Below are 216,618 nucleotides of genomic sequence, written 5' to 3' on the forward strand. Positions count from 1 at the left end.
AAGCCTCCTACAGCCGGAACGGTTGACATCGATCGTCGCCGCCTTCTGGCCGCCGCGGCAACCGCTATTGCGGTTGTCGGTGGGGCCAGCATGTTTGCCACCAACTCGGCATTTGGGGCGACGCCGGTCGGCATTCGGCCCTTCAAAGTCCACATCCCGGAGCAACAACTCGTCGACCTCCGCAGACGGCTGGCAGCGACCCAGTGGCCCGAGAAGGAGACCGTGGCGGATGATTCCCAAGGTGTGCCGCTGGCCACCATGAAGCAGCTCGTGCAGCACTGGCAGAGCAGTTACGACTGGCGCAAGGCCGAAGCGCGGCTCAATAGCTTCCCGCAGTTCATCACGGAGATCGAAGGCCTCGACATCCATTTCATTCACGTCCGATCGAAGCACGAAAACGCGCTGCCGCTCGTCGTCACACACGGATGGCCCGGCTCGATCATCGAGCAACTGAAGATCATCGACCCGCTCACCAATCCGACGGCCCATGGCGGAAGCGCATCGGACGCCTTCCACGTGGTGATCCCGTCGATGCCAGGCTACGGCTTTTCGGGTAAGCCGACGGGCACAGGCTGGGGTCCCGAGCGGATGGCCCGAGCTTGGGCCGAATTGATGACGCACCTCGGCTACACCCGCTACGTCGCCCAGGGCGGCGACTGGGGGGCGTTTGTTGTCGACCAGATGGGCTTGCAGGCGCCAGCGGGCTTGCTCGCCATCCACACCAACATGCCCGCCACCGTTCCGGCCGACGTAAACAAGGCTCTGCTGGCCGGCGCCCCGCCACCATCCGGCCTCTCGGACGACGAACAACGCGCATACCAACAGCTGGTCAGAACGTTCAAGCAGGTCGAATACGCTAGGATGATGGCGGCTCGTCCGCAGACCTTATACGGCATCGCGGATTCACCCGTTGGGCTGGCCGCCTGGCTTCTCGACCATAACGATGCCGAAGCGCAGCCGGCCGCGGCGGTAGCCTCCGCCCTGAACCGAACCACGAGCAACGCGGGAGAACTGACGCGTGATGAGGTTCTCGACAACATCACGCTTTATTGGCTGACGAACACCGGGGTGTCGGCGTCGCGTCTTTATTGGGAATACAAGGGCGGCTTTTTCAACGCCAAGGGCGTCACCATTCCCGTGGCCGTGAGCGTCTTCCCCAGCGAGCAGTATGAGGCCCCACGGAGCTGGGCAGAGCGCGCCTATCCCAAACTCATCCATTACAACCGACTCGAAAAAGGCGGCCATTTCGCCGCGTGGGAAGTGCCGGGCCTGTTGTCCGCTGAGCTTCGTGCAGCATTCAGACCGCTCCGCAAATCGACCTGACAACCATGAACCAGTGCCCAACAACGGAGACAATTGCCATGACTCTCGTCGACGCGCGCGGCGCAGCCGCGGAGGGCCTGGCGCTGGCAAGTTCGACGCCAGCGCAGGCCTCCAATCTCTTCCTCCCCGACGATCTTGAGAGTGCACTCGTCGTCAGCGCGTTCGCCCAGAGCGCGAGGGACATCCGCGGTGCTTCACCGTACATCGCCGTCGAAAACGAGCCACCGCCGAAGCTGATCGTGGATCCGCCGCGTGCCGATGCGCTGGCTCAAGGCGTATTCTGGGCCCAGTACCGGGTTGAAAATATTGGCATCGTGCAGGCGTTCGGCGCCGGCGCCAGGCAGGTATCGCCGCGCATCGGTCATCTGCACATCATAGTCGACGACCTGCCGTGGTGGTGGGCGGACGCCAGCGACAACAACACGGTCGACATCGCCGGGCTGCCACCTGGCCCGCACAAGGTGACGATCTCGCTGGTTGATGCCGACCACAACGTCTTTCCGGACCAAGTGAAGACGCTGTCGTTCATCGTACCGGAACACGCCGGGACGCGTAACCACGCCCACGCCAACTGAATCACAGGAGAACGCAAATGCTTGACGGAAAAACGGCGCTGATCACCGGCGGCACTTCGGGTATTGGACTCGCTACAGCGAAGCTTTTGCACGCCAACGGCGCGCGGGTGGCCATCACGGGCCGCAAGCCGCAGGAACTCGACGGTGCGCGCGAGATCATCGGCGCCGACGTGCTCACGTTGCAGACCGACGTGCTATCCCGGGACGCGCTTCGTACGATGGCGTCCGACGTGCACCGGGCTTTCGGCGCGCTCGACATTTTCTTCGCCAACGCTGGCGTGGCTTATGTCACACCACTGGCGACGACCGACGAGGCGCAATACGACCGCCTGATGGACACCAATGTGAAGTCGGTGTTCTTCTCGATCCAGGCGGTCGAGCCGATCATGCGTGAGGGCGGCTCGATCATCGCGACGACGGCTTGGCTGAATCAGGTCGGCGTGCCGGGGCGCGCGGTGCTTTCGGCTTCGAAGGCGGCTGTGCGCTCATTCGTCCGCACTTTGTCTGCGGAGTTGCTGGCCCGGCGCATTCGCGTCAACGCGGTCAGCCCCGGCCTGATCGAGACGCCGATCCTCCGTGGCGTCGGTCAATCCGAACACCCCGGCCAGACTGATGCGCAGTTTCGCGGCTACCTCGACGGCGCCAGCAAGCTAGTTCCGCTTGGCCGCCTCGGGCAGCCCGATGAGATTGCTGCGGCGGTGCTATTTCTTGCCAGCGACGCATCCAGCTACATGCTTGGATCGGAGGTGGTAGTCGATGGTGGGTTTGCCGAACTCTGAGGATTCGCTTGCTGCCGAGGGCAGACCGGCAGCAACCTCGATATGTCCGAGAAAAACCAAGTCAAAATGCAAGCCGACAAGACTTAGGCGGGCACGACGCAGCCGCGCATCTTCGATGAGGCGCCCTCGCGAACGCCCGGGGATGAACCAAGGCCCATATCCCCAGGTATAGGTAGCGGCTCGGTACAAGGCATGAGACCCTACATACCCATGAGGAATGAGACTGCTTGGATCGTTGTACCCGCTGTGTTCGCGGCAGTATTACTGGCGGGGATTTTATTGCTGCTGGGCCATGGGTGATCGCGCCTCCGGGCTTCATCTTGCCGTCATAAATCCGTAATCATACTGCATCGAACCTTCCCGCTGTTCCCGATCTTTTCTAGGATCAGCGAAGACGGGAGCGTGAGCGATGACGGAACACACCGACCTAAGCCCGACCTCGAAAGATCGCCTGCTGGAAGCAGCTAAGAAAGAGCTGATCGAATTCGAGAGACGAGAGAAGGAGTTCCGCAAGAAGGACCGGCAAGAGCGCGCTGCGGAACTTCGCCTTCCTCTGGATAAGATCAACGTCCACTGACGCCCGCCGGCAGTTTCACATAACTGTCATGGCACGTTTTTAGCTTTGTCATGCGACGGGGCCCGGCGCGCGTCTCCCCGTCCATGCCTCGGCCTAGACCACCAGATGGGCGGGGAGATTGCTCCGGGACGCCTCAGTCGGCGGCCTCTTTCATTCACAATGCGTGTCCGCTTCTGTGAAGGCTTTCGGATGCCGGCCGCTTGAGGGATGGCGCGGCGTATTCGGCGGCCGGCGTCCGAAAGCCTCCAAAGGAGGAAACCGCGCTGGGGGGACCGAGTTAAAGTCGCGTCAAGCAACCTTGAGACGATCAATAGGGTCGTCTATGTGGATTTAAAGTTTGGCGGCACCTGTACTTTCATGGACTTGGCCGTCGTAAAAATACCGCACCACACAATCTAAACGTGAGTTCCTCGATCTTCGAATCTCATGAGGCAGACTGATCTCTGTCGATCTGGAAAGCCCCGAAGCTACTGAGCCGAAACTCTTTCGAGTTGCTCGTCAAGAGCATCACCGCATTTATAACTCTGCTTGCGTCGAGGTCCTCGGCTAGCTCCAACGAGCGCAAGGTGCACACAATCGCAGTCGAGAATACCGAGTTCGAGTTGGCTCTTGCGCATTGGGAATGCTCCGCCCGAACTTCCAGATCAGCTGGTGCTCGATCATCGGATCATCGCCAGCAAATGGCTAATGCACCGCGCGTCGCGATGAGCCGTCGCCTCGCCGTGTCGCCAGCCGCGGCATTCTACCGCGCGAGCGGTTTAGTCGTGTGACTCAACTGAGCATGCTCAAGGCAATGCATCGATGCCCTAGCTAGCCCTCAATTCAGCGCGTAGGATACCCACCACCGGAGTTTTGGTGCCTGCATGAGAAGGCGAGATTTCATCGGTGTTTTGAGTGGCGTCGTTGCGTTGCCGTTGTCTGCTGGGGCGCAACAGCCAGTGAGATCCTATCGGATCGCCTACCTCGCTCTGCTCCCCGACGAGGACACGACGTTGGCTAAGCCATTTTTAGAACGATTGCGGGAGTTGGGCTACGACGAGGGCAAGAACATCACGTTGGCGTACCGGTCTGCTGATGGCCGACCGGAGCGCTTGCCACAGCTCGCTGCTGAGCTGGTGCAAGCCAGACCGGACGTGTTGGTTACCGGATTTGGGACGCTCGCGGCAAAGGCAGCAATGGGCGCGACCAGCACGATCCCCGTGGTTTTTACCATGGTCGGTGATCCGATTGGCGCAGGCTTAGTGGTGAGCTTGGGCCGGCCCGGCGCAAATGTCACCGGTTTCAGCGACCTGGCCAGCGAATTCGCCGCCAAACGACTACAGCTCCTGCAAAACCTGATCCCCGGCCAAAAGCTCATAGCGGTGCTGGGGAATCCCGACACGCCTTTTACCGCCCTGGCACTGAAGCAAGTCAAAACGGCAGCCGCCGCAAATCATCAGCCACTTGCAGTGTTCGAAGCCAGAACCCGCGACGAGGTATCTGCCAGCATCAAGGCTGCGGTCAAATCAGGGGCAGCTGGTCTGATGACTTTAGACGATCCCTTGCTGCTCAGCGCCAAGCAGCAAATCATCCAACTTCTAGCAGACGCCCGGCTGCCGGCTATTTATGGATTGAGAGATTATGTGGAAGCAAACGGCTTGATGTCGTACAGCATGGACAGGCCGCAGATGTGCCGCCGCGCTGCGGACTACGTTGACAAGATTTTAAGGGGCGCAGTTCCGGCCGACCTTCCGGTCGAACAGCCGACCAAGTTTGAGCTAACTATCAACCTGAAGGCCGCGAAAGCACTTGGCATCGACATCCCCTCGTCACTGCTCGCAATTGCCGACGAGGTGATCGAATAGAGCTAGTTCGTTGCGGAGCGCCAGTCCGTTCTGGCCCATCACGTCATTTCGCTGCGCCGCGGAATTTAGTCGCTATCGGGGGCATCGCGGGCGTCGAGTAGGCCACAACGATCAATCCCGTACTGTTCGGCGGGGCGCGCTTGAAGCCGCAGGTTAAGGAATTGGTTACTGGTCGCTGTCACCATCTGCGTATTGGCCGCCATTCGCGGCAAGGCATTCTGAAAACGGTTTTAGGCACGCCCAATTTGGCGGTCTCTTGCAGGAGAGGCCCAATGTTCAAGGGCTTCACGGCGGCAGTTGTGGCGCTGATTAGTACAGCGCAGCTAGATCGATACCTAACCAACGGTCGGTACACCGACGCGGCCATGGCTATGCTGCGGCAAATCAGGCTCGCGTTTGGGTTTTGAGATACCGCTCTGGGACGATTTTGAGGCGCGTGATGGAAGGCATCTCATGGGCTGACCTCGACGCGGATGAGCAACGCGCCATTGCAATATTGGGCGCCGGACTTTCTATCGAGCTGTGTGACCCCGTTGCTCTCCTGACCTTAAGGCGGCTCGGTTTGATCGTAGGCTTCCATTTGACGGCCGCTGCACACAATTTGCGTAGAGACGTTGTTTTCGGCGAACTCCGGGCGCGTGATTGCGTGCCGTAACTCTGTTTGCGCGCTTCGAAACCCAGCTTGGTCAGAAGCGCTCAGGGTAAGAATAAGGGGGATGGGGAGGATGTCAGGAGCTATTGAGCTGATCGTGGAGGGCTACGTTTCCCTCAAGGACCGGAAGGCGCTCGATGAGCTTCGGACACAGCGCCGGAAACTTGTCGCACACTGGGATCGACTGCACGAGTACTATCCAGCAGATTGAGGAAGACATCGCAGTGATTGAGGCTGGGCGGGCGCGGTTGGATGGCGCAACGGGCGGCAATATGCTGACGGGGAAAGGCGATCAGCTGCAATGTACGAGCCCCGCCGAAGTAATTCCGGGCGGGGCTCTACAGCGATTTGACGAGACGTGGCGAACCGGCTGCCACCAGGCCAAACAATGCAAGTTCGAGGTGAACGCGAGCGTCGACCAGGAGGGCGTCGGCGTCACGATTACGTCTCGCGGGGAGGTGAGTGCTTCACGGCAGTGAAGTTCTTGCCGCGTCTGCTGAAGGAGATTCTTCATCCGGGAGCGCGTCGGATGCCGAGATCACCGATGATGCCATTATGCCCCTGTTTTGCCCGACGGGTCAACTGGACTTCGTAAAATACGAAGTCGCGACAGGCCCCTCGCTACTGTGCATGGGGTTGTTTTCGACTTTTTGTCGGGGAGTCCCTGCCGATCCCTGCGCGCCGATTTTGCCGCTGGGCGAAACGCCGCGCTCAGCTCTTCGGTCCGCGCAATTGCGCCGTCAGCTTCTCCATCGCCTCGATCACCTCGCGCCATTGCGACAGCCAGCTGCGCGGAAAGCGGAAGGTGAGGTCGGCGCCGCCGACGCGTCGCTCGGAAAGGCACATGCCGGGCGTCGCGGCATCGCGCGTGCAGCGTGCGGTCAGCGCGGGGCTTGCGGCGGAATAGAGGTCCTCGCTGCCGTATGGCGTGTCGCCGCGGAAGATCCGCATCGTCAGCCCGTCCTCGGGCTGGGTCGCGGCCTGGTCGAGATAGCGCGGATAGATCGTGGCTGTCCGCTGCTCGGGCGAGAGCGCATCGTGATGGGCCGCGATCGACAGGAAGATGCGGTCGATCGATTGCACCGCCGTTTCCACCGTGTCGGCGGTGACGTGCCTGGGCGCGCCGGGCGGCTCCAGCGAGGGATACAGGAAGTCGAGATCGATGCGCTCCTGTGGTCCGGAGTGCCGCTGGATCTTCATCCGGATCGCAGCCACCGGCAGGTTGAACAGCGTTCCGCCGACGCTCACCGGCAGCTTGTCCGGGGCACTGGCGCCGCCGGCTCCCCAGGTCGGCCACAACAGATAGGCGACCAGCGCGACCGCGCCCAGCGCCGCAGCGCCGCCGAGCACGATCGGGACGACATGCGCCCAGGTGCGCGTCCTGGAGGACCTGAGGGGAGCTGCCGAAAACACCGTCATGATGCGCGCGTGAAGACCCGAGGTCGGCCGCTGGCCGACGAATCAGCGGCGAATATGCCATGCGGCGGCGAATTCGCGCAGCCTTGCCGGCCGCAGGGGAAGGGGGAGGGCCCTGCGCGGATCGACCGGCACCGTTAACCTTCTCTTAAGGATAATGTAGCGTTAACCAGCACGATTTGTCACAGGAAGGCTCCGGCGTTGCGTAAGTGCGGACAGTTTCCGATGACACTTGAAGCTCTCAATTCCTTTTTCTCGATCTGCATCGGTTTCGCGCTGGCCGGCGCCCTCGTGAACGGATACCAGGCGGTGGCGCAGCGGCCGGCCGGCTTCGGCCTGTTGCAGGACGGCGTGGCTCCGAAGACCTTCGCGGCGGTTCCGTTCCTCGTGTTTGCCGCTCCCTTTATAATCATGCGCAACACGTTGCGCGGCATGCAGGTGGAGAGCCGCCGCGTCGAATTCGTGATGATGGCGACCGTCATCGCCGGCTTCTGGAGCATGATGAGCGGCACCTTCTTCCTGATGACGCTGCGCGCCGCCGGCGTCCTGACCTGACGTTCGTCCCGCACGCCGCGCGCGACCTTTGCGTCGGGGCCGCCGTTTGGCTATGGCTGGGTCAACCCGACAGGAGACCTCGATGGCGATCTACGAGCTCGATGGGCAGGCGCCCGAACTTCCAGCCGACGGCAACTATTTCATCGCGGAGACCGCGACCGTGATTGGCCGCGTGCGCCTGAAGCCGGGGGCGAGCGTCTGGTTCGGCGCGGTGCTGCGCGGCGACAACGAGTGGATCGAGATCGGCGAGGGCGCCAACGTGCAGGACGGCTCGACCTGCCACACCGATCTCGGCTTTCCGCTGGTCATCGGCAGGAACTGCACCGTCGGCCACAACGTCATCCTGCACGGCTGCACCATCGAGGAGGGTGCGCTGGTCGGCATGGGCTCGATCGTGATGAACGGCGCGAAGATCGGCCGCAACAGCATCGTGGGCGCCGGTTCCGTCATCACCGAGGGCAAGGAGTTTGCCGAACGCTCGCTGATCATCGGCTCGCCCGCGCGCGTGATCCGCACGCTCGACGACGCCCAGGTGCAGAGGATGGGAAGCGCGGCGAAGTTCTACGTCGCCAACGGCCCACGTTTCAAGAAAGGCCTGAGGCGGATCGGCTGAGCTCAGCTTAGGCTCGCGCGGAAGTGAGACAGTGTGGCTGTCCGGATTGCCGTGCCGACGCTAGCTTGATCCCGCTTGAAGCGTGGAGCGTGTCCACGCGGAGGATCGAGTGATGTTGCGGAAGGCGATGATGGCGGCGCTGGCCGTCGCGGCGGTCGGACTGTCGATGCCGCAGATGGCAGAGGCGCGGGGGTTTGGACATGGCGGCGGCTGGGGTCACGGTGGCGGCGGCTGGGGTCATGGCGGCCACGGCCATTGGCACGGCGGCGGCTTCTGGCCCGGTGTGGCGATCGGCGCAGGCCTCGCCGGCGCTGGCTATTACGGCGCCTATTACGGCTATGGCTCCCCCTATTACGGCGATCCCTACGATTATGGCGCCGGCTATGACGATGGCGGTTACGGCGGCTGCTATGTCGTACGCAAGCGCGTGATGACGCCTTGGGGATGGCGATACCGTCGTGTCGATGTCTGCGAATGAGGCGGGAAGACCTGCCGGCCCGTTAAAGAACAAGGTCGTTGACGCAGTATACCGTCAACGACCTTGCCAGCCCCGGATATTGAAATCGGCTCACGCCATCCGGTGACGGCCAGCATCGCGCGGAATCATTCGGACGAATGTGATCCAGTTCACAACTGGCGAAATTAAAGGCGCGGGCGAGAGGCCAATTCAGCCACGCGAGCGCTTGCGCGCGCTGGCATGGTGGTAACGAGCCGGTTTCCTGCGAGTAACCGAGGGCGTTTCGGCCTCGGTGGCGCGGGCGCTGGCGAAGGATTGGCGCAAGCCGTCGATGGATTCGTTCAGGGTCGTCACCTGCTCCGACAGACGCTTGGTATCGGCCTGTTGTGCCGCGAGCAGCCGCTTCACGGTCTGGAGCTGGTCCTGCACGACCTGGAGCTGGTCGATCGATTCCTGCTGGGTCGCCTCCAGCCCCTTGGTCTTCTCGACCAGCTGCTCGGAAGCCTGGGCGGTGCGCGCCTGGAGCTGCCGCGACGCCACCACCCGGTCGGTCTCCGGCGCAGAGCCGGTATAGGCGCGCCAGATTGCGATCGAAGTCGCGCCGGCGATCAGCAAGAGAAGGGCTGCGGCGGTCAGCGCGATGGGCTGGGCGCCGAGGCGAAACAGGGGGGTGGACCGTGTGTCCTCTGCGAGATCGATCATCGCTGACAAAACCCAAATTGAAACTTGGTGAGCGGCGAAGACCGGCAGCCAGAAAGGGCGACCGGGATGTCCCGAAAGTGTTACTGTTCGGCAACAATTGGGACCAAAAAGAGGCTAAGGACCAAAAAGGTACGACATTAGGATTCGGGCTGGAACGGCGAAAACGGCCCGGAATAGGTCTTCTGACGCGGCGGTGCGTAGGGTCCCAGCCGCGACGTCTTCAGCCCCAGCCGCACCAGCGACTGCGCCAGCGTCACCGCGGCGGCGACGCCATCGACCACGGGCAGACCGTGGGTGGCGGCAAGTTCGGCGGCGAGATCGGCCATGCCGGCGCAGCCGAGCACGATGGCTTCTGCCCGGTCGTCACGAATGGCGGCGGTGATCTCCGCCGAGATCTTGCCGAGCGCGTCGGGGTTGCGCTCCTCGAGCGCGAGCACCGGGACCTCGGCGGCGCGGACCCGGGCGCAGCGCCCGGCGAGGCCGTACTTCTTCAGATTGTGCTCGATCGGCACGATGGAGACGCCCAGCGTCGTCACCACGGCAAAGTGCGCCGCGATCAGGCTCGCCATGTGGAAGCCGGCCTCACCGATGCCGATCACCGGCGCTTTCGCAACGGCGCGTGCGGCATCGAGGCCGGTGTCGTCGAAGCAGGCGATGATGTGCGCGTCCGCGCCGTCGCGGTCAGCGTCGCGGATGCAGCCGAGCATGCCGGGGACCGCGAAAGCCTCGTCGTAAAAACCCTCGATCGAGACCGGGCCCATCGCGGGCTGGCGCGCGTCGATCACGGTGTCCGGCAGGGCAGCGCTGCGCGCCGCAGCGGCGATCTTCGCCGTCATGGAGGCCGTTGTGTTGGGATTGACGACGTGAAGCCGCATCTCGATCAGACAAGCCCTTGGCCGGCGTCCGAGCCCTTGGCCGCCTGCCGCTTGTTGAGCACGTGGATGGTCCCGAGCGCAAGCGTGATCACGGTGAACGAGACTGCCGAGATCACGGTGCCGAGTGCATAGATGTCGGGGTTGGTCACGGTGGTGGTGAGGCCCTGGAGATCGAGCGGCAATGTATTCACCGCGCCGATCGCCTGGCTGGAGCGGGCGAGCTCGTCCCAGGACAGCGTGAAGCCGAACAGGCCGATGCCGATCACCGAGGGCAGGATGATCGGCAGCACGACGTGACGGAAGGTCTGCCACGGCGTTGCCCCGAGATCGCGCGCGGCTTCCTCGAGGCGCGGGTCGAAGCGGTTGAAGATCGCGAACATGATGAGCAGTCCGAACGGCAGCGTCCAGGTCAGGTGCGCGCCGAGCCCTGATGTGAGCAGGCCCATCGAGGTCTCGAAATTCTCGTTCCAGTGCGCCTTGATCAGGTCGTCGATGATGCGGAATTCAAGCGAGATGCCCAGCGAGGTGATGATCGAGGGAACGATGAGACTGGCGATCGCCGAGTAGAAAAGGATGCTCTGCGCCTTGAATCTCCGGCGGAAGGCCATGCCGGCGGCAACCGACAGCACCACGGTGACGATCATCACGATCACGCCCAGCAGCAGCGAGCGGCGGAAGGCCGCGCCGAGATCGACAATGCCGGTGCCCTGGAACAGTTTTGCGATCCAGAATGTCGACACCCCGTTCATCGGGAAGGTGAGGCCGCCCTGAGGCCCCTGGAACGAGAGAACGTAGATCGCGATCATCGGCCCGTAGAGAAACAGCACGTAGGCCGCGAAGAAGATCGCGAGCACGTAGAACGAGCGCGGACGTCCTTCCTTCATGCTCTAGAGCTCCTTCTTGATGTCGACGATGCGCGACATCATGGTGATGATCAGGAAGGTGATCGCGAGCAGGATCACGGCGTTGGCCGCGGCTGCCGGGAACTGCAGCGCGTTGACACGCGTCTCGATGATCTTGCCGGCAGCCGCTATCTGCTGGCCGCCCATCACGCCGATGGTGATGAAGTCGCCCATCACGATGGTGATGACGAAGATCGAGCCGATCACGATGCCGGGCTTGGCGAGCGGAATGACGACGTTGACCAGGGTCTGGAAGCCGGTGGCGCCGGCGTCATAGGCGGCCTCGATCAGTGACTTGTCGATGCGCACCATCGAATTGAAGATCGGCACCACCATGAAGAAGGTGAAGAGGTGCACCAGCGCCAGCACCACGGAGAATTCGGAGAACAGCAGCCATTCCAACGGATGATTGATCAAGCCGGTCTTGATCAGACCGGAATTGACGAGACCGTTGCGGCCGAGCAGCGGAATCCAGGCGATCATGCGGATCACGTTCGAGGTCCAGAACGGGATCGTGCAGAGCAGCGACAATCCCATCTGCCACGTCTTGGACTTGACGTGGAAGGCGAGGAAGTAGGCGACCCAGAAGCCGATGAAGAGGGTGATGGCCCAGACCATGAAGCAGAGCTTCAGCGTCATCACATAGGTCTTGCCGATCGTGCAGAACTCGGGAAGCTGCGCGATGCAGCCTTCGAAGGTGTCGGTATAGCCACGGCCCGAGAAGGCAGGCAGCAGCTGGTATTCGTTGTAGTCCCAGAAGGACACGATGACGACGAACACCAGCGGGATCAGGAAGAAGGCGAGAAACACCAGCATCATCGGCCCGGCCTGGAGCCAGGAGATGAAGGACGGCGACAGGCGCGCCGCTTTCACGGCGCGCTTCGTCTCCGATCCCCGGACGAGGTCCGGGGATCCGTGATGCAGGATGTCCTCTGACGTGTCCATCAATTTAGGCCGCGATGAACTCGTTCCACTTGCGGACCATGTAGTCGTTCTCGTCCATCACGGCGTTCCAGCAGGCAACGCCGCCCATGCGGTCCTCGTAGGAGCCGCCGTCGCGCACAGCGCCGGCCTTTTCCAGCAGCGAGCCGTCGGGCGCCTTGATGTCCTTCTCGGCCGGCTTGCCTTCCATCCAGTAGGCCCACTCGTAGGGCTCCATGTGCGCCTTGGCGGTGGAGAGCACGGCGGAGTAGTAGCCCTGGCGGTTGAGATAGGCGCCGGCATAGCCGGACAGGAACCAGTTCACGAACTCATAGGCCCATTCGAGCTTCGCACCCGACACGCCCTTGGAGACGCAGAAGCCCGACGCCCACGAGCGGTAGCCTTCCTTGAGCGGCTGGAAGGTGCAGGGGATGCCCATCGAGCGGACCTTCGTCACCGCCGGCGACCACATCGACTGGATCACGGTTTCACCCGAGGCCATCAGGTTGACGCTCTCGTTGAAGTCCTTCCAGAAGGCGCGGAACTGGCCGGCCTTCTTGGCTTCCGTCATCACCTTCATGGTGAGATCGATCTCTTCCTTGGTCATGTTACCCTTGTCGGCATATTTGTACTTGCCGGTGGCTTCCACGACCATTGCGGCATCCATGATGCCGATCGAGGGGATGTTGAGGATCGATGCCTTGCCCTTGAACTCGGGGTTGAGCAGCTCGGCCCAGGTGTTGATCGGCCGCTTGATCAGGTCGGGACGGATGCCGAGCGTGTCGGCGTTGTAGACGGTCGGGATCAGCGTGACGAACTCGGTCGCCGACGTCGCGAACTTCTTGGAGTCCTTGCCTTCGAGATAGAGCACCTTCCAGGGTGCGGTGCCCTGGCCGCCGATCTTCTTGCCGCCGGGCGTCTCGCCCTTGGTGAAGACCGGCGTGATGTTGTCGAATTCCTTGATCTTCTTGGCGTCGAGGGCAAGAATGTTGCCCGACGGCACCAGCTTCTTCAGCGAGAAATATTCGGTGTCCAGCACGTCGAAGGAGTTCGGCTGGGTCATCACGCGCTTGGTGACGTCGTCGGTCGTCGCGGTGATGTATTCGATCTTGATGCCGGTGTCCTTCAGGCACTGCTTGGAGATGTCGTCCCCCTCGTTCACGGCGGTGCCGAGATAGCGCAGCACCTTCGCGTCGGCCGACTTCACATAGGGAAAGCCGGTGATGGCGCCGGAGCCGGCGGCAAGGCCGGCGAGACTCGCGGTGCCCCTGAGCAGCGTGCGACGGCTGACGCCCTTCTTCCCAGTGGTCTCGGTCATATCAGTCACTCCTCTGTTGCGCATTCCAGTGATCGATCGGCGCTATTGCAGGCGTTGCGCCTTGGCGGGATCCCAGGTCGCCAGCACGCGGTCGCCCGGACGGAACGGGTGAACGTCGAAGGTGGCTTCCGGAACGTGGGAGAACAGGGCGGTGCCATCGTCGAGGGTGAGCGAGACGGCGATGTAGGAGCCCTGGTACTCGGTCTGGGTCAGCAGCGCCGGCGCGCCGAACGCGCCGTCGGCGAACGGCACGATGCCGAGCTGATCGGCGCGCACGGCGATGAGGTTGCCGGCGTCGTTGAGAACGTTGTGGCCGCCGATGAAGCGCGCCACGAACTCGGTGCGGGGGTGATGGAAGATGTCGCGCGCCGAGCCCTGCTGCTCGATCTTGCCGTGGTTCATCACCACGATGTGGTCGGCGAGCGCCATCGCCTCTTCCTGGCCGTGGGTGACCTGGATGAAGCTGATGCCGAGCTCGCGCTGTAGCCGCTTCAATTCGCCGCGCATCTTCACCCGCAGGAACGGATCGAGCGCCGACAGCGGCTCGTCGAGCAGCAGGATCTGCGGCTCGGTGATCAGCGCGCGGGCGAGTGCAACGCGCTGCTGCTGGCCGCCGGAGAGCTGCGCCGGCAGGCGGCCGGCATAGGGGCTCATGGCGACGAGCTCGAGCAGTTCGCCGGCGCGCTTGTGGCGCGTGGGCTTGTCCACCCCGCGCATTTTCAGGGCGAAGGCGACATTGTCGATCACGGTGAGATGCGGAAACAGCGCATATGACTGAAACATCATCGCGGTGCCGCGCTCGGCCGGCGGCAGATCGGTGACGTTCTGCGCGCCCAGGATGATGTCGCCCTCGCTGACCGCCTCGTGGCCGGCGATCATACGCAGGGTCGAGGTCTTGCCGCAGCCGGAGGGGCCGAGCAGGCAGCAATAGGTCCCGGCGGGGATCTTGAGGTTGACGGTATCGACCGCCAGCGTGGTGTCGTAGCGCTTCGTGACGGCGACCAGTTCGAGAGCGGCGGGAGTGGCCATGGCGTGTCCGAGAGGAGGGCAGTGCTTCCGCCTCTCTCCGCAAGGTCCGTGCCAACAGGCGTTGGTCGGCAAAATCCCGAAACTGTGCAGCGGAGTCAGATCGTTAGATCGAATCCGGGACAATTCGGTCGCCTACCGCATACGCAGTCACCTGCACACAAACTGGGCGAAGATTGTATAAAGTTTCGCCTGTGATTGGATACAGCTCGTCGACTAACATCCGAGGCTGAACGTTCGCCCATCGAGCCTCTCAACCCATGGCCGCCAAGACCCGCCAGAAACCCGATGCGCCAGACGCGAGCGATCGCGTCAGCCGTATCAGGGAGGGTGTGACCGCGGCCATCCTCGAGCACCGTCTGCTGCCGGGCACGAAGCTCGGCGAGGACGAGATCGGCGAGATCTATGGTGCGAGCCGTACGCTGGTGCGTACCGCGCTGCAGCAGCTCGCGCACGAGGGCATCGTCAATATCGAGAAGAACCGCGGCGCCTTCGTCGCGCGCCCGACCCCCGCCGATGCCCGCGAAGTTTTCGAGGCGCGCCGCCTGATTGAGCCCACGATCGTGGACCACGCGATCGACGCGGTGTCGCCGGCCTGGCTCGATCGCCTCGGCCAGCATCTTGCCGAGGAGCGCGAGGCGGAATTGCGCGGCGACGCGCGTGCCTCGGTGCGGCTGTCCGGCGAGTTTCACCGCCTCGTCGCCGAGATGAGCGGCCACGGCATCTATCTCGGCTTTCTCAAGGAGCTGATCGCACGCTCCTCGCTCATCATCCTGCTCTATCGTCGCCACGACACGCCGGCCTGCGGCACCGATCATCACGCCGGCATCGTCAATGCGATCCGCAAGCGGGACAGAGAGACCGCCCGCACGCAGATGCTGTCGCATCTGCGAGAGATCGAGGCCGAGCTGTTCCTGAAGGATCCCGCCGCCGACGAGCTGCGGCTGGCGGACGTGCTGGGCGCGTGACGTTACCGAGAGACGCTTCGGCCGGAGCTGCGGGGCCTCATCGGTGGCCGAGCTCGCGTTCTGCTGCGAGCTGCCCGTCTGGTGTGATCTCGTAGTCGCCGTCTCGCGTTGTCATCCATCCTGATCTGACCATCTCTCGGGCAAGCTGCACCGAGCAGACCGGATGGCTGCCTCCCGGGTAATACAGCCTGTCGTTTCGAACGAGCAAGTGGCCGTACAATCGGGCCTGACGCAATGCCCTGCGCATTCCGGGAGATGGATCGTTCATGCGGGTTCAAGCCTGAGCGCGATGAAGGTTCCTAATGAATGCGGTCGCGGCAATCAGCAACATGTGGCGGTGAGGCTTCGAGGAACTCCCGACGACGACTTGCGGCTGGTGGCTTGCCGCCGCCGAGCTTCGGCTGGCGGATGTGCCGGGCGCCTGAGCGCCCGGGGCCTGACGCCCCGGCGACCTCCTTGATTTCAGTTGTTTGAATCAATTGCCAGACGAGCCGGTCCCTCAACAAACGAGATGGCAGAGCTGCATATGGCCGCCACGGTTGTAAGTTGACGAGACGCTAAACGTTGGCATCAACTGTCGCCGGACGTCGCGTGCCTGCCATCACCCCTCGCCTAGCCTGAACCTGTGCGGAAGGCTGATATGTCGGGTCTGAGGATGTCGGCCAAAGTCTTCGCCATCGCGGCATTGCTTGCCGGCGCTGCGGTGGTGCCCGGCAGCCTGTCATCCGCACCGGCTCAGGACGCGGCGATCCTGTTCCGCAATGTCCGGATCTTCGACGGTAAGGGCAGCGCGCTCTCGGCGCCATCCAGCGTCCTGGTCAGAAACGGCCTCATCGAGAAGATTTCGACGGCGGATGATACGAGCTCCGCACAGGTCATCGACGGTGGCGGGCGCGTGCTGATGCCGGGGCTGATCGATGCGCATTGGCATGCGATGCTGGTGCGGCCAACGCCGATGGCCGTCCTCGCCGGCGATGTCGGCTACAACAATCTGCTTGCCGCGAGTGAAGCGACGGCGACGCTGATGCGCGGCTTCACCACCGTGCGCGACATGGGCGGCCCGAGCTTCGGCCTCAAGCAGGCCATCGACGAGGGGCTCGTCGCCGGTCCCCGCATCTATCCATCCGGCGCCGTGATCACCATCACCAGCGGTCACGGCGACTTCCGTCAGCTCTCCGATCTGCCGCGCACGATCGGCGGCATGCTGACCCGCATGGAGCGGATCGGCGGCAGCATGGTCGCGGACAGTCCTGACGAAGTGCGCGTGCGGGCGCGCGAGCAACTGATGCAGGGCGCCTCCCAGGTCAAGCTCACAGCCGGCGGTGGCGTCGCCTCGCCATTCAGCCCGCTCGACGTCTCCACCTTCACCGAGCCCGAGCTGCGCGCGGCCGTCGAAGCCGCCGAAAACTGGGGTACCTACGTTGCCACGCACGCCTACACGCCGGTCGCGATCCAGCGCTCCATCGCGGCCGGTGTGAGGTGCATCGAGCATGGTCACCTCATGGACGAGGCAAGCGCCGAGCTGATCGCGGAGAAGGGCGTCTGGCTCAGCACACAGCCATTCCTCGATCTCTCAGGTGCTGCGGCGCTCGGGCCTGCGGAGCAGGCCAAGATGCGGCAGGTGGTTGCCGGCACGGATCGCGTCTACACACTGGCGAAGAAGTACAAGATCAAGACCGCGTTCGGCACCGACGTGCTGTTCTCCAAGGCGCTGGCCGACAGGCAAGGCGCGATGCTGGCCTCGCTGACGCGCTGGTACACGCCCGCCGAAGCGCTGGCGATGGCGACGTCGGCGAACGCGGAGTTGCTGAGCCTGTCGGGCCTGCGCAATCCTTATCCCGGCAAGCTCGGCGTGGTGGAGGGGGGCGCGCTGGCCGATCTCCTGCTCGTCGACGGCAATCCGCTCGACAACATCGCCCTCATCGAAGATCCCGCCAAGAATTTCGTCGTGATCATGAAGGCCGGCAAGATCTACAGGAATAGTCTCGCGCGCTGACGTTTCGCGTGGTGCGCCCTGGCGAAATTCAGATCGGTCCCAGCCCCGATCGTGGGGAACGAGCCGCGTCTCCAGAACATAAGGATTTCTCGCCACCATGAGTCAACCTCGCTGACGGGTTCAGCTCCTTTGGAAATTCGAATTTGATTGCCTGCACTTGACCGCAATCAAATTTCGGTTGTGGAACCGGTTTGTGACAAACCTCGTCGGGTTTGCTCCCGGCACCTCACGTGGACGATCACACATTGCAGCGCAAGGTTACTATTCATCGCGGACCGCGCGAGCTATATGCTGGCGCTCTGTGATAGAACTGTCATGTCACCGGAAACGCTAAAATCAGACGCTACGCCGGCTCGCAAGACCATGAGCGTGCCGGACGGGAATCCTGTCCCTAAGGACGGTAAGGGAACGCAAGTCATCGCCGGCTTCGTCAGGCAACGTGACGCAGCCGAGTCTGGCGCGCAACCTGCGAACGTCGAGAGCGCTGCGATCGATCGAGCGCCATTGCAAGACGCGGCGCCCGCATCGGAGCCACCTCAGGCAAGCGCCATCGCGCGTCCCGCCAGCGAAATCGAGCTCAAGCTTCTCGTCGATGCCGATCGCATGGCCCATTTCAGCACTGCGCCGGTCATCGCGACGAACGCACGCAACAAGGGCACGAAAAAACGCCTCAAGTCCATCTACTACGACACGCCCGAGCGGGCACTCCGTCGCGCCGGGCTGAGCTTGCGCGTACGCCAGAGCGGCACGCGCTTCGTGCAAACCGTGAAGACCGACGCCGCTGACGATCCGCTGCGCCGCGGCGAGTGGGAAGCGAGTGTGCCCTCGCTCGACCCCGATCCCGCTCTGGCGATGCCTTTCATTCCGGAGAAGCTTCGCGGGCAGCTCGAAACGCAGCCGCTCGAAGCAGTCTTCACGGCCGATATTCATCGGCATACGCGCATGGTCGACCTGCCGTCAGGGACGGTCGAGATCGCCTTCGACCAGGGCCACCTGACCGCAGGTGACCGGTTGCTGCCGGTGAGCGAGATCGAGCTGGAGTTCAAGAGCGGCAGCGCGAGCACGATCTACGAGATCGCGTTGCGGCTTGCGGAGCATGGCGCGGTGAAGCCGTCCATCCGCAGCAAGTCCGCGCGCGGCTTCGATCTCGCAGCCGACAAGGCGCCTCCTGCGGGCCGGCCGCGCAAGCTTCGGCTCGGTCCGTCGGTGACGCTCGACGAGGCCTTCGCGACGATCCTGCGCTCGTGCTTCCTTCATCTGCTGGAGTCACTGCCGGCGGCCGAAGACGCCCGCAATCCCGAAGGCGTGCATCAGCTGCGCGTCTCGCTGCGTCGGCTGCGGTCGGCGCTCGATCTGATGCGCTCGGCCGGCGCGCTCTCCAATCTCGATACGCTGCGGTCGGAAGCCAAATGGCTGGCGCAGAACCTGTCCGCCGCCCGCGACTGGGACGTGTTCCAGCTCGACACCTTGCCGGCGATCGCAAGAGCCTGTCCTTCGGTCGCAGGCTTCGATGCGCTGGAGCGGCTCGCAGCCCAGCGTCAGTCGGAGGCCTATCGCAAGGCGCACCTTGCGCTCGATGATCGCCGCTGTGCCGTCTTCCTGATCAGTCTCGGCGGCTGGATCGAGACGCGCGGCTGGCGCAACGACATCGCGCCGGAAGACCTCGGCCGGCTCGCCGAGCCCGCCGTCAACTTCGCCCAGCGCGTGTTGTCGGAGCAGCACGCCAAGGTGCTCAAGCGCGGCCGCCGCTTCAAGTCGCTCTCGGTCGACGAGGTGCACCGGCTGCGGCTCGCGGCCAAGCGCCTGCGCTATCTCGGCGAGTTCCTGCTGCCGCTGTTCGACGATCGAAAGTCCGCGCGAAAATTCGCCCGCAGGCTCGCCGGCCTGCAGGAGGAACTCGGTGCCTTCAACGACATGGCGGTGACGGCCTCATTGCTCGACGGGCTCGGCGCCGAAGATCGCGACAGCGCCGTTGCGGCCGCCGCGGTCGCCGGCTGGCAGGCGCGCGCATCGATCGACGCGCACCAGTCCTTGCAGGACAGCTGGCGGGACTTCACCGCGGCGCGCGTGCCGTGGTCGGGCTGATCGCCCATCCCAAAAAAGTTGCGGCCAGGCTTTGGGGGATTTTTGGCTGCGCGTTGATAATATTGCGGATTCCTACTCGTTGACGGCTTTTCCCCGTTCCGTCCCCAGATCGAGGCTTCCGGGCAGCTTGTCGACGCGGGCCCAGTCGTCCCTTGGGACCACGTGGGCATAGCGTCGCGCGCTGCGCTCATCGCGCCAGTTCTTTGTCGCGACAAGGCCCTGCACGTCGGCGCCGCCGTAGTACCGCAGCCAGGTTGCCCAGGTGTGCCGGAAGACGTGGAACGTCACGAAGGCGAGGCGAAATTTCGGCTTCTTCCATCCCGTGGGCCGACGCTTCGGACAGTCGAGGCCGCATGCGGCCATGGTGGCGCGCAGCAGCAGATGCTTGAAATGGCCGCCCTCCCGAAACTTGAATAACCGCTCCCGGTTCGGATGGGCTTCCAGATGCGTCCGAAGGCGTTCTGCGAGGTCCTGGCGCAGGCGTAGCATTCTGGGGTCTTCGTTCTTCGACGTCTTCAGCCAGGCCGTCAGCTCTTCCGGGCGGGTATCCTGCGGCAACAGAGCAAGGCCTTCACTCTTGCGGATGCCGGTATAGAGAAGGGTGAGCAGATAGGTGCCCAGTTCCGGGTCGATTTTGTCGGCCTCGGCGATGATCCTGAAGGCGTCGTCCGGCCACATGAAGTCCGTACGTTCTTTGCCCTTGCCGCCATAGGTGTGCCTGATGCGCGGGCAGGCATCGCCGAGCGCAAGGTGCATGATCGCTGACACGGGAATGTAGACGTAGCGGCTGCGGGTGGCCGGCGCGACGTCCGGATAGAGATCCAGCGCGGCCTTGTCGATCAGGACCTGTGTCATCTCGGCGAGCGGTGCCTGGCCGAAGTGCTTGATCAGTCGAGCCATGCCACGGCGTTGGCCGGTGGCTTGCATATAGGCGACGGTCGCGCTCAGGAAGGTTGGCTGCTCCGGATCAGGCGAAGGGACGGACGGCGCTGGCCAGCATCCGTGCTCGTTGATGCAGTCCTCGATGGCGCGGAGGAATTTAAGAGCGTCAGATCGCCTGTGAGTTCCGCTGCTCGTTTCAACAGCGAATGAGCCTTTGGGGCCTCGGTGGGTGCCGCGGATTTCAAAATTCGGCGTTTTACCGGCGCGCGGCGGCCTGAGCTTGAGCGGCAAGGTTCACCCTCCCTCAGGGCAATCTCGATGCGGGCAATGTCGGTCTGGTGAAAAATCTTATCTCGGCCAACCGGGGTGTAGAAGAGGTTACCCCCGCTATCCCGGGGGTGGGCCCGCAGCCATTCCAAGAGCCAGCGCCGGCTCTTGCAGAGCATTTCAGCGGCTTGGTCCAGGGTGAGGCGCTGGGTCATCGCGGAGCCCTGCAGGCCTCGCCTTGCCCGGTCCCGCAGGCCTCGCAGCTGCCGTCGGTGCTGGCGCCGCTCATTGGCAGGGCTCCCCGGGCGGCATGTCCAGCAGCGTCCGGACGGCATCCATCTTCGCCAGAAGATCGACGATCAGCGGCGCCGTATCCCGGTAAGCTTCAGGCAGCTCTTTCAGATACCGCCTGATTTCGGCGGCGGCATCGTGTAGCGTGTCGGAGATCATCGGTCAGGCCTCCTCCTATTCCGCCGCCTGCATCGAGCCGATACGCCCGCGGCTCAGTCCGTCGATGAACTTGGCGACCGTATGGCGGATGTTCTCGTCGGCGATGCGCACGAAGGCCTGGGCGATCATCAGGCCGTCCCGGGAGGTCAGGAAGTCGTCCAGCACCGAGGCCGCCTTGGGGCGGTCGGCGGTAGGCAGGAAGAACGCAAGGTCGCAGCCCAGCGCCTGCGCGATCGCGGCAAGGCGCGTAGCGCCGACCCGGTTGACGCCCTTCTCGTACTTCTGGATCTGCTGGAACGAGACGCCGAGCGTGTTGCCGAGCTCGGCCTGGCTGATGTTCTGCTCCAGCCTGCGCTGGCGGATGCGTTTGCCGATCGCGACGTCGTCGGCCTGGGCGGAGCGGGGCTGGTGCTTGGGTTTAGCCATGTCGAAAGGTCCTTCTTGCTGGAGGGGAAAGCGAGGCGAGTTTGCCGGTGGCGCGGAACACGACGGTGCCGTCCACCCGGCGTTTGAGAATGTCGTCGCGGCCGCCGCGCATCGGAAACCGCGCGACGCGTGCGCCGTGATGGCCGGCCTGGATGCGCTTGGCTCTGGCAATTGCCGGCATGTCGACGGCCGCCGTGTGGGTGCGATGGCATTTGCGATGCGCCGCGCGTCGGTTGGCATCATCGTCAGCGCCGTCGAGATCGAGCGGGATCTCGTGGCTGACGTCCCAGGCCTGGCCGACGTAGATCAACCCGTCGCACAGATGGCAGCGGTACTTCTCGCGCTGGAGCAGCGAAAATCGTTGAGTGGTCGAAAGGTGAGCGCGCTTCCTGAGGGTCATTGCTCACCCTCTTCGAGGTCGAGAGTGCCCTTACGCTTATCTGGTCGCATGGCGCGGACGCGGATGCCGATCGGGCAATCCCAGTCGCACCACTCACTTCCGGCTAGCAGACATTGTGGAACAAGCCGGCCGTTGCGCCAGCGTCCGCAGTCGGCCTCGCGATCTTCCTCGTCGTCCCCGAGCAGGCAATCGTCGAGATGATCGTCGTCGGTGCCGATCGTCATCGATCGCCCTCCGGCTGCTGCTCGTCCTCATCAGGCGGCCGCAAGCTGTCGATGTGAACGCCGCAGTTCGCGCAGATCTTGGGATTGATAGACCATGCGACGTGGCCAGGACAGTTCTCCTCGCTCGGCGCGTTGCCGACCAGGATCATCAATTCGGTCGGGATGTCGCGGTCGCAAAGAACCGTGGTTTTGCCGCGATCGACTGACAGCACTCGCCTAGCTTTTAAATGGAACCATCGGTTCATGAGAGGCGATGTTTCGGCAAACCGCTCGAAGATTGAGTGGACGCCGGCGGTGCTCAGCGCCGACGAGACTTCCCCGTTGATCTTCTCCAGCACGGCAGCGAACTTGTTTCCCGCCTGCTCTGCCGCGAAATATTCGTCGAGCGGGAGCGTGTCGATGTGCGCGAGTACGTTATGAAGAGAGCCGGCGAGAAACAGAGCTATGTCGGTCGGCGCGGCCTCGGTTGACGCTGGAGCCTCGATCGGAGGAGTAGCCGGAGCGGCCTTCAGCTGCATCGTGCCGGTCCCGTTGCAGTCCTCACATCGGAAAACGGTCTTTACGTCGTCGCCGGCCGCAACAGCGTTCTGGATCTCTTCGTCATAGAAGACGGCGATCGATGCCGGCATCGCCTCCCACACTCGACCGCTGCCCTTGCAGCGTTCGCATCTGTACGCGCGAGCTCGGGGTTGCCTGCTCACTTGGCAACCTCCGGCGAGCCCGTCCTTCTTAAACCTTTCCTGCAAGCGCCGAGGACATCGTCCACGGCTTTCTGCAAGACGGCTGGGTCAGACTGAATCTCCTCGGCGCGATATGCCGTCGTGAGCAGCTTGGCTCCGATCTGCTTGGAGATCGCTGGCGAGCAGATAAACTTCGCGAAGATCTCGCCGTTAAGGCGCAGCCGGATATTGATGCCGCAGCACGGGCACCAATCGATCTCAGCGTTGTCCGCGACCTTATAGGTCGTCGAGCATTCCTCGGCCATCTTGGCGACGATGTCGGCGATTGCGTCGTCGGGCACGGGAGCGACCTTGGCTTTCCTTGATCTCACTGGGTGCCCTCCGGCCGGCCGTCACCCGCAAAGGCTTTCGCAATCGCGGAAAGCTGCCAATCGCGAAACTCGATAAGCTGCATGTCCGCAGAGCTAGCGGGCAGCAGTTTGATCGGATCGCTGGGCGTCTCATCTCGTCGGATTGCTCCGGAGTGGGGAGACCAAGAGACGATCATTTCCGGGCGCAATAGACCGGTGTCTGGATTCGTGAAGTCGCCGATGCTCAGAAACCTGACGGTCTGCATGCATCCCGCGCAGTGGCAGGTTTTCCCGTTGCAGCTCGGGCATAGGCCGGGCGGATCGTTCTCACAAGGGACGAGATCGCCCCAAGCCAACAGCCGAAGGCAGTCCTGGCAAAGCGCATGCGTTTGGCTGTCGCGCCCGGTATCGAGGCCGGCGATATCGATCGAAGGAATGTCAATCATGGATCGCGGCCCTCAGCATCGGCAATATCTCCATGTTGATCTCGTCCTCGTTCAGTGCCTCGAAAACCTCGATGGCCTGTTCGAGCGCAACGCGCATCCGCGCGTTAGATTCGATCAGAAACAAAACCCTGGCTGGGCTCGCCGGCTCAGGTGCTTGACGTAGGATGCCGATGACCTTTGTGGCCTTGTCAGTCATCGCAGGATCCTTCTGCGTATAACTTGATGACTCCGACCTTCTCTTGCCGGTCGAAGATGCTCGCGCTCGTGCAACCCGGCGCCTTCAATATCGCGCTCATCATCCGCTCGGCACCGTCGAGCGTCTCGGTCCAGCCGATCACGTTGTCGTCCTGATCGGTTGGATAGCCGTTTGCCAGCACCTCATAGCGCTGACCCTTGTCACCAACATTGTGAGGCTTGCCGCCTGAATGCGTCATTGCGCCGTTCCCGCCGGAAGCGCCTTAACATGGGGAACGAGTTCCGGTTTACCGTTGACATAACGGTAGGTGGCGCGCGTCCAGCCGCCGCGTTCAAGGTAGGGGAATTGTGCTTCGACGTCTTCTTCCTTGACGGTCTGGCACTGCCCGATATGCAACTTGCCGTTATGGAACGAGAAGAAGCTAAACATGACCCAGCGTTGGGTCTCGCCCCGGTAGGTCCAAGGCTCCGAAAGGTCATAGTGGCGTGTGCGCTCAGACATCGCTCATCTCCATCGCCACGACATGCTCCCGGGCGATCTGCATCGCATCGTCGACCAGCGCGTGAACCTCAAATGGCGAGTAGCCAAACGAGACCAGCACCATAATGGAATCGTCGCGGTCGACGAAAGCGCCGGTCTCGACCAGGCGCGAGGCCATCTCGGCGACCTTCGCGATGCGCTGGGCGCGGACTGCATCGAGGAGAAGCGGGCCATCGGGCAGTGCATGAATGGTGACAACAGCCATGTGCGTCAGCCCCAGAAGATGCGCGAGCAGTGGCAGCACACAACGTCGCCGCAGGATCCGATCGCGTAGTGCTGGCCGTCCGGGCTGAAATCGCAGCGCTCGCTGGTGCCGAAGGGATCTGCGACCGCGCTCATGACGGCGGCGATGTCGCGCTCGCAGACGAAGCGAACGGTCTTTGCGGCCTCCCCGGCGTGGCGGGCCGGCCTTGTGGCGACGTGCATGGCGGTGGTCCCTCTGGCGGTTGGAAGAAGCGCGGGGTGGGCGGCGGCGAGATGCCAGGCGCCGCCGCCCGGCCGCGCTGGTGTCAGCCAAACAAGTTTTGGCTGTCGTGGCGGGCATGCGGTGAGCGATGCCCGCGGTAGGAATTCCGCTTGCTGGCCGCGCGCGCGACCGCGCGATCGAGCGCCTCGCGCGTGGCCTGGTTGAACTGTTCGGGGTCGATGAAGCGCGGGTGCAGGTTCTTCTGCTCGGCAAACGCCTTCGACATCGTCGCGACGAGCACCCCGCGCTCCGACGGCTCGTGGATCGTCAGCATGGCTTTCGGCACCCACACGGCCTTGGCGTAGATGCCGCAGTCGGAGACCAGAAGCGCCTTGGCGGTTTCGCCATGGCGGACAAGAACCAGGGCCGTGATGCCGGGGCTGGAGGACATCACGGCCCTGCGGTCGGAGCCACCGCGCTGGCGTCCGACGTAAACAATGTTGGAGGATCGAAGAAGGGTACGCATGACGCTACTTTCCTTGCTGTTGAAACATGGAACGGCTGACGCGGAGCAACGCTTCGCCAGCGTGCTCGCCCGGCGAGACGACTTGATCGTAGATGTCGGCGACGCTGGAGAGCGCGGGGCGGCCCGTCGCCTCTTCCTCGCTGCGCTCCATGGCGCGAAGCGCTAGGACGGTATCGATCGCGGCCCACCACGGCTTGCAGACGAGCGTCGAGCGCTCGGCATCGGAAAGCGCCTCGAACGAGACGCGCAGTCGCTCAATGGTGATGTCGATACGGCGACCGGGAAGGGTCGGCGAGATCGCCGCCGGGCCGTCGAATGCAAATTGGAATTGGCCGGTCATGCGGCCTCGGGCAGCGCGTCGAGCGCGGTTTTGCAGAATGACCGCACGAACGCGATGGCGGCGGCCTGCGCCTCGTCCTCGGTGTTGAAGCCGCCGCGGCCGGCAATCTCGCCGCCCTCGCGGTGGTACATGCACTCGACGGAGGCGTGCCAAACCCAGCCGCAATTACGATCGCGTTGATCGCTCGTGGAGAGGCGGATCTCGCCGGCGAATAGTACGTGTCCGCTGTAAGGGCGCGGCGTCCATGCCCGACGAGGGCAGCAGTGCCAGACGTCGCGCTGATGGCCGCGCCACTTCGTCGGCTCGTCGAGGAAAAGCTCGCCGAAGCTCGCAACCCAGCCCGTTGTTTCGCGCTGGATAACCACAGAGGCGACGGATGGCATGGAAAGCTCCCGTGAGGTGAAGTTCACGGGAAGCATAACCGGTAATTTTACCGCGTCAACAAAAAAGCGGTTAGATTACCGCATTCGGTGTGGCTACCTCAGCGCGGCACCATCGTTTTGACCTTCGCGGCCCAAACGATCTCGACGTCTTCGATCGGCGGTTCGCGCTCAGACAGCAAGGTGAATACGCGGGGTTTCGAGCCAACACGAACTTTCTTGATGAGCACCCTGTCATCCTTGAGCCCCACGACGCACAGCTTGCCGATGAGATCATCCGTAATGGGGGACCTGACATCGTCGTAGAACACGAGCCAGCGATCGAAAAACGAGCCCAGGCTATCGCCCCGGATCTCGACGGCCTTGGTTTCCGGTGACGAACCGCTGGGTGCTGGCACATAGTCCAGAGCGCCCTGCGCGACGGCGTAGAAATGTGCCTCGGCGCCAGCACCAACATAGCCAACGAGCTGCACGGTGCCCTCGTCGACCGCCTCCTCTTCAGGCTCCTCTGGCCCGTTCCCTTCGACGAGCCAGTTCAGGTTCGTGTGCAGCGCGTGCGCGAGTCCCTGTGCTGTCCGGGAGGATATGCCCTTGCGGTTTGGGTCGCCTTCGGCGGCACGGCGAAGGTTCCGGATCGCATCCTTGGACAATCCAGCTGCTTCGGATGCAGCCTGCGCACTCAGGCCCAGGGTTTTGAGTCTGCGCTCGACGCGCTTGAGGATGCCTTTGAGTGTTCTGTCGGCCATACCGGTAGTGTGACCGGCAAGGAAATCCCCAACTAGCGGTAACACGACCGTTGACATAGCGGTAGGAATACCGCCATCGTGGGGCATGGACAGCATTGATTCGCTTCTCAAGGTGGCGCGCGCTTACGCAGCGGCGGAAGGCATTGACCTTTCGACGGCGAGCTGGCGGGCGCTGGGTGACACCAAGAAGCTCTCAGCTATGGAACAGGGAGCCGACATTCAGGTTCGCCGGTTCGAGAAGACGATGAGCTGGTTCTCGGACAACTGGCCGGCCAACACAGAGTGGCCGGAAGGAATCGAACGTCCGGCGCGGCAGCAGGTGGCCTCATGACCTCACCCAGCGCCACAGCTTCAGCCACCACCAATTCCAGCGCGCCCGCTCCGCGCGGTACTCCTGCACTGCGTCGTGGACCTGATCTCCAGTTTTTGTCTGAGCGGCTTTTGTCTGTGTCATATGTTGCGTCCGGAGTTGCGTCATGTCGATTGCCGAATCGTGCACATTGCCGCCGTCCAGGCCTAGGAGAACGCGAGGAACAATCGTTCTTCGAAAGTCGCCGGGCGCCCGGGCCTCTAGATTTGGTATTGCGTGCCTCGCGCTCTGGCCTGACAAGCCCGCAACCGTGCTCTCACAACGGGCTGGCTGCACCGAGCGGGCGGCGAACCTCTACATCAGCGGTGAGCGCGAGCCGTCTTACGAGGCCCTCATGGCGGTGCTCGACGAGCTACGGCCCCGCAAGCGGGCTTGATCTTCATGAGTTGCCGTCACCGGCAACTGTCCGGGCCGATGCCCGTTCAGTAAAAGTCGAAGGACAGCTGATCCTTGGACGATCGCAACGAAAGGGAGAGACGGTTCGAGCGGAGTGCTGCTGGCACCCGCTCACGCTTTCCATTTCGCCAGCGTCCATATCCACGGACAAAGACGTCTTTCGGCCCCCGGCCATGAGTTGCCATGGTTGGGCCTCGTCTGTCAGGCGGGATACAGCCCGCCGCTCCACTCGCTCAGTACGCGCGAGCGCGGCTGGAAGAGCCAGCCTTGCGGCTGGTGACAGATGGGGTGCCGGTGACGGCAGGGTTGATCCTATTCGATTCGCGCATCGGAGGGCGGTATGACCGAAACCCCGTCTCTGATCGAGAGGCTGTGCCGAAGTCTCGCCTTTCATCTCGTTGAGGGTGAGCTGACCCTCTCGTATGCCGAGGGCGACATCGAGGACTGGCGAGAGGAATGCGACCAGGCAAGGGCGCTCATCAAGGAGGCCGGTTTCGATATCGACGTGCTCTATCCGATCTTGGATCGGCCGACATCGGAGGAGCCTGCATGACCGATCAATGTATCCAGATGGTGAGCCGCCATCGGTTTGACGGGGTTGCGACACCCGTCATTCGTGGTCGAACAGGTCTAGTTGCCGGGGGTCCGGCTTGCTCGCTTGCTTCGGGTCTGCGCCCTTCGAGTGATCACTCACTCTTGTGCGCTCGCCACGTCGCCATTGAGCATACCGGCGGACATAGACATGCTTCGAGCTTCTGCCACGCTTTCGCATGGCACCATCACCTCCTTTCGGATCGCGACGGGGCTCTATCCCCGCCTTACGCCGGCACGGTGAATGCCGGCGGCGCGCGCGATCGCGGTTTCCGAAAAGGGGCCGATGGCGGCTCGCCTGCAATTTCAGATGAATCCCAGGCGAAAGCAACCAGAGGCAAAGCGGCGAGCACGGGCAATGCCATGATGGGGCCCGCGCCGACAGGGTTGCGAGTAGGCGAACCGGCGCGGACCGGAAGGCTGAGTTGGCCGGCTTTAGGGCGAACCTCAAACATCAGCGAACGTGGTGTGACGGGCGGAGAGAGTGCCGCAACCATTCAGCTTTGCTCGCCCGACTGGTCAGTTGACCCACAAATAAACCGAGCATGCTGCGCAGAAGCGGGACTATGCGCGGACCAGGCCCAGGGTGGCAGCATCAGACCTCACCGAAGGTCAGAGAGGTTTCCTGGGACGGCGGCAGGAGGGCTGGTGTGCCGGCTCGATCGCTCGTCATCGGCAACATTCAGTGCAGGGTGGAGCAGCCCGGTAGCTCGCAAGGCTCATAACCTTGAGGCCGTCAGTTCGAATCTGACCCCTGCAACCAATCTCCGGAGGGCGACATGATCCCGCTGCTCGTCGAGATCAAGGCGCGGATGGACAAGGAAGCCGCGCTCAAGGCCAGCATCGAAGGACAGATGCAGCTGTGCGCGCGCGAAGGTTGCAACGATGATTTTCAGCGCGGATATCTCTGCGCCCTTTATCACACCTGGCAATCAGTCGGTTATCCCGCCACGGCAGCGTCGATCGCGGCGGAGGCACTGGTGAAGGGCGGCATTCTCGCCGGGGACGGGGTGCGCGAATGAGCGAGATCGACGACGTCCAGAAAGGTGACCCGAGGATCATCGCCGAGCTGGAGCATGCGCTCTGGCGCAATCGTAATCGCGACAATCTCAACCTCGCCCGCGGTCGCATGTTCTTTGACTTTGGTGTCGGCAAGGTCCGGATCGCTTCTCACGCGAACGACGAAGGGGAAGGGGCATGACGCGGGAAGAAATGAAGACGCGCCAGGCGCTGGAGCAAAAGATGGCCGCGACCCTGGTTTATGAGGCGCGCCTCAAGGAATACGAGGCCGCACGCTGGCTGGGTCTTTCGGGGCAGATCGAAGGAGCCGCAGCGAACGTGCACAGCGCTCTCGATGGTGTTCTCGATGCAACGGCTGCGCAGATCGACGCCTTGCGCAAGCAGCCCGGGGGCGTGGCAATGACCGTCAGCGCCCCCGACGTGCAGATTATCGGCGCCAGCCGCGAGCAGGCGATGGCGAAGTTCAAGTCAATGGCCGTGACCGAGAGGGCCCGCCTTAGATAGCTGAAACCCTCGCGCGCAGTTTCCAGTAAGCGTTCTCGCGTATCCCGACATCACCTGCAGCTGCACCCGCTCGGTCATTTCCGGGCGTGAGCTTCTGCGTCCCGAAATTCAGGAGGGGGTAATGGCTCGAATTTACGCCGCGTCATCTTGGCGCAACGAGTATCAGCCTTGGATCGTGCAGACACTGCGTAACGCCGGTCACGAAGTCTATGACTTCCGGAAGCCCTTCAATGGCAGGCCGGGATTTGCCTGGAGCGATATCGATCCAGACTGGCAGTCCTGGTCGGCCAAGAAATATCGGGAGTTGCTGACGACCAGCCCGATCGCGGCGGCCGGCTATGTCAGCGACCTGCGCGCGATGGAATGGGCGGATACGTGCCTTTTGATCCTGCCATGCGGTCGGTCGGCACATCTTGAGGCCGGATGGTTCGCCGGCCGCGGCAAGCGCTGCCTGATCCTCACCCAGGATGGCGAAGAGCCGGAGTTGATGGCGCTGCTCGCCACCGACATCTGCATCTCCATCGCCGAAGTCATCGCGAGGCTCAATTCATGACACCGATGCTGCACGATGCGATCACCGCGCTGCTGGTCTGGATCCTGGTGCTGCTGCCCATCGCCTCCGTTCTGATCGCGCTTTTGTTGGCGTGCGCGTTACGGGTCACTCGCCGGAGGGTCCGCCCTTATGGCCTTTTGGCGGAGGCGGGTGACCCGTTCTTCTATCCGTTCGGCGAGATGCCGTGCCTCCCACGCGAACACGAAAAGCTGTTTCAGCCCAAGCGCGTCAAACTGGTCTTTGGCCGGGGCGTGCGCAAGCGCGATGCCAGCGACTTCCGCGCCTGGGGCGTTCCCGATCAATCGCAGTTGCCGGTCGCCCTCCGGCAGAACGAGAGCGGCGGCCGTCTCGCATCCACCTCGGGGACGGCCGTCGTTCTCACCTTTCCGACGGGGAGGGGGTGATGCAGCAGCATCTGACGCGCCTTGAGCAGGCCAACCTTATCGCCGGTCACGCCGTATCCTACGCGACCGCGTTCCTCGACGATCACCATTCTGTGCAGCAACTCGCTGACAACGCCGATCGACTGTTTCTAGATCTACTGGTGATCGAGGATGCCGAGACGACCTCCTTCCTGATCCCGGTGAAGCTGCTCGCCATCACCATGATGCGCACTGCGCGGGTTGCGCGGGACCTCTCGAGGTGGCCACCGGCGGAGGATCGCTGGCACGCCGTCATGGCCGCGCTAGTCGAGCTCGTCATCAACGAAAGCCGTCAGCTGAACAAGGATCGCCCATGAGGACGCTCTCACAAGCGCTCAACGCGCTGATCCTGGTCGTCGAGGAGACCCTGACGAGGCCGGCGCGCTACCAGTCGATCGCGCGAGATCCGGCATTCCCAGGGCTTGCGGCCGAGATCCGCAAGTACGACAGCCAGCCCGCCGAACACACCCGCTGCACCCATGCGGCGATGGCGGCCGTGCATCTGCTGGAGGCCTTCTACGCCAGCGATGTGCTTGAGGCGACCTCGCCCTGGCTGTCGGCGCTCGGCGCCATGCTGCCCCTGCTACGCGGCGATGCCTTCCAGGCCTTCCGGAATGAACGGGCGGCGATCGAGGAGATGCGGCGATGAGCGAAGTGGCAAGACTGCGCGCCGAATATGCCGATCTGCACCGCGAGGTCCTCGATCTTTCGCGAGACGAGATGCGCAACCGCGCCGCGCTCGATCGGTTGCAGCTTCGCGAGCAGGAGATCGTTGATGCGCTCCGCGAGCTCGGCGCATCCGTTTATCCAGATGAGGCGAGGGCACACTGATGGTGCGCGTTATCCCGCCCGAAGAGGTCCTGGGCGAAGTTGATCGCCGGCTCGCCGCCGCGCTTCGCCAGGCTGCCAACAGCGCGCTCGGCATGCCCGCTGCTATCGATACGTTCAAGGCCATGCTCGATCGCGCCGATCTGGCGCTCGTTCTGAAAGAGGAGCTGCGACCCTGATGGGCGATCGCGGCACACCCAAGGCACAGGCCAAAGCGAGAGAATTCCGGCCACGAGCCGGTGAACATGGAGCATGACACATGAATGATCGAGTTGATATCAAAGGAACGGCGACGCCGCTTCTCACCAAGTTGGACCCGACTTCGCCGGCCTTGGAGGTCAAGGGCCTCGGCAAGTTGTCTATCAAGAATGGAACGACATTCTCCGGCATGAGCTTCGATGGCGATGGCGATGTGAAAATCACGTCTCTGGAGCCCGGTACTGATTACTTGGTGCAGATCGAAGGCGGCGTGCCTGTCGCCGTGAAATATGCCGACGGCGGCGGGGACGCCTGTCTCGGCGGCTTCCATTTCGCTCCGGGCGGCAATGGTACGGGCCGCGCCGGCGGTGATGAGGTGCCTACGATTAGCCTGTTCTCTCTATGGGATCGCAATTACCGCCCCGCCTGCGCCGATCCCCGCGGCATGGTGCTCGTGACGGCGCCGGGTCGGCAATTCTGGTGCGACATCTATCTTACCGGCGTCGACCATTTGAAGAACGGCACCAGTGCGTTCGATACCGTCATTGCGGACGGCGACGATCTGCCGCGTGATCCCGCCACGGGCAAGCCGTTCAAGCGCTTCGATTATGCCGCTGCGTGCGCGGTGATGTCCCATCATGGCAAACGGCTTCTCTCATTCGAGGAGTTTGCAGCAGCGGCTTACGGCGTCACCGAAAAGACGGCCGCAGGCGAAGACCCGTGTCGGACTAATCTTGACGCGCCGCGCACCAGCTACTTCGGCCTCATGCAGGCGACCGGCAACATGTGGGTCTGGGGTCACGATGGCGATCCCGATCAGCCGCGCGCTTCGCTCCTCGGCGGGTGCTGGTTGGGCGAGGGCAGCGCGGGCTCGCGCTACGCGGACCTCGGCGGCTGGGCGGGCAGCTCGAGCGGGAACATCGGCGCCCGCGGCCGCAGTGACCACCTGCAACTTGGCTAGGCGGCGCGACAGCGACGCCTCTTGAGCGAACTGCATTCGATGATCGTCAGGGACGACAATTCGGCAACGGAAGCCCTGGCGATTGTCGAGAGATACGAGGCCTTCGTGACCTATCTCTATCCGATCCTGCAGAACAGCCCGCGCAAGCATGGTGTCCTTCGCGACACCGTGCTTGCGGCGCTGTTCACGCCGATCGGCGGTCTCTATCACGCGGCAAAGTCGCGCCAGATCTCGCGGCTATATGCCATCGACGCCGAATTCGCGACGCTGCGCGCCTTCCTTCGCTTCCTGGCCCGCGGCGATATCAAGATCCTGACGCCGAAGCAGCATATCGCCGCGCTCGCCCTTCTGGCGCAACCAGGCGGCATGCTGAACGCATGGCAGAAGAAGCTCAGCGCAGCCACAGGCACACATAAGGTTTCGCACGCTAGCGGCGTGCGGAAGGGGGAGGCGGGGCAATGATGTCGCCGCGCGCTTCGATCCTCGGCGGGTACTGGTTGAACGAGGGCAACGCGGGCTCGCGCTACGCGAACCTCGACAACTGGGCGGACAACTCGAACGAGAACATCGGCGCCCGCGGCCGCAGTGACGACGGCTTCGTGATTATCGCTCGGCGCGGGCCATGGCCTCGCCGGCCGGTCACAGCACAACTGTGGTCAGCCCATCTCTCCTGCTTCGGCGAACACACTGCGCGGTCCGGCAGAGCGGGGCGTAGCGGCGGTTCAGCGCAGAACCGTCGTCGAGACCCGCGGCCGGCACGTCGCCGCCGCGTCAATCCTGGAATTGGAACGAGCATCGCAATGGCGCGACGCTACCGCAACCTGATCGGCAAGATCGTCTCCGCCCGCAACATGGAGGAAGCTCTTCGTCTCACCTCGGCCGGCAAGCGGCTGACGCCTGGCTATCTCGCCTTCAAAGAGTTCTCGGCGCTCAACCTGGCCGACCTAGCGCGTGATTTGGCAGATGGCCGCTATGTGGCCGGCGAGCCGCACGAGTTTTTCATCCTCGATCCCAAGCGCCGGCTGATCCAGGCGCTGCCGTTTCGCGACCGGATCGCGCAGCAGGCATTGTGTCTGGTGATCGGCCCGATCTTCGATGCCGCGCTGCTGCCACGGGCCTATGCCTGCCGGCCCGGCAAGGGTACCCATGCCGGCGTAATCCAGTTGCAGAGCGACTTGCGCCGTGAGGCGCGCGCCGGCGATCCGTATTTCCTCAAGACCGACTTCTCGCGCTACTTCGCCTCGATCGAGCGAAGCGTGCTGTGGCGGCTGATCGAGGCAAAAATCTCCTGCCGGGCGACGCTTGCCCTGATCGAGACCATGGTGCCGCGGAGCGGCATTGGTCTGCCGATCGGCAGTCTGACCTCGCAGATCTTCGCCAATCTCTACACCGGCGCCACGCTCGATCGTTACCTGCAGCAGGATCTCGGCGAGCGGCTCTGGTACCGTTACATGGACGATCTCGTCGTGCTCGGCCGCTCGTCTGCACATCTGCGCCGGCTCAAGGATGAGATCGAGACCTATGCCGCGCGCGAGTTGGGGCTTCGATTCTCCAAATGGCAGGTTGCCAGCGTCTCCCGCGGCATCAACTTCCTCGGCTACCGGATCTGGGCCGGCCACAAGCTACTGCGTCGCGACAGCGTGATCCGAGCCCGCCGTACCATCGCGGCGTTACGTGCCCGCGGCGACGACGAGCGCCTGCACGAATTTCTTGCGGCATGGCTCGGGCACGCCAGCTGGGCCGACAGCGGCAATCTGATCAAGAGCCTTGGGCTGCCAAGGCAGCGGGAGGAGCGGTGATGGCGGATAGATCCGCGATCGAATGGACGAATGCTAGCTGGAATCCGATTCGGGCCCGTAACCTGAAGACCGGCAAGGTCGGCTGGCATTGCGAGCACGCCACGACCGGCTGCGAGCACTGCTATTCCGAGGGCTTCAACAAGCGCCTTGGCACGGGCCTTCCGTTCAAGCCCGGCCACCGCAAGGACATCGAGATCTTCCTCGACGAGCAGATGCTCACCCAGCCTCTGCGCTGGAAAAAGCCGCGCAAGATCTTCGTCTGCTCGATGACGGACGCCTTCGCCGACTTCATCACCGACGAGATGCTCGATCGCATGTTTGCGGTCATGGCGCTGTGTCCTCAGCATACGTTCCAGGTGTTGACGAAGCGCGCGAAGCGGATGCGGGACTATATGGAGCGGCTGTTCGGCTCGAACGTCGCTCCACGTGGGTTCGTCTGTCCTCCGTGGAGCGCGCTGCTCAATCGTGTTGAGCGAGACTGGATGGCTGCCAACCCGGATTACATGACCAACATCCGTCCGCTCTTGCTGGAGGGCCTTCAGAGGCGAACGCTTCCGACCGGTCCGCTGCCGAACGTCTGGCTCGGCGTCTCAGCCGAATGGCAGCCGGAAGCGGATGAGCGGATCCCGGACTTGTGCGCGACGCCGGCGGCCGTGCGGTTCGTGTCGCTTGAGCCGTTGCTCGGCCCGATCGATCTCGCGCCATGGCTCGCATTTGTCGAGAACGATCCCAATGACCCCCGAATGGTCTTTGACGAAAAGGTCGTGCCTGGTGGAATCGATCTTGAGCAGGTCACCCTCGATTGGGTGATCGTCGGTGGCGAGAGTGGGAGCACCGCGCGCCCCATGCATCCGGACTGGGCGCGGGCGCCGCGCGACCAGTGCGCTGCTGCCAAGGTTGCTTTTTTCTTCAAGCGGTGGGGTCGCTATGTCCCGCTCCAAGGCGACATGGAGACGCTCGGCGCACACGGCGGCGTCAATTACTTCCATCCAACAAAGGAATCGAAAGAGAAGGAAGCTATCGGCCGCAAGCTAGACGGCGTCGAGCACAACGAATTCCCGCGGGTGCCGGCATGAGCGCACTGCGCCCGATCGAAACCAAGGGCTATGCAAAGCTGGCGATTCCGGCGACCTTCGGCCTGCCTCCGAAGCTTGAATGGCTACCGATTGCGGCGCTGGTCGTCGATCCCGAGTATCAGCGCGAGATCTCGAACGTCGGCCGGAAGAACATCCGCCACATCGCGGAAAACTTCTGCTGGTCCATGTTCTCCCCCGTAATGGTCTCGGCGATCGGCGGCGGCAAATACGCCATCGTCGATGGTCAGCATCGCAGCACGGCGGCGGCGCTCTGCGGGATCGAGAAGGTGCCGTGCTACGTCGTCGAGGCGCCCCGTGGGGAACAGGCCAAGGCCTTCCGCGCGATCAACGCCAATACCACCAGGCCGCACAAGGTCCAGCTCTTCCATGCCGCTGTCGCCGCGAACGAAACCACAGCTCTGCAGGTCCTCGATGTCTGCAAAGCTGCCGGCGTCCGCATCGCCCGATCGCTTCAATCCTGTAGGGATTACGAGACGTTCTGTGTCGGCTCGATCGAGAAAGGTATTGAGCGGCACGGCGCTAAGGTCGTCACGCTGGCCCTGAAGGCGATCGTCCATTCCGGCGATGGTGTGGCGGAAGAGCTGAACCAGACCATCATCACGTCTACGGTCGAGGTGTTGGCCCGATCGCCGATCTGGTGCAGGAACGAAGCTGCGCTGAAGAGTGCCTTCGAGGCTTTCAATCTCGGCGACATGTGGCGGAACGCTGCGACGGAAGCCTCGCGCAGTAAAGGCGCCTCGACGAGGCAGGTGCTCGAGCGCGAACTGACGAAAGGCCTCCAGCAGCAACTCGGGGTCGCCGCATGACCCTGCTCGCCGCATACGATCGCGCCCGCGTCGCGCTTGCCGAGGCCACCCAAGTCAACGAGGTGCTCTCGATCCGAGACGAGATCGAGCACGTCAAGCTCTATGCCAAGCAGATCCAGGACAAGGCCCTGCTCGAAGACGCGATCGCGCTGCAGATCCGAACCGAGCACCGGCTGGGCATCCTGCTCGCCGCGGCCAAGAAAGCCGGGCAGATCGCGGAAGGGCGGAAGCCGAAGGGAGAAGCCGGAGCCGATCGCGTCACGCTCTCGGACATCGGTGTTGACCGCAAGCTCTCGGCAAGGGCCCAGAAGGCCGCAGCCCTCGGCGACGACAAGCTCGAGCAGGTGATCGCAAGTGCGCGCGAGAAGATCCGGAGCGGCGGCGCCATCCTGGTCGATCCGGTTCAGGCGGCCGCCAAGGAAGCCGAAATCGCCGGCCGGCGCGCAGCGCACGCGGCGCGGACCGAGAAGGGCGGCTGCGTCGCCGATCTCGGCGCGCTGGCGCTGACGGGAAAACGGTTCGGCTCGATCGGCTCCGACCCGCAGTGGAAATTCCTGACGCGCTCGGCCGCCGGCGAGGGCCGGTCAGCCAACGTCCACTACAAGACCGAAGAGGTCGACAAGATCAAGGACTTGCCCGTCGGCCAGCTGCTCGCCGACGACGGCGCCTTCTACATGTGGATGGTCGACTGGTGTCCGCAGGATGCGCTGGACCTCTTGGCGCATTGGGGGCTGAAGCACGTCACCACTGCCTTCACCTGGGTCAAGCAGAACGCATCCGGCGAAGGCTGGCACATGGGGCAGGGCTACTGGACCCGCGCCAACCCGGAGCAGTGCTGGCTTGCCACCAAAGGCAATCCGAAGCGCCTCTACGCCGACGTGCGTCAGCTGATCATAGCCCCGGTGATGGAGCATTCCCGTAAGCCCGACGAATGGCTCGATCGGATCGAGCGCCTGACCGAGGGCGATTATCTCGAGCTGCAGGCAAGGCGGCCGAGAAAAGGCTGGGTCTCTTGGGGAGACGAACTTGAGTGGACAGGAGTAGCGTCATGAGCGTCAATCGGAAAGTCTGGACTGAGGAAGAATGGGCCACTCTTCAGCGCATGCGCGCCGATGGCGTGAGCTGGTCCGCGATCGATCAAGCGCTCGGGCGCCAGCCCAAAAGCTCCCGATCGAAATGGGAGAATGAACGCGCGAAAGAACGCATTCGCGCGGATAAGGCGGCTGCGGCCTCTAAGCCGCCGCCCGCAGAACATCAGTCTTTGACCGCAGCATTCTTCGGCGATCCGCTTCCGGGCCGTAGCGCGCTCGATCGCCGTCGGATTGAAGTTTCGAGCCTGTCGATATCGGCCTCGGGAGCGCGGCCATGACGATGGAGCGTCCGTTTTTCAACGCGCACAGCATCGCTATCGGTACGTGCCCAAACCCGGCTTGCAGAGCAATCCACGTCCATCTGCTCGACCAGGACGACTACGTGCACGCACAGCTCACGATCGGCTGTGAGAACGTCGAAGACGTGATCGCCGATCTGCGCACCGTGCGGGACCGGATCGTCATGGGCGGCGAAAAGAAAGGGCTCGACAATTGACCCGCCGTCATCGCCTGGCAGATCGCCGCGCTCATGAGACAGTAGCGATCGAACATGACGAGCAGCGCTACAAGGTCGGTCTCGGCCGCGACGTGTTCGGCAGTCGCGTCGGTCCGGTGATGGAGGTGTTTCTTAACGCGCAGAAGGCCAACTCGCATCTCGACGTGCTCGCATCCGACGGCGCCATCCTGATGTCGATGCTGCTGCAGTACGGCTGCCCGCCGGCGGACATCTTCCATGCCATGAAGCGCAACCCGGATGGCTCGCCGGCATCGCCACTGGGTCGCGCCGCGGCTTACCTGGTCGAGGGCGATCAATGAGCGCACGCATCACCACCGAACGGACGCTCCGGGACGACGACGACATGACCGGCCAGTCGATCCGCGATTGGAAGATCGAGAGCGAGGCCGGGCACGTTACTATCCGCATGAAACATGGCGACGGGTTCATCCTGCTGAGATCGGACGACGTCGACCAGTTCATCATTGATCTCAATCGGGCCACAGACCTTGCGCGCGATCTGACCGCAGAGCGGGAGGGCGCATGACCGACATCGAACGCCAGATCCTGCTCAACCAGATCGCCATCCTCGAGGCGCTAGCACCAATCACGGCGAGTGGCGCCGACAGCACGCGCGAGCTGTTGCTCAAGCGCTATCGCCAGACTGCCGAGCTCATCCGCCAACACTCACCCAACAGAACCTGAAGGGAAATCCACTGCCATGGATATCAAGGTCCCGCTGAAGATGCTCAAGTTCGGCCACGAAGACGGCGAGGGCATCAACGCCCGCGTCGCCGGCCGGGAGGACGGCATCGCCGCGCTTGCGGCCAACATTTTCGCCAACCGCTCTGACGACAATCCGTCCGGCCTGATCGAGAACCTGGTCGTCAAGGATTCGGGCGAAGGCTTCTATTCGGTCGCGAACGGCAACCGCCGCCTCGCGGCGTTACGAATGATCGAGGCCGAGGGATCGGAGCTGCCGATTCCCTGTACCATGCACCAGGTCGACGAGACCAAGGCCTTCGAGTACTCGCTGACAACGGCCATCACTGCCGAGCAGCTCCATCCGGTCGATCAGTACGAGGCGTTCGCCCGCCTGGAGCAGCATGGCAAGTCCGAGGAAGAGATTGCCGGTCAGTATGGGTTGAGTGGCAAGCAGGTCCGCCAGGCGCTGGCGCTCGGTCGGCTGAGCGCGAATATCCGTGACGCGTGGCGCAAAGGCGACATCAAGGCGGAGATCGCTCAGGCCTTCACGCTCGCGCTCGACCATGTCACCCAGGATAAGCTGTTCGCGAAACTAGACAAGGCGCACGCGATCACGGCGCACAACGTCAAGCGCGAGCTCGGCGCCTATGCGACGGATGAAGAGATCACCCAGCTGCTGAATGTCGTCGGAACGGAGGCTTATCGCGCCGCCGGCGGCCATGTCACCGAGGATCTCTTTGGCACGTCCCATATCATCACCGACGAAGCCCTGCTCAAGCAGATGGCGCGGCAGTTGCTGATCGCGAAGTGCGAGGAGTTCACCTCAGCCGGATGGGGTTGGGCTGAAGTCCTCTCGGATCTCCCTTCCGGCGCGCGGCATTGGCCGATCTCGGAGGTCAAGACGAAGGTCTATGAGGGGGACGAGGAACAGCAGCTCGAGAAGTTGCGGGCCCGGCTGGCCGAACTCGACGACAGCGACGTCTTCACCAGCGAGATCGAACAGGAGGAGGTCCAGCTGGCGCTCGAGGTCGATGCGATCGAGCAGGCAGTCAGGATCCGCAGCTACAACGAAAAGAAGCGCAAGCAGCTGGGCTGCATCGTCACGATCGAGGACGGTAGGCTGGTCGTTCTGGCGGGCATTAAGCGTCCGGAAGAGGCGAGGGCGTCGCAAGCCCGCGATGATGGTGATGGCGCTGAGGCTGGATCGAGTAAGCCGCCGTCGGCGGCGGCCAAGGCGGCACCTGAAGAGCCGGAGATCTCGAACGCGCTGCTTCATCGTCTCTCGGTCCAGCTCACCCATGCGGCTGCCACGGCGCTGATCCAGGACACGCCTCTGGCGCTCGCAGTCCTGCTCGCCGGTTTTGACACCTATGGCGGGAACGGCGTCAAGGTGTCCGTCAGCGGCCTCGGGATGAGCGGCGCGCCCGGTAAGCTGTTCGGACAGCCCGACGATCTGCCGCGCACGCTGGCTCTCGCGAAGAAGCTGAAGCCGGCCGAGAAGCTGGACCTTCTGGTCCAGGTCGCCGCCGGCGCGCTGGACTTCCAGAATGCCAGCCTAAACGGCGGCGTCGACGAACGCGACTCGGTCGTCTCGATCTGCAACGCGATCGAGCCGAAGGTGCTGAACGCCGCGCTGCGCGGCGCCTTCGACGCCAAGGATTACTTCGCGGGCGTCAACAAGACACTCTGCCTCAAAGCGATCGAGGAGGCCCTGGGCGCTGATATCGCGCGCCAGCAGGCGAAGGGCTCGAAAGCCGAGATTGCCGCCTTCGCGGTCGAGAACGTGCCGCCGACCAACTGGCTGCCGCTGCAGCTGCGCGCCAAGGGCTATGACGGGCCGCCGGTGAAGAAGCCGTCAGGCAAGCTTGCGCCGTCGCGGGCTAAGAAGCCGGCGAAAGCAGCGGCGAAAAAGTCGGTCAAGAAGACTGCCAAGAAAAAGCGCTGAAGCTACTCCTGATCGGACACTTTATATATGTGCGCATCAGCGGCATCTGCGGAACTTCACGAAGGCGTTGTGTCGTTCGAGCCTCTGACGCTCGGCCGCGAAGCCGTTCTGCTCGGCAAGGTGAGGGTCGGCGAGATCATTCCGCTCGAGGCCGGCCGGCACCAGGCCTGCTTCCGCCTGACCTTGCCCGATGCGAGTGCAAGCATCGCCTGGTGGCCTGTGGCCGATATCGCCGACGCACGGCGGCTGGCCGCCATCAAGATCAATGACTGGATGCAAGCGGCCGGCCTGGTGCCGGCGGGAGGGACGGCATAATGACGGAAGACCAAATCAAGCACATGGTCGATCGCTTCCTCGGCTGGAAGCTGCCGGAGAACTTCAATCCGGATTGCGGGATCAGCTTCAAGAGGACGTTCAACGAGCACACGGCTCACCCGGCGAAATATGAGCCGATCGGTACCAACCTGCTTGATGCTCAGCAGGCGATGGAGATGGTGCGGCACATGCTCGAAGGCCTACCTGCAGGTCGTGCCCAAGGAACGCTGAACGGCGCGAAGCTTGGCGATCCGCACCCGCATTGGTCGGCTGACTCCAAGAACGAAGACTATCCAAAGACGATCGAGGAGTGGAATCCCCACAATGATCCGGTCGGCCAGCACCTGGCTCTGGCCGAGAAGCGCCTGCGCGTGTCGATTGACCGAGACGATCCGCGAGCGCCGGCCGAAATGGCGCTGGTCTCGCGCTGGGATCTGGCGACGCTGATCCATGATTGGTGGCACAGGTCCGCACTCCTTGACATCTGGGGGGCTGAGCGCGCTGCAAAGGAGGCCGCCCAGTCGCCGGCCGCTCGGGCCGAGACGAAGACGGTATGGGGCGAATGTAAGGTCTGCGGGAAGATTAATCCAGAGCATGACAGGCCATGCAAGGCGCTGTGCTTCATCGTCGGCGAAGGCAAAGCAGCGCCCCCCGCGCAGCTTCCGCGCCCCTCTGCCGAGACCAACGAAGCGCGAGACGACATCGCGAAGGTAATCCAGAGCCACGTATTCATGCGCTCGCGCGGCGGTCGCTCAATCGAGATATTTGGCTTTGAGGAAGCGGCGGACACGATCCTTCGCATGAACGCTCAACCGCAGAGATCTGCTTCGGAGGAAAGTGACCTTCCAAAGATTCCAGACGACGATAGCGACTTCACACCGGATTTGGCTCGCAAGATCATCTGTAAGTATCAAACTATCACTGGCGACCTGTATGCCGCTCTCCGCTCCATTGTTCAGGGAAATCTAGGCGACGCCCCCTGGCAGGCCAATTACGAGACGATCAAGCAGATTGCGCGCAATGCTCTCCCCGAGGGTGAGCGCCATACCTCACATTTCGATCAGCAAAACATTGCCATGACTGAAGAATTGAAGGGCACATTCACCTGTCCGATCTGCGGAAAGAACGCGCCTCACCATCATACTCCCGAAGAAGTAAAAGCGGCGCGGGTGCCGACGATCGCAGAAATTGCCGCCGACTGCCGAGAGGCGGCGGCTCAGTATCGAAAGTCGTTCACACCATGGACGACTGTGTCAGTTGAGGCCGTCGCCGAGATATACGATCGGATCGCCGACAAGCTCGCCTCCGAGCAAAAAGCTAAGAGGAGGTGGTCTTGAAGCAACCTTTCACGCTGGACGAATCCGCCGTGCTTTTATCGCTGCTCCCCTTCGTGATCGGCTTTCTAGCCATCATGAAATACGGAATGGGGTGGTGAATGATGAACGCACTCTCGATCATGACTGATCTAGTTTGGATGGGGAATATTCTCCTCCCCAGATGGTTCGTTTTTGCCGCAATCGGTTTGATGGCCCTTGTGTCGGGCTTCGCAATCGCCTTCTTCAGAGAGACGTCTGCGCTTTTGTTCTTTCTTGGGTGCGCAATCTTTGTGACGTCGCCCGCATGGTTAGCTGCGATTTATGTCCTGACCCATCAACCTGCGCGGCCAACGCCGGATCAGCTTTACGGCTGCACGGTCGCGCAGCAAGCACAAAACGGAGAATGCAAATGACCGGGAAAAGTTGGTCAGCTGGGAGCGCGAGAGAGACCTATCTGCGCAAGATCGGCGACGGACAATTCGAGTACGGCTTCGTCCAGCGCTTCAAGAACTTCCGGAAGCGCCCCAATAAATACTGTCCCGCGGGGGTCGAAGGCTCCGTCGCCGCAGCCGAGGCCAAGCGCAGCGCATTGGAGACCGGCTCATGATCGCGACCTACGTACCTTGGCTCCTATCGGCGATCACAATCTGGATGACGCTTCTCGCCGGCAACAAGCATCCGAAGGCTTGGCTGATCGGTCTTGGCAATCAGGCCCTATGGCTGCTCTGGATTTGCGTTGTCGGCGCCTGGGGCTTACTGCCCATGAACATCGCCCTGTGGGTCGTCTACGGGAGAAACCATTGGAAATGGAGCCAGCCATGACCGAGCGTTGGAAGCCTGAGAACGCGTTTGAATTGACGCCGTTCATGGTCAAGCTTTTAAGGCGAGCATGGAGCAACGGCTGCGTTCCGCTCGCCGACGACATGGCGTTTCGCCACGCTGAAATGGCGGCGATGCGAGAGATGGCCAAACACGGGTTCGTTCGGTCTGCTGAAATGGATCGAGCGATACCGGGGCCGCCGCAGCCACCCGGCTGGGTGATAACCGATAAGGGCCGCGAAGCAGCCTACCCACTCTCGCCTCCTGAACCGCAGGGAGTGCAGAAGCCTCTGTCTGACCCTGTGGGAACATTTGCCTGTGATATTTGTGGTTATAGTGAACCGCACGGGCACGATCTCAAGGAACTCGAGATCGAGCGCTATGCCCGTCCTACCTTCGAAGCCGCTATCGTTAAATGGCTTGATACATACGTTCCCACTGAACGGCGCTGGCGCGGCGAAATGCTCGGCATAGTCGGTTGGAAACTCAAGCCAGCACGCAATCCGGGACAAGATAGCCCGAACTATACGGACCAGTGGATTGAGGCATTGTGGTCCTTGTGGCTTGGGGCGTGGGTCGCAAAGCAGAGTTGGCATACGGCGTTCGACAGCTCCGCCAATGAACCGCAGCGATCTGCCGACACGGCACAAGAAGTGATGGAAAAGGCGCGAGCCTACATCGAATATTCGCTCGACACCCACGGCAACGACATTGCCGGCAACGGAATGGCCGCACTCAATGCACTAGACCGAGCGCTCAGCGGCGCTCAACCGCGGCCGTCTGCCGCAACCGTGCAAGTTCGTCCGCTCGAATGGGCTGAGGGGAAGGGCGAGCTAAAGGGTCAACTCGTATGGAGTTCTGGCGATCCATGGGTGTTTTGGATCGTAAAGAACCTGAACGAGAAATACATTTGGTGCGAGAACTTCAACATTGAAGGGTTTTGCCCATGCTCGCCCGTGCGCGGTTCGTTCGATACGCTGGACGAGGCCAAGGCGGCGGCGCAAGCCGACTATGACGAGCGCATCAGAGCGGCTGTCATCCTCAATGAACCGCAGCCAACGCCAGTGATCAAGTTGGCAAACAAATGGCGCACCCAAGCCCGGCAGCACGATGAAGCAGCCGACGAGTGCTTCGATCGCGGCGACGATGACGAAGGCGACGTGAACCATGTGGAGGCGACGTCGCTCCGCAGGTGCGCCGACGAGCTTGCCGCTCTCACTGGAGCGAGCAAGCCATGACGGTCACCGAAATGTGGAAGCCGATCGCATCTCTTTCGACAGAAGATGAAAAGGACGCTGAACTCCGCATGCCGGGCGGGAACATCGAAATCGGGCACTTCTCGCCCGTGCAAAGGCGTTGGCAAATCCGCACCGGAAGCTACACCCGCGAGCACGAACAGCAGCCGGGCGTGATGGTTCGCGGGACGGTCTACAAACTACTGGAAGGTGTCTACCCGACCCACTGGCGACCGCTCTCATCCTCAATGACGCGCCCAAACCGCGCCTCGGAGCCCGGCTCCTGATGGTCGCCTATTCTTACAAGAAGTTGCAGCATGAGCTGGACGAAGCCGAGCAAAAGGCATGGGATTCGTTGCGGCGTTACAACTTTCAGATGTTTGGCTATTGGGCGGCAATATGGGTCTACATCAATCGGATTGGTGAATTCAAGCGGCCTAATCCTTGGGTCGATGTTGTGCGCCTGGCTCGATCGCGGGGCACGGACGCATGAAGCCGCCGGCCAAATCCACGCTCTTCCGGATGCAGCAGACCGCCCAGATCGCGGCTGAGACCATCGAGATCGCCCAGGACGCGCGCCTGCGGGCCGGCGAACTCAAGCAGCCAATGCCAGAGCAGGTCAGGAAGCGCGACGACTTCGTCGGCATGGTCCGCCTGATTGACGCCATCCTGTCCGACAAGGTCATCATCGATCGCCTGAGGGAGCGGATGACTGCGCAGACGCTTCTTGCGACCGACACCGACGTCGAAACGTGCGAGGCCAAGTGATGGCGCGCATCACCGACGACGAGCTCGATGACATCCGCGCCCGCAACCCGATCTCGGACATCGCCTCCGGCTATACCAAACTGCGCCGCGCCGGCGGGAAGCTAGTCGGCCCGTGCCCGATCTGCGGCGGCCGCGTCAGCTCGCAGCGTTTTGAGGTGATCGAGAAGGACCAGAGCTGGGTCTGCGCGGTGTGCCCAGACGGGGGCGACGTCATCCGCCTGGTCGAGAAGGTCGAAGGCTGCGACTTCCGCGCCGCGATCGAAAAGCTTGGCGGCCGTACCGCGATCGACGCAGCGCGCGCCAAGGAACTGTTCGAGGAGCGCGAGCGCAAGCGCCTGGCGCGGGAAAAGACCTCGGCCGACTATCGCGAGGCCGAGCGCAAGCGGCTTCATCGGACATGGAAGCAGACCCAGCCGATCCACGACACGATAGCTGCCCGTTACCTGGAGGGGCGGGGACTTCAGCTGCCGGAGCGATGCCCGGGCCTTCGCTTCGCGCCGGCGATGCCGTATTGGCATGGCGAGAACATCGACGACCACGGCCGCAAGGCGGGCCCTCGCAAGATCCACGAAGGCCCGGCGATGGTAGGTGCCTTCATCCGGCCGGACGGGAGATTTGGCGGGCTGCACCTGACCTGGCTCAACGTCATTACGTCACCTGATGAAGTAACGCCGGCGGCGCCGGTAAAGGCCGAGATCCTCGACCCCGATTCAGGCGAGGTCCTCAATTCCAAGAAAATGCGCGGATCCAAGACGGGCGCCTATATCGCGATTCAGATGCACGAGGCGCCACTGCGCCTGGTGATCGGCGAGGGGATCGAGACCGTGCTCTCGGTCTGGACGGCGATGTATCAGGCGGGCCGGTCGCTCGACGACATGGCCTTCTGGGCCGCCGGCGACCTCGGCAATCTCGCCGGCCGGGCGAACAAGACCGTCAACCACCCGACCTTGAAGCGGCCGGACGGCAAGCCGCAGAAGGTGCCGGATCGCTTCCCGGATCTCGATGATCCCGGCCTCTCGATCCCGGATTCCGTCCAGGAGCTCATCCTGCTCGGCGACGGCGACAGCGAGAAGGTGCTGACCGAGAACGCCATGGAACGCGCCGCGCGCCGCTACGCGCGGGCAGGGCGCGTGATCCGGATCGCGTTTGCGCCGGCGGGACTGGATTTTAACGATCTTCTGAGGGCTGTGTGAACCGCACTGAACATCTGTCCGATCGTGTCACGCTTTACCTTGCTGATGCGCGTGAAGCGCTTCGGGAGATTCCCAATATCGGCGATATCGTTAGCGATCCGCCTTATGGCATTTCGTACATGCCTGGAAGCGGGGGAAGGTTCACTGCGCGCGGCGGCACAACGGTAAAACGAACTTGGGAAAATCGCCGCGGCAACGTCGTGAAGGGCGACGACGTGGCATTCGACCCGACGTTTCTGCTCACTTGCCCGGCTAGACATCGAATCCTTTGGGGCGCCAACAATTACGCGAGCCGATTACCCGATAGGCAGGGATGGTTGTTCTGGGACAAATACTGCGCACCGAGTAAGCTGACGTTCGCAGAAGGCGAGATGGCATGGACGGATCTTCCAATCACTGCCAAGGCGTTTCGGCACCTCTGGAACGGCGTGTGTAAGGCGAGCGAGACGGGACAGGCGAGACTGCACCCTACGCAGAAGCCAATCGCCCTGATGGCATGGTGTATCAGTCTCTTGCCCCCTTCTGAAAAAGCTGTCGTCGATCCGTTTATGGGATGTGGCACGACCGGTCTGGCAGCGGTGGATGCTGATCGACCTTTTGTCGGCATTGAGCTCGAGCAGAAGTATTTTGACCTAGCGTGCCGGCGCATTGCTGGTCGCCTGAAGCAGGCGAGGCTGGCTCTATGACCATCGAAGCCGTCCTCGACATGGTCGACAACGCCCCCGCGTTCGTCGACGTCGACCCCGCAACCCTCGCCCAGGCCGAGCGCAAGTTCGGAAATGAGCAGATGAGCGCCGGACTGACGCGACTGCGGGTGACCGAGGGCGACGATCGTCTGCCGGCGTTGTCTGCACTCGCCGAGCAGCTCGGGGAACTGGCGGCAGCCGGCGCGATCGCCGAACCGCTCGCCAAGGCCTCACTCGACGCCGTTGCGGTCGATATCGGTCTGATCCGTGACCTTGGCGCGAAGCCCATCAAGAGCGCGATCGCCGCCGGCCTCAAGCTCGGCAAAAAGACTCCCGCGGATCTATCGGAGGTGCGACGCGCCGCTTCAGCGGCGCTTGGAGCACCTCACATCAATGGGCGCCCGCGAGAGGCGGGCGACCGAACGACCCTCCCTGCCGATTTACCTCCGGAGCAGCACCAGCATCCGCCATCTTCCCAGGCCGCGTCGCTGCCGTCGTCGCCGGCCGCCCCCGCGCCCCCCGCAGAGGGCAACGAGTTTACAAGCTCCCAAACGGGAGAATCGCCGGAAGCTCCTGCATCAGCGGGGAGCGGGGGAGGCGATGAGGCGCCGCCAGAGGATCGAGATGCGCTCAACATGCGGCTGGCATTCTTTCCTCTGACTGATCTCGGCAATGCAGAGCGGTTTCGCGAGCGGCAACGCGGCAAGCTGCTCTTCAATACGGCGCTCGCCACGACGTCGCCTGGGCGGCAGCGGGGCTGGCTCGCATGGGATAAAAGGCGCTGGTCGAGCGAGAGCGGCGCTGAGCGGGTGATGATTGCTGAACACGAAACCGTCCGCGCCATCCAGCTGGAAGCCGACTGCGTGGCTGATAGCGGTCGGCGCGACGTCGCTGAGCCTAAGGAAGGCGCCTGCGACTTCGTGGTTGAGGTCAAGCGCGACGATAGCGTCGTGCTCTACTCCGAAAAGCTCGCAAAATGGGGGCGGACGTCCGAATCCGCGCAAAAGCTAGGCGCGCTGTCAAAGAGAGGCGCGCCATATCTTTCGGTCGGTTATGGCCAGCTCGATGCCGACCGCATGAAGATCAACGTCAACAACGGCACGCTCGTGGTCCGCAAGTGTGAAGAAGGCGACTACGTCCAGTTCACTCCGCACAATCCGGCCGACATGATCACAAAGGTATCGCCGGTCGATTATGATCCGTCGGCGACCGCACCAGAATTCGATAAGTTCCTGGCGCGAGTCCAGCCGAAGGCCGAGATGCGTTTATTCCTGCAACAGTGGTTCGGGCTCTCGCTCACCGGCGATACATCAGCGCACAAGCTCGCGTTTCTGTATGGCAAGGGCCGCAACGGCAAATCCGTGCTGGTCAACGCCGTCTCGTACGTCGCCGGCGACTACGCGCAGAGCGTCCCGATCGAGAGTTTTCTTGACGCAGGCAAGCCTCGCAACGGCGGCCAGGCGACGCCCGACCTCGCGAAGTTGCCGGGCGTTCGCTTGCTGCGCACGTCAGAGCCGGAGAAGAACGCCAGACTTGCTGAGGCGCTGATCAAACTCGTCACCGGCGGTGAGCCGATGGATGCGCGGCACCTGCAGGGTGACATGTTCACTTTCCTGCCCGAGTTCAAACTGACCATCCAGGGGAACTACAAGCCCGTGCTGTCGGGCACGGATGAGGGCATCAAGAGCCGGCTATTGCTGGTCCCATTCAGCGTCACCATCCCCAAGGAAGAGCGCGACATAAAGCTGGTTGACAAGCTCAAGGCCGAGGCGAGCGGCATCTTGAACTGGATGCTGGATGGGCTGCGGTCCTGGCTCGATAACGGCCTGACCGAACCGCAAGAGGTCACCGAGGCTACGGCGAAATACTTCGCGACATCGGACGTGCTCGGCCGCTTTCTTGAACACTGCACGGTCCGTGAGGCTGGATCTCGCGTGCAATCCTCCGTGCTTTATCAGGTCTATGAAGCCTGGTGCAAATCGTCGGGAGAGACGCCCTGGAAAAATCGGGGCTTCTCGTTGGCGTTGGATGAGCGCGGAGGATACGAGCGGAAGCAAAGCGACGTCATGTGGTGGCTCGATCTCAAGCTGATCAAGAGTGTCAATGACTTCGTCGATGCTCAGGGCAACCCAATTCGCGTGTCCACCGGTGATGATGGGAATGAAAGCGCGGGCGATGTCGAGATCTGATCCTCCCATCCTCCCGAAATGGGAAGAATCGATTCGGTCTTAAGATGTTGGATTTATTGAAGATGGGAGGTTGCGGGTAAATCGGGAGCTTCTCCACGCATACACATGCGCGGGCGTGCGCGCGCGTAGGGCGCGCCAAAGGCGACAACTAATATCTCTATGTATGCGTAGAGATACTCCCAATCCTCCCATCCTCCCAAAATGAAAGTGAAAACCTCATGACACCAATAACTTGAAGAGCGCCGGGAGGATTGATGGGTGCTCTGGGCAAGCTCCCGATCATCCTCCCGGAGAAACTGTACCCGATTGGTACAGTTTCTCGCGGACTGACGGCCAACAAATCGAGGTGGAAAATCGAGATGTTGGAGCTATCGAATGAAGCCGATCGCCGAGGCGTTCGAATACCTGTCGCCGGAGGTGCGTGCGGAACTGCTGCGGCCCGTCCAGACCTATGATCCGAGAAACGCGGAGATCGTCGAGGGAGCTAAACCACGCTGGCATCTGGTCGAGGCATACGAGCCTGCGCAGCGCGATGTGCAGAAGGTCTTGATCGAGCGCCGTTTCGGAATCTTCGTACCCGAAAGTGAGATCGTCGAGGTGAGGCGCGGTCGCAAGGTTACGCGGCGGAGACTGATTTTCCCGGGCTATATTTTCGTGTTCGTCTGGGACATCGACCGGCATTGGTCGCGGATCGCAGAGATCCCGGGAGTGTCGCAGATCATGGCATCGAAGCCCGATATGGCCCTGTTACAACTCTGCGGACAGACGGTTGACGAAATTGCTGTGGGGATTGGGGTGTCTCGTGAGCGGGCGGCCTTGCTACAGCGGCATGCTCAATTGGCTGCACGAGGGCGCGCAATCGTTGTCAGCGATGACCTAATCGACCAAATTCGGGCAGTCGAGAACGCGGAGTGCCGGCCGCCAGCGAAGAAGCGCACGCGCGGCAAGCGGCAACAGCAGGACGATGAGGTCGTCGCAACATACTCGTGGTCTGCGTTTCCAGACCGGCTACTAGATCTTGACTCTGAGAAGCGGAATCAGACATTGCGGAAAGCCTTGGGCCTCTCCTAGTACCTGCCGGCAACGGAGGTGTGGAACGGAGATGGCGGATGAAGCGCGAAATGCTCGGTAAAACCGGGATAGCGTGGGAAAAGCGAAGCTATGCCCGGCCGAAAATATCCATCAGAAAATAAGGAAAAATTGGCATTGCGTCGAGAGGAGCGGCGCGCGGCGGCACAATCGCAGTTGGAGCGTCTTGTCGGCGTCAATGATCGCAGCCACAGCCACCTCCGCAAGCTGGCGATGCTGATGATGGATGTAGCGAATGACCCAGTTGCTGGTTCGAAGAACGGAACAAGCTGGAAACGAAGTCGCCGCAGAGGATGATTAGATCATAAACGATCGCTGGAGCGGACAGCTGGCAATCTACCTGAAGCCCCGAGGCGGAAACGCCCGGGGCTTCTGTGTTTGCATAGGTTGTGCAGCGAAGTCGCTTTCTCGGCACGTGAGGGCAACAGGCGCCGGCCACAGCAATGTGGTCGGCGTTTCTATTTGCATAGGTTGTGCGGCATCCGGTTAGCCCTGTTGTCGCTGCCCTTCATGGGCGTGCGTTTCCTCCCTACGACTGGCCCGCCGGTGCAAACCGTGCGGGCCGTTCTTTTGTGTGGGGTAGGAGCAGTTCGGTCCTGTCCCCACAACCATCATTACAACCACGACCAGGAGTACGATCAGTGTTTACCATCAAGCTTTACGGCCACGATGGCCGACGGATCATCCGATCGGCTAACAGTTTCACCATCCTCGTAGACGACATGCGCGGCTTCTATGAGGTCACGTTGCATAGCGAGAGCGAGGGCGACTGTCGGTTCGACATAGGCGCGGCGCGTGACCTGCCCCCCGGCTCACGTCCAGACGATTTGCCGCCGCTGATGGGGCATGCCTACATCGTGAACGATAAGGGCAGAACGATTGAGACCTTGTCGAGCGGCAGCCCAAAGGGACAGGCCTAACTCGCTTCGCGTCTCTTCCCTGACTTCGGGCCGCTTGTTCAGTCGAGCGGCCTGATCTTTCGACGGTGACATATGGCAGGGATCAGGACGTTGGCGCCGCTGGTACCACGGTCGAGCGGCTTCACGGTTAGGCCCGAACCCAAGACGGTTGACCCGCACTACCTGACCGATGCGCACAGGGCTTGGCGTGATCAGGTCATTCGCAATGCGAGCGGTCGTTGTCAGTGGGTTGAGAATGGCCAGCGCTGCACGAAGGCAGCGCCAGGGCATCGCATGTTCGCCGATCATATCGTGGAGCGCCGTGACGGTGGCGCGCCGCTCGACCCGGCAAACGGCCAGTGCTTATGCGGAAGGCACCACTCGCTGAAGACCGCCGCCGCGCGGAGGAACCGCGCCTACCCGGGGGGTGGGTAAATCCCTGCCACCCGGGGCGCGGCTACCGCATGGGGGCTCATTCAGAGGTTTTTTTCTCGTGGACCAGATTTTCGACCTGTTCGGCGATCCTGTGCCGGCCAACTGGGGACAGCGTGGCCGCCCAGAGCACGTCGCATCTCAGCAAAATCGGAATCGTGTCAGCATGTTAGTCGCGGCGGGCTGGAGCAATTCCAGGATCGCGGCGACGATGTTCATCACCCAGCCGACCTTGCGGAAGCATTATTTTTCAGAGCTGAAATTTCGCGACGTCGCTCGCGACCGGCTGAACGCCAACCTGCTGACCAAGCTCTGGGAACTGTTCATGGCCGGCAACGTCGCCGCCGGCCGCGAGTTCCGCGATGTGCTGAAAGAGAACGACCTGATGCTGTTTGGCCAGACCTCGCAGCCGCAGAAGTCCGACAAGCCGGCCAAGCTTGGCAAGAAGGAAGCGGCGCTCGCCGCGGCACAGACTCCTGACACCGGCTCAACGCTCGGCGAGCTCATGGCGAAGCGTCAAGGCGACGGCCGTCCGAACTGATGTGGGACCTCAGCTGCCCTGACTGGGAGGATCGCATCCGCGCGGGGCGGGCGCCGATCCCCGATCTGCCACTGAACCAGGCGGAAGCCGATCTTGGGCTCGCTATGTTCGACGAGCTGCGGCTGCCCGACGTGCCTGGCCTGCCGCGTATGAAGGAAGCCTGCGGCCCATGGTTTCGCGATATCGTGCGCATCGCGTTCGGGTCGTGGTTTCCCGAACAGCAGCTGCGCTACATCCGCGATATCATGATGCTGCTGCCGAAGGGGCAGTCGAAGACAACTTATGTGGCGGGCCTGCTGATCGCGCTGCTGCTGATGAACCGGCGCCCCCGCGCGGAAGGGCTGTTCATCGGCCCGACGCAGGCGATCGCCGAGAATGCCTACGACAAGGCCGTCGGGATGATCGAGGCTTCGCAGGATCTAAAGCGCCGCTTTCGGACGCGTGATCACATCAAGACGATCGAGGACTTGGCCAACCACACAGAACTGAAGATCAAGACGTTCGACGTCAACATTCTGACCGGAACGATATTAATCTTCGCGGTGCTCGAGGAGCTTCACCTGCTCGGTCGGAACGCGCATGCGCCCAAGGTGCTGCGGCAGATCCGCGGCGGACTGGAGAAGACGCCGGAAGGCCTTCTCCTGATGCCGACCACGATGCCGGACGATATTCCCGCGGGCGCGTTCAAGGACGAGCTGATCAACGGCCGTAAGATCAGAGCCGGCGACTTCCGCGGCAAGGTGCACCGCGCCCTGCTGCCCGCGTTCTGGGAATTTCCGCCGAGCATCGCGTGCGACAAGGACAAGTGGCAGGACTCGGCGAGTTGGCCGATGGTCATGCCGAACCTCGGGCGATCGGTGCACCTCAGCAGTCTCGAGGCTGACTGGGAAACCGAGCGGTCGAAGGGCGAACATGCCATTCGGATCTGGGCTAGCCAGCATCTCAACATCGAGATGGGCGTCGGCATGACTGTCGATGGATGGTCTGGCGCCGCATACTGGGCCCAAGGCGAGGACGAGACCATCACGCTCGAAGGCATCATCGATAGTTGCGACGTGATCATCGTGTCCCTCGACGGCGGAGGCCTCGACGACCTCTACGGCGGTAACGTCCTGGGTCGGCACAAGGTCACGCGCGATTGGCTGTCCTGGTCGCATGCCTGGTGTCATGAGGGCGTACTCGAACGCCGGCAATCCATCGCCTCGCGCCTCCTGGACTTCAAGGCCGCCGGCGAACTCACGATCTACCAGACCGCCGGCGACGATATCGAAGGCATCATTGAGCTGATCACGACGATCAAGGACCACGGCCTGCTCGGCGGCGTTGCCGTTGACCCGGCGGGCATCGGCGAAATGGTTGAGGCGCTCGCCGAGATCGACGTCACGGTCGAGAACAAGCTGCTGGTCGGCGCGCCGCAGGGCTTCGGCATGATGAATGCGATCAAGACCGCCGAGCGCAAGCTGCAGAACGGCACGCTCCGCCACGCGAAGTCTGCGTTGATGGACTGGTGCGTCGGCAACGTGAAGATCGAGCCGCTCGCGACTGCGATCCGCGCCACCAAGCAGAATGCGGGCGATGCCAAGATCGACCCATGGGCGGCGCTGATGAACGGTGTGTGGATGATGGCGCGCAATCCTGCCGCTGCCGCCTCGCGCTCCGGGTGGAACACGGACGACATCGACGGCCTGATGGACAAGATCGACGCGGCCGCTGACGCGATGATGATGGGAGACGCCGATAATGGCACGCAGATGGTCCAGGGTGTCGGCAGGCCTGTCTAGGACTGCGTCGGCCGTGCTCCGGCGCGCGCCGCACGTCGTCTTCGACATGGTCGGATTCGCCGGCGCCGGCGCGATCGCCTATGGCGCGTGGCTGATCTACGTGCCGGCCGGGTTTCTTGTCGGTGGCGCGCTGGCCATGGCGCTTTCGGTCCTGATTGGGCGCAAGCTCGAGGCCGCAACGAAATGAGTCTGTTCGGCTCGATCGAGTTTAAGTCAGCTGGTGGAGGCCTGACCTGGGGCCAGATCAACGATCTGTGGGCCACGACGCTCGGCGGTTCTTATCAGTCCAGGTCGGGCCCCGCCGTAAGTTGGCGCACCGCGCTACGCGTGACAGCATTTTTGGCCTGCACCAGGCGCATTGTGGAGGCGGTCTCCACGGTGCCGACCAAGCTGTTCCTGAAGCCGCAAGGCGGCAGCCGAACCGAGGCGTTCGACCATGCGGTCTACGAGCTGCTCGATTCAGAGCCGAACGAGTGGCAAGACCCGCTGCAATTCAAGGAAACGCTTGCAGTCCACTGCGCGGTCACGAACAACGCCTATGCCTTCGTCAACCGCGTGCGCGGCAAGATCGTCGAGCTGATCCCGATCATCCCGACCCATGTTCAGCCGAAGTGGAGGCCCGATCGGACGCCGTACTATTTGGTGACGGCGCCAGATGGCTCGCAGGCCGAATTCACGCCGAGCGAGATCCTGCATATTCGCGGGCTGTCGTGGGACGGCCTCAAGGGGCTCGACGCGGTGCAGCTGCTGCAGGAACCGCTAGGGCTTGCTCTGGCGACTGAGCAGACCCATGCCATGCTGCACGCGCACGGCGCCCGGCCGAGCGGCATCATCTCGGTCGACAAGAGCCTCGACGAGAAGGAGCTGATCCGCCTCGCCGCATGGGTGAAGAAACATTATACCGGCCTCGACAATGTCAGCCGGGTGATGCTGCTCGACAACGACGCCAAGTTCACCCCATTCGACATGAAGGGCGTCGACAGCCAGCACATCGCGCTGCGCAACCACGAGATCGAGAGCATCTGCCATGGCATGGGCGTGCTTCCGATCGTGATCGGGTACCCGGCGGAGATGGCGGCGCGGGCTGCAGCGGAAACGCTGGTCGCGCTGCACCTGGTGCACACCGTGCGCCCCTGGCACCGCCGTTTCGAGCAGGCCTTCAACCGCCAGCTGCTGACGAAGCCGGAACGCAAGCAGGGCTACTACACGAAGTTTATGGATGGCGAGTTCCTGCGCGCCACCGCGAAAGACCGCGCGGCCTACAACAAGGACGCGTTGGGTGGCGGCGCCTCGCCAGGCTGGGCGATGATCGACGAGGTCCGCGGCTGGGATGAGTTGCCGGAACTTCCGAATGGTGCCGGCAAGCACGTTTATGCGCCGCTGAACGCTGGGCCGATCGGCGACGACGGCGTGCCGAAATCAGCGCTCGGTGCGACACCTGCGCCCCCGAAGACCTGACGGAAAGGCGAACTGATGACCGATCTCAATCTGGTTGGCGAGAGCTACGCACATTCGCTGGTCTCGGCCGGCAAGGTCGACAAAACGTCGGCATGGTCGTTCGATGCCGCTGACGGCAATGCGCTGCTCGGCAAGGGTGGCGACGATTGGGAGAACTACTCCAAGCACCACCTCGGCCTCGACCGTTCCGCAAACGACAAGACGAAGGCGCGGTTCAAGTATCCGTTCGCAAAGACCGACAAGCTCTATCGGTCGGGCCTGATCGCGGCGAAGCACCGCGCTGCCCAGCAGAACGATGCCGCGGTCGAGAAGGCCGCAGCCGCGCTGCTAGAGCTCATCGACAAGCCGAAGAGCGCCGGCGGCTATGATCGCAAGGCGATCAATTTCGAGTTCAAGTTCTCCGGCGGCGATACCGGTAGCTTCGAGGGTTACGGCTCGGTCTTCAACAACGAGGACGCCTATCGCGACGTGATGCTGCCCGGCGCCTTCACTAAAACGCTCGCCGACTACAAGTCGCGCGGCAAGATGCCGAAGATGCTGCTCAACCACGGCAGCATGGGCGGTGGCCTGTTTGGTTCATCCGATCCGATGGCGGATCTGCCGATCGGCAAGTGGACCGACATGTCCGAGGATAGCCACGGGCTGCACACCAAGGGCCAGTTGATCAACCTCGACACCGAGCGCGGCAAGACGATCCACGGCGCAATGAAGGAGGGCCAGCTCGACGGCCTGTCGATCGGCTACACCGCGACCGGATTCACCCGCGGTGCCAAGGACAACGAGCCGCGGCGCAAGATCCACGAGGTCAAGCTCTGGGAAGTCTCGCCGGTGACTTTTCCTGCGAACGACCAGGCGATGGTCTCCTCGGTGAAGTCGATAGCCGGCCAGATCACCACCGTCCGCCAGTTCGAGGATTTCCTTCGCGACGTCGGCGGCTTCTCACATTTCGCCGCCAAGTCGATCGCCCAGAAGGGTTTCCGGGCGATGGAATCCGAGAGCGACGCGCGGCTCGATGCGTTCATGGCGTCGTTGCGTGACGCCAAGCAGGCAACCGCCTGAACTGAGTTTTCGCCGCAGCCTCGGGACGAGGGCGGCAAATCGGACGACCGTCAGAACCTCGGGATGAGGATGGCGCTGCACCACCGGCCGGCTCGCTGGCCTTCACCTAAACCTCATCTCAGGAGTGGCATCACATGCCCGATATCGATGACGTGCTGGCCGACGCCCAGCGCGAGATCAAGGCCATCGGCGACAACGTCAAGGCCCTAAAAGAGACGACCGACAAGAGCCTCGCGGAAGTCCGCCGGATCGCCGAGGACGCGCCGAAGTCCGTTGCTGCCAGTGAGCAGTTCAAGAAGGACATGGAGGCGCTGACCGCTGGCGTGTTGGAGAAGTCCGACGCCATCGCCAAGCAGGTCAAGTCCATCACCGATGGCGCGCTCAAGGAAGCCGCCGGTCGCATGGACGAGATCGAGAAGAAGCTCAACCGCGGCAAGCTCGGCGGCAACTGGGGCGACGGCGAAGAGGGCACCAAGGCCGCCAAGGCGTTTGCCCGCGATGCCAAGGCGCGCCGCGGCGAGCTCAGGGCTGACTTCGATGCTGACAAGGTCGATCTCGACGAGGTCAAGTCCTACTGCGGCGCCTTCAACGTCTACCTCCGTAAGGACGACAAGGGCCTGCAGGGCGCCGAGACCAAGGCCATGTCGGTCGGCTCGGATCCGGACGGCGGCTACATGGTCACGCCGACGATCGGCCAGATCATCCGGGGCGTGAACTTCGAGACCTCGCCTGTGCGTCAGGTCGCGGATATCCAGACGATCTCGTCCGATGCTTACGAAGCACCGCGCGACGATGATGAGATGTCCGCGGGGTGGGTTGGCGAGCAGGAGGACCGCCCGGAGACCGGAACTGGAAAGGTCGGGATCCAGCGTATCCCGGTTCACGAGCTCTATGCCAACCCGAAGGTGACCCAGAAGCTGCTGGAGGACAATGCCTGGGACATCGAGAGCTGGCTCGGTAACAAGATCGGCGACAAGTTCGGTCGCACCGAGGCTAGCGCCTTCGTCGTCGGTAACGGCGTCAAGAAGCCGCGCGGCTTCACAACCTATCCCGCAGGGACGTTCGTAGCCAATGGTTCCGGTAAGATCGAGCAGATCGCGGCCGGCACCGGCGGCCAGGTGGGTTGGGACGATCTGATCCTTGTCCTCACGGCGCTGAAGGAGTTTTACCTCGCCGGAGCGATCTGGATGATGCAGCGGGCGACCGTTGGCAAGGTGATGCTGCTGAAGGACGGTGAAGGCCGTTACATTTGGCAGCAGAACCAGCAGGCCGGCAAGCCGTCGGTGCTGCTCGGCTACGAGGTCCGGCAGGCGGCGGATATGGCTGCGGTCGGCGCCTCGGCGCTCCCGATCGCCTTCGGCAACTTCAAGATGGGATACACCATCGTCGATCGTGTCGGCATCTCGACGTTGCGCGACCCGTTCTCCGCCAAGCCCTTCGTCCAGTTCTATACCCGCAAGCGGGTCGGCGGCGACGTCACCAACTTCGAGGCGATCAAGCTACTGGCCACCTGATCGCTTGATGCTCGCCGGGCCTGCGCCGGATGGCGCGGGCCCGCACTGGCCCCATCAACCCCACAATTTTCGAAGGAGAGTTCTCGTCATGCGCGAGCTTCACGACAATATCGACGTCAAGCGCGGCATTTCGCCCGCTTCGGCGACCACCGACAACACCGCCTACGTGTCGCAGATCCTGGACATGCAGGGCATCCAGTCTGCCGAGTTCCTGATCCTCTGCGGCTCTTTGGCCGACGCGGATGCCACCTTCACCGTGCTGGCCGAGGAGGGCGACCAGGCCAACCTCTCGGATAACACGGCGGTCGCCGATGCGGACCTGCTTGGCACCGAAGTGCTCGCGAGCTTCGACTTCTCCGCCGACAACAAGGTGTTCAAGCTCGGGTTCCGGCCGAGCGGCAAGCGCTACAAGCGCGTGACCATCACGCCGGCGAGCAACACCGGCAACGTGTTCCTGGCCGGCGTCTGGGTCACGCTGCCGCTGATGCGCCCGACGGCGAACCCGCCCGTTTAGCCGCCGATCGTTCACCGTGGCCGCCACGCTTGCGTGGCGGCTTGCCTAGCTTTCATCTCGAACAAGGAGGCCGCGATGTCGGCACAATCCAACACTCAGGACGTCAAGGCCGGCATCGAGCAGGGCGGGAAACGCATGTTCGTCAAGAACGGCGGCACGCTCGACATCGAGGCTGGCGGCATTTTTTCGCAGGCAGGCGTCCCGTTGAAGATCGCGCGCGGGCAGGCCACGACGGTCACCGCGGCGGATACGATCGACACCGGCCTTGCCGCGGTCGCAGCGGTCGTTGTCTCGCTCGAATCCGATCCCGGCGACGATCCGTTCATGGTGAGCGCCCAGATCGGCGACCAGGCGGGAGCACCTGTCGCGGGCTCGATCATCATCAAGACCTGGAAGAATACTGGTGGCACCGACCCGACGCCGGTGGCCGCGACTACCTTCGCCAAGAAGGTGAACTGGGTCGCGATTGGTTCCTGAGACCGAGCATGCATTCGATCGTCACCGTTGCTTCGCCCGTGGCGCGACCGATGTTCACCACGGTGGACGTCCTCCGGGCGGAGCTCGGCTCGCTGCTCACGGTCGACGATTCTGTGCTGGAGACGAAAGTCCAGGAAGCGAGTGGCGACATCGAGCTCGCCGTCGGATTCCGTGTGCCGCGGGAAGATGCCGTGGAGACGTTCTGGCAAAACGGTGTCGTTGCGTTCGATCGGTATACGTGCCGCGAGGGCGGTGAGCCGCTGTTTCTGCGGCGGAAGAACGTCACCGCGATCGGGAGCGTCACGCTCGACGGCGATACGCTCGATCCGTCCGAATACCGGCTCGACCCCGATGAAGGCGCGCTCTACCGGTTCGATGCTTCATCCGGCTATCCGCGCCCGTGGATGTTCTCGAAATCGATCGCCGTGGCTTATACCGCAGGTTACGTCCTGCCGCCGGATCCCGATGCCGATGTGCCGCCCGCGATCGTCTCCTGCACCAAGAAGCTCGTGAAGTCGTTCTGTCTCAATCTCTCGCGCGACCAGATGCTGCGCAGTGAGAGCGTGCCTGGCGTAATGGAGTTCAGCTACTGGGTCGGAACGGTGGGCGACCCGGAAAAGCTGCCATCCGAGATTCTAGCCGAGCTGGCGCTGGTGCGCCGGCCGCGCTTCGCTGTTGCATAGGTGAAGGAGTCTGCAAGTGAACATGCTCGATGACGTCGAATTCAGGATCGGCAAGCTGCAGCTGGCTGAGGGCGATATCCTAGTTGCGCGCCTCAAAGGCACCGTGAGCTCGGTGGTCGCGGCCGAAATGAAAGCCCAGCTCGAGCGCCGGCTCAATCTGCCCGGCCGCGTCCTGGTGATCGACGAGAACGTCAATCTGCAGACGCTGTCGAAGGCCGAGGCCAAGAAGCTGCAGCTGGCGTAATGCCTTGACGGACTTCCTGACATCGCAGCGCGTGGTGGTCGCGCGGCCCGCGTCACGGGTCGCGCTGTGGTGGGCCAGCAAGCGGCCCGACGACATCGCCGATTACGATGTGGACTGGACGTGGCACCTCTATTCGGCTGGTGAGCTCGCGAATGCTTACGCTCAGCAGCGGGCCGGCAAGGCCGTCGGCGTTGTGCCGGCGGACAAGATCGTCGCCTCGCTGTTTCTGCTGCCGGTCGGGACGCTCGAGGGGCCGGACCAGAATCCATCTACCTTTGTCGAGGTGCGGACCAAGGTTTGGCTCGCCGGCGGAGATGATGGCCTCATCTACACAGTCGTCAATCGCGTCACGACGGCGGCCGGCCGGACGATGGACCAGAACGTCCAGCTGAAGGTCAAGACGAAGTGAAATGGACGTCGCGGCAATGGTTGCCGTCGCGCATCAGCGGCTCAGGTTGCGGCGGTTGCTCGTTGCGATCGAGCGGGATCCGCGAATTCTTGAGGGGATCGATATGATCGATATCAAGCGGCCGATCGAGCTGGCTGGCATGCGCTCACGCCTGGCCCGGGCCAAAAAGCTGGAAACGGACATCGCCGCCACCGGGCGGCGCTACGATCGCGTTCTCGACAAGATCGACGAGCAGCACAAGGCGCTGCAGGGCCACGCCGGTGAGCTGGAAAGCAACGCGTCGCAACTCGACCAGCTGCTCGGCACCATGCTGGCCGGGGACAATGGCGGCCCAAACGATGGCGACACCGCCTCGAGCGGCTCCGAGGGCGGTCAGGTCATCAATGGGGTTAAGGCGTCGTGACCCCGGCTGCTGTGAGACAGTCGTACCGGCGTGCGCTCAGCGCGGCCGGCGGGACCGTCACGGTGCGCCGATACTATGGCTCGGGATCGCCGCGGCCGAGACACGAGAAGGATTGTCTCGGTAAGGAAGAGTTCTATCAGCCGAGTGAAATCGCAGGCCCCATCCTGCAGGGCGATTGGAAGATAATTTTGCTTGCTGAGGATCTCGAGACGGGACCGGTCGCGCTGCCGCTGCTGCCGACCGACAAGGTCGTGGTTCTCGGCAAGGAGCTGACGATCGCCGGCATCGACGACAAGAAGCGTCGCATCGCTGGCGTGCTCGGCGCCTACGAGCTGCAGGTGAGGGGCTAGTGAGCACGACCGAAGCCGAGGCCCGCGCAGCTGTGCGTGCTTTGCTACCGGACAGCGCCTTCGCGTTCCCGCTCTATTGGCAGGGCGACGAGGCCCCGACCTTACCCAATGATCCCGCGCCGTTCGCGTACATCATCTTCAACAACGAGGGGTCCGGCGGCCGGCCGACGGCGTTCGGCGGCGGCGTGGGGCGCAATCTCTATCGCAATCGCGCACTGGTCGAGGCCTATGTGTTTTCGCCGATTGGCTCGGAGGTTGGTGCAGAGGCTACATCGAACCGCGCCGAGCAGATCGCCGCGCGGCTCCGCAGCTATGGCGACAACGTCATCAGCGTTATGGCGGCGGACGTGATCTTCATCGGGCCGGGATCGTCGATTTCCGTGCCGGGCCTGAGGGCCGTCAACAACTACCAGTGCGCGGTCGCAGAGATCTCGCTGACCTTCGACCAGATCGGCTGAACCACCTTCCAATCCGGCACTCGCCGTAACCCGCAGCCGGTGATGCGCTGCAATTCCATGGAGACATCTCATGAGCATCGGTGAGGGCGTACAAGCCAGGCTTGCCTACAAGAAATACGCGTCCGGCGTGATCATCGAAAACGAGCTGGCGGATTCCGACGCGGATCTGGGTGCGACCGGCGCCCAGGTCCTTCGCCGCCTGCAGAGCACACTGGATCTGAAGTCGACCTTCAATCCGTCACAGGAAGTCCGCGAGGATCAGCAGGTCGTCGACAGCCGCAAGGGGTCCAACTGGGTCGAAGGCTCGATCTCGGGCGAATGGAGCCCGGAAACCTACGCGGACCTGTTTGAGGCCTCGTTCCGCGGCACGTGGGCAGCGTCCGTGACCGGCAGCGAGACTGATTTCACGAGCGTCACGCTCAATTCCGCCGGCACCATCACGTTCGCAGCCGGCGATCCCGTCGCGAAGGGATTTCGCGTCGGCTATCCGGTCCAGTTCGCCAACTTGGCGACCGCCGGCAACAACGGCGTCAATTTCACGATCCTGGCGTTCGGTGGCACCAGCAATCGCACGCTCACCGTGTTCCCGGCGCCGATCACCGAGACCGCCGACACGGCGTTCACGGTCACCCAGAAGGGTAAGAGCCTGATCCTGCCCTCGCGACAGGCCGACAACGTCAACCGCAAGTTCGGCTTCGAGCATTATCATCCGGACGTGAGCGGCGGCCTGTATAAGCTATTCACCGAGTGTCGCGTGGGCGGCTTCAAGCTCAACATGCCGGCGGAGGGCAATTGCACCATTGAACACATGGTGCGCGGCCGCTTCATGGAAACCGGCACGGGCGGTCCGTTCTTTACCGATCCGGATCCGGAGACCGATACCGGCATCTTCAACTCGGTGAATGGTCTATTGCGGGTACACGGCTCGGCGGCAGCGGTCGTCACCGGTATAACGCTGAACATGGATCGCAAGCTGACCGGTACCGCCTGCCAGGGGCAGAACTTCTTCCCGGCGATCCACGTCCAGAAGGCTGAGGTGGGCGGCCAGATCACCATGCAGCTCACCGGCGGCACGACGTTCGATGACTTCAAGAACGAGACCGAGATCGACCTGCTCAGCCAGCTCGTGACCGGAAGCGCGTCGAATGCGGACTCGAACATCATCTATTGCCCGCGGATCAAACTCGGCAGCGCGATCAATCCGTTGCAGGGCGAGGCGGCGCAGATCGTGACGGCCGATTTCACCGCGCTCAAATATGTCGGCAGCGGTGCCGGCATTCCCCAGACCACGATCCAGATCTGCGACACGACGCTCTGACGCAAACCATCCCCGCTGCCAAGGGGACACGGGCCGCGATCGGATGTCCCTCCGATCGGGCTATGCGCATAGGCGGGCCGCGATGGCAGTCGTGGCCCGTCACCCTTCTGCCAGAGGTGATTTGACATGACTTCAAAGTTCGCAGCGCTCTCCGGGACCGGAAAGCCTTATCGCTCCTATGCCACTCTCGGCGGTGATCCTGTCGTCGATAAGGACGGCAGGCGCGCCTATATCGATATGCTGTCGGAGGACTCGCCGACCGGTCGCAAGTTCGATAAGGAGTGGCGCGAGCATGTCCTCGCGCTCGCCGCCGACGGCAAGCCGGCGCCGACGCCGTTCGAACACAACATCGCCAAGGCCGCCGTGCTCACGACGTCGTGGTATCTGGTCAATCCAGAGACCGGTGAGCCTATGAATGAGCCCTGCACGCTCGAGAACGCGCAGGAGCTCTATGCGCTTCCCGACACCCGGTGGCTCTGGGGTCCGGCGTGGGCAGCGGCGAACAACAGCGCAAATTTTATCAAACGCTCTGCGAAAGGCTCTATCGCTACGCAGAGTGGGACGCAAAGCGAGGCGTCGTCTTAAGCGATGGCGCAAGCGTCGCCGCCCACAAGGCCTCTGCTGATCGGCAATTCGCCATGTTCGGCATTCGGCCAAAGGGCGGCGTCACCAGCGAACCGGCGCCTCGGTTTCCGAGGCTGCTGAGACACGTTTGGGATGCCTTTTGCGAGATCGCCGGCGGAATCCAGGGCAATGGCTGGTCGCACCCCGTTATTACTTGGCAAAGCCTTGAGGCCTGGTCGGCAGCAACCGGCCAGCGCCTTGAGCCTCATGAGGCGCGGGTTGTCATCCGGCTCGGCCAGCGCCGAGCGGCCATCCTCAACGCGGCGCAAGCAAAGAAGAATGCCGGTAAGAACTAGGTTGACGCCGCTCGCGAAGACGATCCAGCTTGTCGTCGATCGCAACCTGTCGCCGAAGGCCCGCAGCGCCCGCGTTGCGGCCTTTGCGCAGGATCAGATTGACGCGGCGGACGCGCAGAACAGGGCTGCGCTCGGCACTGTACCGCCGAAGACGGTCACGGTCGACGGACGGCAGGGCGCGCTGCTCACTAGCGTGAATCCGGACCGCGGCATCATCATCGCGGAATGGAGCCTGGTCGGCGACGTCCTGCAGTGGATCTTCGCAACGCTCCGGGCTCGCTCGCCGATCGTTAGCGGCGACTATCTCCGTGGCCACATGCTGTTCGCCGACGGCGTCGAGTGCGACCCGACCAATCCGCCGCCGGCGCAGGAATACATCTTTCTCAATGTTGTGCCGTACGCACGCAAGATCGAGATCGGAGTGACGGAGAAAGGTGAGCCTTTCGTCATTCAGGTCGAGAACCGGATTTACCAGCGCACGGCTGATGACGCGCGCTCGCGCTTCGGCAATGTCGTGAAGATACGCTCAACCTATTCGTCGCTTAGCAGCGTCGGCGCCACGCCGATCGGCAAATGGGCGAGCACCGCCAGCGCGCGGGCGCTCGCCGCGCGCCACAAGCGTCGCACAAATTCGACCGAGTGGCTGACCCGCGTTCCCGCCATCGTGGTGACCCTCCAATGACCGATACCGTCGACAAGGTCATAATCCAGTCCTCGAGCGAGGGCACGGATCAGGTGACTGCCGAGCTGCAGGGCCTGGCGAAAGCCTATGACGGCGTCACCGTTGCGTCCCAGAGCACCGAGCGGTCGACGACGTCGGTCGAGAGCAAGTTCGCTGCGCTGGAGCGGCGGTCCGGCACGACCGCCGGCCAGCTTGCGCAGTTCGAGAAGATCCAGCGCGACGTCAACCTCGCAGTTTCGCAGAATCCGGCGCTGCTGGAGCGCGGCAATGCCGTCCTGGCAGCGGCCGAGCAGCGCTACGGCGCCGTTAGCCAGGCGCTGCAGAAGCAGCGCAACGAGATGGAGCGTCTGGCTGCGGTTCAAAAGACGATCAATTCAACGACGGGTGTTGTCGGATTGAGCGACAGCGCAGCACGGGCGGCGGATATCGCGGCTTATGGCGCAGCGCTTGATGGGCTGAGAGCGAAGTATGACCCGCTGTTTGCTGCTGGGCAGAAGTATGCGTCGGTCCTGGCTGAGATCGCGGATGCCGAGCGCGTCGGCGCAATTTCGGCGCAGACGGCGACGAAAGCTAGGCTGGATCAGACAGCTTCCTATAATACCCAAATCGCCAACCTGGAGCGCGTCGCCCAGCTCCAGAAACAGGCGGCGCAAGCCGCTGTCAACAGCCAGACAATTGTTCCGGACCGCGGAGCAGACATAGCCGCGTACGGCAAGCAGCTCGACGATCTCCGCGCCAAGTACAACCCGCTGTTTGCGGCTGGGCAGCAGTACAAGGCAACGCTAGCGGAGATCAGCCAGGCGGCGAAGGTCGGCGCGCTGACCGAGGTCGAGGCGGCAGCCGCCATCACGAGAACCAAGTCGGCGTTCGTCGAAAAGGTGGCGTCGCTCAAGCAAGACACCTCGGCGATGGAGGAGAACGCGCACGCCGCCGCGGCGGTGAGCCAGCAGGGCCAGTCGCTGTTCCACGCAGTTCGCGGCGGCATTGAGCAGGTTGCGGCAGGTGCTCCGCTCTTGCAGGCGGTGACCCAACAGATGAACCACCTGGCCTATGCCTCAACCGGTAAGGACGGGTTGGCGGGTGCCTTCGGTGAGGCCGCGACCCTTGCCCAGCGCGTGGTCACGTCCGTCGTCAGCATGATTAACCCGTTGACCTTGACTATTGCCGGCGTCGCCACTCTGACCGCAGGTTTCGTCGCGATGTCGGTCGCCGCCGAAAGGGCGCAGAAGGCCGCGTCGCTGTCGCTGATCGGGGCGGGCGCGCGCAGCGGCACAACCATCGCCGACCAGAACAACTTCGTCGCGCAGAATTCCAGCGACCTTGTCACCCAAAAGGAAATGCGCGCGCTCGCAGAGGCCGCGACGGCGACCGGCGAGATCACCATCAGCCAGCTGCATAACATGGGCGACGCCATGGCTGGGTTCGCTACGAAGACCGGCGTGAGCATGGATGATGCTCGCAAGGCGACGCTCGGGTTCATGCTCGACCCACGCAAGGCGCTTCTTGAGCTGGGCACGACCTTCGGTGACTTCGACAACGCAACCGTGAAGGCGGTCGATTCCCTGGTGCAGGCCGGCGATAAGACCAAAGCGTTCCAAACCATCATCGATGCGCTCGACCCGAAGCTCAAGGAATCCATCGATACGATGGGCGCGTGGGAGCGCACATGGAGCCGCATCAAAGCCGGGGCCGCCAACGCGGTGTCCACGAAGCCGGTCGGGGTCGAGGATCAGATCGATGCGGTCAAGAAATCGCTGAATGCAGCGATCACGTCTGCGGCAAACGGCAATGCCGACGCAGCCCCCTACGTCGCAGCGCTGAGCCGCGAGTGGGAGCGCTTGCAGGCGCAGCTCGATAAGAAGTCCGCGGAAGGTGCCGCGGAGCGAATCAATCACCTCTCCGCCGAGGTGCTTGCGATCGACAAGGGGACCATCCCCGCGATCGAACAGATCCAGAAGCTCCAAACCGAGATCAACAAGCTGGAGGAGGCGAAAGCGGCCGGGGCGGTCAGCGCGCAAGGCCGAAGCGTTGATGACGACGTGCTGACTGCCAAACGGAACCTGCTCGCGCTCACGCAGCAGCAGCAGGAGGCAGAGGCGCGTAACCAGCAGATCGTCGCCGCCGTCTCCAAGGAGTGGGCCGGTGTCGGTCAGCAGACCGCGATGTCGCTGCAAGCGCAGCAGAACATGCTTCCGGTCGCGAGTGCCGTCGGCGGCGCGGCCAGGATCGCGGCGCAGGAAGCGGCCGATTACGCCAACGCGATGCTGAATAGCAAGTCAGCGACTGAAGCGTCTGAAATCGCCTTGATGAACATGCGGCAGGCTTTGGCGCAGGTGAACGCTGCCGCCAAGGAAACGCTGTGGAACCTGCAGAATCAGGCGCCGGTCGCCGCTGCCGTTACCGAGCAGCAGAAGATGCAAGCGCAGGCGCAGGCGACGGCCAATCAGCTCAAGCACGACGGGGTCGACGCGACGATCGCCGAGCAGGTCGCCGCCCAGCAGCTCGCTAACTCGCAGGCGCAAGCGACTGCCTCCGTAAAACAGCAGGTCGAGGCGCTCAAAGATTCGACCGCCATGATCAAGGCGCAGCAGAACGGCACGGAGGCGGAGACCGCGGCCGCCATCGCCTATAAGAACGCCATTCAAGCTGGCGCAGACGCGACTGCTGCCGCATCGCTCAAAGCCGCAACGCTTGCTAACTACATGGAAAAGGCTGCGGCGAGCGGAGAGTTGCTGAAACAAGCCATCAGCCAATATGCGAGCACCGGTGGTCTTATTAGCAACGGCGGTACGCAAGGGCTGCAAGCGATGAACGCGGTTGATAACTCCGGCGGTTCATCGAATGGCTTCTCCAATCCGGGGTACCTGTCGACGATCAATTTCACGCCCAACGTTATGCCCAAGGGGCCGCTGACGTTCTCTGGTTTTGTTACAAGATTTGGCGGGCCGGACATTGGCAATGGAGGCCACATCGACCAAGGCGCTAACCCGGCGTATTATCAAATGCTGGCTGACGCGCAGGCCAAGAGCATTGATTTCAATGCCGCATACGCCACCGGGGGTATTCAGGGCGCGCTGGATGCGATCAAAAACGCGCCGAATACAACCGGAGCGGATCCCAACTATGTGAGCAACAGCCTCGCCGACCAGGCTCAAATGAAGTTTTATCTCGGTCCGCAGACCTCGCAGGTCTCAACCAAGATATCTGCATATGATCAGCTTATCCAACTGATGAATGCGCAGACCTCAGACAAGTCAGCGCAGGCCGCTAATCTTCAAAATGAACTCGGCTTCCTTAACACACTGCCAGGCAGCGTCGAGCGCGATCAGAAAATCGCCGATGTTCAGCAGGCGATCCAACAGCTCACGACAGCAATAGACAACAACACGCAAGCTACCAACGCGAACTCTGAATTGCTGTCGCCCTACTATACGCAGGATCCGCGAACCTCTCACATCGGTTTCCGTTCTCAGGGCATGGCGAGCACGGGATATATCGACATTCCCGGCGTTCCCAGCGCAAACGACAACATGACCCTGACGCTTCCCGTAGCATCCGGCGAGCGCGTCAACGTCACGAACGGCCCCAACAGGGGCGGCGGTTCTCCGCAAATCAGCTTTGGGAACATCATCATACAAATTCAGGGCAACGCATCCAGCGATGATGCGAATGCGATCGGCCGAACGGTGTATCAGCAAATGCAGCGACAGGCGCGGCAGTTGGCGGGGGCTCGATGACCATCCCAGCCTATCGCCTCCCGCCAAATATCGAGGCGGGTTCTCAGTTCAGTCCGCAATTCAGCAATGTCGTGCAGGAAGCGATCTCCGGCGTCGAGCAACGGTTCGGGCGCTGGACGAAATGTCGCGGCAAGGGCAACGTTGCCTATGGCCTGCTCGATTCAGCGGATCACGACAATGATTTCCGCGCGATCATGGCGATATACCTCGCGCATTATCAAGAACTGTACCCGTTTCGGTTCAGGGACTGGAGTGATTACAAGGCGACGAATGAGCAGTTTGGAACTGGCGACGGGTCCACTACTGCGTTTCAGCTCAAAAAAACGTATGACCCGAGCCTGCTTCTTTTGGGCATCGCCGGGCCAAGGCAATACATCCGTGAAATCAAACTTGTCTCTCCCGATGTAGCGCCGACCATCAAAGTCGATGGCGTAATCAAGACGGTGACGGTCGATTACACGATCAACAGCTCCGGTCTCGTCACGTTTGTATCCGCACCAGCATCCGGCAAGGCGATCACCTGGACGGGTGAATTTGATGTGCCGGTCAGGTTCGATGGACCGGTGCAGTTGGCAGTGAAGGAAGCCGGCATCGCCACGATTTCGTCTCTCCCGATCAGGGAAGTCATTGGCGAGTCATGAAGGACCTCTCGCCGCTCTCAATTAGCAGTTCTGTTGTTGGCTTCCCGGCTCGGCTGTGCGTCATCACGCGCATGGACGGATCGATTACCAGGATCGCTGAGTCGAACGAGGCCATTCCTGTTGAGGGCGACACTTACAGCGTCATTCCAGGTCTGCAAATCAGCGGCGTCAAGCACACGGCGAACGGCGAAAATCCGTCTTGTCAAATCAACGGAGTTCATGGTTCCGGGTTCACCTTTGACAGTACCGACATTGACCTTGGGCTGTTCGATGGGGCGAAGGTTGAACTCTATTCGGTTGATCGGCTCAACCTGACCCGCAAGGGTCTTCTGTTTACCGGAACGATCTCGAACACATCGACAGATCCGATTACGCATCAGTTCTCGTTTTCTGTGATGGGCTATTCGGTCAAAGCCCGGATCATCATGACGCAGAAGCGGTCGCCGATGTGTCGGACGGATGTGTTCTCGATGTTGTGCGGCTTGAACAAAGCTTTGTACGCAGTTTCGGCCACAGTGGTCACGGTCGGCGACGCCACCGGAGGCTTGTTTGGCTTTACCGTGAGCGGTCTCACGCAAGACGATGGCTACTTCAATCAAGGCGTGGGCGTGACGGATGGCGGTGTCGCGTTCGAAATTGCGAGTTGGGTCAAATCGACCCAAACCATCAAGACGTATCTACCGCGCCAACGTCTGCTGACCGTTGGCATGGGTCTGACGCTTTATCCTGGCTGCAATAAGGTTTTGGAGTCACCGAATGGCTGCGCCAAATTTTCCAACCAATTGAACTTTGTCGGGGAGCCCCATTTCCTCGGCACTGCCGCTGCGGCTCAACAGGTCTAGTCAATGACAACGGCAGATTGGGCACCAGCAGGCTCGTTTACGACGATCGCGAGCATCCCCGGTTCCTATACGACCGGAACGACATCTGACGGCGCCACCATTGTAACGAGTGGCCCCTATACCGGATACACCCAGACAGCGCATATTCAGACTCAATATGGATATACGCTCGGATGGGAATCGCCTGTCATGCAGATGGCGGCCCCGACGGGGATTGCCGTCTCTGCTTCGACCGGCGTTGCCCCAACCGATACGCAATATGCTTTATACGGCCACATAATCCCGCTGCTAGTCCTGGGCCGGGGGCGCGTGGGCGGGGACATCATTTCTGGACCTTGGGTATCTAGCGGCGCGGCATCCGGCATCAACTCGTTCGGCGTGCAAGCGGATCCAACCCGCATTCTGACGCTGATTGAAATCGCGTTCGATTCCGAAGTTGTGTGGGTCGGAAGCTGCGTCGGAAATGCGGCCGGTCCTGTTACTCCAAGCTCCAGCGGGTTCAAAGTCGAACCGTTTACCTGCCGATTCTATACGGGATCATTGACACAATCGGCTGACTCACTGGAGACAACGAACTTCGGCGCGAACGCGGTTGCTTATCGTGGGCAGGTCCTGCTCGCAATTGAAAACCTTCCGCTCTCGAAAACCAAGTTCAACCGCTATCCATACATCTCTTGCAGGTTCGTAGATCAGGACGGGCAGGCGGTAAATTTTGGCGAGGCGTTCGAGCGGCTCGCATATTCGCCTTATGTTGGCCTGACAACAGACCAATTTGAAACCATTGGAATAACGGATGGTGTTGCCGATGGTGGGTTCATCATCACGCAAGACACGGAGTTTCTTCAGCTCGTCCAGCAGTTCAAGCGGTTCTATCCCAATTGGGACATTCTACAGACCGACAAGCTTCGTATTGTTGACCGTGGCTCGACGACATCAGCCGACATCAACCTAGACATCGACAGGCTCTCAGGAACGATCACGACGAACAGGCAAGGGCCTGACACCGTTAAGAAGGATCTTGAGCTATCCACGATTGATCTTGACGCCGACTACACGATCGTGCCGTCTACCGCTCAGCGCCCCCGCGATCCTGTTGCAGTCACAACGTCTGTTGGCAAAGACGCGGCATATTTGCCGGTCATCATGGATGCCGCCACTCGGCTGTCTATTGTTACATTTGCGAAGTACCACGAAGAGGTCGCGCGAAAGACGATAACCGGCACGGCGATGGCGGTTGCCATGGAGATTGAACCTGGCACTCTCGTTGCTATCCGTGATCTTGGTGACGACTTCAATAACGAAACCTTCAAGATCATGGAGACGACGCACGGCCCGAACTACATGGTCGAGTTCGTGGCTGCGGCCATTATGGGATGCACCATCCCGAACGCCGATCCGTATCTTTCCTATGTCGTCTTGTTGATGGGGTACACCAGCTACAACGACGAAAGCCCGCATCATTGGGGCGCGGCCGATCAATTGGGAAGTGGCGCTCTTCTAAGTTCGTCGCAGGCCAAGTTCGGTTCTAAGTCTCTGTCGTTGGATGGCGCGTCCGGTATTCGGTTCACATCAGCCACAGCAACCCTCTCTTGGCTGACATTCGGGGCATTCCCGTTCACGGTGGAAGCGTTCATATACCCGAACAGCGTAAGCGGCGTAGAGTTTATCGCTGGGCGATGGGATGGCTCGTTCGGCCTCCCGACTCTTTCTTGGGTTTTGTATCTCAGTAGCGGCGCTGTCTCACTGAACATCAGCACGGCCGGAACTGACAACATTGCCATTGTGGCAGGAGGAGTTGCGTCCCTTCATTCGTGGCAGCACATCGCCGCAGACTATGACGGGACAAAGTACCGAGTTTATCTCGACGGCGTCTGTGTCGGCTCTACGACCGCAACACACACAATCTACAACCCTGGCCTATCGACGCCGACGCTGAGCATCGGCGCGAATAACGATGGCTCAGGCTTTCGGTTCAGCGGATTTATTGACGAGCTGCGCATCACGAATGGCGTGGCTCGATACGCGACAGATTCGTCTTTCGTCGTGCCAAACGCGCGCTTCCCGAGGTTCTAAATGCCAATCCTGGATAACTGCGTCGGCAGCACTTACGAGCCCGGCAACATCGGGGCGAGTAGCGGGACGACTCCGGTTGTTGTCACGCCAGGCTCGCTTTTGGACCCAGGAACGTATGACCCAAATACGGTGACGTATTCGCTCGACTTCTCGAAATTCTACGACTTCTTTTATGATGGGATCATGTTCTAATGGCCGCAACAACCAAGACCATCAAGGACGGAACTGCTGCTAGCTTCACGGGACGGTTCTGGGATGATGGTAGCGCCATCTCTCCAATGCCCGTCCTTGGAGACGGCGCTGGCGGGCAGCTCAAGAGCCTTTCTAACAGGGCGTTCTCTGTTGCTTTCACCACGTTGACGCGACCGGCGAACGTGACGGCGTATTCAGCGGGAGATTCCATCTCCGACAACGCAACCGCGGGCTCTGTCACGGCATTGTCGGCCACGATCTCGGACACCAACGACGATCCGATCTTCATCAGCGATATTCTGATCAAGTCAACCGACACGGGCTTGGCCGGTAAGAAACTCCGGGCGTACCTGTTCAACGCAGACCCGACCGCATCGAGCGGTGTCGGTGGCGGCGATAACGCCGCTTATAGCCAGAAGATCAACGGCTATGTCGGCGCGTTCATGGGCTACATGGAAACCGGCTTCTCTGACGGGACAGTTGGACGATTGGTTCCGTCCTTCAACGAGACCAACTACTCGCAGGCTGGCGGGTTCGTGGTCTGTGTGCCGACACCAGGAGCCAAGACGCTCTATATCCAATATCAGGCGGTTGAGGCGTTCACACCGTCCGCGAACTCAACCACCATCATCGGCAGAGCAAGGGGCTGGCAAGCCCGTGCTGTTTAGTCCTCAGATCATCGCGCGATCACCCCTGAGACCGTCGGGCGGCGGCGGTGGTGGCGGCGGGGCGCCGATCCCCGGACTAGTCGGCTGGTGGGATGCGAGCGTCACCGCCAGCATGTCGCTGTCGGGATCGAATATCAGCACGATTGCAGATCAGAGCGGCAATGGGCAAACGCTCTCATCGTCAGGGTTCACGCCACCTACCTACAACGCAACAGGGTTCAACTCGCGCCCGGCGATGATGTTTTCGTCGTCAGGTACTTATCTGGCTAGAAGCGTCTTCCCAATGGGCACCGGCAACACTTTGACGGTGTTCTTCGTCGGCTTCTTTACCAGCAGCACGACGACCTATGGGCGCATATGCTCCTATTACGTGGACGCGGTGCACGGTGGCGGCTCCAACGACGCCGACAATAACAAGTCGTGGCTACTGTCGCGCGAAAACACCGGCACAAATGCTGTGCTCTACCGCAACGGTAGTATCGCGCACGCCAGCGTCGGCTATAGTACGAACGTCCGCATCATCGCGACGGTGGACAGCAGCGGCGTGATGACGATCTACATCAATGGCGTCGCTACCACAGGCAACACATTGAACGCGGCCTTTGGTGCGTCGGGACAATTAGCCCTCGGTGGTCTGACCGGGGCGACATCATCGCCATTCGACGGCGCGATTGCAGAGATTGGTGTCTCGACCTCATTCACCAATTCGACGGACGTGGCGACGCTCGACACGTCGCTAAAGACCAAGTGGGGCCTGTGAGGCTTCAGGGCGCTATGCAGGTCAGATCATTGCCATTGTATGTCGGTATCTGACCTGAGGGACACTGTGACCATATGCTGGCTCGGAGCGGGAGCTTCAGAGTGATCGCGCCGCCGGCTAGCAATAGGGAAAATAAAATCAATAGTTCCCACAGCCTTACGCGATTGTTCTTCTTGGTCACGCCAAGCTCACTTTGTTTGCGGTACAGGCCTACATCCGACCTCGTTGCAGAGGCGAGAACTGTACTCAGCTTCGGCGGATTTCTTGGCGTCAGCGCCACCCTCCGGTGCTTGGATGATGACGACGCCCGCATTCGGCACCTGCTTCTGCTTGTCCGCGGGGACCGGCGTATAGACTTTTATCTCGTGAAGCTCGCCGTAAACGACGATGGTGCCGGAACGTTTTTCCCCATCGTTGGCTTCGAGGTCGAACCGGGACTCGCCTGGCGCCATAGCGCGAAATTCAACCACGTGATCGCTTTCTGGCTGCGCGGAGACGATCTCGGTGTCGGCAATGCGCACAGAACGAATGGACCTCTTGAAATAGATCCGCGCCGTCTCGCCAAATGGGATCGTGATCCGGTGATGCTCCGGCTCCGGCACAATGGGTTGCGACAGCGGCGTCACGTCTTTCTCGGTGGTTGGACGTGAGCCTTGTTGCTGAGCAAAGGCTGGGCTGGATAGCAGCAAAAACAACAACGCCAATCGCTTCATGAAACGGTCCCCCTTGAAAATAGCGGGAGGCTATCACCGCGAGGGCGCAGAATTTCCTCGTTCTACCGGAGGTTAATGCGGTTTTCCGTCCGAATCTCGATCATCTCCAGTTTTTAAAGAGCAAAGGGGTAGCCATGTATCAAAGTCTGAAAGACGACGAGCGTGCGTTCCGGATGAGCGACCTCCCGGGCAAGAAGTAGGGGGCGGTCATGGTCAATCTCGTCGCGCTCTCCGCGTCCAACGCGGCGCGCTTTTCACAGGTGAAGTTGACCCGCGCCGCCGAGTTCACGCCGGTGGCCCAGCGCCTGGTCAGCGCCGCCGCCAAGGCGCGTTACCAGGCCGTCGCGGCTCGCACCGGCGTGCCGTGGTTCGTTATTGCCGTTATCCACGAGCGCGAATGCTCGCAGAGCTGGCGCGGCTCGCTGGCACAGGGCGACCCCTGGGACCGCAAGAGCGTGCACGTGCCGGCCGGCCGCGGGCCGTTCAGCTCGTGGGAAGACTGCGCCGTCGACGCGCTGGTCAATTGCGCGCCCTATGCGGCGCGCTGGAAGGACTGGAGCGCTGGCGGGACCATGACGCTGCTCGAGCAATATAACGGCCTCGGCTATGCCGCGAAGGGCGTCGCCTCGCCCTATGTCTGGAGCGGCACGGATCAGTACCGCAGCGGCAAATATGTCGCCGATCACGTCTATCGCGCCGATGTCGTCGACCATCAACTCGGCTGTGCCGGCCTGATCATAGCGATGGCCGCGATCGACACGAGCGTACAGTTCGGCGCGCCGGCCGCGAGCAATGTCGTGCCGATCGTGCGCAAGACCGCGCAGCCAGTCGTGCCGGCGCACCCGGCCTCGGTGCCGGCGCCGGCCGCGCCGTCGCTCACCCATCCCGCCGCCGGCTCGATCGGCGCCTGGATCACCTCCCTGTTCAAGCGCGCAGCGTAACCGCGCGTCGCCTTTCCTCACACAAACCCGGAGACCTCCCATGCTGTGGCTGTTGTCGCTGCTCGTGCTTGCGCTTGTGCTCGTTTACGTTCTCATCATCCGGCCGATCCTGAAAACCCAGCCGCTGCTCTCGCCGGCCTTCAAGGCCGAGGCCGCCTGGTGGGACAAGGTGCAGGCCAAGCTTACCGGCTTTCGCACCAAGCTCGCCGCGCGCTCGGTCGGCATCGCCAGTCTGCTGGTAGCGCTCCATGATGGGCTGCTGCCTTATATCGCGGGGCAGGACTGGACGCCGATCACTGCCAAAGTCCCGCCCATGGCATGGCCGTTCATCGGTCTCGCGCTTGCCTGGCTGTTCGATTACTTGCGCAAGATCACCGACAACCCGCCGCAGGTGATCGTGCAGAAGGACGAGGCCGGTGTGCCGGCGGTCGTGGCTTTGGAAAAGGCCCCGCGCTGATGGGTGTCATGTCCTGGCTCGGCGGCCCTGGGGGGTGGATCGGCGATGCCGTCAAGAGCGCGCTTACCGGCCCACTGATCCAGGGCGCCGTCGACGGCTACAAGGCGAAGCTGTCTTCCGGCACCGAGCAGGACAAGCTGCTCGCGGATCTTGCCGGCCGCTCGCTCGCGCTCGATGCTCGCGAGGCCGAGCTCGCCAATCAGCAAAATCGCGCTGATGACGGCCGCTGGTGGACGGCGGCGCCGCGCGCGATCGTGCAATGGTCGCTCGCCATCTTCATCGCCAAGGTCGTGGTGTTCGACATCGTGCTCGGTCTCGGCTCGACACCCTCGATCCGCGATCCGCTGATTGCGGACGCGTTCGGCAAGATCATCGTAATGTGGTTCGGCGGCCGCACCATCGAGAAGTGCGTCAAGATCGTGTCGTCGCGGTTCGCGAAGTAGGGAAGGCAGCCTTGGAAATGGGAAGCGGCATGGCCATCGATTTCACGATCACGATCGGCAACATCATCGAAATCGGCTCGATCGTTGGGGGAGGGGTGATGGTGCTGATGACCCTGAAAACCGACGTGCGGGCGCTCAAAACTGGGGCAACCGCCCTCAATGCCCGCATCGATACCATGCAGGCCGAGATAAAGCGTCTCGGCGACGTCCTGATCGACCTCGCCAATGTCCGGGGCGAGATGAAGGTGCTCGATACCCGCATCACCGCGGCCGAGCAGGACATTCGCGAGCTCCGCCACGGCGACGGCTACATCGTCACCCGCAAGACCTGAAAGCAAACACCATCATGCTGCTGAAGACTGTGCTTGCCGCGGCGCTGGTGCTCGCCGGCGCGCTGGTGCCGCCCGCGCGGGCGGCGGATATCGACGCCTATGCCTGCTTCGGCTGGGCCCGCTACGTCGCGATGGCGGAGGGCTTTCGCTGCGCGGATCTGCCGGCGTTTTGCGCCGGCGCCCGCAACCTGCTGCTCGAGGCCGGCGGCGATCGCCTGGCAGCCGAAAAACTCGCCCGCGATCGCGGCCACAGCCGCATGGCGATCATGCTGGCGAAGCGGTTCTGCAAGTAGGAGCATGACGTGACGTCTATCCGTAGGCGCGTGTTCAGTTATCTCGACGCAGCGCGCGAGCGCGGCGCCTTCCTTGTCTCCGGAATCTTCTGTGGTCTCGACGCGGACGATATCGCGGACGAGATCGCAAGGGATTGGGACGCCGGTGATCGTGACGGAAAGCTGCTGTGGCGCCCCGGCGAGAGCAAGCCGGAGGCATCCGACATCACGCCGCATGTCGAGGCCTGGCTGATCGGAGATCGCCCGACGTGACGGACGATCCGATCATTGATCGGAGTGAGGCGCAAAAGACAGCGCGCGTTGAACAGCTGCGGGCCGAGCTCGCCGAGCTTGGCTACTCCATTATCCGCAAAGGAGATATGACCACGATGAACCATCTTGCAAAAGCTCAAGCCGAATATGACGCGGCTGTAGCCGAGCGCGGCAGCGCCGATAAGATTGTCAATGACGCAGCCAAGAAGGTCATTGCAGCCACGAAGCGTCTCGAAGACGCAAAGCGAGATGCTGCGGCCCCCCTGTTGATCGGAGCGCTCGCCAATTGTCTGGCGGCGGCCCTGTGACGGATGACCACCGTGAGATCAATCCCGCAACCGGCCAGCAAAAGGGCTATGTCGTTCTTTCGGAAACCGAGCGTGCAAAAGGTTTCGTTCGTCCCTTCCGCGACGCATATCGGCATCAGAAGTGCGGCGCGATCACGACAATGAGCCGCGATATAGCGGCGACGTATGCGCGCGATCCCGAATTCTATACCGGCACATTCTGTTCAACTTGCCGCGGCCATTTCCCAGTCGGGGCGGACGGCGAATTCACCTGGTACGAGATGGACGGCACCGAAGGGCCGAAGGTGGGAACGTGAACCGACGCCCCGAATGTGATGGTTGTATGTGTGCGAAGACTGCTTCGATCAGCCGGACGAGCTGAACCGCTTCAATCTAGAACAGCGGCGATTCAGAGAGCGAATGGGGATGGCGTCCGCTGGGCTGACGCTGGTCGTCGCGACAAGCCATCTTGAGCGAGCCCAAGCCGCCGTCTTGCGAAGGCGTCAGCGGAGTAAGCCGTCGTGACGACCTCGCAATCTCCACTTCGCGTCCTCAAGGCGCAGGCAGACAATATCGCGAGGATCGTTAAGGCGGTCGAGCGCGGAGAGAACCCGCTCGACGATCGTGGTGGCAAGATCGCTGCGGCGCGCAACCGCGACACTGTCAAATTCGGCGTGGTGATGGACGACAAGCTCATCATGATCGATATGGCTTGGGCGACGATCCGTGAGATGAGCGAGGTCGGCATCGCGGAATACATTCTGAAGTACATGCGCGGCGCCCGTGAGACGCAGCATTAACAAAGAGATGGTGGCGCCCCGCGCCGGGCTTCAGTCTTGTCAACTGCTCGGTTCGTCGGTACGCCAGCCCCGTTGAAGCAGTTGTTTGTATCCGAACTTTGATACCCAACGGGCGCGCGCCAAATGACTGTCGAAGGCGCGTCGGGCGCGATCATATTCACGCTCAGGATCAATCTTCAGCACGATACTAGCCACCTCGCGCCAGTCGGCGCCTTCAGCGTTAGCATCCAGGATGCGGCAATACATAACGGCGTGCTCCTCATCATAGTCCGTGAGATCTGGTCCTGATGGGGCGAGGTCAGCGACGTTGGGATTATTGATCCGAGGCATTTAGGAATTCTCGCGATGGTTGCACTACGGGATCATCGCCTCTCTTTGCGCCGCAAGCAAGAGTGAGGGCCTCAAAGCCCCTCTCGTGTCAAACCTCCCTCGACTGGCCCGGCTCGGATGTCCCCCTGACGCCGGGCCTTTTCGTTTTCGGTCTCACGTGCCGTGCGGCTCGGCCTCTAGGTCGGTGTTTTGATGGGCGGCCCAGTTGCGCCCCTGGGTCTGGCGCCAGCCGTGGTCCTGGTTCATCAGGCGATCGAAGCTGCCGAGCGAGGGCTCTTCCTCGTCGCCGGAGAGCTCGTCGTCGACGTCAGGTTCGCGGCCGTCGTGCTCGTCCTCGCGATCATCGCGCGGTCCTCGCGCCCAACCGGCTTGAATGACGTCGTTGCTGGCGCCTAGCGAGGGCTCGGCATCGCCGGCGTCTTCCAGATCGCCGCTCTCCTCGAGGTCGGCGTCGCCGTCGAGCTCGTCGACGAAGCTGATCAGTTGCTCGATCGCAACCGCCGCCGCTGCCGCGGCGGATGCCGATGCAGTGGGTGCCACGACGTCAGCGAGCGCGGCGATCAACGGCGGATTGCGCCTGAGGAAGGCATTCTCTGCGCGCAGAGCGAAAACTGTGTGGGTATCATCCTCAGCGATGATTCTGGCTTCGGTTCCGAGATAGCTGCGCGGATCTTGATCGTGTGGCATTTCTTGAAATCCCCATCCTCGATCTTTCCTCCGGTTTTCAATGTCATTTTTGTTCTCGTGTATGTGGAGAAGAAAGCACGCACACGTGGTGCTTGCCAGCGCAAGGGCGCGCCGGCGTCCAAAATGGACGCCGCAGGCGCTTCAACGTTAACAACCGCGGATTGAATAAAAAGCGCGAAAATCTAGCGCGACAGAATCTCGCTGGTAGTTCGGACCAGTGCAGTGAGCGTTCGATAGTTCTGCCGGGTGAGACGATCGAGCTGCTTGGCCGAGGTGACATAGACCTGGCCCGCTCTTTCGATTGTGCCGTTGCGGCAGAGGATGCGCAGGTGTCGGTCGACCGTTGGGCGCGGGATCCCGATAGAGGCGGACAGCCTGGTCGCCGTCATCGGGCGCCCCTCAAGCGTGGCGACAAAGACGGCGGTGTCGATCAGAAGAATGCCGGTCCGGGCACCGAATCTGGATTGCAGGTCCGGCGCGAGGGTTTTGTGCAATCCGCGGGTGAGTTCCAACCACAAGCTTGCAAGATAGTACCGCTTAGGCAGCTGCGGCATGTCAGGGCCTCCCTGCCGCTACCCGGGCGTAAAAGCTGCAAGAATGTGCCGATCTGCGCCGGAAATGCTACCGATTGGTACGAGTAGAGAACAGAGCGCGCACGCGGAGTTGGATCGGTGATTTGCGAGTGGAAGTCGTCGCAGGCCTTGCCACTCCGGCCTTGGCGGCACCGGAACGCGGCGTGAACAAATTCCCCCGATTTTCCCCGTGTTGCCAGGTGGTGTTTGGGAAATGTTCGTGTCGAGACGTTTCGAAAAGTCTTCGCCAGCCCGGCTAGACTGCTTTGATTCCAAAGGAATTTCGCAGTTTTCGCTGGGCCGACAAAGTTGCGGCCAGGCTTTGGGGGAAGCCTGGCCGCGCGCGAACCGGTCAGGGACGGGGAGGGGTGGGGATGTGACCGGGTCGCGTAACTCGTTCGTTTGTCTCTACTGATCTTTCGCGCTGGCGGTGGAGACCGCCGGCTTGGTATCGCCCAGCGAGACCCAGACGTTGGGATCGCTCTGCGACTGGCGCTTGACGAAGCGGTAGCCGGTCTCCGTCCAGGCAACGACGTTCTCGTTCTGATTGTCGAGAACGAACTCGCCCTTGTCGGTCTTCACCGTCAGCACCGCGTGGCCTTCGCCCTTCTTGTCGCGCACCACCGTGATGAGCAGGGCCTCGCGGGGCCAGCCGGCATCCATCAGCATCTTGCGCTTCAACAGCACATAGTCTTCACAGTCGCCGTAACCGTCCGATGGCAGCGACCACTTCTCGATCACGCCCCAGTGCTCCTGGTCGGTCAAAGGCTTGACGGTCTCGTTGACCCAGCGATTGACCTTGACGAGGTCCCGCCACGCCGTCTGCGACATCACGATGTCGCGCGGCTGCGTCGGCCCGCCCTGGCACTGCGCGGCATTGTCCGCACAGAATTCGACCCAGCCGATCGGCGCACGCGTGGTGTCGCCGAGGCTCGCGTAGAGCAGTCGGCCTTCGCCGGCCTGCACCGTCGCGCTGATCCCGAAGAGCATGGCGGCGATCGCCAGTCCCTTCCCCTGTCCCCTGAAATCAAACATTGCGGCCCCCGTTTCTTGTTGGGCCACATTTGGCACGGAGCTTTTGAGCTGCCGCTAAGTCGACCAAGTCAAGTCGAGACGAATACAAGTAAAATGCGCGGCGAATTCGATCTATACTTGAATAGAATTCACGTAAAATTCGATATTACTGCAATTGATTCAAACTTTATCGATTAACGCGGAAACGCTGGCGGAACCGCCCTTTGCACGCGCACGGGCGCTTAGCGTTAACCGGCTTGGTGACGCCGCCAACGCATGAAAAAGGCGGCATCCGTGTCAGGGAGGCCGCCTTCAGGGCTGGAAAACCGGTGGTTTTGACGCAGTTGCGCTTTACCGCGCGGTAACGCTCTCTTCGAGTGTCTCGGCCGGCTGCTCGTGCATGAACTCCAGCGCGAAGCCGTCCTCGAGGTTTCGGACCACGCGGCCCTGGACCCGGCCGAGGTAAATCGTCGACTTCAGCGGCGGGCGGTTCTCCGCGGCAATGGCTGCGCCCGACAGCGACAGGTCGATGATGCGGCAGGTCATCTTGGTGCCGTCCTCGAGCGTCAGCACCGCGATCGGGTTGCGCGGCACGATACGGTCGTGGCGGCGGTCCTCCGGCAGGTTGAGGATGTCGCGGTTTGCGAGCCAGGTCAGCTGTGCCGCGAGCTTGTCGCGTTTCCGGGGCGTCGCCCCGATCGTCATGGCAAAGCCATTGTCGATGATCCGGGTGATCTTGCCCTCGACGCGGCCGATATGGTCGAGATAGGCGACCACGCGGTCGCCCACATTGCCGATGCCGGGGGCGAGCAGGGCAAGGCCGCCCGGCGACATGTTGATGACCTGGCAGGGGAATTCCCGGCGGTCGGGCAGCATGTAACGGCCGAGCAGGTGCACTTTCACCCGCTGGAAACGCCGACGTTCCTCGGCGGCCGGAAGAAATTTTTTGTTCGCCAACGCCATTTTCAACACCCGACCCCCCGCCCGGGCGGAGTCCGGCACGACCCTAAGGTGCACAGGGTTAATGCCGCGTTAGGATCGGGCGCGCCTTTTACCGACAGACGATCGAAAAGCCACCTCCCGAGCGGACCGGTCAAGCCGTCGATGTCCCCCGCCGATACAGCAGGAGCAGCAGCGTCAACAGCACGGCGGCCGACAGCCCGAGCGACCAGTGGATGCCGATCGCCGCGCCGAACACACCGACGGTGATGCCGCTGAAGGCCCGCATCCCGAGCCCGGCCATATTATAAAGGCCGACGACACGCCCGCGGATGTCGTGCGGCGCGTTGAGCTGAACCAGGGCCTGCGCCATGGTGTTGAAAGACAGCTCGAAGAAGCCCGCGAAGAACAGCAGCATGATCGCGACGGGATAGATCCGCACCGCGGCAAAGCCGAGCAGCGCCACGCTCCAGAGCATCGCGAGGGTGATCGCGGTGCGCGGCGTACCCTTGAGGCGTCCCCAGGACTCCAGCGCGATGCCGGCGAGCAGCGCGCCGGCAGCATCGGCTGCGAGCAGCACGCTGTAGGAAACGCCGGGATCGCCATGGCCGAGATCGCCGGCAAAGCCCGGCATCTGGGCGTGATAGGCATTGCCGATCATGAACGAGGTGAGGCCGGCGAGGCATGTCATCGCCGTCAGCACCGGCTGCGTGCCGATGGCACGGATCGTGAGCATGATGTCGGCAAGGCCGCGCACCGCGAAGCGTCGCGCCGCCAGGCTCTTGTCCCGCGCCGGCGCCCAGAACAGCCAGAGCAGCATCGGCAGATAGAACAGCGTGTTGAAGATGATGCCGTGCGAGGGGCCGAGCGTCAGCATGATGATTCCGCCGACCGCGGGCCCAACCAGGATGCCGAGATAGCGCGCCATCGCGTTCAGCCGCACTGCGCTCGGCAGGTCGGCGGGACCGACGAGGTCGTAGAGCAGCAGCTGGTTCGGCGTCTGCCACAACACGCCTGCGCAGCCATGGATCACCAGCAGCAGCATCGCGTGCCACATCTGGATCGTGTCGGTCAGGAAGAAGAAGCCCCATCCGGCCGAAGCGACAATGAACAGCAGCATGCCGCACTGGATGATCCGGCGCGGATCGAACCGGTCGGCGAGGCCGCCGACGGCGACCGAGAACAGCAGGAACGGCAGCCAGTGCGACAGCACGGCAAACCCTCCCAGCGTCGGCGAATGGAATTTCTGGAACACCACCCAATAGCTGATCACATGCTCGATATTGTCGGCCATCATCGCCAGCACATAGGCGATGAACTGGAGCCGGTACGGCACGGACTTCATCGCCGCGAACGATCCGGACGCGGCCACGGGATTTTTCGGAAGGGGATTCAAGCGGGCACCTGGGCGGAATTTCAACCGTCCGTACACGGTCGCAGGTGGAGGCTCAAGACACTTAAGTGGGCTCGAACAGCGGCTATGCAGCGTTGCTGCTGTAGCCCGGATGAGCGAAGCGATATCCGGAAACACATCTACCCGCCTGTCGCTTCGCTCATGCGGGTACTGCATCTTGGCACGACCGCGCATCTCACATACGCTTCGCCTCAGCCCGCATCATCAATCATAACAGACGGGCAGCGAGGACACACCATGGAGCAAATCCGCGTCTGCACCCACGCCGGGCCGGGAAGCGAACCCGTCATCCGCACCGTGCCCTGGCCGAAGGTCGGCCGCAAGGCGGCGCTGATCAAGGTCGGCGCCTGCGGGGTCTGTGGCACCGACCTGCACATCCTGAAAGGACACTGGCCGAAGCCGCTGCCCTGGCCGTTCACGCTCGGCCACGAGCTCGGCGGTGTCATCGTCGAATGCGGCGAGGAATTCACCGAAGACTTCATGAGCAAGCCGCTGACCGTCGGCTCGAAGGTGATGATCCCCCCGTTGATGCCGTGCGGTCGCTGCTATTACTGCATCCATTATCCGCAGACCGCGAACAAGTGCCTGACGCCGGTCTATTACGGCCGCTATCTCGGCTTCGACAAGGCGCCGCACATGTGGGGCGGCTGGGCCGAATATGTCTATGTCGATCTCGAGATGCTGCCGGGCACCAAGATCTACAAGCTGCCCGACGACATGTCGCTGCGCCTCGGCGCGCTGTCCGAGCCGCTGACCTCCTGCATCCGGGCCTTCAACCGCGCTACGCGCGCCGGCGGTTTTTCCTGGGGTGACACCGTGGTGATACAGGGCTCGGGTCCGATCGGCATTCTCGCGGTCGCCGCCGCAAAGGAGATGGGGGCAGGGCGCGTCATCTGCGTCGGCGCCCCGGAGGAGCCGCGGCTCAAGCTCGCGCGCGAGTTCGGCGCGGAGGCGACGGTCAACATCGAGGAGCTGAAATCACCTCGGGAGCGCATCGATCGTGTGCGCGACATCGTCGGCGGATTCGGCGCCGACCTCGTGATGGACTGCTCGGGCCATCCCACCGCCGGCCCCGAAGGCATCGAGATGCTGCGCGACGGCGGCACCTATGTCGAGATGGGCCAGTTCACCGACGCCGGCTCGATCGACACGTCATGGCATCGCATCTGCACCAAGGATCTCAACGTGCTGGGATCCTGGGGCTTCACCGGCAACGATCTGCCGCTCGGCGTCGACATGCTCTACCGCGCGCGTGACAAATATCCGTGGCTGAAGATGCAGACGATCTATCCGTTCACGGAAGAGGGTGTCGCGCAGGCGGTGAAGGATGCGATGACAATGAAGACGGTGAAGTCTACCATCGTGCCCTGGCCGGAATTGGTGGAGTGAAGTAAAGGCTGTAGCCCGGATGAAGCGACTTGTCCGCCGTAGCTCCACGAGCGAAGGCGGGAGCGAGATCCAGGGAGCTTGTGGATGATTTCCCGCATGTCGGTTCGCTCATGCGGGCTACGCCTTTGAGTTTGGATTGAGCGATGAAATGACAAACGAGCAGACTGCCGGCCCACACCGCCGCTCTCCCTTCCACGCCATTGGCGCGATCGACTACACCGTCGTCTTCGTCCGCGACATGGCCGCGATGCGCCGCTTCTACGAAGACATCCTCGCCTTTCCGCTCTCGCGCGAGCTCTCGCCGAACTGGATCGAGTACACCTTGGGGCCCAATACGCTGGCGCTGGCAAGACCGAGCCGGACCGCGTCCGATCCGCCGACCCCGGCGGGTAGCGCCTCGCTGCAACTGGCCTTCAGGGTCTCCGCAGCCGAGGTCGATCAATGCGCCGACGAGCTCGCGCGGCAGGGCGTGGCGCTGCTCTCGCCGCCGACGGACCAGTCCTTCGGGCATCGCACGCTGTTCTTTCGCGACCCAGACGGCAACCTTCTGGAGGTCTATGCGGAGATCTGACCGGGAGCCGACGCCCAAAAAGTTCCATCGGATATCCCCGAACTATTCACGCCCAGGTGAAACTTAGGCCCAAGTTCCGGCTTTCATTTCGCGGGAGAGGTATCGTGAAGCGAATCCTGAAACCCGTCACTTACATCCTGGCTGCGATCTACTTCCTGGTGGATGCGGTCTTCATGGCCGTGGCAAGGCCGATCGCCCGCTGGATCGGGCGGCATTTCGAATTCAGGCGATTGCGCGCCTGGATCAAATCGCTGCCGCCGTATCCCTCGCTCGCCCTGTTTTCAGTACCCGTCATCATTCTGGAGCCGATCAAGCCCTTGGCAGCCTACTTCGCTGCGACGGGTCAGTTCGTGAGCGGTGCGGCGACATTCATCGTCGGCGAATTGCTCAAGCTCGTGCTGGTCGAGCGCCTGTTTCATCTCACGCGCGACAAGCTGATGCGAATTCCCGCTTTTGCCTGGGCGTACGGAAAATACGCCGCGGCGAAGGCGTGGCTGCAGGCGACCGAGGCCTGGCGTGCCATCCGGGCCCTGGCCCGCGCGGCCAAGGACACTGTTGTGCGCGCGAAAGCCCGGCTGGTCGGCAGCTTCAGCAAGCTGGCCGCCTCCAGGGATTAGTTCACCACCCTCGCGCCCACGACCTTGGTGCCTTCGATCTCTCGCACGATCCGCTCGTCCTGTCCTACGATCCCGAGATCGAACTCGCGATCCGGCGTGACGAGGATCAGGCGCTGACCGGCGATGACGACCACCGTCATGCCGTTGCGCTCGCCTTCAGCCGCCCAGGCGCGGATGTCGCTGGCGTAGGGCTCCCTGCGCCAGGCGTTGAGAGCGCCCGGGTCGCACCGAACCTCGATGCCGTCCTCCGAGGTGGTCAGGACGAGCTTCGACCGGTTTGGCTTCCATCGTTCGTCGAGGAGATCGTTGACCAGCCACAGGCAAGTGAAATCCGCGCATTCAGCGGGTCGCGCGGCGTAGACCGCGCAGCCGTGGCGGGGTTTGCAATGCTGGCACCAGGCGTTCGCTGGCTTGGCCAGCGCCTCGATGGCCATCAACTTGCAGCAGAGCGTGCAGTCGCCGCAGGTGCGTTCGACGGAGGACGTCACGCGGTCATTCCCGACAGTGTCTCAACGTCGTCATTGCGAGCGCAGCGAAGCAATCCAAAATCTTTCCGCGGCGGGACTCCGGATTGCTTCGCTGCGCTCGCAATGACGGAGTATATGGCAACGGAATCCAGCCTCCCTCGGGTCCCGGGACCCGGCGTCAGAACCCGGTTGCATCCGAGGTTAATTCAGGTGGTCACAAAAATCCACGCAACCTTCAGGCGCGGTTCTCTCCGGAAAGCCATGCATCACAGGCATGGTGATTTCAGAACACATGGCGTAAAGAGCCCCCAATCAAATCGCCAGCGTGCGGCCAGGCCCATTGCCGCGCATGCCAGCTCAGGTCCGCCAGATCACCTTTTGCGCGCCTGAATCAACCAAGGTTCTTCATCCCGTGTCTCTTCCGGCCCTGACCCCGCCGCTCGCCCGAGCTTTGGCCGAGCGGAACTATGATTCACTGACGCCGGTCCAGCTCGCGGTGCTCGCCCACGAAGCCACCGGCCGCGACCTTCTGGTCTCGGCCCAGACCGGCTCCGGCAAGACTGTCGCCTATGGACTGGCGATTGCCAAAAATCTGCTCGATGATGCCGAGCAGTTCGGGCAGGCTGGTGCGCCGCTCGCGCTGATCGTCGCGCCGACCCGCGAGCTCGCGCTTCAGGTCCAGCGCGAGCTGGCCTGGCTGTATGGGCATGCAGGCGGGCGCGTCGTCTCCTGTGTCGGCGGCATGGATCCGCGGCGCGAGCAGCGCGAGCTCGCTGCCGGCGCGCACATCGTCGTCGGCACGCCCGGGCGGCTGTGCGATCATCTGCGGCGTGGCCGGCTCGACATATCCGAACTCGCCGCCGTGGTGCTCGACGAGGCCGACGAGATGCTCAATCTCGGCTTTCGGGAAGACATGGAATTCATCCTCGAGACCACGCCGAAGACGCGCCGCACCCTGCTGTTCTCGGCGACGTTTCCACGCGGCATCGTCGCGCTGGCGAAGCAGTATCAGCGCGACGCCTTCCGGATCGAGGTCGCCGGCGACGAGGGCGGTCATGCCGACATCGAGTATCGCGCGATCCGCATCGCGCCCGCCGATGTCGAGCATGCCGTCGTCAACGTTTTGCGCTTCTACGAAGCGCCGAGCGCGCTGGTGTTCTGCAGCACGCGCGACGCCGTCAGGCATTTGCAGGCAGCGCTGCTGGAGCGCGGCTTTGCCGTGGTCGCCCTGTCGGGCGAACTGACGCAGAACGAGCGGACCCTGGCGCTGCAGTCGCTGCGCGACGGTCGCGCCCGCGTCTGCGTCGCGACCGACGTTGCCGCCCGCGGCATCGATCTGCCGAGCCTCGACCTGGTCATCCATGCGGACCTGCCCAATGATGCGGAAGTGATGCAGCATCGCTCGGGTCGCACCGGGCGCGCGGGCCGGAAGGGGACGAGCGTCCTGCTGGTGCCGCCCGCGCGGCGGCGGCGTGCGGAACTGTTGCTGAACCTCTCGGGCATCGACGCCGAGTGGGGCACGGCGCCTCAGCCAGACGAAATCCGCAAGCTCGATCACGAGCGCATGAAGGACGTGCTGTTCACCGACGAGACGACTCCCGACGATCTGACCCTGGCGCAGGCGCTGCTCGCCGAGAGGTCGGCCGAGGACATCGCCGCCGCGCTGGCGCGGCTTTATCGTGCGCGGTTGCCGTCGCCCGAGGACATCATCGATGCCGGCGAACGGGCCGGCCGGCCGCGTCACGATCGCGAGAGGTTTGAAGGTGGCGACGATCGTCCCGCCAAGCCGCGATCAAAATCCGGAAAAGCGTCCTCGAAGCACGCCATGGCAGAGGGCAGCGTCTGGTTCCGCGCCGCGATCGGACGGCGCAAGAATGCGGAGGCGCGCTGGCTGCTCCCGATGATCTGCCGCCGCGGCGGCATCGACAAGCGCGACATTGGCGCCATCAAGATCATGGACACCACCACCGAGTTCGAGATTTCCGAGCGGGTCGCTGAGTCCTTTGCCGCGAAGATCAAGCGTCCGGACAAGGAGGACAGCATCCGCATCGAGCCGATGGCGGAGGCACCGCAAAGGCACGCCCCTTCGGAGGAGCCGTCATATGCACCCCGGCACGAGAGAGGCGACGGCACTCATCGTGAACGTCGCGACGATAGGCCGCGCGACACGGGATTCAACCCGCGGGACGGCGAACGCAAGCCGAAACTCGACGATGCATCGTCTTTCGGACAGAAAAAGCGGCACAAGAACAAGCCCGGCCGCGCAGAGCCCTCGGTCACGCCGTGGCCGGTCAAGGGCGCGCCCGGAAAGAAATCAAAGAAGAAGCGTCGCGGCTGAGCGGCGCCAGGCGAGGCAAACAGCAATGATGCCGTCGGATTGGATCGGCGGCATCACCCGAAAAGCCCGGTGTGAGCTCAGCGGCCCCCGCCACCGCCGCCACCACCACCTCCGCCTCCACCGGCCTCCCGCAGCGACGTATTGTAGCGAGGATCGGTCTGCTTCATGTAGATCGGTGAGACATCATGGGTGAGGCGAGCGACGCGGCGCCCGCCGCCCTGGTTCGGCACATCGATCGGGCCGGCACAGCCCTCGAAGAAGGCGAACTCGCAGCCATAGGTGCGATACTGCGCCGCGTTGGCGCTGGTCGCGCTGAACGCAGCCGTCGCGGCGAACGCAATCAAGGCAACTTCGGACAGTGTGAGTTTCATGGACGTTCTCCAGTCTCGGTTCGGCGAGACCGGAACGGTCCGCACGGTTCTTCGACGGGACTTGGCCCAAAGCGGTTCGAGGCGCTGCTTCACGCCCGCGTGAGCCCGGATGGGCCTGGGCGTTACGTCGCGGCGAGGTCGCGGAGCATGTAGGTCGCACCGTCGCCGTAGGATGCGAGCTTTGCGCGCAATTGCGCATCCGCTGCTACCGGCCGAAAGCCGAACCGCTCCCACAGCGGCCGCGTGGCGTAGACCGAGACCAGCGCGAGCGCCGCGATGCCCGACGCACGAGCCAGTGTCTCGATATCGGCAACGTAAGCCCGCGACGCGCCGCCGCGGAAATCGGGCAGCACGGCGACGTCGTGCACATAGATGCAATCGGCATCGTCTGGGATGAGTTCGAGGAAGACATCAAGCGGCGGAATCCGGTGCTGCTTCCAGGGATGCGCGAGGCCATAACCAACGGTCTCGTCGTCCGCAATGAGCGTGCGGCAGCCATCGGGATAGAGCCGCATCTTTTCCGCGAACACCTCGGGTCGTTCCGGAAGGTTGGGATGGATGCGCGCCGCGATCGCGCTGATCGCGGAAAGGTCGGAGGCGCGCGCGGGACGCCAATGCGGCTTGCTCATGTCCGTCGCCGTTTCGTCTCACCCATTCCAGTTTATTCCGCCGCGCTCGTGTGCGCAGCGAAAAATATCGTTGCCGCTCGCGCAGGAATACGGCACCTCGCGCGGCGTCCTACCCATGCAAGCCAATTGCATGACAGGAGATACCATGACGTCTTCGATCCGACTCGCACTCACGCTCGCCGTCTCGCTCGCGATCGTTCCCGCTGCCTTCGCCGCGCCGCCGACCAAGACCGGCAAGACCGACAAGGGCAATGTGCTCACCGACGCGAAGGGCATGACGCTCTATACCTTCGACAAGGATGCGGACGGCAAGTCGGCCTGCAACGGGCCGTGTGCGACGAACTGGCCGGTGCTGAAGGCCGAGGCGAGCGACGCCCCCGGCGACGGCTACACCATCATCACGCGCGACGACGGCTCGCGGCAATGGGCCTACAAGGGCAAGCCGCTGTACACATTCGCCAGGGACCAGAAGCCCGGCGACATCACCGGCGATGGCTTCTTGAACGGTGCCTGGCATCTGGCGATGCCCTGACGGTTGGCGCACAGACCCGGTGCGCCGTCTTGCGGAGGCGGGCGCATCGGGCCGGAGCGGAGCGGGATTTGACGCAAATCCGGCAAGAAGGATCATGTCGCCCGCGCGATCACTTGCTTCGCCGCAGCGCATTGGTGCGCTCATCTCAAGTTGGCGCATGCGACCGCAGCAACTTCAATGATGCAGAAACGCAATCTGCGCCGCTGCGCCGCGTCAATTGAACAAATTCGCGCTGAGAGTCTGAAAGCGAACCGAACCGGGCACATTCTTCGGTCATAGTTGGCCTTGCAAGGGGGACGGGGCGGTTATCCGCAGCAACAATCCCACTATGTTGAAAAGTAGCTATTGGTGTCCTGGTGCGGCATGCACCGCGACGCCTCGGGGAGTCTTCAATCCGTGATCTAGTTTCGCTTGAAAGGATGAAAGCCCGTGAGTGATGCCAATGTGAAAGTCGAGACGAATGCAGCCCCGGAAAAGGTGGGGGCCAACGGAAGCGCAAAGTTCCAGTTCGACGTACCGTTCTTCAACATGCAGACGATGTTCGGCAGTTTCGCCGAGCAGGGCGCCACACGGGCCCAGGCAAATTTTGCGAAGGTGAGGGCGACTTCGGAGGAAGTCACGGCAGCTCTCTGCGATGCCTATTCGACCAATGCCAAGCGTGCCGCCGACTACGGCATCAAGCTCGCCGAAATTTCCCACACCAATACCACCTCCACGCTGGATTTCATTTCTCAGCTTGCCGATGCGAGGTCGTTTGCCGATCTCGTCAACCTCTCCACCGCCCACGGTCGCAAGACCTTGGAAGCAACTTCGGCTCAGAACCGCGAACTCTGGGACCTCGCCCAGAAGGTCGCGACGGAAACGGCCGAGCCGATCAAGCAGAGCCTCAACCGGGTTTTGCGTAGCGCTGCTTGAATCGAAGCGGTTGGCCGCGCGGATCGGCTGGGCGAGCGTCTCCGCAAGAAGAGAAGCCGTCCAGCCGATTGCGGCCTCCCTCACTGTTGAGGTGATTCCAAGTGGAGGAAATCACGATGGGTATGGTCATGATCAAGTGCCCGGAAACGGGCAACGCCATTCCGACGGGCATCGAGATGGATGGCGAGAGGTTTCGGTGCAGCGCGGTGTTTTTTTCGCGCACCTATTGCAGGATGTGCGCCGCGACGCACGAATGGTTTGCCAGAGAGGCGTGGGTCTACGAGTCGGTCTTGGCGAACGGGGGGAGGCAGCCAATCCGCGCCGGCGCGGCCTGAAGGACCCTTGGCGCATCCTGCGAAACGATCCGATCGATCCTGCGGCTCATCACCTTGTAGCACTCACAGGCGATGATCTCGAGGCGGTGCCTGTCGATCTCCAGCTGGCCGCGCCGGTTGGACTTGATTGCCCGGGATGAGCGCAAAGCGCTCACCACGTGCGTGACCGTGGTGCGGCGGACGCCGAGCAATTCCGACAGCGTCTCCTGTGTCAGGGGCAGGATGTCACCACCATCCGTCCGGTCGTGGATGTGCAGCAGCCAGCGGGCGAGGCGCGCCTCGACCGAATGCAGAGCATTGCACGCTGCGACGTGCTGGAATTGCGTCAGCAGTGTCCGGGTGAGAAGCTGAACCGAACTTGCAATGGCCGGACTTCGCTCGAGCGCATGGTGAAATCGTGCGGGCGAGATCTGCAGCGCCGTCCCGGCCACGCGGACGACCGCAGTCATGGGTGATCGGATCGGGCCGAGCGCCGTCATGATTCCGACCGCCCCGTCGTTGCCGATCACGGCAGTTGCGGCGGTCTGTCCGTTCGGCAACTCCATGATGAGAGCGATCGCGCCGCTGCAGGGAAAGGAGAGATGGTCGATCTTGTCGCCTGACCGAACCAGGACTGCGTCGTGCTGGAGCTCCACTTTTCGCAGATGAGGAGCAAGCAACGCGAAATCGGCTGGCGGCAACGCAGCTAACAACCGATTTCCAACTCTGGTCACGTGCTCCATCACGGGAATGGTCCCTGGACGGACGCCCGGCAGACGCATCTTCACTGATCGCGCTGCGCTGCCGCTTGCCATGGCAAACGAAATAAACTCGACTTAAAAACTAAGGTTCCTCTGACGCATTGGCAAGCTGGCACGCGAGTGTGCCTCATCGCGTTCAAACCCTTGAAGATCGGGCCAGCCACTTGCAAGTCTTGCGCGCCTGACGCGAGCGCCGCTGCTAGCGCAGCCCCTCATACACCATCAGCCCGCGTGCGATCTGCAGCTTGCGGATCGCGCGCGGCAGCAGCTTCTCCGGCTGGTGCAGGTAGCGCCAGGAGGTGAGGGTGAAGGCTGAAAGCGCACCGCATTCCTCGTCGAAAGGCGCGAGCACGCCAGTGACGCTCACTGGCGTATGCGGGCGCGCGTTGAAGGGCAGCAGCAGGAGCTCGAGATGCGCCTTGCTGCCATCCTCGCGCGTGGCGGTGACGCCGGCGATCGCACCAAGCGTCTCGTCGGAGACGATGGTCGTGATGTCCTCGATCTCGCTGCGGCTTGCTGGCGTGAACAGCGCCGCAAAGCTCTGGTCCTTGAGGTCGATCCCGGCCAGCGCACAGACGCGGGTACCGGCAACGCGGAAGGGGAAGCCGAGATTGGGCTCGCAGGAGAGCACGAAGATATCGCCGAGCAGGCCGCGAACCGCGGCCGGATCGATGTCGGCCCGGTCAGGGGCCCGTGCAGTACCGCGCTTCGTGTCCCAATACGCGAAAAATGCGCGGCTCGACGGATGTTTCATGGCTGACGCTAACCCGGGGCGCAACCTCGCGGGACAGATCTGTCCCGCTTCAGTGCACCCGCGATCCCTTCTGTTGTTGTGCAGGAGGGGATTTGCAGCGTCCATGCCGCAGGGGCGTTTTCACGGCTGTTAACCTGGTCTTTGCGTCGTTAACGTTAAATTAACTACGCGCTTTGCGCCTCGCGCGGCCCTGCTATGGTGACCGCGGTCGCAAGCCTCGCCGCTTTTCTCCAGGTTCTCGGCGCGGCCTGTACACAGGGCGTCAAACAGTTTGGCCACGGGCCGGGGAGGGGTGGGGATACAACTTCATTCCCTCAGGCGTCGGAAGGCCGACACGGACAGGCAGGGCTTTCCCAAGGCCCTGCCTTTTCCCTTTGTGCACTTGCGCAAGGCCGGCAAAGGCGACTATCTCCAAGCCTGTCGCTCCGATCGCGCCTGAAAGCGAAGCTGCCTTGGATTCCCCGCCGCAAGATTCGACGCCGCAAGGTTCTCAACCGGGCCCGGCCGTCCATGAGGAGGCTCCGCGCGAGCCGATCCTGACGCTGCCGGTGGCGCTGACCGCCTATATCGCGGTGCTGGCGCTGATCCATCTGCGGGTGCTGCTGCCGCCGGAGTTCGAGAACTGGACCATCGACGTCTTCGGCTTCATCCCGAAGCGTTACGATTCCTCGCTGCTCAACCTGCAGATCCCCGGCGGCGCCGGCGCCAAGATCTGGAGCTTCGTCACCTATTCGCTGCTGCATGCCAACCTGACCCATCTCGGCTTCAACGTGCTGTGGCTGCTGCCGTTCGGCAGCGCGCTGGCGCGGCGCTTCGGCGCGATCAGGTTCTTCGTCTTCATGGCGGTGACGGCAGCGGCCGGCGCGCTCGCCCATCTCCTCACCCACGAGCATGCGGTGGCGCCGATGATCGGCGCCTCGGCCTCGGTGTCGGGCGCGATGGCAGCCGCGATCCGCTTTGCCTTCGCCCGTGGCAGCTTCCTGTCCTTCAGCCGTTCGGACGCCGATACCGCCGCAAAGGTTCCCGCGCTGCCGCTGTCGCGTGCGCTGCGCGACGGGCGGGTGGTCGGCTTCCTCGCAGTGTGGTTCGGCGTCAACATCATCTTCGGCGTCGGCGCAATCGGCATCGATGCGGAAACCACGAGCGTTGCCTGGCAGGCACATATCGGCGGGTTCTTCGCCGGCCTGTTGCTGTTCGCGCTGTTCGATCCCGTGCCGCGCGTGCGAAGCGATGCTGCGGATGCGTCATCGCAGGACGTTTCGGACCGCATTTGAAGCTGTGCTTGCGGCCCGGCCCGAATTCATCCATCATTCGCGTGAAGAATGTTCCGAAGCGACAAGCCCCTGGAGGCAACGCTTCGACAAGTGCGCGAGCGTGAAACCGCGCCAAAACTGTTAGTTGAAGACTCGCGAACAAGTCCGAACCGCCAAAGGCGGACGGCTCCGATTCAGGGAGGCGACAATGACGGTACGTTCCATTCTCAACACCAAGGGCCACCAGATCATGAGCGTCGAGCCCGACGCCAAGCTGTCGGCCGCCATCAAGCTGCTCGGCGAGAAGAAGATCGGCGCCGTGCTGGTGATGAACCAGAGCCGGCTGGAAGGCATCCTGTCCGAGCGCGACATCGTGCGCGTGCTCGGCGAGCGCGGCGCCGGCGTGCTGGAAGAGCCGGTCTCGGAGGTCATGACCCGCAAGGTCGTCACCTGCAAGGAGACCGACACCGTCGCCGAACTGATGGAGAGGATGACGACAGGCAAGTTCCGCCATCTGCCCGTCATCGACAACGGCAAGGTGGTCGGGCTGATCTCGATCGGCGACATCGTCAAATGGCGTGTCCGCGAATACGAGGCGGAGCAGGAAGCCCTGCGCGACTACATCAAGACGGCCTGACGGGCCTCACGCGGTCCGCTTTACTCGTCCGCTTTGGGCGCGTGACCGGCGGGCGCCGGCGCGAGCACATCGATCGCCTCCTGGATCGACTCCAGCGCGCGCTCGGCGGCGCGCGTTCCGTGCGCGATCAGATCCTCGCCGCGGTGGAAGTCGAACCAGCCGAAATGGCCGACCCGCGGCGTGATCAGCATATCGGGCGGATCGCCGGCAAGGCGCGCGCGGGTGATGCGGTCCTGCATGATGTTGAACGCATCGACCATCACCGAGGAGATGCCGGGTCGTCCGCCGCCGCCGAAGAACTCGCGCTTCATGGTCTTCTCGGGCGAGAACAGGCGCGGAAAGCGCCGCTTGGCCGGCGTCGCCTCGGCCTCGGAGGCGACCGGGGCAGGCCCAGCGCCATGCGCATGGATCGTCGTGGAATGGGTGAAGATGTCGCTGGAAAGATTTGCGGCGATGACGATTTCGGCGCCGAGCGCGCGAGCCGCCGAGACCGGCACCGGATTGACCAGCGTGCCGTCGACCAGCCAGCGGTCGCCGATCAGGACCGGTGAGAAGATGCCGGGCAGGGCGTAGGACGCCCGCATCGCGTCGACCATGCGGCCGCGCGTCAGCCAGATCTCGTGGCCGGTGCGGACCTCGGTCGCGACGGCGGCGAACTTGACGGGCAGGTCCTCGATCAGGGTCTGGCCGATCGCTGTCTCGAGCCGGGTTGCGAGCTTCTCGCCGCCGATCAGGCCGGAGCCGTTGAGGCGGATGTCGAGATAGCCCAGGATGTTGCGCATGCCCTGCAGGCTGCGTCCCCACTCCTCGAACGTATCGAGTCGACCGGCCGCATGGAGGCCGCCGACCACGGCGCCGATCGAGGTACCGACCACGACGTCGGGCACGATGCCGTTGGCAATCAGGGTCCTCAGGATCCCGATATGGGCAAAGCCGCGCGCCGCGCCGCCGCCGAGCGCGAGGCCAATGACTGGCCGACGGATGCTGCCCAAGCCGACCTTCTCGCCGACTTTTTCGCCGGCCTTCTCGCCGTTGGAGCCGTTCGAGCCGCGGCCCTTCAAGATCTCCAGCACTAAAACTCTCCTACGCTGGGACAGCCCGCCGTCAGACTAGGCACCCCAATTGCGCTCCGCCATATCAGGCACGAAGCATGGTTTATGCCGCTTTGGGGAGGGCACTGGGCAGGAGTATGGCGAGGGACGGTTGCCTCAAGTCTAATCACGCAGCCGTCAGCGGGTTCCATAGATCGCATCGGGGCCGTATTTCCTGGGATATCCGAGGCTTGAATTTGCCGCGTTTTCGGTGAAAACCAGGGAACATGACACGCGGGGGTGACGGCATCATCGGATGGCGGCGCAGCGGCAGGCTGCTGCCGGCGCTGACCCTTGCCGCCTGCCTCGTCGCATCAGGCCAAAACGTTGCGCAAGCGCAGCTTTTCTCCGATCGCCCGCCGCCGGTGCCCCCGGCCTCGGTGCCAGATCCCGGCGGAGCCGTCAGCCTGGCGCCCCCTTCCGGCCCGGGTGCCGGCCCGCCGAGTCTGCCGCCCACCCTGATTCAGCCGGTGACCCCCAGCATGCCGCCGCCCGCCGTCACGACGGTGCCACCGGCAGCGCCGCTCAATGCGGCCGTGCCCGGCCAGGGTGTGCTGTCGCTGACGGCGAGATACGGCAAGGATTCCGCTCCGATCACCAGCGGCCTGGTGTGGCGGGTGTTTGCCGACCGTCCCGACGAGAACGGCACCTTCAAGCTGATCCGTGAGGACCGCAGCGCCACGCCCAACATCGTGCTGCCGCCCGGCAACTACGTCGTCCACGTCGCCTTCGGCCTCGTCAGCGCGGTACGCACCGTCAGCCTCAAGGCCGAGACCGATCGCGAATCCTTCGTGCTGCCGGCCGGCGGCCTGCGCATCGAGGGCCGCGTCGGCACCAGCCGCATTCCGCAGAACCAGATCTCGTTCGCGATCTACAAGGGCAGCCAGTTCGAATCCGGTGAGCGCGCCTCGCTGGTGCCCAACGTCGCCGCCGGCGACGTCGTGTTGATCCCGGAAGGCACCTACTACATCGTCTCCAACTATGGCGATGCCAATTCGGTGGTGCGCTCGGATATCCGCGTCCAGGCCGGCAAGCTCACCGACGTTACCATCACCCACCGCGCCGCCGTCATCACGCTCAAGCTCGTCAGCGACCGGGGCGGCGAGGCGCTCGCCAACACCGCCTGGTCGGTGCTGACCCCCGGCGGCGACGTCATCAAGGAATCGATCGGCGCCTTCCCGCGCGTCGTGCTGTCCGAAGGTGAATACCGCGCCATCGCCAAGAACGAGGGCAAGGTCTACGAGCGCGGCTTCAACGTCGTCAACGGCGTCGACGGCGAAGTGGAAGTGGTGGCGCGGTAGTCTTCCGGGTGAGGGGGAGACTCTCCGCGAGTCGCTCTGATCGATGTAGCGTCGGATCACCCCACATCGTCGTTGCGAGCGCAGCGAAGCATTGCAGAATCCGCGGAGGCACTCTGGGATTGCTTCGCTGCGCTCGCAATGACGAGGACGAGACATCACGAGCCGATCAACGCCGACTGCGGTTCGCAACATCTTACCCCGCTTCTCATCCGGCGCACGAAAGGCCAGCAGACGCTGGTCGAGCTGCTCGGCGAGATTGAGACGGCGAAGCAGGCGAAGCCGGCGCAGATCGCATTGGCGTGGGTGTCGGCGCAGAAGCCGTGGATCGTGCCGATTCCCGGCACCACCAAGCTGAACCGGCTCGAGGAGAATCTCGGCGCGTCGGTGGTAACGTTGTCCAAGGCCGATCTCGCTGCGATTCCAGCGGTGCTGGCCAAGGTGGCCGAGCAGCGTGACCGCTATCCCGCCATCTTCCGGGCGCGGGTTGGCCAGTTACAGATGCTGATGTGGGCCCTGGTGAGCGTTTGCTTACCGGGCTTCACGTCGTGTCTTCCGGCTTGAATACGCGTGCGAGCGCTATCAAGCGTCGTCGCAAGGCCCGTCAACACCGATAGCGTCGACTTATTCCGCGGACGTCGCGCGTCGTCGCGGCCGGTGGAAGATACTAATTCCCATAATCAAATTTATTCTCTTTCCATCCTGCTGCGTTATATGTCGGGCATCCGTCCAATGGGGACGCCGGGGCAGGTTGGTTGCCTGCGAGACCGGAGGAGCAGGGACCAAGCCCGTCGGCATGTTCGAAGTGATCCTTACCAGGCGCAAACGGTTCGGCTGGCGGTGGCAGGTGTGCGACCAGTCCGGCAAGATCTTTGCCGACGGTTTCGAGCGCAGCCGGCCGGCCGCCAAATATCAAGGCGAGCGCGCGTTGTTTTTCCTGCTGTCGCAAGCCTATTTGCGCAACCGCTTCGCGGCGCCCAGCGAAGACTAGCCGCGCGGCTACAACACCTTGCGTTGCCTGTGGGGCAAAACACCCACGAACGCGGGCCGGGCGGCGGTGGACGCAGATGGCGTTGGCGCGAACGGGTTTGCAGGGAGGGAGAGCTCGGGCGAACAAGCCCCGAAAACGAGAGAGCGTGTCTGCGAACGAGATGCGAATTGAAAGAACGGCGCTCTTGCTCACACTCCGTCATTGCGAGCGCAGCGAAGCAATCCGGAAATGTATCCGCGAAAAGATTCTGGATTGCTTGGCTGCGCTCGCAATGACGGTGTTGAATCAGGCGCGCAAGACCTCTCCCACGTTGTCCTGGCGAAAGCCAGGACCGATTACCCCGGTCAGCATTGTCTTGGTGCGATGTGGCCGCCAGTGTTCGCACACACGGAAAGCCAAACCGCCATAGTCTCTAGCGGCTACTAACCAACACCTGACTTGAAACTGTCATAAGCGCAATTATGGAACCCGCGCCCGGCGGCGCGGCCGGGGGCGCAGATCGCAACATTGCTGGCCGAGTTCGGCCGGCGCGCCTCACGGGCGGCGTAGCGCCTCGGGGAAGCAGTCGTAGACCAGCGCCTTGAAGGCGGGCGTGATGCGGCTGCGCTCGTTCTGGGTCTGCTGCATCATGAGGTAGACCATGTCGAGCTTGGGATCGACGCCGAAATAGGTGCCGCTGCCACTGTCCCATTTCAACTCGCCAATCGATCCCGCCGGCGGCGGTTTGGCGTTGCCGGGATCGGTGCGTACGGCAAGGCCGTAGCCATAGCCGAACCCGTCGCCGGGAAAATAGAAATAGTCGCGCCCCACACCGGAGCCCGGCCCGACGTGATCGGTTGTCATCGCCTTGAAGGCGGCCGGGCTCAGATAGCGCTTGCCCTCGAACTCGCCGCCATTGAGCAGCATCTGCGAGAAGCGCTGATAGTCGGTGATGGTCGAGAGCAGGCCGCCGCCGCCGGACTGCCATTCCGGATGATCGAGCCGGTCGCGCTCACCGGCGAGCAGGATGAAATCGTTCGGCAGCGGCCGCGCCATTCGCGCCAGCTCGTCTTCCGTCGCCAGCGCGAACTTGGTGCTGCTCATCCCGAGCGGATCGAAGATGCGCTGCTTGAGGAAATCGTACAGCGTCTGGCCCGAGATGATCTCGATGATGGCGCCGAGCACGTCGGTGGAATGGCCATAGCGCCACAGCGTTCCCGGCTGCCGCGCCAGCGGCAGCTTTGCGATACGATCGGCGAATTCCCTGTTGTTGAATTGGCCCTCGAAGATGTTGGCGGCCTTGTACGCCTGCTCGACCCATTTGCCGCCGATATAGTCATAGCTGATGCCCGAGGTGTGCCGCAGCAGATCCTCGATGTTGACGGGGCGGACCGGCGTCACGAGGTCGAGTTCCAGTCTGCCGTCCGGATTAGTGATCTCGATGCCGACCTTGGTGTCGGCAAAGAGCGGGACGTATTTCGACGCGGGATCGGTGAGCGCGAGCTTGCCCTCGTCGATCAGCATCATCGCGCCGAGGCACGTGATCGGCTTGGTCATCGAGTGGATGGCGAAGATCGTGTCGGGCGTCATGGCAAGGCCCGTCCTGGTGTCGCGCACGCCGAAGGTCTTGAGGTAGACCGGCTTGCCGTGCTGCTGCACGAGGATCACGGCGCCCGGCAGCCGGCCGCTCGTGACCTCGTTGTCGAAATAGGCGGTGATGCGCTCGAGGCCGTCGGGCGACGGGGTAGGGATGTCCACGGCGCGGCTGCGCCCCATCGTGCCGGCGAGCAGTGCGGCTCCGACCAGAAATTCACGACGCTTCATCCGGGCTTCCTCCGCCGCCGGAATCAAAGCCGCAAGATGCCGAAGGCGTCAACAAGCCATCGATTAAAATCGCGTCACGATTTCCGAAAAGAACGGTCGCGGACGGTTCGCCGAGCTCGGTCGGCCTGCGAGCACCCGACCACATGGCACGAACGCCCGCGAGGAATTTCGGAGGCGCAAGCTTTCGGGCCTAGAATCTGGTCACGATATCGGACAGCGCGGGGCGCGGACGGTCCTCGCTGGGCTTGCTGGGCGTGCCGATATGGACGAAGCCTGCGAGCTTTTCGTCCGGCTTGAGGCCGAGGCCGTCGAGCACGTCGCGATCGAACGCGAACCAGCCGGTCAACCAGCAGGCGCCATAGCCGAGCGCGGTCGCGGCCGTGACGATGTTCATGGCGCTGGCGCCCGCCGACAATTCCTGCTCGAACGGCGGCACCTTCGGATGCGGCCTGGTAAAGCTGACGATGCCGATCACCAGCGGCGCATCCATCAGGCGCTTGCGCTCGGTCTCGACGTCGGCCGTGGGCGCGCCGGGATTCTTCCGGGCAAACACCTTCGCGATCACCTCGCCGGCGCGCTGGCGGGCATCGCCTTCAAAGATGATGAAGCGCCAGGGCGCGAGCTTGCCGTGATCGGGCACGCGCGCGCCGATGGTGAGGATCGTCTCGAGCTCGGCCGCGGACGGGCCGGGGCCGGTCATCTCGCGCGGTTTGACCGAGCGGCGGGTCTTCAGGAGTTCGATGGCGTCGGGCACGGGATGGTCCTCTTCGGCTGGTCGTCGGGCGTGCAATACCGAGATAAGCATGCACGCCGGCAACCGGAAGCGAGTTTAGATCGATTTCAGGGATCAGAGCGCGCCGCGAGCCCGCTTCACATCGGGCGGAGTCGCCTCGTCGACCAGGGCGGCGATCGCCTCGGCGGTCGTCATCACCTTCTGGCCGTCGCTGCCGAGGCGGCGGACGGAGACCGAATGCGTCTCGGCCTCCTTCTTGCCGACCACGAGCAGGGCCGGGATCTTGGCCAGCGAGTGCTCGCGGACCTTGTAGTTGATCTTCTCGTTGCGCAGATCGATCTCGACCCGAAGTCCGGCGCGCCGTGCCTGCTCCAGCACCTGCTTGGCGTATTCGTCGCCTTCCGAGGTGATGGTCGTGACCACCGCCTGCACCGGCGAGAGCCAGAGCGGGAAGTTGCCGGCATAGTGCTCGATCAGGATGCCGATATAGCGCTCCATCGAGCCGCAGATCGCGCGATGCACCATGACAGGCGGCTTCTTGCCGCCGTCATGGTCGATGTAGAACGCACCGAACCGCTCCGGCAGGTTGAAGTCGACCTGCGTGGTGCCGCACTGCCAGTCGCGGCCGATGGCGTCGCGCAACACATATTCGAACTTCGGCCCGTAGAAGGCGCCTTCGCCCGGATTGATCTCCGTCTTGATGTGATTGTTCTGCGACTGGATTTCGCGCAGCACCGTCGCCATCACCCGCTCCGCGTGATCCCACATCGCATCGGTCCCGACGCGCTTGTCGGGGCGGGTCGACAGCTTCACCGTGAGATCGCCGGTAAAGCCGAAATCCGCATAGGTCGACAGGATCAGGTCGTTGATCTTCAGGCACTCCTCGGCGAGCTGGTCCTCGGTGCAGAAGATGTGCGCGTCATCCTGGGTGAAGCCGCGCACGCGCATCAGGCCGTGCATGGCGCCGGAGGGCTCATAGCGATGCACCACGCCGAATTCGGCGAGGCGCAGCGGCAGGTCGCGGTAGCTCTTGAGGCCGTGCTTGAAGATCTGGACATGGCCGGGGCAGTTCATCGGCTTCAGCGCGAACCAGCGCTTGTCCTCGGCCTCGTCGCCGGCCGACTGCGCCGCGAACATGTTCTCGCGGTACCAGCCCCAATGGCCCGAGGTCTCCCACAGCACCTTGTCGAGGATCTGCGGCGCGTTGACCTCGCTGTAGTCGCCGGTCAGGCGCCGGCGCATATAGGCGATCAGCTGCTGGAAGATGGTCCAGCCCTTCGGATGCCAGAACACGACGCCCGGACCTTCCTCCTGGAAGTGGAAGAGGTCGAGCTCGCGCCCGAGCTTGCGATGGTCGCGCTTCTCGGCCTCCTCGATCTGCTTCAGATAGGCGTCGAGGTCCTCCTGCCTGGCGAAGGCCGTGCCGTAGATGCGCGTCAGCATCGGGTTGTTGCTGTCGCCGCGCCAATAGGCGCCGGCTACTTTCATCAGCTTGAAGGCATTGCCGACCTTGCCGGTCGAGGTCATGTGCGGGCCGCGGCAGAGATCGAACCAGTCGCCCTGGTAATAGATCTTGATCGGCTCGTTGCCGGGAATGGCGTCGACCAGCTCGACCTTGAACGCCTCGCCCTTGTCGCGGAACACCTGCTTGGTCTTCTCGCGATCCCACACTTCCTTGGTGAAGGGTTTGTCGCGCGCGATGATCTCGCGCATCTTCTTCTCGATGGCGGCAAAGTCTTCCGGCGTGAACGGCTCGTTGCGGAAGAAGTCGTAGTAGAAGCCGTTCTCGATCACCGGACCGATGGTCACCTGGGTGCCCGGCCACAGCGTCTGCACAGCTTCGGCCAGCACGTGCGCGCAATCGTGGCGGATCAATTCGATCGCGCGCGGGTCGTCGCGATTGACGAGCTCGATCCTGGCGTCGGTCTCGATGGGATCGTTGAGGTCGGCGAGCGCGCCGTCGAGCGCCATCGCAACCGTACGCTTGGCCAGCGACGGCGAGATGCCCTTGGCAATATCGAGACCGGTGATGCCCTTGTCGAACTGGCGCTGGGCGCCGTCGGGGAAGGTGAGCGTGACTTTGGGAGCGGGGGTCACGGGCTTCAGGTTGGACAGGCTGTATTGAAAGCCGGACTCGGATTTGGGCTGGTCGGACATTGCTTTTCTCCTGGGGCTCACTCCTGCGAACGAGCGCAGGTAAGCGGGAACGAGCGATATATCAGGCGATTCGGCCTGTGCAATCCGGCATTTCCAAGAAGCTGACGCGCAAAATCCGGGCGCAGCTCCAACTATTTGGCGTTGTGCCCTTTAACTCGTCACACGCCGCCGCTACATGCATTTGCATGGAAAAAGCCCCCGCCGCCGGCCGTTTCGCGCCAACCGCCCTGATGCTTGGCAATCTCGTCACCGGCTGCTCGGTGCTGGCGCCGGCTGGCATGCTGCCGGAATTGTCGGCGGGGCTTGGGATCAGCATCCACGCGGCCGGCCTGCTGATCACCTTCGGCGCGGTGACGCTGTGCATCGGTTCGCCGCTGACGGCGTGGCTGACCAGCCGCATCGAGCGGCGGACGCTGCTCACCACGACGCTGGCGGTGCTCGCGCTCGGCAATCTCGCCTCGGCGTTTGCGCCCGACTATGCGAGCCTCCTTGTCATCCGCCTGGTCATGCTTGCGGTCGGCGCGCTCTATACGCCGCAGGCGGCGGGCACGGCGGCGCTGATCGTGCCGGCGGAGCGGCGCGGCAGCACGATCGCCTATATCTTCCTCGGTTGGTCGCTGGCGGCCGCCGTCGCTCTGCCGCTGATCACCTTGATCGCCAGCCGCTATGGCTGGCGCGCCGCCTATGCTGGGATCGGCGCGCTCGGCTGTATCGGCTTCCTGCTGCTGCTGTTGCGCCTGCCGGCAGGCTTGAGGGGCACGCCGGTGGATCTGAAGACCTGGAGCGCGGTCGGCCGCAGCAGGGCGATCTTGCTATTGCTGGCGATCACCATGCTGCAAATGTCCGGACAGTTTGCGGTGTTCACCTTCATGGGCCCGCTGCTGAATAAGCTGACCGGGGCGAGCCCCGATACGGTCGGCATGGTATTCGCCATCTATGGCGTCTGCGGCTTCCTTGGCGTCGCCATTGCGACACGCATCGTCGACACCTGGGGCCCTTACCGGACCTCGCTGCTCTTCACCTGCCTCGTGCTTGCGGGCATCACCACCTGGGCGTTGGGTGCGGGCACCATCGCGTTGATGGCGATCGCAGTCGCGATCTGGGGCCTGGGCTTTGCCTCGACCAATTCGATGCAGCAGGTGCGGCTGGTCGCGGCCGCGCCGCCGCTGGCACCGGCGACCGTCGCGCTCAACACCTCCGTCCTCTATATCGGCCAGGCCGTCGGGTCCGCCACCGGCGGACTGCTGTTCGCCCGCGAGCTCCTGCACACGGTCGGGTTCGTGGCGGTCGGCTTCGTCCTGCTGGCGCTGGTCCTGGTGATCCTGACCCGGCCCCGGCCGGCGGCGGCAGCGACGGCCTGAAATCCCGCGTTTTCGTGCGCGCAAGGTGCTTGGCAAATGGCGCGTCAGAGCGCTAGAAGGCCGGTCATGAGGACCAAAGAGAGTTGACTGAGATGAGGATGATTCTGGCGGTTGCTGCGGTGCTCTATTCCACCTCCGCGTTCGCACAAGCCGACAAGCCACCGATGATCGGGGACAAGCCGCTGGTGCAGGTCAAGTCGAAAGGGGCCAAGGCGACGGCCGCAACCGCCGCGCCCGCGCCGAAGGGCAACCCGCAATCGGTCGCGGCGCGGCTTCAGGCCTGCCTCGAGATCGATGATGGTACCAAGGACCGTCTCAACTGCTACGACGCCGTGATCCCGCCGGCGCCAAAGCCGAAGCCGGCGAAGGCCAAGGGTTACGCCGATTGCCGGTTCTTCAAAGAAGAGGACGAGCGGCTGGCCTGCTTCAACGGCTTCGCCGAAAGCATTCCGAAGCTCCCCAAGACCTAACTTCAGGTCGAGATCTTGACCTTCATGCTGTCGCCTTCGCCTGTGCAGGTGCCGATGAAGGCGAACGCGGAATTGCCGCCGCGCGTCTTGCCGTCCATCACATAGACGACGCCGCACCCGTTCCCGTGAACCGTGTGGAACGGGCTCCCGGGGACGAAAGCCCATCAACATCGCTTTTCGATCAGCTGGTGAGACGATTGCCGGCAAGCGCGGGCAAATACCGGCTGGCGCAATATGCTAACGGCTTGACGCAACGCGCGTCAGCGCCAGCGCCGGCGTCGCCGACATCTTCACCAGCACGTCCTTGAGCGGATCCCGCGTCCAGGCGCGGGTCACGTAGTCGCGATGAGTGATGCCCTCGCCGGTCTCGACGAACACCACGCTGCCGGGGCGCAAGGGGCCGTCCATGTCCTCGGAGACGCTGATGCCCTTCTGCCTGAGCATGCTCATCAGCTCGCGGTCACGCCGCGCGGTGTAACGGGTGTAGGAGCTGACGAAGAAGCCGGAGCGGTGGCTTTCGATCCAGGACGCGAACTTGTCCATCTCGCCATAGATGGCGTCGAGCAGCACCACGCCGCGGACGCGGTCGCTGATGCCGCCGACCTCTAAGCTCCAGGCCGTCGGCAGGAAGCCGCCGCTATAGCCGACGATGACGATCGGCATATTGGCGAAGGCGCGCGCGCTGTCGGGATCACCGGTGAGGCGGGCGAGATGGCTCGCCGATTCCTCCATGAAGCGCTTGAAGCCGCCGGGCTGCCAGAACTTGCCGGCGCTGGAATCGGCGGCATCGACCGCCATCTGCGGTGCAAGCAGGATGGCATTGGCGCCGGAATCGGTGATCTGCCTCGGCACCAGCTGCCGATCACGTACGTCGCGCTCCAGCGTCGCGCCATTGCCGTGGAAGAATACGACGATCACGCCCGGCTTGCGCACGTCGAAATGCTCGGGCACGTGCACCAGGACGCGGCTGTCGCTGTAGGTCTCGTCCTGCCAGTAGACGCGCCCGGAATAGCTGCGATGGCCGCGGCGGTCGCCCTTGGAGATGTTGAGGAACGGCGCGTCGGAGGCGGGGTTGTTACCGAAATAAGGGAAGGCCGACGACTTCATGCTGACGAGGGTCGTCAGGTCGTCGCGCGGCGGACGCTGGTAGGGGACTTGCGGCGCGAGCGAGGCGACCTTGTAGGGCGCCTGCTCCGGCTGCTGTTGCACAGCGCGCTTGGGCGAGAAGTCCGACATCTGCCGTTGCAGGAAGCTCTCGCTCGCCGACGGGAAGCGCTCCCTGAACTGCGGGGCGGGGAAGCGATCCTCGAATGTGTCGGCGCTGGCAACTTGTTGAGTATTGGTCTTGGCGACCACCTGGCCATTGGCCTTCGAGTTTGCCGCGAGAGCCGCCGGATTGGGCCCATTGCCGCATTGAACCAGCGCGAGCGACAGTGGCACCAAGGCTGAGATCAGGCCGACCCGGAGCGCACGACCGTGCCGACCGGACGACGTCCGGTGGGCACGAATGTCAGCTCTCATGTTCGGAACGGCCCCGACCATTCACCCAAGACCCCAAAGTCACGTCCATCGGCAATCTCTAGACAATTGAGCCGAGGGGCGTTTAGGCGACGTTAAGCATCCGGAGAAACTTCCCCACGTCCGGAACACTCGAAAGGACCATGCAATCGTGTCGTGATTGTGGGGATGGGAAACGGGATATTCCGGTGTTTGCACCGGTTTATTGCCCACGACCATGCATGGCGGTGCGAAAATACCGATTTTCTTTGCCTCATTTAGCCCTTGTTAACCCTGCTTGAATTGACTGACCAAACTGCACGATGCTTCCCACGAGGCGTGACGCCTGAGGTAAAGGATCCCCGATGACGGCATCAGATGCGGGTACCGCGCCCTGGACTGGCCGGCTGACCGGGAGCGGGCCCGGGGTTTCCGCTCTGGTCGCAACCGCCATCGTCGTCGCCGACATGATCGGGGTCGGCGTCTTCACCAGCCTCGGCTTCCAGGTCAAGGACATCCCTTCCGGCTTCTCGATTCTCCTGCTGTGGACCGTTGGCGGCATCGTCGCGCTATGCGGGGTGTTCGCCTACAGCGAGTTGGGCGCGATGTTTCCGCGCTCGAGCGGCGAGTATAATTTCCTCGGCCGCGCCTATCATCCCGCCTTCGGCTTTCTCGCCGGCTGGGTCTCGGCGACGGTGGGCTTTGCAGCGCCCGTCGCGCTCGCCGCGATGGCCTTCGGCGAATACGCCAAATCGGTCATTCCCGATCTGCCGCCGATCCCGCTCGCCATCGGCGTGGTATGGCTGGTCTCGATCGTGCAGCTGACCGGCGTCAGGCATTCATCGACCTTCCAGCTGATCTCGACCATCCTGAAGGTCGTGCTGATCGTCGCCTTCCTGGTCGCCGGCTTCATCATCGGGGCGCCGCAGCCGATCGCCTTCACGCCGCAGCCGGGCGACATCGCCCACATCGTCAGCGCGCCTTTCGCGATCGGGCTCGTCTTCGTGATGTATTCTTTCTCCGGGTGGAATGCCGCGACCTACATCATCGGCGAGATGAAAACGCCGCAACAAAGCCTTCCGCGCGCGCTGCTCGCGGGCACGCTCAGCGTGCTCGCGCTTTACGTCGCGCTGAATGCGGTGTTTCTCTACTCGACGCCGGTCAGTGCGCTCGCTGGTCAGCTCGACGTCGCCAGCGTCGCCGGCACCGCCATCTTCGGCAGCCTTGGCGGCCGGATCGTCGGCGCCATGATCTGCGTCGGCCTGATCTCCTCGATCAGCGCGATGATGTGGATCGGACCACGCGTGATGATGACGATGGGGGAGGACATTCCCGCCTTGCGCGTGTTCTCGAAGCGATCGGTCAGCGGTGCACCGGCCTATGCGATCCTGTTCCAGCTCGCGGTCGCGACCCTGTTGCTGTTCACGCGCAGCTTCGAGGCCGTGCTCGACTTCATCCAGTTCGCGCTGTTGTTCTGCTCGTTCTTCACGGTCGCCGGCGTCATCAAGCTGCGCATTACCGATCCCGATGTGCCCAGGCCGTATCGCGCCTGGGGGTACCCGTTCACGCCGCTCGTTTTCCTGCTCGTGACCGCGTTCATGATGTACTACCTCCTGACCGAGCGGCCCGTGCAGTCGCTCTCGGGGATGCTCGTCATGCTCTCGGGCCTGTTGATCTATGCAGTTTTCCGCAGGCGGCCGGTCGCCGCTGGCCATTCATCACACCGCGGATAGACAATGATTCGACCCATGAGAATTGCGGCCGTCGCTCTTGCCATCCTGGCCGCGGCCGTCTCGTCCGCGCGTGCCGCCGACGTCACCTTCGACGATACCGCGCGCTTCCTGGCGGGTATGCAGCCTTCGGCGGATTCGCCGCTGGTGCCGCTGACCAGGGACCCAAACTGGCAGCATCACGCAAAATTCTTCGACGGCGCCTTCGCCCAGCTCGAGCAGCGGCAAATCTCGAAGATCCGCGCCTGGGCCGACGTCAATCTGGCCGCGCCGCGGCCGACCATGTTCTACATGTTCAGCGGCCCGGACTTCCTCTACGCCGATGCCTTCTATTCCAAGGCCAGCACCTACGTGCTCGGCGCATTGGAGCCGGTCGGCGCCGTGCCCGACTTGACGAAGCTGGGGCGAGGTTCGGTCGGCGCGGCGCTCTACAATGTTGAGCGCTCGCTCGGCTCGATCCTGAGCTTCTCCTTCTTCATCACCAAGCAGATGAAGGTCGACCTGCACACCAACCAGGTCAGCGGCACCTTGCCGATCCTCTATGTTTTCCTCGCCCGCTCCGGCAAGACCATCCGCAACGTCGAGATGGTCGCGCTCGACAACAAGGGCGGGATGAATGCGGGGAACGACAATCCGGGACCGAACGCGACGCGCGGTGTCCGCATCACCTTCGCTGGCAGCGACGGCGAGGTGCGCACGCTGTATTACTTCTCGACCGACCTTTCGAATTCCGGCGCACGCGCAACCGGCTTCCTGAAGTTCTGCGAGACGCTCGGCCCCGGCAACAGTCTGCTCAAGAGCGCGTCCTATCTCTTGCACTCCGGCAACTTCACGGTCGTCCGCGACTGGCTGCTCGCCAACAGTGCCACCATGGTCCAGGACGATTCCGGGATTCCGCTTGCCAACTACAATGCACGGCAATGGCGTTTCTTCCCGTTCGGGCGCTATCTCGGGCCTATCGACGAATTCCCCGGACGCTACCAGGAGCGCTACGCCGAACTGTTCACGCGCGCCCAGCCGATCGATTTCGGGGTCGGCTATCGCTGGCGCATGCATGAATCCAATCTGCTGCTGGCGGTGAAGGTGCCGGGAAGCGAGAGCGCGCCAGTGGCTGAGACCGCTTCGTCCGCCGAGCCCCCACGACCGCCGCGCCCGAAGCGACCGCGCCCGCCCGAGCCGATCCCGCCGCCGGGACGTTTCTTCTGGTTCCGCTAACTACCAGTGCACGCTCTGGCTCGGCACGATGAAGGCCGTCGAACTGGGGGGCGTTGCAAGACTCGTCGCCAGATACCAGCCGGAGCCGGCCGCGAGCACCAGCAGGGCGATGATGGCGAGCATATCGAGGGTTCTGGGATCGTGAGGCTTCCTGGGACCAGGGCCAGACCTGAAGTGATGAGGGCTGATTTTCCAGCGCATGTTGTTTCCTCCCCGTGGGAGCATCACAACAACGCGATGCGGGAAGTTCCTGTTCCGACAGGGCCGCCGGTCTAGGGCGCGTTGACGCCGCGCCAGCGGGCGTATCGCCAAGGCAGATACCAGCGCGCGTTTTGCGGTGCGACGAGCGGCACATTGTCGATTCCAGACGTGCCGTACGGATTGCAGCGGAGCAGGCGCGCGAGCGTCATCCACCCCCCGGCCCAGAGCCCGAAGCGCTCGATCGCCTCATCGCCATAAACGGAGCAGGTCGGCAGATGCCGGCAATTGTATCCGACCAGGGGCGAGAGCGTGTGGCGATAGAGCCAGATCAGCCCGCGGGCGAATCTTCGCGGAACGCGAAGCATGCCCTCGACGGGAACGGAACAATGCTCGCAGGTTGAATGCTTCATGGGCGCGTTGCCGCGTGGTTGAGCGATGTGTTGCGCTGTTCCTAACCAGGGAACTGTAAGGTGTTGTGCGCGCGCCATATTTTGCCTGCTTTCTGGGAGCAGTGCAGCAAGTATCTGTGGACGATCTGTATTCGCCCGGATACCATTTTTATGACGCCCGTGTGTAGAAACGTACGCCTGTATGATCGACTCAGAGGGCGCTGCCGGGATTGTTTGGCGACCTTGGGGCTTTGGGGAAGGAACCAGATTGAAACTTCTGAACTCCCTTGATCTTCGCGGCTGGTTGTTGGTGGGAACCGCCGTCTGTGGAGTTGCGCTGGCCGGCGCCATCGCGACGTTCGGGTCGTCGGCCCGAGCCGGCGCAGCGCTCGAAGAGCGCAAGCTGCCGATGAAATTCAGCTGGATCGCTTGCGAGCCGAACTGCCGCGGCTGGGTCAGCGCGGTCGGTATCATCACCGCGGACACCCCTAAGGATTTTGAGGAATTCGCGCGCGGACGCCAGCTCGGCGGTGCCACCGTGGTACTCGATTCCAGCGGGGGCTCCGTCAACGACGCGATCACGCTCGGCCGACGCTTCCGCAATCTCGGGCTTTTGACGACAGTCGGAGTCAGCCTTCCGAACCGCGGCGGGCAATCGGCCCGTCCGGCGGTCGCGCCCGAGGCCTATTGCGAATCCATGTGCGCGTTCCTGCTGCTGGCCGGCAAGAAGCGCTACGTGCCGGAAGCGGCGCATGTCCGCGTCCACCAGATCTGGATGGGCGACCGCGCCGACGATGCCAAGGCGGCGAGCTACAGTGCGCAGGACCTGATGATCGTGGAACGCGACATTGGCCGCCTCGCCAAATACACCTTCGATATGGGCGGCGCCGGCGACCTGCTGTCGCTCGCGCTCAGCGTGCCGCCCTGGGAAGATCTGCATGAGCTCAATGCCGGCGAGCTCAAGCTCACCAATCTCGTGACGACGGATCTCGTCGCCGACGTGCTGCCGCACGTGGACGTCACGGCGCCGGCGATGGCGGAACTCGCACCCAAGACGCAGGCGAGGTTCGGTACGGAACCGGAGCAGCCGGCCAGGTCGACCAAGACGGCGGAAGCCTTGGCGCCCACGGGCGGTGTGGCGACGCCGGCGACCGCGGCGCAGAAGTAAACTCTTAAATCCTGGCAGTCATTCCGGGGCGCGCGTGGCGCCAACTACGGTGCGCAATTGCGCACCTATAATCTCGATCGCAATCTCTGGATTTCGGGTTCGATGCTGCGCACCGCTCCGGAATCAGCCCGGTGCCGCGGCCGGTTGCTTGGCCTTGGCCTCGATCTGACCGATCGCGTCGACCACCGCATCGAAGGTCAGCAGCGTCGAGGCATGCCGCGCCTTGTACTCGCGCACCGGCTCGAGGAACTTGATCTCCTCCCATTTACCTTGAGGAGGCGTGCCGTTCTCCTTGAGCATCTTGCGAACGGTTTCGCGTAACTGACGGAGTTCGCTCGCAGTCGAGCCGACCACGTGACTTGCCATGATGGATGAAGAGGCCTGTCCCAGCGCGCAGGCCTTCACGTCATGGGCGAAGTCGGTGACAGTGTCGCCATCCATCTTGAGATCGACCTTCACGGTCGAGCCACACAGCTTGGAGTGGGCGGTCGCGCTGGCATCAGGGTCCGGCAGCCGCCCGAGGCGCGGAATATTCCCGGCCAGCTCGATGATCCGCTTGTTATAAATGTCGTTCAGCATGTGATGGAGTCCAACACTTCCGTACCCACTTCCGGGCCGGATCGGCCTTGGCGGGCGGCGTCCACGGTCCTATATAGGGTCGGAAGTGGCGGAAAAACAGTCCAGCGGTGCGTCGGCTGTGATCCAGATCAGCACTGTCGACGTTATCTCCGAAGGGCCTTTTCGCCAAATTGCTCTCTTCAGGCGTCCGGCGGCTCGCCGCCCCGTCTGCCGGTGACACTCCGGCCACAAGGCCGTCGAACGGAGTAGACATGGACGCTACAATCAAGCCGATCCGCCCCAACAAGCAGCTGGAGAGCCGCCCCGCCGAGCTCGATCCTGCCGAATTCCTTGCGGCCGCCGTCCGCGCCGACCAGCCGCGCCCGGCGCGCGCCGAGGCCGAACAAGCGGTGAAGACGCTGCTCGCCTATATCGGCGAGAACCCCCAGCGCGAGGGCCTGCTCGACACGCCGCGCCGCGTGGTCGAGGCCTTCGACGAGCTCTATCAGGGCTACCACCAGTGCCCGGCCGAAGTGCTCGACCGCACCTTCGGCGAGACCGCCGGCTATGACGATTTCGTGCTGGTGCGCGACATCGAGTTCACCTCGCAGTGCGAGCATCACATGATGCCGTTCTACGGCAAGGCGCATATCGCCTATACGCCGGTGGAGCGCGTCGTCGGCCTGTCCAAGCTCGCCCGCCTGACCGACATCTTCGCCCGGAGGCTCCAGACCCAGGAGCATCTGACGGCGCAGATCGCGGCGGCCATCGACGAGATCCTGAAACCCCGCGGCGTTGCGGTGCTGATCGAGGCCGAGCATACCTGCATGTCGGTGCGCGGCGTCGCCAAGCACGGCGCCTCCACCTTCACCAGCCGCTTCACCGGCATGTTCCGCGACAATCCGGCGGAGCAAGCCCGTTTCCTGTCCCTGGTGCGAGGCCTGCAGCGCTGACCTCGCAAATCAACTCGCGAGGGTCCAGTGTCCGCTCACTCCCATGAGATCGAGGAAGGTCTTTCCTTCCAGCCGCGCTTCGACGCTGCCGGCCTCGTGACGGTCGTTGCGACCGATGTCGCCACCGGCGACGTGCTGATGGTTGCGCACATGAACGACGAGGCGCTGCGCAAGACGATCGCGACCGGCGAAGCCTGGTACTTCAGCCGCTCGCGCAAGGCGTTGTGGCGAAAAGGTGAGACCTCAGGTCAGACCCAGCGCGTGGTCGAGATGCGCACCGATTGCGACCAGGACGCGGTCTGGATCCGTGTCGAGCAAATCGGCGCGGCCTGCCACACCGGCCGCCGGTCGTGCTTCTACCGCAAGATCGAGGCGGAGGGCGGCGGGGCGAAGCTCGTCTTGGTCGACACAGAGCGACTGTTCGATCCGAACGAGGTCTACAAGAAGTAGCAACCTGTCATTCCGGGGCGCGCAAAGCGCGAGCCCGGAATCCATCGCGCGTGGCTGGAGGATTGCGGGCTCGCACCTGCGGTGCGCCACGGAATGACGCGGAGCAGGCGGCGAGGCCTGAATTAACCCCGCATTAACCATACCTGTCCCACGGTGAGACGACAGGGCGCCGAATTGCCGGTGTCGCTCAACGCCGCGCGGGGCGGGCACTCCATCATGTCGGTCGACAATTCCAGTGCCTCACAGACGGTGGTTCTCGATCCGTCGCGGGCGCGCGTCGCCGGCGCGATCAAGCAGGCCTCGAACATCTCCGGCATCAGCTTCCAGTACATGCTGACCACCGCCAAGATGGAATCGGATTTCGACCCGACCGCGGGTGCCACCACGTCCTCCGCGCACGGGCTCTACCAGTTCATCGACCAGACCTGGCTCGGCACCGTGAAAGAGGCGGGGAGCCAGCTCGGCTACGGCAACTACGCCGACGCGATCACCAGGACGTCGTTCGGTACCTATACCGTCGAGGACCCCTTCATGAAGCGGTCGATCATGAAGCTGCGTGACGATCCGGAGGCCGCATCCAGCATGGCGGCGGCGCTGGCGCAGTCGAACAGTTTCAAGCTCACCGGCCTGCTCGGGCGCAGGCCGAGCGACAGCGAGCTCTATATGGCGCATTTCATGGGCGTTGGCGGAGCTGCAAAGCTCATCGCCAACGCCGAGGACAATGCGCAAGCAGTCGGCGCGCGGCTGTTTCCGAACGCGGCAGCAGCCAACCGCTCGATCTTCTACGCCAAAGACGGCCGCGCCCGCAGCGTCTCCGAGGTCTATGCGGTGCTGGATGCGCGCTACGCCAGCGCGGCCAATTCGAAATTGACGCGCAGCGCGATGGCGATGTATGGCGGCGCGCCCTCGACCGCTGAGGTCGCCAGCGCCAACGGCGTGCAGCCCGCCGTGCCCGTGGTCGATAACGCGGCCTATCTCCAGACCTTTCCCAACACGCGCGCTGTGACGCCTGTCAGCGCGATGTCGTCGACGACGGTCGCCGACAATGCGCCGTCGACGCCCGTGTTTCGCTCGATCTATCAGCCTGGCGATGTCACGCAGCCGGTCTCGGCGACGGTGCAGAAATTGTGGGGCAACAACGCCTCGCTTACGTCAATCGCCTCGGCAACGCCGGACGTGCGTCCGCCGCAGCCGCTCGATCTCTTCAGTGATCGCAGCGGCACGTTCTCGAGCTAGCCTTCCGCGCGGCGCATTGCTGACGAGGCGCTGTCCTGCGTCCGGACAGGCCAGCATGGCGCCTTGGTTCCCTTAATAAAACGTCAATAAAACCAGCCAGTTATGGTGAACGCTTTGTTAAGCGTCGTGGTTTATTTTGTGTTGCAGGTGACCAGCCGTCACCGTTTTCGTTTGTAGTGTAAGCCGGAAGCAGCATGATTGTTCGGCAGTTTATCAATTGGATCAGGACCGCGCCCGCCGGCGAGCGGGCCGAAGCGACACGGGCGTTGGCCCGGGCCTGGCTGGTCTCGGATCTCTCCCGTGACGACCGCATCGCCGCCGAAGGCGCGCTTCTGATGCTCCTCGACGATCCCTCGCCGCTGGTGCGGCAGGCCATGGCCGAGGCTTTTGCGCGCAGCCCTGATGCGCCGGCGTCGATCGTGCGGGCGCTGTCGGCGGACCAGCCGACCGTCGCGCTGCCCGTGCTCGAACATTCACCCCTGCTGATCGATGCCGATCTCGTCGACATCGTCGCGACCGGCAATGACGAGGTGCAATGCGCGGTCGCCCGCCGCATTGCCCTGCCGGTCTCGGTCTGCGCCGCCATCGCCGAAGTCGGCTGCGCGGCGTCAGCGCTCGAGCTGATCGAAAATCCGCATGCCGAGCTTGCGCCGTTCTCGTGGACTCGCATCGTGGAACGTCACGGCCATCTCGCCGCGATTCGCGAGGCGATGCTGGTGCTGGACGATCTGCCGGCCGCAACGCGCGCGGCGCTGGTGGCAAAGCTCTCCGAGACGCTGGCGCGGTTCGTCGTGGCGCGGAACTGGCTGAGCGCCGCCCGCGCCGAGCGCGCGACGATCGAGGCGCGCGACCGCTCCACCATCAACATTGCGGCGCGTTCGCGCGGCGACGACATGCAGGGCCTGGTGCATCATCTGCGCGTCACCGGCCAGCTGACCGCCGGTCTCATCCTGCGCGCGCTGCTGTCGAGCAATCTCGACCTGTTCGATGCGGCTCTGGCCGAGCTCGCCGACATGCCGCTGGCGCGCGTCACCGCGCTGCTGCACGATCGCGGCGGCAACAGCCTGCACGCGCTGCTGCGCCGCGCCGGCCTGCCCGAGGCGACGTTCGCGGCGTTCCAGGTCGCGCTCGATGCCTGCCATGAGCAGGGTTTTGTCGACAGCGACGACGGCGCGGCGCGGCTGCGCCGTCGCATGGTCGAGCGTGTGCTCACCCATTGCGAGACCGACCGCGGCGCCACCGAGCCGCTGATGGTCCTGCTCCGCCGCTTCGCCACCGAGTCGGCTCGCGAAGAGGCGCGGCTGTTCTGCGACGAGATCGTTGCGGATGATGCGATCGAGCCGGTTTACGGCGATCTGATCGCGGCGTAACCAGACGTCGTAGGGTGTGTGAGGCGAAGCCGTAACCCACCACTGTTTATTTCCACAGATCGCAAAGAGGTGGGTTACTCCAAGCCAACCCACATATTCTCCTGTTCGTGTTGATAGAGAGCGGGCGTTCAAAACTCCTTCATTGCGAGCGTAGCGATGCAATCCAGACTGTTCCCGCGGAGGGATTCTGGATTGCTTCGCTGCGTTCGCAAATGACGAGAGGGGAGTGCGGAGTCCCTACTCCGCCGGCACGATGCTGGGCACCAGGATCGCTTCGAGATGCTCGGGGCGGTCGCGGTTGACCTGGGTAAGATAGTCGTCGGCGACCTTGCGCAGGCGGCGGCTCAGCTCGGCGGAGACGCTGATGCTGTCGAGCCTGGTGTTCTGGTGCACGATGGCCAGGATGGCATTGATGTGGTGCGTGAACAGCTCGGCCGGCACCTTATCCAGATCAGGGGCGTGCTCGATGACGCGGCACAGGCTCTCGGCAATTCCCGCCGCCGCCGGGAAGCCGAATGTTGCGGCATCGCCCTTGATGTCGTGCGCGGCACGGAACAGCTCGTCGCGACGCTCGTTGGTGAAGCCGTCATTGCGGATGGCGACGTAGGCGGCCGACAGGCGGTTGACCTCGGTGGCCATCCAGTCCTTGAACTCGCCGCAGAGACCCGCAAGCGCCTGCTCGGCACGGCTGACCGGGTCGTCCATGTCCTTGTCTTCGACGCGGCGCAGAACCTTGCGCAGCGGATTGGGCTGCGTGATGATTTGGTGCGTGGCGAAGGCCGTGACCTCGATGTCCTTTGCGCTGTTCTTCGCCATGATGCCTGCCTCGTCTGAAGACGTTGCGCTAGATGGAGGAGCGGGCCTTGTCGAGCAGCGAGGGCTGCTGCAGCACCTCGTGCTTTTCGCCGACGCGGCGCTCGGGACCCATATAGGCGGAGTTGGTGTTGCGGCGCCGGTCCGGGCCGAAATAGGTCTTGGTCTTGATGAAGGGGCGGGGATTGGCGACGACGTTGAGAATGCGCTGGTACAGCCCCTTGGCCGAGATCGGCTTGGCCAGGAATTCGGTGACACCGGCATCGCGCGCGACCGTGACGCGGCGCTTCTCGGAATGCCCGGTCAGCATGATGATCGGCGCGTAGGGATTGCCCTTGGACTCCGGCTGCCGGATCATCTGCGCAAGCTCGAGCCCGTCGAAGATCGGCATCGCCCAGTCGGTGATGACGATGTCGGGGACGTAATGGCTGTACATTTCCAGCGCGGTGGCGCCGTCCTCGGCTTCATAGACTTCGCGCGCGCCGAACGAATGCAGCAGCGTGCGCAGAATGCGGCGCATGTGCGGATTGTCGTCGCAGACGAGGAAGCGCAGCTTGTTGAAATCGATGCGAAACATGACGCCCGGGCCAAAGCGGTCAACCTTCGTTAACCATATCGCGCCGGGAGTTAATGAAGGGTTGCCGGCGGGCGGGGTCAGTAGCCGAACTGCTCGCGCAGAATGCGCTCTTCCAGGCTGTGGCCGGGGTCGAACAGCATCCGCATCGAGATGCTCTTGTCCGAGAGCACCTCGACGCGCCGCACCCTGCGCACCTCCTCGTGGTCGGCGACCGCGGCGACGGGGCGCTTGTCGTCTTCCAGCACCTCGATCACGACGTAGGCGGTATTGGGCAGCAGGGCGCCGCGCCAGCGCCGCGGCCGGAAGGCGCTGATCGGGGTCAGGGCGAGCAGGGCGGCGTTGATCGGCAGGATCGGGCCCTGCGCGGAGAGATTGTAGGCAGTCGAGCCTGCCGGCGTCGCCACGATGATGCCGTCTGCGATCAGCTCGGGCATGCGCTCGCGCTCGTCGATCAGGATCCGCAAGCGTGCCGCCTGGGAGGTCTGGCGGAACAGGTACACCTCGTTGATGGCATGGTGCAGGTGAACGCGGTCGTTGACGTCGGTCGCGCGCATCAAGAGCGGATTGATCTCGGATTCATGCGCCGTTTCGAGCCGCTGGCGCAGATCATGCGTCGCGTACTCGTTCATCAGGAAGCCGACCGTGCCGCGGTGCATGCCGTAGATAGGCTTTCCCGTGCGCATGTGATGGTGCAGCGTCTGGAGCATCAGCCCGTCGCCGCCGAGCGCGACCACGACGTCGGCCTCGTCAGGATCGCAATTGCCATATTGCGCGGTGAGCTGGCCGAAAGCGGCCTGGGCCTCGCTGCTCGGGCTGGCGACGAAGGCGATCCGTTCATATCGCGAGGGCTTGGTCATGGCTTTTCGGGCAGGCTCGCTGGCTCGAGAAAGTTCCGCCGGGCTCGTCTATACGAGGTTGGGCTCCATTGTCGAGGATGACCACCCTTCAAGGCAAACGGCCGATGGCTCGACAGGGGCAAACCGGGGCGTTTCGAGCCCGATCGGCCTGTTCAGGGGGCTTCGTCGATGATCCCCCAAACCGTCGCAATTCCGCGCTAGCCTTGCGGCCTCACAGCCGGTCAGGGAGAACGATCATGGTCACGAGCTTGCCGGCGCTGCGTTCCGCGGCCTTGGTGCTGGCGGTGTGGGTTTTTGCACTCGCAGGATCTGCACGCGCGGATGATCCGCCGCAGCCGCGCTCGGAAACGACGGCGCCAGCCGGACAGAAGGGCGGGCGCGGTGGTGGCGCGCAAAGCACGTCGCAAAATCCGCCGTCCGCCGAGCCGCACCGTCTGCCGCCGGATTCGACGACGAAGCAAACGCTCGATCTGCCCGGCCGTGCCCTCAACTTCGCCGCGACCGCCGGCTCCATCCGCGTGTTCGACGGCAAGGGCGAGCCGCTGGCCGACATCGCCTACACGTCCTACGAGCTCGACGGTGCCGACCGCGCGACGCGCCCGGTGACCTTCCTGTTCAACGGTGGACCCGGCGCATCCTCGGCCTGGCTCCAGTTCGGCGCTGCGGGTCCCTGGCGGCTGCCGCTCGAGGGCGAAGCGCTGTCACCTTCGGCTTCACCCGAGGTGAAGCCGAACGCGGAAACCTGGCTCGACTTCACCGATCTCGTCTTCATCGATCCTGTCAGCACCGGCTATAGCCGCTTCGTCGCGAGCGGTGACGACGCGCGAAAATCCTTCTACTCCGTCGATGGCGACGTCAATTCGATCGCGCTCGTGATCCGCCGCTGGCTCGAGAAACACGACCGCCTGACCTCGCCGAAATACGTCGCGGGTGAAAGCTATGGCGGCATTCGCGGGCCGAAGGTGGTCCGCCAGTTGCAGCTCCAGCACGGCGTCGGCGTCAGGGGATTGATCCTGGTGTCGCCGCTGCTCGACTTCCGCGAGTTCACCGGTACGAGCCTGCTGCAATATGTCGCGACGCTGCCGAGCTATGTCGCGGTGGCGCGCGAAGCCAGAGGACCGGTCAAGCGCTCAGATCTCGCCGACGTCGAGGCTTATGCGCGCGGCGAATTCCTGGCCGACCTCGTCAAGGGGGAGGCCGACAAGGAAGCGACCACGCGCCTGGCCGACAAGGTCGCCGAGCTCACGGGCATCGACCAGGCGGTGAGCCGCAGGCTCGCCGGCCGCTTCGACGTCGGCGAATTCTGCCGCGAGTTCGATCGCAAGAACGGCAAGGTGACGGGACGTTACGACGGCTCGGTGCGCGGCTACGATCCCTATCCGGATTCGGGCAATTCCCGTTTCGGCGACCCTTCCGGCGATGCGCTCCAGGCCCCGCTGACGAGCGCCGCGGTCGATGTCCTCACGCGCAAGCTGAACTGGCGGCCCGACGGCTCCTACGAGGTCCTGAACGGTAGCGTCGAGGGCAACTGGGATTTCGGCCGCGGCATCAACCCGCCGCAATCCGTGTCGGAGCTGCGCCAGATCCTCGCCACCGACGCAAAGCTGAACGTGCTTGTCGCGCACGGCCTCTTCGATCTCGCCACGCCCTATTTCGGAACGAAGCGGGTGCTCGACCAATTGCCTGGATTCGCGGCCCGACGCGTGAAATTCGCCGTCTATCCCGGCGGTCACATGTTCTATTCGCGCGACGGCTCACGGCAGGCCCTGCGCGGCGAGGTCGAGGGATTGATCAGGGAATAGGTCGCCGCTTGCGCGGCGGATATCTGCGCGCGATCTCGCGTGCGACCACCTTTTCCGGCTTCACATTGGCGCCGGCAAGCCAGATGTCGCTGATCCTCCCGCGCTTGTCGCGCACGCGGCGTACCGGCTCGCCGTGACTGGAATAGCCGGCGGCCCAGGCGAGCTTGCCGGTGTCGCGGCCGGTCACCTCGATCTCGCCGGCATCCATGAACGGATTGTTGAATTGCGGGTTGGCGACGAGCACGCGGTTGCCGGCCGGCACCAGATCGGTCGCACCCCACATCGTCCACCATCGGCCGGTCCAGTCACGCACGCGACGGTCGGGCGCACCGCGGGTCTTGAAGACCCGCAGGATCTGCATCGCGCCGTCGATCCAGAACGGCGCGGCGCCGTCGAGGGAGTTGCTGAGGATGCTGATCGAAAGTTCGCAGGTGGGGATCGTGCAGGTGCGCGAGATGTAGCCCTGGAAGCCCCCGCCATGGCCGAACCAGTCCCAGCCGTCGGTCTTCCCGGCATTGACGCCGAGACCGTAATAGGCCTCGAAGCTTTGCGGGATGCGCCAATGATGCCGCGTCATCTCGCGGCGGCTTGCGACCGAGAGCACGCTCTTTTTCGCGTTGGGGGCAAGCTGCGCGAAGAAGCGGGCGGTGTCGGCGGCGGTGGCGACGAAGCCGGCGGCCGAGGCCATGGCATATGCGGGGTTGTCACCGGGAATCACGCAGCGTTCGCCGAACGGCAGTTTTCGCGTATGGCCGCGCGCGAACAGCGCGCCCCGCGGCAGCGGCGCATTCGGCTCGGTCTCGCGCAGCCCAGCGGGCTCGATGATCTCGCGCTTGATCCAGACGGAGTAGGGCTCTTTCGTCACCGCTTCGATGACGAGACCGATCAGGGCAAAGCCGTGATTGGAATATTTGAAGCGCGTGCCGGGCTCGATCGCAGTCGGCAACTTCAGCTCCGCGAGCAGCTCTTTGGCATGGAGATACGGACGGCTGTCGATGAACTGGCCGGAATCGGCACCGTCGCGGGTCAGCCCCGCGCTGTGCGAGAGCACCTGTGCGATCGTCGTCTCGGCGACGCGCGGGTGCAGGCCGCTGACATATTGGCCGACCGCATCATCGAGCCGGATCTTGCGCTGCTCGCGCAGCTTCATGATGCCGGCTGAGGTAAAGCTTTTCGAGTGTGAGGCGATGCGGCAGCGGTGGCGCGGGGTGAGCTTCTCGCCGGTGTCGAGATTGGCGAGGCCGAATGCGTGCTCGGCGACGATTTCGCCGCGATGGGCGAAGGCGATGATGACGCCGGGCTGCTGAATTGTCGCCTGCTGGAATTCGATCCAGGAGCCGATGTAGTCGATCGCGGACCGCAGCCACGTATCCATTGCACACCGTTTGTGAGGGAGGATTCGTGCGCGAAGGGTAGCCGAGAACGAAGAACGGGCACAATCCCTGGGTTGTGCCCGTTCGCTTCATTCGAAGATGCGCAGACTTCAGTAGACGAGCGTCGCGCCGGTCGGCTTGTCGAGGGCTGCGGCAAGCGAGCGATACTCGGAGCTGTCGGTGCCGGCGAGCGATGCGATCTTGTTGAGGTGATACTGCGCCTGCTCGCGGTTGCCCTGCTCGAGCTGCCAGAGGCCGTAATACTGCCAGGTGCGGACGTGGTTCGGATCGTCCTGCAGCGCCAGCTCGTAATAGACCTTCGATGACTGGTAGTCGCCGAGCTTGCGATAGGAGTAACCGATCAGGTTGGCGACGTCGGCAACGTCGTCGCGCTTGAGCGATTTCAGCTGGTCGATCGCGCCCGTGTAGTCGTGATTGTCGTAGATCGCGGTGTAGGCGGTGCGATAGGCCGCGAGGAATTTGGGATCGCTGACGGAGGAGCTCTTCTTCTTGCCCTTCTTGGACGAGGAATCCGATTTCGGCGGCGAGGACGGCTCGTCGCTGCCAGCGGCGTAGGCGCTGGACAGCACCGGCGCGGCCGCCAGCGTCATGGCGACGAGGCCCGGCACAACAAGCATTGAGAGTTTGCGCATCTAAGTTCTCCCGTATGGAACGTGGCGATCCTACACGATTGCCCGAAGACCGGAACACCCAGGAGGCGAAAACATTCCCGCGTCGCACGATCTATTCGCCCCGTGGGCAGATGACAAACTTGTCATCCAGATGAATGGAAGCCTGCAATGGGCTTCAGACTGGGTTCAGTGCGCGGCGCCTAGGCTCCCACCTACGATCGAAGGGTCGGCGAGAGGGCGCCGCCTCGAGATCCTTCCAAGAGGAGACCACCATGTTGAAGACCATTTCCGCAGCCTTGCTCGCCGCTTCCGTGATCGCAGCCCCGGCCTTCGCCGCCGAAACCGGCAAGAGCACCACGACCGCTCCTGTAATCAAGGCGGACCAGACCCAAACCAAGGCATCGACCACGGCCGTGAAGCCGGATGCCGGTGTCAAGGCCGATGCCAAGACCTCCGATGTCAAAACCTCCGGTGCGAAGGCTGCTGACGCCAAGGCCGATGCCAAGGTCGACAGCAAGTCGAAGGCGATGAATGCGAACGCGGCGGTCACGCCCGACGAGCACAAGACCGTGCGGAAGCATCGTCATCACCACAAGCATCTGTCGGCGAAGAAGTCGCTGAAGACGCAGCCGGACGTCACCAAGCCGGTGACGACCGAGAAGCGCAGCTAACGACTGATCCCGCGCGGCGGCATCCCTGGCATTGCCCTGCTGCCGCGTGCGGAATTCAGGCCCGGCCCGCCGTTCGGCGTCCTGCGCGATAGCGCAAGGCACCGGCAGGGGGCCGGTGCGCCTGCAGGTGAATTCCCTTCTCGCGACCATGGGGCTAGAACACCTCCCGAGTCTGGGCGAGCGGAGAGCGTGACCTGTGGGGCGGTTGGTAAAACGTGCGGCGGGCGCGACATTGGTCCTGGCATTGCCGCTGGTGCTCGCGGCGTGCTTCGGCAGCGACGGCGACCGTCCAAGCCTGATTGGCGGGACCCAGGCAGGAGGACCGCAGCCCTTTCCCGACAATTTCCGCAGCGACACGCTCGCCTTGATGCGCACCTATCTCAACAATCCGGTCGGCGTGCGCGAGGCCAGCATGGCCGACCCCGTGCTGCGCGAGATCGGCGGACGCCAGTTCTATGTCGCCTGCCTGCACTTCACGCCACGTGAGAGCGACGGCAGCTACAAGGGCCTGCGCGAACGGGCCGCTGTCTTCGTCAACGGGCGGGGCGACCGCATCATCGACCGCGCCGGCGAGCTCTGCGCTGGCGCGGTTTACACACCCTTTCCGGAACTGGAAAAGATGGCGCGTTAGCGCAAAGCCCGCCTTCATCGGCGGGTGCTAGGACAGGGCCGCCGGGAGCCGCGGGATCACATTTCGGCGAGCTTTGAACGGGCGGATTCGCCTTGCGACTAATCGTTACGGCAGGTCTTGCGCAAACGATGAAATCTGTCGGCACAAGAACGCGTGACGGAACAAAATCGCGATGTTGCCGCCCCGTTACAGTTACGAAGCGCCGCGAAGCAACCAAATTCGCGCCACGTTGTTTGCTGAGGGTCGATTTTGAAAGAACGGGGATGGACATGAAGACGATCTTGCTGGGCGCAGTCGCCTTGCTTGCGCTGGCAGCGCCGGTCGCCGCGGCCGACATGCAGCCGCGCACCTACACCCGGGCGCCGGCCCCGACGCCGCCGCAGGTGATCTACAACTGGACCGGTTTCTACATTGGCGGCCACGTCGGCGGCGCGTTTTCCGGCGACAGCAGCTTCCAGTCGAGCGACGCTCGCTTTCTAGGCGGCGTGCAGGGCGGCTTCGACTACCAGTTCGCGCCCAACTGGGTGGTGGGTGTCGAGGCCCAGTATTCCTGGCTGCCGACCAACAACAATGGTGTCACGTTTCCGCTGGGCACGCAGGTGACGTCCAACACCGACCAGCTCGGATCGGTCACCGGCCGGATCGGCTACACCTGGGGCCCGACGCTGCTCTACGCCAAGGGCGGCTACGCCTGGCGAAATGGCGGCCTTGGTGTGAACGTCGCCGGGGTCCCGCAGACCTTCACCGCGACCGGCAACAACAAGGACGGCTACACCGTCGGCGCCGGCCTCGAATACATGTTCGCGCCCAACTGGTCGGCCAAGGCCGAGTACCAGTACTACAACTTTGGCAACACGACCTTCACCTCCGGGCCGGCTGACATCGTCGGCGTTCGCGGCAGGGAAGACGAGCATACCGTCAAGGTCGGTGTGAACTACCGCTTCGGCTGGGGCGGTCCGGCAGCCACGCGCTACTGACCTGCCAAAGGCGATCCCAGATCTGACAAAGGCCGGCTTCCAGCTGGCCTTTCGTTTGCGGTCTCTGGCGAGCCGGTCCGCTGTTTGCCTCGCGTGAACCATCTGGCGCGTCATTTGCAAGCAAACATTCCGGCACGCGCTTTCTCACGCGTGTCATGGGGCTGGCGTAAAGCAAAAATAATTTTTGCCGCTTACGGAACTCGCGCTCCGGAACGCGTTATTATGGGATTTCCCGGGCTGGTGGGACGACGGTCATGCGTATCTTGATGTCGGCAGTAGCGCTCTCGTGCTTCTTCGCCTCGCCGTGCTCTGCTCAAACAATCCTCAAATCCGAGCCTCTGATGCTGGCACCCTATGAGGTCGCCTTCGTCAAGGACGCCTCCTGTCCCTCCGGCAAGGTGCTGAAGGTCACCGGCGCGATCCGCGGGCTGCACCGCCGCAAGGCCTGCGTGGTGCTGGCTGGCGAGCAGGCCTCGCTCGCGACCGCCACGCCCTGAGCCATCCGCCGGCCTCGCGGCCGGACCTCAGGAATTTAGCTCCAGCTCCATCGTGGATTGACGCTCGGCCTCGGCCTTGTTCCGGGCAGGATCCTCGCCCTGGGCCGCCAAGCAGGGCTTGATCTCGTAGTCGTTGTCGAGCACCCGGCGCGGCCCGGCGCGCTCTTCGTCTGCGCTGACATCGACGACCAGACCGCTCCGCAGCGCCAATTTCCAGACGTCCGACTCATCTGGATAGGCCTTGCTGATTTGGGCGTCGTTACAGAACAAAGCGTACGGCATTCTTTCCGCTCCGGGAAATCGCATTAACGAATTGCCCCGGGAGGGGTTCCGGCCGGCACCGCGATCACGGGGCCGTGATCGAGGCGGTCAGGCCTTGAGTCGTAAAGGAGTCCTGAATCCCCAAAAAAAGAATCCCTGGGACTCTCCGGCTGGAATCAGCGGATGTTTTGGTCATGACGAGCGACCTGAAAACCTCCTGCGGGCACATGCTCCTGCCGCTGACGCTGGCGTTGTTCGGCGCCTGCGCAGCCAATCTGTGGCTGGTGTGGTCCTGGCTCTAAATCCCTGACGGACGGGCGGTGCCCTATTTTTCGGCCGGCGGAGGAGGGCCGAATTCGCGGAGGGAGGCGCGAAGCTTTGTCAGGGTCGCCGTGCAATATTCCTCGCGTTCGCGCTCGAATCGCTCCTGATGCTTGCGGAAATTCGCGATCCTGGCCTGCATCTCGGTGCGGAAATCGCCACCGGTGCGGCGCGGCGGGATCTGGACAGGCCGGGCTTGGGGTTCGGGCGAAGATGCGGCCGGCGGCAGGTTGGTTTCGACCGCAACAGCCTGCACGGCCACGATGTCCGTGGTGACCCCGCATTCAGCAGGCGGGAGCTCCGGCGGATGGAGCTCATCCTTCCTGCCGGTAACGGATTGGACGAAGGCCAGTGTCTGCGCGATCAGTGCGTCGCGCTCCGCGATCCACTTCATTGGCGCCCCCTGTTGGGTCATTCCACCAAAGCTCGCGGTGCGAATCAAGGAGGTAATCCGGCAAGGGGATTGCATATTCTTCCCGGTCGCCCGACAGTAGGCGGATGGATGCCGGGAAAGAAGAAGAGTCGCTCGAAGTGGAGGGCTTGAGGCTCGTGCGCGCCTTCCTCTCGCTACCGCCTGACAAGCGGGCGGAGGTGATCGCGTTCGTTGAGGAGCTGGTCCGTGTTCATGCCGAGGCCGAGGACGCCGAAGGCACGCCGGCGAGGTGAGGTGAGTGCTATCGCTCGCGCGGTTTGACGTTGGGCGCGAACGGCGCACCGACCACCCGGACCGCCGCCGGCGCTGCGACATCGACAGGTTTGCTCTCCGCGACCTGCCTCGCGGGCGCCCGTCCCAAGACGGGCTCGAGCAGCGCAACCGTGCCGGCCATGATGGCGCAGCAAAGCGCCACCGTCCCCAGCAGGAACATGTTTCGATTTTCTTCACGGATCTGCATCAGGCCGAGAACGATTGGCGCGCCCGAATGGTTCCGGACCGGCACAAACCTGGGGCCAAAGGCCGTACATAAAGGCCGAAGCTTACGCGAGGGCTTACGGAAATGCTCCATACCGCTTTTCCGTAAGACTACACGGGCAGGTGGTATCAAATTTTAACCTCCGCGGGTTCCAATGCACGCTGCTGGGATTTGCCCTGAAATCATTGGACCGCTGAGATGAGGTTTTTGAACAATCTGAAGATCGTGTGGAAGGTTGCCCTGATCGTGGCGGCGATGGGCTGCGCGATGATCACCGTCGCGGGCTTCGGCACGCGCGAACTCTCAGCGATCGTCGACGGGTTCAGCGAGCTCGCTGCCGCGCAATCCTCGGCCCTCAACCTGACGCGCGCCCAGCGTCGCGCCGAGACCTATCACGCGGCGCTCTATGCGGTCTTCACCGAGGCGACGGAGGCCGGCAACGGCGCCCGCCTGAAGACCGCCAACCAGAACCGCAACGAGATCGCTCAATACCTCGACGCAGCGGAGCAGGACGATCAGTCCCGCGCGAGCCAGATCAAGAGCATCGGTGATCAGCTCAAGGCCGCGTTCGTAAGCTGCGATCCCGTGCTCCAGGCCGGCGCGCAGGCGAGCAGCGTGGAGGACAACGCCAAGGCTGCCGAACGTGCGCACAAGGAGTGCGATCCGGTGCTGGACGCAGCGCTCGCACGCATCGTCCAGTTCGTGACCGACACGGCGCAGGCGACCGGCAAGCGCAAGGAAGCGATCAACCGCGATGCCAGGTCCGCGACCTGGACCGTGATGGGCGTCAGCGCCGGCGGCCTGGTCCTGGGCATCGCGATCGCGCTGTTCATCGGCCTCAATGCGATGTCCCGGCCGATCGCCCGGCTGAAGCTCGCGATGGAGGGCCTCGCCCGCAACGATCTCGAGATCGAGGTGCCCGAGAAGGAGCGCCGCGACGAGATCGGCGACATGGCCAGGACCGTCGAAATCTTCAAGACCAACGGGCTCGAAGTCGAGCGGCTCAAGGCGGCCCAGGCCGAAGCGGAGAAGCAGGCGGCCGAGCAGCGCCGCCGCGACATGATCAACCTTGCCGACGGCTTCGAGCGGGCGGTCGGCGAGATCATCGAGACGGTTGGATCGGCATCCACCGAGCTCGAGGCCTCGTCCTCGACGCTGGCCACCACCGCGCATCGCGCGCAGGAGCTGACCTCGGTCGTCGTGGCCGCTTCGGGCGAAGCCACCGGCAACGTGCAGTCGGTTGCGACCGCGACGGAGGAGCTGTCCTCCTCGGTCAACGAGATCAGCCGCCAGGTGCAGGAATCGGCGCGGATGGCGGGCGAAGCCGTCACCCAGGCGCGCACCACGACCGAGCGGGTGAGCGAGCTCTCTGTCGCCGCCACGCGCATCGGCGACGTCGTCGAGCTGATCAACACCATTGCCGGCCAGACCAACCTTCTGGCGCTGAACGCCACGATCGAGGCGGCGCGCGCCGGCGAGGCCGGTCGCGGCTTCGCGGTCGTTGCCTCCGAGGTGAAGACTTTGGCCGAGCAGACCGCGAAGGCGACCGGCGAAATCAGCCAGCAAATTTCCAGCATCCAGACCGCGACCCAGGAATCCGTCAATGCGATCCGCGATATCTCCGCGACGATCGAGCGGCTCTCGGAGGTGTCCTCGACCATCGCCGCAGCGGTGGAAGAGCAGGGCGCGGCGACCCAGGAGATCTCGCGCAACGTGCAGCAGGCCGCCCACGGCACCCAGCAGGTCTCCGCGAACATCACCGATGTGCAGCGCGGCGCCGCCGAGACCGGCTCGGCCTCCTCGCAGGTGCTCTCGACCGCCAAGATGCTGGCCACCGACAGCAACCGGCTGAAGGACGAAGTCGGCAAATTCCTGCGCACGGTGCGCGCGGCATAAGCCCAGCGCGGCGGCTGTCGTCCGCCGCGCCGATTGCGCCTATTGCGGCAGCAGTAGTGCAAGAGCGATTACGAACAGCACGGCCGTCATGATGAGGGTCGTAGCCGCACCGGCGACCATCTTGGCCTTTTCCTCGGCGGTGGCGGGACGCATGGGTGGGCATGCTACCTCATGTTGAACTCTGACCCAACCTGTCAGTCGCCGTCTCCGCTGCGCGCGATCGCGTCCGCATTGCCACGGATGTGTGACAGACGCGGGTCGAACGTCCATTGCGCACGTGATCGTCCCGGCGATAGACTTTCGGTTGTGCCGCGATCTCGGTATTGCAATGACCCCGCCGGAGCTCACCCATGAGAGCAAGTGCCGTCCTGGCCGCGTTGTTGACCTGGTGTTGCGCTCCGGCCCTGGCCCAGCAGCAGGACGGCGCCGCGCTCTACGCCACGCATTGCGCGCAGTGCCACGAAGGCGATGCGCAGAGCCGTGTACCGGGCCGCACCGCCATGCAGTCGATGTCGTTCGATCATGTGCTGGGGACCTTGACCTCCGGCAGCATGGCGCCGATGGCGAAGGACCGTAGCGAGGCCGAACGTCGCGCGATTGCGGCCTTCGTCACCGGCAAGGCCGCAGGGAGCGGTGTTGCAGCCGACGCGGAAGGCCGTTGCACGCAGCAGCTCAGCGGCTTTCCGCAGGCTCTCGATGGTCCGCGCTGGAACGGGTGGGGCGTCGACCTCAACAACAGCCGTTTCCAGCCCGCCGACATGGCGGGGCTGACGGCGGAGCAGGTGCCTAACCTCCGGCTGAAATGGGCTTATGCGTTTCCTGGCGCCTCGGTCTCCTTTGCGCCGCCGACCATTATGGGCGGAGTGCTGTTCATCGGCGGCACCGATCGCAAGGTGCATGCGCTCGACGCGAAAAGCGGCTGCACGCTGTGGACATTCGCGACAGACGGGGCCGTGCGCGCCGCGATCAGCTTCGGGCAACTTCCAGGCTCCGATCAGTTCGTGGTCTTCTTCGGCGATTTGCGCGCCAACGCCTATGCCGTGAACGCGCTGACCGGCGCGCTGGTCTGGAAGACCAAGGTCGAGGAACATGCCGCCGCGCGCATCACCGGCGCGCCGACGTTGCATTCCGGTGTGCTCTACGTTCCGGTGTCCTCGCTCGAGGAAGCCGCCGGCTCGCAACCCGGTTACGAATGCTGCACCTTCCGCGGCAGTGTGGTGGCGCTGCAGGCCGCGACCGGCAAGCTGGTGTGGCAGGCCTATACGATCCCGGAGGTGCCGCATCCGACGAGCAGGAATGCGAGAGGCACGCAGCTGTTCGGCCCGTCCGGCGCCGCCATCTGGTCGGCGCCGACGATCGATCCGGAGCGCAACGCCGTCTATGTCGCCACCAGCAATTCCTATTCGAACCCGCCGGCCGCAACCGCAGATGCGATCCTCGCTTTGGAGCTCGGAACGGGGAAACTGCTCTGGAAGCGGCAGGCCACGCCCAAGGACGCCTATGTCGTGGCATGCTACGGCGTGGACAAGACCAATTGTCCCGACGATCACGGACCCGATCACGATTTCGGCCAGTCGCCTATTCTTGCGACCTTGCGTGACGGCAGGCGCGTGCTCGCCATCGCGCAGAAATCCGGCGTCGTGCACGCGCTCGATCCCGATGACGGCGGCAAAATCCTGTGGCAGACGCGGATCGGGAAGGGCGGAGCGCTCGGCGGCAGCGAGTGGGGCTCCGCCGCGGATGGTGAGCGCATCTATGTCGCCAACTCCGACGTGCGCTTTACCCGCGACGGAACGCGGCAACTCGATCCCACGCAAGGAGGCGGCTTGTTCGGCCTCGACCTCGCCAGCGGGAAGATCGAAATGGAAGTGCCCCCGGTCCCCTGCGGCGACCGTCGTCAATGCAGTCCCGCGCTCTCGGCGGCGGTGAGCCTGATCCCGGGGGTGGTGTTCTCCGGTAGCGTCAGCGGCTTCCTGCGCGCCTACGCCACGGACGGCAAGCTGCTTTGGGAGTTCGACACCGCGCAGGATTTCAAGGCCGTGAACGGCGTCCCCGCCCATGGTGGCGCGATCGACGGGCCCGGGCCGGTCATCGCAGGCGGCATGCTCTACACCAATGCCGGCTACGGCCAGTGGAGCGGCGTCGCCGGCAACGTGCTGCTGGCGTTCGAGGCGGGGACGGAGTGAGAGCCTCACGGAATCTTTCCCTGCGGGACCCGGCTCGAGGTTACCTCATCGACGGCGCAGAGTGAGCGGCGCTGCTCTTTCAATGCAATCGGCAGTGGGAGGCAAATTCGATGATCGAAGCCAGCTGCAGTTGCGGCGCTGTTTCACTTTCGCTTCCAGGGCCGACCAGGCTGGTCGCGGCCTGTCATTGCATCCACTACCAGCGGCGAACCGGGGCACCGTTTGGTGTCGGTGCGTTCTATCCGGCGGACGCCGTCACGATCTCCGGCGCACCGAGGGGAGTACGTTCGCGCCGGCGCGAGCGGCGGCAAGGTCCGCAGCTATTTTTGTCCTGACTGCGGTTCAACGGTCTACTGGCAAGCCGACAATCTGCTCGACATGATCGGCGTCGCCATCGGCGCCATCGCGGACCCGGATTTCCCGGCGCCGGTCAGATCGCTGTTCGAGCAATCGAAACATGCCTGGGTCGAGATAGGCTCGGGTGTCGAGCGCTTCGAACAGAGCAGCCTGCGCAAGAGTTGAGGCGGACGCGCCGGCATCGAGCGCTGGTGCCGGTTGCGGTGCTGGGTTAGGGACGCTGCCTCGCGTTGGACGGCGTCCCAGTTGTCTGTATCGGTTCACCGGGAGCACGGTCGAGCGGCGGGTGAGGCCTGGCGAGGCCGACCGTTCCGGGAGGTGCGTCGTTGCTGGCAGTGCGGGTATTGACGCGCTCTAGCGTCACCGTCGAGGCAACCACGATGGCGATGGCCAAGGCGACAGCGGATAGGGCTAAGGCTGCTCGATCATTCGGGTCCATCGCGAGACCTCCGCGAGGTCGGTCTACGGTAGAACGATAACGCCGAACTGGTGATTTGGTTCTTGCGTCAGGCCACGACGCGGCGTCGGCTAAACCCATGGTGCCGGCTGAGGGGATTGAACCCCCGACCTTCGGTTTACAAAACCGCTGCTCTACCGCTGAGCTAAGCCGGCGACGCTGGGACGTGGGCAGCCGGCCTGCGCCGGGGCTGTCCACCCGTGGGCGCCGCAATACCAGACTTGATTGGAAAGTGCCAGAACCCGCGCACGATCCTCGAGGACATCATTGAGGCGGCCCTTGGGGCCGCCTGACAGGTCGCGCTCGACTTGAGCCGTCTTACTGGCAGATGTGCCGCCGCCCGTCTTCACCCTTGAACCAGGTGCCGGGTGTGCAGACGAAGCCGTTGCGCTGGGCGTAGGTGCGGGTGTCCCAGCCACGATTGTCCCATGAACGGTCGTAGGCGTAGGAATTGTCCCACGCGCGGAACGGCGCGGTTGCGATCGCGCCCGCTGTGCCGATCGCGGCGCCGGCTACGCCAGCCGCAACGTCGGTCGGCCAGAAGCCGGTGGGGCTCCTGTTCCAGTCGTTGTCCCAGTCGCCGTTGGTCTGGCGGTAGCCGACGCGGCGGTGGCGATAGCCGCGCTCGGTATAGGGGTTGCCAGGCCCGAGGTTCTGGCAATTGGCGTTGGGGAATTGCGCGGAGCAGCGGCCGGGATTGTTGATCACCGCTTGCGCCATGGCGGAGCCAGCCAGCATGGTTGCTGCAATCGCGGTGGCTCCAAGGAGTTTGATGTTCATGGTTGTTGATCTCCCGTTTTGATTGGACGGGTGCTTAAACGCTGACGATGCCGCGCGTTCCGATCAAACCAGCCGAATTTGCACATCGACGGTCAAACGGATGTGAGCATGTCACGTGTTCCGGTGCCGCGGTCCGGCGCCGTTAATGCTTCACTAGCCCGTGGCGCAGCATTTGAGCAGCTACCGATCCTTACGCGTTAGGCTTACCGGAATTTGGTGAGCGGGCCTTAACCCTCTCGGTGTCGCGATCGGTTAGGTTGTGTTCCGGATAACCGGAACCTTCTCATGCGCGCTGTGGCGCTCGCTGCCTTCTTGATCGGACTGCCTGCGACGGCGTTGGCCGGCGGCGGCTTCGACATTGTCGTGCCCGGTCGCCCCGGCGTGCCCATCATCATCAACAACATCGATGCGTCCTATAGCGTCGTCGTCGGTGTCTGGGGCCTGGGCAAGAACGTCCAGGTGCAGCCGACGATCTATGGCGGGCGCTATATCGCCGAGCGGCAGCCTTCCGACGTCGGCCATTATTATCCGACGCTGGGCTTGCGGCCCGGCTACGGCCGGCTCGAGGTCGAGCCGCCCGCGAACCGCAGATTGCCAAAACCCGCCGAGAGCTACCACCAGAGCTGGGGCGCGTCGTCCGCGCCGCTGCCGGCGCAGATGGACGTGCCGGTCGATCCGCCGCCGGTGATCTACGCACCCGAGATCAACGATCGTCCGCGGCGCCCCCGGCCTCGGCCGCACGTCGAAATCCCCGGCAAGCCGCCGGGTTAAGAAGCATCAAGCATCCAAGACAAAATCCAACAAACGGAAATCAACAGGAGAGAGTAATGCGTCAAATGATTTCGGGAGGGGTCGCGGCGGCTGCCGTGATGTTCGTCGGGGCTGCGCCTGCCGCGGCGTGCGGCTTCACCACGTGCGCACCCGTTGCACCTGTCTATACCGGCTGCAATACCGGCTGCGGAGGCTATGGTTATGGCTACGGCTATAGCTATGGCGCCTTTGAGCGTCTCGCCGAGCCGGCCACGCAGTACTATTACGTCAACCAGGGGCCGACCTATACCGGCCCGGGCGCCTTCGCGCCGTATCCGACCTATCGTGAGGACGCGGTCGTCGCGCCCGCCAATTACGGCTACGGCTATGGCTACCGCGCCGCCCCCTATCACCGCCCGTATCGCTACGGCTACGGTCCGCGCTACGGCTATCTGCCGCGCGTGCATTATGGCTACGGCCCGCGCTACGCCCACCGTTACGCCCCGTACTACGGCGGCCATCGCGCGCTGCGCCGCTACTACTGATCGCTTGATCGGTTGAGTTACGAGACGCCCGTTCGCACAACGCGGACGGGCTTTTTGCTTTTCTGATGTGCCCGTGTCGCACGAGCGATCACACAAATCCAGCTAAGAGAAGTTCGTCGTGTTCGAGGTGGCTTGCCAAGCCGAAGCTCGCGAAGCGAGCGAAGGCTGGTGGGGGAGGCAGGACTCGAACCTGCGAAGCCATGAGGCGGCTGATTTACAGTCAGCTCCCTTTGCCACTCGGGACACTCCCCCGCTCGACGGCAGCACAATCGGGCCGGACCTTGCCGGCGGACCGAAGACGGCCATGGAACGTGAAGGCCGCGACAGCCCGGATGGGGGCGCGACCGGGCGCGTTTATGGGCGAAGCGGTGGGGCAAAGTCAACCGAGGCGAACAGCTAAAATCACCGCTGGAGGCACCCAAATTGCCATATTCCGGCGCCCGTGACACAAGCGAGCCCATGAAGGACAAAAAATTCGCCCCGAGGGGCCCCCGCGGCGGGGCTAAGCCCTTCAACAGGCCCGGAAAATCGGCTGGCCGCCCGGCCTGGCGCGACCGCGATTCGCAATCCGACGGCCCGGTCATCCTCTATGGCTGGCACACCGTCACCATGGCGCTCGCCAATCCAAAACGGCGGATCCGCAAGTTGACACTGACCGAGAACGCCGCAAGGCGGCTCGCGGAGGAAAACATCGCGACCCGCGTCGCGCCCGAGATCGTCCGACCACAGGAGATCGACCGCCTGCTGTCGCCCGACGCCGTGCATCAGGGCTTGCTCGCCGAAGCCGATCCTCTGCCTTCGCCTGACATCGAAAGCCTGAAGCAGGAAGGCATGGTGCTGGTGCTCGACCAGATCACCGATCCGCACAATGTGGGCGCCATCCTGCGCTCGGCCGCGGCCTTTGCGGTGAAGGCGATCGTCACCACCGCGCGCCACAGCCCGGAAGCCACCGGCGTGCTTGCAAAAGCCGCCTCGGGCGCGCTCGAACTCGTGCCAATGGTGGCCGTGCAAAACCTCGCCCGCGCGCTGATCGCGCTCAACGAGCGCGGCTTCCAGACCGTCGGCCTCGACAGCGAGGGCACCGAGAACCTCTCGGACGTCGCGCTGCGCGAACCGCTTGCGCTGGTGCTAGGGGCCGAAGGCAAGGGCCTCAGGCAATTGACCCGCGAGACCTGCAGCGTGGTGGCACGGCTCGACATGCCCGGCGAGATCAAGAGCCTCAACGTCTCCAACGCCGCCGTGCTCTCTCTCTATGTCGGCGCAAGCCGGCTCGGGCTGATGAAGTAAGCCACGAGTGCTACACCATCATCTCCCGTACCAGCGGCACCACCTTGCGCCCATAGAGCTCGATGCTCTTCATCAGCTTCTCGTGCGGCAGGGGCCCCGCCGAATATTTCAGCTGGAACCGTGAAATCCCGAGCGCCTTCGTGGTCTTCGCGATCTTGCGCGCTACGGTTTCCGGAGAGCCGACATAGAGCGAGCCGTGCTCGGCCTCGTTCACGAATTCGTCGCGCCCCATGGGCGGCCAGCCGCGCTCCTTGCCGATGCGATCGCGCATCGCCTTGTAGTCGGGCCATAGCTCCTCGCGCGCCTGCGCATCGGTCTCGGCGACATAGCCGGGCGAGTGCACGCCGATCGGCTGCGCCGGGCGACCGAACTCCTCGAAAGCGCGGTGATAGAGATCGACGTAGGGCGCAAAGCGCGCGGGATCGCCGCCGATGATCGCGAGCATCAAGGGCAGGTCGTAGTGCGCCGCGCGCACCACCGATTGCGGACTGCCGCCGACGCCGATCCATGTCTTCAGCCGGCCGCTCTCGACCGGCGGATAGACCAGCTGATCCCTGAGCGGCGGGCGCAGCTTGCCTTGCCAGGTCACCGGCTGCTGCGACAGCAGGGCGGCGAACAGTTCGAGCTTCTCCTCGAACAGCTCTTCGTATTTGCGCAGGTCGAAGCCGAACAGCGGAAAGGATTCGGTGAAGGAGCCGCGGCCGAGGATCACCTCGGCGCGCCCGTTGGAGAGCGCATCCAGCGTCGCAAAGCGCTGGAACACGCGGATCGGGTCGTCCGAGCTCAGCACCGTCACGGCCGAACCGAGATGGATGCGCTTCGTGCGCGATGCGATTGCGGCCAGCACGGTCTCGGGCGAGGAGATCGCGAAATCGGCGCGGTGATGCTCGCCCAGCCCGATGAAGCCGAGGCCGAGCTCGTCGGCCAGCACGGCCTCGTCGACGACGTTGCGGATCACCTGCGCGTGGGGAAGCATCGCGCCGGAGGCGTCCTTGGTGACGTCTCCAAAGGTATCCAGTCCGAATTCAAGCGGTGCGGTCATCGATGGGGTCTCTGCGGGGCGCGACAGGCGCGTCGTGTGGGAGGAAAGCGTTGCGGTGGAGCTAGGAGATGGAAGCCGTTTCGACAATGCTGATCCGGGAAAGGCATCGTTTCCGGTTCTTCATCGACCGGCGACCTCAACTGGATCCGGCGAACATCTCGACCAGGGTTTCGCGCAGCCAGCGCTGCGCCGGCACCGTGTCGTTGCGCTGGTGCCAGAACAGGCTGACGATGCGCGGCGGCGCCTTGAGTGGAAGCGGCATGGCGTGCAGCAGCGGCGCGTGCCGTGATTGCGAGCGCAGGTCGCTCGGCAGCACGGCGATCAGGTCGGACTGGCGCACGACCTCGTAGGCGGCGCTGTAGTGATTCACGGTCGCGACGAGGTTGCGCGACAGCCCGCGCGAGGCGAGGAAGAGGTCGTAGGACGGCATGGTCTTGCCGGCGAGGCTCACGTCGACATGTCCAGCGTTGAGGAAGGTGCGCGTGCTCAGCCGTTTCTGGGTGGCGAGCGGATGGCCGCGCCGCATGAAGCAGGCATAGTCGACCGTCCACAGCGAGCGCGAGCGGATGGAGGCCGGCTGCTGCGCCTCATTGACATAGACGCTGAGCACGCAGTCGACCCTGTTGTCCTCGAGCTGGTCGGCAATCTCGACGACGGTATTGGGCACGGTGTGGACGCGCGACTTCGGCGCAACCTTGCCGAGATGGCCGAGCAGGTCCGGCATCACCAGCGAGGAGACGTAGTCCGACATCGACAGGCTGAATTCGGTCTGTGCACGTGCAGGATCGAACACCTGCTCGTCGAGCGCACCGCGCACGCTTTCCAGCGCCTCGCCGATCGGCTCCCACAGCGCAGCCGCTCGCTGGGTCGGGCGGATGCCGGTGCCGGCCCGCACGAACAGGGGATCGCCGAGCGCGTCGCGCAGCCGCGCCAGCGCGTTGCTGACCGCGGGCTGTGTCATCCGCAACGCAGTCGCGGCACGCGTGACGCTGCCCTCCGTCATCAGCGCCTCGAACACTTTCAGGAGGTTGAGGTCGAGCGCGCGGAACGACACGAACATTCACCATGGTGATACATCAGATCATGATTATAAATTATGACGATAATGTCACTTTGTCTATGGTTCCCTCCCGAGCGGCGCGCCGGGCCCGTGACATCAGAGGGGACTTTTCATGTCGATGATATCGGCGCGCATCGAGCGCCTTCCGTTCGCACGCTTTCACACGCACCTGTTGCTGATGGGCGGGCTCGGCTACATGTTCGACGCGATGGACGCGGCCGTGCTGGCCTTCATCCTGCCGGTGCTGCGCACGGCGTGGAATCTGACGAGCGTGCAGATCGGCGTGCTCGGCAGCAGCACCTATATCGGCTTCCTGTTCGGCGCGTTGCTGGCGGGCACGCTGGGCGACCTGATCGGCCGCCGTGCGGTGATGATGTCGGCGCTGGCGCTGTATTGCGCGGCGTCGATCGTGAGCGCGATGGTCGACACATGGCCGTCCTTCTTCGCCGCGCGCGTCGTGGCCGGCATGGGCACCGGCGCGGAGAGCGCGATCATCGCGCCTTACCTCGCCGAATTCGTCGCGCGGCGCTATCGCGGCAGCTTCACTGGGGCGCTCGCGGGCTTCTTCTCCTTCGGCTTCGTCGCTGCGGCCCTGCTCGGCTACTTCATCGTTCCCACTTCCGACAATGGCTGGCGCATCGTGCTGGTCATCACGGCAGTGCCCGTCGTCATGCTGCTGTGGTGGCGCAGGGCGCTGCCGGAATCGCCGCGCTGGCTCGAAAGCCGGGGCAGGGGCAAGGAAGCCGAAGCCTTGCTGGACAGGATCGAGGCGGGCTTTGCGCGCGCGGGCCATGTCCTGCCGCAGCCGGTGGTCGAAGCAGCCGTGCCAGCGTGCGCTGGCGGAACGCTGCTCGCCAATTTCACGGCGCTGCTGGCGAGCCGGCAGGCGCGCATCACCGTCATGACCTGGATCATGTGGCTGGCGATCACCTTCAGCTATTATTCCTTCTTCGTCTGGATCCCCGGCCTGCTGGTCCAGAACGGCATGAGCATCACCAAGAGCTTCGCCTATTCGATCGCGATCTATTGCGCGCAGATTCCCGGCTATTTCAGCGCCGCGTATTTCAACGAGCGCATCGGCCGGCAGGCGACGATCGCGACCTACATGGTGCTCGGCGGCCTCAGCGCGCTCGGGCTCGCCTTCGCGCGGAGCGACCAGCAGATCATGGCGGCGGGAATCTTCCTGTCCCTGTTCATGAATGGCACCTATGCGGGCGTCTATGCCTATACCGCCGAAGTGTTCCCGACGCCGGTCAGGACCACGGGCGCGGGGCTCGCTTCCGCAATCGGCCGCATCGGCGCGATCGTGTCGCCGATCCTGGTCGGCTATCTCTATCCGAATTTTGGCTTTGCCGGCGTGTTCGGTGTCACCACCACGGTGCTGCTGCTTGGCGCCGTCACCGTCGTGCTGATGGGCGTGCCGACCCGCGGCCGATCGCTAGAGGAGATTGCGGCGGGTGAGGTGGCATGACGCGGCCGAAAGTTACGGCTGATCCGTTGCTGTGCGCGGTCGCGGCCGCGCAGGGGAGGGTGGATCAGCCGGATGCGCTGTTCGTGGCGCTGGACCAGGCCGTGAAGTCGGCGATCGGGCACAAGCTGTTCACGATCCTCACCTATGACGAGGCGACCAGCGAACTGGCTCGCATTTACTCCAATCTGCCCGGTCCGTACCCGACCGGCGGACGCAAACGGCTCGCGCCCGGACCGTGGACCGAGGCCGTGCTCGATCGCGGCGAGGCCTATATCGGCCGAACCCGGGACGATTTGCGCACGGTCTTCTCCGACCACGAGCTGATCGCTTCGCTCGGCTGCGAGAGCGTGCTCAACATGCCCGTGCGCTGGCGCGGGCGCACGCTCGGCTCGCTCAATCTGCTTCACGAGGCGGGGTGGTATGGCGAAGATGATGTCGCCGCGTGCCTTCCCTTTGCCCAGCTCACCTTGCCGGCGCTGCTCGCGCCGGCCGATCTCTGATAGGACTGTCGCGATGCCCAGCATCCTCTTCAAGAACGCCGCTCTGCTCGACCCGCTCCAGCCGGAACTGCTGGAGGGACAGCACGTACTGGTCGAAGACAATCTGATCAAGGAGGTCTCCGACCGGCCGATCCAGGCCGCTGCTGATCGCACCATCGATCTCAAGGGCAAGACGCTGATGCCCGGCCTGATCGATCTTCACGTGCACGCCATCGCCGTCGAGCTCAATTTGGCGCAACAGGTGCACATGCCGAACGTGCTGGTGACGCTGCGCTCGACATTGCTCTTGCGCGGCATGCTGCGGCGGGGCTTCACCACCGTCCGCGATGCCGGCGGTGCCGGCCACGCGCTGAAGCAGGCAATCGAGACCGGTCTCACCGACGGACCGCGGCTGTTCGTCTCCGGCCGCGCGCTTAGCCAGACCGGTGGGCATGGCGACATGCGCGCACGTTCCGATTACCTCGCGAGCGATGCGCCATGTCCGTGCTGCGTGCGTGTCGGCGCGCTGGCGCGCGTTGCCGACGGCGTCGACGGCGTGCGCAAGGCCGCGCGCGAAGAGCTCCAGATGGGCGCCGACCAGATCAAGATCATGGCCTCTGGCGGCGTTGCCTCTCCGACCGATCCGGTCGGCGCCTTCGGCTACTCCGAGGACGAGATCCGCGCCATCGTCGAGGAGGCGCGCGGGCGCCAGACTTATGTGCTTGCGCATGCCTATACTGCTGCCGCAATCGAGCGCGCGGTCCGCTGCGGCGTGCGCACGATCGAGCACGGCAACCTGGTCGATGCGCCGACCGCGCGTTTCATGGCCGAGAACGGCGCCTATGTGGTGCCGACGCTCGTCACCTACGAGGCGCTGGCCAACGAGGGCGCCCAATATGGCCTGCCGCCGGAGAGCGTCGCCAAGATCGCCGATGTTCGCGACGCCGGCCTGCGCTCGCTCGCGATCTATCGCGATGCCGGCGTGAAGATGGGCTTCGGCAGTGATCTGCTCGGGCCGTCGCAGCGCCTGCAGAGCGACGAATTCCGTATCCGTGCCGAGATTCTCGGCCCGCGCGCCGTCATCGCCAGCGCGACATTGATCGGCGCCGAGGTGCTCGGCATGGAGGGCAAGCTCGGTCGGATCGCGCCCGAAGCTATTGCGGACCTGCTCGTGGTCGACGGCAACCCGCTGCGCGAAGTCGCCTGCCTGCTCGGCCAGGGCGAGTACATTCCAATGGTGATGAAGGCAGGCAAGGTCCAGTTCGACCGGCTGGGCGCGTAACTACCGCCACATCCCGCGCATCTTCGCGCCGATGTCGATCTTCGGCCCTTGCGCCGCGGTGCGCGCCGCGCCCGGGGCGGCCTTGGGCCAGGCGGTGCGCTCGAACAGATAGACCAGGGATTCCGGGATGAAGCGGGTACGCGAGGCATAGACATGGCGGTCGCCCTTGGCGGCCTGGCCGTGGACGAAGAAGCGTTGCGGCACGACGAGGTGCAGATCGTCCTTGGCGCGGGTCATCGCGACATAGAGCAGGCGGCGCTCCTCCTCGATCTCGGCGCTGGTGCCGGCGCCGAGATCGGACGGCATGCAGCCGTCGACGACGTTGAGCACGAACACCGATTTCCACTCCTGGCCCTTGGCGGAATGGATGGTGGAGAGGATCAGATAATCCTCGTCGCGCAAGGGTGGACCTGATTTGTCGCTGGTCGCATCCGGCGGATCGAGCGTTAGCTCGGTCAGGAATTTCTCGCGCGAGGAGTAGCCGCTGGCGATCTGCTCGAGCTGCATCAGATCGGCGCGGCGCGTCTCGGAATGCTCGTGGATGCGATCGAGATGCGGCTCGTACCAGAGCCGCACGCGTTCGAGGTCGACCGGCCATTCCGAATAGCGCAGATTTGCGACCGTGCGGACGAAGTCGGTCCAGTCCGCGCCCGCGCGCGGCGGCACCGGAAGCTGGCCGAGTGCGTGCAGCGGCTCGGTGCTCTCCGCCATCTGGTCGAGCACGCGCTGCGCCGTCGCAGGGCCGATGCCCGGCAGCAGATGCAGGATGCGGAAACCGGCGACGCGGTCGCGCGGATTTTCGGCAAAGCGCAGTAAGGCCAGCACGTCCTTGACATGCGCGGCATCGAGGAATTTCAGCCCGCCGAACTTCACGAACGGGATGTTGCGGCGGGTCAGCTCGATCTCGAGTGGACCGGAATGCGAGGAGGTCCGGAACAGCACCGCCTGGTGCTTGAGCAGGGCGCCTTGCTCGCGATTGGCCAGCACCGCCTCGACGATGTAGCGGGCCTGGTCGGCCTCGTCATGCACCGTGACGAGCTGCGGCTTCTGTCCGGAGGTCCGGTCGGTCCAGAGGTTTTTGGTGAAGCGCTCGCGGGCGAGGCCGATGACTCCGTTGGCGGCCGCCAGCACCGTTTGCGTCGAGCGGTAATTGCGGTCGAGCGTGATCATGTCCGCGCGCGGCGAAAAGCTCTGCGGAAAATCCAGGATGTTGCGCACGGTGGCGGCGCGGAACGAGTAGATCGACTGCGCGTCGTCGCCGACCACGGTGAGGCCGCGGCCGTCGGGCTTCAGCGCCAGCAGGATCGAGGATTGCAGGCGGTTGGTGTCCTGATATTCATCGACCAGCACGTGATCGAAGCGGCCACCGATTTCCTCGGCGACCAGCGCATCGCTCATCATCTGCGACCAGTACAGCAGCAAATCGTCGTAATCGAGCACGTGCTGGGACTGCTTGGCCTCGACGTAAGCTGCGAACAGGCCTTTCAACTCGGCGGCCCAGCCGGCGCACCAGGGATAGTGCTGCCCCAGCACCCTCTCGATCTCCGTCTCGGCGTTGACGCAGCGCGAATAGATCGACAGGCATGTGCCCTTGGCCGGAAAGCGGCTCTCGGTTCTCGACAGGCCGCGCTCGTGCCGGACCAGGTTCATCAGGTCGGCGGAATCCTCGCGATCGTGGATGGTGAAGGCGGGATCGACGCCGATCCGCTCGGCATACTCGCGCAGGAGGCGCGCGCCGATGCCGTGGAAGGTGCCGGCCCAGGTGAGGGCGTCGCGCATGATCGCGGCGTTGTTCTCCCCGAGCACCTTGCGGGCGATACGCTCGACGCGCCCGGCCATCTCGGCTGCGGCGCGGCGCGAAAACGTCATGAGCAGAATTCGGCGAGGGTCGGCGCCGGCGACGATCAGGTGTGCGACGCGGTGGGCCAGCGTGTTGGTCTTGCCGGAGCCGGCGCCGGCAATGACGAGCAGGGGGCTTCCCACGGTCGCGCCATCGGCCACGCCATGCTCGACGGCGCGGCGCTGCTCCGCATTGAGCGTGTCCAGATATGTTGCCACGAATCGCCCCGGTGAAAGGAGCAGAGTCGGCGATCCCGGCGCGAATCGCAATGCGGCTGGACGGAACCGGCATTAGGATTTAGGGGGAAGACGGCCCACGGTTCCAGCCCGAGAAGAGCACGCCCGGCATGACCGAGCTCAAGCCCGACCAGTTCGAGATGCGGCGGCTGGAATCGCTCAGCAACACCATCTTCGGCGTCGCCATGACGCTTCTGGCCTATGACCTGCCCAAGGCCGCTGTGTTCACCAGCGTACCCGGTTGGGACGATCTTGCCCGTGTCTATTCCGGCAAGCTCGCCGGCCTGGCGCTCAGCTTCATCATCGCCGGTGTGTTCTGGATCAGCCATCACCGGCGGCTGGCGCGCCAGCCGTTCGGCAGCCGTGGCGTGGTGATCCTCAACCTGTTCTTCCTGCTCTCGATCGTGCTGCTGCCGGTGACCAACGGCCTCTACACGAATTATGGCATGAGCAGCGCCGTCGCCGTGCTCTATGGGCTGCACCTGACCGCGATCGCCGGGCTCAATGCCTGGCTGTGGTGGACGATCCTGGGCGGCTGGCGCCCCGAGATCATGGCGTCGCTGTTTCCGCTACTCGTGTTCATCCCGGGCACCGTCGTGGCGGCATTCGCGCCGCACGTCGCGCCCTTCGTGTGGTTCGTCGCTTTCGGCGGACTCCTGATCCAACGCTTCTATGCCGCGCCGGCCAGGACGGACGCGTAAGACGCTGGCTCACCTCTTTGTCGCGCCGAACCCATCGGCCGGCACGTAAAGCTTGACCGGCCGGATTTCGTAGACCGCGGTCGGGTTGACCTCGCGCAGCTTCCGCGCCGCCGCGATCGCCTCCTCATCCGTGTCGTATTCGACGAGGTGGAAACCGAGAAGCTGCTCCTTGGTCTCGGCAAACGGGCCGTCCAGCACCATGCCAGCGCCGGGGCCGCGCAAGGTGCGCGCCTTTTTTGTGTCATCCAGGCGGGCAGCGGGCCCAAGGTGTCCGCTGGCCCGCAGGGGCGCCTGAACCTCGATGACTTTGGCCACCACCGCGGCATCCTGCTCCGGCGTCCAGGACAAAAGCTCGTCTTCCACATGATAGGCCAGGATCGCGTAAAACATCGTCACCTCGTTGAACTTGCTGCGCGCGTCCAAAGGACGTATCACCACGCCCGCAGCCGACAATCCCCCTCGACAAAATATTGCGTCGTGCAGGCCTCGACGAAACCATCCTGAAACCCGATTGCGACCGGCCGGCGTGAACGCCGCCTGAAGCCGATGCGACTGATGACCACCAAGAAGGCTGAGGAATTTGGAGGCGGCAATGTTTGGTCAGTCCATCAACATCATCTCCGACGCGCGGCGGGCGGCCCGATCGGGGCAGGCCGATCTGCACGACCAGAGCGGTCACCACCGCTATTACGGCAGTTCGGCCGAGAATGGCCGCGAACGCATTGTCGAGAGCCGCCGCGGCAAGCGCCCGCGCAATGTCTGCGGCTCCTGAAGTCTCTGGCGACACCGGTTTCGCAGATGAGCGTCCTGCAAATCTCGATCGCCGCATTACCATTCCTGCTCTCGCTGGCGAGCCGGAACGGCAATGCGATCGCGCCATGCCTGGTCACGAGCATATTCACTGTGCTGCTCGCCGAAGAGCCCCACCGGGCGGTCGTGGCCTGGTGCGTCGGCGTGCTCATTGCCGCCGTCGCCTTTCGCGAACGGCTTCACACGACCTGAGCCGGCGACCGTTACGGTGCGCTCAGGATCTGCGTGACCAGCCTCTCACGCAGCGTTGCCAGTTCGCCGCTCGCCTCCAATTGCGCGATCACCTTGCCGACCTCAGGCACCAGAGCGCGATGGCGTTCGTGCAAGTAGTGATAGATCTGGATGCGCTCGAGCGGTGGCGAGAGCGGGTAGATCCTGGCCTGCAGGTTGAGCTTTCGCACGGCGACGAGCCCGCTGAAGAGGTCGGTGACCATCAGGTCGAAACGATCGGCATCGAGCATCCTGACCATGCTCTCCAGGTTGGTCGTCGCCGTGACGCGGGCCATGCCGCGCGTGCCGGCCTCCGATGAGCCGACGCCGCGGACGATGCCGATGCTGTAGTCTCGAATTGAATCCCAACCGGCGACATCGAAATGGAGCTTCGTCGTGAACACCGCGGGCTCGATGTAGTTGATCGCCGGCGTGACCTGGACCAGCGTCGGATAGTCGCGGGAGAGCGTCCCGATCCGCTGGATCTCGCCGTCGACTTCGCCGGCGCTCGACAGCGCGAGCGCCCGCTTGCCGGGAACGTCCTCGAATTCGAGCTTGATGTTCAGCTTGGCGTAGACAGCCCGCAGCATCTCGCCGCCGACATATTGATCGGGGATGTCGGCGATGCGCGCCAGCCGGATCAGGTCCTGCGCCTGCGATGGAGCGGCTGCGAGCAAAGACAGCCAGGCGACGGCAATCCGCCACATCACGCTTTCCTTTCGAACTTGCTACCGGTGGATTCGGAGGCCCGCGCGATCTACCGGGGGTCGCGCCCGTGGGCCGGCAACGCTGGCCCGCGACGTGAGGCGACTCCGGACTTTCACCGGTGTCATTCTAGCACGCGAGGTGCTAGCTTGCCCGAGAATCCTGCTGCTGGGCGCAAGATATGACCCTGCCGACCTCAAGCCGCCCATGGGCCGACAGGATCGCCACGCGCCTCGCGTGAAGAGAATCTCAACTATCGAATGCTCGCGGCCGCGTCCCGCGGGCCGAAGCGGCCGCCATTCCGGGGACATGGTGCATGGGTAACTCAGGCGATGAGAATTCCAAGCGCAGCCGCGCCGTTGCCCCGGCGGCCGCGAAGCAGGATCTGAGCGGGATCGGCGCTGCATTCGCGCCGGCGATGATGGGAGCGCTGCTGTCGCGGATCTTCAACTGGTCGCGCGGCGGCATCGGGCCGCGCCTGCTGGCCGCCGTGCTGCTGTTCTCCTCGGTCGTGACGCTCGTGCTGACCGCGCTTCAGCTCTATCTCGACTACAACCGTGAGGTCGGCGTCATCGAGACGCGGCTCGAGGAGATCGGCCGCAGCACCACCGGCAGCCTCGGCGAGAGCCTGTGGAATCTCGATCAGAACCAGCTCAGGCTCCTGCTCGACGGTATCTTGCGGCTGCCCGACATCCGCGCCGCCGAAGTGCGCGAGATCGCCGATCGTCCCAATCCGATCCGTGTCGCGATCGGCGAGCCGAACACCCGTTCGATCGTGACGCGCGACTATCCGCTGACCACCACCGTGCAGGGGACCGTGCGCACGATCGGCGTGCTCCACGTCGAGGCGACGCTGAGCGAGGTCTATCGGCAATTGCTGAACCGTGCCCTTGTCATTCTGGCGAGCCAGGCGGCAAAGACCTTTGTCGTCTCGCTGTTCATCATCTACATGTTCCATCTGCTGGTGACGCGGCATCTGGTCACCATCGCCGACTTCGTCAGCAAATACAGCCTGGCGCGGCCGCCGGCGCCTTTGCAGCTGGAGCGCCGTCCGACCTACGATCCCGACGAGCTCGACAAGGTGATCGTCGCCTTCAACTCCATGTGCGCCAATCTCGAGCGCGCTTATGGCGAGCTGCGCGAGGCCAACGCCAATCTCGAGCGTGACCTGAAGATCCGCCGCAGCGCCGAAGAAGACGCCCGCGCGAGCGAACAGCGCTTCCGCGACTATGCCGAGACCGCGTCCGACTGGTTCTGGGAAACCGGACCGGATCATCGGTTCACCTACATATCGGAGCGGGCCGGCACCTTCGGCATGGACCACAAGGCGGTGATCGGCAAGCGCCGCGTCGACGCCGCTTTCGACCACGAGGCCGAGCCGGAGAAATGGCGCGCGCACATGGCGACATTGGACCGTCACGAGCCGTTCCGGAAGTTCGAATATCGCGGTCGCGATGCGAACGGGCGCATGCGCCATTTCAGCGTCAACGGCCGGCCGGTGTTCGCGTCAGACGGACGCTTCATGGGCTATCGGGGCTCCGCCACCGATGTCACCGCGCAGCACGAGACCGAGGAGCGGCTGCGCCAATCGCAGAAAATGGACGCCATCGGCCAGCTCACCGGCGGCGTTGCGCATGACTTCAACAACGTGCTCACCGTCATCACCGGCACCATCGAGATCATCCAGGAGGGGCTCGCGGACAGGCCCCAGTTCGCCGCCATCGCGCAGCTCATCGACGATGCCGCCACACGCGGCGCCGAGATCACCTCGCAGCTCCTGACCTTCGCGCGCCGGCAGCCGCTCGAGCCGCGCGGGATCGACGTCAACGCCCTTGTTTTGGAGACCGCAAAGCTGCTGAAGCCGATCCTGGGCGAGCATGTCGAGATCGTGACCCGGCTCGCGGACGACGCCTGGTCGGCGATGGTCGATCCGTCGCAGCTTTCGTCCGCGATCGTCAATCTCGCGGTCAACGCCCGTGACGCGATGCCTGGCGGCGGCAGGCTGACGCTCGAGACCGCGAACCGGGAACTCGACGGCGCGGAAGGGGCCGACGAGGGCGATGTGGTCCGCGGCGCCTTCGTGATGGTCGCGGTCGGCGACACCGGCCACGGCATTCCGGCCGACATCCGCGAGCGCGTGTTCGAGCCGTTCTTCACCACCAAGGGCGTCGGCCGCGGCACCGGGCTCGGGCTCAGCATGGTCTACGGCTTCGCCCGCCAGACCGGCGGCACCGTCGCCATCGAGACCGAGGAGGGGCACGGCACGATTGTGCGCTTGTTCCTGCCGAGGTCGGAGGGCGAGGCGCCGGCCAGGACGGCGCCGGTGCACCCGCTCGTCGCAGCGCGCGGGCATGAGACGATCCTCGTGGTCGAGGACGATCCGCTGGTGCAGGGCTATGTCATCGCCCAGCTCGGCAGTCTCGGCTACCGCACGCTCGCTGCCGGTGACGGCGCATCCGCGCTCGTTCTGGTCGACCAGGGCGCCAAATTCGATCTCCTGTTCACGGACATCATCATGCCCGGAGGCATGAACGGCCGCGAATTGGCCGACGCCGTCCGGCTCCGCCGGGCCGGGGTGAAGGTGCTCTACACCTCCGGCTATACCGACGACACCATCGTCCATGAAGGGCATCTCGATCCCGGCGTGGCGCTGCTTCAGAAGCCATACAGGAAGTCGGAGCTGTCGCAGAAGATTCGCGAGGTCCTTGCGGGCGAGCCGGCTGCCTGAGCCGTGCCGACAGACGAAAAAGGCGCGGCGGGGAGGCCCCGCCGCGCCCGATTTCTTGCTCGCTGGTCCAGGGCTGAGAACGCCCCGATGCCAAGCCCGTTTCAAGGCCTAGCGGGCGATCCCAGCGAGGTGACAGCGCTCGAGATAAGACACTGGATCACCTCCTTTCGTTGGTTTCGGGAGACTTCAATATAGGGCGGCATCGCCCGGCCGTTAAGGGGCGGGCAAAACGCCGGGAACAGGGGTGCTGTTGACGCGGGGAAAGACCGCCCGGAGGCAGTTGAGACCGCCGCCCGGCCGTGTTAGGGGATCGCCAACGCGGGTGTAGCTCAATGGTAGAGCAGCAGCCTTCCAAGCTGAATACGAGGGTTCGATTCCCTTCACCCGCTCCAATGATTTCAAGTGCTTATTCTGCCTCGATCGTTTCTTCGCAGAGCGGTGCTGCCGCTCGTCCGGACAGCGAGTCGCAACGCCGTCCCCCGGTTACGACGATCGGCGTGATTTCGGACACGCACGGGCTGTTGCGGCCGGAAGTCGGGCAGTGCTTTGCCGGAGTCGCCCATATCATTCATGCCGGCGATATCGGCGGCGAGCATGTGCTCGAGGGGCTGCGCAGGATCGCGCCGGTCACGGCCATCCGCGGCAATGTCGATAGCGGCGATTGGGCGCGGAACTATCGCGATACGGAAACCATCCGCCTCGGCCGGTACGTCTTCTATGTCCTGCATGATCTGACCGAACTCGAGAGCAAGCCTGCCCCCGACGGCATCGACGCCGTGATCTACGGTCATTCGCATCGCGCGAGCATCAGGACGCAGGACGGCGTCCTTTATCTAAATCCCGGAAGCGCGGGACCGAGGCGCTTCAAGCTCCCGATCTCACTTGCGACACTCGATCTCGATGATGGTGCCGAGCTTCGGCCGGTCCTGCACACGCTCGGTGAGGCTTAGCGGCGATGGCAGGGGTGAGACTTGCCGAATCGCACCTATAAGCACGTCAACGTTATGTTTTTCCGTCAAAAGTTGCTCGATGGGATATTTTGGAACGATCGTGTAACTTTGCGTTGTCTTGGATCGCCGGCAGATATCCTCGGGCGCCGGTGCTGAGAGTGTAGCGCTCCCGCCTGACAGGCCGGAGTGGTTTGCGCCATGTCGGGTCTCAAAAGGAGCATCCGATGCCGGCAAACCTCGTTTCCGCGCTGATCACGAAGCTGACGGTGTCCAACGAGCTGGATGCCGAGGACATCCGCGCCATTCAGGGCCTTCGGATTCGCGAGCGGCATCTCGACGCTGGCGAAATCATCGTGGCCGACGGAGAGCGGCCCACGGACTGTTGCCTGATCGCGGATGGATTCGCGTTCCGGTCGAAGACGACGGCGGATGGAGATCGACAGGTTCTCTCCATTCACATACCCGGCGAAATCCCCGACCTTCAAAGCCTTCATCTCAAGGTCATGGATCATGACCTCGTCGCCGTCACGCGCTGCAAGCTGGGCTTCATCTCCCACGAGGATCTGAGAGCGGTCAATCTGCAGCATCCGAACCTGGCGTCGGCACTGTGGCGCGAAACGCTGATTGATGGAGCTATCTTCAGGGAATGGATCGTCAACGTCGGACGAAGGGAGGCGACACCGAGAATGGCCCACCTCCTGATTGAATTGCATCAGAGGCTCAAGGCGATCGGGCATACGCGAGACGGCGAGTTCGGCTTGCCCATTACGCAAGCCGACCTCGGAGATTGCCTGGGATTGTCGGTGGTGCACACCAACCGGGTCCTCCAAAACCTCCGCAAGGAAGGATTGGTGGTGGTGAGCAGATCGGAGTTTCACATCCTCAAGGCAAAGGAGATGGAAGAGCTGGCAGGCTTCGACCCGACCTATCTGCATCTCAGTCCGACCACCTGATTGAGCTTGTCGCTGTCCCGAGAAATCCGAGATCCTGGATAATGTCGCGCCATCCAGTTGAACGCCGGCAACCTGCTCGCGTTCCTGGCGGTCATCGTGGAGGAACCGGACGGGCCTGCAACGACAATGGAGGAAGGCAGCTTAGGAACGATCGAGCCGGGTTGCGGTTCGGCAACGAAGAGGTCGAACGACAGTGTGATTTGATGACGCATATCATCTTCAGCGACTACCGCAATCCGGCCGCCGAGCAGGCATATGATATCGCGTGGGACTTTCTCGCGCGCGCGGGAGCCATCCAGGATGAATTCGAGGCGTGCGTATTCCTCGCGCAGCGCATCGCGACGATGGTCGACGAAGGACAGACCAATCGCATCCGGATGGCCAATCGCGCGATCGCCCAATATCAGCACCACATTGGCGAACGCGAAGATATCATCCGATGTGGCGGCTGTCGGGGTGCTCAGTAAGCCCGCGGCCCCCCCGCGTGCCGGAATCGCCCAACAAAGCCGGTAACCCTTTTCCCATATTGGGTTGACCCCGGCGGCCGATCTGTCAGAGAAGATGGTGGCCGGAACTGGAAAACCGGCGGCCCCTCGGGGCGTGTTGGGAGTGGGTAGCAGATATGGCTGAGCGGATCGCTCTCATCACCGGCGTGACCGGCCAGGACGGCGCCTATCTCGCCGAATATCTGCTGTCGCTCGGCTATGTCGTGCATGGCATCAAGCGGCGCTCGTCCTCGTTCAACACGGCGCGGGTCGACCACCTCTACCAGGACCCGCATGTCGGCAACGTGCCGTTCCTGATGCATTATGGCGACATGACGGATTCGACCAATCTGATCCGCCTGGTGCAGCAGATCCGCCCCACAGAGATCTACAATCTCGCCGCGCAAAGCCACGTCGCCGTCAGCTTCGAGAGCCCGGAATACACCGCCAATGCCGACGCCATCGGCGTGCTGCGTCTGCTGGAAGCGATCCGCATCCTCGGCATGGAGAAGGAGACGCGGTTCTACCAGGCCTCGACCTCCGAGCTCTACGGCCTCGTGCAGGAGATCCCGCAGAAGGAGACGACGCCGTTCTATCCGCGCTCGCCTTATGGCGTCGCAAAGCTCTACGGCTATTGGATCACGGTGAACTACCGCGAAGCCTACGGCATGTTCGCCAGCAACGGCATCTTGTTCAACCACGAGAGCCCGATCCGCGGCGAGACCTTCGTCACGCGCAAGATCACGCGCGGCGTGTCGCGGATCGAGGTCGGTATCGAGGACACGCTCTATCTCGGCAATCTCGAAGCCAGGCGCGACTGGGGCCATGCCAAGGACTACGTCGAGGGCATGCACAAGATCCTGCAGGCCGACAAGCCTGACGACTTCGTGCTCGCCACCGGCGAGATGCACTCGGTCCGCGAGATGGTCGAGCTGTCCTTTGCGGAGGTCGGCCGCCGCATCGAATGGCGGGGCAAGGGCGTCGAGGAAACCGGCATCGACGAAAAGAGCGGCAAGACCGTCGTGAAGATCGACCCGACCTATTTCCGCCCGACCGAGGTCGATGTCCTGGTCGGCGATGCCAGCAAGGCGCGCGAGGTGCTGGGCTGGACGCCGAAGCGGACGTTCGCAGAGCTGGTCGCGGAGATGATGAGAAGCGATCTGGCCGAGGCGAAGCGGGATGCAGGCCATGGTAAAGGCACCGTTTGAACTGAAAGGCAGACGGGTCTATGTCGCCGGCCATCGCGGCATGGTCGGCAGCGCGCTCGTGCGCCGGCTCGCAGCGGAGGACGTCCAGCTCGTCACGGTGGCCAGGGGCGAGCTCGATCTGCGCAACCAGGCCGCCGTGTTCGACTGGTTCGCAAGGGTGCGGCCGCAGGTGGTGTTCCTCGCCGCGGCCAAGGTCGGCGGCATCGTCGCCAACGACACGCTGCGGGCCGAGTTCATCTACGACAACATCGCGATCGCCGCGAACGTGATCCAGGCTGCGCGTCAGAACGGCGCCGAGAAGCTGATGTTTCTGGGCTCCTCCTGCATCTATCCGAAGCTGGCGCCGCAGCCCTTGCGCGAGGACTCGGTGCTGACAGGCCCGCTGGAGCCGACCAACGAGCCCTATGCGATCGCGAAGATCGCAGGGATCAAGATGGTGGAGGCCTATCGCAGCCAGTATGGCTGCGACTTCATCAGCGTGATGCCGACCAATCTCTACGGCCCTGGCGACAATTATCATCCCGAGATGAGCCACGTCGTCGCCGCCCTGATCCGCCGCTTCCATGAGGCGAAGATGGCAGGCGCCAAAAGCGTCGTGGTGTGGGGCACCGGCACGCCGCGGCGCGAGTTCCTCTATGTCGACGACATGGCGGATGCCAGCGTGCACCTGATGAAGACTTATTCCAGTGCGGAGCTGGTCAACATCGGCACCGGCGAGGACATCACCATCGCCGAATTCGCGCGCCTCGTCGCCGACATCGTCGGCTACGGCGGCGAGATCTCTTTCGACACCTCGCGGCCCGATGGCACCCCGCGCAAGCTGCTCGACGTCAGCCGTCTCGACAAGCTCGGCTGGCGCGCGACGACCTCGCTTCACGACGGCTTGAGGCGGGCATATCAATCTTATCTTGCCGAAACAGCGTCCCGATAGCCCCGGCTTGCTCTCTTTCGCCTCCTTCTTCTCGCGTTCCTTCCGGGCACGGTCGACTGCACCGCCCTGAGGCTGTCCGCTGACCTTCGCTACTCACGCAAGCGGGGCTCGCGCTCATCGTTCCTGTGCAAGGAGCGGCATCCGCGCGATCTATTCCCTGTGGTCGTTGATTTCGGCGGCGACCTGCCCGTAATTCAGCAGTGCAACCAGGGTCGTTCCACCCAGGATGTTGCCGAGCAGGGTCGGCATGAAGAAGTCCAGGGCATATTGGGCGAGCGATGCCCGGTCGCTCTGCACCAGGAACGCGCACTCGACCGAGCCGGCGATGATGTGTGCGAACTCGCCGAGTGCGACCACATAGGTCATCACGACGATGATGTGCGCGCGCGTCCCCTTGGCGGCTGGAAGAAGCCACGCCATCAGGGCGATCAACCAGCCGGCAAAGACCGCGCGCACGAGGGTCGTCACGAACGTTCCCTCGACGGTGCGGCGGCTGAGATCGACGAAGGCGTCCACGATGCGCGGTTCGAAAATGCTGGTGTGGGCGAGCACGGATCCGACCGCCCAGGTTCCTGCGATGTTCGAAACCAGCACAAGGCCCCACAGCTTGAGCACGCTTCGCAAGGTGGCGAGATCGCGGTGGTGCAACAGTGGCAGGATCGGGGTCAGCGTGTTCTCGGTGAAGAGTTGCTGCCGCCCCAGGACCACGACCAGAAAGCCGACGGTATAGCCGAGCGGGGCCACCAGGCGGCGGGTCGCATCGTCGGAAATCAGCGCGTGAAACTCGCCCTGGACGACGAGGGACAATCCCATCGAGAGGCCGGCGGCAAGACCGGACAGCACGATCGCCCACCATAGCCGTTCCAGTTCCTGCTCGCCCTCGGCGCGGATGGTCTCATGGATGAGCGCGGCGCTTGGCCGGCTCTGCGATTCGATCTGCTTGGTCTGACGAGGCGAGACGCCGTCGAGCTTTGAGGCAGGGTTGAAGGAGGCGCCATCGCCAGGCTGATCCACTTTGGAAGGTCTCCGGAAATCACTTGGTTGACTTCAAGGCGACAAAACTCCGTCGGTTCCGCGAGATTGCTCGGCCGCTGCATGCGCTTTGCACTGCACAGAGGCTAGGAACCTTCACTGCACGCATGAGTTGGCCGGTCGGGCAGGCGATAAGCCACACGAGGCCGACCGTGCAGGAAGACGTGCGCGTGCGCAGCACCGCGCAAATCGCGGGCCATCCGATTCATCCGATGCTGGTGCCGATTCCGATCGCGTGCTTCATCGGGGCGCTGCTGACCGACATCGCCTATGTCGTCAGCGCCGAGATCATGTGGGCGAATTTCTCCGCCTGGCTTCTGCTCGTCGGCGTCATCTTCGGCGTGCTGGCGGCGATCGCGGGCCTGACCGATTTCCTCGGCAACCGCCTGGTGCGGGCGCAGCCGCCGGCCTGGCCGCATCTCATCGGCAACGCGGTGGCGCTGGTGCTCGCCATCCTCAATGCGCTGATCCACACCCGCGATGCCTGGACCTCGGTATGGCCGACCGGGCTCATCCTTTCGATCATCACCGTCCTGATCCTGCCGGTCACCGGCTGGCTGGGCTGGGCCATGGTGTACCGCCACGGCGTGGGAGTTGCGCGATGACGTCGATGCTTGCTCGCGTGCTTGTGTGCGCCTTGCTGCTGTGCCTCGCCGGCTGCGACGACGGTAGCGGCGATCCCAATGCGCAAATCGGCGCCAACCCGAAGCTCCCCGAGATCCAGCAATACCTGCTGCCGCCGATGCACATTGCGCGCATCGTCGGGTGGAAGAAGGACGAGACGCCCTCGGTCGCACGGGGCTTGCAGGCCAAGGCCTTCGCAACGGGCTTGCAGCATCCGCGCTTTCTCTACGTGCTTCCCAACGGCGACGTGCTGGTGGTGGAATCCAAGGCGCCGAAGGGCGCTCCGATCAAGCGGCCCAAGGAAATCGTGATCGGCTACGTCGAGTCCTGGGCGACGTCAGGCGGCGATACCGGCGAGAGCAATCGCATCACGCTGCTGCGCGACGCGAACGGCGACGGCGTGCCCGATACGCAGAGCGTCTTTCTCGATCACCTCAATTCACCCTTCGGCGTCGCGCTGGTCGGCAACGATCTCTATGTCGCCAACACCGACGCCATCGTCAGATATCCCTATACGGAAGGGGACACGAAGATCACCGCGCCAGGCACGGTGCTCACGCCACTGCCGGGCGGGCCGATCGATCATCACTGGACCAAGAGCCTCGTCGCCAGCCCCGATGGTTCAAAGCTCTATGCGGGCGTCGGCTCCAACAGCAACATCACCGAGAACGGCATCGAGGCCGAGCACAATCGCGCCGCGATCCTCGAGGTCGACCGCGACAGCGGCCGCTGGCGCATCTTTGCGAGCGGCCTGCGCAATCCGAACGGCCTCAGCTTCGAGCCGCAGACCGGCGCGCTGTGGACGGTGGTGAACGAGCGCGATGAGCTCGGCCCCGATCTCGTCCCTGACTACATGACCTCGGTGAAGGACGGCGGTTTCTATGGCTGGCCCTACAGCTATTACGGTCAGCATGTCGATCCCCGCGTCAAGCCGGAGCGGCCCGACCTCGTCGCCAAGGCGATCGTGCCCGACTACGCCCTGAGCTCGCATGTCGCTCCGCTCGGAATGGCTTTCTACACCGGCACAAGCCTGCCGAGCGCCTATCGCGGCGGCGCCTTCGTCGGCGAGCATGGCAGCTGGAACAGGCAGAACCTGAACGGCTACAAGGTCGTCTTCGTGCCGTTCAGTGACGGCAAGCCGAGCGGGCCGGCACAGGACGTCGTCACCGGTTTCCTGAACAGCGACAATCACGCGCGCGGCCGTCCGGTCGGCGTCGCCATCGACAAGACCGGCGCGTTGCTGGTCGCCGACGACAGCGGCAACACCGTGTGGCGGGTGAGCGCGACGCACCCGCAGCTCACGCAACAATAGAGAGCTGGAGGAGGAGACCATGGGCCTTGCTCAATACGCGATCGTGCCGGTGCAGGACGAATGGGGCGTGCTGCATGACGGCGAGGTCAGGAGCAGATACGCCACCAAGGAGGCCGCGTTCGAGTCGGCGGTCGCCGCGGCGTCCCTGGCGCTGCGCGAGGGACACGAGGTGCATGTCAGCGTGCCCGGTCGCGAAGCCGGAGACAATGCGCTCGGCGTCGCGGATAACGGGCCGCGGAACAGAATCTGAGAAAGAAGCCGCGATGACCAAGCCTCGTGAGCCGAACGGCATCGAACCATCCCGCTCCGAAGACGACATCCAGCGTGACCAGCTCGGACCGCGCGGCGTGCCGGACGCGCCTGATCCGGCCAAGATGACGCCCCAGCGCGATAAGAAGACGCCGAAGCACGTCGATCCCGGCCACACCTCTTGACGCCGGCGAGCCGTTCGCGACCAACAGCGTCACATCATCAGCCGCCCGCGCCGCGCGGCGATCCCGGTCGTGACCTCGGCGCCGGCGTTGAGATCGAGCCGGTCGGCCTCGACGCCGTCGCTGGAGATGACGCCATTTTCCGCCATCAGCGAGAGGATGCGTAATTGCTCCCTGGGAGCGAGCCGGCCGCAGACGAGACTGGTCTGCGAATGGCGGCCCTCAGTATGACGTCGCGTTTTGCAGCAAGAACCCTTATGGTGAGGAGCCTGCCAAAGCGGGCGTCTGGAACTATGCAGCCCGAGCTCGTCCGGCAGCCTCCGAGTGGCATATGCGATGGCCCCTTCGCCCGGAGGTATACGCTCCGGCCTAGATAACATCATGTTAGGTTTATCGCATAACTGGGTAATTGTGTTAGCCCGGCGAAAGCCTATTGTTGGGACCAATCAGACAGCCATCGGCAATGACAAGCGCTCCGCGAAGCTACCGCAGGGCGCCCGGAGAGTGCTGTCCGATTTCGAACGAAGCCCGCCAACGGGACGTCGATAACCCCAGAGGAGGAATCTCTGAGATGACCACGACTCGCGCGATCCATGACAGGAGTCAGTCCAAGAAGGCCGCCGCGAGCGGCTGGATTGGCTCGGCTCTCGAATATTATGACTTCTTCATCTATGCCACCGCCGCTTCGCTGATCTTCCCGCAAATCTTCTTTCCATCGGAAAATCCCACCGTCGCCATCATCGCATCGCTGGCGACCTATGGCGTCGGCTACGTGGCCCGGCCGATCGGCGCCTTCGTGCTTGGACATTGGGGCGACACCCATGGCCGCAAGACCGTGCTCATCGTCTGCATGTTCCTGATGGGCATCTCGACCATGGCCGTTGGCCTTCTGCCGACCTATCAGCAGGTCGGCATCCTCGCGCCGATCCTGCTCGTCATCCTGCGCCTCGTGCAGGGATTTGCCGTGGCCGGTGAAATCTCCGGCGCGAGCTCGATGATCCTGGAGCATGCGCCGTTCGGCCGGCGCGGCTTCTATGCGAGCTTCGCGCTTCAGGGCGTCCAGGCTGGCCAAATTCTCGCAGCAGCCGTGTTCCTGCCGCTGGCCGCCTATATGCCGGCCGAGGCCTTCAACAGCTGGGGCTGGCGGATTCCCTTCCTGCTCAGCTTCTTCGTCATCGTCGCCGGCTACATCATCCGCCGCGAAGTCGACGAGACGCCTGCCTTTGCGCGCGAGGGCGAGCGCGGAGAGACGCCGCGGTCGCCCATTGTCCAGGCCATCAAGCTGAGCTGGCGCGACATGCTGAGGGTCGTCTGCATGGCCCTGATGAACGTCATCCCCGTGGTCGCGACCATCTTCGGTGCGGCCTATGCGGTCCAGCCGGCCTATGGCATCGGGTTTGCCAAGGACGTCTATCTGTGGATCCCGGTCCTCGGAAACATGCTGGCAGTGTTCGTCATTCCCTTCGTCGGCAATCTCTCTGACAAGGTCGGCCGCAAACCTCCGATCATCGTGGGCGCGCTGCTGTCCGGCTTGCTTGCCTTCGGCTATCTCTACGCCATCAGCATCAGGAACGTGCCGCTCGCGATCCTGCTCTCGCTTTTGATGTGGGGCGTCGTCTATCAGGGCTACAACGCGATCTTCCCGAGCTTCTATCCGGAGCTGTTTCCGACCCGCACCCGGGTGTCGGCGATGGCGATCTCGCAGAACATCGGTACGACCATCACCGCGTTGCTTCCCGCCCTGTTTGCGACCGTAGCGCCTCCCGGCTCGGCCAACATCCCCTTGACGGTGGGGGCGATCGCCTTCGGCATCACGGTCATCGCGGCGCTGGCGGCCGTCACGGCCCGGGAAACCTATCGGATCCGCATCGACGATCTCGGTAATCCCAAGGCCGTTCCGATGCCACTGGCCGATTATGAGCGGCAGCGTGCCGAAGCGGCGAGTGGTGCGACCGCAGTCCCGACCTGACTCTGAGAAAGCCCTGCCGCTGCGATCGATGATGTTTGCAGCGGCAGGGCTCGATTTGTTATGTAACCGCCTAGTCGAACTCGGCGCGCGCGAGCGCCATCATCAGAGGCCCAGGGATGAACCCCGTCGTCGTTGCTGTCGCTATCACCGGCTCAGTTCCGCGCAAGAAGGACAATCCGGCGGTGCCCATCCTGCCGTCCGAACAGATCGAATCCACACACCAGGCCTTCGAGGCCGGCGCCACGCTTGCCCATATCCATGTTCGCAACGATGACGAGACGCCGTCCTCGGATCCCGAGCGCTTTGCCGTGGTGCAGGGGGGCATCAAGATACATTGTCCGGGGATGATCGTTCAGTTCTCGACCGGCGGGCGAGGGCGCGATCCCTCGGCGCGCGGCTCGTCGCTCTATCTCAAGCCGGACATGGCCTCGCTCTCCACGGGCTCGGTGAACTTTCCGACCATCGTCTACGAGAACAGTGCTGCTCTCGTCGAAACGCTCGCGACCGGCATGAAGGCGAATGGCATCCGGCCGGAAATCGAGATCTTCGATCTGTCGCATCTGCATGGCGCCCGCCGCTTGATCGAGGCGGGGCTGATCGATGCGCGCCCGCATGTGCAGTTCGTCATGGGCGTCAAGAACGCGATGCCGGCGGACGAGCATGTCCTCGACATCCTTCTGGGAGAGCTCAAGCGCCTGATTCCGCAAGCGACGTGGACCGCGGCCGGGATCGGACGCCATCAGGCGGAGGTCATGGGCTGGGCGCTGGCGCGGGGCGCCGACGCGGTTCGCACCGGGCTCGAGGACAATATCAGGATCGACAAGACGCGCCTCGCCGCGAGCAACGCCGAGCTCGTGACCGTCGCCTGCGAGGCAGTCGCGCGCCACGGCCGGCGCGTCGCGACCGCCGCCGAGGCGCGATCCCTGCTCGGTCTCGCGCGATAGGGGCTACTGCCTCCTCCTGACATGCTCCCGGCTGCCTTCTGCCATTCGGCGGCCGGCGTTCCGCAGCGCCAAGACTCCCGCTATGACGGGTCCGTGCACAGGCACGCAGCTGGGGCAGGCGACGTTTGGAATGCGGTTCTTGAAATCTGGCGGCAGGCTCATCGGGGTCCTGCTGGTGCTTGCAATCACCCAGCTCATTGGATGGGGCACGATCGGCCTTCCGCCCATCATCGGCCGCGACCTTGCGGCCGATCTTGGCATGAGCCTGCCGATGGTGTTCGCAGGCACCTCGACGCTTTATGTCACCATGGGGCTGTGCGCGCCCTGGCTCGGCAAGGCTTTCGCGCGGCATGGTGCGCGCAAGGTCATGATGCTTGGCACGGTCGTCAGCGTGCCCGGATTCGTGCTGCTGTTCTTCGCGCGCGACCCAGCCCTCTATTTCGCCGCCTGGATCGTCTTCGGCCTTGCCGGCAGCGCCACGCTCTCGACGGGTGCCTATATCATGCTCAACGAGGTCGCCGGGCGGCAGGCCAAGAGCGCGATCGGCGCGCTCATGCTGGTGACGGGGCTTTCGAGCAGCATCTTCTGGCCGGCCACATCGTTCCTGAATGCTCTCGTCGGCTGGCGCTGGACGTGTCTGGTCTACGCCGCCATGCTGATCGTGGTCTCGCTTCCGCTCTATGCGTTGGCGGCGCCGCGCCGGAGCGTCGCGAAGGACGAGGGCCCAACGCCGGTAAAGCACGCGGATGTGCCGCCGGTTGCGCGCAGCACCTTCGGCCTCGTCGTCTCCGCAATCACCCTCAATGCCTTCGTCAATTTCGGTCTCGGCGCCGTGTTCATCGAGCTGCTGCGGGCGGAGGGGCTGGCGCCGGCGCAGGCGGTCGCGTTCGGCTCGATGCTCGGCGTCATACAGGTCAGCGCCCGCGGGCTCGACTTCCTCGGCGGCGGGCGGTGGGACGGCATCACGACCGGGCTGGTGGCCGGCACGGCGCTGCCCGTCGCCATGCTGCTTTTGATGCTGAGCGAGGGCGCGACGTGGGCGGTTGCGGTCTTCATCCTGCTCTACGGCGCCGGCAGCGGCGCGATGGCGGTGGCGCGGGCGACCATCCCGCTGGTGTTCTACGACCAGGCCGAGTTCGCCAAGGCGATGTCGATGATCGCGCTGCCGCTCAATCTCGCCTCCGCGCTGTCTCCGCCGCTGCTGGCCGGCCTGCTCACCCAGTTCGGCAGCCGCAGTGCGCTCGGTCTCACCTTCGTCTGCTCCTGCGCGACGGTGCTGATCCTGGTCCTGCTCGGGCGGCGGAGGCCAAGCGTGGTCGCAGCGGCCGCCACCTGAGTTCGGCGGGGCAATCTTCGCGGCGCGGAAATTCGCCTCCGCAGGGCCGCCACTGCTGCCGGGGGGCAGGGATGGCCGTATGCCCGGAGCGCAGTGCTCGGGGAACGAAAATGGTGTATCGGCAGAGAGCGCGGCTTGGCCGAGGCTGCCGCGCCAACACCAGTTCCCCGGAGGAAACCGACATGTCGGCCTTGCCGCTCTCAGGCATCAAGATCCTTGACCTCACCCGCGTCCTCGCCGGGCCCTTGTCGGCCCAGATGCTGGGCGATCTCGGTGCGGAGGTGATCAAGATCGAGCGGCCGGGCACCGGCGACGACGCGCGCGCCTTCGGCCCGCCTTATCTGACCGATCCCGAGGGCAAGGCCAACAACAACAACTCGTTCTACCTCTGCGCCAACCGCAACAAGAAGTCGGTTACCGTCAACATCGCCAAGCCGGAAGGGCAGGCGATCATCCGCGAACTCGCCAAGGACGTCGACGTCTTCATGGAGAACTACAAGGTCGGCGATCTCAAGCGCTACGGCCTCGACTACGAGACGATCAAGGCGATCAATCCCGGCATCATCTATTGCTCGGTGACCGGCTTCGGCCAGACCGGCCCCTACGCGCCCCGCGCCGGCTATGACGCCATCCTTCAGGCGATGGGCGGGCTGATGAGCGTCACCGGCCATATGGACGGCGAGCCGGGCGAGGGTCCGATGAAGGTCGGTCCGTCCATCGTCGACTACATGACCGGCATGAACACCTCGATCGGCATCCTCTCGGCGCTCTACCACCGCGATGCCAATGACGGGCAGGGGCAGCACATCGACGTGTGCCTGTTCGACACCGTCATCGCCTCGTTGTCGCACTGGCTGCAGATCTACCTCGTCAACGGCAAGACGCCGCCGCGCCGCGGCACCTGGGGCAATGGCGGCATGCCGGCCGGCGTGTTCCGCTGCACCGACGGCGAATTGATGCTGGTGGTCGGCAATGACGGCCAGTTCCAGCGCACCTGTGCGGTGCTCGGCGAGCCCGAACTCGCCAATGACAAGCGCTTCATCAAGAACAACGACCGCGTCGTGCACGGCAAGGAGATCATGGCGATCTTCGCCGGCCTGTTCCTGAGGAAGCCGGTGGCCTACTGGCTGGACAAGCTGGAGGAGGCCGGCGTGCCCTCGGGGCCCATCAACAATTTCGAGCAGGTGTTCTCCGATCCGCACGTGCAGTCGCGCGGCATGCGGGTGAAGACCGAGCACAAGTTCGAGCCGGAGCTGTCGCTGATCCGCAATGCGCTGACCTTCTCGGAGACCCCGATCAAGACCTACCGCGCCCCGCCGCTGCTCGGGGAGCACACACAGGAGGTGCTCGGCGGCAAGCTCGGCTACGATGCGGGCAAGATCGAGGAGCTTAAGCAGCAGGGGATTATTTAGCTTTGCTTTCTTGCTCCCGCGAACACTGTGCCTGCACCGGATCGGTAACCATAGGCTGGTGACGACAACGTGGCGCTCGCGCGGCCTTGCGCGGAGCTTGCGCGCAATCCCCAGATAATCCCGGTCCGTAGTTGAGCAGGCTTCCACTCGGCGCGGGACTCTGATTCGATCTCTTTACTTGAGCGCGGGAGGGAACGAATGTCCTACACCATCGGGTTTCAGTCCAAGAACCAGAAGTCCATTCTGGCGACTGAGGCGGCAACTGCCAATCAGGCGGTCGCCATCATTGCCGCGCTGCGGCAAAGCGCCGACGAAATCAAGTTTATCCGCTCGCCGCAGGAAGGCGAGATGGGCATCGAGATGCTGCTGCTGCTGGCCAAGGAAGAGGCCGAGGAGATGCCGCACCGGGCGTAAGGCGCGGATCTTCGTCTGCACGCCTGAATGGTTCGCTCCCTTCGACGTCGAGATCGATTGCATCGCGACGATGTGAGGAAACGGCCGCCCCGCTTCCCCGGTGGCCATCCTTCGAGACGCCCGCTTAGGCGGGCTCCTCAGGATGAGGGCCGAGCACGCGGCTGCACGCTTGAGGGGCGTCGGTGCCGATCAGCCTCATCCTGAGGAGCCCGCCTGAAGCGGGCGTCTCGAAGGACGAGGCGTGCACTCGACGAGATCAAGGCATTCGTCAACGCGCATCCCGCACCAATGCGCGCGCGGGCGACTTTGTCTCCGTCCGTCCCGCCGTCAGCGCCATCGTCGCCACGCTGACGACGCGCGCGACGACGTCCTCGACGTCGTCGAGGTCGCATTTGCCTTCAGACAGTTTCGTCAGGCGCTCGCTCTCGCGAATGGTGTGGTGCGCCATGGCGAGCGCGAAGTTGAGGCCCCAATAGATATCGACGTCGCTGCGGTCGGGCAGGGACCTGCGCATCGCGCCGGCGAATTTGCGCAAATGATCGATCTCGCGGTTCTTGATGCGCCGGATCGGCGGTACGGATTCGATCGAGGCGCGGATCATGAAGCGCGCGGCGGTCGAGCGCTGGTTCTCCGGTCCCAGGCAGCCGCGCAAGGTCGGCCCCACCAGCGCGCGCAGGATCACCTCGATCGGCGCGCGGCCGCCGCCTTCTTCCTCCGCCGCTTTCAGCTCGCGCAGGCGCTCGCGGTTGGTGGCGATCGAGCGTGTGACGAACAATTCCGCGATCAGCTCGTCCTTGGAGCCGAAATGATAGTTCACCGCGGCAAGGTTGACGCCGGCCTCCGCGACGATGTCGCGCAGGGTGACGTCGCCGAAGCCACGATCGGCATAGAGCCGTTCGGCGGCGGCGAGAATGGCAGACCTCGTATGATCGCTGGCCATGGGTGCCCTCGGGGAGGGGAGTTGCAATTCAAACAGTTGTATGAAACTATCGTTTGAGGGCCGGGAAAAGTCAATCCGCAATCGGGACTCGTTCGCAACTGCGATCGGTTCCGCGAGGCTCGCCAAGTGCGCATTCGCGCTTGCGGGCGGCGCGCGGCGGGAGGACAGTCCGGCGCAAAACGATCAGCGAGAGAGAAACGAGGAGCGTCCCATGGATTTCGACCTGTCCCCCAAGCAGAAGGAATGGCTCGACCGCGTGCGGTCCTTCATGGCCAAGCACGTGCGCCCGGCGGTGCCCGTCTATGACGAGCAGGATCGCAGCGGCGAGCGCTGGAAGGTGATCCCGGTGCTGGAGGACCTCAAGAAGAAGGCGAAGGCCGAGGGCCTTTGGAACATGTTCATGCCGCCGAACGAGCATGAAGATGATGAATTCCGCGGCGCGGGATTGACCAATCTGGAATACGCGCTGCTGTCGGAAGAGATGGGCCGCATCACCTGGGCCTCGGAAGTGTTCAACTGCTCCGCGCCCGACACCGGCAACATGGAAGTGTTCATGCGCTACGGCACCAAGGAGCAGAAGCGCAAATGGCTGCGTCCGCTGATGGACGGCGAGATCCGCTCGGCCTTCCTGATGACGGAACCGGCGGTCGCATCGTCCGATGCGACCAACATCGAGACCCGCATCGAGAAGGACGGCGACCACTACGTCATCAACGGCCGCAAATGGTGGTCGTCCGGCGTCGGCGATCCCCGCTGCAAGATCGCGATCCTGATGGGCAAGACCGATCCCAAGGCTGCCAAGCACCAGCAGCAGTCGCAGATCCTGGTTCCGCTCGACACGCCCGGCATCAAGGTCGAGAAAATGCTTCCGGTGTTCGGCTTCGATGACGCGCCGCACGGCCATGCCCAGGTGCTGCTCGAGAACGTGCGCGTGCCGAAGGAGAACATCCTGCTCGGCGAGGGCCGCGGCTTCGAGATCGCGCAGGGCCGCCTTGGCCCCGGCCGTATCCACCACTGCATGCGCACGATCGGCAAGGCCGAGGAGGCGCTGGAGAAGATGGTGAAGCGGCTCGCCTCGCGCACCGCCTTCGGCAAGAAGATCATCGAGCACAGTGTGTGGGAGCAGCGCATCGGCGAGGCGCGCACCGACATCGAGATGAACCGCCTGCTGTGCCTCAAGGCCGCCGACATGATGGACAAGGTCGGCAACAAGACCGCGCAGCTCGAGATCGCCATGATCAAGGTCGCAGGTCCCAACATGGCCTTGAGGATCATCGATCAGGCGATCCAGGCCTTTGGCGGCGCGGGTGTTTCGGACGAAGCTGGTCTTGCCAAGGACTACGCCCACATCCGTACGCTCCGTCTCGCCGACGGTCCGGACGAGGTGCACAATCGCGCCATTGCCAGACTTGAACTTCGGAAGTATGCAAACTCTGCCAGTCATTGAGAGGGAGAGCCCTGCGGCGCTCCCGACTTGAAGAAACGACAAGGCATGATCCGCGCCGGACGACGGCTTGACGCAAGTGCATCAGCTGTGGCCGGCTAGGATCGTGCTCGACCTGAAATGGTCAGGACTGAAGAGGGAGCGTCACCGTGACTGACGGCGTCAGGAAAGACGAGGAGTTCTCGGGCACCAAGCCAGTCGAGGAGCGGCATCGTTTCGACGAGCTCCGCCTCGAGGCATGGATGCGCGAGAACGTCGAAGGTTTTGAAGGCCCGCTGGTCGTCCTTCAGTTCAAGGGCGGCCAGTCCAACCCGACCTACCGCCTCAACACGCCGAAGCGTTCCTACGTGATGCGCCGCAAGCCGTTCGGCAAGCTGCTGCCCTCGGCGCATGCGGTCGATCGCGAATATCGCGTCATCGCGGCCCTTGGAAAGCAGGGCTTTCCGGTCGCACGCGCCTATGCGCTGTGCCAGGACGACAGCGTCATTGGAGCCGCCTTCTACATCATGTCGATGGAGGAGGGTCGCGTGTTCTGGGATCCGACCCTGCCGAGCCAGGAGGCCGATGCGCGCCGCAAGATCTTCACCAGCAAGATCGAGACGCTGGCGAAGCTGCACATGTTCGATCCTGTTGCGATCGGCCTTGGCGATTTCGGCAAGCCCGGAAACTATTTCGCGCGGCAGATCGATCGCTGGACCAAGCAGTACCGGGCCTCCGAGACCCAGCACATCCCTGAATTCGAGAAGGTCGCCGAATGGCTGCCCAAGACCGTGCCGGAGCAGGCGCGCGTCTCGATCGTCCACGGCGACTATCGCCTCGACAACATGATTTTCCACGCGAGCGAACCGCGCGTGCAGGCCGTGCTGGACTGGGAGCTGTCGACGCTTGGCGATCCCATGGCCGACTTCACGTATCTGTTGATGCAGTGGATCATGCCGGGCCTGCAGGGCGTCGATCTGAAGGCGCTCAACATCCCGAGTCTGGACGAGGCCGCACAGATCTACTGCAACGTCACGCAGATGAGCGTGCCTGATCTCAACTGGTACTTCTCCTACAATCTGTTCCGCCTCGCGGGCATCACCCAAGGCATCGCCGGCCGTATCCGCGACGGCACCGCCGCCAACGCCAAGGCGCTCGAATCCGCCAAGCGCACCGTGCCGCTGTCGCAGGCGTCATGGGAGTATGCGCAGCAGGCGGGCGCGGTTTAGGACGAACGAAGGCGCGGCTGGTGGCCGCGCCTTCTTGTTCGGTCGGTCGCTATTCGCACCAACCGGCATCATTGCCCGCGAAAGCGGGCAATCCAGTATTCCAGAGACCCCTGTGCTTGAATCGAGAAGCCGCGGCGTACTGGATGCCCCGGTCAAGCCGGGACATGACATCGGTAAAGACGCGAGGTCGCGGCACCCGTCATTGCGGGCGGAGCGAAGCAATCCAGAGAGTCTCCGCGGCACCAGTCTGGATTGCTTCGTCGGCAAGAGCTCCTCGCAATGACGAGGCACAATTCTCGTAGGGTGGGCGAAAGCGCGTAGCGCTGCGCCCGCCAACCCTCGGCGATCGCGCGACAATAGCGGGCACGCCTTGCTTTGCCGACCGGACGGCAGCGTCGTCTACGACTCCGTCTTCACACAATGCGCGATCAGCCTCTCCACGAACCCCGCGCACTTCTCCAGCTCCGCCATCTCCACGAACTCGTCAGGCGTATGCGCCTGCGCGATCGCGCCGGGGCCGATCACCACCGACGGGATGTCGGCGATGCTGGCGAACAGGCTTGCCTCGGTGCCGAAGGCGACCTTGGCGTGGTCGTTGCGGCCTGCAAGGCTCTTTGCCAGCGTGACGATCGCCGCATCGGCGGCGGTGTCCAGCGCGGGATAGTCGAGGATCTCCTCGAAATCGATGCCGCAGTCCGGATGCCTCGCCTTCATCGCCGGCTCGATCTCCGCCTTGGCCCAGGCGACGATCGCATCGGTCACCTCCTTGGACTCGGTGATGCCGATGCCGCGGCATTCGAAATCCACCGTGCAGGTGTCAGGCACGATGTTCAGCGCAGCGCCGCCGTGGACGATGCTGGTGAGCAGCGTCGAATGCGGAACGTCGTAGAGGCCGTCCGTCGATCGCGCGGCCGCGAGCGCCAAGGCGCGGCGGCGGATCTCGACGATCAGCTCGGCCGCGTATTCGATCGCGTTGACGCCGTCGGGCGCGATCGAGGAATGACGGGCGAGCCCGCGGAAGGTCGCGCGCACGCCGTGCTTGCCCTTGTGGCCGATGATGACCTGCATCTGGGTGGGCTCGCCGATGAAGGCACCGAGCGGCCTGACCTTCTTTTTCGCGACCTCGCGCAGCATCGGCCGCACGCCGACGCAGCCGATCTCCTCGTCGTAGGAGATCGCCAGATGGATCGGCGTCTTGAGCCCGGCCTCCAGCATCTCCGGCACCATGGCGAGGCACACCGCGACGAAGCCCTTCATATCGGTGGTGCCGCGGCCATAGAGCTTGCCGTCGCGCTCCACCAGCTTGAACGGATCATGGCTCCAGTCCTGGCCGACCACGGGCACGACGTCCGTGTGGCCCGACAGCACGAAGCCCGGCCGGTCCTCCGGCCCGATCGTCACCCAGAGCGAAGCCTTCTGCCCGGTCCCGTCGGTCATGCGCTCGCCCTTGGTGCCGAACGAGGCGAGATAGCTCTCGATATGGGCGATCAGGGGCAGGTTGGTGCGGTCGCTGATGGTGTCGAAGCCGACCAGGTCGGCGAGGAGTTTTCGGATACGATCGGGTCTTGAGCTTGGCATTGTCACGGTCTTGTCAGGAGATTGGAGAGTTGCCTGCAGGAACCATACCAATGCGATGGCCGATCGAGCAAATCAACACAGTTCCGTAGCCCGGGTGAGCGTAGCGATACCCGGGAATGCTCGTGCCGTGAATCCCGGCTGTCGCTTCGCTCATCAGGCTACGAGGCCTTGCTGCCCGTCGGACAAAACACCCAAGCCATCGGTCAACCCGCGGCGCCAAAAATATTCTACTTTATCGAAATTCGGAAATGGCGTATGTGCCGCCGCAACCCGGCCCAAGGAAGAGGGGCGTATCGCGATCGTCACGAACGCGGGCCGGGCGGCGGTGGACGCAGATGGCGTTGGCGCGAAGAGCTTTGCAGGGCGGGAAACCGTGAGCGAAGTCGGCGCGCATACGACCGGTGCCTTCAGCGTACGGCAAAATCGTGTGGTCCTGACGCCCGGGGTCTGTGCGTCAAGTCTTGCGGTGATGTTGCGGCCCGACCGGGCCCGCGCATCAGTCATCTCCAAGGCGACGGGGGCAATAGTGCATCGCTCCCCGGGGAGATCACGACATAAGCCGTAAAACCACTGCGCAGGGAAGGCCGGATGTTTGGCTACACCTGTATGCCGCTGTGCAAATTCTTTGTTGCCACCTTTCGCACAGTGGACCGTGGGTGCCCGGCCGGCACCCGGTCTTCCCTGCACCCTCTTTCGCTGGGGGCAGCCAAGCAAAGCTCGGGCGAAATGCGCCGCGAGGATGCGAAGGTATGTCTGCGAATGGCAATGCGAATTGAACAAGCGATGCTGCCACCACGTCATTGCGAGGAGCCCTTGCGACGAAGCAATCCAGAGTCCCTCCGGAGGCACTCTGGATTGCTTCGCTGCGCTCGCAATGACGATGTGGATGCAGGTGTGCGCGAAAACTTGGGTCTCGCGACCCGGAGCGCTGGGTCGGGCACGTGCCTAAACCGGTTTCCCCGTATACGGCATCGATGCCGTGAGGCCGCCGTCCACCGGGAACGCTTGTCCGTTGACATACGACGCCTCGTCGCTTGCCAAAAACAGTCCCATCGCTGCGAGCTCGTGCGGCTGTCCGGCGCGCTTGAGCGGGTTGAGCTGGCCGATCTTGTCCTGGGTGCCGCGCTCCTTGGCGCGGTCGAAGATCGGCTTGGTCATCCCTGTTTCGATCAAGCCGGGGCAGACAGCGTTGATGCGCACGCCGGTGCCGGTGAGCGAATAGGCGGTGGTCTGCACCAGGCTGATCACGCCGGCCTTGCTCGCCGCATAGGGATGCCCGCTTGCGCCGGCCTTGAGGCCCGCGACGGAGGCGGTGAGTACGATCGCGCCGGACTGCTGCTTCACCATATGCGGCATCGCGTACTTCACCGCGAGGAACGGCCCGATCAGATTGACGCGCAAAATCTCCTGCCAATGCTCGACGGTCTGCTCGGCCAGCGGAACGAGTCCGCCGGAGACGCCGGCATTGGCCCAGATCACGTCGAGACGGCCGTGCATCGCCACCGCCTTGTCGATGACGGCGATCACGTCCTTCTCGGAGCCGGCATCCGCAACCATCGCTTCCGCGACACCGCCGGCCGACTTGATCTCCTCGACGGTCTCCTTCACCGCCTCGGCGCGATCGACCGCGATCAGTTTTGCGCCTTCGCGCGTGAACAGCAGCGCAGCCGCACGGCCGATGCCGCTGCCGGCGCCGGTGATGATGACGGATTTGCCTTGCAGACGGCCCATGCGTTTCTCCCTGTGGTGCCTCGCGCGACGCTTGCCGCGCGACGGAATTTCAAACAAGATTTCAAACGGTAAAGTGTCTTGAGACACGTTGCCTACTGACGTACAGCGACATCAGACGGGATGGAAGGGTTTCGATGCCAGCCGAAGACAAGCCCAATGTGGTGACGACACGGTGGTGGTGGGTCCGTCACGCGCCGGTGCGCAACGACGGCGGCAACATCTACGGTCAATCCGACATCGCCTGTGACACCAGCGACACCTATGTGTTCAACGCCGTTGCCAAGGTCCTCCCACGCAAGGCGGTCTGGTATTCGAGCAATCTAAGGCGCACGCATCAGACCGCCGAGGCGATCTGGGCAGCCGGCTTCCCGCGGCCTGCCTCGATGAAGTGGGAAGCGGACTTCGCCGAGCAAAATCTCGGCCGCTGGCAGGGCATGAACCGCGCCGCGTTCATCGCGAGCCGCCCCGTCGGCACCAGCTGGTTTGCGGACATCAACGAGCCCGCGCCCGGCGGCGAAAGTTTCATGGATCTCTACAACCGCACGCGCCGCACCATCGAACGGATCAACAATGAGGCAGCCGGACAGGACATCATCGCGGTCGCGCATGGCGGCACGATCAAGGCGGCGGTGGGGCTCGCACTCGGTGACTTGCCGGAGCAGGGGCTGGCGTTCGATATCGACAACGTGTCGGTGACGCGGCTCGACTATTTCGCAAGCCCGGAGCGCACCGTCTGGCGGCTGCCGATGGTCAATCAGCAGCCGTGGATCGCGGACGACGCGCATGCGGCGATGCATCAGCCGGCGGGGCCGGAAGTCAAGAAGCTCGCCTGAATGAGCTGTCATTCCGGGACGGTCCGCAGGACCGGACCCGGAATCTCGATGTGAATACGATCAATCCAGGGAGAGAAACATGACCTTGTTCGACATGAAGGGGAAAGTCGCCGTCATCACCGGATCGACGCGCGGCATCGGGCTTGCGATCGCCGAGCGCATGGCCGAGCACGGCGCCAAGGTGGTGATCTCCTCGCGCAAGGCCGATGTGTGCGAGCAGGTGGCGAAAGGCATCAACGACAAGTTCGGCAGGGGCACCGCCGTCGCAGTTGCCGCCAACATCTCCTCGAAGGAGAATCTGCAAAACCTCGTCGACGAGAGCAACCGCGCCTTCGGCAAGATCGACGTGCTGGTCTGCAACGCGGCATCGAACCCGTATTACGGTCCGCTCGCCGGCATCTCCGACGATCAGTTCCGCAAGATTCTCGACAACAACATCGTCGCCAACAACTGGCTGATCTCGATGGTGGTGCCACAGATGATCGAGCGAAAGGACGGCTCGATCATCATCGTCTCCTCGATCGGCGGCCTCAAGGGCTCGACCATCCTCGGCGCCTACGCGATCTCGAAAGCCGCCGACATGCAGCTCGCGCGCAACCTCGCCTGCGAATACGGCAAGCACAACATCCGCGTGAACTGCATCGCGCCCGGCCTGATCAAGACCGACTTCGCGAAGGCGCTGTGGGACAATCCGGAGAACCTGAAAGCCTCGACCTCGCGCTCGCCGCTGCTGCGCATCGGCATTCCCGACGAGATCGCGGGCGCGGCCGTGTTCCTGGGCTCGAAGGCCGGCGACTTCATGACCGGTCAGACCATGGTGATCGACGGCGGCGCGACGATCAGTTGAGATTACAACGGGTGTCATCGCCCGCGAAGGCGGGCGATCCAGTACTCCGCGGCTGAAGTTGTGCGAACGAACTGCCGTCGCGGAGTACTGGATGCCCTGTTAAGCCGGGGCATGACAGCGAGTGTGGGGAGGCGCTTTGCGACTGAGGAGACGGAGCGAAGGCCCTCACTCCACCGCCGCGTAAACCAGATCCCGCACCAGGGTCCGCGTGTAGTCGCGCTGGCCTGGCCCTTGGCTCATGAACACCGCGAACAGGTCCTCCTTCGGATCGATCCAGAAGAACGTGCCCGCAATGCCGCTCCAGAAATACTGGCCGACGCTGCCGGGGAAGGGCGCGATGCCGGCCTGCGTGCGTACCGCGAAGCCGAGGCCGAAACCGTGTCCCGGCGACAGCAGGGTGCCGTTGGTGGGAACGCCGGGTCCGAGATGATCGGACGCCATCAGCTCCAGCGTCTTGCGGCCGATGATCCTGTTGCCGTCGAGCGTGCCGCCGTTGCGCAGCATCAGCGCAAAGCGGGCGTAGTCCATCGTGGTCGAGACCAGACCCCCGCCGCCGGATTCCATCACCGGCTGCTCGAGCATGTTGAAGAGGGCGACCTTGTCGCCGGTCCAGGGATCGGTCGCGAACGGCTCGGCGAGCCTGTTGGCATTGGCCTCCGAGGTCGCAAAGCCGGTCGCGGCCATCTGCAACGGCAAGAGGATGCGTTCGGTCAGGAGCGCGCCGAGAGACTTGCCGCTGATGACCTCGATGATGCGGCCGAGAATGTCGGTGGAGCGGCTGTAGTTGAACTCGTCGCCGGGATGGCAGACCAGCGGTAAGCTCGCCACCAGCGCGGCGTGCTCGGCATTGCTGATCTTGCGGCTGCGGACGCGGGACTCCTGGTAGAGCTTGTGCACGGGCCCGTCGCCCTGGTGCTCATAGGTGAGGCCGGAGGTGTGGCGGAGCAGGTCCTGCACCGTCATCGGCCGTCTGGGCGGAACCAGCTCGAGCCTGCCGCCGCTGATCACGCCGACCTTCTGGTCGGCGAATTCCGGAATGAACTTGGCCACGGGATCGCTGAGCAGGAGGCGGCCGTCCTCGACCAGCGCCATGACAGCAACCGAGACGATCGGCTTGGTCATCGAGAAGATCCGGAAGATCGAATCGCGCGCCATCGGCGCTGCGCCCATCGGGTTCTGCCTGCCGAGGGCCTCGAACCAGCCGATCTGGCCGCCCCTCGCCACCAGCACGGTGACGCCGGGGACGGTGCCCTTGTCGATCTCGCGCTTGAGGGCGTCGGACATGGCCTGCAGGCGAGGACGCGACAGCCCCAGCGTTTCGGGGCGGGCCTCGGGCAAAGGCGGCGTCTGGGCTGCGGCGGCGGGATTACGGGCGGCTTGGGCGGCGTTCATGCGGGCTCCCGGGTTGTTCTTGTCGTTCGGGTTGGACTGTCGCCCAGGAGTCGCGGTGTGAACAAGCGGCCCTGGTGCGCTTCTCCCTTGCAATCCGGTCGCCCCCTGTGCTTGAAAGCGGCCCGGAGCCGCGGCGACGCAGGTTCGTAGGAGTGTAGCTCAATTGGTAGAGCACCGGTCTCCAAAACCGGGGGTCGCAGGTTCGAGCCCTGCCACTCCTGCCAGCGAATTCAATGGCTTAGCTGACATTTCCGACTAGCAAAAACCGCTCGGGGTAACGGGCGGGGTAACAAATCGCGCGTTCGACACACGGTTGGCATCAACGACGCCCGGCGGCGACATCGCGTCGTTGACGACGGGCAAAACCAGTGGACCGTGATTCATTGCCATTTCAGATCGATCTTTCGAGTGGTGCCCGACGAGCGGTGGGGGAGTTAAGCCGGGGGGCGCGCGCCCGGTGGGGCCGGGGCCGGGGCGAAAACGCACTGACTCCGCCGTTTGCTGCGGACGCCCAAGGCGTGGGCACAACAGTTGCCCCGTCTTGATGACTTGGGATCATCCGCACCTGATAAACGAGAGTGCTTTGCCTCACGGCGACGTGACATTTCGCTTTGTTTGCTTTTTGAGAGTGGCACTTTGCCAACTCGATCACGCCACGATTGCCTAGAGAGCTTACCTAGACTAGCGTTGCAAGCATTCTTGCTACCCCTAGTTTCACAGAGTCGTTGGTTGACTTTTAACACAACTCCCTTACCTTTAGACGTGGTCACTGCGGGTTCCGGCAAGCTAATTACCCGTAAACCATTGCGACCGCTCGATAATTCGGTGAGGCGAATTTATGTTACTCAAGAAGTTGCAGATTTGCTGGACGGAAAAACTGCGCGAGGCTTGTTCCCAAACTTAGAGGCTGAACGACTAATCGCCGTTTTCTGCGCGGGCCACTTTCTTCGGGTAAGTCGAAAGAAAAACGATGATCGTCCCGATTTGGAGAGATTGGAGGGCTTCGATGAGGTTTGGGCGCTTTGTCCGCGAAAGCCAAAACCTGGCTGGCGACTGCTTGGGCGGTTCATCGACAAAGACAGGCTCATTCTGCTTCGAGCCTACGACAAGCATCAGCTCGCCAAAAACTACGATAAGGCGACCAAGGAAGTTATTGGAGACTGGGAAGTGATTTTAGGAGCCGCACAACAACCCTTCAGAGGGACCGAGTTGAGCGACTACCTGAGCGGAGTGTATCGAGATGTCGACGTCAAAGAAGAATGATCCCAAATTTAAGATGTCCTTTGACCGGGCCATGCTTCGCTCGACTGTTGTGAGCCTTTTTTGGGGCATCCTGTCTGAACGGAAGAAAAGCGATGGTCTCACCCTGCAGGCGTTCGCGAAAAAAGTCGGCACGAGCAAGCATGAGGTGTCCCGGTGGTTCGGCAAGGGTGACCCCAACTGGACTCTCAACACAATCGCGTCCATCGCCAATGCTCTCGAAGTCGAACTGAGGATCGAGGCGGTCGATAGCTCCGGTCGAATCTTTAAAGCGTCGGGCATTAGCAGTGAACCGCCTGCCAAGACCGAAGCTATTACCGTGCCACCCTCTGTCCGCATCACGAAAGTAACAAACAGCTCAGAGAGCAAAATCCGTACCGAAACCAACGCAGCATTCTCGGCCGTCTCATGAAAGAAGAGCAGCGTCCTGATATTTATGGACAGGTCGTTTTTTGCGACGATGTTCGACAAGAATCGACGGGCAAGTGCATCTACATCGGAGTCTACAATTCAAATCTGATGATCGTGAACGGAGGCTTTCCTGCGACCCTTTCTCGATTGAGTTTTGCAATTTCCGTATTTCAGAAGCGGGAAATTTTTAAGCCTCAGTTCAAGATTCGCATTTTTGTGCCAGGCGATCCCGATGACGTTCCTTCCATCGAAGCCGAAGTCGGCGAAGGCGTAGCGGACTCCATGGCGGGCGAGATTGATAAGACGGCCGATGCACTAGGCCTCCCAAAGGGGGAGGGACTCCGCAACTACGTGCATGTGTTTACGGTAATGCAATTCGACAACTTTCAAATCAAGAGCACTGGCTTCATCAAAGTCCAGGCCGAGATCGGCGGGAAACGTTATCGATTGGGAGCTTTGGCCGTAGGGTCACCACAGGCTAAAGCCGGTTGAGGCCGGAAACACCTATGGATATGGATGATCGGTCGGGAATTCACGCCTTCCGCCCGGGCGCGCGCCATCTCAATTCAATGCAGCCGTCCTCGTAACTTCCTGATTAGCTCGCGTAGATCAGCCACGTAGTCCTCGATGTTCTTCAGCGCCTCCGCCATACGCCACTTGCGCCTTCGTTTGGGCTTCGGTTTCGGTTTCGGCGGGGTGATGGTTGGGCGCGCTGCTTCATCGGGCGAACAGTCGAGATGCGACGCTGACCAGTAGTGGCAAGTTTGTCCGCCATTAGTGGATCAACGAAAACGCCGCCATTTTCAGCGCATCAAGAGGCCCAACATCGCGACCCGCCCACACCCAACGAGAGCGGCGCAGCTGACGACTGACAGAGATGTAGGCGGTGCACAAAAGTAAGCCGCCAGCCTTGGGGGAGCTGACGGCCCTACCTGACCGTAGATGAGGCTACTACGCGCTATCCTCATACTCGCGTCACGCGACTGAACGAAGGCGAGGTAGTTGGCGGCGAGCCTATCGTAGCGCGTCGCCACCCGACGACATTGTTTGATCCTGTTGAAGAACCGCTCGACCTAGGGTCTAAAGCAGATGGGATCGCTGCGATTGCTTTTCGGCGGGATGTTAGCCCACGGCCCTTCTTCATGGCAAGCTCTCTGATCCAGTCTGCGTCATAGCCGCGGTCAGCAAGCAGCATTGAACCGGATTTCAGGCGAGACAGCAGCTTTCCGGCAAGTCGAACGTCGTGGGCCTCACCGGGGCTCAGCGCCAGCCGCAACGGCAGACCATTGCCATCGACCACCGCATGAATTTTGCTCGTCAAGCCGCCGCGGGACCTTCCCATCGATTGGCGCTGGTTCCTTGTGATGCAAGCTCCATGCTGATGCACGCGGACACAATGGAGGTGTCGATTATCTGAACAGCGGCATCATGGGCACTGGCAAGCGCTTCTATGATGCGGCCTCAAACACCGGCCCGCCGCCACCTGAGGAAGCGGCTGTAGCAAATGGTGTATGGGCCAAACGCCGTCGGCAGATCACGCCAGCGAAGGACCCAGAAGATGCCATTCAGGACCCGTCTGTCGTTCACTCGAGGAACGCCACGCGGCTTCCCCAATTTCGGAAGTTTGAATCACGGCAGTCCGGCCAAACGCAACGCTCCTCGCGCGCTCTTGGTACGGCGCTTGCGGACAGGAGCGGACATCAACCAGCCCTAAATCTCTGCTAAATGCGTCGAAAACGACCCAACGCGGACATGTCACATCATGAGCCTTCGTTGGCGAACGGGTATTCGCCGAACAACTTGTGATAATAACTCGCGAACCGACCGGCTAACTGTGCTTGGTGCCGGTTACTTCCAGGACTTGCATTCGTTCGCCCTGGCTGCGGGGAACCCCGGCGAAAGATGGTCGGTAACACCAAACCTCTCCCGCTTTCCTCAGGCGGAGGGTCATTTTCAATGCTCCTGGGCACGCAAGCGGCCGCGCGCCGCCGCGCGTGTCAAACATGCGCAAAGGTGTGCCGGTGAGAGCGCGCCAGCCGGTCGACACAGCGACCCACACGTGCAAAGCCGCCTACGTGGTGAAATCAGCATAACACCTCCGCTTGATTTATTCGCTTGCGCGGCTAAGGGCATTGGACAACACTTGGCGTGCAGAAGGCTCGTCTCCTCACGGAAGCGCCGAGAAGCGACCCCATAAGCCTTCGACAAAACACAGACAGGGAGAGAGATGATGCGCCATTGGATGCTAGTTGCCGCCTTCTTGCCGATCTTCGGCGGAGCGGCCTTTGCGCAGGAAACCGTCAAGATCGGCTACATCGATCCGCTCTCGGGCGGCGGCGCCAGCGTCGGCGAAGTCGGGCTGAAGACGTTCCAGTTCCTCGCCGACGAGCTCAACGCCAAGGGCGGCATTCTCGGCAAGAAGGTCGAAATCGTCCCGCTCGACAACAAGACCAATCCGCAGGAAAGCCTGATCCAGGCGCAAAAGGCGATCGACGCCGGCGTCCGCTACATCACGCAGGGCAACGGCTCGTCGGTGGCGGGCGCGCTAACCGACTTCATCACCAAGTACAACGAACGCAATCCCGGCAAGGAAGTGCTCTACTTCAACTATGCCGCGGTCGATCCGATCCTGACCAACGAGAAGTGCAGCTACTGGCATTTCCGTTGGGATGCGAATTCCGACATCAAGATGGAGGCGCTGACCAACTACATGAAGAGCGCATCAAGCGTCAAAAAACTCTATCTGATCAACCAGGACTATTCGTTCGGCGAGTCCGTGCGCAAGAGTGCGAGGTCCATGCTCAAGGCCAAGCGGCCCGATATCGAGATCGTCGGCGACGAAGTCCATCCGCTGCTGAAGATCACCGACTTCGCGCCGTATATCGCCAAGATAAAGGCCTCCGGCGCCGATTCCGTCATCACCGGAAATTGGGGCCAAGACTTTGCGCTGCTGCTGAAGGCGGCGGCCGATGCAGGTCTAAAGGTCAACTGGTACACCTATTACGCCGGCGGCACCGGCGGGCCCACCGCTGTCAAGCAAGCCAACCTCAACCACCAGGTGTTCGTGATCGGCGAGGGCATTCCCAATCTCGGCTATGCGCCGGCCGATACTTTCGAAAAGGCAATCCGCGCCAAATACGACTTCAGCCTGTTCTATCCGCGCGCGGTCAATGAGATGCGGATGTTCGCGGCGGCCGCCGAAAAGGCCAAGTCGCTCGATCCGGTCAAGGTGGCGGCGGCGCTCGAGGGCATGGAATTCGAGGTCTATGACGGCGGCAAGGGCAACATGCGTAAGGACGACCACCAGTTCTTCCAGCCGATGTACATCGCCTCGTTCGGCGAGCGCACCGAGAAGGAGCCGTTCGACGAGGAGAAGACCGGCTGGGGCTGGAAGCTCGCGGCCAAGATCGAGACCGACCAGACCGTCCTGCCCACCACCTGCAAGATGGACCGCCCGTAAGGGGCACCACGCAAGACAGGCTTCGCTTCGGCGTTTGACCGGGGCGAAGGCGGATCATCTGCCGGGGGGTGCGTATCGTGCTTGAACTCGTCGTCATTTCCACGCTGAACGGCGTCCTGTTCGGGATGCTGCTGTTTTTGATGGCGAGCGGGCTAACGGTGATCTTCAGCATGCTGGGCGTGCTGAATTTCGCGCATGCCAGCTTTTACATGCTGGGCGCCTTCTTCGGCTTCCAGCTCTCTCGCTGGATGGGTTTCTGGCCGGCGCTGATCATCGCACCTGTCCTGGCCGGGGCGCTGGGGGCCGCGGTCGAGCGCTTCGGCCTGCGTCGCGTGCATCGCAACGGTCATGTCGCGGAGCTGCTATTCACGTTCGGGCTGGCGTTCGTGATCGAGGAGATCGTGCAGATCATCTGGGGCAAGAGCCCGGTGGATTTCCGTGTGCCGCCGCTGCTGGATTTCCCCGCTTTCACCCTGTTTTCCACTAACTACCCCGCCTACAAGATGTTCATGCTGCTGGTCTCGGTGGTGATCTTCATCGTGCTGCTGCTGGTGCTGAAGCGGACGCGCGTCGGCCTGATCGTGCAGGCGGCGCTAACCCACCCGCACATGGTCGGCCATCTCGGCCATAATGTCGGGCGGATCTTCATGATGGTGTTCGGCGTCGGCACCGCGCTGGCGGCGGTCGCCGGCGTCATTGCCGGTCCCGCGCTGGTGACGCAATCCAACATGGCCGCGCTGCTCGGGCCCATCCTGTTCGTGGTCGTGGTGGTCGGCGGGCTTGGTTCGCTGCCCGGTGCCTTTGTCGGCTCGCTGCTGATCGGGCTTGTGCAGACCTTTGCGGTCTCGATGAACGGCTCGCTGGCCGGCGCGTTCGGCCCGCTCAGCCCGGCCATGGCGCAGACCTGGCTCGCGGACATCTGGGGCGTCACCATCGCGCAGATCGCTCCGATCATGCCCTATGTGCTCTTGGTGCTGATCCTAATTTTCCGGCCGATGGGCCTGCTGGGGACGCGCGAAACATGAGCGAGTTTACCCAAAGCGTCGCGCCGCCGCATCCGCCTCTCAGCGAGAAACTGAAATTCTACGGCCTGTGGGTTGCCACCGCCGTCGTGCTGATCGTGCTGCCGAAGATTTTTTCGTCTGGAGGGGCGCTCACCACCTTCAGCCTGATCGGCATCTCCATCATCTTCTCGCTGTCCTACAATATCCTGCTCGGCCAGACCGGCATGCTGTCCTTCGGTCACGCCGTCTATTACGGGCTCGGCGGCTTCCTCGTCATCCACGCCATCAACATCCTCGCCGCCAACAAGCTGCCGATCCCGCTGCCTTTGGTGCCGCTGGTCGGCGGATTGACGGGATTGTTCTTCGCGGTGTTGCTCGGCTGGGTCTCGACCCAGCGCAGCGGCACGGCGTTTGCGATGATCTCACTCGGCGTCGCCGAACTAATCGCGTCGTCAGCGCTGATCCTGCGCACCTTCTTCGGCGGCGAGGCCGGTATCTCGGCCAACCGCACCAAGGTGTTCCGCCTGTTCGACTGGAGTTTTGGACCGCAGATTCAGGTCTATTATCTAATCGCGGCCTGGACGCTGATCTGCGTCAGCGCGATGTATGCGTTGACCCGCACGCCATTGGGGCGGATGTGCAACGCCGTGCGGGACAATCCGGAGCGGGTGCAATTCGTCGGCTATGACCCGCATGTCGTGCGCTACCTCGCCTTCTGCTTTGCCGGCTTCTTCGCCGGCATCGCCGGCGGGCTCGCCGCGATCAATTTCGAGATCGCCAACTCCGCCTATCTAGGCGCGCTGCAGTCGGGCACCGTGCTGTTCTCCACTTATATCGGCGGCATCAGCTATTTCATCGGTCCGATCGTCGGCGCGATCTTTGTCACCGTGCTGTCGCTCAGCCTCTCCGACCTCACCCCGGTCTGGCAGCTCTATTTCGGCCTGTTCTTCATCGCGGTCGTCACCTTTGCGCCTGGCGGCATCACCGGGCTTTTGATGATGCACCGGCCGCTCATCCGCGGCGGCACACTCGGCAAAGTGCTGCCCTATTACCTCATCTCCCTGATTCCGACGCTGGCGATGGTTACTGGCCTCGTGCTCGCGATCGAGACCGTCGTGCACTTCACAGTCAATCCGGGTGAAGATCCGAACATCAAGGCGTTCGGCATGAGCTTCAATGCAGCAAGCCCGATCACCTGGATGCTCGCGGCGTTCCTGATCATCGCCGGCTACATCGCGGCGCGACGGACGTGGACCTGGCTCGCGCAAGCCTGGGATGAGGCGCTCACCGCGGCGCGCGACAAAGGGTACCACGCATGAGCACCCCCGCGATTGAGCTCAGGGACGTCCAGAAGAGCTTTGGCAACATCTCGATCATCCGCGACCTTAATCTGATGGCGTACCAAGGCGAGCGGCATGCGCTGATCGGGCCGAACGGCGCCGGCAAGTCGACCACGTTCAACCTGATCTCCGGCTACATCAAGCCGACCTCGGGCACGGTGAAGCTGCGCGGCGAAGAGATATCTGGGCTGCCGCCCTACCAGATCAATCGCCGCGGCCTGTCGCGCTCCTTCCAGGTCACCAATGTCTTCGCCAACATGAGCGTGTGGGAGAATTTGCGCTGCGCGGTTCTGTGGACTGCCAAGCATCACTACGCTTTCTGGAAGAACGTCGACAATCTGCCTGAGGTGCGAGAGCGGACCGCGGAGGTGTTGTCCGACATTGGCCTCGCCTCGCGCCGCGACGTGCCGGCAGGTCTGCTCACCTATGCCGAGCAGCGTGCGCTGGAGATCGGCATCACCATCGCCGGCGGCGCCGACGTGATCCTGCTCGACGAGCCCACCGCCGGCATGAGCCATGCCGAGACGGAGAAGGCGGTAACCCTGATCCGCCGTCTCACCGAAGGCCGCACGCTTGTCATCGTAGAGCACGACATGAGCGTGGTGTTCGGCCTCGCCGACCGTATCTCGGTGCTAGTCTACGGCCATGTCATCGCCACCGGCACACCGGAAGAAATCCGCGCCAATCCCAAGGTCAAGGAAGCCTATCTCGGCGAGGAGGCTGCCTGATGCTCGAGGTTCGGGATCTCCACGCCTTTTACGGCAAGAGCCACATTCTGCAGGGCGTCGACATCAACATCGCGGCCGGCGAAGTTGTGAGCCTGCTCGGCCGGAACGGCGTCGGCCGCTCCACCACGGTCAAGGCGATCATGGGCGAGGTACCGCCGCAGGGCACCATCCTCTTCAAGGGCACCGACATCGCAGGGCTCCCGAGCTACCGTATCGCCCATCTTGGGTTGGGCTATGTTCCGGAGCATCGCGATATTTTCCCGGGGCTCACGGTGCGGCAGAACCTGCTGCTCGGCATCAAGGATCCCAGGAAGGCCGGCAAGTGGCGGCTCGATGACATGCTCTCGATGTTTCCGAACCTTGCCGCCCGCGCCGATGCTGCGGCAGGCGTGCTGTCCGGCGGCGAGAAACAGATGCTGACGATGTGCCGCACCTTGATGGGCGATCCCGAACTGATCATGATCGACGAGCCGACCGAGGGGCTGGCGCCCTTGATCGTGCAGCAGGTCGGCGATCTCATCGCTGAGATCGCGCGCCGTGGCGTTGCGATCCTGCTGGTGGAACAGAAACTCTCGATCGCGATGCGCATCTCGCACCGGGTTTATGTGATGGGTCACGGCCGCATCGTCTTTGAAGGCACACCCGCAGAACTGACGGCCAATCCCACAGTCCGAAAGCAATGGCTCGAAGTGTAGGCGACGAACAGCAAGAGCCGTAAGAAGTGTAAGGAGGTCGCGATGGACAGATTGTCGACTCTCGACGCCAGCTTTCTGTATGGTGAAGCGCCGGAATCGCCGATGCATGTCGCGGGACTCGCGATCTTCGGGCCGCCGCCCGACAATACGGATATATTCGCGGCGTTCCGCGACCGTCTCAAGAGCCGGCTGCACCTTGTGCCGTTCTTCCAGCGCAAGCTGGCGCTGACCGGCCCTTAGCAGCCCGATGTTGGCCTCGTGCGGAAGTTCAGTTGACGTGCCCGGGTCTGGTTGATGAGGCAGATCACACGCAATGAGTTATCAGTTGGTTCAATTGCGGGAGAAGCCGCAACATCTGAAGACCGTTGCGGGGTGGATTTTTCAGCAATGGTGGTCGAACACCAACACCCCGACAGATGCCATCGAGCGTTGGCTGGGCACTCATCTGGGCACCGCTGGATTTCCTACTACGCTCGTGGCCATCGAGGCAGATGACGTTATCGGATCAGTTTCTCTGCACGAAACCGAAGCTGAGGATCGGCAAGCTTACAAGCCTTACCTCGGAGCATTGTACGTCAAGCCGGGCAATAGGGGTCGGGGAGTTGGCGTGACACTTGTCCAAGCTGAGGAAGCTCACGGGCGCAGCCTTGGTTTTTCGGAAATATACCTGAATGCCGCTGATCCATTAGTCGCATTCTATGAAGCGCTAAGTTGGAAGGTGGTTGAACGCGACTACGGGCCCAAACACCTCAACATTTTGCGGCGTCGCCTCAAAACCAATGGAGGCTGCTGACTTCCGCGGCTGGCCCCATCACGCCCATCGCGATCCTGACGATGAAGCCAGTTCCTTGGGGTAAACCGGACAGCACCATTCGGGGCTGTGCACGGCGGAGTTTGACCACCCTCAACGGACGTTCGGTCGCATCAAGGCTTCGCGCTTGTTGTGGAAGCCGCTCAGCGAGCGGTATTTTGCTGCATTCCTCGCCGTCACCGTCATCGGCTTCTTTTCTGCTGGTTGGCTTCGACAAGGCTATCGGTAGCTAATTTCGAGCTCCGGCGACCTCCGTCATCCACTCTTCACGAAACTCTTTCGCGTGTGCGCGATTAGGTGGAAAGTGTTTTGGTGCGACAGGCCTGTCCATGTGCAAGATCGCAATCAACCTTCGAGAGCTATCCGGTAAGCTGCTCAACGCAGTCCATGCGCATTGGCTGCGAGCTCGTCAGAGAGATTGCGGTCACGCCCGTTGAAATCATTGGTTCAGGTCAGACTTGGCACGCGAATGTCGTGGACTGCGGCCGGTCCGATCCTCAGAGAGCTGCCAGGGTATTAAGGCAGGTGAGCGAAGAACTTGAGGCCACGTTTGCGTTGATCGATGAGAGAGAGCAATGGCAAACCAGGTGATCCATCCCAATGAGTTTCCTGTCGAAGCTGACTGGGCCACCATCAAGACCAACACGGGTAAACCTCTGGCTGACGCAAAGAACGAGGTGTGGCCGACTATCAGTCCGCCCCGATGTGCTGTCCGCTTGTGGGAGCGCTGTCCGGCGTGATCTTCGTCGGCTCATCGCGGGGCTGCCCTTTAGCCCAATCTAAGACATCATGCCCGATAGACATGCCCAAAGTCCGGCCATAGGCTTTCTGCTGATAATTCGGTGCGGATGAGCTTAGTCATCTCCCGATCTTTATCTCTGGAGGGCACAATGGCTGAACTCATCGAGGTTGGCGCAATGCAGGTACGATTTTTGCGTACCAAGTATGATACCAACGGGGCGCTTGATGTGTTTGAGGTGGTGATCCCGCCAAACTCCCGTATGCCGGTCCCGCACCATCATCGTGACTGGGAAGAAACAATCTACGGCCTTGAAGGCGTCGTCACTTGGACGGTCGCCGGCAAACGCATCGAGATCAAGCCGGGAGACGATCTTTTTATCCCGCGCGGCGTAATCCATGGGTTCGTCAACGAGACGCAGGCGATTGCGAAAATGCTTTGCGTTCTCACGCCAGGCGTTCTCGGGCCCGAATTCTTCCGGGAAATGGCCGTAGCCATCGGCGGCCCTGCGCCTCCTGATCCTGCCCGGATGGGCGCGATCATGAAACGTCATGGCCTGATACCTGCGCCATCTTAAAAAAGGGGGCGGGCTAAATTCGCGCTCTGCTCGCGAACCGCGTTACTTTTGGATGTCGCCTGTGAGCCCATGTGCGAAGTTGTGCCGTGCGGCGGGAAGTCCGCTCGTTGAGCCAGAGCGGACCAGATTTGCTCAGCCTGAGTTCTTCGCGTTTTGACCTGAGCAGACATCAGCCGCCGCTCTTGCCAAGCTAGGGAACCAGAATAGGAAAGATGCTAGCCAATTTCCAACCAGTATCCGCCCTTACGTAAATATGATTCAGCAGAAACAGGTTAGGTTGAGCGGTTTGTCCGGGAGGGGCAATTGTAAATATGGTAGGCGCGAGTAATTGCACGACGCCCGGCGACAATTCGGTCACTTTGATTTCATCAACCTTGGGTTCGAGGCTCCAAGTGCCCCGGTAGAATTGTTCGAAGCGCTTCAAGGCTGCGTCACGTCCCCAAAATGGCGCGGGGCGCCCGGTTTGAGGGTCGCGCGTGATCCAAAGAAACTGTGGTGAATCCTGGAGGATTTCACCGACTGCTTTCAAATCGTGGGCATTCTGGGCCACAACAAATTTGCGAAATAGGTCTCTCACTTCGTCTTCTGCTCCTGCTCTTGCCGATGCGGGAGCGGCAAGCGAGATGAACAATGCAACAATTGAGGCGCTGAAGTACTTCTTGGTCACTCTCTTTGTTGGCATGGCGATCCTCCGTCGTTGGGCCGCGCTTAGCAGCAGCGCAGTCACACTAAATGCTACTCCAGCGGTTGGGACACAGGAAGAGAGTGGATGGGAGGTTCTGGCCCTTCGCTTCCGTTAGGGCGTTGCGGCGAGATGTTCGGGGTCAGGGGTAAAGCCAAAGTACCCCACCGCTGGTGAAATCGGCGCTGTTGACCCGGAGCGGAAGTCCGCCTGAGCGGCGTCAGATCATCGCGCGTCAACTAGAAGGTCCTTGACGGCACCAAGTGGTTCCGATGGGATTGAACAATTGTGAAACATCTCGGTGAAAACCCACTGAGCATTCTCGGGTAAGCAAAGGGTGAAGCTATGAAACTGACGAATTCTTTGATGGCGATTGGAATGGTCACTAACATCGCGTTGTGGATTCTACCCATCGACGTCGCGAGCGGACAGGATGCCGGCAAGAAGGTCATTATCTCCCCGAACGCCCCGAAACCGATTGGTCCTTATTCCCAGGGCATACGAGTGGGAAATACGGTGTACCTCGCCGGTCAAGGTGCGATCGATCCGACGACTAATCAGCCTATGGTGAGTGCGTCGATTGAGGATCAGACGCGGCGCACTCTTGAAAACTTGAAGGCTGTGCTTGAGGCCGATGGGCTGACAATGGACCACATCGTTTCAACGACTGTGTTCCTGAAGGACATCAACGAGTTTGGAAAAATGAACGAAGTCTATGGGACCTTCTTCAAGAACGCCCCACCCGCACGGGCAACAATCGAGGCGGCGCGCTTGCCCCGCGATTTGAAGGTCGAGATCTCCGCAATAGCTGTTCATCCATAGCGACGCTGGCGATCGCGTCTACGGAGGGTGAGCAACAATCACGTGGTGCGCTGGACTTGTGCAGGCGATATTGTCGCGTCGCTGCACGAGTCCGGTCGTGGCCCGAATGCGAGTTCGGGCGACGTCCTCAATTGTCGGCTCCTCGGGGTAGACCGGAAGCAATCGGCCGACCTTCCAAACGGCCCTCGTGACCCATCTGAGACATCGCAGTCGAATTTACCCTGATGCACACGATGCTGCCGAGTTGACGATGTGATAGGTTGTGAGCCTCGTTGGGGAAGCCCCTGAGGCGACGGGACTTTATCACTCTGCTCAGCAGCGCGGCGGCGTGGCCGCTTGTGGCGCGCGCCCAGTCGCATGCGCCGATGCCAAGGATGGTGATGTATAGCGCTATGGAGCCCTTAGGCTCGATGCGTGAGAACAGCTACAACCGCTACATTCGTGCACTTTTCGCCGAAATGCGCCGTCTCGAGCTTGTCGAGGGCAGGAGCATCACAATCGAGCGCTACGGCAGAGAGACGCTCGATGTCACATCGAAAAATACCATCGCCGCAATTGTCGACAGCAACCCCGATATTATTTTTAGCGTTGGGACAGGCGCGGTATTCCAGCAGGAGACAAGAACGATACCGATCGTGGCGTTCACGGTCGATGCGGTTCGGGAAGGATTGGTCAAGAGCCTGTCGCATCCCGGCGGCAATCTCACCGGCGTGACCTTCGAGCCCGAGGTCCCAATCCACGGCAAGCGATTCGCGCTATTGCGTGAGATATTTCCGGCCTTGAAAAGCCCGGCCTTCCTCGCAAACAGTGAAATATTGACCTACTATTGGTCCGCGGTTCGGGAGGCCGCTGACGCGCAGGGCATGGCTCTCGTGGCGTGTCCCGTTAGTCTTCCAAGTAGCGAAGCCATCTATCGCGAGGCGATCACGAAGGCGAAGGACGAGGGCGCGGACGCCATCATGGTCGCATTGGATGCCGATGCGTTTGTCAGACATGCTTTGGTCGTGAACCTGATCGAAGCCGCCGGGCTGCCTGCCATCTATCCCTTTACGGAATTTGTCGTGGCCGGTGGTCTGATGAGTTACGCAACAGACCTAGTCGAATTGAACAAGCGCATGGCGAGCGATATCCATGCCATTCGAAATCCCCCGGCTCGTCACCGGTACGGGCTTAGATTGGGCGCCCACCGAACAGCGCCCCTCAGAGTTCGCGGTCCATGACGCGCAGGCGGGAGTTGACAAGGCGGGTAGCCTCCCAGCGGAGCTGACCAACGTCACGATTTTAGCAGCCACGGCCAAAAGGCGGTCCCTGTCCGCCCCGAGAATATCAGAGCGGCGCTGCCGCCGATGGTGCTGCCGCTCGACGGCCCCGCGAACGCGCCGAGCGGCGGCCATCAAACTGTCAATCTCGATTGACCCCTCGCACCGATGTCGGCCGTCTGATGTTGACCATCATGGGCGGGCATTGCCGAGTTCTAGCGCGGCCTGATCCGCAAGCGATGCGAGGAAGGCATCCGGAGAGCCAAGCGCAAGGGCACCAAGTTCGGGCGCCCGGAGGCACTAGATCCAAGCCAAAAGCGGATGATCGCCGATCGCCACGCCGCCGGCGAGACCATGGCCGAGCTGGCGCGGGAATACGAGGTCGGCGAGGCGACGATCTGGAGGGCGCTTAACCCTTTCGAGGCCGGCGCCGCTCTGTGAGGCGCAAGTAAAGCGCTGTTCTAGCAATCGCCAACGGTGGGCGGCAGCGGTGGCGCGGGCGAAGAGGGTCTACATACCGGAGGGCGGTGACGGAAGACGGTTGCATTTGGCCAATCGTCACATATTCTGGGCGCATGCGATTTGGTGCCTCCATGGGCGCATTAAGATATTTTTGCATTCTTCTGATTGCCACTTGGCTTGGTTGTGGAACGGCGTTGGCCGAGAAGCGCATTGCGTTGACGATGGGCAATTCGGCCTACCGGAATGTTCCTAGGCTCACGAATCCGGCAAACGACGCCGTCCTGGTCGGCGAAATGTTCAAGAATGCGGGCTTCGACTCCGTCGACGTCAGGCTCGACCTGAACGTCTCAGACATGCGCAAGACGCTTCGCGATTTCGGCGCCAAGGTCCGTGATGCCGACGTGGCGGTGATCTATTACGCTGGCCACGGCATCGAACTGGACGGTAACAACTACCTTATTCCGACTGATGCGACACTTGAGACCGACAGCGACGTCCTCGACGAGGCCATTGCGGTCGACCGCGCCCTGTTCGCGGTGGAGCCGGCCAAGCAGCTTCGGCTGATCATCCTAGACGCTTGCCGCGACAACCCGTTCGCCAAGACTATGAGGAGGACGATCGCATCACGCGCGATTGGGCGCGGACTCGCCAAGGTCGAGCCCAGCAGCCCCAACACCATGATAGCCTTCGCGGCGAAGGCCGGCTCGACGGCGTCAGATGGCGACTTCAAGAATAGTCCATTCGCAACGGCTGTCGTGGATTACCTGCCGAAGCCCGGGCTCGACCTGCGCAAGGCGTTTGGATTTGTTCGCGACGACGTCTTGAAGAAAACCGGCTACAAACAGGAGCCGTATGTGTACGGGTCGCTGGGCGGCGATGACGTACCGCTCGTTCCGGCAAAGCCGGTCGCGGCCGCTGCTCCGCAAGGTCCGCAGGCCAGCCCGCAGGACCTCGTGCGAAGGGATTACGAACTGGCGCTGCAACTGGGTACACGCGACGGCTGGAATGCCTTCCTCGCGCAATATCCCGACGGCTTTTATGCTAACCTCGCCAAGGGTCAGTTGAACAAAATTGCCGCCGAAGAGACGCGTGTGGCCGCAGCGGAGAAGGCTCGTCTGGCGGAAGAGGAGAAAGGTCGTCTCGCTGCGGAGGGAGCCAGGAAGACTGAACTGGCGAAAGCCGCTGCACAAGCCAAGGCCGCCGAAGACGCACGCATCGCGGCCGAAAAGGCCAAACAGATCGAGCAGGCCAAGGCGGAGGCCGCCGAGCAGCAACGCAAGAGTGCGGAAGCCGCCGCCGCAAAGGCGCTTGCTGACAAGCAGGCTGCGGAAAAAGCTGTTGCTGAACTGACCGCCAGGAAGGCTGCTGATAAGCAAGCCCCGACAAATGCCGATGAGAAGGTGGCTGCGCTCTCGCCGCCTTCGCAACCCGCCTCATCACCAGCAGAACTGGCGAAACCCGTGCAACTGGAATTGCGTCGCGTCGGCTGCCTTACCGCGGCCGCTGACGGCGACTGGAATTCTGCCTCGGAGCGCGCGTTGTCGCAGTTCAACAAACACGCTGGAACGAAGTTTGATGTGAAACTGGCGAACACTGACGCGCTGGATGCAATCAAAGCCAAGCCAGGACGCGTATGTCCGCTGGTTTGCGATCACGGGTTCAAGGCCAACGGAGACAGCTGTGTCAAAATAGTCTGCAAGGAAGGGTATCAACTCTCCGGGGACAACACGTGTGAGCGCAGTGCCCGAAGCGTCAAGCGAAACGATGCGCCAACAGCTCCCACGACGCCGTACAACGCCGGGTCGCGGACACGGGAACTTGGCACCACGGCCGCGTCGAAACGGGCGGACCGTGCGTTTCTTACAGGCACTTACGAGAAGTGCATGGGCCCCGTAACTGGCTGCTACCAGCGAGCGATCAAGACCATGACTCCAGACCAAGCGCGAAGCTGGTGCACTCGGGCTCCAACCTGTTGAAACGCCAAAACCCCCAAAACATCGAGCCACATCGCCGTTTTTTCCTATGCGCCAACCTCGCAAATTGATCGCGGCGGCAGGAAATTGGCGCGTTCGGGTCCGCCCGATCGTGACGGCATCATTTGCCTGATGTTAGTTGAATCTACCCCGCTTGAGATTGACGCGTTGCTGAACGCGGCCGGTGCCAGCCGAAACCCGGTACGCGACCGGCTGCTGATCCTCATGGCTTTCCGGCACGCGCTGCGGGTGAGTGAACTCGTCAGCCTGCATTGGGAGCAGATCCACCTTGATACGGCTACGATCTACATGACGTGGCACGAGGCCTAGCCAGGCACCAAAGTCTCGTCCGCGCTCGAATGCCTCACCGGTGCCGATGGCCGCCACGACGGCGATCGAGATCAGCGGACCGATGCCGGGAATGCTCATGAGGCGCTGGCAGTTGGCTTCCTTCTCGCCGACCTTGTCGATCTCGCCGGCGAGCGTCTCGATCCGCTCATCGAGATGTATCCAGTCTTCGTAGAGACCCACGATCAGATCGCGCATTCGCGGTGATATCTCGTCCCGTCGGTTCTCCAAGATCGCCAGGAACGAGTTCCGCAGAGCCGTCGCCCCAGTTCTGACTGCGATGCCTTGCTCGATCAGAAAGGCACGGATCTGATTGATGGTCGCCGTTCGCCGGGAGACCAGGCGGGAGCGAACCCGATGCAGAGCCTGGAGGTCGAGCTGGTCCGGTGTCTTCTCGCGCACGAGGCGCAGGTTCGGCCGCAGGGCGGCCTCTGCAATAGCTTCGGCGTCGTTGTAGTCGTTCTTCTGTCCCTTCACGAACGGCTTCACATAGATCGCAGGGATGATCCTTGGCTGATGTCCAAATTGGCGCAGAGCACGGCTGACAAAGTGCGCGCTGAGACAAGCCTCCATGCCGACGATGCTGGGAGGCAGTCGTTTGAAGACCTCAAGGAGTGCCAGTCTCTTGATCTTGCGACGGAAAGCGATCTTGCCGTCAGTGCCGAAACCGACGACATGGAAGACTTCCTTGCCGATGTCGATGCCGATCGAGGCCAAAGGTGTGGTGGTCATGGGCTGCTTCTCGGGATGCTGCAGGGTAGTCTTGCAGACTATGCCCGCGGGGGAAGCAGCCGGTCCATCCCCACCGGACATCCGACGAACAGTTCGAATGTCAATCTCGCTGAGTGGTGTTTTTGTCACAACTGGCGGAAGTTTGCGGCCGCACGTTGCAGGCTTCACAAATCGGACTCACTGTTCGTCTCTGATTTCATGGTGGCGCGACATCCAGAACAGGAGGGCGCATGACGAGAGATGGACGGGCACTCCTGCTTGCCGTTATTGTCCTCGTGCTTGCTCCCTTGCCAGCAAGAGCAGATTTGGGTGGCATCAGCTTCTGGCTCCCCGGCTCGATGGGCAGTCTGTCCGCTGTGCCCGGACAGGCGGGCTGGAGTTTCACGAGCGTCTATCTGCACCTCGAAGCCAACGCGGGCAGCGGCAAGGAGCTGCAAAACAACGCGTCCATCGTCACTGGCCTGCACGGTCGCGTCGACGCGTTGGGGTTCCTGCCGGCCTACACGTTCGAGACGCCTGTCCTGGGCGGCCAGGTGACGGTCGGCGCCGCCGGCGTGCCTGGCAATGTCGGGATCGGGATTGGCGCCACGCTAACCGGGCCGCGCGGCAATGCGATTTCCGGGAACGCCCATGACGAGCGCACGACATTCGCCGACGTGTACTATCTCGCCACGCTGAAATGGAACCAGGGCGTCAACAATTACATGTGGTACGTGTTCGGTAACGTCCCGAGCGGCACATAGGACTCTGCGCGTCTGGCAAATCTCAGTCCTGGTTTCACCGCGGTCGATAGCGGTTTCGGCTACACCTATCTCAATCCGAAGACGGGCAACGAGCTGTCGATGGTTGCCGGCTTCACCTACAACGGCGTCAACGATGCCCTGCAATACCGCAACGGCGTCGACTTCCATTTCGACTGGGCCGCTTCGCATTTCGTCAGCAAGAGCATCCATGTCGGCATCGCCGGCTATGTCTACCAGCAAGTCACCGGCGACAGCGGCATCGGTGCAAGGCTCGGCGAGTTCAAGGGGCACTCTGTCGGCATCGGTCCGCAGATCGGCATTTTCTTCCCGGCCTGGCAGGGCTACACTGGCTACCTGAATGTCCGTGGCTATTGGGACGTGGCGACCGAAAACCGGGTGACCACCCAATATGCGATGGTAACGCTGAGCTTCGCGCCGTCCGCGCCCGAACATCCCACACACATGCCGGTGAAGGCGCGGTATTAGAGACAATCCTCACGCGACAACCAATACCAAGGTTCACATCGCACAGTGTCCGCTTTCAACTTCACTGCGGCGTTGCCTCAAAACTCCTCTGCATCTTCTCCACGATCTGATCGATGCTGAAGCTGGAGGGCCGCTGGCTCGGCGGGTAGTCCCTGAACGTCGCGAGAAACTTGGCGATGATCGGTGGTCCGAACAGGATCGGCGCGGGATTGCTCATGACCCAGTCGTAGTACGAGTTGGAGGTAATATCGGCCCGTTCGTAGGGATCGGACCGGAGGTCGAAGATTTTCGGCATTCTTAGCTTTGTGAACGGCTCGGCCCAGATGCGCAACGTGCCCGGCGCGCGCTGTTCTTCGAACACCATCTTCCAGTTCTCGACCCGCAATGCGACGACGTCGCCGTCGTCGTTAAAATACACGAAGTCGCGGCGCGGGCTCTTGTCCTGCTCTCCGGTTAGATAAGGAAGCTGATTGTATCCGTCCAGGTGGACCTTGAAGGTCGTGCCGCCCGCCTGATGTCCCGTGAGAAGTTTTCCGGAACGGCGTGGTTGCGGCATCCGGCCAGGAGTTTTGATGCGGGCCGTTGTCGGTCGTATAGAGCACGATGGTATCATCGGCGATGCCGAGATCGTCCACCGCCTTGAGGATCGATCCGACGATCGCATCGTGCTCGATCATGCCGTCTGCGTATTCGGTCCGGGCCGTCAGGCCAGGCTCGTCTCGATGCTCTGCACGCACATGTGTTCGGAAGTGCATCCGTGTGGCGTTGTACCAGCAGAAGAAGGGCGTATTGGCCTTTGCCTGCCGCTGGATGAAGTCGATGGCCGCAGCCGAGGTCTCGTCGTCGATCGTTTCCATCCGCTTCTTGTTGAGGGGGCCCGTGTCCTCGATTGTTTGCTTGCCGACTCTGCCGAAGCGGGGTTGCTCGGTCGGATCGTCGCGATCGGTCGCCTTGCAGCGCAGGACTCCACGAGGCCCGATCTGAGCTCTCACCGCCGGGTCCTGCGGATAAGTGAAGGACTCCGGATCCTCCTCGGCATTCAGGTGATAGAGGTTGCCGAAGAACTCGTCGAAGCCGTGCAGCGTCGGTAGATATTCGTTGCGGTCGCCCAAGTGGTTCTTGCCGAACTGCCCGGTGGCGTAGCCGAGGGGCTTGAGCAATTGAGCGATGGTTACGTCGCGCGCCTGCAGCCCGGCGGTCGCGCCGGGAAGGCCAACCTTGGAAAGACCGGTCCGCAAGGTGCACTGACCGGTGATGAATGTAGAGCGGCCAGCCGTGCAGCTCTGCTCGGCGTAATAGTCGGTGAACATCATGCCTTCGCGCGCGATGCGGTCGATGTTCGGGGTGCGGTAACCCATCAGGCCGAAGGAATAGGCGGAGATGTTGGTCTGGCCGATATCGTCGCCGAAGATGACGAGGATATTGGGCTTTCGACCGGTCGCGGCCCCTGCGGCCGGGGCCGCGGCGGGCGCGGCCTTCTGCATCTGCGCCTGCGCGAGCGCATTTGAGGTCAGTGTCGCGGCAGCAACCAGTGTCGAGGTGCCCAGCAGCAGATTTCTGCGGTCGAGCGCGCGGTTATTTGATGGCGCTGATTGCTTCTTGGTTTCATTGCTCATTTCAGACGACCTCACATTTGCGAACGGAACCTCATGACGAGTCGAGAGAAGCGTTGACCGGCCGCCGCGACACGCAGCGGAAACCCACATGGTTCGTGGAGGTGTCGATCGGCTCGGCGTGACGCGCAGCCGGGCGATAGCGAGGGCAGTAGTTCGGCGCGCACAGATGCGAGCCGCCCTTGAGAACTTTCCTCGGAATACGGATGTCGGGTTGACATGGATCAAGGCTCGCGTTCTCCGGTCCGCCTCGCGGATTGGATGGAACACACCAGGGCTTCGCTGCGTCGGCCTGGTGTTTCGGAGACCACCAGTCGGAGGTCCACTCCCAGACGTTGCCGATCATGTCGTGGACGCCGTAGCCGTTCGGCGGAAACGCGGTCACCGGCGAGGTGCGCTCATATCCGTCCTCGCACAGGTTCTGGTTGGGGAAATTGCCCTGCCAGGTGTTGGCCATCTGCGCGGCGCCGGGATTGAGCGCGCTGCCCCACGAAAACTCCTCGCCATCCAGACCGCCGCGCGCGGCGAACTCCCATGGCCTCGATCGGCAAGTCCTTGCCGGCCCATTGCGCGTAGGCCAGCACATCCGCGTAGGAGACGTGCACAGCGGGATGATTGTCGAGCACATTGGATTCGTTCCGCTCGCTGCCACTTTTCTCCAAGGCTATATCAGGCTCCATGCAGGTTAAAACTTGCGAAAAAAGTTAAGAACGATGCTTGGATGCTCGCGTTGGGCGCATGTGTCCATAGAGGAGGCAAACCATGCAAGGACAATGCGTAGTAGCAGTATACAACTCCGGCAACGATGCAGAGCAAGCGTACCGTGCTGTGGTCGGTTCGGGGGTTCCAGCAGATCATGTGAGGTTGAGCAATCAACCATCACATTCATCAAGCCGCGATAGAGTAAGCACGAACTCGGATGGAGAAAGTTTCTGGGACTGGCTGTTTGGAAGCGATGTGCCGGAAGACGAGCGCCGTCTCTATGAAAGCCACATGCAAAGAGGTGGCGCCGCGTTGTCGGTGTTAGTAGATGCTCCGAGGATGGCCGATCTGGACCGTATTGAAGGTGTGCTGCAAGAGTACAATCCCGTCGAGATTCACGAAGAAAGTACAGATCGCACGGCAGCGGTCGGAAACGGAGTATCAGGAAGCGCGGCAAGGCAGGAAGGGTATGCCTCTCAAGGCGCGGAACGCGAAAAGGTCATCCCTCTTCCGGAAGAAGAACTGAAGGTTGGCAAACGGGCCACCGAGACCGTCAAGCATATAAAAACTTACGTAGTCGAGGAGCCCGTGCAAAAGGACGTGCGACTGCGCGACGAGAGAACCGTGGTCGAGCGACGACCGGCGACGGGAGCTGCGACAGGACAACCCACGGAGCGCGAGTATGAGGTGCGAGATCTGCACGAGGAGCCGGTAGTCCAGAAGGAAGTTCGAGCGGGTGAAGAACTGGTGGTGCGCAAAGAAGCGACAGAACATAGTGAGAGGGTTGCCGATACGGTGAAGAAAACCAGGGCAGACATCGACAAGACTGATCGCTGAGTTCCCGGCGATGGAAGGCCAGCATCCGAGTGAGAGCGGGTTTAGTTCCGCTCTCGCTTACTGCATGGCGGCGTACAATCAGCGTCAAGCGAAAGCGCCAGGCTGAAGGCTGCTTCACGTCGACAAAAATCAGAGGGCGTTTGCGCGGTGTGTTCCTGTTCTTCTCAAATCGACTGGGCTGTTTGGGCTCGCTCGCCATCTCCGCTCTCGATGTTCGGAGTGTGAGTTGCTGCCGGTGATGGACACCGAGATTAGGTGTTTCATGAAGCCGGAGGTGGGCGATGAAGAGACGGAAGTTCAGTCGGGAGTTCAAGGTAGAGGCCGTCAAGCTGGTGAGGGAACGCGGGGTATCTGTGGCGCAAGCTGGTGACGTGCACGAGAACGCCCTGCGCAAATGGGTGAAGGAGTTTGGCTCTGATCCCGTTCAGGCCTTTCCCGGCCACGGGCAGATGAAGCCGGAGCAGCAGGAGATCGAGCGGCTGCGCCGTGAGGTCGCCAAGTTGAAGGCCGAGCGGGATATTCTAAAAAAGGCCGCAGCCTTCTTCGCGAAGGAAGCGACATGTCGTCTTCATCGCGAAGCACCGGGCGATCTGGCCGGTGGCATGGCTAGGCGATGCGCTGGGGGTGTCGCGGTCGGGCTTCCATGCCTGGCTGACCCGCTCGCCCAGTGCCAGATCCCGCAGCGACGAAGAGCTCGGTGGCAAGGTGAAGGCCAGCTTCATGGCGAGCGACCGCACCTATGGTGCGCGCCGGGTCTGGCGTGATCTGCTCGCCGATGGGGCGGACTGTGGCCTGCATCAAATCGAACGGCTGATGCGCTTACAAGGCTTGCGGGCGCGACCGAGGCGCCGGCGCTTTGCCGAAGGACAGCGGCGATCGGCAACTCGAGACCGTGCCGGCGAACCTGCTTGACCGGCAGTTCATTGCCGAGCGGCCGAACCAGAAGTGGATCGCCGACTTTACGTATCTCTGGACGGCCGAGGGTTGGCTCTACGTCGCAGCAGTGATCGACCTGTTTTCACGCCGGGTGGTGGGTTGGTCGATGAGCGCCGCCATGACAGCTCAGTTGGTGACCGATGCCCTGCTGATGGCCGTCTGGCGACGCGGCAAGCCGGACGCATTGTTGCACCACTCCGACCAAGGCAGTCAGTACACCAGCGAGCAGTTCCAGCGTTTGATGGCCGACCACGGCATTATCTGCAGCATGAGCCGTTCCGGCAATGTCTGGGACAACGCGGCGATGGAGAGCTTCTTCTCGTCGCTCAAGACCGAACGGACGGAAGGCAAAACCTACAGGACCAGAGACGAGGCACGAGCCGATGTGTTCGACTAAATCGAACGATTTTACAACACGACCCGCAGGCACTCGACCATCGGCTATCTCAGCCCGGTTGAGTTCGAGCGCAAGGTGGGATTAGCTTAACCCGGTGTCCATCAAACCGGCAGCAGCTCAGCTTGCATGTCGTCGCACACGGTCGAGGCTCGGCTCTGCCGATGGCTGCTGCGGGCAAGGATTATTTAGCCGGTAGCGACACTCTCGACTTTACCCAAGAATTCCTGGCCGAGATGCTTGGTGTGCAACGGACGAGTGTCACGTTGTCCGCTCAAACGCTCCACGAGGCCGGTTTGATCGAATATAAGCGAGGCAAAGCGAGGCAAAATACACCTTGTGAATGTAGATCTTCTGCACGAGGCTGTTTGCGAATGCTACCGAGCGGTGAAAGATCAGTATGAAGCGATTGCCGCATTAAAGGCTGCCTAGGTCAACCGCCGCTCGCCGTTTGAATTGATTTCGTGCAGGAACCTTGCCCCTGCTTGCGGTGTTGGAGAGCAAGTGCAACTACTTAGGAGGAACTCGTATGAGAACTCTGCTATTGACCGGTGTACTGGCGGTCGCTGGCTTCGCTCTCGCCACGCCGATCTCCATTGCACCCGCGTCAGCTCAAGTTGAGGTTGACACTCCACTCGGCGGCGTGAGAGTGGGCCCGGAGCGGCGGTACTACCGAGAGTACGATCGACCCGCTTATCGCGCTTACGGGTATGATCGCGGATATCGCGGTGGTTGCCGCACCGTCACGATCGAGCGCGACGACGGTTCGGTCCGCAGAATCCGCCGCTGCGATTAGCAGTGCCGGACTAGAAATTGATGCCGGGCGCGTCACAAGAGAGCGCCCGACCTGGCAGAGTGGGGGTGTTTTTGACCAGAGCCCTTTGCGCTTTATCGAAGAGGTCTAGCGCCATAATGTGCATCGCCCGGGCTTTCTCCGGGTCCGATTCTGCTAATGCCAACCGTGATGCGATCTCAGCTTGCTTCAAATAGTATTCGGCGGTGGGCACTTCGTTTCCCCATAGGTTCCACCTCCCTAAGTGGAAGCTAGCGGGTTAAGTGCAAAAGTGCACATTTGTTCCCGGGCTGCGGGAAAACTTAGCCGGTCGGACGAATTTGAGGGCCTCAACTGGGGCTGACGAAGTTGAGTCCCTTCGGTCTTACGTTGTCGAGGCGTGATACCTGGATCAACAACTTAGAACGTCGCGGCGAGTTCCACCTATCTGCATCAAGGCGGCCCGGCCTTGCAGCGCAGAGACGGAGCCAGCTCTTATTTGGAGCCCATGGCCGGACGGCTCCGCCGGCACGGCGGCGAGCCGCGGGAAGGTAAGCCACGTTCGGCAAAACGGAAACGTGTCACTGGCGACCTCGGCCGCTTGGCCACAGGATGATGACGCCAATGACGATCGGAGCCAGCCCAAAAGCCAATGCCACCCAGAACATGGGCTCTTGGAGGATGTAGAGGATTCCGAGCATGCGTAGGCATAGCGCCACCTAAACGCGCGGTCAGTGTTGGGTTGCTCCGTGATAATACGGGCGCGGGGTGACGCCGATCATTGCTGGTCGAACCAGACGGTCTAGACTGATGCCGATCTGCCAAATCGATACAAAAGAGAAATGGCGAAGTCTTCAAAACTTGTCGTCGCAAAGAAGGGCCGCGTCCTCCTGGTCAGACGACGACGCGACAAGCTCTGGATGTTTCCGGGCGGTCGCAAGCGTGCAGGTGAGAGTGAAAGGAAGTGCCTCCGCCGAGAGATCAGGGAAGAACTGCCGAAGCTCAAGCTGGGCCCGGTGAAGCTCTGGAAGGAAGTGAAGGCAAAGAACCGGCGGTCGGTCGCAAGATGAGTGACGCAATCTTCTTAGCTAAGGACGCGGGGGGCGCCCTGAAGATTGGCGACAAGAAGGAGATTGATAAGGCGGTCTGGTGCAAGCCACGAGGAATCAGGCTGACGCCGACTTCGCGATACATCCGAGACAAGTTGTTTCCGAAGTGAAGCGTGCTTGACCGGCCGGTAAGCCGCCTTAATCGTCTCGGCGCGGCGGCTTTCGGGGCGTCCGATCTGCTCGCGGAAAAACCCCGCCTCCCAAGAAGAGGCGGGGTTTAAGTTAGAGGGAGGTACTCGCTGGCCAGCGCGTACCCCCATGCCAACGCTACCATAGGAAGGGGGCGCATCATAGGCAGTTTGACCGCCAAAAATCGGCGGGCGCTTCGCGCTCGGGCCGACGATCCTAATCGCCGGTGGGAGTAATGCGAAACTCAACAACCTCGGGCAAGCCGCGCAAATGTTTGGCAAGTCGTTCGGCATTGAGCCTGTCGCGGCTCTTAATGGTCATCCGGTACTCGAACTGCTGCCCGCCCTCGCTTAGTCGCGATGACAGGTTGGCAATCGTAAAGCCGTGATCGCCAATCATCTTATGGACTTCGCTTTCGCCCATCACTTTATCCCGAGCAAAGCGTAACATGTGATGGGCATAGAACTCGCTCGGCAATCGAGCCTCGATGACCCTGAACAGCGCGAGTACCATGAGGGTTGCGACGGCGCCAACAAACGCCGCAAACCAGAACCCGATTCCAACCAGAATACCAATAGCTGCCGTCACCCAAATGGATGCAGCCGTTGTTAATCCGCGGACAGTAAGTCCCTCCTTGAAAATGACGCCAGCTCCCAAAAATCCAATGCCGGTCATGATGCCCTGCGCCATACGGGTCGGGTCAGTGCGGATGGCGTCATGTTCAAGTAATGTCATCCACTGGTGCTGATAAACCGTAACGATCATGAGAATGGCTGACGCGATACAGACGAGGGAATGCGTTCTAAAACCTGCCGGGCGTCCATGAAATGTGCGCTCGAACCCGATCATAGCGCCAATGGCGAGAGCACCAGCAACTCTGACGATAATCACCAGCTCGTCGTGCCCCATGGTGCCTCCTATGCGTCCGGGGAAATCAAAAGGGCCAGGCGTAAATCAGAGCCACAGGGAGGTGTGGTTAACCTCGCCTCGAAAAAGCTAACACAGTGACCGAAAACGCCAAGCATAAACCTGACAGCCGAAGCGATATGCGAGCTACAGCGAACGTCGTATCGCATCACACACGCAGCGCTAACACTCTGGGCACAAGGCCTGCTTCGGGTCAAACTGCGAAGAACCTAAGTTGAGCAAATCTGGTCCGCTCTGCCGTGATGAGCGGACCTTCGTCAGACGCGCCACGACTTCGCAGACGGGCTAGAACAGGACGTGCTGACCTTGAGCGGCACAACTGGCGTTTGCTATCCCTATAGTTAGTCCGCTCGCAAAGGATTGACCAATGACCCATGTATTATTTCGAAGATGCCGAAATGGGTACCACCAGAAACGCAGGTCCTTATTTGGTCTCGAAGGAAGAGATTATACAGTTTGCCAAGCAATACGATCCGATACCGCGCCACATCGATGAGGAGGCGGCAGCATGTTCAATTATTGGTGGATTAACCGCATGGAGCGCCCACACGTTTGCAGTCTTCATCTCGCTCACGCCCAAGCTCCAGCCTCGGCCGCTCCATGTCCTCGCCGGAATGGGCTGGGATGAGCTGAGGTTGCCGAACCCGGTACGCCCAGGAGAGATGAACTTAATCTCGAAGCGACTATTTTGGAGAAGCTGGAGTCAAAATCGAAATCTGATCGCGGCATCGTGCGCAATCAAATCCGATTATGCAACCAAAGAAACGAGGTCGCCCTGCAATGCATCGGCATCATCCTCGTTGCAAGGCGACCAGACGCGAAAGCATCCGCGTAAGCTGTTGTAGAACGTGCCGCCGGTTGGTTTCTGTCTCTTGTGGGTCAAAACACGAAGAACTCACGTCGAGCAAATCTGGTCAGCTCTGACTCGACGAGCGGACTACCGGCCGCCGAGGCGCAACTTCCCGACGGGCCAAAAGCTGTCATTCGATCACCTCGGAGCAGTTGGAGACAACCCCGCTTTCCGAAGACCCTCAATTATCAGCTTCGCGTTTGTTTGCCCCGCCCGACCGATCCTCACGGATATACCGTAGGTGGGATCGACCTCAAGCAGACGAGCCACCGCCTCCCGCGCGTCAGCGTCACGTCCGAGATGGGCCAAAGCGGACGCGAGGCACACGTATGCGGACGAATAGGACGGGTTCTGGCGTTGCGCTTTCTTCCCGGCCACGATGGCCTCGTCAAAGCGACGAAGCTCAATAAAGGCCATCCCCATCCCAGTAAGCGACACGTGTAGCCGCGGGTCTATTGGGCTCATCCGAATGCCACGTTCAAAGCTCCGGACCGCTTCCTCCGGCAACCCAGCAAGAAAATAGACCCAGCCTCTAGCGTGCCATGCCTCAAATGAATTTTGGTTGAGCGCGACCGCCCGGTCTGCCATTTCGATCGCACTTTCGTAATCGCCTGCAACGAACGCCAAGGTTACGCAAGCCAATGCTAGCGTTTCTGGATCTCCATTGTCGACACTCAATGCCAAGCGAACGAGCCGAACCGCTTCCTTGCGCTCGAATTGACGATTGGTCGAATAGCCTAAGACGACGTTGTTCATGTGACAGGCACCCGCCAGAGCAGCAACAAAGCCGAACCGAGGGTCTAGCTCTAACGCGCGATGAGCCAGCCTTATCGCCTCGGCGAACCCTTCGCGGGTCGCCAGGTAAAACTGCGGCAGAGCACGGAGGTAATAATCATAGGCGGTAAGGTTCTCCGGTCGCCGCCGTGCCGCCATCTCGATTTCTGTTTGCAGCAATTTCGGCTGAATGGCCGAGATGACGGCGATTGTCACCTCGTCCTGCAGAGCAAAAACGTCGGTCAGGTCGCGCTCGAACCTGTCCGCCCAGATGTGTGCGCCTGTCACCGCGTCGATCAACTGTCCCGTGATGCGGACTTTGCCCGACGCCTTGCGCACGGACCCCTCAAGGACATAGCGCACGCCAAGCTCTTGCCCGACCTGCTTCACGTTCACCGTCTTGGCCTTGTAGGTGAAGCTGGAATTGCGGGCGATCACGAACAACCATTTAAACCGGGAAAGCGCCGTAGTGATCTCCTCAACCATTCCGTCCGAAAAATACTCCTGCTCGGGATCGGCGGTCATGTTCTCAAACGGAAGTACGGCGATGGCGATGGGAGGCTTCTCCGGGAGTGGAGGGCCCGCAACTTCTCGCGTCTCCTGCACCTGTCCGACAAAACGGAAGCCCTTGCGCGGAAGCGTCTTGATAAGCCGCTGCTCCTCGCCGGTATCGCCGATGGCGGTTCGAGCAGCATTCAGGCGGGTTGTCAGCGCCGCGTCAGATACACTGCGCCCATTCCAAATGGCCTTGATGAGGTCGTCCTTGCTGACAACTCGCTCTCTGTTGCGGATAAGGTAATCGAGCAGGTCAAAAACCTGCGGTGTGATCGAGACCGCATCAGTGCCCCGCTGCAGCTCGCGCCGGTCGGTGTCGAATGCGTATTCCTCGAAAAGATAGCGCAACCTGCCATTCCTTCTCGGGGCCGCCTCTGTATTAGCGCATGAAGAATAAGCCGCCGGTAAGAGAAATGTAAGCCACCAGTTAAGCGCGCCGGCACCTCTTGCGGCAACTTCCGCCTAGTGAGCACTCCAGACAGGACACCCTCAATGAGCACGATCCACGGGACCACCGAGCTGGGACCGGCAACGGCAAGGCGCCAGGTCTACAGTCCTCTCGAAGCATACTGGAATGCATTTCAGGAGTGGCGCAAACGCCAGAGATTACTGGCCTGCTTGTGCGACTTAAGTGATAGGGAGCTTATGGATATCGGTATTACGCGCGGCGAAATCGACTACGTCGCCTCGCACCGAGATTGCGATCCGCGAGGCATTCTATCCGGTCGAACGATGCAAGGTCGGATTATTCACAACCAGAAGGCGTTACATAACCGCTTAGGTTGAGCGAAGAGGCGAGCAAGAACATTTCCGGGATGTGAACCAATTCACATCTGACGAGGCCGCCCGGCGGCAGTATGAAAGCGGTACATTATCAGAACCAGGCCGCGGCGAATGATTGCCAACCCTCCTGCTACGGAGTGCTCAATGAGTGGCGAACGGTGGCCGTACTTTGCCGGCGTTGCATCGATCATCTTAGCGATGTCCTTTGCGTACTTGCTTGAACGCAAGTGCCAAACCGAGCTTGCATTTCAGCGCTCCTTTCCATCCGCTCTGTCCGAGCTAATTGTAGGAAGCGAGCCGATTAGGTGTTGGTTCGATAATTGATTTCTGTGGAGGTCACTGCTCTGGCTTAGAAGCGGCAGTCCGGCCGCTCAGTTCGTCAGGTCCGGCTCTTCCCTGAGAATGGTCTTTTCGGCGGCTCAAAGGCAATTCGGCTACGGGTAGGAACGGCTTTATACATCGCGGGTCAAAGCCCCCGCAGCCCCGCCCGTCTCAGCGTTGACACGCTACCGGCCACGCGCCTGTGACCACCAAAAACGACCGCGGCGGATAATATTAAACGTGGATCAATACCGCTTGTGCTGTCCGACTTCGACTGTCACGTATCCGCAAATTCCCGCATAACCGAATGTTTGCATAGGGGTGATCCGATGAATTCCAATGCAGATCTTTCGACAATTCTAGACCGCATGCTTGATACAGCGGCCGACAATTTCAGGATCGCAAAGATCCTCGTTCAAGTGGGACTTGATCCCAACAACATCACCTACGACGCACTGTTTAATCGCCTGTTTGAAATTGTGTTGGCCAATATCACGCTCGCCAACATGTTCGCCTTAGTTGGCGCCTTCTTCTTTGTCGCTACCTTGCTGATGCAGAGAATGGTGCCGCTGCGGGTCGCGAATATGGTCGGCTGTACATTCTTCGCAATTTCTTGTGCGCTTTCCGGGAGCGTCGCCACCTTTCTGCTTTATCTGCTGCTGTTGCCAGTCAACGCCTTTCGCCTCCGTCAACTGCTCAAGCTCGTTAAGAAGGCACGTAGCGCGACGCAGGGTGATAGGTCGATGGAATGGTTAAAACCATTCATGACCGAGCGTAGATATCGCCGAGGCGACATACTCTTCAGGAAGGGTGATGCCGCTGCGGAAATGTTCCTCATCGTCACCGGGAAGTTTCTCGTCATAGAAATCGGTGTCGAGCTTCCGCCAGGGCGCTTCATGGGAGAACTTGGCTTCCTCACACCCAATAACCGGCGAACCGCGACGGTCGAGTGCAGAGAAGACGGCCAAGTCCTGACGATAACTTATGAAAGGCTGCTTGAAATCTATTTTCAGAGTGATCAGCAATTCGGCTACTATATCCTCCTCCTCACCGGCCAGCGTCTCCTCGAAAACAACCAGCGCCTCCAGGAAAGCCTCTCGAAGCTGGAAGCAGCTCTCGCACAAGAGAAAGCGGCGCGATTGATGGCAGCTGCGCGAGGCACAGCTTGAATGGCATTGACTGCCATGGGTGGCACTACTGTCGCCGCACAGTGCGGCTCTCGCGACGCAACGATGTCCGCCTAGGGAAGCCGCCGATCAACGTTAAGCTGCGAGACTTCTGCCCTCGAATGGCGCGACGAACATGCCGTCTGGCCGGCCACGCAGAGCTCGTACGCCATGCATGGGGCGGAAGGTAAGCGTTCACCTGATCGGGAATCGAGGGCCGTAGCCTAGCGACCACGAAGCCGAAAATCCTGGTCCATGAAACCGTTTCAGGGAGGAAGGAAAAGAGCCTGAAACGGAGGCCGTTTACGCTCCTCAATCGAGGCAATCGAGCCCCCCTTGCAACGAAGGAGCGATCATGCGTGCACGTTCCATTATGACCCTCGTCGCAATTCTCCTGATCGGTGTCGCTGCAAAGGTCGCTTTCTTCGGGGCTCAGCCGGCCGAGGCAGTCCCCTCAAGAACTAGCCTCGATATCCAACAGATGCACCGAAGCATCACGAATCTGCCGGTGCAGAAGTTCCAAGACATGACCATTGTTTTTGCCGGCGATTGAGCACGCTCTAAAAGGCCGCTCCGAGGGCGCCCCCTAGTGCCATGCGGCTGGGGCGATAAGGAGGGAATGTAGGCCGTTGCTTGTGTTAGGAACGAGTGACCCTGCGTCCAGTTCAATGACGAGTCTTGCGCGCCCTCCTTCCGCGAGACCTGTGCCGAGACTAGCTCCAGCCCGCTCTCCCTCGGGCTGGAGCGTTCGCTTTGCGTCGGCGATTCACAAATTTGAATGCGATGGGACAACTCTTTGGGATAAGGCTGCGTTTGCCGATCAGACAGCGGCAGACGCCTCGGTCCCAGCTCGTTTCAACCGCCGGCTGGGGCCGATGGTCTACGCCGGCGCAAGCCGTTCCATCAGTACCAGCCCATCTTGAAACAGAGACCACACCAACCAGCTAGCGTGATTTAGGGCGGCTATGTTGCTGCATCACTTCGTCGCAGAGTCAGCTTTTTAAGCCGACCAACGATCTTGCTCTTCCTGATAGGCCTGCTCGTTAAGCCGCTCAGCGATCTCCGCCGCAAGATCTTCCGTCTCGGCAGAGGCGAGCGGCTCGCCTTTTTGGTTCTTGAGCTTTTCCCTGTGCACTTCGATTGGAAAACGTCCGGTGTCAGTGGGGGATCTTTGTTCATGGCGACCTCAGGATTTGTTTGGTGCTGTAAGTCATCCGATCATTGAGGGTTGCTCGCGAGCGTCGCTCGAACTCTGGAACGTCTGGCGCTGCGGGCAGCTCTGGATTTGGCGCTGCCCTTAGGAACGATCGTTGCGAAGTTCAGTTTCTGAAAACTTCAGCAACGAGATGACAACATGAAAATCGCAAAGATTGCCTTAGCTGCCGCGTTGGTGTTCGGATCGATTGCCGCAGCGTCGGCGCAAGGCGGAGGAGCTGGGGGCGGGGCAGGTGGTGCGGGCGGCGCGGGTGCTGGCGCAGGTGCCGGCGCAGGCGGTAGCGGAGACGGCGGAGCTGGCGGAGCCAGTGGAAGCAGTGCCGGGGGCGGCGGCGGCGGAGATTCCCCGGCAGCTACGACCGGCCAGGGTACGTCAAGCAGTCCGAGATCGGCAAATCCCGGCGCAACGGTGAACGACCCAAAAGCAAAAGGGCGGCAATAGTGAATCGGAATGAGTGCCTCTTCTGAGCGATCGCTCTTTCCGGTCCAGCGTCGTAAGGTTTGCTGCCGCTCCGGGGCTCAACATCCAGCCCTTCGCCCGGAGGGCGGCCCCGCCAACCCGCCAGTTGGCGGGTCGCCGCTATTGGGAGCGTCCGCAGTCGAGGCGGGCTTACTTGCCGCAGCCGAAAAATACCCAAGCAACTGCGTAACGCCTCAGTTCGCGCGTGACGGAAAGCTCGCGATCTTGCGTGTGAGCTGCCAAAGCTCGACAGCGAGGCCTCCGCAAATTGCAGCGCACGCTGTTTAGCGGCTTCCTCGTTGGCGCAAATCAGCCTTATCGTTTGCACGATGCGCCCGTCCGCCCAAATAAGTAGGCCGTAAACTCTTCCATGGAAGCTTCCCGGCTTGGGCGCTGCGGCTTGACTTGGGTTCGCCTTCCTGACCTTAACGTGGCGCCCCCGCAACAGTAATGGTGTTCCTTTCTGGAACACCATTTCTCGACTCAACCCGCGCAGCGAATTCTGGAATCAATCCGATCAACCGGGCTGAACGTGCCCATTCAATAAACAGTCAATTTTCCCGGACAGGCCTCAGGGCCGGAGCTGGCACACTTTTTCCCGTTCGGTAAACTTGGCGAGTAGGTCCTGCGGCCATTTCCCCTTTCGCTTCGCCGGTCGATCTGCTTCTGAAGCTGCGCCGCAAGATGAATTAGGCCATTCCTTGAGGGAACGCACTTGAGGCGGTCTAAATTTTGATCTGCGATGCCGCGATACTATTTCGACTTGAGAGACAGCGACGAGGTAGTGCCAGACGAGGAGGGCTTGGAACTTCCGGGCCTGCTCGCTGTGCACGCTGAGGCCGCTAAGTCGTTAGCCGATATCGTCCGAGAAGCAGTGCACAGCGATCCTCTCGTGAGAGGGCGGCGCGACTTGGCTATAGACGTTCGAAACGATGCCGGGCCGGTGATGCAGGTCAGATTCATCTTTGAGCTTGTGACCGTGTTGAGGCAGTAAGGAGCTTTCCTATTTCAGCCACGACCGGCCATCCGGAATGGCAGCGCTAGCTGCACGCCGATCGAGCGGCCAAGTTGGCTCTCGACGAAATCCTCCAAGCCGTCCGAGATCTCGTGACCTTCAGCAGCAATCCTGCGCTCGAGCTCGCGCGCCGCGATGTCCTCGGACGCGTCGCGCGACCAGCCCTACGACTGGATTGAACGCAACGACGCGAAGCACGCTTGCACTGTCCCTCACGCGATTCTCGTTCAAAGCTCTATCTCCAGATTTTAACCTATGTGTCTGCCACCTTCTGCATAGGAACTTAGAATTGCTCCCATCAGCAGAAGGAACACGCGATGGGAAAGAACCGGAGGCGATTTAAGCACACAGATTCACTCACGAGGCAGAGATGACCCTCGTTTGTTAGGAAGCAGGGCTTCTTCGGTCAGTTCAACTATCCATCTTGGCGCAGTGGAAATGCCATGTCGTGTAAAGCAATCGTCGCGGTTTACGTCCGCTTGAGGAACCAGCAGGCCTTAGAAGATATGAGAGATCTTCGGCGCGAGTTGCTCCAATCCATGTCCAGCCCGGCAGCCAAGTACGTTCAGCATGATCTCCGATTGATCGAAGATGGCTTGGAACAACTGCGCCAGCTGCATATCAGCGCGTCTGGTTGCGGGCCCATCCGTCGGGCTTGCCGCGCCAGCTGAACAGCAGGACGGCGCTGTTGTGCTGGCGCAGAACGTGCGCCCGGCGCCATTACCGAACGACTTGCTCATGGCGCGGCGCTTCATGGCCGCGCCTCCAGCTTCGCGAGCTCCGACAGCCCCATTCCCGGATAAGCATCCAGAAAGGAGACTTCCTATTGTAGGCGAGTTTTGTTGGCGGCCTGGCCTCATCTCTCACTCTCGCACTTCCCGATCTGCTCGCGCAAGGTCGCGAGATGTTCGAGCATGTCTCTCATCGCGCCCCATCGGTCAACGAGTTCAACTGAGGCAACTTTGGAACGATCAGCATATTGCCGCGTCCGTATGGTATAGGGGCGCCCGGCTTGGGCCTTGCTTGGGCATCTGGTCTTGGGAATAGATGCGAGCAGACACTCAGCAAATGTCAGCCGGTTCCGATGCATCCGTAAATGACTCGGAGAAAGATCATGCATCGCTCGCCATCGATGGTGCCGCAAGATGCGGACCATGACATGTACCTCGTACTTCTGGACGCCTACGGGATATGGGTGGGACGCGCCTGGCGCGAGACGGATGATGATGAGGGTACGTATCGCGAGATGCTGATCCGCGACCTCTTGCACGAAGTTTACAGCCGCCCAGTGCGCATCGTTGCCTTCAACACCGCCGAGGGATGGTCGCGCAATATCACAGCCGAGATCGCTGCTGAGCTGAAGCAGCGCAGAGACGAAGGGGAGAACATTCCTACCTCTATACAACACTTGCTACTAATGGCCGGTGGCTAACCATATTCGCTTTTCTCCGGTTTCGCCTTCCCGCTCTCAGACTTCGTGCAATTTCTGGGCGCCGCTGTTGGAAGTAAGCGGACATCCCGGATCCCCGCGGGTCACTTCAAATTCCTCCGGGTATGGTCAGTCAAATTCCTCCACCCGCGAGGCAGGACATGGTGATTGTTAGTTTGCCTTTGTTTCCCGGGCAAGAGTTTCAGCGGCCTCTTTGAGCCGATAGCTGCGTCCGTCGAACTCAAGCAGATGGCAATGATGCATCAGGCGATCGAGGATCGTCGTGCTCATGGTGTTGTCCCCCAGGTATGTCCCCCAGTCCTGCACGACGCGATTGGAGGTAACGATGACGCTGCGGCGCAGTTTGTAGCGCTGATGGATCAGGGTCTGCAGCAATGCGCCGGCGTCGTCAGGGATGGCGCGTGCGAGGAACAGATCGTCCAGCACGAGGAGATCGCAGTCGATGATGGTTCGCAGCCGGACCTCGCGTTGTGCCGGGGAGTTCATGGCGTAGCGGTGGAAGAAGTCGTCGGTCTCAAGATACTGGACCTTGTGGCTTTGCAGGATCGCCTGATAGGCAATCGCCTTGGCGATGTAGGACTTCCCGGTGCCAGGTTTGCCGACAAGCAGCGCGTTTTCGCCGGCGGCAATGAACGCCAGGGTGTGGAGCTGGAAGCAAGTCTGGCGCGGCAATCTGGGATTGAAGGTCCAGTCGAACTCGGCGAGCGTCAGTTTTTCGTCGAGCCCGGATTGCTGGTATCGTCGCTCGATAAGGCGGGACTGACGACGGTCCAGTTCGTCCTGCAGGATCAGGGAGAAGGTCTCGAGGAATGGCTGGTTGGCGCCCTGCGCCTGCAGCACGCGCGTCTGCAGCGTGTCGCGAACGCCCGACAGGCGCAGCTGTCGCAGGCAACGCTCAATTTCCGGCATGGTCATCATGTGGTTTGGTCTCCAGTGTGAGGTGAGAAGCCGCGGGAGCGCTCGTGGCGCCGGAGCTGGCCGGGGTTGCGCAGGCGCCACGAGCGCGGGTTGCAGGGGTGCGGTCGCCGTGAGCCTCGGCCTGCCGGCCATTGTCGCCGGCATCGTGCCGCACGGCACGGCTGAAGAGATCGCCGTATTCGGCTGGAGCGCGGATCAGCGGATGATCCTGGGTGAGCGACGATGCCGGCTGTGGCGTCGCTCCAACCTGCGCGATCGCCTGTTCGAACAACCGCTCGACGGTCGCACGCACGTGCTTGTAGCGGTAGATGCGGTTCTCGACGGCGTGCGCGCAGGCTTGCTCGACCAGCCGTGCCGGATACTTCCGGCCCAGCCCGACAATGCCCCACATCGCGCGCTGTCCGGGGCGCCCCTCGGTGTCGAACACTTGCTGGCACAGCGCCCTGGTCTGCGGCCCGATGCGCTCGGCGCTCGCCAGCAGCACGGCGGTTTGCCGCGACGGATTGAACGGCCGTTCGCTGGTCGGCAGGACGACAGAACCGGAGTGCGTCATCCGGGGATGAACACGCAGCAGCGCATGGGTGTGGCGATCACGGATCTCGATCGTGGAGGCGTAGATCCGCACCACGACCTGACTGCCGATGGGCGCAGGCCGCGCGGCGTAATAGCTGCTATCAACACGCACGGTGGTATCGTCGCAGACGGTCCGAACGACCTCGGTGAAGATGCGGAAGGCAGCCACTGGCAACGGCCGCAGGTGTGGCTTCTCCTCCTGGAACATCGCCTCGACCTGACGACGCGTGCTACCGTGGATGCGCTTGGAGGCCCAATTCTCCTCCCAGTTCCTCAAGAACTCGTTCTGGGCTTCCAGTGTCTCGAAGCGCCGTCCGGCCAGCGCGGTGCCCTGGGTATGTTGAATCGCACTCTCGACGCATCCTTTCCGATTGGGATCGGCCACACGCGCGGGATCGGCGACCACGGCGTAATGAGCCAGCATCGCGCTGTAAATCGGGTTGAGCTCGGGCTCGTACAAATCCGGCTTGAGGACGCCTTCCTTCAGATTGTCGAGCACGACATAGCTGGGGACCCCGCCAAAATACCGGAACGCCTCTTCGTGGAGCTGCGCCCAGACGTGTTGGCTGGACTTCCAGACCACCCGCCGGAAGCTGCGCCGCGAGTAGCGCAGCGTCATCACGAACAGGCGGGGACGGCGGTACCGGCCGCTCCTGGGATCAATCGTCAGAGCGCCCTCGCCATAGTCGACCTGGGCCTCCTCGCCGGGCAGGAACTCAAGTCGATCAAACTGCTCGGGATCGCTGTGTCGCAACGTGCGCACAAACCGCTTGACGCTCTGGTAGCTGGACGGAAAGCCAAAATGATCGACAAGGTCCTGGTAAATCGCCTGCGCATTCCGCTTCAGGCGGACCTGTTCTTCGATCCACGTCCGATGCGGTTCGCAAGCCGAACGGGCCAGGCTGCTGGTGACCGTCGCTCCTGATGCCCCAGAAGCCGGTGGTCGGGGTGGAGGAATTTGGCCGTCCACGCTCACCGGGCCGGTGGTCGCTTCCCCGGGGGAATTTGCCTCCGCACCGGCCCGCAGCGCCCGGTAACGCCGGATCGTCTTGCGATCGATCCCCGTCAGCCTGTGGATCTCGCGCTGGCTGGCGTTGCGATCGAGTAGCGTAAATACCGTGCTTTGCAGGTGTGGCTTCAAGACGTTCAACTCCCTGGCCCCTTGCTGGCTAAAGGGACCGAAAATAAACGTCCTGCCTGACCGGCTACCGCTGTTCAGCGGCGCTGACGGTGAACATCAGGTGGGGGAGTTTCAAGTGACCATACCCGGGGGATTTTGACCGACCCACGGGGCGGATTTAAGTGCACGCCCTGGAAGGCTCGTCCGAGTTGGCCAATTCAGGAGGACTAACACCAAAGGCACCGCTGCACGGCGGAAGCGGTGGCCGACTGCGTCGCGCCGTGGGGTGCTGAGAAAATTTGGAACATCCCCTCGAATGCAGGTTTGAGGCTTTGGGTGCTTTCTGTCTGATTTAGGGACTTCCGCGATGGCGCTGCAGACTAGCCTGCGCGTTCCAGCCGATCGTGATCACCGATTCCAGGCCATCGTGATCACCCATTCCAGAGCATCGTGATCACCGTTTCCAGCCGATCGTGATCGCTATTTCCAGCGATCATGATCGGGGACAACCAGGAGGCGCCCACCGCTGACAGTCTGCAACCGGGGTAGCTCGGTCTTTTGCCCAACCGCAGAGGATCGAGATGCCGACAGAGAGACTGTCCATGCGCCACATTCGCGAAGTTCTACGCCTGCACTACAGCGTCGGCATGTCGCAACGCGCCGTTGCCCGCAGCCTCGGTCTGGCCCAGGGCACGGTCAGTAAGTACGTCAACCGAGCCCGCCGCGCCGGTCTGACCTGGCCGTTGCCAACGGAGCTCGATGACGACGTCCAGCTCGAGAACCGCCTGTTTCCGCCGCCTTCCGATCGGCCCAGCGACGAGCGTCCGCATCCGGACTGGGCGCTCGTGCATCGCGAGCTGCGGCGCCCGAACGTCACGCTGATGCTGTTGTGGGAGGAGTATTGCGACGCAAACTCCGACAGCTTCAGCTATGCGTGGTTCTGCGAACGCTATAAGGAATGGGCCGGCCGCCTCAAGCCGACCCTGCGCCAGGTCCATGTCGCCGGCGAGAAGCTGTTCGTCGACTATTCCGGCCACACCATGGAGGTAGTTGACGGGCTCACCGGTGAGGTGCGCAGCGCGCAGATCTTCGTCGCCGTGCTCGGCGCCTCGAACTACACCTACGCCGAGGCCAGCCTCACCCAGAGCCTGCCGGACTGGATCGCCTCGCACGTGCGGGCCTTTGCCTTTTTCGGCGGTGTGGCCCGGCAGACGGTGAGCGACAATTTGAAGGCCGGCATCACCCGGGCCTGCTTTCACGAGCCGATGGTCAACCGGACCTATGCCGATCTCGCCCGCCATTACCGCACCGCCATCGTCCCGGCGCGGCCGTATCGGCCGCGCGACAAAGCCAAGGTCGAGGTCGGGGTCCAAATCGTCGGGCGATGGATTCTGGCGCGTCTGCGCAACCGCCGCTTCTTCTCGCTCGCCGCCCTCAACGAGGCGATCCACAGCCTCCTTGTCGAGCTGAACGATCGACCTCTCCGGAGCTGGGGGCGAAGTCGGCGCGATCTGTTCGAAGAGTTCGATCATCAGGCGCTCACCCCCTTGCCGGATGAACCGTACGAGTATGCCGAGTGGAAGCGCTGCCGGGTCAACCTCGATTATCACGTCGAGATCGCCAAGCATTACTACAGCGTCCCTCACAACCTCTTGCATCAGGAGGTCGAGGCTCGCATCACCCAAAAGACCGTCGAGATCTTCCTCCGTGGCAAGCGCGTGGCCTCGCATCTGCGCAGCACCTTGCCGCATCGCCCGACCACGATTGCCGAGCATATGCCGAGTTCGCATCGCCGCTATCGTGACTGGACCCATGAGCGTATTCGTTCCGAAGCCGCCAAGGTCGGCCCCGACGCCGACACCCTGATCGACGTCATCCTGCGGTCGCGGCCGCATCCGGAACAGGGCTTCCGCTCCGCGATCGGCATTCTCGGGCTGGTCAAGCGCTACGGCCAGGAACGCGTCGACGCCGCCTGCGCCCGGGCCCTGCTGCTCAACGCCCGCTCGTACAAAACGGTCGCCGCCATCCTCAAGAACGGCACCGACAGAACCGCGCCTCCCGCCGAGGAGGCGCCCATCCTCTTCCACGCCAACATCCGTGGCCGCAGCTACTACAATTGATCAGGAGAGATCAGCATGCTTATTCACCCCACCGTCGATCGCTTGCGCGCCCTCGGCCTCGCCGCCATGGCCGATACCCTCACTGAACTGCAGAACAACCCCGAGGCGGCCGAGATGCCGCACGCCGATTGGCTCGGCCTCCTCGTCGATCGCGAGGTCACCGCCCGCGACAACCGCCGCCTCACGCGCCGCTTGACCAGTGCCAAGCTCCGGCAAGCCGCCGCCATTGAGAACGTCGACTATCGCACCGCTCGCGGCCTTGACCGTTCGCTCTTCCAAACCCTCGCCACCTGCCAATGGATCCGTGAGGCCAACCACCTGGTCATCGTCGGCCCAACCGGCACCGGCAAGTCCTGGCTTGCCTGTGCGCTCGGCAACAAGGCCTGCCGCGACGGCTTCTCCGTCCTCTACAAGCGAACATCCCGCCTGTTCGCCGATCTCGCCCAGGCGCGCGGCGAAGGCCGTCTGGCGCGCCTGATCGCCGCGCTCGAGCGCGTCAATCTCCTCATCCTTGACGACTGGGGACCCGAACCGCTCACCGCCGACCAGCGCCGCGATCTGCTCGAGATTGTCGATGATCGCTACGACAAGGGATCCTTGTTGATCACAAGTCAGGTCCCCGTGTCGCAATGGCACGACGTCATTGCCGATCCCACCCTTGGCGATGCGATATTGGACCGCATCATTCACAATGCGCACCGCCTCGAGCTCAAAGGCGACAGTCTACGGCGTCAGGCTGGCGAAAAGAAAAAACCGTGAGCACCTCGCGCACGATCGCCCCGCCGGCCCACAGGCCCCTCCCGCGCGCGTCGCTCCGTCGCTCATGGGGGCACTCCGCGCCGCGCACGGGGCCCTCCCATGGACCGCCGGAACGATCTCCGAACCAACCCGCCAGCCTTGACCAGGAGACCATTTCCAGCACACATAAACCCGTCAGTCGTGTTCGCCTCCGCATCTGATCACGATCGCTGGAATCCGTGATCACCATCGCCTGGAACACCTGATCACCATCCCTGGAATGCGCAGACTAGCCTCGGGAATGGACTTTTAGCGGCTTTGCCCCCAGCGGATCTCAACCTGCTTGAGCCTCACGTTCAGAAGATATCGTTCGAGTCTCACGCTGTGTTGGTGCGAACCGGTGATGAGCTCAAACAAGTCTATTTTCCTATCAGCGGGATCTTAGCGTTCTTGGTTGAGATGTCGGACGGACACATTGTGGCGTCCACTCTCATGGGCTCGGAAGGCGCGGTCGGTGCTTTCTCTGTTCTTAGTCCCTCGCACTCGCCCGTCACAGCAACTGCCTATGTGGCCGGAGCTGCGCTCCAGGTTCCGGTTTTACGATTGCAACAAGCTTTTGAGCAAAGCGGCGCCATTAAGCGTGTGCTGCGCCTCCATCTCCGCACTCAATTGCTACAGCTTCAGAACGTGGCCGCCTGCAACGCTGTGCACTCGGCGGAGTGCCGTATGGCTCGATGGTTGCTCGAGATTCATGATCGTGTCGCAAACGGGGAGATTCGATTGACGCAAGAGGCGCTCGCACAACTTATCGGGGTGCGGCGAACGACCGTTACTCTAACAATGCGTAAACTTCGGGAAATCGGCTGCATCATATCGGAGCGACGGGGCGTGTTGGAGGTCCACCGAGCGCGGCTCGAGGATGTTGCTTGTGAGTGTTACGGCGTGATGCGCCAGAGGATCAAACGGATGTATGACGAGGAGCTGACAATGCGCTCGCCGAATGTTTCGCATCCGCAAAACTAAGTTGAATCAGGCAGTGTCCTAGCATTCTTCCGAAGGTGGAGTGGTAACTTGCGGAGATCGTCACTGCTCTCGACCAGGAGGTCGAATGCGCAGAGCTGAACCTCCTGGTCATGCTGACGGCTATGCAGGGCGTTGAAATCCGGGACGCCATCCACGCCAAGCACGACGGCTTCGCCATCCAGGACAAAGCGCTTCTGTCGGATCTTGCGGGCCGCCTCAATGATCCATGGAAAGCGGGCGGTCCAGTCATGGCCATTGCGCGAGAACAGCCGAACGCGATCGCCGTCACGATCAATCCTGACGCGGTATCCGTCCATCTTGACTTCGTGGAGCCATTCGGGGCCGTCTGGCACGGCTTTAGCTGCCGTGGGCAGGCAAAATTCGAAGGAGCTGCGCATGATCGGCAATCTATGCGCGGAGAGCCGAAATGCGAGTCTTCAGAGCGGCAACGGGATCTGAACCCCCACACGGCGGCCGAGCTGGGCTTCGATAAAGTCAGTCAGGGCCTCCGAAACCTCACGGCCCTCGGAACTGATATGTCGTTCCAGTTCGCGAGCCACATCCTCCGATGCATCTCGAGACCAGCCCTCGACCGGGTTGAAGGCGACCACGCGCAGGACCCGATCATATTGCCCGGAGAGCAGGTCATCGATCAGCGTGGAATGGTCGATGCCTTCGTCGGTCTCGCGGAAAGCCGCACCGTCGCGGAACTCCTCCAGGACCAGGTAAAAGTCCTTGTCGAGGCGATCGTTCGGATGATGGACGGCGAAGTCATACGCAGAACTCCACTGACCGGAGTCCAAGGTAGGCAGCCTACGGGCTGAGAATCGCTTTTGTGGCCTCACAGCGCCCCCACGGTAGGAACGATATGTGCAGAGCCGTCATTGTTTTCGCAGCGACTCGCCGGCACCTACCCGCATTCTTCGGCCAGCGCCTCGCCCAAGGAGCGACGACGATTATGGGGCCGGACCCCACCCCGGGTATGCTGCGGCCGCTGCGGCAAGCACAGCTGTACGGCTACTTAATTGAACGCAATGGTCAGATCTACCACCCGGGAGGCGACCGTCCAGTGTGCGGGTTCTACTTGGCAAAGCGTATGCTTAAAGAACGCTGGCTAACAAAGCCGGGGAGACGATATGAGCTGACTCCGAAAGCTCTGCAGCAATTGCGCTCATCAGCCTGAGGAGACTGCATTGATCGCCCAGCGCGCTAAGCAGCCGCCTTTCACCCTGAGGAGCGAACTGTGCCGAGATCATGGGTTTTCTCCATCGAAGTAGAGTTCGGGCCTGATTACCGACCCGGGACGACAGATTGGAAGTTGGATGTCGTTGCACAGGAAGGCTGCGACCTTGAGCGCGTTCAATACGCCGCAAAAGCAACAAGCGACCGGCTCAAACATCGCTATCAGATCCGTTGAACGTCTGCATTGGGCGCAAGAAGCCGTCCCTACCGGACCGAACACACCTATACGCATAATTCCGCCTTCTCCGGAGGGAAATAGCCCACACCGCGACAGTGAAGAAGGCGGGCAGCAGTCACAAGAAGGTTGAGCGGCGCCTGGGCCATGAGATGGCCCGTCCTCTGTTTGGAACCAGGGCCTCTTCGGTCAGTTCAACTATGCATCTTGCGTGCCTTCATTTCGCAAGTGGAAATGCCATGTCGTGTAAAGTACTCGTCTCGGTTTACGTCCGCTTGATGAATCAGCGGGCCCTCGAAGACATGAGAGATCTTAGGCGCGAATTGCTTCAATCCATGTCCGGGCCCGCAGCCAAGTACGTTCTGGATGATCTCCGATCGATCGAAGATGGGCTGGAACAGCTCCGCCGAACTCGGCAAGAGGACAGCGGGGCCTATCGTTTGTCCGAGGTACGCCGGTTGCCCGACAGCTAGTTGCCCGACGCCAATGCAGTTTTTGGTCTGGGCTAGTCGATGCCGGCGGCGCTGTCCTGACACCCGCAATTCTGATTAGGACAGGGAACGTTTGCGCGGTTGCCAAGTTTTCCCCATGCCCTTCCCCAAGGGTAACCCCAATGGCCCCAGCTCTATGCCCCCCGTACCACGCGAGCTGGGGCCTTTCTCTTTGCACTCCTAATGAGTGCCTCTTTCGGGCAATCGTTATTCTTTTGCGGCGGGGATAAGATCGGCAGACCTCCGGGCAGTTCCAGCCCTGCCCCGGAGCGCAGGCGGCCTCGCCACGCGATGCCGGCGTTGGGGGGGCCGCTGCTCTGGAGTGAGCGCTTAAGACGCAGTGTTCATTCACGTTTGATATGGCGAGAACCAAATGCCTGGGAAAAACTGGCAATGCCGGGGCTGGGGAAGGCATTTCATTTAGGAATTATTGAGCCCGGCAGCGTGAGGGCCGCTGTCCAACAGCAGCGGTCCTTTGCTTTTGCGGTCGTTTACGGGGCGTCGATCGGGGGACATTTTCCCAGTCATCTGCGCGCACCTCAGCAACCGAGCCGGGCAGTTACCTCGGCCTCAACTCGCCCGACCTGAGTTGGGGCCCGCGGCGTGACCAATGCCCTGCACTCGCTGAGATGGCCAGTAAGCAGCTCGACCCAAGGTAAGGCATCAGTTGGCGGCCCTTTCCTTGCTGGGTAAGTGAGGATCAGTCATGGTGCATACGCCAGCGTTGGCGCCTCGTCGCTCGGCGCGTTCGGCAACTTCCACGATGTTCGTCGACGCCCAGCCTAATTCGTTTTTGCGTCGCGGAAACTTTGAGCCAGATCAGCCCCGCTTGCGCTCGATCTCGCCATTGTCGCCGCTATGGCTCAGATCGTCTTCACCTGCCCGACGACGGCGTTCAAGGTCCAGCAGTGCTTGTTGGATGACGACGGCGATGACGATTCCCTAGGTGATCGCTACGTATCCATCGCTTGCCCGGCCTGCACCAGGGTGCACTTTATCAATCGTAAGACCGGCAAGCTGCTGGGAGAAAAATAAGGCCGCCTTCAGTTGGCGACCTCTTTCGCTGACGAATTCGCGAATTGCGGCGGCTTGCCGCTCTCGAAATCAGGTCTGACATCGGCACCGCGTCTGCCGCAAGACTGGCAGATGAACCGCGACTCGATATCCGATAGGCGGACATCATCAGCCCATCGATCGGCGCTCAAGGCAACGTTGTGGCCGCAACGATAATCGGCGCAGAAAACTAAAACGCCGCGCACACCCATCTCACGCATCTCGCCGAACGTGATCTTGAGCGGGCGGCCATGGGGGTGCGTGGGCGTGTGGCGTCGGAGAGGAGGAGGCATGCCCCATGAAAGCGGCATCGCAAGTACCTCGCAAATTATCAATCGCTTGGGCGTTGGAACGCGCGCGAGCTACTGCGCGTCGTGGGTGTGGAAAGCGCCTGCGAATTCTACTTCCGGAAGTCGCCGCCGTTGAAGGGCCTCAATGGCGTTCCGATAATATTCGGCCACCTTGAGCAGGCCCTCCCGCTCAAGGTCAAAGGAAGCAATGGCGGCGTGTTCTCTGCAAGCCCTTTCGAGCCTGCGGAATTCATTTAATTCCCGCTTCAACGGCAACTCCCCCGGTCAGAGGCGACACGTCCAGGATTGAAGTGACAATCTAACCAATTGCTGAAAATTCCCGCAACAAACAAACCACTGCGCGAAATTTCGAAACCCGCCTTCCGATGTGGGAACAGCGCGAGCGCTCTCCGCTTCGCGCTCAGGTGCGGACGCCGATTGAGTGCGAGACTATCTTCTGCATCGGGCCCACAAGCGCACACGTGTTCTGAATGAAAGAAACCGCCCAACTGCTGAGGCGGCCTTTCGATTCTTCACCGCCTCCAACTCAAAGATGAGCCGGACCTGCACTACGGGACCGGCATCGTTCCGCACGTCTATCGCGAAGTCGCGGCGCCCCAGGGCGAGGGGATTACTGTGGACGTCCTCTCGGATGATATCTGAGAGGGACTTGGCAGCCTCCGCCTGCGTAGCAAGCCCAGTTGGAAGCTCTGAACCCTCTTCGTCGGGAGTGACCTCGTCGCCTTCTCGCAAGTCGAAATAGTATCGCGGCATAATTAGGCGGCCCGGGAGCGTTCCCGAGAAGGTTACTGTCGTTGGATGATGTTCGGAGGCAGATTCCCGTCTGACTTGGGCAGACCTTCGTCGTCTATCCGCTCCTTGAGATCGGCGGCCCTCTCGATGAAGCCAGCCGCCACCGCTGGGTCGGAACTCGTCTTGCCAAGCTTGAGTAGCGTAGCTGCTACTTCCCGGGTCGTCTTCGTAACCACGTCATTCCTCACGCACGAAAGTTGTGCATGGAAGATTCTGGAACAGCCGACTCCGTTCCGGGGCGTTGGTGCAAAAATGCACACAAGAAGGCCTCAGCTCTGGGGCTGGCGTGAGAGCTGAGGCCTTCCGTGTCAGCGTCACGTTGTCGAGGCGTGAGGCCGAGCCATCAACTTAGGTGCCTGGCAATCGTTCCCAGTCCGGCAGCGACCTTCACTCTGCGGCGTCCTGAACGGTGCGGATCAACTCAGCTCAGCCGGGCTAATTCGTCAAAGGCCTGGGCAGCTTTGCTGAGCGTTTGCCTTGTCTGTTCGTGCTCGCAATTGTCAGCCTTTGCCCGGAACTCCGCCGCGCGGTCGCGAAAATACTTAGGTGAGTATTTGCGCTCAATGCCCATGACGCCAATTCCCGTTGGGTCGTTCATGCCGAGTAATGGACCTATAGGCCAAGCGTTCCGATGCTGGCGAATTAGGACACCCCGGGATTCTACTTAAACCCCATTCCGGTGCTGTCCCAATATGAAATTAGGACTGGAACGCTTGGGCCGTTACCAAGTTTTCCGGATGCCCTTCGCCCCAAGGGTACCGGCCCCAGCTCCATACAAGTCCCCGATAGCCCCGCGAGCTGGGGCCCGCTTTTATACGTAGGTATAGCTGACTAGGACACCCAAATCTGCCCGCTCCTGTATCCGGGGGGGCTCGGAGTTTGCAGGGAGCGAGCGAGTTGAATGTGAGTGCTTCGGAATCGGCACTCTCGGGTAGCAACCCGCGTCGATTACGGGAACCCACGCTAATGCAGAGCCGTCCTGCACAATAACCGGGCACTCGGAGAATTGGGACATCTCGAAGTGAGTGCCTCCTTCGAGCAATCCTCATCAAAGGCAGCAGGCGTAGAGTCTGATGGCCCTCCGGGGTCCAATCCCTCAGCCGACCCGGAGCGCGGGCGGCCTCGTCATGTGTAACAGCGTTGGCGGGGCCGCTGCCCAGACTTGCGGCCCGGAGGCGACCGCTTGAGAACAGTCAGGTTCATCGATATCCCATAGCCGATGGCGGCTTGCCGCTCTCGTCTGACATCGGCACGTCTGCCGCGGGCACGGAGCGGTTAGTCCTGCTACCCCAGACCTGCACTCATCTTAGATGCCCACCTGAAGACTGCCCTGAGCCGGCTGACATTCACGGACTACCGGCCACAATCCCGATGCAGGTGCCTTGACGCTATATTCTAGAATATCTATTCTAATGACATG

243 protein-coding genes, 5 tRNA genes and 8 pseudogenes (2 of these 256 running past the window's edge) are annotated in these 216,618 nt (G+C 62.7%); 176 read left to right on the plus strand and 80 right to left on the minus strand.

The genetic code is table 11. The annotated features are described in order from the left end of the window. From ACRQ5Q_RS16525 to ACRQ5Q_RS16550, 6 genes are all read left to right on the plus strand, one after another. A protein-coding gene (locus ACRQ5Q_RS16525) for an epoxide hydrolase family protein (protein WP_439398939.1) crosses the window boundary here: on the plus strand, window positions 1–1,323 show its 3' portion. It extends 6 nt beyond the left edge of the window; only the last 1,323 of its 1,329 coding nucleotides appear in the window; its start codon lies off the left edge, out of view; its stop codon occupies window positions 1,321–1,323. 38 nt (window positions 1,324–1,361) lie between these two features. After that, window positions 1,362–1,898: a DUF6130 family protein gene (locus ACRQ5Q_RS16530; protein WP_439368980.1), complete on the plus strand. Its 537-nt coding sequence runs from the start codon at window positions 1,362–1,364 to the stop codon at window positions 1,896–1,898. Window positions 1,899–1,915: 17 nt separating this feature from the next. Continuing rightward, window positions 1,916–2,677 (plus strand): SDR family oxidoreductase, encoded by a 762-nt coding sequence (locus ACRQ5Q_RS16535; RefSeq protein WP_439398940.1) that lies wholly within the window; start codon window positions 1,916–1,918, stop codon window positions 2,675–2,677. A gap of 409 nt (window positions 2,678–3,086) precedes the next feature. Then, window positions 3,087–3,254 (plus strand): hypothetical protein, encoded by a 168-nt coding sequence (locus tag ACRQ5Q_RS16540; RefSeq protein WP_439368978.1) that lies wholly within the window; start codon window positions 3,087–3,089, stop codon window positions 3,252–3,254. 863 nt (window positions 3,255–4,117) lie between these two features. Further along, a complete protein-coding gene (locus tag ACRQ5Q_RS16545) occupies window positions 4,118–5,098 on the plus strand; it encodes an ABC transporter substrate-binding protein (protein WP_439398942.1) in 981 nt (326 codons plus the stop codon). A gap of 789 nt (window positions 5,099–5,887) precedes the next feature. Continuing rightward, window positions 5,888–6,229, plus strand: coding sequence for a hypothetical protein (locus ACRQ5Q_RS16550; RefSeq protein WP_439398944.1), 342 nt, complete (start codon window positions 5,888–5,890; stop codon window positions 6,227–6,229). Window positions 6,230–6,461: 232 nt separating this feature from the next. Here ACRQ5Q_RS16550 and ACRQ5Q_RS16555 read toward each other — a convergent pair whose 3' ends face one another. Then, window positions 6,462–7,169, minus strand: a complete 708-nt coding sequence (locus tag ACRQ5Q_RS16555; RefSeq protein ID WP_439368975.1) for a hypothetical protein — start codon at window positions 7,167–7,169, stop codon at window positions 6,462–6,464. Window positions 7,170–7,391: 222 nt separating this feature from the next. On the opposite strand from ACRQ5Q_RS16555, the gene ACRQ5Q_RS16560 reads away from it, so the two are divergent. The 3 genes from ACRQ5Q_RS16560 to ACRQ5Q_RS16570 all read left to right on the plus strand — a co-directional run bounded on the left by ACRQ5Q_RS16560 (window position 7,392) and on the right by ACRQ5Q_RS16570 (window position 8,812). Continuing rightward, window positions 7,392–7,721, plus strand: a complete 330-nt coding sequence (locus ACRQ5Q_RS16560; RefSeq protein ID WP_439398946.1) for a DUF6949 family protein — start codon at window positions 7,392–7,394, stop codon at window positions 7,719–7,721. Window positions 7,722–7,803: 82 nt separating this feature from the next. After that, window positions 7,804–8,334: a gamma carbonic anhydrase family protein gene (locus ACRQ5Q_RS16565; RefSeq protein ID WP_439368972.1), complete on the plus strand. Its 531-nt coding sequence runs from the start codon at window positions 7,804–7,806 to the stop codon at window positions 8,332–8,334. A 112-nt stretch (window positions 8,335–8,446) separates the two neighbouring features. Then, complete coding sequence (locus tag ACRQ5Q_RS16570) at window positions 8,447–8,812, plus strand: hypothetical protein (protein ID WP_439368971.1); 366 nt, start codon at window positions 8,447–8,449, stop codon at window positions 8,810–8,812. Between the two features lie 189 nt (window positions 8,813–9,001). On the opposite strand, the gene ACRQ5Q_RS16575 is transcribed toward ACRQ5Q_RS16570, so the two are convergent. From ACRQ5Q_RS16575 to ACRQ5Q_RS16600, 6 genes are all read right to left on the minus strand, one after another. Beyond that, entirely contained in the window at window positions 9,002–9,493 is a 492-nt protein-coding gene (locus ACRQ5Q_RS16575) for a hypothetical protein (protein WP_439368969.1), read from the minus strand. 137 nt (window positions 9,494–9,630) lie between these two features. Continuing rightward, the gene (locus ACRQ5Q_RS16580) at window positions 9,631–10,368 is read right to left on the minus strand and encodes an aspartate/glutamate racemase family protein (protein ID WP_439398948.1); all 738 of its coding nucleotides are present in this window, start codon (window positions 10,366–10,368) and stop codon (window positions 9,631–9,633) included. A 5-nt stretch (window positions 10,369–10,373) separates the two neighbouring features. After that, window positions 10,374–11,252 (minus strand): ABC transporter permease, encoded by an 879-nt coding sequence (locus tag ACRQ5Q_RS16585; RefSeq protein ID WP_439368967.1) that lies wholly within the window; start codon window positions 11,250–11,252, stop codon window positions 10,374–10,376. A gap of 3 nt (window positions 11,253–11,255) precedes the next feature. Next, window positions 11,256–12,215 carry an ABC transporter permease gene (locus ACRQ5Q_RS16590; protein ID WP_439398950.1) on the minus strand — a complete coding sequence of 320 codons (960 nt, stop codon included), beginning with the start codon at window positions 12,213–12,215 and terminating at the stop codon, window positions 11,256–11,258. A 4-nt stretch (window positions 12,216–12,219) separates the two neighbouring features. Beyond that, window positions 12,220–13,509, minus strand: a complete 1,290-nt coding sequence (locus tag ACRQ5Q_RS16595) for an ABC transporter substrate-binding protein (RefSeq protein WP_439398952.1) — start codon at window positions 13,507–13,509, stop codon at window positions 12,220–12,222. A gap of 42 nt (window positions 13,510–13,551) precedes the next feature. Continuing rightward, a complete protein-coding gene (locus ACRQ5Q_RS16600; RefSeq protein ID WP_439368963.1) occupies window positions 13,552–14,538 on the minus strand; it encodes an ABC transporter ATP-binding protein in 987 nt (328 codons plus the stop codon). A 257-nt stretch (window positions 14,539–14,795) separates the two neighbouring features. Between ACRQ5Q_RS16600 and ACRQ5Q_RS16605 the strand changes: the two genes are divergently transcribed. The 3 genes from ACRQ5Q_RS16605 (at window position 14,796) to ACRQ5Q_RS16615 (ending at window position 19,584) form a co-directional block, all read left to right on the plus strand. Then, entirely contained in the window at window positions 14,796–15,503 is a 708-nt protein-coding gene (locus ACRQ5Q_RS16605; protein WP_439398954.1) for a GntR family transcriptional regulator, read from the plus strand. Between the two features lie 640 nt (window positions 15,504–16,143). Continuing rightward, a complete protein-coding gene (locus tag ACRQ5Q_RS16610; RefSeq protein ID WP_439398956.1) occupies window positions 16,144–17,499 on the plus strand; it encodes an amidohydrolase family protein in 1,356 nt (451 codons plus the stop codon). Window positions 17,500–17,862: 363 nt separating this feature from the next. Beyond that, window positions 17,863–19,584: a CYTH and CHAD domain-containing protein gene (locus ACRQ5Q_RS16615; protein WP_439399821.1), complete on the plus strand. Its 1,722-nt coding sequence runs from the start codon at window positions 17,863–17,865 to the stop codon at window positions 19,582–19,584. Window positions 19,585–19,656: 72 nt separating this feature from the next. On the opposite strand, the gene ACRQ5Q_RS16620 is transcribed toward ACRQ5Q_RS16615, so the two are convergent. The 17 genes from ACRQ5Q_RS16620 to ACRQ5Q_RS16700 form a co-directional block, all read right to left on the minus strand. Further along, window positions 19,657–20,757, minus strand: a complete 1,101-nt coding sequence (locus ACRQ5Q_RS16620) for a tyrosine-type recombinase/integrase (protein WP_439398957.1) — start codon at window positions 20,755–20,757, stop codon at window positions 19,657–19,659. Window positions 20,758–21,018: 261 nt separating this feature from the next. Continuing rightward, window positions 21,019–21,183: a hypothetical protein gene (locus ACRQ5Q_RS16625; protein WP_439398958.1), complete on the minus strand. Its 165-nt coding sequence runs from the start codon at window positions 21,181–21,183 to the stop codon at window positions 21,019–21,021. A gap of 15 nt (window positions 21,184–21,198) precedes the next feature. After that, window positions 21,199–21,609, minus strand: a complete 411-nt coding sequence (locus ACRQ5Q_RS16630) for a helix-turn-helix domain-containing protein (RefSeq protein ID WP_439398960.1) — start codon at window positions 21,607–21,609, stop codon at window positions 21,199–21,201. Next, window positions 21,602–22,009 (minus strand): HNH endonuclease, encoded by a 408-nt coding sequence (locus ACRQ5Q_RS16635; protein ID WP_439398962.1) that lies wholly within the window; start codon window positions 22,007–22,009, stop codon window positions 21,602–21,604. Before ACRQ5Q_RS16635 ends, ACRQ5Q_RS16630 begins: the two co-directional genes overlap by 8 nt. Then, on the minus strand, window positions 22,006–22,233 hold the full coding sequence (locus ACRQ5Q_RS16640) for a hypothetical protein (protein WP_439398964.1): 228 nt from the start codon (window positions 22,231–22,233) through the stop codon (window positions 22,006–22,008). Before ACRQ5Q_RS16640 ends, ACRQ5Q_RS16635 begins: the two co-directional genes overlap by 4 nt. Continuing rightward, window positions 22,230–22,862, minus strand: coding sequence for a hypothetical protein (locus ACRQ5Q_RS16645; protein WP_439398966.1), 633 nt, complete (start codon window positions 22,860–22,862; stop codon window positions 22,230–22,232). Before ACRQ5Q_RS16645 ends, ACRQ5Q_RS16640 begins: the two co-directional genes overlap by 4 nt. A gap of 68 nt (window positions 22,863–22,930) precedes the next feature. After that, complete coding sequence (locus ACRQ5Q_RS16650) at window positions 22,931–23,254, minus strand: hypothetical protein (protein ID WP_439398968.1); 324 nt, start codon at window positions 23,252–23,254, stop codon at window positions 22,931–22,933. Between the two features lie 26 nt (window positions 23,255–23,280). After that, window positions 23,281–23,709 (minus strand): hypothetical protein, encoded by a 429-nt coding sequence (locus ACRQ5Q_RS16655; protein WP_439398969.1) that lies wholly within the window; start codon window positions 23,707–23,709, stop codon window positions 23,281–23,283. Next, window positions 23,702–23,905, minus strand: a complete 204-nt coding sequence (locus ACRQ5Q_RS16660) for a hypothetical protein (RefSeq protein WP_439398971.1) — start codon at window positions 23,903–23,905, stop codon at window positions 23,702–23,704. The genes ACRQ5Q_RS16655 and ACRQ5Q_RS16660 overlap by 8 nt, the downstream gene beginning before the upstream one ends. Further along, window positions 23,898–24,143, minus strand: coding sequence for a hypothetical protein (locus ACRQ5Q_RS16665; RefSeq protein WP_439398972.1), 246 nt, complete (start codon window positions 24,141–24,143; stop codon window positions 23,898–23,900). The genes ACRQ5Q_RS16660 and ACRQ5Q_RS16665 overlap by 8 nt, the downstream gene beginning before the upstream one ends. Further along, window positions 24,140–24,406, minus strand: coding sequence for a hypothetical protein (locus tag ACRQ5Q_RS16670; RefSeq protein WP_439398974.1), 267 nt, complete (start codon window positions 24,404–24,406; stop codon window positions 24,140–24,142). Before ACRQ5Q_RS16670 ends, ACRQ5Q_RS16665 begins: the two co-directional genes overlap by 4 nt. After that, on the minus strand, window positions 24,399–24,650 hold the full coding sequence (locus ACRQ5Q_RS16675; protein WP_439398975.1) for a hypothetical protein: 252 nt from the start codon (window positions 24,648–24,650) through the stop codon (window positions 24,399–24,401). Before ACRQ5Q_RS16675 ends, ACRQ5Q_RS16670 begins: the two co-directional genes overlap by 8 nt. A gap of 5 nt (window positions 24,651–24,655) precedes the next feature. Beyond that, window positions 24,656–24,871: a hypothetical protein gene (locus ACRQ5Q_RS16680; protein WP_439398977.1), complete on the minus strand. Its 216-nt coding sequence runs from the start codon at window positions 24,869–24,871 to the stop codon at window positions 24,656–24,658. 83 nt (window positions 24,872–24,954) lie between these two features. Continuing rightward, the gene (locus tag ACRQ5Q_RS16685) at window positions 24,955–25,377 is read right to left on the minus strand and encodes a hypothetical protein (protein ID WP_439398979.1); all 423 of its coding nucleotides are present in this window, start codon (window positions 25,375–25,377) and stop codon (window positions 24,955–24,957) included. A 4-nt stretch (window positions 25,378–25,381) separates the two neighbouring features. Continuing rightward, on the minus strand, window positions 25,382–25,717 hold the full coding sequence (locus ACRQ5Q_RS16690) for a hypothetical protein (RefSeq protein WP_439398981.1): 336 nt from the start codon (window positions 25,715–25,717) through the stop codon (window positions 25,382–25,384). Further along, window positions 25,714–26,127: a hypothetical protein gene (locus tag ACRQ5Q_RS16695; protein WP_439398983.1), complete on the minus strand. Its 414-nt coding sequence runs from the start codon at window positions 26,125–26,127 to the stop codon at window positions 25,714–25,716. The genes ACRQ5Q_RS16690 and ACRQ5Q_RS16695 overlap by 4 nt, the downstream gene beginning before the upstream one ends. Window positions 26,128–26,198: 71 nt before the next feature. Continuing rightward, complete coding sequence (locus ACRQ5Q_RS16700; protein WP_439398985.1) at window positions 26,199–26,939, minus strand: phage repressor protein; 741 nt, start codon at window positions 26,937–26,939, stop codon at window positions 26,199–26,201. On the opposite strand from ACRQ5Q_RS16700, the gene ACRQ5Q_RS16705 reads away from it, so the two are divergent. From ACRQ5Q_RS16705 to ACRQ5Q_RS17015, 63 genes are all read left to right on the plus strand, one after another. Further along, entirely contained in the window at window positions 26,929–27,174 is a 246-nt protein-coding gene (locus tag ACRQ5Q_RS16705) for a hypothetical protein (RefSeq protein WP_439398987.1), read from the plus strand. The two genes, ACRQ5Q_RS16700 and ACRQ5Q_RS16705, sit on opposite strands and share 11 nt — an antisense overlap. A gap of 775 nt (window positions 27,175–27,949) precedes the next feature. Then, the gene (locus ACRQ5Q_RS16710) at window positions 27,950–28,162 is read left to right on the plus strand and encodes a hypothetical protein (protein ID WP_439398988.1); all 213 of its coding nucleotides are present in this window, start codon (window positions 27,950–27,952) and stop codon (window positions 28,160–28,162) included. Window positions 28,163–28,886: 724 nt separating this feature from the next. Further along, window positions 28,887–28,963: transfer RNA gene (locus ACRQ5Q_RS16715), tRNA-Met, on the plus strand. A gap of 16 nt (window positions 28,964–28,979) precedes the next feature. After that, window positions 28,980–29,222, plus strand: coding sequence for a hypothetical protein (locus tag ACRQ5Q_RS16720; RefSeq protein WP_439398990.1), 243 nt, complete (start codon window positions 28,980–28,982; stop codon window positions 29,220–29,222). Beyond that, window positions 29,219–29,401 (plus strand): hypothetical protein, encoded by a 183-nt coding sequence (locus ACRQ5Q_RS16725; RefSeq protein WP_439398992.1) that lies wholly within the window; start codon window positions 29,219–29,221, stop codon window positions 29,399–29,401. Before ACRQ5Q_RS16720 ends, ACRQ5Q_RS16725 begins: the two co-directional genes overlap by 4 nt. Then, complete coding sequence (locus tag ACRQ5Q_RS16730; protein WP_439398993.1) at window positions 29,398–29,724, plus strand: hypothetical protein; 327 nt, start codon at window positions 29,398–29,400, stop codon at window positions 29,722–29,724. The genes ACRQ5Q_RS16725 and ACRQ5Q_RS16730 overlap by 4 nt, the downstream gene beginning before the upstream one ends. A 121-nt stretch (window positions 29,725–29,845) precedes the next feature. Next, window positions 29,846–30,277, plus strand: coding sequence for a hypothetical protein (locus ACRQ5Q_RS16735; protein WP_439398995.1), 432 nt, complete (start codon window positions 29,846–29,848; stop codon window positions 30,275–30,277). Continuing rightward, window positions 30,274–30,681 carry a hypothetical protein gene (locus ACRQ5Q_RS16740; protein ID WP_439398997.1) on the plus strand — a complete coding sequence of 136 codons (408 nt, stop codon included), beginning with the start codon at window positions 30,274–30,276 and terminating at the stop codon, window positions 30,679–30,681. The genes ACRQ5Q_RS16735 and ACRQ5Q_RS16740 overlap by 4 nt, the downstream gene beginning before the upstream one ends. Beyond that, entirely contained in the window at window positions 30,681–31,016 is a 336-nt protein-coding gene (locus tag ACRQ5Q_RS16745; protein ID WP_439398998.1) for a hypothetical protein, read from the plus strand. The genes ACRQ5Q_RS16740 and ACRQ5Q_RS16745 overlap by 1 nt, the downstream gene beginning before the upstream one ends. Further along, window positions 31,013–31,348: a hypothetical protein gene (locus tag ACRQ5Q_RS16750; protein WP_439399000.1), complete on the plus strand. Its 336-nt coding sequence runs from the start codon at window positions 31,013–31,015 to the stop codon at window positions 31,346–31,348. The genes ACRQ5Q_RS16745 and ACRQ5Q_RS16750 overlap by 4 nt, the downstream gene beginning before the upstream one ends. Then, entirely contained in the window at window positions 31,345–31,530 is a 186-nt protein-coding gene (locus ACRQ5Q_RS16755; RefSeq protein WP_439399001.1) for a hypothetical protein, read from the plus strand. Before ACRQ5Q_RS16750 ends, ACRQ5Q_RS16755 begins: the two co-directional genes overlap by 4 nt. Continuing rightward, window positions 31,530–31,706 carry a hypothetical protein gene (locus ACRQ5Q_RS16760; RefSeq protein WP_439399003.1) on the plus strand — a complete coding sequence of 59 codons (177 nt, stop codon included), beginning with the start codon at window positions 31,530–31,532 and terminating at the stop codon, window positions 31,704–31,706. Before ACRQ5Q_RS16755 ends, ACRQ5Q_RS16760 begins: the two co-directional genes overlap by 1 nt. 80 nt (window positions 31,707–31,786) lie before the next feature. Continuing rightward, window positions 31,787–32,686, plus strand: a complete 900-nt coding sequence (locus tag ACRQ5Q_RS16765) for a hypothetical protein (protein WP_439399005.1) — start codon at window positions 31,787–31,789, stop codon at window positions 32,684–32,686. 21 nt (window positions 32,687–32,707) lie between these two features. Further along, window positions 32,708–33,148, plus strand: a complete 441-nt coding sequence (gene avd / locus ACRQ5Q_RS16770) for a diversity-generating retroelement protein Avd (protein ID WP_439399007.1) — start codon at window positions 32,708–32,710, stop codon at window positions 33,146–33,148. 338 nt (window positions 33,149–33,486) lie between these two features. Then, window positions 33,487–34,485, plus strand: coding sequence for a reverse transcriptase domain-containing protein (locus ACRQ5Q_RS16775; protein WP_439399009.1), 999 nt, complete (start codon window positions 33,487–33,489; stop codon window positions 34,483–34,485). Next, entirely contained in the window at window positions 34,485–35,561 is a 1,077-nt protein-coding gene (locus ACRQ5Q_RS16780) for a DUF5131 family protein (RefSeq protein WP_439399011.1), read from the plus strand. Before ACRQ5Q_RS16775 ends, ACRQ5Q_RS16780 begins: the two co-directional genes overlap by 1 nt. Continuing rightward, window positions 35,558–36,388 (plus strand): DUF6551 family protein, encoded by an 831-nt coding sequence (locus tag ACRQ5Q_RS16785; RefSeq protein WP_439399013.1) that lies wholly within the window; start codon window positions 35,558–35,560, stop codon window positions 36,386–36,388. The genes ACRQ5Q_RS16780 and ACRQ5Q_RS16785 overlap by 4 nt, the downstream gene beginning before the upstream one ends. Next, window positions 36,385–37,440 carry an MT-A70 family methyltransferase gene (locus tag ACRQ5Q_RS16790; protein WP_439399015.1) on the plus strand — a complete coding sequence of 352 codons (1,056 nt, stop codon included), beginning with the start codon at window positions 36,385–36,387 and terminating at the stop codon, window positions 37,438–37,440. The genes ACRQ5Q_RS16785 and ACRQ5Q_RS16790 overlap by 4 nt, the downstream gene beginning before the upstream one ends. Then, window positions 37,437–37,757 carry a hypothetical protein gene (locus ACRQ5Q_RS16795; protein WP_439399016.1) on the plus strand — a complete coding sequence of 107 codons (321 nt, stop codon included), beginning with the start codon at window positions 37,437–37,439 and terminating at the stop codon, window positions 37,755–37,757. The genes ACRQ5Q_RS16790 and ACRQ5Q_RS16795 overlap by 4 nt, the downstream gene beginning before the upstream one ends. Further along, window positions 37,754–37,975, plus strand: a complete 222-nt coding sequence (locus ACRQ5Q_RS16800; RefSeq protein WP_439399018.1) for a hypothetical protein — start codon at window positions 37,754–37,756, stop codon at window positions 37,973–37,975. The genes ACRQ5Q_RS16795 and ACRQ5Q_RS16800 overlap by 4 nt, the downstream gene beginning before the upstream one ends. Then, window positions 37,972–38,295 (plus strand): hypothetical protein, encoded by a 324-nt coding sequence (locus ACRQ5Q_RS16805; RefSeq protein ID WP_439399020.1) that lies wholly within the window; start codon window positions 37,972–37,974, stop codon window positions 38,293–38,295. The genes ACRQ5Q_RS16800 and ACRQ5Q_RS16805 overlap by 4 nt, the downstream gene beginning before the upstream one ends. Further along, window positions 38,292–38,522 (plus strand): hypothetical protein, encoded by a 231-nt coding sequence (locus tag ACRQ5Q_RS16810; protein ID WP_439399022.1) that lies wholly within the window; start codon window positions 38,292–38,294, stop codon window positions 38,520–38,522. The genes ACRQ5Q_RS16805 and ACRQ5Q_RS16810 overlap by 4 nt, the downstream gene beginning before the upstream one ends. Continuing rightward, entirely contained in the window at window positions 38,519–38,680 is a 162-nt protein-coding gene (locus ACRQ5Q_RS16815; RefSeq protein WP_439399023.1) for a hypothetical protein, read from the plus strand. Before ACRQ5Q_RS16810 ends, ACRQ5Q_RS16815 begins: the two co-directional genes overlap by 4 nt. A 16-nt stretch (window positions 38,681–38,696) precedes the next feature. Beyond that, window positions 38,697–40,625, plus strand: a complete 1,929-nt coding sequence (locus tag ACRQ5Q_RS16820) for a ParB/RepB/Spo0J family partition protein (RefSeq protein WP_439399025.1) — start codon at window positions 38,697–38,699, stop codon at window positions 40,623–40,625. Window positions 40,626–40,694: 69 nt separating this feature from the next. Next, on the plus strand, window positions 40,695–40,940 hold the full coding sequence (locus ACRQ5Q_RS16825; RefSeq protein WP_439399027.1) for a hypothetical protein: 246 nt from the start codon (window positions 40,695–40,697) through the stop codon (window positions 40,938–40,940). After that, entirely contained in the window at window positions 40,940–42,277 is a 1,338-nt protein-coding gene (locus ACRQ5Q_RS16830) for a hypothetical protein (RefSeq protein WP_439399029.1), read from the plus strand. Before ACRQ5Q_RS16825 ends, ACRQ5Q_RS16830 begins: the two co-directional genes overlap by 1 nt. 98 nt (window positions 42,278–42,375) lie before the next feature. Then, complete coding sequence (locus tag ACRQ5Q_RS16835) at window positions 42,376–42,669, plus strand: hypothetical protein (protein ID WP_439399030.1); 294 nt, start codon at window positions 42,376–42,378, stop codon at window positions 42,667–42,669. Further along, a complete protein-coding gene (locus ACRQ5Q_RS16840) occupies window positions 42,666–42,863 on the plus strand; it encodes a hypothetical protein (protein ID WP_439399032.1) in 198 nt (65 codons plus the stop codon). The genes ACRQ5Q_RS16835 and ACRQ5Q_RS16840 overlap by 4 nt, the downstream gene beginning before the upstream one ends. After that, on the plus strand, window positions 42,860–43,078 hold the full coding sequence (locus ACRQ5Q_RS16845; protein WP_439399034.1) for a hypothetical protein: 219 nt from the start codon (window positions 42,860–42,862) through the stop codon (window positions 43,076–43,078). The genes ACRQ5Q_RS16840 and ACRQ5Q_RS16845 overlap by 4 nt, the downstream gene beginning before the upstream one ends. After that, window positions 43,075–44,313: a hypothetical protein gene (locus ACRQ5Q_RS16850; protein WP_439399035.1), complete on the plus strand. Its 1,239-nt coding sequence runs from the start codon at window positions 43,075–43,077 to the stop codon at window positions 44,311–44,313. Before ACRQ5Q_RS16845 ends, ACRQ5Q_RS16850 begins: the two co-directional genes overlap by 4 nt. Continuing rightward, on the plus strand, window positions 44,310–44,597 hold the full coding sequence (locus tag ACRQ5Q_RS16855; protein ID WP_439399037.1) for a hypothetical protein: 288 nt from the start codon (window positions 44,310–44,312) through the stop codon (window positions 44,595–44,597). The genes ACRQ5Q_RS16850 and ACRQ5Q_RS16855 overlap by 4 nt, the downstream gene beginning before the upstream one ends. Further along, on the plus strand, window positions 44,597–44,803 hold the full coding sequence (locus ACRQ5Q_RS16860; RefSeq protein WP_439399039.1) for a hypothetical protein: 207 nt from the start codon (window positions 44,597–44,599) through the stop codon (window positions 44,801–44,803). The genes ACRQ5Q_RS16855 and ACRQ5Q_RS16860 overlap by 1 nt, the downstream gene beginning before the upstream one ends. Continuing rightward, window positions 44,800–45,078, plus strand: coding sequence for a hypothetical protein (locus ACRQ5Q_RS16865; RefSeq protein ID WP_439399041.1), 279 nt, complete (start codon window positions 44,800–44,802; stop codon window positions 45,076–45,078). The genes ACRQ5Q_RS16860 and ACRQ5Q_RS16865 overlap by 4 nt, the downstream gene beginning before the upstream one ends. Continuing rightward, window positions 45,078–46,271, plus strand: a complete 1,194-nt coding sequence (locus ACRQ5Q_RS16870; protein ID WP_439399043.1) for a DUF7146 domain-containing protein — start codon at window positions 45,078–45,080, stop codon at window positions 46,269–46,271. Before ACRQ5Q_RS16865 ends, ACRQ5Q_RS16870 begins: the two co-directional genes overlap by 1 nt. Beyond that, window positions 46,268–46,957: a DNA methyltransferase gene (locus ACRQ5Q_RS16875; protein WP_439399044.1), complete on the plus strand. Its 690-nt coding sequence runs from the start codon at window positions 46,268–46,270 to the stop codon at window positions 46,955–46,957. Before ACRQ5Q_RS16870 ends, ACRQ5Q_RS16875 begins: the two co-directional genes overlap by 4 nt. After that, entirely contained in the window at window positions 46,954–49,146 is a 2,193-nt protein-coding gene (locus tag ACRQ5Q_RS16880) for a phage/plasmid primase, P4 family (protein ID WP_439399046.1), read from the plus strand. The genes ACRQ5Q_RS16875 and ACRQ5Q_RS16880 overlap by 4 nt, the downstream gene beginning before the upstream one ends. Window positions 49,147–49,521: 375 nt before the next feature. Beyond that, window positions 49,522–50,217 carry a transcription termination/antitermination NusG family protein gene (locus ACRQ5Q_RS16885; RefSeq protein WP_439399048.1) on the plus strand — a complete coding sequence of 232 codons (696 nt, stop codon included), beginning with the start codon at window positions 49,522–49,524 and terminating at the stop codon, window positions 50,215–50,217. 90 nt (window positions 50,218–50,307) lie between these two features. Next, window positions 50,308–50,532 (plus strand): hypothetical protein, encoded by a 225-nt coding sequence (locus tag ACRQ5Q_RS16890; protein ID WP_439399050.1) that lies wholly within the window; start codon window positions 50,308–50,310, stop codon window positions 50,530–50,532. A 344-nt stretch (window positions 50,533–50,876) separates the two neighbouring features. Beyond that, a complete protein-coding gene (locus ACRQ5Q_RS16895; RefSeq protein WP_439399052.1) occupies window positions 50,877–51,155 on the plus strand; it encodes a hypothetical protein in 279 nt (92 codons plus the stop codon). Between the two features lie 577 nt (window positions 51,156–51,732). After that, a complete protein-coding gene (locus tag ACRQ5Q_RS16900; protein WP_439399054.1) occupies window positions 51,733–52,107 on the plus strand; it encodes a hypothetical protein in 375 nt (124 codons plus the stop codon). Beyond that, entirely contained in the window at window positions 52,107–53,888 is a 1,782-nt protein-coding gene (locus tag ACRQ5Q_RS16905; RefSeq protein WP_439399056.1) for a terminase TerL endonuclease subunit, read from the plus strand. The genes ACRQ5Q_RS16900 and ACRQ5Q_RS16905 overlap by 1 nt, the downstream gene beginning before the upstream one ends. 13 nt (window positions 53,889–53,901) lie before the next feature. Continuing rightward, window positions 53,902–54,075 (plus strand): hypothetical protein, encoded by a 174-nt coding sequence (locus ACRQ5Q_RS16910; RefSeq protein WP_439399058.1) that lies wholly within the window; start codon window positions 53,902–53,904, stop codon window positions 54,073–54,075. After that, window positions 54,072–55,346 (plus strand): phage portal protein, encoded by a 1,275-nt coding sequence (locus tag ACRQ5Q_RS16915; RefSeq protein WP_439399059.1) that lies wholly within the window; start codon window positions 54,072–54,074, stop codon window positions 55,344–55,346. The genes ACRQ5Q_RS16910 and ACRQ5Q_RS16915 overlap by 4 nt, the downstream gene beginning before the upstream one ends. Window positions 55,347–55,361: 15 nt before the next feature. Continuing rightward, complete coding sequence (locus ACRQ5Q_RS16920; RefSeq protein WP_439399061.1) at window positions 55,362–56,405, plus strand: HK97 family phage prohead protease; 1,044 nt, start codon at window positions 55,362–55,364, stop codon at window positions 56,403–56,405. A 134-nt stretch (window positions 56,406–56,539) separates the two neighbouring features. Then, window positions 56,540–57,919, plus strand: a complete 1,380-nt coding sequence (locus ACRQ5Q_RS16925) for a phage major capsid protein (protein WP_439399063.1) — start codon at window positions 56,540–56,542, stop codon at window positions 57,917–57,919. A gap of 88 nt (window positions 57,920–58,007) precedes the next feature. Next, window positions 58,008–58,433, plus strand: a complete 426-nt coding sequence (locus ACRQ5Q_RS16930) for a hypothetical protein (RefSeq protein WP_439399065.1) — start codon at window positions 58,008–58,010, stop codon at window positions 58,431–58,433. Window positions 58,434–58,508: 75 nt separating this feature from the next. Continuing rightward, entirely contained in the window at window positions 58,509–58,910 is a 402-nt protein-coding gene (locus tag ACRQ5Q_RS16935; protein WP_439399067.1) for a hypothetical protein, read from the plus strand. Between the two features lie 8 nt (window positions 58,911–58,918). Beyond that, complete coding sequence (locus ACRQ5Q_RS16940; RefSeq protein ID WP_439399069.1) at window positions 58,919–59,593, plus strand: hypothetical protein; 675 nt, start codon at window positions 58,919–58,921, stop codon at window positions 59,591–59,593. Window positions 59,594–59,609: 16 nt separating this feature from the next. Next, on the plus strand, window positions 59,610–59,837 hold the full coding sequence (locus tag ACRQ5Q_RS16945; RefSeq protein WP_439399071.1) for a hypothetical protein: 228 nt from the start codon (window positions 59,610–59,612) through the stop codon (window positions 59,835–59,837). 4 nt (window positions 59,838–59,841) lie between these two features. Beyond that, window positions 59,842–60,246, plus strand: a complete 405-nt coding sequence (locus ACRQ5Q_RS16950) for a phage fiber-tail adaptor protein (protein ID WP_439399073.1) — start codon at window positions 59,842–59,844, stop codon at window positions 60,244–60,246. Between the two features lies 1 nt (window position 60,247). Beyond that, window positions 60,248–60,649 (plus strand): hypothetical protein, encoded by a 402-nt coding sequence (locus ACRQ5Q_RS16955; RefSeq protein ID WP_439399075.1) that lies wholly within the window; start codon window positions 60,248–60,250, stop codon window positions 60,647–60,649. Continuing rightward, window positions 60,646–60,999 carry a hypothetical protein gene (locus tag ACRQ5Q_RS16960; protein ID WP_439399077.1) on the plus strand — a complete coding sequence of 118 codons (354 nt, stop codon included), beginning with the start codon at window positions 60,646–60,648 and terminating at the stop codon, window positions 60,997–60,999. The genes ACRQ5Q_RS16955 and ACRQ5Q_RS16960 overlap by 4 nt, the downstream gene beginning before the upstream one ends. Next, window positions 60,999–61,457, plus strand: a complete 459-nt coding sequence (locus tag ACRQ5Q_RS16965; protein ID WP_439399079.1) for a hypothetical protein — start codon at window positions 60,999–61,001, stop codon at window positions 61,455–61,457. Before ACRQ5Q_RS16960 ends, ACRQ5Q_RS16965 begins: the two co-directional genes overlap by 1 nt. 70 nt (window positions 61,458–61,527) lie before the next feature. Next, window positions 61,528–62,775, plus strand: coding sequence for a phage tail tube protein (locus tag ACRQ5Q_RS16970; protein WP_439399081.1), 1,248 nt, complete (start codon window positions 61,528–61,530; stop codon window positions 62,773–62,775). A gap of 126 nt (window positions 62,776–62,901) precedes the next feature. Further along, a complete protein-coding gene (locus tag ACRQ5Q_RS16975; protein WP_439399083.1) occupies window positions 62,902–63,360 on the plus strand; it encodes a hypothetical protein in 459 nt (152 codons plus the stop codon). Between the two features lie 53 nt (window positions 63,361–63,413). Beyond that, complete coding sequence (locus tag ACRQ5Q_RS16980; RefSeq protein WP_439399085.1) at window positions 63,414–63,695, plus strand: phage tail assembly chaperone; 282 nt, start codon at window positions 63,414–63,416, stop codon at window positions 63,693–63,695. Beyond that, window positions 63,679–64,377, plus strand: a complete 699-nt coding sequence (locus ACRQ5Q_RS16985) for a hypothetical protein (protein WP_439399086.1) — start codon at window positions 63,679–63,681, stop codon at window positions 64,375–64,377. The genes ACRQ5Q_RS16980 and ACRQ5Q_RS16985 overlap by 17 nt, the downstream gene beginning before the upstream one ends. Continuing rightward, window positions 64,374–68,114, plus strand: a complete 3,741-nt coding sequence (locus tag ACRQ5Q_RS16990) for a phage tail length tape measure family protein (protein ID WP_439399088.1) — start codon at window positions 64,374–64,376, stop codon at window positions 68,112–68,114. Before ACRQ5Q_RS16985 ends, ACRQ5Q_RS16990 begins: the two co-directional genes overlap by 4 nt. Further along, on the plus strand, window positions 68,111–68,755 hold the full coding sequence (locus ACRQ5Q_RS16995) for a DUF2460 domain-containing protein (protein WP_439399090.1): 645 nt from the start codon (window positions 68,111–68,113) through the stop codon (window positions 68,753–68,755). The genes ACRQ5Q_RS16990 and ACRQ5Q_RS16995 overlap by 4 nt, the downstream gene beginning before the upstream one ends. Further along, window positions 68,752–69,597, plus strand: coding sequence for a baseplate hub domain-containing protein (locus tag ACRQ5Q_RS17000; protein ID WP_439399092.1), 846 nt, complete (start codon window positions 68,752–68,754; stop codon window positions 69,595–69,597). Before ACRQ5Q_RS16995 ends, ACRQ5Q_RS17000 begins: the two co-directional genes overlap by 4 nt. Window positions 69,598–69,600: 3 nt before the next feature. Beyond that, window positions 69,601–71,670, plus strand: a complete 2,070-nt coding sequence (locus ACRQ5Q_RS17005) for a LamG domain-containing protein (protein WP_439399094.1) — start codon at window positions 69,601–69,603, stop codon at window positions 71,668–71,670. 191 nt (window positions 71,671–71,861) lie between these two features. Continuing rightward, a complete protein-coding gene (locus ACRQ5Q_RS17010) occupies window positions 71,862–72,530 on the plus strand; it encodes a hypothetical protein (protein WP_439399096.1) in 669 nt (222 codons plus the stop codon). Beyond that, on the plus strand, window positions 72,520–73,290 hold the full coding sequence (locus tag ACRQ5Q_RS17015; protein ID WP_439399098.1) for a hypothetical protein: 771 nt from the start codon (window positions 72,520–72,522) through the stop codon (window positions 73,288–73,290). Before ACRQ5Q_RS17010 ends, ACRQ5Q_RS17015 begins: the two co-directional genes overlap by 11 nt. A 188-nt stretch (window positions 73,291–73,478) precedes the next feature. Here the strand turns inward: ACRQ5Q_RS17015 and ACRQ5Q_RS17020 are convergent, their stop codons facing one another. Beyond that, window positions 73,479–74,003: a hypothetical protein gene (locus tag ACRQ5Q_RS17020; RefSeq protein ID WP_439399099.1), complete on the minus strand. Its 525-nt coding sequence runs from the start codon at window positions 74,001–74,003 to the stop codon at window positions 73,479–73,481. A gap of 209 nt (window positions 74,004–74,212) precedes the next feature. Here ACRQ5Q_RS17020 and ACRQ5Q_RS17025 point away from each other — a divergent pair, with 209 nt between their 5' ends. The 9 genes from ACRQ5Q_RS17025 to ACRQ5Q_RS17065 all read left to right on the plus strand — a co-directional run bounded on the left by ACRQ5Q_RS17025 (window position 74,213) and on the right by ACRQ5Q_RS17065 (window position 77,808). Then, window positions 74,213–74,944 (plus strand): hypothetical protein, encoded by a 732-nt coding sequence (locus tag ACRQ5Q_RS17025; protein WP_439399101.1) that lies wholly within the window; start codon window positions 74,213–74,215, stop codon window positions 74,942–74,944. Between the two features lie 40 nt (window positions 74,945–74,984). Beyond that, window positions 74,985–75,401, plus strand: coding sequence for a hypothetical protein (locus tag ACRQ5Q_RS17030; RefSeq protein ID WP_439399103.1), 417 nt, complete (start codon window positions 74,985–74,987; stop codon window positions 75,399–75,401). Beyond that, entirely contained in the window at window positions 75,401–75,844 is a 444-nt protein-coding gene (locus ACRQ5Q_RS17035) for a hypothetical protein (RefSeq protein WP_439399105.1), read from the plus strand. Before ACRQ5Q_RS17030 ends, ACRQ5Q_RS17035 begins: the two co-directional genes overlap by 1 nt. A 29-nt stretch (window positions 75,845–75,873) precedes the next feature. Further along, window positions 75,874–76,176 carry a hypothetical protein gene (locus ACRQ5Q_RS17040; RefSeq protein WP_439399106.1) on the plus strand — a complete coding sequence of 101 codons (303 nt, stop codon included), beginning with the start codon at window positions 75,874–75,876 and terminating at the stop codon, window positions 76,174–76,176. A gap of 14 nt (window positions 76,177–76,190) precedes the next feature. Next, a complete protein-coding gene (locus ACRQ5Q_RS17045) occupies window positions 76,191–76,469 on the plus strand; it encodes a hypothetical protein (protein ID WP_439399108.1) in 279 nt (92 codons plus the stop codon). A gap of 9 nt (window positions 76,470–76,478) precedes the next feature. After that, on the plus strand, window positions 76,479–76,721 hold the full coding sequence (locus ACRQ5Q_RS17050) for a hypothetical protein (protein ID WP_439399110.1): 243 nt from the start codon (window positions 76,479–76,481) through the stop codon (window positions 76,719–76,721). Then, complete coding sequence (locus ACRQ5Q_RS17055; RefSeq protein ID WP_439399111.1) at window positions 76,718–77,029, plus strand: hypothetical protein; 312 nt, start codon at window positions 76,718–76,720, stop codon at window positions 77,027–77,029. The genes ACRQ5Q_RS17050 and ACRQ5Q_RS17055 overlap by 4 nt, the downstream gene beginning before the upstream one ends. After that, window positions 77,026–77,325, plus strand: coding sequence for a hypothetical protein (locus ACRQ5Q_RS17060; RefSeq protein WP_439399113.1), 300 nt, complete (start codon window positions 77,026–77,028; stop codon window positions 77,323–77,325). The genes ACRQ5Q_RS17055 and ACRQ5Q_RS17060 overlap by 4 nt, the downstream gene beginning before the upstream one ends. Window positions 77,326–77,529: 204 nt before the next feature. Beyond that, window positions 77,530–77,808: a hypothetical protein gene (locus ACRQ5Q_RS17065; RefSeq protein WP_439399115.1), complete on the plus strand. Its 279-nt coding sequence runs from the start codon at window positions 77,530–77,532 to the stop codon at window positions 77,806–77,808. Between the two features lie 39 nt (window positions 77,809–77,847). Here the strand turns inward: ACRQ5Q_RS17065 and ACRQ5Q_RS17070 are convergent, their stop codons facing one another. The 6 genes from ACRQ5Q_RS17070 to ACRQ5Q_RS17095 all read right to left on the minus strand — a co-directional run bounded on the left by ACRQ5Q_RS17070 (window position 77,848) and on the right by ACRQ5Q_RS17095 (window position 82,695). Then, window positions 77,848–78,138 carry a DUF2285 domain-containing protein gene (locus ACRQ5Q_RS17070; protein WP_439399117.1) on the minus strand — a complete coding sequence of 97 codons (291 nt, stop codon included), beginning with the start codon at window positions 78,136–78,138 and terminating at the stop codon, window positions 77,848–77,850. A 153-nt stretch (window positions 78,139–78,291) separates the two neighbouring features. Beyond that, on the minus strand, window positions 78,292–78,825 hold the full coding sequence (locus ACRQ5Q_RS17075) for a hypothetical protein (protein WP_439399118.1): 534 nt from the start codon (window positions 78,823–78,825) through the stop codon (window positions 78,292–78,294). A 182-nt stretch (window positions 78,826–79,007) separates the two neighbouring features. Further along, window positions 79,008–79,379, minus strand: a complete 372-nt coding sequence (locus ACRQ5Q_RS17080; protein ID WP_439399120.1) for a helix-turn-helix domain-containing protein — start codon at window positions 79,377–79,379, stop codon at window positions 79,008–79,010. Window positions 79,380–79,805: 426 nt separating this feature from the next. Next, complete coding sequence (locus ACRQ5Q_RS17085) at window positions 79,806–80,432, minus strand: transglutaminase-like cysteine peptidase (RefSeq protein ID WP_439368959.1); 627 nt, start codon at window positions 80,430–80,432, stop codon at window positions 79,806–79,808. A 330-nt stretch (window positions 80,433–80,762) separates the two neighbouring features. Next, window positions 80,763–81,374 (minus strand): PilZ domain-containing protein, encoded by a 612-nt coding sequence (locus ACRQ5Q_RS17090; RefSeq protein ID WP_439368957.1) that lies wholly within the window; start codon window positions 81,372–81,374, stop codon window positions 80,763–80,765. Between the two features lie 130 nt (window positions 81,375–81,504). After that, window positions 81,505–82,695 (minus strand): MFS transporter, encoded by a 1,191-nt coding sequence (locus ACRQ5Q_RS17095; protein WP_439375637.1) that lies wholly within the window; start codon window positions 82,693–82,695, stop codon window positions 81,505–81,507. A gap of 306 nt (window positions 82,696–83,001) precedes the next feature. Here ACRQ5Q_RS17095 and ACRQ5Q_RS17100 point away from each other — a divergent pair, with 306 nt between their 5' ends. The 3 genes from ACRQ5Q_RS17100 to ACRQ5Q_RS17110 all read left to right on the plus strand — a co-directional run bounded on the left by ACRQ5Q_RS17100 (window position 83,002) and on the right by ACRQ5Q_RS17110 (window position 85,341). Further along, the gene (locus tag ACRQ5Q_RS17100) at window positions 83,002–84,153 is read left to right on the plus strand and encodes a zinc-binding dehydrogenase (protein WP_439368956.1); all 1,152 of its coding nucleotides are present in this window, start codon (window positions 83,002–83,004) and stop codon (window positions 84,151–84,153) included. A gap of 148 nt (window positions 84,154–84,301) precedes the next feature. Further along, window positions 84,302–84,724: a VOC family protein gene (locus tag ACRQ5Q_RS17105; RefSeq protein ID WP_439368954.1), complete on the plus strand. Its 423-nt coding sequence runs from the start codon at window positions 84,302–84,304 to the stop codon at window positions 84,722–84,724. A gap of 104 nt (window positions 84,725–84,828) precedes the next feature. Next, window positions 84,829–85,341: a hypothetical protein gene (locus tag ACRQ5Q_RS17110; RefSeq protein ID WP_439399122.1), complete on the plus strand. Its 513-nt coding sequence runs from the start codon at window positions 84,829–84,831 to the stop codon at window positions 85,339–85,341. Here ACRQ5Q_RS17110 and ACRQ5Q_RS17115 read toward each other — a convergent pair. Next, complete coding sequence (locus tag ACRQ5Q_RS17115) at window positions 85,338–85,829, minus strand: hypothetical protein (protein WP_439399123.1); 492 nt, start codon at window positions 85,827–85,829, stop codon at window positions 85,338–85,340. The genes ACRQ5Q_RS17110 and ACRQ5Q_RS17115 overlap by 4 nt on opposite strands. 391 nt (window positions 85,830–86,220) lie before the next feature. On the opposite strand from ACRQ5Q_RS17115, the gene ACRQ5Q_RS17120 reads away from it, so the two are divergent. Continuing rightward, on the plus strand, window positions 86,221–88,146 hold the full coding sequence (locus ACRQ5Q_RS17120; protein ID WP_439399125.1) for a DEAD/DEAH box helicase: 1,926 nt from the start codon (window positions 86,221–86,223) through the stop codon (window positions 88,144–88,146). 77 nt (window positions 88,147–88,223) lie between these two features. Here the strand turns inward: ACRQ5Q_RS17120 and ACRQ5Q_RS17125 are convergent, their stop codons facing one another. After that, entirely contained in the window at window positions 88,224–88,517 is a 294-nt protein-coding gene (locus ACRQ5Q_RS17125) for a hypothetical protein (RefSeq protein ID WP_439399126.1), read from the minus strand. A 122-nt stretch (window positions 88,518–88,639) separates the two neighbouring features. After that, window positions 88,640–89,146 (minus strand): GNAT family N-acetyltransferase, encoded by a 507-nt coding sequence (locus ACRQ5Q_RS17130; RefSeq protein WP_439399128.1) that lies wholly within the window; start codon window positions 89,144–89,146, stop codon window positions 88,640–88,642. A 145-nt stretch (window positions 89,147–89,291) separates the two neighbouring features. Between ACRQ5Q_RS17130 and ACRQ5Q_RS17135 the strand changes: the two genes are divergently transcribed. Both ACRQ5Q_RS17135 and ACRQ5Q_RS17140 read left to right on the plus strand, forming a co-directional pair. Beyond that, window positions 89,292–89,678: a COG4315 family predicted lipoprotein gene (locus tag ACRQ5Q_RS17135; RefSeq protein WP_439399130.1), complete on the plus strand. Its 387-nt coding sequence runs from the start codon at window positions 89,292–89,294 to the stop codon at window positions 89,676–89,678. 429 nt (window positions 89,679–90,107) lie between these two features. Next, entirely contained in the window at window positions 90,108–90,593 is a 486-nt protein-coding gene (locus ACRQ5Q_RS17140; protein WP_439368944.1) for a phasin, read from the plus strand. A gap of 277 nt (window positions 90,594–90,870) precedes the next feature. Here ACRQ5Q_RS17140 and ACRQ5Q_RS17145 read toward each other — a convergent pair whose 3' ends face one another. Together ACRQ5Q_RS17145 and ACRQ5Q_RS17150 are read right to left on the minus strand one after the other, a co-directional pair. Further along, a complete protein-coding gene (locus ACRQ5Q_RS17145; protein WP_439375636.1) occupies window positions 90,871–91,689 on the minus strand; it encodes a Crp/Fnr family transcriptional regulator in 819 nt (272 codons plus the stop codon). A 178-nt stretch (window positions 91,690–91,867) separates the two neighbouring features. After that, entirely contained in the window at window positions 91,868–92,422 is a 555-nt protein-coding gene (locus tag ACRQ5Q_RS17150) for a PAS domain-containing protein (RefSeq protein ID WP_439368942.1), read from the minus strand. 452 nt (window positions 92,423–92,874) lie between these two features. Between ACRQ5Q_RS17150 and ACRQ5Q_RS17155 the strand changes: the two genes are divergently transcribed. Beyond that, the gene (locus tag ACRQ5Q_RS17155; protein ID WP_439368940.1) at window positions 92,875–93,696 is read left to right on the plus strand and encodes a rhomboid family intramembrane serine protease; all 822 of its coding nucleotides are present in this window, start codon (window positions 92,875–92,877) and stop codon (window positions 93,694–93,696) included. A gap of 187 nt (window positions 93,697–93,883) precedes the next feature. Then, the gene (locus tag ACRQ5Q_RS17160) at window positions 93,884–94,312 is read left to right on the plus strand and encodes a CBS domain-containing protein (protein WP_439399132.1); all 429 of its coding nucleotides are present in this window, start codon (window positions 93,884–93,886) and stop codon (window positions 94,310–94,312) included. A gap of 20 nt (window positions 94,313–94,332) precedes the next feature. Here ACRQ5Q_RS17160 and ACRQ5Q_RS17165 read toward each other — a convergent pair whose 3' ends face one another. Beyond that, the gene (locus ACRQ5Q_RS17165) at window positions 94,333–95,385 is read right to left on the minus strand and encodes a patatin-like phospholipase family protein (protein ID WP_439368939.1); all 1,053 of its coding nucleotides are present in this window, start codon (window positions 95,383–95,385) and stop codon (window positions 94,333–94,335) included. A 245-nt stretch (window positions 95,386–95,630) separates the two neighbouring features. On the opposite strand from ACRQ5Q_RS17165, the gene ACRQ5Q_RS17170 reads away from it, so the two are divergent. From ACRQ5Q_RS17170 to ACRQ5Q_RS17180, 3 genes are all read left to right on the plus strand, one after another. Next, window positions 95,631–96,704, plus strand: coding sequence for a hypothetical protein (locus ACRQ5Q_RS17170; protein WP_439368937.1), 1,074 nt, complete (start codon window positions 95,631–95,633; stop codon window positions 96,702–96,704). 138 nt (window positions 96,705–96,842) lie between these two features. Continuing rightward, window positions 96,843–97,265, plus strand: coding sequence for an aldo/keto reductase (locus ACRQ5Q_RS17175; RefSeq protein WP_439399134.1), 423 nt, complete (start codon window positions 96,843–96,845; stop codon window positions 97,263–97,265). A gap of 232 nt (window positions 97,266–97,497) precedes the next feature. After that, entirely contained in the window at window positions 97,498–97,692 is a 195-nt protein-coding gene (locus ACRQ5Q_RS17180) for a hypothetical protein (RefSeq protein WP_439399135.1), read from the plus strand. Between the two features lie 534 nt (window positions 97,693–98,226). Here the strand turns inward: ACRQ5Q_RS17180 and ACRQ5Q_RS17185 are convergent. The 3 genes from ACRQ5Q_RS17185 to thrS form a co-directional block, all read right to left on the minus strand. Beyond that, window positions 98,227–99,495, minus strand: a complete 1,269-nt coding sequence (locus tag ACRQ5Q_RS17185) for a serine hydrolase domain-containing protein (protein WP_439368931.1) — start codon at window positions 99,493–99,495, stop codon at window positions 98,227–98,229. Between the two features lie 190 nt (window positions 99,496–99,685). After that, window positions 99,686–100,249: a nitroreductase family protein gene (locus ACRQ5Q_RS17190; protein WP_439399136.1), complete on the minus strand. Its 564-nt coding sequence runs from the start codon at window positions 100,247–100,249 to the stop codon at window positions 99,686–99,688. 93 nt (window positions 100,250–100,342) lie between these two features. Beyond that, complete coding sequence (thrS, locus tag ACRQ5Q_RS17195; RefSeq protein ID WP_439399138.1) at window positions 100,343–102,385, minus strand: threonine--tRNA ligase; 2,043 nt, start codon at window positions 102,383–102,385, stop codon at window positions 100,343–100,345. Between the two features lie 185 nt (window positions 102,386–102,570). Between thrS and ACRQ5Q_RS17200 the strand changes: the two genes are divergently transcribed. Both ACRQ5Q_RS17200 and ACRQ5Q_RS17205 read left to right on the plus strand, forming a co-directional pair. Beyond that, window positions 102,571–103,746 (plus strand): MFS transporter, encoded by a 1,176-nt coding sequence (locus ACRQ5Q_RS17200; protein ID WP_439399140.1) that lies wholly within the window; start codon window positions 102,571–102,573, stop codon window positions 103,744–103,746. A gap of 92 nt (window positions 103,747–103,838) precedes the next feature. After that, window positions 103,839–104,216, plus strand: coding sequence for a hypothetical protein (locus tag ACRQ5Q_RS17205; RefSeq protein WP_439368922.1), 378 nt, complete (start codon window positions 103,839–103,841; stop codon window positions 104,214–104,216). A 237-nt stretch (window positions 104,217–104,453) separates the two neighbouring features. Here the strand turns inward: ACRQ5Q_RS17205 and ACRQ5Q_RS17210 are convergent, their stop codons facing one another. Beyond that, window positions 104,454–105,758 (minus strand): alpha/beta hydrolase, encoded by a 1,305-nt coding sequence (locus ACRQ5Q_RS17210; RefSeq protein WP_439399141.1) that lies wholly within the window; start codon window positions 105,756–105,758, stop codon window positions 104,454–104,456. A 320-nt stretch (window positions 105,759–106,078) separates the two neighbouring features. On the opposite strand from ACRQ5Q_RS17210, the gene ACRQ5Q_RS17215 reads away from it, so the two are divergent. Together ACRQ5Q_RS17215 and ACRQ5Q_RS17220 are read left to right on the plus strand one after the other, a co-directional pair. Continuing rightward, complete coding sequence (locus tag ACRQ5Q_RS17215; protein WP_439368918.1) at window positions 106,079–107,446, plus strand: APC family permease; 1,368 nt, start codon at window positions 106,079–106,081, stop codon at window positions 107,444–107,446. 3 nt (window positions 107,447–107,449) lie between these two features. Beyond that, the gene (locus ACRQ5Q_RS17220) at window positions 107,450–108,658 is read left to right on the plus strand and encodes a hypothetical protein (RefSeq protein WP_439368916.1); all 1,209 of its coding nucleotides are present in this window, start codon (window positions 107,450–107,452) and stop codon (window positions 108,656–108,658) included. Here ACRQ5Q_RS17220 and ACRQ5Q_RS17225 read toward each other — a convergent pair whose 3' ends face one another. Next, complete coding sequence (locus tag ACRQ5Q_RS17225; protein WP_439368914.1) at window positions 108,659–108,859, minus strand: hypothetical protein; 201 nt, start codon at window positions 108,857–108,859, stop codon at window positions 108,659–108,661. A gap of 71 nt (window positions 108,860–108,930) precedes the next feature. Next, window positions 108,931–109,269, minus strand: coding sequence for a membrane protein insertion efficiency factor YidD (gene yidD / locus ACRQ5Q_RS17230; protein WP_439368911.1), 339 nt, complete (start codon window positions 109,267–109,269; stop codon window positions 108,931–108,933). Window positions 109,270–109,516: 247 nt separating this feature from the next. On the opposite strand from yidD, the gene ACRQ5Q_RS17235 reads away from it, so the two are divergent. Next, window positions 109,517–110,416, plus strand: a complete 900-nt coding sequence (locus ACRQ5Q_RS17235) for a hypothetical protein (protein WP_439399143.1) — start codon at window positions 109,517–109,519, stop codon at window positions 110,414–110,416. A 123-nt stretch (window positions 110,417–110,539) separates the two neighbouring features. On the opposite strand, the gene ACRQ5Q_RS17240 is transcribed toward ACRQ5Q_RS17235, so the two are convergent. Beyond that, the gene (locus tag ACRQ5Q_RS17240; protein ID WP_439368907.1) at window positions 110,540–110,995 is read right to left on the minus strand and encodes an iron-sulfur cluster assembly scaffold protein; all 456 of its coding nucleotides are present in this window, start codon (window positions 110,993–110,995) and stop codon (window positions 110,540–110,542) included. 251 nt (window positions 110,996–111,246) lie between these two features. Between ACRQ5Q_RS17240 and folE the strand changes: the two genes are divergently transcribed. The 4 genes from folE (at window position 111,247) to ACRQ5Q_RS17260 (ending at window position 114,983) form a co-directional block, all read left to right on the plus strand. Then, window positions 111,247–111,927, plus strand: coding sequence for a GTP cyclohydrolase I FolE (gene folE / locus ACRQ5Q_RS17245; RefSeq protein WP_439368906.1), 681 nt, complete (start codon window positions 111,247–111,249; stop codon window positions 111,925–111,927). A gap of 27 nt (window positions 111,928–111,954) precedes the next feature. Then, window positions 111,955–112,377: a phosphoribosyl-AMP cyclohydrolase gene (gene hisI / locus ACRQ5Q_RS17250; RefSeq protein WP_439368905.1), complete on the plus strand. Its 423-nt coding sequence runs from the start codon at window positions 111,955–111,957 to the stop codon at window positions 112,375–112,377. A gap of 153 nt (window positions 112,378–112,530) precedes the next feature. Further along, window positions 112,531–113,613, plus strand: a complete 1,083-nt coding sequence (locus tag ACRQ5Q_RS17255) for a transglycosylase SLT domain-containing protein (RefSeq protein ID WP_439368902.1) — start codon at window positions 112,531–112,533, stop codon at window positions 113,611–113,613. A 194-nt stretch (window positions 113,614–113,807) separates the two neighbouring features. Further along, entirely contained in the window at window positions 113,808–114,983 is a 1,176-nt protein-coding gene (locus ACRQ5Q_RS17260; RefSeq protein WP_439368901.1) for a DUF2336 domain-containing protein, read from the plus strand. Between the two features lie 237 nt (window positions 114,984–115,220). Here the strand turns inward: ACRQ5Q_RS17260 and ACRQ5Q_RS17265 are convergent, their stop codons facing one another. The 3 genes from ACRQ5Q_RS17265 to ACRQ5Q_RS17275 all read right to left on the minus strand — a co-directional run bounded on the left by ACRQ5Q_RS17265 (window position 115,221) and on the right by ACRQ5Q_RS17275 (window position 117,230). Continuing rightward, a complete protein-coding gene (locus tag ACRQ5Q_RS17265; RefSeq protein ID WP_439399145.1) occupies window positions 115,221–115,799 on the minus strand; it encodes an Hpt domain-containing protein in 579 nt (192 codons plus the stop codon). 28 nt (window positions 115,800–115,827) lie between these two features. Next, on the minus strand, window positions 115,828–116,373 hold the full coding sequence (locus ACRQ5Q_RS17270) for a response regulator (protein ID WP_008549760.1): 546 nt from the start codon (window positions 116,371–116,373) through the stop codon (window positions 115,828–115,830). Window positions 116,374–116,450: 77 nt separating this feature from the next. Beyond that, window positions 116,451–117,230: an NAD kinase gene (locus tag ACRQ5Q_RS17275; RefSeq protein WP_439368896.1), complete on the minus strand. Its 780-nt coding sequence runs from the start codon at window positions 117,228–117,230 to the stop codon at window positions 116,451–116,453. A gap of 236 nt (window positions 117,231–117,466) precedes the next feature. On the opposite strand from ACRQ5Q_RS17275, the gene ACRQ5Q_RS17280 reads away from it, so the two are divergent. Then, window positions 117,467–119,032, plus strand: coding sequence for a S10 family peptidase (locus tag ACRQ5Q_RS17280; protein ID WP_439368894.1), 1,566 nt, complete (start codon window positions 117,467–117,469; stop codon window positions 119,030–119,032). Here ACRQ5Q_RS17280 and ACRQ5Q_RS17285 read toward each other — a convergent pair. Beyond that, entirely contained in the window at window positions 119,022–120,407 is a 1,386-nt protein-coding gene (locus ACRQ5Q_RS17285) for a serine hydrolase domain-containing protein (RefSeq protein ID WP_439399147.1), read from the minus strand. The genes ACRQ5Q_RS17280 and ACRQ5Q_RS17285 overlap by 11 nt on opposite strands. A 108-nt stretch (window positions 120,408–120,515) precedes the next feature. Further along, window positions 120,516–121,058 (minus strand): tetratricopeptide repeat protein, encoded by a 543-nt coding sequence (locus tag ACRQ5Q_RS17290; protein ID WP_439368888.1) that lies wholly within the window; start codon window positions 121,056–121,058, stop codon window positions 120,516–120,518. Window positions 121,059–121,309: 251 nt separating this feature from the next. Between ACRQ5Q_RS17290 and ACRQ5Q_RS17295 the strand changes: the two genes are divergently transcribed. The 4 genes from ACRQ5Q_RS17295 to ACRQ5Q_RS17310 all read left to right on the plus strand — a co-directional run bounded on the left by ACRQ5Q_RS17295 (window position 121,310) and on the right by ACRQ5Q_RS17310 (window position 123,813). After that, the gene (locus tag ACRQ5Q_RS17295) at window positions 121,310–121,708 is read left to right on the plus strand and encodes a His-rich protein BRANT (protein ID WP_439399149.1); all 399 of its coding nucleotides are present in this window, start codon (window positions 121,310–121,312) and stop codon (window positions 121,706–121,708) included. A gap of 196 nt (window positions 121,709–121,904) precedes the next feature. Then, window positions 121,905–122,339 (plus strand): hypothetical protein, encoded by a 435-nt coding sequence (locus ACRQ5Q_RS17300; RefSeq protein ID WP_439368884.1) that lies wholly within the window; start codon window positions 121,905–121,907, stop codon window positions 122,337–122,339. Between the two features lie 269 nt (window positions 122,340–122,608). Then, window positions 122,609–123,316, plus strand: a complete 708-nt coding sequence (locus tag ACRQ5Q_RS17305) for an outer membrane protein (RefSeq protein ID WP_439368881.1) — start codon at window positions 122,609–122,611, stop codon at window positions 123,314–123,316. Between the two features lie 254 nt (window positions 123,317–123,570). Next, window positions 123,571–123,813: a hypothetical protein gene (locus ACRQ5Q_RS17310; RefSeq protein ID WP_439368879.1), complete on the plus strand. Its 243-nt coding sequence runs from the start codon at window positions 123,571–123,573 to the stop codon at window positions 123,811–123,813. 27 nt (window positions 123,814–123,840) lie between these two features. Here the strand turns inward: ACRQ5Q_RS17310 and ACRQ5Q_RS17315 are convergent, their stop codons facing one another. Together ACRQ5Q_RS17315 and ACRQ5Q_RS17320 are read right to left on the minus strand one after the other, a co-directional pair. Further along, a complete protein-coding gene (locus ACRQ5Q_RS17315) occupies window positions 123,841–124,095 on the minus strand; it encodes a hypothetical protein (RefSeq protein ID WP_439368877.1) in 255 nt (84 codons plus the stop codon). A 304-nt stretch (window positions 124,096–124,399) separates the two neighbouring features. After that, on the minus strand, window positions 124,400–124,789 hold the full coding sequence (locus ACRQ5Q_RS17320) for a hypothetical protein (protein ID WP_439399151.1): 390 nt from the start codon (window positions 124,787–124,789) through the stop codon (window positions 124,400–124,402). Window positions 124,790–124,893: 104 nt separating this feature from the next. Here ACRQ5Q_RS17320 and ACRQ5Q_RS17325 point away from each other — a divergent pair, with 104 nt between their 5' ends. Continuing rightward, window positions 124,894–125,061 carry a hypothetical protein gene (locus ACRQ5Q_RS17325; RefSeq protein WP_439368875.1) on the plus strand — a complete coding sequence of 56 codons (168 nt, stop codon included), beginning with the start codon at window positions 124,894–124,896 and terminating at the stop codon, window positions 125,059–125,061. An 8-nt stretch (window positions 125,062–125,069) separates the two neighbouring features. On the opposite strand, the gene ACRQ5Q_RS17330 is transcribed toward ACRQ5Q_RS17325, so the two are convergent. Continuing rightward, a complete protein-coding gene (locus ACRQ5Q_RS17330; RefSeq protein WP_439368873.1) occupies window positions 125,070–125,399 on the minus strand; it encodes a hypothetical protein in 330 nt (109 codons plus the stop codon). Between the two features lie 105 nt (window positions 125,400–125,504). Here ACRQ5Q_RS17330 and ACRQ5Q_RS17335 point away from each other — a divergent pair, with 105 nt between their 5' ends. The 3 genes and pseudogenes from ACRQ5Q_RS17335 to ACRQ5Q_RS17345 all read left to right on the plus strand — a co-directional run bounded on the left by ACRQ5Q_RS17335 (window position 125,505) and on the right by ACRQ5Q_RS17345 (window position 129,910). Further along, window positions 125,505–127,202 (plus strand): methyl-accepting chemotaxis protein, encoded by a 1,698-nt coding sequence (locus tag ACRQ5Q_RS17335; RefSeq protein WP_439399152.1) that lies wholly within the window; start codon window positions 125,505–125,507, stop codon window positions 127,200–127,202. A 350-nt stretch (window positions 127,203–127,552) separates the two neighbouring features. Further along, a complete protein-coding gene (locus tag ACRQ5Q_RS17340) occupies window positions 127,553–129,388 on the plus strand; it encodes an outer membrane protein assembly factor BamB family protein (RefSeq protein ID WP_439399154.1) in 1,836 nt (611 codons plus the stop codon). Between the two features lie 110 nt (window positions 129,389–129,498). Then, window positions 129,499–129,910, plus strand: a pseudogene (locus ACRQ5Q_RS17345) (GFA family protein). A gap of 372 nt (window positions 129,911–130,282) precedes the next feature. Here ACRQ5Q_RS17345 and ACRQ5Q_RS17350 read toward each other — a convergent pair. Continuing rightward, window positions 130,283–130,357 (minus strand) — tRNA-Thr (locus ACRQ5Q_RS17350). A gap of 163 nt (window positions 130,358–130,520) precedes the next feature. Beyond that, window positions 130,521–130,982, minus strand: a complete 462-nt coding sequence (locus ACRQ5Q_RS17355; protein WP_439368864.1) for a hypothetical protein — start codon at window positions 130,980–130,982, stop codon at window positions 130,521–130,523. Window positions 130,983–131,267: 285 nt separating this feature from the next. Between ACRQ5Q_RS17355 and ACRQ5Q_RS17360 the strand changes: the two genes are divergently transcribed. Together ACRQ5Q_RS17360 and ACRQ5Q_RS17365 are read left to right on the plus strand one after the other, a co-directional pair. Further along, on the plus strand, window positions 131,268–131,753 hold the full coding sequence (locus ACRQ5Q_RS17360) for a hypothetical protein (protein ID WP_439368862.1): 486 nt from the start codon (window positions 131,268–131,270) through the stop codon (window positions 131,751–131,753). Window positions 131,754–131,809: 56 nt separating this feature from the next. Next, window positions 131,810–132,277, plus strand: coding sequence for a hypothetical protein (locus ACRQ5Q_RS17365; RefSeq protein ID WP_439399156.1), 468 nt, complete (start codon window positions 131,810–131,812; stop codon window positions 132,275–132,277). 166 nt (window positions 132,278–132,443) lie between these two features. On the opposite strand, the gene ACRQ5Q_RS17370 is transcribed toward ACRQ5Q_RS17365, so the two are convergent. Beyond that, window positions 132,444–132,529: transfer RNA gene (locus tag ACRQ5Q_RS17370), tRNA-Tyr, on the minus strand. 207 nt (window positions 132,530–132,736) lie between these two features. Between ACRQ5Q_RS17370 and rlmB the strand changes: the two genes are divergently transcribed. Continuing rightward, window positions 132,737–133,564, plus strand: coding sequence for a 23S rRNA (guanosine(2251)-2'-O)-methyltransferase RlmB (rlmB, locus tag ACRQ5Q_RS17375; protein ID WP_439399158.1), 828 nt, complete (start codon window positions 132,737–132,739; stop codon window positions 133,562–133,564). A gap of 10 nt (window positions 133,565–133,574) precedes the next feature. Here rlmB and ACRQ5Q_RS17380 read toward each other — a convergent pair whose 3' ends face one another. Both ACRQ5Q_RS17380 and ACRQ5Q_RS17385 read right to left on the minus strand, forming a co-directional pair. After that, on the minus strand, window positions 133,575–134,606 hold the full coding sequence (locus ACRQ5Q_RS17380; RefSeq protein WP_439399160.1) for an LLM class flavin-dependent oxidoreductase: 1,032 nt from the start codon (window positions 134,604–134,606) through the stop codon (window positions 133,575–133,577). Between the two features lie 136 nt (window positions 134,607–134,742). Beyond that, window positions 134,743–135,666 (minus strand): LysR family transcriptional regulator, encoded by a 924-nt coding sequence (locus ACRQ5Q_RS17385; RefSeq protein WP_439368854.1) that lies wholly within the window; start codon window positions 135,664–135,666, stop codon window positions 134,743–134,745. Window positions 135,667–135,778: 112 nt separating this feature from the next. Here ACRQ5Q_RS17385 and ACRQ5Q_RS17390 point away from each other — a divergent pair, with 112 nt between their 5' ends. The 3 genes from ACRQ5Q_RS17390 to ACRQ5Q_RS17400 are packed head-to-tail and all read left to right on the plus strand — an operon-like array spanning window position 135,779 to window position 138,898. Further along, window positions 135,779–137,137, plus strand: a complete 1,359-nt coding sequence (locus ACRQ5Q_RS17390; RefSeq protein ID WP_439399162.1) for an MFS transporter — start codon at window positions 135,779–135,781, stop codon at window positions 137,135–137,137. Further along, entirely contained in the window at window positions 137,134–137,637 is a 504-nt protein-coding gene (locus ACRQ5Q_RS17395; protein WP_439399164.1) for a GAF domain-containing protein, read from the plus strand. The genes ACRQ5Q_RS17390 and ACRQ5Q_RS17395 overlap by 4 nt, the downstream gene beginning before the upstream one ends. Window positions 137,638–137,650: 13 nt before the next feature. Beyond that, window positions 137,651–138,898 (plus strand): amidohydrolase family protein, encoded by a 1,248-nt coding sequence (locus tag ACRQ5Q_RS17400; RefSeq protein WP_439368849.1) that lies wholly within the window; start codon window positions 137,651–137,653, stop codon window positions 138,896–138,898. Here ACRQ5Q_RS17400 and ACRQ5Q_RS17405 read toward each other — a convergent pair whose 3' ends face one another. Further along, complete coding sequence (locus tag ACRQ5Q_RS17405) at window positions 138,899–140,956, minus strand: ATP-dependent helicase (RefSeq protein ID WP_439399166.1); 2,058 nt, start codon at window positions 140,954–140,956, stop codon at window positions 138,899–138,901. It abuts the gene before it with no gap. A 128-nt stretch (window positions 140,957–141,084) separates the two neighbouring features. Here ACRQ5Q_RS17405 and ACRQ5Q_RS17410 point away from each other — a divergent pair, with 128 nt between their 5' ends. Then, complete coding sequence (locus ACRQ5Q_RS17410; RefSeq protein ID WP_439368847.1) at window positions 141,085–141,675, plus strand: TMEM175 family protein; 591 nt, start codon at window positions 141,085–141,087, stop codon at window positions 141,673–141,675. 9 nt (window positions 141,676–141,684) lie between these two features. On the opposite strand, the gene ACRQ5Q_RS17415 is transcribed toward ACRQ5Q_RS17410, so the two are convergent. Then, window positions 141,685–142,065, minus strand: a complete 381-nt coding sequence (locus tag ACRQ5Q_RS17415) for a YciI family protein (protein WP_439375634.1) — start codon at window positions 142,063–142,065, stop codon at window positions 141,685–141,687. 202 nt (window positions 142,066–142,267) lie between these two features. Between ACRQ5Q_RS17415 and ACRQ5Q_RS17420 the strand changes: the two genes are divergently transcribed. Continuing rightward, window positions 142,268–142,447, plus strand: a complete 180-nt coding sequence (locus ACRQ5Q_RS17420; protein WP_439368846.1) for a hypothetical protein — start codon at window positions 142,268–142,270, stop codon at window positions 142,445–142,447. Between the two features lie 26 nt (window positions 142,448–142,473). Continuing rightward, window positions 142,474–142,677 carry a hypothetical protein gene (locus ACRQ5Q_RS17425; RefSeq protein ID WP_439368844.1) on the plus strand — a complete coding sequence of 68 codons (204 nt, stop codon included), beginning with the start codon at window positions 142,474–142,476 and terminating at the stop codon, window positions 142,675–142,677. Window positions 142,678–142,688: 11 nt separating this feature from the next. Here the strand turns inward: ACRQ5Q_RS17425 and ACRQ5Q_RS17430 are convergent, their stop codons facing one another. Beyond that, entirely contained in the window at window positions 142,689–143,402 is a 714-nt protein-coding gene (locus tag ACRQ5Q_RS17430) for a substrate-binding periplasmic protein (protein ID WP_439368843.1), read from the minus strand. Between the two features lie 314 nt (window positions 143,403–143,716). Between ACRQ5Q_RS17430 and ACRQ5Q_RS17435 the strand changes: the two genes are divergently transcribed. From ACRQ5Q_RS17435 to fcl, 7 genes are all read left to right on the plus strand, one after another. Then, window positions 143,717–146,128, plus strand: a complete 2,412-nt coding sequence (locus ACRQ5Q_RS17435; protein WP_439368841.1) for an ATP-binding protein — start codon at window positions 143,717–143,719, stop codon at window positions 146,126–146,128. Between the two features lie 318 nt (window positions 146,129–146,446). Beyond that, a tRNA-Gly gene (locus ACRQ5Q_RS17440) sits at window positions 146,447–146,520 on the plus strand. A 105-nt stretch (window positions 146,521–146,625) separates the two neighbouring features. After that, entirely contained in the window at window positions 146,626–147,078 is a 453-nt protein-coding gene (locus ACRQ5Q_RS17445) for a metallophosphoesterase family protein (RefSeq protein ID WP_439368839.1), read from the plus strand. A 224-nt stretch (window positions 147,079–147,302) separates the two neighbouring features. Beyond that, entirely contained in the window at window positions 147,303–148,031 is a 729-nt protein-coding gene (locus tag ACRQ5Q_RS17450; protein WP_439399168.1) for a Crp/Fnr family transcriptional regulator, read from the plus strand. Between the two features lie 203 nt (window positions 148,032–148,234). After that, window positions 148,235–148,498, plus strand: a complete 264-nt coding sequence (locus ACRQ5Q_RS17455; protein WP_439375633.1) for a hypothetical protein — start codon at window positions 148,235–148,237, stop codon at window positions 148,496–148,498. A 155-nt stretch (window positions 148,499–148,653) separates the two neighbouring features. Then, the gene (gene gmd / locus ACRQ5Q_RS17460; protein WP_439399169.1) at window positions 148,654–149,724 is read left to right on the plus strand and encodes a GDP-mannose 4,6-dehydratase; all 1,071 of its coding nucleotides are present in this window, start codon (window positions 148,654–148,656) and stop codon (window positions 149,722–149,724) included. Beyond that, window positions 149,705–150,655, plus strand: a complete 951-nt coding sequence (fcl, locus tag ACRQ5Q_RS17465) for a GDP-L-fucose synthase (protein WP_439399171.1) — start codon at window positions 149,705–149,707, stop codon at window positions 150,653–150,655. The genes gmd and fcl overlap by 20 nt, the downstream gene beginning before the upstream one ends. 150 nt (window positions 150,656–150,805) lie before the next feature. Here the strand turns inward: fcl and ACRQ5Q_RS17470 are convergent, their stop codons facing one another. Then, window positions 150,806–151,669: a formate/nitrite transporter family protein gene (locus ACRQ5Q_RS17470; RefSeq protein ID WP_439399173.1), complete on the minus strand. Its 864-nt coding sequence runs from the start codon at window positions 151,667–151,669 to the stop codon at window positions 150,806–150,808. Between the two features lie 170 nt (window positions 151,670–151,839). Here ACRQ5Q_RS17470 and ACRQ5Q_RS17475 point away from each other — a divergent pair, with 170 nt between their 5' ends. The 10 genes and pseudogenes from ACRQ5Q_RS17475 to ACRQ5Q_RS17520 form a co-directional block, all read left to right on the plus strand. Next, on the plus strand, window positions 151,840–152,292 hold the full coding sequence (locus tag ACRQ5Q_RS17475; RefSeq protein WP_439375632.1) for a DUF2231 domain-containing protein: 453 nt from the start codon (window positions 151,840–151,842) through the stop codon (window positions 152,290–152,292). Then, entirely contained in the window at window positions 152,289–153,623 is a 1,335-nt protein-coding gene (locus tag ACRQ5Q_RS17480) for a PQQ-dependent sugar dehydrogenase (RefSeq protein WP_439399174.1), read from the plus strand. The genes ACRQ5Q_RS17475 and ACRQ5Q_RS17480 overlap by 4 nt, the downstream gene beginning before the upstream one ends. A 19-nt stretch (window positions 153,624–153,642) precedes the next feature. Next, window positions 153,643–153,873, plus strand: coding sequence for a hypothetical protein (locus tag ACRQ5Q_RS17485; protein WP_439368830.1), 231 nt, complete (start codon window positions 153,643–153,645; stop codon window positions 153,871–153,873). A gap of 13 nt (window positions 153,874–153,886) precedes the next feature. Further along, a complete protein-coding gene (locus ACRQ5Q_RS17490) occupies window positions 153,887–154,057 on the plus strand; it encodes a hypothetical protein (protein WP_439368829.1) in 171 nt (56 codons plus the stop codon). A gap of 568 nt (window positions 154,058–154,625) precedes the next feature. Further along, window positions 154,626–156,023, plus strand: coding sequence for an MFS transporter (locus ACRQ5Q_RS17495; protein WP_439368827.1), 1,398 nt, complete (start codon window positions 154,626–154,628; stop codon window positions 156,021–156,023). A 116-nt stretch (window positions 156,024–156,139) separates the two neighbouring features. Continuing rightward, complete coding sequence (locus tag ACRQ5Q_RS17500) at window positions 156,140–156,967, plus strand: 3-keto-5-aminohexanoate cleavage protein (RefSeq protein ID WP_439399176.1); 828 nt, start codon at window positions 156,140–156,142, stop codon at window positions 156,965–156,967. Window positions 156,968–157,097: 130 nt separating this feature from the next. Continuing rightward, a complete protein-coding gene (locus tag ACRQ5Q_RS17505; RefSeq protein ID WP_439399178.1) occupies window positions 157,098–158,303 on the plus strand; it encodes an MFS transporter in 1,206 nt (401 codons plus the stop codon). Between the two features lie 182 nt (window positions 158,304–158,485). After that, window positions 158,486–159,715 (plus strand): CaiB/BaiF CoA transferase family protein, encoded by a 1,230-nt coding sequence (locus tag ACRQ5Q_RS17510; protein WP_439368823.1) that lies wholly within the window; start codon window positions 158,486–158,488, stop codon window positions 159,713–159,715. A 198-nt stretch (window positions 159,716–159,913) separates the two neighbouring features. Then, complete coding sequence (locus ACRQ5Q_RS17515; RefSeq protein ID WP_439368822.1) at window positions 159,914–160,129, plus strand: hypothetical protein; 216 nt, start codon at window positions 159,914–159,916, stop codon at window positions 160,127–160,129. A 1-nt stretch (window position 160,130) separates the two neighbouring features. Beyond that, a pseudogene (locus tag ACRQ5Q_RS17520) lies at window positions 160,131–160,205 on the plus strand (RidA family protein); the annotation flags it as partial. Window positions 160,206–160,397: 192 nt separating this feature from the next. Here the strand turns inward: ACRQ5Q_RS17520 and ACRQ5Q_RS17525 are convergent. Then, window positions 160,398–161,069: a TetR/AcrR family transcriptional regulator gene (locus ACRQ5Q_RS17525; protein WP_439368821.1), complete on the minus strand. Its 672-nt coding sequence runs from the start codon at window positions 161,067–161,069 to the stop codon at window positions 160,398–160,400. A 211-nt stretch (window positions 161,070–161,280) separates the two neighbouring features. On the opposite strand from ACRQ5Q_RS17525, the gene ACRQ5Q_RS17530 reads away from it, so the two are divergent. After that, window positions 161,281–162,516, plus strand: a complete 1,236-nt coding sequence (locus ACRQ5Q_RS17530) for an acyl-CoA dehydrogenase family protein (RefSeq protein ID WP_439368819.1) — start codon at window positions 161,281–161,283, stop codon at window positions 162,514–162,516. A 146-nt stretch (window positions 162,517–162,662) separates the two neighbouring features. Beyond that, window positions 162,663–163,721 (plus strand): phosphotransferase family protein, encoded by a 1,059-nt coding sequence (locus tag ACRQ5Q_RS17535; RefSeq protein WP_439399179.1) that lies wholly within the window; start codon window positions 162,663–162,665, stop codon window positions 163,719–163,721. A gap of 399 nt (window positions 163,722–164,120) precedes the next feature. On the opposite strand, the gene argE is transcribed toward ACRQ5Q_RS17535, so the two are convergent. Together argE and ACRQ5Q_RS17545 are read right to left on the minus strand one after the other, a co-directional pair. Continuing rightward, a complete protein-coding gene (gene argE / locus ACRQ5Q_RS17540; RefSeq protein WP_439368816.1) occupies window positions 164,121–165,299 on the minus strand; it encodes an acetylornithine deacetylase in 1,179 nt (392 codons plus the stop codon). Between the two features lie 945 nt (window positions 165,300–166,244). Next, a complete protein-coding gene (locus tag ACRQ5Q_RS17545; RefSeq protein ID WP_439399181.1) occupies window positions 166,245–167,030 on the minus strand; it encodes an SDR family NAD(P)-dependent oxidoreductase in 786 nt (261 codons plus the stop codon). A 134-nt stretch (window positions 167,031–167,164) separates the two neighbouring features. Between ACRQ5Q_RS17545 and ACRQ5Q_RS17550 the strand changes: the two genes are divergently transcribed. Together ACRQ5Q_RS17550 and ACRQ5Q_RS17555 are read left to right on the plus strand one after the other, a co-directional pair. Then, window positions 167,165–167,863, plus strand: coding sequence for a histidine phosphatase family protein (locus ACRQ5Q_RS17550; protein WP_439399183.1), 699 nt, complete (start codon window positions 167,165–167,167; stop codon window positions 167,861–167,863). A 79-nt stretch (window positions 167,864–167,942) separates the two neighbouring features. Beyond that, entirely contained in the window at window positions 167,943–168,710 is a 768-nt protein-coding gene (locus tag ACRQ5Q_RS17555) for an SDR family NAD(P)-dependent oxidoreductase (RefSeq protein ID WP_439368812.1), read from the plus strand. Between the two features lie 165 nt (window positions 168,711–168,875). Here ACRQ5Q_RS17555 and ACRQ5Q_RS17560 read toward each other — a convergent pair whose 3' ends face one another. Continuing rightward, on the minus strand, window positions 168,876–170,102 hold the full coding sequence (locus ACRQ5Q_RS17560) for a serine hydrolase domain-containing protein (protein WP_439399185.1): 1,227 nt from the start codon (window positions 170,100–170,102) through the stop codon (window positions 168,876–168,878). Between the two features lie 148 nt (window positions 170,103–170,250). Here ACRQ5Q_RS17560 and ACRQ5Q_RS17565 point away from each other — a divergent pair. The 4 genes from ACRQ5Q_RS17565 (at window position 170,251) to ACRQ5Q_RS17580 (ending at window position 172,265) form a co-directional block, all read left to right on the plus strand. After that, window positions 170,251–170,326 (plus strand) — tRNA-Trp (locus ACRQ5Q_RS17565). 505 nt (window positions 170,327–170,831) lie between these two features. Then, entirely contained in the window at window positions 170,832–171,365 is a 534-nt protein-coding gene (locus tag ACRQ5Q_RS17570; protein WP_439399187.1) for a hypothetical protein, read from the plus strand. Next, complete coding sequence (locus tag ACRQ5Q_RS17575) at window positions 171,343–171,774, plus strand: helix-turn-helix domain-containing protein (RefSeq protein ID WP_439399189.1); 432 nt, start codon at window positions 171,343–171,345, stop codon at window positions 171,772–171,774. The genes ACRQ5Q_RS17570 and ACRQ5Q_RS17575 overlap by 23 nt, the downstream gene beginning before the upstream one ends. Next, complete coding sequence (locus ACRQ5Q_RS17580) at window positions 171,771–172,265, plus strand: DUF6941 family protein (protein WP_439399190.1); 495 nt, start codon at window positions 171,771–171,773, stop codon at window positions 172,263–172,265. The genes ACRQ5Q_RS17575 and ACRQ5Q_RS17580 overlap by 4 nt, the downstream gene beginning before the upstream one ends. Before the next feature lie 467 nt (window positions 172,266–172,732). On the opposite strand, the pseudogene ACRQ5Q_RS17585 reads toward ACRQ5Q_RS17580, so the two are convergent. Then, window positions 172,733–173,387 (minus strand): annotated as a pseudogene (locus tag ACRQ5Q_RS17585) (IS5 family transposase); the annotation flags it as partial. A gap of 616 nt (window positions 173,388–174,003) precedes the next feature. Between ACRQ5Q_RS17585 and ACRQ5Q_RS17590 the strand changes: the two are divergent. From ACRQ5Q_RS17590 to ACRQ5Q_RS17625, 8 genes are all read left to right on the plus strand, one after another. After that, entirely contained in the window at window positions 174,004–175,233 is a 1,230-nt protein-coding gene (locus ACRQ5Q_RS17590) for a branched-chain amino acid ABC transporter substrate-binding protein (protein ID WP_439399822.1), read from the plus strand. Window positions 175,234–175,310: 77 nt separating this feature from the next. Then, window positions 175,311–176,258: a branched-chain amino acid ABC transporter permease gene (locus tag ACRQ5Q_RS17595; RefSeq protein WP_439399192.1), complete on the plus strand. Its 948-nt coding sequence runs from the start codon at window positions 175,311–175,313 to the stop codon at window positions 176,256–176,258. Beyond that, complete coding sequence (locus ACRQ5Q_RS17600) at window positions 176,255–177,556, plus strand: branched-chain amino acid ABC transporter permease (RefSeq protein ID WP_439399194.1); 1,302 nt, start codon at window positions 176,255–176,257, stop codon at window positions 177,554–177,556. The genes ACRQ5Q_RS17595 and ACRQ5Q_RS17600 overlap by 4 nt, the downstream gene beginning before the upstream one ends. After that, window positions 177,553–178,305 carry an ABC transporter ATP-binding protein gene (locus tag ACRQ5Q_RS17605; RefSeq protein ID WP_439399196.1) on the plus strand — a complete coding sequence of 251 codons (753 nt, stop codon included), beginning with the start codon at window positions 177,553–177,555 and terminating at the stop codon, window positions 178,303–178,305. Before ACRQ5Q_RS17600 ends, ACRQ5Q_RS17605 begins: the two co-directional genes overlap by 4 nt. Next, entirely contained in the window at window positions 178,305–179,000 is a 696-nt protein-coding gene (locus ACRQ5Q_RS17610) for an ABC transporter ATP-binding protein (protein ID WP_439399198.1), read from the plus strand. Before ACRQ5Q_RS17605 ends, ACRQ5Q_RS17610 begins: the two co-directional genes overlap by 1 nt. A 42-nt stretch (window positions 179,001–179,042) precedes the next feature. Then, complete coding sequence (locus tag ACRQ5Q_RS17615) at window positions 179,043–179,240, plus strand: wax ester/triacylglycerol synthase domain-containing protein (RefSeq protein WP_439399199.1); 198 nt, start codon at window positions 179,043–179,045, stop codon at window positions 179,238–179,240. 73 nt (window positions 179,241–179,313) lie between these two features. Further along, the gene (locus ACRQ5Q_RS17620) at window positions 179,314–179,793 is read left to right on the plus strand and encodes a GNAT family N-acetyltransferase (RefSeq protein WP_439399201.1); all 480 of its coding nucleotides are present in this window, start codon (window positions 179,314–179,316) and stop codon (window positions 179,791–179,793) included. A gap of 908 nt (window positions 179,794–180,701) precedes the next feature. After that, window positions 180,702–181,127, plus strand: coding sequence for a cupin domain-containing protein (locus ACRQ5Q_RS17625; protein WP_439399202.1), 426 nt, complete (start codon window positions 180,702–180,704; stop codon window positions 181,125–181,127). A 190-nt stretch (window positions 181,128–181,317) separates the two neighbouring features. On the opposite strand, the gene ACRQ5Q_RS17630 is transcribed toward ACRQ5Q_RS17625, so the two are convergent. After that, window positions 181,318–181,809, minus strand: coding sequence for a YybH family protein (locus ACRQ5Q_RS17630; protein ID WP_439399204.1), 492 nt, complete (start codon window positions 181,807–181,809; stop codon window positions 181,318–181,320). Between the two features lie 345 nt (window positions 181,810–182,154). Between ACRQ5Q_RS17630 and ACRQ5Q_RS17635 the strand changes: the two genes are divergently transcribed. From ACRQ5Q_RS17635 to ACRQ5Q_RS17650, 4 genes are all read left to right on the plus strand, one after another. Then, window positions 182,155–182,631 (plus strand): RidA family protein, encoded by a 477-nt coding sequence (locus tag ACRQ5Q_RS17635; RefSeq protein WP_439399205.1) that lies wholly within the window; start codon window positions 182,155–182,157, stop codon window positions 182,629–182,631. Between the two features lie 410 nt (window positions 182,632–183,041). Continuing rightward, a complete protein-coding gene (locus ACRQ5Q_RS17640; RefSeq protein ID WP_439399207.1) occupies window positions 183,042–183,851 on the plus strand; it encodes an ABC transporter substrate-binding protein in 810 nt (269 codons plus the stop codon). A 632-nt stretch (window positions 183,852–184,483) separates the two neighbouring features. Next, window positions 184,484–186,328 carry a caspase family protein gene (locus tag ACRQ5Q_RS17645; protein WP_439399209.1) on the plus strand — a complete coding sequence of 615 codons (1,845 nt, stop codon included), beginning with the start codon at window positions 184,484–184,486 and terminating at the stop codon, window positions 186,326–186,328. A 129-nt stretch (window positions 186,329–186,457) separates the two neighbouring features. Then, window positions 186,458–186,655 carry a tyrosine-type recombinase/integrase gene (locus ACRQ5Q_RS17650; protein ID WP_439399823.1) on the plus strand — a complete coding sequence of 66 codons (198 nt, stop codon included), beginning with the start codon at window positions 186,458–186,460 and terminating at the stop codon, window positions 186,653–186,655. Here ACRQ5Q_RS17650 and ACRQ5Q_RS17655 read toward each other — a convergent pair. Beyond that, window positions 186,638–187,405 (minus strand): annotated as a pseudogene (locus tag ACRQ5Q_RS17655) (IS110 family transposase); the annotation flags it as partial. The gene ACRQ5Q_RS17650 and the pseudogene ACRQ5Q_RS17655 sit on opposite strands and share 18 nt — an antisense overlap. A gap of 230 nt (window positions 187,406–187,635) precedes the next feature. On the opposite strand from ACRQ5Q_RS17655, the gene ACRQ5Q_RS17660 reads away from it, so the two are divergent. Continuing rightward, window positions 187,636–188,148, plus strand: a complete 513-nt coding sequence (locus ACRQ5Q_RS17660) for a hypothetical protein (RefSeq protein ID WP_439399211.1) — start codon at window positions 187,636–187,638, stop codon at window positions 188,146–188,148. Between the two features lie 12 nt (window positions 188,149–188,160). Next, window positions 188,161–188,634, plus strand: coding sequence for a SphA family protein (locus ACRQ5Q_RS17665; protein WP_439399824.1), 474 nt, complete (start codon window positions 188,161–188,163; stop codon window positions 188,632–188,634). A 61-nt stretch (window positions 188,635–188,695) separates the two neighbouring features. On the opposite strand, the pseudogene ACRQ5Q_RS17670 reads toward ACRQ5Q_RS17665, so the two are convergent. Both ACRQ5Q_RS17670 and ACRQ5Q_RS17675 read right to left on the minus strand, forming a co-directional pair. Beyond that, a pseudogene (locus tag ACRQ5Q_RS17670) lies at window positions 188,696–190,250 on the minus strand (arylsulfatase). 31 nt (window positions 190,251–190,281) lie between these two features. Next, window positions 190,282–190,870 (minus strand): annotated as a pseudogene (locus ACRQ5Q_RS17675) (formylglycine-generating enzyme family protein); the annotation flags it as partial. Between the two features lie 139 nt (window positions 190,871–191,009). Here ACRQ5Q_RS17675 and ACRQ5Q_RS17680 point away from each other — a divergent pair. The 4 genes and pseudogenes from ACRQ5Q_RS17680 (at window position 191,010) to ACRQ5Q_RS17695 (ending at window position 195,107) form a co-directional block, all read left to right on the plus strand. Further along, window positions 191,010–191,786 carry a YsnF/AvaK domain-containing protein gene (locus ACRQ5Q_RS17680; protein WP_439399212.1) on the plus strand — a complete coding sequence of 259 codons (777 nt, stop codon included), beginning with the start codon at window positions 191,010–191,012 and terminating at the stop codon, window positions 191,784–191,786. Window positions 191,787–192,067: 281 nt separating this feature from the next. Then, a pseudogene (locus tag ACRQ5Q_RS17685) lies at window positions 192,068–193,209 on the plus strand (IS3 family transposase). Window positions 193,210–193,352: 143 nt separating this feature from the next. Beyond that, complete coding sequence (locus ACRQ5Q_RS17690) at window positions 193,353–193,520, plus strand: hypothetical protein (RefSeq protein WP_439399825.1); 168 nt, start codon at window positions 193,353–193,355, stop codon at window positions 193,518–193,520. A gap of 1,210 nt (window positions 193,521–194,730) precedes the next feature. Further along, a pseudogene (locus ACRQ5Q_RS17695) lies at window positions 194,731–195,107 on the plus strand (NUDIX hydrolase). A 235-nt stretch (window positions 195,108–195,342) separates the two neighbouring features. On the opposite strand, the gene ACRQ5Q_RS17700 reads toward ACRQ5Q_RS17695, so the two are convergent. Continuing rightward, window positions 195,343–196,035: an MgtC/SapB family protein gene (locus tag ACRQ5Q_RS17700; RefSeq protein WP_439369650.1), complete on the minus strand. Its 693-nt coding sequence runs from the start codon at window positions 196,033–196,035 to the stop codon at window positions 195,343–195,345. A gap of 392 nt (window positions 196,036–196,427) precedes the next feature. Here ACRQ5Q_RS17700 and ACRQ5Q_RS17705 point away from each other — a divergent pair, with 392 nt between their 5' ends. Next, window positions 196,428–196,898 carry a MaoC/PaaZ C-terminal domain-containing protein gene (locus tag ACRQ5Q_RS17705; protein WP_439399214.1) on the plus strand — a complete coding sequence of 157 codons (471 nt, stop codon included), beginning with the start codon at window positions 196,428–196,430 and terminating at the stop codon, window positions 196,896–196,898. A gap of 143 nt (window positions 196,899–197,041) precedes the next feature. Here the strand turns inward: ACRQ5Q_RS17705 and ACRQ5Q_RS17710 are convergent, their stop codons facing one another. Then, entirely contained in the window at window positions 197,042–198,580 is a 1,539-nt protein-coding gene (locus ACRQ5Q_RS17710) for a winged helix-turn-helix domain-containing protein (RefSeq protein ID WP_439399216.1), read from the minus strand. 144 nt (window positions 198,581–198,724) lie between these two features. Here ACRQ5Q_RS17710 and ACRQ5Q_RS17715 point away from each other — a divergent pair, with 144 nt between their 5' ends. The 4 genes from ACRQ5Q_RS17715 to ACRQ5Q_RS17730 all read left to right on the plus strand — a co-directional run bounded on the left by ACRQ5Q_RS17715 (window position 198,725) and on the right by ACRQ5Q_RS17730 (window position 203,171). After that, window positions 198,725–199,018: a DUF1127 domain-containing protein gene (locus tag ACRQ5Q_RS17715; RefSeq protein WP_439399217.1), complete on the plus strand. Its 294-nt coding sequence runs from the start codon at window positions 198,725–198,727 to the stop codon at window positions 199,016–199,018. 647 nt (window positions 199,019–199,665) lie between these two features. Then, window positions 199,666–200,505: a Crp/Fnr family transcriptional regulator gene (locus ACRQ5Q_RS17720; RefSeq protein WP_439399219.1), complete on the plus strand. Its 840-nt coding sequence runs from the start codon at window positions 199,666–199,668 to the stop codon at window positions 200,503–200,505. Between the two features lie 352 nt (window positions 200,506–200,857). After that, window positions 200,858–201,055 carry a hypothetical protein gene (locus tag ACRQ5Q_RS17725; RefSeq protein ID WP_439399221.1) on the plus strand — a complete coding sequence of 66 codons (198 nt, stop codon included), beginning with the start codon at window positions 200,858–200,860 and terminating at the stop codon, window positions 201,053–201,055. A 1,864-nt stretch (window positions 201,056–202,919) separates the two neighbouring features. Then, window positions 202,920–203,171, plus strand: coding sequence for a DUF6894 family protein (locus tag ACRQ5Q_RS17730; protein ID WP_439399223.1), 252 nt, complete (start codon window positions 202,920–202,922; stop codon window positions 203,169–203,171). A gap of 518 nt (window positions 203,172–203,689) precedes the next feature. Here ACRQ5Q_RS17730 and ACRQ5Q_RS17735 read toward each other — a convergent pair. Continuing rightward, window positions 203,690–203,947 carry a hypothetical protein gene (locus tag ACRQ5Q_RS17735; RefSeq protein WP_439399225.1) on the minus strand — a complete coding sequence of 86 codons (258 nt, stop codon included), beginning with the start codon at window positions 203,945–203,947 and terminating at the stop codon, window positions 203,690–203,692. A 359-nt stretch (window positions 203,948–204,306) separates the two neighbouring features. Here ACRQ5Q_RS17735 and ACRQ5Q_RS17740 point away from each other — a divergent pair, with 359 nt between their 5' ends. After that, window positions 204,307–204,624, plus strand: a complete 318-nt coding sequence (locus ACRQ5Q_RS17740) for a hypothetical protein (RefSeq protein ID WP_439399227.1) — start codon at window positions 204,307–204,309, stop codon at window positions 204,622–204,624. Window positions 204,625–204,792: 168 nt separating this feature from the next. On the opposite strand, the gene istB (ACRQ5Q_RS17745) is transcribed toward ACRQ5Q_RS17740, so the two are convergent. Both istB (ACRQ5Q_RS17745) and istA (ACRQ5Q_RS17750) read right to left on the minus strand, forming a co-directional pair. Continuing rightward, entirely contained in the window at window positions 204,793–205,560 is a 768-nt protein-coding gene (gene istB, locus ACRQ5Q_RS17745; RefSeq protein WP_271608671.1) for an IS21-like element IS1631 family helper ATPase IstB, read from the minus strand. Further along, window positions 205,538–207,319: an IS21 family transposase gene (gene istA, locus ACRQ5Q_RS17750; RefSeq protein ID WP_439399826.1), complete on the minus strand. Its 1,782-nt coding sequence runs from the start codon at window positions 207,317–207,319 to the stop codon at window positions 205,538–205,540. The genes istB (ACRQ5Q_RS17745) and istA (ACRQ5Q_RS17750) overlap by 23 nt, the downstream gene beginning before the upstream one ends. 515 nt (window positions 207,320–207,834) lie before the next feature. Here istA (ACRQ5Q_RS17750) and istA (ACRQ5Q_RS17755) point away from each other — a divergent pair. The 3 genes from istA (ACRQ5Q_RS17755) to ACRQ5Q_RS17765 all read left to right on the plus strand — a co-directional run bounded on the left by istA (ACRQ5Q_RS17755) (window position 207,835) and on the right by ACRQ5Q_RS17765 (window position 211,134). After that, the gene (gene istA / locus ACRQ5Q_RS17755; protein WP_439392910.1) at window positions 207,835–209,373 is read left to right on the plus strand and encodes an IS21 family transposase; all 1,539 of its coding nucleotides are present in this window, start codon (window positions 207,835–207,837) and stop codon (window positions 209,371–209,373) included. A gap of 15 nt (window positions 209,374–209,388) precedes the next feature. Further along, window positions 209,389–210,132: an IS21-like element helper ATPase IstB gene (gene istB / locus ACRQ5Q_RS17760; RefSeq protein ID WP_439392912.1), complete on the plus strand. Its 744-nt coding sequence runs from the start codon at window positions 209,389–209,391 to the stop codon at window positions 210,130–210,132. A 363-nt stretch (window positions 210,133–210,495) separates the two neighbouring features. Then, a complete protein-coding gene (locus ACRQ5Q_RS17765) occupies window positions 210,496–211,134 on the plus strand; it encodes a Crp/Fnr family transcriptional regulator (protein WP_439399229.1) in 639 nt (212 codons plus the stop codon). Here ACRQ5Q_RS17765 and ACRQ5Q_RS17770 read toward each other — a convergent pair. Together ACRQ5Q_RS17770 and ACRQ5Q_RS17775 are read right to left on the minus strand one after the other, a co-directional pair. Further along, window positions 211,131–211,532 carry an ATP-dependent DNA ligase gene (locus tag ACRQ5Q_RS17770; protein ID WP_439399231.1) on the minus strand — a complete coding sequence of 134 codons (402 nt, stop codon included), beginning with the start codon at window positions 211,530–211,532 and terminating at the stop codon, window positions 211,131–211,133. The genes ACRQ5Q_RS17765 and ACRQ5Q_RS17770 overlap by 4 nt on opposite strands. A 39-nt stretch (window positions 211,533–211,571) precedes the next feature. Then, window positions 211,572–211,937 carry a hypothetical protein gene (locus ACRQ5Q_RS17775; protein WP_439399233.1) on the minus strand — a complete coding sequence of 122 codons (366 nt, stop codon included), beginning with the start codon at window positions 211,935–211,937 and terminating at the stop codon, window positions 211,572–211,574. A gap of 1,963 nt (window positions 211,938–213,900) precedes the next feature. Here ACRQ5Q_RS17775 and ACRQ5Q_RS17780 point away from each other — a divergent pair. Further along, the gene (locus tag ACRQ5Q_RS17780) at window positions 213,901–214,077 is read left to right on the plus strand and encodes a hypothetical protein (RefSeq protein WP_439399234.1); all 177 of its coding nucleotides are present in this window, start codon (window positions 213,901–213,903) and stop codon (window positions 214,075–214,077) included. Window positions 214,078–214,085: 8 nt separating this feature from the next. Here the strand turns inward: ACRQ5Q_RS17780 and ACRQ5Q_RS17785 are convergent, their stop codons facing one another. From ACRQ5Q_RS17785 to ACRQ5Q_RS17795, 3 genes are all read right to left on the minus strand, one after another. Further along, window positions 214,086–214,307 carry a hypothetical protein gene (locus ACRQ5Q_RS17785; RefSeq protein WP_439399236.1) on the minus strand — a complete coding sequence of 74 codons (222 nt, stop codon included), beginning with the start codon at window positions 214,305–214,307 and terminating at the stop codon, window positions 214,086–214,088. Between the two features lie 528 nt (window positions 214,308–214,835). Next, complete coding sequence (locus tag ACRQ5Q_RS17790) at window positions 214,836–215,159, minus strand: DUF6894 family protein (protein WP_439399238.1); 324 nt, start codon at window positions 215,157–215,159, stop codon at window positions 214,836–214,838. A 460-nt stretch (window positions 215,160–215,619) separates the two neighbouring features. Next, window positions 215,620–215,769 (minus strand): hypothetical protein, encoded by a 150-nt coding sequence (locus ACRQ5Q_RS17795; RefSeq protein WP_439399240.1) that lies wholly within the window; start codon window positions 215,767–215,769, stop codon window positions 215,620–215,622. Between the two features lie 846 nt (window positions 215,770–216,615). Between ACRQ5Q_RS17795 and ACRQ5Q_RS17800 the strand changes: the two genes are divergently transcribed. Further along, window positions 216,616–216,618, plus strand: the start of a protein-coding gene (locus ACRQ5Q_RS17800) for a TetR/AcrR family transcriptional regulator (protein WP_439399242.1). The gene runs 594 nt beyond the window's last position; 3 of the gene's 597 nt are visible here — the first part of the coding sequence; the start codon lies at window positions 216,616–216,618; its stop codon lies beyond the right edge, outside the window.

Source organism: Bradyrhizobium sp. PMVTL-01 (genome assembly GCF_051861855.1).
Taxonomy (GTDB): Bacteria; Pseudomonadota; Alphaproteobacteria; order Rhizobiales; family Xanthobacteraceae; genus Bradyrhizobium.

Coding starts and splice junctions, on each gene's coding strand:
- ACRQ5Q_RS16565 (WP_439368972.1), top strand. CDS start 7,804: ATGGCGATCTACGAGCTCGATGGGCAGGCGCCCGAACTTCCAGCCGAC.
- ACRQ5Q_RS16645 (WP_439398966.1), bottom strand. CDS start 22,862: ATGCCGGCATCGATCGCCGTCTTCTATGACGAAGAGATCCAGAACGCT.
- ACRQ5Q_RS17515 (WP_439368822.1), top strand. CDS start 159,914: ATGTCCTACACCATCGGGTTTCAGTCCAAGAACCAGAAGTCCATTCTG.
- ACRQ5Q_RS16710 (WP_439398988.1), top strand. CDS start 27,950: ATGACCGAAACCCCGTCTCTGATCGAGAGGCTGTGCCGAAGTCTCGCC.
- ACRQ5Q_RS17610 (WP_439399198.1), top strand. CDS start 178,305: ATGCTCGAGGTTCGGGATCTCCACGCCTTTTACGGCAAGAGCCACATT.
- ACRQ5Q_RS17385 (WP_439368854.1), bottom strand. CDS start 135,666: ATGTTCGTGTCGTTCCGCGCGCTCGACCTCAACCTCCTGAAAGTGTTC.
- ACRQ5Q_RS17010 (WP_439399096.1), top strand. CDS start 71,862: ATGGCCGCAACAACCAAGACCATCAAGGACGGAACTGCTGCTAGCTTC.
- ACRQ5Q_RS17660 (WP_439399211.1), top strand. CDS start 187,636: ATGACGAGAGATGGACGGGCACTCCTGCTTGCCGTTATTGTCCTCGTG.
- ACRQ5Q_RS17295 (WP_439399149.1), top strand. CDS start 121,310: ATGTTGAAGACCATTTCCGCAGCCTTGCTCGCCGCTTCCGTGATCGCA.
- ACRQ5Q_RS17070 (WP_439399117.1), bottom strand. CDS start 78,138: ATGCCTCGGATCAATAATCCCAACGTCGCTGACCTCGCCCCATCAGGA.
- ACRQ5Q_RS16725 (WP_439398992.1), top strand. CDS start 29,219: ATGAGCGAGATCGACGACGTCCAGAAAGGTGACCCGAGGATCATCGCC.
- ACRQ5Q_RS16790 (WP_439399015.1), top strand. CDS start 36,385: ATGACCCTGCTCGCCGCATACGATCGCGCCCGCGTCGCGCTTGCCGAG.
- ACRQ5Q_RS17430 (WP_439368843.1), bottom strand. CDS start 143,402: ATGTGGCGGATTGCCGTCGCCTGGCTGTCTTTGCTCGCAGCCGCTCCA.
- ACRQ5Q_RS17725 (WP_439399221.1), top strand. CDS start 200,858: ATGCGTGCACGTTCCATTATGACCCTCGTCGCAATTCTCCTGATCGGT.
- ACRQ5Q_RS17650 (WP_439399823.1), top strand. CDS start 186,458: ATGTTAGTTGAATCTACCCCGCTTGAGATTGACGCGTTGCTGAACGCG.
- ACRQ5Q_RS16855 (WP_439399037.1), top strand. CDS start 44,310: ATGACGGTCACCGAAATGTGGAAGCCGATCGCATCTCTTTCGACAGAA.
- ACRQ5Q_RS16730 (WP_439398993.1), top strand. CDS start 29,398: ATGACGCGGGAAGAAATGAAGACGCGCCAGGCGCTGGAGCAAAAGATG.
- ACRQ5Q_RS16560 (WP_439398946.1), top strand. CDS start 7,392: ATGACACTTGAAGCTCTCAATTCCTTTTTCTCGATCTGCATCGGTTTC.
- ACRQ5Q_RS17410 (WP_439368847.1), top strand. CDS start 141,085: ATGACCGAGCTCAAGCCCGACCAGTTCGAGATGCGGCGGCTGGAATCG.
- ACRQ5Q_RS16970 (WP_439399081.1), top strand. CDS start 61,528: ATGAGCATCGGTGAGGGCGTACAAGCCAGGCTTGCCTACAAGAAATAC.
- ACRQ5Q_RS16595 (WP_439398952.1), bottom strand. CDS start 13,509: ATGACCGAGACCACTGGGAAGAAGGGCGTCAGCCGTCGCACGCTGCTC.
- ACRQ5Q_RS17330 (WP_439368873.1), bottom strand. CDS start 125,399: ATGGAGCATTTCCGTAAGCCCTCGCGTAAGCTTCGGCCTTTATGTACG.
- ACRQ5Q_RS16745 (WP_439398998.1), top strand. CDS start 30,681: ATGCAGCAGCATCTGACGCGCCTTGAGCAGGCCAACCTTATCGCCGGT.
- ACRQ5Q_RS17485 (WP_439368830.1), top strand. CDS start 153,643: ATGGGCCTTGCTCAATACGCGATCGTGCCGGTGCAGGACGAATGGGGC.
- ACRQ5Q_RS17045 (WP_439399108.1), top strand. CDS start 76,191: ATGCTGCTGAAGACTGTGCTTGCCGCGGCGCTGGTGCTCGCCGGCGCG.
- ACRQ5Q_RS17220 (WP_439368916.1), top strand. CDS start 107,450: ATGATTCGACCCATGAGAATTGCGGCCGTCGCTCTTGCCATCCTGGCC.
- ACRQ5Q_RS16845 (WP_439399034.1), top strand. CDS start 42,860: ATGATCGCGACCTACGTACCTTGGCTCCTATCGGCGATCACAATCTGG.
- ACRQ5Q_RS17635 (WP_439399205.1), top strand. CDS start 182,155: ATGAAACTGACGAATTCTTTGATGGCGATTGGAATGGTCACTAACATC.
- ACRQ5Q_RS16605 (WP_439398954.1), top strand. CDS start 14,796: ATGGCCGCCAAGACCCGCCAGAAACCCGATGCGCCAGACGCGAGCGAT.
- ACRQ5Q_RS16885 (WP_439399048.1), top strand. CDS start 49,522: ATGAAGCCGATCGCCGAGGCGTTCGAATACCTGTCGCCGGAGGTGCGT.
- ACRQ5Q_RS17730 (WP_439399223.1), top strand. CDS start 202,920: ATGCCGCGATACTATTTCGACTTGAGAGACAGCGACGAGGTAGTGCCA.
- ACRQ5Q_RS17280 (WP_439368894.1), top strand. CDS start 117,467: ATGGTCACGAGCTTGCCGGCGCTGCGTTCCGCGGCCTTGGTGCTGGCG.
- ACRQ5Q_RS17490 (WP_439368829.1), top strand. CDS start 153,887: ATGACCAAGCCTCGTGAGCCGAACGGCATCGAACCATCCCGCTCCGAA.
- ACRQ5Q_RS17100 (WP_439368956.1), top strand. CDS start 83,002: ATGGAGCAAATCCGCGTCTGCACCCACGCCGGGCCGGGAAGCGAACCC.
- ACRQ5Q_RS16675 (WP_439398975.1), bottom strand. CDS start 24,650: ATGGCTGTTGTCACCATTCATGCACTGCCCGATGGCCCGCTTCTCCTC.
- ACRQ5Q_RS16920 (WP_439399061.1), top strand. CDS start 55,362: ATGACCGATCTCAATCTGGTTGGCGAGAGCTACGCACATTCGCTGGTC.
- ACRQ5Q_RS17395 (WP_439399164.1), top strand. CDS start 137,134: ATGACGCGGCCGAAAGTTACGGCTGATCCGTTGCTGTGCGCGGTCGCG.
- ACRQ5Q_RS17740 (WP_439399227.1), top strand. CDS start 204,307: ATGCATCGCTCGCCATCGATGGTGCCGCAAGATGCGGACCATGACATG.
- ACRQ5Q_RS17785 (WP_439399236.1), bottom strand. CDS start 214,307: ATGGGTGTGCGCGGCGTTTTAGTTTTCTGCGCCGATTATCGTTGCGGC.
- ACRQ5Q_RS16935 (WP_439399067.1), top strand. CDS start 58,509: ATGTCGGCACAATCCAACACTCAGGACGTCAAGGCCGGCATCGAGCAG.
- ACRQ5Q_RS17545 (WP_439399181.1), bottom strand. CDS start 167,030: ATGGGCCGTCTGCAAGGCAAATCCGTCATCATCACCGGCGCCGGCAGC.
- ACRQ5Q_RS16660 (WP_439398971.1), bottom strand. CDS start 23,905: ATGACTGACAAGGCCACAAAGGTCATCGGCATCCTACGTCAAGCACCT.
- ACRQ5Q_RS16765 (WP_439399005.1), top strand. CDS start 31,787: ATGAATGATCGAGTTGATATCAAAGGAACGGCGACGCCGCTTCTCACC.
- ACRQ5Q_RS17290 (WP_439368888.1), bottom strand. CDS start 121,058: ATGCGCAAACTCTCAATGCTTGTTGTGCCGGGCCTCGTCGCCATGACG.
- ACRQ5Q_RS16980 (WP_439399085.1), top strand. CDS start 63,414: ATGTTCGGCATTCGGCCAAAGGGCGGCGTCACCAGCGAACCGGCGCCT.
- ACRQ5Q_RS17415 (WP_439375634.1), bottom strand. CDS start 142,065: ATGTTTTACGCGATCCTGGCCTATCATGTGGAAGACGAGCTTTTGTCC.
- ACRQ5Q_RS16570 (WP_439368971.1), top strand. CDS start 8,447: ATGTTGCGGAAGGCGATGATGGCGGCGCTGGCCGTCGCGGCGGTCGGA.
- ACRQ5Q_RS17450 (WP_439399168.1), top strand. CDS start 147,303: ATGCCGGCAAACCTCGTTTCCGCGCTGATCACGAAGCTGACGGTGTCC.
- ACRQ5Q_RS17700 (WP_439369650.1), bottom strand. CDS start 196,035: ATGGGGCACGACGAGCTGGTGATTATCGTCAGAGTTGCTGGTGCTCTC.
- ACRQ5Q_RS16815 (WP_439399023.1), top strand. CDS start 38,519: ATGACCGACATCGAACGCCAGATCCTGCTCAACCAGATCGCCATCCTC.
- istB (WP_271608671.1), bottom strand. CDS start 205,560: ATGATGACCATGCCGGAAATTGAGCGTTGCCTGCGACAGCTGCGCCTG.
- ACRQ5Q_RS17125 (WP_439399126.1), bottom strand. CDS start 88,517: ATGAAACTCACACTGTCCGAAGTTGCCTTGATTGCGTTCGCCGCGACG.
- ACRQ5Q_RS16810 (WP_439399022.1), top strand. CDS start 38,292: ATGAGCGCACGCATCACCACCGAACGGACGCTCCGGGACGACGACGAC.
- ACRQ5Q_RS16545 (WP_439398942.1), top strand. CDS start 4,118: ATGAGAAGGCGAGATTTCATCGGTGTTTTGAGTGGCGTCGTTGCGTTG.
- ACRQ5Q_RS16905 (WP_439399056.1), top strand. CDS start 52,107: ATGTGGGACCTCAGCTGCCCTGACTGGGAGGATCGCATCCGCGCGGGG.
- ACRQ5Q_RS17105 (WP_439368954.1), top strand. CDS start 84,302: ATGACAAACGAGCAGACTGCCGGCCCACACCGCCGCTCTCCCTTCCAC.
- ACRQ5Q_RS16865 (WP_439399041.1), top strand. CDS start 44,800: ATGAAGCCGCCGGCCAAATCCACGCTCTTCCGGATGCAGCAGACCGCC.
- ACRQ5Q_RS17285 (WP_439399147.1), bottom strand. CDS start 120,407: ATGGATACGTGGCTGCGGTCCGCGATCGACTACATCGGCTCCTGGATC.
- ACRQ5Q_RS17315 (WP_439368877.1), bottom strand. CDS start 124,095: ATGCCGTACGCTTTGTTCTGTAACGACGCCCAAATCAGCAAGGCCTAT.
- ACRQ5Q_RS16705 (WP_439398987.1), top strand. CDS start 26,929: ATGGACAGCATTGATTCGCTTCTCAAGGTGGCGCGCGCTTACGCAGCG.
- ACRQ5Q_RS16995 (WP_439399090.1), top strand. CDS start 68,111: ATGACCATCCCAGCCTATCGCCTCCCGCCAAATATCGAGGCGGGTTCT.
- ACRQ5Q_RS16835 (WP_439399030.1), top strand. CDS start 42,376: ATGATGAACGCACTCTCGATCATGACTGATCTAGTTTGGATGGGGAAT.
- ACRQ5Q_RS16625 (WP_439398958.1), bottom strand. CDS start 21,183: ATGATCTCCGACACGCTACACGATGCCGCCGCCGAAATCAGGCGGTAT.
- ACRQ5Q_RS16880 (WP_439399046.1), top strand. CDS start 46,954: ATGACCATCGAAGCCGTCCTCGACATGGTCGACAACGCCCCCGCGTTC.
- ACRQ5Q_RS17600 (WP_439399194.1), top strand. CDS start 176,255: ATGAGCGAGTTTACCCAAAGCGTCGCGCCGCCGCATCCGCCTCTCAGC.
- ACRQ5Q_RS16925 (WP_439399063.1), top strand. CDS start 56,540: ATGCCCGATATCGATGACGTGCTGGCCGACGCCCAGCGCGAGATCAAG.
- ACRQ5Q_RS17505 (WP_439399178.1), top strand. CDS start 157,098: ATGCGGTTCTTGAAATCTGGCGGCAGGCTCATCGGGGTCCTGCTGGTG.
- ACRQ5Q_RS17090 (WP_439368957.1), bottom strand. CDS start 81,374: ATGGCGTTGGCGAACAAAAAATTTCTTCCGGCCGCCGAGGAACGTCGG.
- ACRQ5Q_RS17325 (WP_439368875.1), top strand. CDS start 124,894: ATGGATGCCGGGAAAGAAGAAGAGTCGCTCGAAGTGGAGGGCTTGAGG.
- ACRQ5Q_RS16850 (WP_439399035.1), top strand. CDS start 43,075: ATGACCGAGCGTTGGAAGCCTGAGAACGCGTTTGAATTGACGCCGTTC.
- ACRQ5Q_RS17270 (WP_008549760.1), bottom strand. CDS start 116,373: ATGTTTCGCATCGATTTCAACAAGCTGCGCTTCCTCGTCTGCGACGAC.
- ACRQ5Q_RS17625 (WP_439399202.1), top strand. CDS start 180,702: ATGGCTGAACTCATCGAGGTTGGCGCAATGCAGGTACGATTTTTGCGT.
- ACRQ5Q_RS17205 (WP_439368922.1), top strand. CDS start 103,839: ATGAGGATGATTCTGGCGGTTGCTGCGGTGCTCTATTCCACCTCCGCG.
- ACRQ5Q_RS16775 (WP_439399009.1), top strand. CDS start 33,487: ATGGCGCGACGCTACCGCAACCTGATCGGCAAGATCGTCTCCGCCCGC.
- ACRQ5Q_RS17400 (WP_439368849.1), top strand. CDS start 137,651: ATGCCCAGCATCCTCTTCAAGAACGCCGCTCTGCTCGACCCGCTCCAG.
- ACRQ5Q_RS17735 (WP_439399225.1), bottom strand. CDS start 203,947: ATGAAGCGCCGCGCCATGAGCAAGTCGTTCGGTAATGGCGCCGGGCGC.
- ACRQ5Q_RS17715 (WP_439399217.1), top strand. CDS start 198,725: ATGAGCACGATCCACGGGACCACCGAGCTGGGACCGGCAACGGCAAGG.
- ACRQ5Q_RS17145 (WP_439375636.1), bottom strand. CDS start 91,689: ATGCGTCTGCCGGGCGTCCGTCCAGGGACCATTCCCGTGATGGAGCAC.
- ACRQ5Q_RS16580 (WP_439398948.1), bottom strand. CDS start 10,368: ATGCGGCTTCACGTCGTCAATCCCAACACAACGGCCTCCATGACGGCG.
- ACRQ5Q_RS16830 (WP_439399029.1), top strand. CDS start 40,940: ATGACGGAAGACCAAATCAAGCACATGGTCGATCGCTTCCTCGGCTGG.
- ACRQ5Q_RS16955 (WP_439399075.1), top strand. CDS start 60,248: ATGGACGTCGCGGCAATGGTTGCCGTCGCGCATCAGCGGCTCAGGTTG.
- ACRQ5Q_RS17175 (WP_439399134.1), top strand. CDS start 96,843: ATGACGAGGACGAGACATCACGAGCCGATCAACGCCGACTGCGGTTCG.
- ACRQ5Q_RS16655 (WP_439398969.1), bottom strand. CDS start 23,709: ATGATTGACATTCCTTCGATCGATATCGCCGGCCTCGATACCGGGCGC.
- ACRQ5Q_RS16600 (WP_439368963.1), bottom strand. CDS start 14,538: ATGGCCACTCCCGCCGCTCTCGAACTGGTCGCCGTCACGAAGCGCTAC.
- ACRQ5Q_RS17040 (WP_439399106.1), top strand. CDS start 75,874: ATGGCCATCGATTTCACGATCACGATCGGCAACATCATCGAAATCGGC.
- ACRQ5Q_RS16530 (WP_439368980.1), top strand. CDS start 1,362: ATGACTCTCGTCGACGCGCGCGGCGCAGCCGCGGAGGGCCTGGCGCTG.
- ACRQ5Q_RS17795 (WP_439399240.1), bottom strand. CDS start 215,769: ATGGGCATTGAGCGCAAATACTCACCTAAGTATTTTCGCGACCGCGCG.
- ACRQ5Q_RS16915 (WP_439399059.1), top strand. CDS start 54,072: ATGAGTCTGTTCGGCTCGATCGAGTTTAAGTCAGCTGGTGGAGGCCTG.
- ACRQ5Q_RS17590 (WP_439399822.1), top strand. CDS start 174,004: ATGCGCCATTGGATGCTAGTTGCCGCCTTCTTGCCGATCTTCGGCGGA.
- ACRQ5Q_RS16780 (WP_439399011.1), top strand. CDS start 34,485: ATGGCGGATAGATCCGCGATCGAATGGACGAATGCTAGCTGGAATCCG.
- ACRQ5Q_RS16795 (WP_439399016.1), top strand. CDS start 37,437: ATGAGCGTCAATCGGAAAGTCTGGACTGAGGAAGAATGGGCCACTCTT.
- ACRQ5Q_RS17495 (WP_439368827.1), top strand. CDS start 154,626: ATGACCACGACTCGCGCGATCCATGACAGGAGTCAGTCCAAGAAGGCC.
- ACRQ5Q_RS16840 (WP_439399032.1), top strand. CDS start 42,666: ATGACCGGGAAAAGTTGGTCAGCTGGGAGCGCGAGAGAGACCTATCTG.
- ACRQ5Q_RS16575 (WP_439368969.1), bottom strand. CDS start 9,493: ATGATCGATCTCGCAGAGGACACACGGTCCACCCCCCTGTTTCGCCTC.
- ACRQ5Q_RS16670 (WP_439398974.1), bottom strand. CDS start 24,406: ATGTCTGAGCGCACACGCCACTATGACCTTTCGGAGCCTTGGACCTAC.
- ACRQ5Q_RS16750 (WP_439399000.1), top strand. CDS start 31,013: ATGAGGACGCTCTCACAAGCGCTCAACGCGCTGATCCTGGTCGTCGAG.
- ACRQ5Q_RS17640 (WP_439399207.1), top strand. CDS start 183,042: ATGCGTGAGAACAGCTACAACCGCTACATTCGTGCACTTTTCGCCGAA.
- ACRQ5Q_RS16890 (WP_439399050.1), top strand. CDS start 50,308: ATGCCCGGCCGAAAATATCCATCAGAAAATAAGGAAAAATTGGCATTG.
- ACRQ5Q_RS16635 (WP_439398962.1), bottom strand. CDS start 22,009: ATGACCCTCAGGAAGCGCGCTCACCTTTCGACCACTCAACGATTTTCG.
- ACRQ5Q_RS17390 (WP_439399162.1), top strand. CDS start 135,779: ATGTCGATGATATCGGCGCGCATCGAGCGCCTTCCGTTCGCACGCTTT.
- ACRQ5Q_RS17525 (WP_439368821.1), bottom strand. CDS start 161,069: ATGGCCAGCGATCATACGAGGTCTGCCATTCTCGCCGCCGCCGAACGG.
- ACRQ5Q_RS17035 (WP_439399105.1), top strand. CDS start 75,401: ATGGGTGTCATGTCCTGGCTCGGCGGCCCTGGGGGGTGGATCGGCGAT.
- ACRQ5Q_RS17455 (WP_439375633.1), top strand. CDS start 148,235: ATGACGCATATCATCTTCAGCGACTACCGCAATCCGGCCGCCGAGCAG.
- ACRQ5Q_RS17500 (WP_439399176.1), top strand. CDS start 156,140: ATGAACCCCGTCGTCGTTGCTGTCGCTATCACCGGCTCAGTTCCGCGC.
- ACRQ5Q_RS17690 (WP_439399825.1), top strand. CDS start 193,353: ATGCTTGGTGTGCAACGGACGAGTGTCACGTTGTCCGCTCAAACGCTC.
- ACRQ5Q_RS17705 (WP_439399214.1), top strand. CDS start 196,428: ATGTATTATTTCGAAGATGCCGAAATGGGTACCACCAGAAACGCAGGT.
- ACRQ5Q_RS17030 (WP_439399103.1), top strand. CDS start 74,985: ATGCTGTGGCTGTTGTCGCTGCTCGTGCTTGCGCTTGTGCTCGTTTAC.
- ACRQ5Q_RS17180 (WP_439399135.1), top strand. CDS start 97,498: ATGTTCGAAGTGATCCTTACCAGGCGCAAACGGTTCGGCTGGCGGTGG.
- ACRQ5Q_RS17320 (WP_439399151.1), bottom strand. CDS start 124,789: ATGAAGTGGATCGCGGAGCGCGACGCACTGATCGCGCAGACACTGGCC.
- ACRQ5Q_RS16700 (WP_439398985.1), bottom strand. CDS start 26,939: ATGCTGTCCATGCCCCACGATGGCGGTATTCCTACCGCTATGTCAACG.
- ACRQ5Q_RS16640 (WP_439398964.1), bottom strand. CDS start 22,233: ATGACGATCGGCACCGACGACGATCATCTCGACGATTGCCTGCTCGGG.
- rlmB (WP_439399158.1), top strand. CDS start 132,737: ATGAAGGACAAAAAATTCGCCCCGAGGGGCCCCCGCGGCGGGGCTAAG.
- istB (WP_439392912.1), top strand. CDS start 209,389: ATGCTTATTCACCCCACCGTCGATCGCTTGCGCGCCCTCGGCCTCGCC.
- ACRQ5Q_RS16720 (WP_439398990.1), top strand. CDS start 28,980: ATGATCCCGCTGCTCGTCGAGATCAAGGCGCGGATGGACAAGGAAGCC.
- ACRQ5Q_RS17560 (WP_439399185.1), bottom strand. CDS start 170,102: ATGAACGCCGCCCAAGCCGCCCGTAATCCCGCCGCCGCAGCCCAGACG.
- ACRQ5Q_RS17260 (WP_439368901.1), top strand. CDS start 113,808: ATGATTGTTCGGCAGTTTATCAATTGGATCAGGACCGCGCCCGCCGGC.
- folE (WP_439368906.1), top strand. CDS start 111,247: ATGGACGCTACAATCAAGCCGATCCGCCCCAACAAGCAGCTGGAGAGC.
- thrS (WP_439399138.1), bottom strand. CDS start 102,385: ATGTCCGACCAGCCCAAATCCGAGTCCGGCTTTCAATACAGCCTGTCC.
- ACRQ5Q_RS17365 (WP_439399156.1), top strand. CDS start 131,810: ATGCGTCAAATGATTTCGGGAGGGGTCGCGGCGGCTGCCGTGATGTTC.
- ACRQ5Q_RS17275 (WP_439368896.1), bottom strand. CDS start 117,230: ATGACCAAGCCCTCGCGATATGAACGGATCGCCTTCGTCGCCAGCCCG.
- ACRQ5Q_RS16630 (WP_439398960.1), bottom strand. CDS start 21,609: ATGGCTAAACCCAAGCACCAGCCCCGCTCCGCCCAGGCCGACGACGTC.
- ACRQ5Q_RS17095 (WP_439375637.1), bottom strand. CDS start 82,695: ATGAAGTCCGTGCCGTACCGGCTCCAGTTCATCGCCTATGTGCTGGCG.
- ACRQ5Q_RS16590 (WP_439398950.1), bottom strand. CDS start 12,215: ATGGACACGTCAGAGGACATCCTGCATCACGGATCCCCGGACCTCGTC.
- ACRQ5Q_RS16585 (WP_439368967.1), bottom strand. CDS start 11,252: ATGAAGGAAGGACGTCCGCGCTCGTTCTACGTGCTCGCGATCTTCTTC.
- ACRQ5Q_RS17020 (WP_439399099.1), bottom strand. CDS start 74,003: ATGAAGCGATTGGCGTTGTTGTTTTTGCTGCTATCCAGCCCAGCCTTT.
- ACRQ5Q_RS17480 (WP_439399174.1), top strand. CDS start 152,289: ATGACGTCGATGCTTGCTCGCGTGCTTGTGTGCGCCTTGCTGCTGTGC.
- ACRQ5Q_RS17550 (WP_439399183.1), top strand. CDS start 167,165: ATGCCAGCCGAAGACAAGCCCAATGTGGTGACGACACGGTGGTGGTGG.
- ACRQ5Q_RS16760 (WP_439399003.1), top strand. CDS start 31,530: ATGGTGCGCGTTATCCCGCCCGAAGAGGTCCTGGGCGAAGTTGATCGC.
- ACRQ5Q_RS17435 (WP_439368841.1), top strand. CDS start 143,717: ATGGGTAACTCAGGCGATGAGAATTCCAAGCGCAGCCGCGCCGTTGCC.
- ACRQ5Q_RS17225 (WP_439368914.1), bottom strand. CDS start 108,859: ATGCGCTGGAAAATCAGCCCTCATCACTTCAGGTCTGGCCCTGGTCCC.
- ACRQ5Q_RS17075 (WP_439399118.1), bottom strand. CDS start 78,825: ATGCCACACGATCAAGATCCGCGCAGCTATCTCGGAACCGAAGCCAGA.
- ACRQ5Q_RS16940 (WP_439399069.1), top strand. CDS start 58,919: ATGCATTCGATCGTCACCGTTGCTTCGCCCGTGGCGCGACCGATGTTC.
- ACRQ5Q_RS16615 (WP_439399821.1), top strand. CDS start 17,863: ATGAGCGTGCCGGACGGGAATCCTGTCCCTAAGGACGGTAAGGGAACG.
- ACRQ5Q_RS17605 (WP_439399196.1), top strand. CDS start 177,553: ATGAGCACCCCCGCGATTGAGCTCAGGGACGTCCAGAAGAGCTTTGGC.
- ACRQ5Q_RS17780 (WP_439399234.1), top strand. CDS start 213,901: ATGGCTCAGATCGTCTTCACCTGCCCGACGACGGCGTTCAAGGTCCAG.
- ACRQ5Q_RS16540 (WP_439368978.1), top strand. CDS start 3,087: ATGACGGAACACACCGACCTAAGCCCGACCTCGAAAGATCGCCTGCTG.
- ACRQ5Q_RS17240 (WP_439368907.1), bottom strand. CDS start 110,995: ATGCTGAACGACATTTATAACAAGCGGATCATCGAGCTGGCCGGGAAT.
- ACRQ5Q_RS16900 (WP_439399054.1), top strand. CDS start 51,733: ATGTTAGTCGCGGCGGGCTGGAGCAATTCCAGGATCGCGGCGACGATG.
- ACRQ5Q_RS17630 (WP_439399204.1), bottom strand. CDS start 181,809: ATGCCAACAAAGAGAGTGACCAAGAAGTACTTCAGCGCCTCAATTGTT.
- ACRQ5Q_RS16680 (WP_439398977.1), bottom strand. CDS start 24,871: ATGCACGTCGCCACAAGGCCGGCCCGCCACGCCGGGGAGGCCGCAAAG.
- ACRQ5Q_RS17170 (WP_439368937.1), top strand. CDS start 95,631: ATGACACGCGGGGGTGACGGCATCATCGGATGGCGGCGCAGCGGCAGG.
- ACRQ5Q_RS17310 (WP_439368879.1), top strand. CDS start 123,571: ATGCGTATCTTGATGTCGGCAGTAGCGCTCTCGTGCTTCTTCGCCTCG.
- ACRQ5Q_RS16610 (WP_439398956.1), top strand. CDS start 16,144: ATGTCGGGTCTGAGGATGTCGGCCAAAGTCTTCGCCATCGCGGCATTG.
- ACRQ5Q_RS16690 (WP_439398981.1), bottom strand. CDS start 25,717: ATGACCGGCCAATTCCAATTTGCATTCGACGGCCCGGCGGCGATCTCG.
- ACRQ5Q_RS16820 (WP_439399025.1), top strand. CDS start 38,697: ATGGATATCAAGGTCCCGCTGAAGATGCTCAAGTTCGGCCACGAAGAC.
- ACRQ5Q_RS17130 (WP_439399128.1), bottom strand. CDS start 89,146: ATGAGCAAGCCGCATTGGCGTCCCGCGCGCGCCTCCGACCTTTCCGCG.
- ACRQ5Q_RS17510 (WP_439368823.1), top strand. CDS start 158,486: ATGTCGGCCTTGCCGCTCTCAGGCATCAAGATCCTTGACCTCACCCGC.
- ACRQ5Q_RS16785 (WP_439399013.1), top strand. CDS start 35,558: ATGAGCGCACTGCGCCCGATCGAAACCAAGGGCTATGCAAAGCTGGCG.
- ACRQ5Q_RS17160 (WP_439399132.1), top strand. CDS start 93,884: ATGACGGTACGTTCCATTCTCAACACCAAGGGCCACCAGATCATGAGC.
- ACRQ5Q_RS17305 (WP_439368881.1), top strand. CDS start 122,609: ATGAAGACGATCTTGCTGGGCGCAGTCGCCTTGCTTGCGCTGGCAGCG.
- ACRQ5Q_RS16735 (WP_439398995.1), top strand. CDS start 29,846: ATGGCTCGAATTTACGCCGCGTCATCTTGGCGCAACGAGTATCAGCCT.
- ACRQ5Q_RS16665 (WP_439398972.1), bottom strand. CDS start 24,143: ATGACGCATTCAGGCGGCAAGCCTCACAATGTTGGTGACAAGGGTCAG.
- ACRQ5Q_RS17360 (WP_439368862.1), top strand. CDS start 131,268: ATGCGCGCTGTGGCGCTCGCTGCCTTCTTGATCGGACTGCCTGCGACG.
- ACRQ5Q_RS17265 (WP_439399145.1), bottom strand. CDS start 115,799: ATGGCGAAGAACAGCGCAAAGGACATCGAGGTCACGGCCTTCGCCACG.
- ACRQ5Q_RS17620 (WP_439399201.1), top strand. CDS start 179,314: ATGAGTTATCAGTTGGTTCAATTGCGGGAGAAGCCGCAACATCTGAAG.
- ACRQ5Q_RS17185 (WP_439368931.1), bottom strand. CDS start 99,495: ATGAAGCGTCGTGAATTTCTGGTCGGAGCCGCACTGCTCGCCGGCACG.
- ACRQ5Q_RS17680 (WP_439399212.1), top strand. CDS start 191,010: ATGCAAGGACAATGCGTAGTAGCAGTATACAACTCCGGCAACGATGCA.
- ACRQ5Q_RS16985 (WP_439399086.1), top strand. CDS start 63,679: ATGCCGGTAAGAACTAGGTTGACGCCGCTCGCGAAGACGATCCAGCTT.
- ACRQ5Q_RS17335 (WP_439399152.1), top strand. CDS start 125,505: ATGAGGTTTTTGAACAATCTGAAGATCGTGTGGAAGGTTGCCCTGATC.
- ACRQ5Q_RS17425 (WP_439368844.1), top strand. CDS start 142,474: ATGAGCGTCCTGCAAATCTCGATCGCCGCATTACCATTCCTGCTCTCG.
- ACRQ5Q_RS17580 (WP_439399190.1), top strand. CDS start 171,771: ATGAAAGAAGAGCAGCGTCCTGATATTTATGGACAGGTCGTTTTTTGC.
- fcl (WP_439399171.1), top strand. CDS start 149,705: ATGGTAAAGGCACCGTTTGAACTGAAAGGCAGACGGGTCTATGTCGCC.
- argE (WP_439368816.1), bottom strand. CDS start 165,299: ATGCCAAGCTCAAGACCCGATCGTATCCGAAAACTCCTCGCCGACCTG.
- ACRQ5Q_RS17380 (WP_439399160.1), bottom strand. CDS start 134,606: ATGACCGCACCGCTTGAATTCGGACTGGATACCTTTGGAGACGTCACC.
- ACRQ5Q_RS16975 (WP_439399083.1), top strand. CDS start 62,902: ATGACTTCAAAGTTCGCAGCGCTCTCCGGGACCGGAAAGCCTTATCGC.
- ACRQ5Q_RS16740 (WP_439398997.1), top strand. CDS start 30,274: ATGACACCGATGCTGCACGATGCGATCACCGCGCTGCTGGTCTGGATC.
- ACRQ5Q_RS17080 (WP_439399120.1), bottom strand. CDS start 79,379: ATGCCGCAGCTGCCTAAGCGGTACTATCTTGCAAGCTTGTGGTTGGAA.
- ACRQ5Q_RS16555 (WP_439368975.1), bottom strand. CDS start 7,169: ATGACGGTGTTTTCGGCAGCTCCCCTCAGGTCCTCCAGGACGCGCACC.
- ACRQ5Q_RS17575 (WP_439399189.1), top strand. CDS start 171,343: ATGTCGACGTCAAAGAAGAATGATCCCAAATTTAAGATGTCCTTTGAC.
- ACRQ5Q_RS17005 (WP_439399094.1), top strand. CDS start 69,601: ATGACAACGGCAGATTGGGCACCAGCAGGCTCGTTTACGACGATCGCG.
- ACRQ5Q_RS17355 (WP_439368864.1), bottom strand. CDS start 130,982: ATGAACATCAAACTCCTTGGAGCCACCGCGATTGCAGCAACCATGCTG.
- ACRQ5Q_RS16990 (WP_439399088.1), top strand. CDS start 64,374: ATGACCGATACCGTCGACAAGGTCATAATCCAGTCCTCGAGCGAGGGC.
- ACRQ5Q_RS17555 (WP_439368812.1), top strand. CDS start 167,943: ATGACCTTGTTCGACATGAAGGGGAAAGTCGCCGTCATCACCGGATCG.
- ACRQ5Q_RS17420 (WP_439368846.1), top strand. CDS start 142,268: ATGTTTGGTCAGTCCATCAACATCATCTCCGACGCGCGGCGGGCGGCC.
- ACRQ5Q_RS16535 (WP_439398940.1), top strand. CDS start 1,916: ATGCTTGACGGAAAAACGGCGCTGATCACCGGCGGCACTTCGGGTATT.
- ACRQ5Q_RS17615 (WP_439399199.1), top strand. CDS start 179,043: ATGGACAGATTGTCGACTCTCGACGCCAGCTTTCTGTATGGTGAAGCG.
- ACRQ5Q_RS17025 (WP_439399101.1), top strand. CDS start 74,213: ATGGTCAATCTCGTCGCGCTCTCCGCGTCCAACGCGGCGCGCTTTTCA.
- ACRQ5Q_RS17000 (WP_439399092.1), top strand. CDS start 68,752: ATGAAGGACCTCTCGCCGCTCTCAATTAGCAGTTCTGTTGTTGGCTTC.
- ACRQ5Q_RS17645 (WP_439399209.1), top strand. CDS start 184,484: ATGGGCGCATTAAGATATTTTTGCATTCTTCTGATTGCCACTTGGCTT.
- ACRQ5Q_RS17085 (WP_439368959.1), bottom strand. CDS start 80,432: ATGTTTGATTTCAGGGGACAGGGGAAGGGACTGGCGATCGCCGCCATG.
- ACRQ5Q_RS16685 (WP_439398979.1), bottom strand. CDS start 25,377: ATGCGTACCCTTCTTCGATCCTCCAACATTGTTTACGTCGGACGCCAG.
- ACRQ5Q_RS16755 (WP_439399001.1), top strand. CDS start 31,345: ATGAGCGAAGTGGCAAGACTGCGCGCCGAATATGCCGATCTGCACCGC.
- ACRQ5Q_RS16800 (WP_439399018.1), top strand. CDS start 37,754: ATGACGATGGAGCGTCCGTTTTTCAACGCGCACAGCATCGCTATCGGT.
- ACRQ5Q_RS17135 (WP_439399130.1), top strand. CDS start 89,292: ATGACGTCTTCGATCCGACTCGCACTCACGCTCGCCGTCTCGCTCGCG.
- ACRQ5Q_RS17720 (WP_439399219.1), top strand. CDS start 199,666: ATGAATTCCAATGCAGATCTTTCGACAATTCTAGACCGCATGCTTGAT.
- ACRQ5Q_RS17200 (WP_439399140.1), top strand. CDS start 102,571: ATGGAAAAAGCCCCCGCCGCCGGCCGTTTCGCGCCAACCGCCCTGATG.
- yidD (WP_439368911.1), bottom strand. CDS start 109,269: ATGAAGCATTCAACCTGCGAGCATTGTTCCGTTCCCGTCGAGGGCATG.
- ACRQ5Q_RS17790 (WP_439399238.1), bottom strand. CDS start 215,159: ATGCCGCGATACTATTTCGACTTGCGAGAAGGCGACGAGGTCACTCCC.
- ACRQ5Q_RS17770 (WP_439399231.1), bottom strand. CDS start 211,532: ATGCGCAGCTCCTTCGAATTTTGCCTGCCCACGGCAGCTAAAGCCGTG.
- ACRQ5Q_RS16550 (WP_439398944.1), top strand. CDS start 5,888: ATGAGCTTCGGACACAGCGCCGGAAACTTGTCGCACACTGGGATCGAC.
- ACRQ5Q_RS17150 (WP_439368942.1), bottom strand. CDS start 92,422: ATGAAACATCCGTCGAGCCGCGCATTTTTCGCGTATTGGGACACGAAG.
- ACRQ5Q_RS16860 (WP_439399039.1), top strand. CDS start 44,597: ATGGTCGCCTATTCTTACAAGAAGTTGCAGCATGAGCTGGACGAAGCC.
- ACRQ5Q_RS16930 (WP_439399065.1), top strand. CDS start 58,008: ATGCGCGAGCTTCACGACAATATCGACGTCAAGCGCGGCATTTCGCCC.
- gmd (WP_439399169.1), top strand. CDS start 148,654: ATGGCTGAGCGGATCGCTCTCATCACCGGCGTGACCGGCCAGGACGGC.
- ACRQ5Q_RS17215 (WP_439368918.1), top strand. CDS start 106,079: ATGACGGCATCAGATGCGGGTACCGCGCCCTGGACTGGCCGGCTGACC.
- ACRQ5Q_RS17210 (WP_439399141.1), bottom strand. CDS start 105,758: ATGGTCGGGGCCGTTCCGAACATGAGAGCTGACATTCGTGCCCACCGG.
- istA (WP_439392910.1), top strand. CDS start 207,835: ATGCCGACAGAGAGACTGTCCATGCGCCACATTCGCGAAGTTCTACGC.
- ACRQ5Q_RS16870 (WP_439399043.1), top strand. CDS start 45,078: ATGGCGCGCATCACCGACGACGAGCTCGATGACATCCGCGCCCGCAAC.
- ACRQ5Q_RS17340 (WP_439399154.1), top strand. CDS start 127,553: ATGAGAGCAAGTGCCGTCCTGGCCGCGTTGTTGACCTGGTGTTGCGCT.
- ACRQ5Q_RS17530 (WP_439368819.1), top strand. CDS start 161,281: ATGGATTTCGACCTGTCCCCCAAGCAGAAGGAATGGCTCGACCGCGTG.